Source organism: Janthinobacterium goodfellowi, from assembly GCF_051380695.1.
Classification (GTDB): Bacteria; Pseudomonadota; Gammaproteobacteria; order Burkholderiales; family Burkholderiaceae_D; genus Janthinobacterium.
On the sequence record NZ_JBNYXN010000004.1, the window covers coordinates 344819 to 570317 of the forward strand.

Here is a 225499-nt window from a genome sequence, read left to right on the forward strand (position 1 = left end):
GCGCCGTTGGCCGCGCTGGGCATGGAAATGATGCGCACGCACCGCAAGAACCGCTGGCCGAAGGATTTCCTGGGCCGCGAAAGCGATGGCCCGGTCATGATCGAGATGTGCCTGGAAGATGAGGCGGAAACGGAATTGTTCTTTATCGAGAACCTGTATCCCTACGATGCGGCGCTGATCGAAAAGACGCGCCGCCGTCTGTGCCTGCATTGATAGTGCGCTGACGCGTGACTGGAACGGCCGCCTTGCGCGGCCGTTTTCACGTCAGGCACTGAATTTTTCGCTGCTGGCGCGCACGCGCATGCGCAGGCTCAGCAGCACGATGGCGACCAGCAGCAGCGACGGCGTGCTCGGTTCATACGGTGCCGGCGCGCGCGGGCTGGCCTCCGGCGACTGCAAGCTGGCCAGGCGCATGGCCAGGACGGCGGGCGCCGCCTGATAGGCGGCCAGCTGGATCGGCGGCGTGCCGGCCGCATGCGTGTTGCCAGCGGCCCAGAGCGACAGGGCCGCGCACAGCAAGATCATCTTTCTCATCATGTTCTGTATTTCTGCCGAGGGCTGTAAGTCGATCACACATGGCCCCGCCGTATGCCGGCCCATGTCCTGTCCCCAGTTTGTATGCTTTCCGGCCTTGCTTATGTTGCACCGAAATAATATCTTTTTATAAAGTTCGTGTATTAAAACATAATAAAATGAAAATGCAAACGTCTTTTTGCAAATAAGCGCATGCGCTGGCTGTGCTTGCCAGCCGGGATCTATTGCATGGGGGAAATGACGTGGCATTTTCATGGGGGAGTGTCATAATGGCCCAGGCATTTCCGCCCAGGCATGGAGTAGATGATGAGCAAGGCACAGGACAGCAAGAAGGAAGCCAAGAAAGAACCGGCCAAGACCATGAAGGAAAAGAAGGAAGCCAAGAAGGTCAAGAAAGAAGAGCGCAAGCGCTGATCATGCGCTTGCGCCGTTCATTGACGCGCCCGTGGCGTGCGCCGGCCCTGCTGGCGGCGTTCGCCCTGCTGGCCTGTGGCGTGCCCGTGTCCGGCGTGCTGGCGCAGCAAAAGCCGCCGCCGTCCACGTTCGGACAAGTGGTGGGCAATGCCGTGCTGTGCATCGACCAGATCGACAACAAGGCCTTTTATGCCTATCTGCTGACGGCTTTCGGCCCCGCCTACAAGCATGAAGGGGGCGCCTACTGGTTCCGCACGGACGCCACCTTGTGGGGCGCGCCGATTACCGACGTGATCGTCAGCGACGACACCAGCCCCCTCGTCTTCATGGGCGTGGTGGCGGACGCGACGCCGGAAAAGCTGGAGCCGGCCATCCGCGGCGCCTCGGGCCTGCGTTTCAATAAACTCGACAATTCCGCCTTTCCTGTCCGTGGTTCCGTGCCTGGCAGTAAAATCGTCTACTTCCGTAGCAAGGCGAAAGTGTATTGCGCCAAATACAAGCCGTTGCCGCCCGCCCGCACCCGCTGAGGGTCTCGGCTTGCCGCCGCGCATTTTGATCGTTTCATCCGCAGGGTCTCCATGTACACGCATTATTTCCAGCTCAAGCAATCGCCGTTTTCGATCGCCCCCGATCCGCGCTACCTGTTCATGAGCGAACGCCACCGCGAAGCGCTGGCGCATTTGCTGTATGGCGTGGGCAGCGGCGGCGGCTTCGTGCTGCTGACGGGAGAAATCGGCGCCGGCAAGACCACCGTGTGCCGCTGCTTCATGGAGCAGATTCCGGAAAACTGCCAGCTCGCGTATATCTTCAATCCAAAACTGTCGGTAGAGGAATTGCTGCTGTCGATCTGCGAGGAATTCCGCATCGCCCTGGCGCCCGGCGTGGCCAGCGTGAAAGGCTATGTCGACGCCATCAATGCGCACCTGCTGGCCAGCCATGCGCAGGGCAAGAACAATGTGCTGATCATCGATGAAGCGCAAAACCTGTCCGCCGCCGTGCTCGAACAATTGCGTCTGCTGACCAACCTGGAGACGAGCGAGCGCAAGCTGCTGCAGATTATCCTTATCGGCCAGCCGGAATTGCGCGCCATGCTGGCGCGGCCCGAGCTGGAGCAGCTGGCGCAGCGCGTGATCGCCCGGTATCACCTCGGTTCGCTGACGGCCGGGGAAACGGCCAGCTATATCCGCCACCGCCTGGCCGTGGCGGGCAGCTCGGCGCAGACGCCGTTTGCGCCGCGCCTGATGGCGCACATCCATGCCTTGAGTAAAGGCGTGCCGCGCCGCATCAACCTGCTGTGCGACCGCGCGCTGCTGGGCGCCTACGTGGAAAACCAGCCGCAGGTGACGCGCCAGATACTGCGCCGCGCCGCCGAGGAAGTGTTTGCGGAAGAGGGAAAACCGGTTGCCGGACGGGGCTTGCGCTGGCCGCACGTGGCCGGCGGCGTGCTGGCCGGTGCGCTGGTCACGGCTGCGCTGGCCTGGCATTTCATGCCGCGCGCGCCTGCCACAGTGGCCGTGGCGAAAGCACCCGCCGTGGTGGCGCCGGCGGCGCCTGTTGCCGCACCTGTCCCTGCGCCCGCGCCCGTCAGCGTGCCGGACCGCAACGCCGTGCTGCGCCAGCTGGCTGGCCTGTGGGGCGAGCAGTTGCCGGCCGGCGACGCCTGCCAGGCGGGCGCCCGCGCCGGCCTGCGCTGCCTGCACAGCCGGGGCGGCATCGCCGAGCTGCGCGTGCTGGACCGTCCCGCCATGCTGGCCTTGCGCAATGCGGGTGGCACGGAACAGCTGGCGCTGCTGACGCGTCTGCAGGAGGATACCGCCACCTTGATGCTCGACGGCCAACAGCAAAGCTTGCCGCTGGCCCAGCTGGCGCAGCGCAGCGATGGCAGTTTCACGACCTTCTGGCGCGCCCCGCGCAGCTGGCGCGACGAAGTGCCGCTGGGAGCGCGCGGCGCCGACGTGGACTGGCTGGCGCAGCGGCTGGCGCAACAGCGGGGCTTGCCGGCGCCGGCCGCCAATCTGCCGCTCGATGCCGAGATGCAAAGCCAGCTGCGCGCCTTCCAGCAAAGCCAGAACCTGCGGGCCGACGGCCTGGCGGGCCCGAAAACGTATATACGCCTGATGCAGCTCGGTGACAACGCGGAGCCGCGCCTGAGCAGCGCAGTTCCTGCCGTGGCAGCGCCCGCTGCGACGGCGATGGTGGCGGGGAAATAAGATGTCCTACATACTTGAAGCACTGAAAAAATCGCAGGCCGAGCGCCAGCTGGGTGAGTTGCCGTCGATTCACGCACCGCAAGTGCAGCTGCACGATGGCGCATCGTCCGGCGCGGCGCGTCGCGCGCCCGTCTGGCTGGCGCTGGGCGGCGTGACGCTGGCCGTGGCTGCCGCGTTGCTGCTGTGGCAGCCTTGGCAGGCAGCGGCCACGGTGCCTGCGCCTGCGCTTGCACCTGCCGTGCTGGCCCAGGCGGTGCCCGCACCTGCTCCGGCAGTGGTTCCCGCGCCTGTGGCGGCCCCCGTCACGCAGGCCGTACCTGTGCCGCCGGCGGCCACCGCTGCGCCCGTGCACCATGCCAGGCCCGTGGCGGAACCCCCGCAGGAGAGGCCTGGCCAGGCCGCGCCGCCGCCCGTGGCGGCTCCGGCTCCTGCGCCGGCCGTGCCCACGCCGGCGGGCGAGGAAAGCGTGCCCGGCATGCGCGACTTGCCCGAGCCGATACAGCGGCAAATCCCGCCGATTGCCATCGGCGGCTATATCTACTCGAAAAATCCGGCCGATCGTTTATTGTTGATCGACAAGGTCTTGCGCCACGAAGGCGAGGAGCTGGCGCCCGGCCTGGTGCTGGAAAAGCTGCAGCCGAAGGCGGCCATCTTCAGTTTCAAGGGCTACCGCTACCGCGTGCCATATTGAGTTGTTGTGCATCAAGGCTGGGCCGCCATAGCTGAACCATACTGGCCTGGCTTGGTCGAACCAGGGTCGCTGCGCCCGTGTGCGCGGCTGGGGAGGTCCCATGATTGCTGCTGCCGGTGAGGGTGTGCTTGATGCGGATGCGCCGGGAAACCTGGCGCGCATCGACCATATCGTCGTGCTGATGATGGAAAACCGCTCGTTCGACCACATGCTCGGCTACCTGAGCCTGGAAGGCGGGCGCGCCGACATCGACGGCTTGCAGGCCAGCCATGCCAACGTGCATGCGGGCGTGCGCTATCCCGTGCACCATTTGCGGCGCACGGCCTTTGGCCCGCAGCAAGACCCGTCGCATACGGGCCTGTCGGTGGCGCAGCAATTGCAAAACAATAATGGCGGCTTCGTCGACGACTATGCGCAAACGCATCCGGGCGATCCCGACATCGACCTGGTGATGGGTTACTATAATGCGGCCGACTTGCCCATGTACGATTTCCTGGCGCAGCAGTTCTGCGTCTGCGACCGCTGCTACAGCTCCGTGCCGGGCGCCACCTGGCCCAACCGCTTGTATGCGATCAGCGGCAAGGCGGCCGGCAGCAAGGACAGCAAGCGTGTCCCCCTGTATGCCAATAAATCCTTCGTGCGCCACCTGGACCGCGCCCAGGTCGGCTGGAAATTTTATTCCGCCTGGAAACCCTGGAGCCTGGCGCTGACGGATGACCATTACCGCTCGTCCGAGCTGTACGAACCGTTCGGCTCCAGCGCGCGCCGCTATGGCTTCATCGGCGACGCGCTGGCGGGCACCTTGCCCCCGGTCAGCTGGATCGATCCGCATTTCTTTGAAAACGACGACCACCCGCCGGCCGATATCCGCGCCGGCCAGGCGCTGGTGGCGCAGGTCTACCAGGCCCTGTCGCGCGGTCCCGCCTGGGCGCGCACCTTGCTGATCCTCAGCTATGACGAACACGGGGGCTTTTTCGACCATGTGCCGCCGCCCGCCGCCGCCGACGACGACCCCGCGTTTCGCCGGTACGGCGTGCGCGTGCCCATGCTGCTGGTGTCGCCGCTGATCGCGCCGGGCAGCGTCAGCCACGAGGTGGTCGACCATACATCGATCATCAAAACCATCCTGCAGCGCTTTTGCCGCGCCGCCGATGGCAGCTTGCCCCAGATGGGCGCGCGCGTGGCGGCCGCCAAAGGCCTGGGCGCCGTGCTGACCCTGGCGCAGGCCCGCGCGGCGCCCGTCGTGCCCGCTACGGTGCCGGCGCAGCGGGCCGCCTGGGAGGCGGATGGGCGGGCGCAGGATTTCGCCCCGCTGGCGCCTGCTTTCTCGTCTGATGGCGAGCTGGCCGCCACTCCCTTCCAGTCCGATGCCGAGGCGGGCACGATCGCCGCGCACCGGCAATTGGCGCGCACGGCCAGGAATGCGCAGGCGCTCAATAGCAAAACGGCGAACAAAACGCTGAGCAAAACGGCGGCCAAGATGGAAGGCCAGACAGCGCCGAAGCCGGCAGGGCGGCGTCCGCGGCAGGGCGGCAAGCCGGTGCCCGCCGGTGCGGGGAATGGCGGGAAATCCGGCGGCGCTTGACCTGTGCGATGGTCTGGGCAATGCCAGGCGCTGGCGCCCGTGGTGCTGCGTATAATCATTCCTTCTCAATCAAGGAGTGACCATGCACGATGCGATGCCCGCCCACCCGGTACTGGGTGTGATCGGCCGTTCCGGTAGCGGCAAGACGACCCTGCTGGAATTTGTGGTGAAGGAACTGGCGGCGCGCGGCTTGCGCGTCAACTTGGTCAAGCACAGCCACCATGACCTGGCGCTGGAGCCGCCGCAAAAGGATAGCGCCCGCCTGCGTCTGGCGGGGGCGGCGGAAGTGCTGGTGGCGTCGCCGTACCGTTTTGCCATCGTGCACGAGCTGCGCGGCGCGCCCGAACCGAGCCTGGCGCAGCAATTGGCCCGCATGGGGCCGGCAGACCTGACCCTGGTGGAGGGCTTCAAGACGGACCCCATCCCCAAGCTGGAAGTATTCCGCCCGGAAGTGGGGCAGGCGCCTTTGTATCCGCATGATCCGCACGTGATTGCCGTCGCCTCCGACAGTCCGGCACCGGCCGACTTGCGCGAGGGCGTGCAATGGCTGGACTTGAATGCGCGCGAGCACGTGCTGGCCTGGTTGCTGCTGCAGTTGGAAAATAAGCTGGAAAAATAAGTTAAAGGTTTGCCGGCGGCATCCGTTAACAAGGGTAGAACCTCATTGGAGAAACGTATGGACGTCGGAAGCATTGCTCAACTGTCAACCACGATGGCGGAGACAGGCACGCGGCAAGCTGTCGGCTTGACTGTCCTGAAAAAAGCCCAGGATATCCAAAGCTCGACCGCCACTGCCTTGCTGGCAGCGCTGCCACCGGTACAGTCGGCGCCGAGTCTGCCGGCTCACCTCGGCAACCGCATCAACACGACAGCCTGAGCGCAGTCCTGCGGCGCCAGTCCGGCGCCCGCCATCGCTACGCCCACACCACCGTCATCGACGGTGGCGAGTGGGCGTTTTTGTTTGCTGCCTTCCGCCTTCCTTTCGCCTTGCTCGCCGCTTCAGCCAAGTTGACTGATTGACCATGGTTCGCCATGGCGCGGCCGATTCAGTAAAATGACGCCCATCACCTCGCGTTGCCCATCGTGCAGCCTGGGGCGTGCCGTCAGGACTTACCGATTACTTTGACCCATGCAAGAGGATTCTCCATGAACAAACGTCAAGCTCTCATCGCCGCCGCCCTCGCGGGCCTTTGCGCCGGCGCCACCGTCAATGCGGCTGCGCACGATGGTCCCGCCCCCGGCGACAAGGAAAAATGCTATGGCGTGGCCAAGGCAGGGCAGAACGATTGCGCCTCGTCCGATGGCGCGCATTCCTGCGCGGGCCAGGCGGAGGCGGACAACCTGCCCACGGAATGGACGTATGTAGCCAAGGGCACGTGCGAACAGGCGGGCGGTTCCGTCAAGCCCATCAAGGCCGGCAAGGCTGCCAAGCCGGCCACGCAGCCGTAAGCGTCCACCGCCTGCCCATGCCGCCGCCCATTCAGGCGCTTGCCGGCGTCGGCCTGCGCGCCGCGCACTACCGCGATTTCCTGGCGCGCCGGCCCCAGGTCGGCTGGCTGGAAGTGCACACTGAAAATTATCTGCAGCCGTCGGGCTGGGATAGTCATGTGCTGCAGACCTTGCGCCAGGATTACCCCATCAGCCTGCATGGCGTGGGACTGGGCCTCGGTTCCGCGCAGGGCTTTTCCGAGACCCATTTGCAGCGCGTGCGCGCCGTGGTCGAGCGCATCGAGCCAGCCCTCGTGTCGGAGCACTTGTGCTGGGGCGCCCTGGCACAGCAGCAACTCAATGATCTGTTGCCGCTGGCCTTGAATAGCGCGGCCCTGGATCTGCTGTGCGTCAGAGTGGGGAGGGTGCAGGATGTGCTGAAAAGGCCGATCTTGCTGGAGAATGTCTCCACTTACCTGCGTTTTGCCGACGATGCCATGAGCGAGGCGCAATTCCTGGCGGAACTGGCACGCCGCAGCGGTTGCGGGCTGCTGCTCGATATCAATAATCTTTATGTGAACCAGTGCAATCACGGCGAAGATGCCTTGGCGGCCATGCAGTCCATCGCGCCGGGCAGCGTGGGCGAACTGCACCTGGGCGGCCATCTGCTGACGCCGCACGCCGTGATCGATCACCATGGCGCCACCGTGGCCGATCCCGTCTGGGCGTTGTATGCGGCCGCCTTGCAGCGCTTTGGCGCCATTCCCACCCTGGTCGAATGGGATACGGATGTGCCGCCGCTCGATATCCTGCTGGGCGAAGCGGACAAGGCGCAAGCCATGCTGGCGCGCCATGCGCCGCAAACGCCATGGCAGGGAGCGGCGCTGCCGGCCCCGCCGCCACCCGCATCGCCAGACGCGCTGGCGGCAAGCCAGCAAGCGTTTGCCACGGCCTTGCTCGATACGGCGGCAACATTGCCGGCGTTCGCGGGAGAGGCGGTGGCGCAGCGTTTTTCACTGTACCGCGGCAATATGAGCGCCACCTGGCGCCGCACGCTGGCGCACGCCTATCCCGTCGTGCTGGCGCTGGTGGGCGAGGATTTCTTTGGCGGCCTGGCGCGTGCATACGGCCGGAAGATGCCATCCGATAGCGCCGATTTGAACCAGTTTGGCGTCCGTTTCGCCGATTTTCTCGCTGCGTTCCCTCCTGTGGATGAGTTGCCTTACCTGCCGGACATGGCGCGCCTGGAATGGGCCGTGCACCTGGCCCATTACGCCGCCGACGCGCAGGGCCTGGCGCCCGAGACGCTGGCCGCCCTGCACCCCGATCAGCTGGAAGCGCGCCGTTTTACCCTGCATCCCGCTTGCGCCTTGCTGGCGTCGCGCTGGCAGGTGGCGGCACTGTGGCACGCGCATCAGGATGGGGAAGGGCAGCGGGTATTTCCGCAAGATATGCAGGTGGCCAGCCATGCACTGGTCTGCCGGACGCGCTGGAAGGCGCAAGTGCTGGTAGTGGATGCGGCCGCGCATGCGGCGTTGGTGGCATTGCAGCAGGGGCAGACGTTTGGCGCCGCGCTCGATGCGGCGTTCGAGCTGGACCCGGCATTCGACCTGGCCGCGCACTTGCGCCAGTGGCTGGCGCATGCGGTGTTGACGGCGTAAGTACTTATTCGAAGGCCCGCAGCACGCGCGCTTCGCCCGTCTGGTCGCGGTACAGCGCGTTCGCGGCCAGGGTGGCGTCCATCATGCGCGTGACTTGCTCTTCTTCAAAGCGGGCCAGTTCGGCGGTGGCCGCGACGAGGGCCAGTTGCAGCCTGGCGCGCGCGCTCTGGTACAGGCTGCTGGTGTATTTGTCTGTGTTGCGCAGCAATTCTTCCGCGTTCTCTATTACCTGGCGCAAGTCGCCGATCAGGCGTTCCTGGCTGCGCGTACCTTGTTCGGGATGGTCCATGGCGCTTCCCTTCTGCAATCGATATTTATCTGACAATAACGACGTGTTGCAGCTTGATCCAGGCAGCCGGGCTGGCAGGGGTGCTGGCTGGACGCATGGGGCCGCTTTCGCGCCCCATGCCGGGGTCAGACAGGAGCGACGACCGTGATACGGATATCGCCCACGCTGACGACCTGGCCGGCGCGGATCTTGGCGGTCTTGCGCAATTCCTTCTTGCCATCGACCTTCACCACGCCGCTATCGACCATGACCTTGCCTGCGCCACCGCTGTCGCACAAGCCGACCAGCTTCAATAGCTGGTTCAGCTCGACGAACTCGGATGTTAAATCAAAGCTTACTTTTTGCATTGTATCCCTTATTGCAACGATGTGTTTTCAACACTTAATGACGACCTCAACTAATCCATAGTTTACCTGAAGCCGCCAGCAATGCAGGGTGTAAGTCAGCTTTTGTTGGGCCGCGTCATCTCCAGCGGCACGATCCATGCGCTGAATTGCTCTTCCGTTACATAACCCAGGGCCAGTGCCGCTTGCTTCAGGGTCGTGCCTTCATGCTGGGCCTGCTTGGCGATTTGCGCCGCCTTGTCATAGCCGATGTGCGGCGCCAGCGCCGTGACCAGCATCAATGAGCGTTCCATCAGTTCGGCGATGCGACCACGGTTCGGCGCGATGCCGTGCGCGCAATGCGCGTCGAAGCTGCGCATGCCGTCGCCGAGCAGGCGCGCGCTTTGCAGGAAGTTGTGCGCAATCAAGGGCTTGAAGACGTTCAGCTCAAAATTGCCCGAGGCGCCGCCCACCGTGATGGCCACGTCGTTGCCGAACACCTGGCAGCACAGCATGGTCAGCGCTTCGCACTGGGTGGGATTGACCTTGCCCGGCATGATGGAGCTGCCCGGCTCGTTTTCGGGGATGGTGATTTCGCCGAGGCCCGAACGGGGGCCGGACGCCATCCAGCGCACGTCGTTGGCGATTTTCATCAGGGCCGTGGCCAGGGTTTTGAAAGCGCCATGCGCGGCGACCAAGGCATCGTGGGCGGCCAGCGCGGCAAACTTGTTGCTGGCCGTTTCGAAAGGCTGTCCCGTCAGGCGCGCCAGTTCGGCGGCGATGCGGCCGGCAAATTCCACGTGGGCATTCAAGCCCGTGCCCACGGCCGTGCCGCCGGCGGCCAGCTGCAGCAGCGGCGGCAACGCTGCCGTGATGATGTGCTCGGCGAAGTCCAGCTGCGCCACGTAGCCGGAAAATTCCTGGCCCAGGGTCAGCGGCGTGGCATCCTGCAAATGGGTGCGGCCGATCTTGACGATGTCGGCAAATTCCGTGGCTTTCGCATCCAGAGTGGCGCGCAGCTGGCGCAGCGGCGGCAAGACCGTGTTGGCGACGGCCAGCGCGGCCGCCACGTGGATGGCGGTGGGGAAAATGTCGTTCGAGGACTGGCCCAGGTTGACGTCGTCGTTCGGGTGCAGCAGGCGCTCGGCGCCCCGCAAGCCGCCGATCAGCTCGGAGCCGCGGTTGGCCAGCACTTCGTTCATGTTCATATTGCTTTGCGTGCCGGACCCCGTCTGCCAGACAGCCAGCGGGAATTCTGCATCATGCTTGCCGGCCAGCACTTCGTCGGCCGCCTGCGTGATGGCGATGGCTTTCTTGCCATCCAGTAATCCCAGGTCCAGGTTGACGTGGGCGGCCGCGCGCTTGACGGTGGCCAGGGCGGCGATCAGTTCGGGCGGCATCTTTTCCGTAGAGATATGGAAGTGCTCGAGCGAGCGCTGCGTTTGCGCTCCCCATAGCCGGTCGGCGGGTACGTCGATCGGGCCGAAACTGTCGCGTTCGATTCTGCTACTCATGGCATCCCTTTCATCGATGGAGGTGGATCGAGTGTACTCCAGGCGCAAAAAAGGCACAGGATGATGCTGTATTGCATCATTTTTGCCCTGACCCATCTATATTTTTGCGATTTCCTGCCGTTAAAGACAGGCGAGTCCCCATTATTTATCCTGTTATCAAAGCGATCAGTCCATGCAGAGCAGTATCCTTCCCCGTTGGTCCCTGATCGCGTGCGCCGCCGCCAGCCTGGCCTTGCCGCCCGTCATGGCGGCCGAACTGGGCGAGATGGCGGTGCAGTCGCACGTGGGCCAGCCTCTGCTGGCCGAGCTCGAACTGACGGCCCTGGCGCCCGATGAGGTCAACGGCGTGGCCGTGCGCCTGGCCTCGCCCGATGTGTACCGGGGCGGCGGCATCGGCATGGACCCGGCGCTGCAAACCTTGACGATCAGCCCGTTTGAGCGCGGTGGACGCCACTATGTGCGCGTGGCCACGCGGCAAGCGATCCAGGCGGGCCATGTGCACCTGTATTTATTGCTGGGTAATGGCAATGGCGCCATCGTGCGCCTGGGCACCTTGTGGCTGACGCCGGCGCCGCCCGCCGCCGTGCCCGTCAGTGCGCCAGCCAGGCCAGCTATTCCGGTGCCCGCGCCTGTCTCCACGCCTGTGCCGTTGCCACGCGCCGTATCCGTCGCGCCGTCGCCCGACGCCGCCGCGCTGGCGGCCCGCGCGCGGGCCGAGGGCCTCGTGCGTCCGGCGCGCGTGTTCGTGCCGCCGCCCGCCGCACCCAAACTGGCCGCCCCGGCGCTGCCGCGCCGCGCCGCGGCGCCCGTGGCCGCCTGTGCGCCGCAGGCGGATGCGGGGCAGGCGGCAGCGTGCATGGCGCTGGACGAGAAAAATACGGCCCTGAATGAAAAGCTCGGCGAGCTGGAAGGCAAGATCGGCGTCTTGCAACAGGCGCTGGCCTTGCCCGCCGCCGCCGTGCCGCCCGCTGCCGCGCCAGCCGTGGCGGAAGCGCCCCATGCCAAGCCCAAACCCCTGCATGCGGCGCCGGCAGCCGACAAGGAAAAGAAATCGGGCGGCAGCGGCTTGCTGTGGCTCGGCATCGGCACGCTGGCTTTCCTGCTGCTGACGGCGTTCATCGTGTATGCCGTACGCAAGCGCAGGCAAGCGGCGGAGCCGGGTGCGCCGTCGAAATACTGGGTCTTGCTGCGCAAGCCGTTCGGCCGCAGGAAGAAGGATGTGCCCGTGCTGACGGAGGCGGTGGAGGAGGAAGCGGCCGCGCCGGAAGCGGAGCCGTTCTCGCGTTAATGCTGTTGCAAGGCCGCTCTATAATTTGATATAAAAAAAGATATTAAAAAAATACATGGAAACGCTTGCCAATCACGTTGCCTATTTTTTAAAGATGGTGATATGATTAATTCAGTGGACTTGCTCTACGACAAAACAGCCCCAGCCTGGCGCAGTCACCAACGATAGTGTGGCGCGGTAAACCAGGTGTAGCGTTGCATAAACGCCTGGGTCTGGAAGCGGTTTGCGATGCCGACGATGTGCTCGCGAACGCCGGATGCAACCGGCAGCGAGGCGACGCCAGGAGATACCTGGGGCTCGCCTTCCACATTCCCCACCTTGCTTTTTGAGCGCCGCAGATGGCGCGCTCGATGTCAGGGTGATAGACGTAAAAAAAGCACCCGCGGGTGCTTTTGTCGTTTCTGGCGCGGCAAGCTTCTTACATGCGGGCGCGCGAACCTGGCATGGCGTTCGACAGCTGCGTCATCCATGGTTCCGTGATGGCGCGGATTTCGCGGTCATTGGCCAGGATTTGCTTGAGCAAGTCGATCTTGCGCAGGCGCGAGGCGCCGGCCAGGGCAGGTACCTTGCCCGCCATGGTTGCGCTGGCGGCGCTGGCGCACTGGTTTTCCAGGGCATCCAAGTCATTCCAGTCGCTCGAACGTGCGGCCACGACCATTTTATTGGTCATTCCTGCAATATTTTCATACATCGAGAGAACGTCGTTGGAGGTCATGAGCACACCCGTAACTAGTGAATGGATTACCGCTTGTCTAGATTAACGGCGGGTCCAACGGGAACTTGAGGGTGTTTTTGAAAAAAAAGTGAAAATAATTTGGGCGTTTTCTGGCTGGCCGTCGGCATCGTCCGCAAACCCCCATGGATGCCGGGGTGGCGCTGTCGGCAGCGGTGGAATTATTTGACGAGTTCTTCCAGTCCGGCACTCAGTTCGGCCGGCGGCGGCATCCTGTCGACCAGCACGGACGGCGGCAAGCCGAGCGCTTCGGCCACCTCGTTGGGATAGCAGGCGATGATTTCTTCATTGCTCAAGGTATTTTCCTCGATGCGCGCGCGCCAGGCGGCCAGGTGGATGATGGCGGCCAGGCGGTTCAACGGTGGCTTGGCCAGCGGATCGGGAAAGGCGGCGATGGCCTCGGCAAAGGCGGGCGGAAACTTCCAGCGGCGCGCCAGTTCGGCGCCCACCTGCGCATAATCGTAGCCCAGCGATACCCGTTCCGCGTCGAGCCGGCGCGCGTCGAGCGGCGGGGCAATCTTGTCGAGCTGCATGGCTTGCTCGGGCATGGCGGCGTGGATCACCAGTTGCCCGATCGCATGCATCATGCCGATGGTGAATGCCAGGTCCTGGTTGTCGCCCGTCTGCTTCGCGATCCAGCGGGCCGACACGGCGCTGTGCAGACTGTAGCGCCAGAATTGCGGCAAATGCAGGCCCGGCACGGCCTTGAAACCGCTGACCAGGGCCGAGCTGATGACGAGCGTGCGCACGGTCACAAAACCGAGCATCAGCACGGCGTCTTCCACCGTGCCGATGCTGCGCGAGACGTGGTAATAGGCCGAGTTGGCCAGCCGCAGCAGCTTGGCGCTCAAGGCCGGGTCCGCTCCCAGCTGGCGCGCGATGTCTTCGGTGGCGATGGCGGGGTTGTCGAAACTGCGCACCAGTTCATCGACGATCTTCGGGGCGGCAGGCAGGGCGTGGGGATGCTGGAACAGCGCTTCCAGTTGCATGGCAATCTCCTTGGCGTTCGCGCGGTACGGCGTGCACTCGTGCAACTATATGCCGATTTTTTTGTCCGCATGCAAAAAAGTTAGGGGACGGTTTTTCACCTAAAAAGGCAGGGTTTTCAGGGTATGATTTTGGCTATTACATCGAAAGGATCGCCATGCACGGTTTGCGTTTTTCCTGGTCCCGGACGCCAGTCCAGGCTGCCATCATCCTCGCCCTGGCCGGCGTCTCGCTGACCGGTTTGCCTGCCCAGGCGCATGGCCAGCAAGCGGCCGCCAGCGCCGGCGTCCCCGCTGCCGCGAAGGCCTTGCCCGGCGACGACTTCTACGATTACGTGAATGGCGACTGGCTGCGCAGCACGGAGATTCCCGCCGACCGCAGCAGCTGGGGCTCGTTCGCCATCCTCGCCAACGCCACCAACGAGCGCATCATCGGCCTTGTCGAAGGTCTGGCGGCGGCGCCACAGGCCGATGCATCGGCGCGCCAGGTCAGCGATTTTTACCGCTCCTGGATGGATGAAGCGGCTATCGAAGCGAAAGGCTGGGCGCCGATCAAGCCGCTGCTCAAGAAGATCGATGGCATACGCGACCGGGCGGGGCTGGCCCGCGCGCTGGGCGAGAGCCTGCGCGCCGACGTCGATCCGCTCAATTCCACCAATTTTTATACGGAAAACCTGTTCGGCCTGTGGGTGGCGCAAGACTTGAACGACACCACGCGCAATGTGGCCTACCTGCTGCAGGGCGGACTGGGCTTGCCCGACCGCGCGTTCTATCAGAGCGACAGCGCGCGCATGCAGGGCTTGCGCGCGGGCTACCAGGCGCATATCGCCGCCATGCTCCAGCAGGCCGGCTACCGCGATGCGCCGGCCCGCGCCGCGCGCGTGTTTGCGCTGGAACAGCAAATTGCCGCCAGTCACGCCAGCCGCGAGGATTCGGCCGATGTGGCCAAGGGCAACAACGCCTGGCGCGCCGCCGACTTCGCCAGCAAGGCGCCGGGGCTCGACTGGAAAGTGTTCTTCCAGGCGGCAGGGCTGGGCCAGCAGACGGATTTCATCGTCTGGCATCCGACGGCCATGACGGGCAGCGCCGCCCTGGTGGCAAGCGTGCCGCTGACCACCTGGAAAGATTTCCTCGCCTTCCACGCGATCAACCATTTCAGCACCATCTTGCCGAAGGCGGCCGCCGACCAGCGCTTCGCCTTCTATGGCAGCGTCCTGAGCGGTACGCCGCAGCAGTCGCTGCGCAGCAAGCGGGCGCTGGCCGCGACGAATGCGGCCCTCAGCGACGCCGTCGGCAAGCTGTACGTGGAACGCTATTTCCCGCCTGAATCGAAAGCCCGCGTGCAAGACATGGTGACGAATATCGTCGCCGCCTTCTCGCGCCGCATCGACAAGCTGGACTGGATGGCGCCGGCCACCAAGGCGCAGGCGCAGGAAAAACTCAAGACCCTGTATGTGGGCGTGGGCTACCCGGAACGCTGGGAAAACTATGCGGGCTTGCGCGTGGTGCGCGGCGATGCGCTGGGCAATGTGCAGCGGGCGGAACAGTTTCATTACCGGCAGGAACTGGCCAAGCTGGGTCAGTCGCCCGACCGCAAGGCCTGGGCCATGCCGGCGCAGCTGGTCAACGCCGTCAACCTGCCGCTGCAAAATGCGCTCAATTTTCCCGCCGCCATCCTGCAGCCGCCATTCTTTGACCCGCAAGCATCCGATGCGGCCAACTATGGCGGCATCGGCGCCACCATCGGCCATGAGATCAGCCATAGCTTCGACGACCAGGGCGCCCAGTTCGACGCCCAGGGCAAGCTGCGCGACTGGTGGACGCCGGCCGACCTGGCGCATTTCCAGGCGGCATCCAAGCAATTGGTGGAACAGTTCGCGGCCTACAAACCGTTCCCCGACCTGGCCGTGAATGGCCAGCTGACCCTGAGCGAAAACCTGGCCGACCTGGCCGGCGTGGCGGCCGCGCATGACGCGTTCACCCTGTCGCAGCAGGGCAAGCCGGCGCAGCCCGCGGCGGACCGCGAATTCTTCATCGGCTATGGCGTCAGCTGGCGCAGCAAGGCGCGCGAAGCGGCGGCGCGCCAGCAAATCCTCACGGATGGCCATGCGCCGGCGCAATACCGCGCCGCCACCGTGCGCAACCTCGACGCCTGGTATCCGGCCTTCGACGTCCAGCCGGGGCAGCAGCTGTACCTGGCACCGGAACAGCGCGTGCGCGTCTGGTAGTCATTGACGGTGCCGGACGCGCAGCGCGCCGGCACCGTAAAATGGCGTGATTACAGATTGGAGCGCCATGAAGCCAACCCCGCAAGATCCCATCCACGCCATCACGGGCCGCACCCTGGCCCATTACGACGCCAGCGCCGAGCAGTTTTTCGAAGGCACGCGCGACCACGACGTCAGCCAGAATATCGGCGCGCTGCTGAACGCCATCGGCAAGCCGGCGCCGCTGGCCATCCTCGACCTGGGCTGCGGCCCCGGCCGCGACCTGAAGGCGTTCACGGCCCTGGGCCACCACGCGACGGGCGTCGATGGCTGCCCCCGTTTCGTCGAGATGGCGCGCGCCTACAGCGGCTGCACCGTGTGGCAGCAGGATTTCGTCGACCTCGACCTGCCGGCTGCGCACTTCGACGGCGTGTTCGCCAATGCCGTGTTGTTCCACGTGCCCAGCGCCGCCTTGCCCGGCGTGCTGCGCGCTTTGTACGCGTGCCTGAAACCGGGCGGCGTGCTGTTCAGCTCGAATCCGCGCGGGCAGAACCAGGAAGGCTGGAATGGCGCGCGCTACGGCAGCTACCACGACGAAGCGAGCTGGGCCGCGTACGTGCAGGCGGCCGGTTTTACCCTCGTCGAGCAGTACTACCGTCCACCGGGCTTGCCGCGCGAACAGCAGCCGTGGCTGGCCACCGTGTGGCGCAAGCCAGCCTGATGGATGCATTTTGTATGAATTTGGGCATGTGTTAGGAACCGTACATAGTTTTTGCGGCCTCGGGCGTACTATGGATACATCGACACGCAGCAAGCAGTTGCAACAGCGTGTGAGCCGCAGTACCGGTCCTTTGGGGCTGGACAACAGATGTACCAACTACAGTGAGGATCCATCATGAACAAAGATCAAGTCGAAGGTAAACTGAAGGAAGTCGGCGGTAAAATCCAGGAAGCCGCTGGCAAAGTCGTCGGCAGCGAAGAACAGCAAGCCAAGGGCCTGGCAAACCAGGTCGAAGGCAAAGTGCAGAAGAAGGTCGGCGACGTCAAGGATGCGGTCGAGACCGTTACGCGCAAACCTTAAGCTGACGTACGCTCAATAAAAAAACCGCCGCCTGTCGCGAGACAGGCGGCGGTTTTTATTTGTGGGCGCGCTTTACTTCGCTACGCCCAGGTTTTGCTTGAAGAACAGCTCGATTTTCTTGTACACGTGGCGCTGGCCCGCGCGCGACGAGATGCCGTGCTTGGCGCCCGGATATGTCATCAGGTCGAACTGCACGCCGCGGTTGACCAGCGCGTCGATCAGTCGCGTGCTGTTGCTGAACAAGACGTTGTCGTCGGCCATGCCATGCACCAGCAGCAGCGGCGACTTCAGGCCGTCGAGGTGGGCGAACACGGTGCTGGCCTTGTAGCCGTCCACGTTTTCCTTCGGCATGCCGAGGAATTGCTCCGTGTAATGGGTGTCGTACAGCGACCAGTCGGTCACGGGCGCCACCGACACGCCCATGGCGATCTTGTCCGATGCCGCCGACAGCAAACGCAGGGTCATGAAACCGCCGTAGCTCCAGCCGAACACGCCGATGCGTTTAGGATCGACGAAGCTTTGCTTGCCCAGCCAGGCTATGCCCACCAGCTGGTCGGCCACTTCGGCCGCGCCCAGGTTGTGATAGATGGCGTCCGTGAAGGCGCGCTCGCGGCGCGACGAGCCCCGGTTATCGAGGCGGAAGACGACAAAACCCTGCTGCGCCATGTACTGGTCGAAGTTGTTGCCCCAGCGGCGCGCCACGTGCTGCGAGTGCGGGCCGCCGTACGTCGACAGGTAGACGGGATAGCGCTTGCCCGCGTCGAAGTTCGACGGTTTCACCAGCGAGTAGTGCAAGGTCTGGCCATCGTTGGCCTTCAGGGTGCCGTACTCCGTCGGCAGGTGGTCGGCCTTGTACTTGAAGTAGGGATGGCTGGCGTTGAGCGCATTTTCTTCCAGCCAGCCCACCATGGCGCCGTCCGGGCGGCGGATGCTCACTTGCGGCGGCGTGGCCGGGTCGGAATACGTGTCGACGAAGACTTCGCCATTGCGCGAGAACGTCGTGTCGTGCCAGCCATCCGCTTTCGTCACGCGCTGCGGCTTGTCGGCCGTGCTGCCGTCGAGGGCCAGGGCGTAGGTCTGCTTGTCGATCACGGCGTCGCGGTTCGACGACACGAACACTTTACCGGTTTTCTGGTTCACGGCCAGCACGCTGTCGATGCCCCACTCGCCGGACGTGACGGGGTGCAGCAGCTTGCCGCTCATGTCGTACAGGTACAGATGGTTGCGGCCCGTGCGCTCGGACGACCACAGGAAGGTGCCGTTCGACAGGAAGCGCAGGTCGTCATGGATGCTGACCCAGGTCTTGGACGTTTCCGTCAGCAAGGTGCGCTGCGCCAGGGTGGCCGCGTCGACGGCGACCAGGTCGAGCGTCTTCTGGTCGCGCGACTGGCGCTGGTAGACGAGCGACTTGCTGTCCGCGCTCCAGTCGGCGCGCACCAGGTAGATGTCCGGGTTCGTGCCCAGGTCCACCTGGCGCTGCGCGCCCGTTTCCGGCGAGACGATCAGCAGTTGCACCAGCACGTTCGGGTCGCCCGCGGCCGGGTAGCGCTGTTCCACGACATCGGTGCGGTCGGCGAAGATTTCAAAGCGGCGCACGACGGGCACGGGCGCTTCGTCATAGCGTTTATAGGCGATGGCGGAATCGTCGGGTGCCCAGTAGTAGCCGGTGCGCTGGCCCATTTCTTCCTGCGCCACGAATTCGGCTTCGCCGTTGCGGATCGTGCCCTTGCCGTCGGTGGTCAGCTGGCGTTCCTTGTCCGTCTTGAGGTCGATCACATGGATGTTCTGGTCGCGCACGAACGATACGTAGCGGCCTTTCGGCGAGATTTTCGGATCGAGCACATTGCCCTTGGCGACCAGGCGTGCCTTGTCCGGGTGGGCTGCATCGACCAGGTACAGATTGCCCGCCAGCGGCACCAGCAGCTGCTTGCCGTCCGGCGACCAGCTGTAGCTGAGAATGCCGTTCAGGCTGGCCGTGCGCTCGCGTTCGCGGCGCGCCTGCTCTTCGGGCGAAATCGTTTCATTCGGCACCAGCGCCTTGGAGTCGACCAGGCGGTGCGTGCTCTTGTCCTTCAGCTTGAATTCCCACAGGTCGAGCTGGAACTGGTTGTCGGCGCGGCCGCGCAGGAACGTGACGCGCTCGCCGTCGGGCGAGACCTTCAGGTTGCGCACGCCGGGGCCGGCCAGCGCCGGATCGGCGTGGATGCGTTCCAGGGTCAGCTTTTCAGCCGATGCGGGAACGCTGGCCATCGCGGCCAGAAAACAAAGAATAAAACGCATGGATGTCTCGGTAGTTGGAAGAAGAAGGGCACTGCATGTACAGGCGAGCTTGAGCGTTGCCTAAGCGTAAGACGATACCAGAGCGTGCCTGTTTATGCGATAGCGCCGGCCACGGAATAAACCGTTCATGGCCGTATTTCCTTCGTCAAAAATGTCCAGCAGCCGCCCATTCCATGGCGCTTTGCCCCGTTCAGGCCAATATCGTGCCTGCGATCACGGTCAGGCATGCGCCGCCTATCCAGGCGTGGCCGGCGCGGAAAGTCACGGACACGCGGCCGTCGCGCTGCAGGCAGGTACCCTGGCGCACCGTGTAGTCGGCGCCCGCCAGCAGCTGCGCGATGCAGGCATTGGCGCTGCCCGTGACGGGGTCTTCCACCAGCGCGCCGTGTTCGCTGAGCAGCGCGCGCACTTCGTAGTCGGCCGGCCCGCCGGCGGCGTGCGGGCCATACAGCGCCAGGCCGTCGGCGCCGGCGGCGGCCAGCAATGGCGTCAGCGCGGCGATGTCGGCGCGCACGGCCAGGCAGGTGGCGGCGCTTGCCAGCGGCACGCACAGCCAGCGGATGCCCATGTCGGCGACGGTGGCGCCAGCGGTCGCCGCGCCCCCCAGCCCTGTTTGCAGCAGCGGCAGCAGATCCGGGGCCAGCGTGCGCGTGGTGCAGGGCGGCGCCTGGAATGCCAGCACGCCGCCGGCGCCGCGTTCTATCTGCACCAGGCCGACGCCGCATTCCTGCACGATGCGCGCCCCCTTGGGCTGCATGCCCGCATCGAGCAGGGCGTGCGCCGTACCTAGGGTCGGGTGGCCGGCGAACGGGAATTCCATCTCGGGCGAAAAGATCCGCACGCGGTAATCGGCTGCCGGGTCGCGCGGCGCCAGCACGAAGGTGGTTTCCGACAGGCCCGTCCAGCGCGCGATGGCCTGCATCTGCGCCGCATCGAGGCCATTCGCGTCCAGCACCACGGCCAGCGGATTGCCGAGGAACGGCACGCTGCTGAAGACATCGACTTGCCTGAAGGGGCGTTGTTGCATGGCGGCTTCCTTGTTGGCTTATCGGGCTGCGCGCAGGCGCTGCAGCGACAAACGGTTCAGATACCAGGTCAGCAGCACGGCGGCCACCGTCAAGCCCGTGACGAGGCCGATCCAGAAACCGGCGGCGGCCATCGGTTCGGCCGGCGACCAGATGAAGCCTTGCGGCGCCAGGCCCAGCACATAGCCGATCGGCAGCGAGAAGCCCCAGAAGGCCAGCAGCTGGATCAGCATCGGCTGGCGCGTCACCTTGTAGCCGCGGATGGCGCAGGAAGTGGCCACCTGCGTGGCGTCGGACAGCTGGAACAGGGCGGCGAACAGCAGCAGCTGCGCGCACAGTTCCTGCACCTGCGGGTCGGACGTGTAGGCTTGCGCAATCTGGTGGCGGAAGATGGTGATGACGGCGGCCGAGACGATGGCCGCCGTCAGCGACATGGCCACGCCCACCCACGAAATGAAGCGGGCCTTGCGCAGATTGGCTTCGCCCACGGCGTGGCCCACGCGCGTGACCAGCGCGATGCCGAAGGTGAGCGGCACCATGAAGACGACGGACGAGAAATTGAGGGCGATCTGGTGCGCCGACACCTGGATCACGCCGAAGCGCGCCACCAGCAGGCTGATGACGCCAAAGGCGCTCACCTCGGCAAAGTAGGTCACGCCGATGGGCAGGCCCAGGCGCAGCATGGGACCGATCGACGACAGTTGCGGCCATTCCCAGTGCGTGAACGGATACGTGGCGTGATAGGCGGGCGCGATCCGGATCCACGCCAGCATGGCCAGCAGCATCATCCACACGCAGCAGGTGGTGGCCACGGCGCAGCCCACGCCGCCCAGTTTCGGCATGCCCCAGTGGCCGTAGATCAGCAGGTAGTTGACGAAAATATTCAGCGCCAGCGCGGCCAGCGCGATCACCATCACGGGCTTGGTCTGGTTGATGCTGGTGCTGTAGCCGTACAGCGCGCGGTAGGCGGCGAACGGCGGCAGCGCGCAGCTGATGATGTGCACGAACAGCTTGGCCTTGGATGCCACGGCGGGTTCGAGCATCAGGTGGTCGAACACCAGCGCCGCCATGTTCGTCAGCAGGCAAGCCACCAGGCCGACGAGCAGTGCCTTCCACAGCGACTGGCGCACGATGTGCGGCACCCGGTCGTGGCGCGCGGCGCCGATTTCATGCGCCACCAGGGTATTGATCGCCATCATGATGCCGCTCACGGTGACGAGCACGATGGACCAGATGGCCGCGCCCAGCGATACGGCCGCCAGTTCCTCGGGATTCGTATGCCCCGTCATCGCCACGTCGGCCGCGCCCATGCCGACGGTGGCCAGCTGGCCGATCAGGATGGGCCAGGCCAGCTTCCACAGCGACGAGACTTCATTGCGGATGGCGGGCAGGGTGAACGAGGTAGTGTGTGGCATGGGCGGCAAGCTTGACTAAACACAAGATTCTACCGGCATTCGCCGTGCTTGTCCGACGCGGCGCCCCGGGGGCCGGCCCGGCACGGTAATCATTTGTTACAGCTAAGTGGGCCAGTCGCGGATAGACTGCGCGCTCTATTTGGCAAAAATGACCAAATAGTCAACCGCAGTACTCTGACTATGGAGCAAGACCATGCTGAAACACACCCTGAACTGCGCCCTGTTGCTGGGCGCCTCCATGACGGCCGAACTGGCCGGCGCCGGCGAACTGACCCTGTATTCGCGCGACGATTATCACGGCCGCTCGCAGACCGTGCGCGACGCCGTCGCCGACCTTGAAGACCTGCGTTTCAACGATACGACGCAGAGCATCCGCGTGCGCTCGGGCCGCTGGGAAGCGTGCGAGGACGCCGATTTCCGCGGCGCCTGCTACCTGCTCGAAACGGGCGAGTATCCGTCGCTGGACGGCCAGGCCAACAAGATCACATCGCTGCGCGAAGTACGCGGCGGCTGGGACGGCCATCGGGGCCGCGACCGTGACGGTGAGCGTGACCGGGGACGCGACTGGGACGGCCGCCGTGACCGTGACCGCGAGCGCGGCCATTTGCCGGGACGCTCGCTGGGCGGCGAACTGACCTTTTATACGCGCGACGATTTCGCCGGCCGCAGCTTGAGCGTGAGCAATGCTTCCGCCGACTTGCGCGAGCGCGACTTCAACGACACGGTGCAAAGCGTGCGCGTGCGCTCCGGTTATTGGGAAGTGTGCGAAGACGTGGGCTTCCGTGGCCGCTGCCGCACCTTGGCGCCGGGCGAGTACGCGAGCCTGGAGCGCATGAGCAACCGCATCTCGTCGGTGCGCGAAGTGCGCTGACGCGGGGCAGGTAGCAGCCAAGTGGCAATAACCGGCTCCTGCGGGGCCGGTTATTGCTTTTGGTAACAATTTATTGTGCTTTTCCCATACTTTGTTACACCGTTTTTTCTGTGGATGGCTACACTGACATCAGTTGTCATGTCGATCACTTGCTTTTGCCGCCACCGGAGACCGTCCCATGAATCGCCCGCTCGCCTTTGCTTTGCTGTGTGCCAGTTCGCTGTTTGTCCACCTCGCGGCGCAGGCCGGCGAGATCCGCCTGTACACCGACGACAATTTCAAGGGGCGCGTGGTCGTCTTGCGCGATACGACGGACGACTTGTCGCGCGTCAATTTCAATGACACCGTCTCGAGCATCCAGGTCGATTCGGGCAGCTGGGAAGTGTGCACGCATGCCGATTTCAAGGGCGATTGCAAGACGCTGGAACGGGGCGACTACCGCTCGATGCCGGGCATGAACGATAAAATTTCGTCCGTGCGCGAAGTCGGCACGGGGCAGGGGAGCGGCGGCAGCGGCGGTGGGCGCCGCGCGGCGCTGGAGCTGTTCGCCGACGGCGGCCAGCGCGGCGCGTCGGCCGGCGTGAACTCGGACCGCGACGACCTGGTCGACATCAGCTTCAACGACCGCGCCAGCAGCGCGCGCGTCGAGTACGGCTACTGGCAGCTGTGCAGCGATTCCAACTACCGTGGCAGCTGCCGCGTGTTCGGGCCTGGCCGCCATGATGATCTGGGCAGCCTGAATGGACGCGTGTCGTCGGCGCGCCTGGTCGATCCGCGCGAGGAGAACCGTCCGCAAAATAACGAGGGACTGGTGGTGCTGTACGGCCGCGCGTTCCTGAAGGGACCCGGGCTGCAGGTGAACCGCGACGTCAGCGACCTGGTGCGCCTGAACTTCAACGACCAGGCCGCCTCCATGGCCATCAACGAAGGCACCTGGGAAGTCTGCACGGATTCGCAGTTCAACGGCAGCTGCGAGCGCATGGGGCCGGGCAAGTATGAAGTGCTGAACACGACGTTCGACAAGCGTATTTCCTCGCTGCGCCGCCTGTACTGAACGCGTGATCGGGCCTTCCGCGTGGCCTTGTATTTGTTACACTAGCATCCTGGCGCAACCGCCAGGCGTATCATCACCAAAGAATGAAGAATGGAGTTAATCATGACGGGCCCTTTCAAACACGCGCTGGCATGCGCGGCGACCTTGCTGCTTTCGCTGGGGACCCATGCGGCCGCCCACGCGGGCGATATCACCTTGTTCGAAGACGTTGATCTGCGCGGCCGCGCGGTGAACCTGCGAGAAACGACGGACGATCTGTCGCGCTTTGGCTTCAACGACAAGGTATCGAGCATCCTGGTGCGTTCGGGCACCTGGGACGTGTGTACCGACGCCGGTTTCCGCGGCAATTGCCGCACCCTGGGGCCGGGCGAATACCGCTCGATGCCGGGCATGAACGACGCCATCAGCTCGGTGCGCGAATCGGGGCGCGGCGATGGCAACAATCCGGGACGCCCGGGACGCGATCCCGACCGGGGCCATGGCGGCTATGGCCGTGGCGGCGCCCTGGAAGTATATTCGGGCGCCGGCCAGAATGGCGGCTCGGCGCGCCTGAACCGCGATACGGACGATTTCGTCAATATCGGTTTCAATGACCGCACCACCAGCATCGTCGTTTATAACGGCTACTGGCAGCTGTGCAGCGATTCGAACTACAACGGCGTGTGCCGCATCTTCGGCCCCGGCCGTCACGACGACCTCGGACGCGGCCTCGATGGACGCGTCTCGTCGGCGCGCATGGTCGACGAGCGCGAGGCGCGCCGCCAGCAGCAGTACGATAATCAGTACCAGCGGCCGCAGTACGACCAGCCGCAGTATCCGCAATACCAGCAGCCGCAGTACCAGCAGCGCGGCGCCGTCCTGCTGTTCCCCGAAGCGGGCATGCGCGGCGAGCCGCTGGCGCTGGACCGCAATGCGGAAGACCTGGTGCGCTACAACTTCAACGACCGCGCCTCGTCCATCGTCGTCAACGAGGGCCAGTGGGAAGTGTGCAGCGATTCGAACTTCCATGGCCGCTGCGAAGTGATCGGGCCGGGCGAATATGGCCGCCTGAACAGCATGGAAAACCAGATTTCCTCGCTGCGCCGCGTGCGCTGATCCCGTCCTGACGTCGTGCTGACAGACCGCCTGCCGGGTTGATCCCGCCAGGCGGTTTTTACATTCGCTGCCGTGCGCTGACATTTGCTTGCCCTTTGTTACACTCGCCGCCTGCCGCCTGGTCTACACTGGCGAAAATGTCATCAGTATTGGAGTTGTCATGGTTCGATCTTTCCGGCCCGCGCTGTTGTGCGCCGCCACCTTCCTTGCCCCGCTCGCCGCATCGGCGGGCGAAATCACGCTGTTCGAGGACGCCGGCTTCCGCGGCCGTCCTGTCACCCTGCGTTCCGACACGGGCGACCTGTCGCGTATGGGATTTAATGACAAGACCTCGAGCATCATCGTGCGCTCGGGTACCTGGGAAGTGTGCAAGGACGCCAATTACCGTGGCAACTGCCGCGTGCTGCAGCCTGGCCGCTACGACAGCATGCCTGGCATGAACGACGCCGTTTCCTCCGTGCGCGAAGTGGGCCGTCCGGGCCATGGCGGCGGCGATCACCGCCCGTATCCACCGCGCCCGCCGCGTCCCGAGCCGGAGCGTCCCTATCCCGGGTATCCCGGCCACGGCGGCGGCCACCGTCCCGACGCGAATGGCGCCGTGCTGCTGTTTCCCGATGCCGGCATGCGCGGCCGGCCCGTGCGCCTGGACCGCGAAGTGCATGACTTGAGCCGCTATGGCTTCAACGACCGCGCCGAATCGATCATCGTCAATTACGGCCGCTGGGAATTCTGCGTCGATGCCAACTTCCGCGGCCGCTGCGTGGTGATGGGACCGGGCAGCTACGGCCGCCTGCACGGTGGCCTCGACCGCCGCATTTCCTCGGTGCGCCGCGTGCGCTGATGCGCCGCCGGGCGGCGTTGTATCGTGCAGACGCTGTCCGGCGCCCAATTCGTGTACTCTTCCCATGGGCAGTTCAACCATGGGGAGCAAGCACGGTGGAATACAAGGACTATTACAAGGAGCTTGGCGTCGAGAAGACGGCGTCCGAGGCCGAGATCAAGAAAGCGTACCGCAAGCTGGTGCGCAAATACCATCCCGACGTGAGCAAGGAGCCGGACGCCGACAAGCGCACCAAGGCCCTCAACGAGGCCTACGGCGTGCTGGGCGACGCGGAAAAGCGCGCCGCCTACGATGAACTGGGCCGTAACCAGGGCGCGCAGGGCCAGCCCTTCCGGCCGCCGCCGGACTGGGGTTCGGGCTACGAATCGTCGGGCACCGACGACAGCGACTTCTTTGCCGACCTGTTCGCCCATGTGGGCGGGCGCCGCCGCGCCGGCGGCAGTTTCCAGATGCAGGGCGAAGACAGCCACGCCGCCATCACCATCGACCTGCAGGACAGCTACCAGGGCGCCAGGCGCCACATCGTCATGCGCGTGCCCGAAGCGGACGCGCAAGGCCACGTGGTGACGCGCGAGCGCACCCTGGAAGTGACGATACCGAAAGGCGTCACGGAAGGGCAGCAGCTGCGCATGAAGGGGCAGGGCAATCCTGGCAGCGGCGGCGCGCCCGCCGGCGACTTGTACCTGGAAATCCGCTTCCGGCCCGACGCGCGCTACAAGGTGGAAGGGCGCGACGTGTTCGAGACGGTGCCCGTCACGCCGTGGGAAGCTGCGCTGGGCGGCGAGATCGACGTGCCCACGCCATCGGGCACGGTGTCCGTCACGGTGCCGCCCAATTCGCAGACGGGGCGCAAGCTGCGCCTGAAGGGGCGCGGCATTCCCGCCGCCCAGCCGGGCGATCTGTATCTGCTGCTGGAAGTGGTGCTGCCGCCGGCGAACGATGACAAGGCGCGCGAACTGTATGCAACCATGGCGCGCGAGATGGCTTTCAATCCGCGCCAGAAGCTGGGAGGGTAAATCATGACAAACAAGGTAATTGGCGAATTGCTCGAAGATCGTGCCCTGAGCCTGGAAGAACTGGCGCGCGCCTGCGCGGTGGAACCGGACTGGGTGGTGCAGCATGTGCAGACGGGCGTGCTGCTGCAGGACGGCCCGCCGGCGGGCCAGCTGACGGCCTGGCGCTTCACCAGCCTGGACCTGGTGCGCGCGCGCCGCCTGCACGAAATCGAATCCGTGTTCGACGCGAACGCGGACCTGGCCGCGCTGGTGGTCGATCTATCGGAAGAAGTGGCGCGCCTGCGCCGCCGCCTGCACGTGCTGGGCGTCGAGTAGCTTTTATTCGGGCTCGCCGTGGCGTGCCACGGTGAGCCTGGCAATATAAAACCGCCCATCGACGACGACCCGATGCGGGATGCCTGCCACGTCGAAGCCGGGACCGCCGTCTTCCATCCACTCCTGCGCCAGCGAGTCGAACTGCTGCGGCGTCATGCGCAGCATCTGCGCCGTGATGACGAAGCGCGCGCCTGGTTTTTGCTTGTTGACGAAGTCGTCGATGCCGGCCATGGTGTTTCCTTTTGATACTGATCAATGTATGCGCGCATGATACCCGTCCGCGCGCGCATCTAGAAGACTTGTTCCAGCAGCGGCAGCTGCTCCGCAAAGCGCTCGGTCAGCCACTTGCCCGCCTGGCCCGGCGGCGTGTCGGCGCGCTGGATCAGGTAGATCGGATAATTCTCGCCATTGTCGACGGCCAGCGGCAGATGCACCAGCCGTCCCTCCGCCAGATCCTCGCGCACCATCGCTTCGGGCATATTGCCCCAGCCCAGGCCCGCGCGCAGCAGCGCGTGTTTTGACCCCAGGTCGCCCAGGCGCCAGTTGCGCAATCCCAGCACGCCGAAATCCTGGCCTTCTGTCAGCACGCTGCGGTCGCTGAGCACCAGCTGCACGTGTTCGCGCGCCACGCCGGAGGCAATCGGGCCGGCCAGCTGCGCCAGCGCGTGGCTGGGCGCGGCCACGGGAATCAGGCGCACGTGGCCGACGGCCAGGCGCTCGAAGACGCTGGCCGTGGCCGTCATCCAGCCGCCGAGGCCGATGTGGCAGCTGCCATCCATCACCAGCTGCGCCACGGCGCCCATGGCTTCGATGCGCAGGCGCAGGGCGACGGTGGGGAGCTGCGCCTGGAACGCCTCGAGCACGCGCACCAGCACGCAGGTGGGGAACATCACGTCGACCACCACCGACACTTCCGCCTCCAGCCCGCCGGCCAGCGCCTTGGCGCGTGCGCGCATGCCGTCGACCTTCAGGGCCACGGCGCGCGCGTCGGCCAGCAGGGCCTTGCCCGCGTCCGTCAGCGTGGGCTTGCGCTTGCCGCGGTCGAGCAGCACCACATTCAGTTGTTCTTCCAGGTTGGCGATGGTGTAGCTGATCACCGACTGCGTGCGGTGCAGCTGGCGCGCCGCGTGGGCGAAACCGCCCGCGTCGATGACGGCGACGAACACGCGCAACTGGTCGAGCGAAGGCTGGCCCGGTTCTCTCATGATGATTCCCTATCTAAAAATTCGATGCTAATCATTTATATTTACATGGTTTTCTCGATGGTAGACCTGAACTATGCTGTATGCAAGGGCTGCGATACGGCCCATCCCGTCACCCGTTTTCCCAGGAGTACTTCATGAGCAAGGTCTTGTACATCAATAGCAGCGTGCGCAACAGCGGTTCCCTGTCGCGTCAATTGTCGGGCGAATTCGTCGCGAAACTGGCCGCGCAAGGCGCCAGCGTCGTCGAGCGCGACCTGTCCGCGCAACCGGTGCCGCACCTGACGGAAGAGGTGATGGGCGCCTTCTTCACGCCGGCCGAGCAGCGCAGCGCGCAGGCGGCAGCGGCGGTGCAGTTGTCCGATACCCTGGTCGATGAATTGCTGGCCGCCGACGTGCTGGTGCTGGCCGCGCCCATGTACAATTTTTCCGTGCCATCGACCCTGAAGGCGTGGATCGACCACGTGGCGCGCGCGGGCCGCACTTTCCAGTACACGGCGACGGGCCCCGTCGGCCTGGCCACGGGCAAGAAAGCATATATTTTTACGGCCAGCGGCGGCGTCTACAGCGAAGGCCCGGGCGCCGCGTATGACTACCTGAGCACCTATCTGCGCACGGCGCTGGGCTTCATCGGCATCACCGACATCGAGTTCGTGCAAGCGGAAGGCGTGGCCATGGGCGAGGATGCCGTCGCCAGCGCGATCGCCAAGGGCCGCGCGTCGATCGAGGCCCTGGCTGCCTGAGTTTGCCGCTACTAGTTCCAAAGAGGGATTGCCAATCTGCCATGGTTGACATAAGCTTGCCGGCGGCACGCCCCGTGTCAGGCCGGCGAGCCGTTCGCCATGAAAGTCCCCCATGCACAAGTTGGCAAGCGCAATACTGTTTGGCTGTTCCCTGTTTTCGGCAGGCATGGCGCTGGCGCAGACCGCGCCCGCCGCACCGCCTGCGCCGCCCCACGTGGGCCGCCACGCCTCCACGCCCGAAGATCTCCGCGCCATCGAGCAAGTCGTCGCCGACTTCCAGGCGGCCCTGATCGCCAAGGATGTCAAGCTGCTGTCGTCGCTGATGCTGCACACCAACATCCTGTTCGCCTCGCCAGCCGACGACACTTTCATCAAAACAATGCGCGACACGACGGACGTCCATTTCGACGGCGTCGCGGCGGCCGGCTATGCCGGTTTCGCCAACTTCATCAAGCGCGAACCGCAGCGCACGGAAGAAAAATTCTACAACGTCAAGATCACCCAGGACCGCCATGTGGCGTGGGTCAACTTCGACTACGAATTCCTCGTCGGCGGCAAATTGTCGAACTATGGCGTGGAAGCGTGGCAGATGGTCAAGCGCGACGGCGAATGGAAAATCCTCAGCGTCGTCTGGTCCATGCATCCCGCCGCCGAGGCAGGAAAATAGCCGCCAGCCATGCCGCGTCAGCCGCGCGGCAGCGCGCGGATTTCCACCGTACCCCCTGCGTTCAGTACGGGGTTTCCGATCAACAATTTTTTTGCATCGTCTATACTTTCAGTGGACGTGCCGCCATGCCTGGCGATCAGGCAAGCGTTCAAGTTTTTCCCTGTGCCGCGTAATAAAAAGCAGATAAGTAAGTGAGTATCCTGAGCAATCGCGAGCGCATGGTTTTCCCCCTTTTACCGCGTCAGTCCGTAGAGACAAGCTGTCCGGCCATGTCATTTTTGGAGCGCACATCGTGCCGATAAAGTATGTTGATTTTTATGAGGTGAATTACACGGCAGAGCGCTTGCGGGGCTGCAAGCTATGGGGCGCCTACGTCGCCATCTATGCCCCTTCGCCCAACCCCATGCACCGGGTGAATCTGGTGAAAAAGCGCCGGGTGTCGGCCGACCACCAGTTTACGACGGAAGCGGAGGCCGTGGCGGAAGCGGGCGAGGCGGCCGTCAAACTGGTCGAGCGGCGCCAGCGCCGCTATGTCTTCCACCCCTGATGCCACTGCGCCGCATCCCGCAGCGCGCGCCAGGGCAGGATGTGCACGCGGCCCGAATGCACGGCTTCCAGTTCCACGTGCGTGGCCGGTTCATCCGGCGTGGCAGGGGCGCACAGCTTGATGACGAGAAAATGTTTTTCCTTGTTGACGGGCGCGACGGCGGTCCATTTGCTGTTGAGTAACTTGTTCGGGCGCAAGTTATTGCGATTGACAAGGTGCATGGCGGTCTCCGGATTGGCGTGATGGCGATGTTGCCATTATCATGCAACTTCCTGCCACGCACGAGGATCGCCATGAAACGCCAGCTGCACCTGCTCGTCATCGACCCGCAAAACGATTTTTGCGACTTGCCCGCTACCTGGCTGCCGCCCGATGCGGCACCGGCCTTGGCCGTGCCCGGCGCCCACGCCGACATGCTGCGCGTGGCGCAGCTGATCCGTGAAGGGGGCGGCGGTTTGACGCAGATCAGCGTGACGCTCGACGCCCACCACCGCTACGACATCGCCCACCCCGCCTTCTGGCGCACGGGCGAGGGCGGTCCCGTCGCCCCATTTACGCAGATCAGCGCCCGGCAAGTGCGCGACCGCCTGTTCCTGCCCGCCGCCAGCGGCGCCTTGCCGCGCGCGCTGGCCTACCTCGACGCCTTGCAGCAGGCGGGACGCTACCAGCTGATGGTGTGGCCCGTGCATTGCGAGATCGGCAGCTGGGGCCAGAATATCCACGCGGCCGTGCGCGCCGCCTACAACGCCTGGGAAGTGGCCAACTTGCAAGTGGTGGCCAAGCTGAGCAAGGGTTCCAATCCGTGGACCGAGCATTACTCGGCCGTCATGGCGGAAGTGCCCGATGCGCAGGATGCGGCCACCCAGCTCAACCGTGCTTTCCTCGACACCTTGCTGCCGGCGCAGCAGATTTATGTCACCGGCGAGGCGGGCAGTCATTGCGTGAAGGCCAGCACCGAGCACATCGCCGATTACCTTGAAGCGCAGCAAGGCAAGGCGGCCCTGTCGCGCCTGGTCTTGCTGACCGACTGCATGAGTCCCGTCACGGGCTTTGCGGCGCAGCAGCGCGACTTCCTTGCCGCCATGCATGAGCGCGGCGCGCGGCTGGCCACGTCCACCGAGGTCGTGCCTGAATTGCTGGCCAACGCAGGCGATTGATGCTTTCTGCAAGCGAACCCTGCTGAAATGCTTGCGGTGGCGTACTATTCTGGCTTCAGGAAGTTGGAGAAAACACACATGACCCCGATAGTGCGCAGTTTGCTGGAAACCGATCTGTATAAATTTACAATGTGGCAAGCCTTGCTGCACGGTCATCCGAATACCCATACCGAATACGAATTTGTCTGCCGCAACGCCACCGCCTTTCCCCTGGCCGAACTGAAGGGCGAGCTGGAAGAACAGCTCGACCACCTGTGCTCGATGTCGTTTGCCGACGACGAGCTGGCCTATTTGCGCACCTTGCGCTTCATGAAGAGCGATTTCGTCGATTTTTTGACGGTGTTCCGCTTCCAGCGCAAGTTCATCGACGTCAGCACGGACGGCGACACCCTGGTCGTGCATGCGGCCGGGCCGCAGGTGCACGTGATGGGTTTCGAGATTTTCGTGCTGTACATTATCAACGAACTGTATTTCCGCCGTTTCGACCTCGATGCGGCCATGCGCGAAGGGCGTCACCGCCTGGGCTTGAAAGTGGCGGCCGTCAAGGAATTCGGCAAGCTGCCACGGCGCAAGCATCCATTTGAATTTTCCGACTTCGGCGTGCGCCGGCGTTTTTCCGGCGCCTGGCATGACGAGGTGGTGCAACGGCTGGCGCGCGAAGTGCCCGAATATTTCAAGGGCACGTCGAATGTCTACCTGGCGAAAAAGCTTGGCATCGTGCCGATCGGCACCATGGCGCATGAATACTTTTATCAAAGATGGAACTGTTCACCAAAAACGCGGTTACGGGCGAAAAACGTTGAAGTGCCAAGGGGTATGCGCACTGTTATGCGTGCTGTCGAGACGACTGTTCATTTGCACTAACCACACCTAAAAGAAAGTTTTGTTCATGAACAGTCCTACCTTTGTTCCTGTTGTTTCGTCTTTACTTGAGAACGACCTTTACAAATTTACGATGTGGCAGGCGCTATTGCACAGCCATCCTGCTGCACATGCGGAGTATGAGTTCACCTGTCGTAACAAGCCTCAGTACCCGTTGTCGGAGCTTGCCGATGAGCTTAACTTCCAATTGGACCACCTCTGTACGCTTCGCTTTGGTGAGGATGAGTTGGACTACTTGCGCGGTCTCCGCTTCATCAAGCCTGACTTCGTTGACTTCCTTTCTCTGTTCCATTTACAGCGCAAGTTTATTACTGTTAGTACGGAAGGCGAGCATCTTCGGGTACATGTTGTTGGCCCGATGGTGCACACGATGCCCTTCGAGATATTCGTTCTGCAGATAGTTAATGAGATTTACTTCCGCCGGTTCGACAACGCGCAGTTGATGGAGGAGGGCGTAACACGCCTGCTTCGTAAGGTTGACCTCATCAAGAAGCGCGTGAAGGAACTAGCGACTAATCGCCCGCACCCATTCGAGTTCTTTGATTTTGGTTTGCGTCGTAGGTTCTCGGCCAAAATGCAAGATGTGGTTGTAGCGACGCTTGCACACGAGCTACCCGAACATTTCAAGGGGACTTCCAACGTTCACCTTGCACGCAAATACAATCTCGTCCCGATTGGGACGCATGCGCACGAATGGTTCGGTCTGTTCCAGGCGCAGGAGACCGTTAGGCTTCGCAACTTCCAAAGGGCCGCGCTTCAGGCTTGGGTTGACGAGTACCGCGGTGACCTTGGCACGGCTTTGACGGACATGATTGGTATGGATGCGTTTTTGAGCGACTTCGACCTATATTTTGCGAAACTGTTTGACTCTCTTCGTCACGACAGTGGTGACCCTGTGGCCTGGGGTGAGAAGGCTCTAGCGCACTATGCGAAGCTGAAAATCGACGCAAACACAAAACGACTTGTGTTCTCCGACGGTCTGGACGTAGACAGGGCATTCGAACTATACGACCACTTTGTCGACAGGACGATGACGGGCTTTGGTATTGGAACGAACCTGACAAACGATATGGGAGTTCCTGCTCTCAGTATTGTGATGAAGCTAGTGGGTTGCAATGGTCAGCCAGTCTGCAAAATATCTGACAATCCGGAGAAGACTAGTTGCAGCGACCCGACGTTCGTTGCTTACCTTCGCCAGATTTTCGATAAGCCGGCTTGACCCGGTTCCGCTGGTCTAGGTGTCCTGCGTAATGGCGCGGTCTACCTGGCCAAGGATGGGCCTCGAATGGCTAACGGAAGGCTTCAGGCCAGCCAGTTTTGTACATCCATTGCTTACGTTCGCGCTAGTTTAACGTTGTAGCTTTTGGATTTTCGAAAGCAACTCTCGGCCATTATTAATGAGGATATCACTGGCAGTCGAGGTCTGCATTCCCCAAATGCCTGCCATCGCGCTCGAGATATTAGATGCTTCCCAAGGCATAACCGTCTTTCCGTCGGTCTTCGCGAACGGACCGTCACTCTCTGCCACGATACGGTCTCTAGGAATGGCGGCCGCAATTTTACGACCGTTCGCAGTATTGAGCATTGCAGGTCCAACGCTAAACCAGCAACCTAGATTGTCTGCCCGGCGAAGTAGCATTACCGAGTCGGTAAACCAGTGCAGCACAGCCGTACCAAACCCAGGGAATTGCTCAAGAGTGTCAAGAACCTCTTTTGCGGCGGCTCGCGAATGAATACTAAGTACTCGACCGCCGAGCGACGCCGAGCGCTCTACAATTGCAGTAAAGATTCGCTTTTGCAGGTCGAAGCTGTGTCGGTATCTGGCAGAGCCGTCGAGGCCAACTTCACCTACTGCCGGTGAGTCGGCTATTTGGACAAGCAACAGTTCAAGCTCAGCAGCCTTCTGGTCCGCTACCTCAGGGTGTAGGCCGGGGGATACAGTAATTGATTTTGTCTGGGGCAGGACCTTTGACGTTGCCACGTAAGCACGAGGACTCGTTGTAACCAGCCAGACAAAATCCATCTGTTGCTGAGCCTTTGCGTACACACTTCGGGCGTCTGGATATAAGTCCAAGTGGCAATGGAAGTCCATCATAGCAAGCCGTCTCTTGTGAGAAGCGTGGCCAGCTCACCCAATCCACTTTCAAGCATTCGTCGATAGTTAGGACGCTCAGTTGAGGATGCGAACGACAGCGTTGCGCCAAGTAGCTTGTCCAGTCCGCCGCGCCGTGCGGCGAGAACCGCTACTGCGACGGCCATTGGGTCATCAGCGCTCGATTTGCCGGCACTTGCTACGTTGGTGAAGCGATACGTCGTTTTATCAGACGCAGGGTCCCATCGTAGAAACGCAGCTTTCCTGACCATGCAAGGGACGCAGCGGCCGCAGTGAGTACGGTTGTAAGTCCTGAAGCGCCCACAACTGGTGGTGTCAGATGCATACTGCTTCAAAATTTTTTGGTCTGCGCATTCTGCCAGCATTTCGCCTTTCGTCTTGAACTGATAGGGCATGACCAGGCGCACATCCACTCCAATTAATGGAAGCACTTCCTGCAGTTGCTGCATGAACAGTGGATGTGTTGTTCTGGTGCTCAAGCTCGCCATTCTTCCCGGTAGCAACGGCGGATTGACGCTGATGAATCCGTTTTCCGGGACAATAATTTCTGGCTTTTTGACCGTAAGCAAGGAAGCTGAAAGTACGGCTAAGCCATAAAACGCCATTGACCGGCCGCGGGTCGATGGCTCACGACGTCCTTTGAAGTCAATCTTATGGCTCCACTGCTGATGCCAAGTGCCACCTCCTAGCATAGCCGCGTAGTTCCGTTGTCGCTCTGAATCCTCATGAGCGAGCTGGGAGACGAAGATAGGGCTCTTACCTTGAGTTTTCGCGTCGATGCCACCTACTAGGCTGTCCAAGCCGCCAGATAGAAGAGCAACACAGTCGCGGTCACAAAGTACGCGCTTGCCTGCTGGGGGAGGTGGGCCACCGTTAGTAAAGCTGAGCGTCCAATAATCGCCGGTTAAGGTCTTCAACATCTCCTCAAGACGCGCGGCCTCGTGGTTCCAGGCTGTGGGGTCGTTAAGCGTTATTTTCAGTTCTATTTGACGCGTCCAGCCATCGGCCGAGTCCTTGCGTATGACGGCAAAGTCGGCTGCACAAACGGCAAACGCAAACAACACAAAGTCCCAAGTTGAGACGGAAGGCGCAAAGCCTGCAGCCTCTAGTTGACGTATCCATCCGTTACCGATACCGCCAACATTGGGGTTCTTACTGCGTTCGAAAAAAGTGAACGCCTTGACGCCTTCGGGAATTGAGGCTGGCAATATTGTAAGCGAGGAGCAGAGGACTTTCATTGAGCACCGAAGATATCAAGAGCGTTACGGAGGGCTGAGGCCGAGATATCACGGACAGAGCGCGGCTTGCGAGAGGTGCGCACCTTTTTCATTGCATCTCTTACGACGACGAGGATGTAGTCTTGGACTTGGGCGAGCCTGTCTTGCACAACCTCTGCTGAGAATTTGAGTTTCTCAAAAACCCGTCCTAGTTCCAGTTGTACTCGGTTATACACGTCAAAGGCGAGGGTGTACCCCATTAGTGCTGAGATTTGCTCATTTGTGAGGGCAAAGATATCGGTAGTTGGGTCGACTTCATAAAGATGGATAATCGCCTGATTCATTGCATGTTTGGCCGATTCTTCGTCAACGCTCCCGCCGGCTGGAATAATCTGGTTGATAACCTCGAGCGCAGCGTCTTGGGCCGATAGTCCGCGAGCACGAGCAGAATTGACCCAATCATTGATTGTAGGGTCGGTTCCTTCGCGTACTTGAGTGAAGAACCCTCCCAGTGCAGCTGCAGCTCGCGAACTCATTCGCATCCGACTTACCGCTTTCGCGGGGCCGCCAAGACCTTTTCTTACAAAGCTTCCCATAGCACGCGCGGCGTCGCGGCCGTCGCCAGAACGCATAAACCGACCCATGTGCGTTCGTGCTTCCTTGTACCTGCCGCTGGGAGCCGTATCGCTACCAGAGTCCGAGTCGGCAGCACGCGGCGCAGCGGCGTCATCCGTGGAGGAGTCTGCCGAATCACTGCCGGCACCGTCTTCACTGCCGGCGTCGCCGACTTCATCCCCATCCCCTGATGGTGGAAGCTCGGTGTCAGAGTGACTATCATCAACTCCCTCTCCTGCCCCGTCAAGCCAAGGTGGGTCAAACGGACTGCCGGCGCCAGCCCCCGCGCTGGAGGTAGATGTACCCATTAGTTCTGCTCCTGTTGGATGACCTTCTTAATGTTCGGTGGGGTATTCGAGTCCGCTAACCATTTACTTAGAGACTCAGTAGCCCAACTGGACGATTTAAGGTGAAACACCAAGCCTGGCGTCAGCTGTGCAGTCGGTGCTTCCGCTAAGAGCGCGGCTGCGCGAGGGCCGGCGGAAGGGAAGATGCGACATACTTCGGTAAGGATGAACAGCTCCTCGGCCTTCTGCCATTTACGGCTTGGTCGCTTCTGTTCCCATGCTCGGGACATCGCCAGCGCCGCTTGCCGCTCTCCAGCAGTACGGATTTTATCGTCCAAGGCTTCGCTCTGGGCGCGAGCTGCGACGAGACTGTCTCGGAGTAGTTTGCCTTCCGCACTAAGGTCGTCGCTCCCGTAATCTCGTACAGTGCTGTCGCGGCTGAGGTGGAGTAGCCCGCGCAAGTCGTAATCACCCAAGGGTGGTGCAAGTTGTAGCCACTCTCTGACAAATGCTTTGTCTCCGAATGGCGGCGGCAGACGGCTTTCTGCATTCTTGGCTTCGTCTTCAGCTTTTTTCAAAAGCGCAACTTGGCCATCGTTTACGGACGATACCATTTCGCCGATAGCGTCGGCCAGCTCACCCTCGCATCGCTCAAGCAGGTGCCATTTGGCTAACACAGAGACGTCGACGTCGATGCCCTGCGGCGTTGCGAGTGCTTTACGTAAGAAGATAGTGTTGAGGAACCGCTTGATGAGGCGGGGATTTGACTGCACAGCACCTGAACTCAGTAACAACGGCGCAAGACGTTCAGACAGGCCCATCAGGGCGGTTAGCTCAGCGTTGCCGCTCGGGGCGAGGCTTTCGAGAAAGACTAGGTCAACATTTTTATTTTTCCATGTTTCGCGTAACCGTTCTTCAACGAGCTGCTTTGCTTGGTTGAAAGCGTCGACGTGCAGTTTCCCTTCACGACGCGCACGTTCCAGAAACAGCAGAGCGATGTACGCCTTCGTCTCGTTGGCACCGAGGCGAGGCACCCGTAGTGGAATTTGGATGAGCTTATCAAAGTAACTTGTTGCCATGTCATCGCTAATCCCAGTGCCGGCAAAGTGGACACGGACGGCTCCGCGTACGAATGTGTCGTCAGCGGCGAGAACGAAGGCGCTGCGGCGGAGGAATAGCAGCAAACGGATTGCCTCAAGCGTCGCGATGGTCGTCGTAGGTAGGCAGCGGTCCAAGTCGTCGACAAAGACAATGAGCGTGATGTCCAGTTCTTTGAGCAGTTCTTCGAGCGACGTCCGCAGCGCTTGAATTTCGTGAGGCAGAGACACAGGCTTGGCGTCGTTAAGTAAACCTTTTGCTGATGCTGGAAGTTCCTTCCCTGCTGAGAGTCCTTCAGCGACGGACTCGTTTCCGACAGCATTGACGAGGGCAGATATGGATTTACCTATCAAGCCAACTGGGACCCCAGTTATTAAGGTCGCTGCCACTTCGCCACCGAGTTGAGCAAGCCGCAGCAGGTTGATGCGTTTGAGGAACCCTTCAGCTTTCTTTTGTAACGTCTCAGAAGACTTTGCCTGCTTCAGCACGGCGTCCCCTACAATCTGGAGTAGGGCCGTCTTGGCGTCCTCAAAACCCTGGTAGAGCCACGGGTTAAAGGTCACGACAACGTACTTTGCTCGGTCAGCTTCGAACTCCGTTTCAATCATGCGGACCAATGACGATTTTCCGACCCCCCATCCGCCAGAGATACCTATTGAGACAGGCTCATCACCAGCGTTGCGGATGAGCTCCGCGCAGGCCTTGGCGACGATTCGAAAGTTTACGTAGTCAACACTAGTTTCGTTGTCATGCCACATTCACAATTCCCTTGTACAAATTAAGGTTATGGCCTTTGCCAATTTGATGGACTAACTGCCGTTCAATAAGACTTACTCTGCCGGCCACAGGAATTAGTCTAAAAGGCAATAAAGCCATTACCATAACATCAACGTAGGGTTATCGGTAGACAACTTTACTTACCCAGCGCCACGATGGGCTACAAGAAATACGGTCGGATGCGTGCGGCCCTTACAGCCGTAGTCATTTCGTATCGACCGCGCAGCGTACTACGCGATGTCGGAAAGGCCTTGGGCGTTGACCTCTCGGTCGTCGATAAGGTCGCGAAGGCCTCCCACGGTTGGGGTGGGAAATCGGACCTTCAAGAGCGCCTGGTCTCATGCGGCTTCGACCCAAACTCATCCATCGCTGAGAAGTGGGCGGAGCTGGCCGACAGGTTCCATCGACCCGGCGAGGAAAAGCGTTCGTTAGTCATTGTCCCAACTCGCGATTACGACGAGTGGCTTGGTTGCAAAGACCCAGAACGCGCGAGGACATATCTTCAGCCGTATCCGGCCGACCTGATGTGTGGAGAGCCGGCACCGAAGATACCTGTTGTCCAGCAGCGCGAACTTTTTTGAGCTGAACGTTCTCGCCAAAAGTGGTGAAACAAGTAGGTCCTAGTGCAATATCGAGGTAGCGCAATAAAAAGAGGTATTAACAAGCATATTTCATCGAAAAGTTGAATGGTGATTGCAACTTAGCATTCTAAGGAGTTCACTACTGCTTCCGGTCGCGAATCTTCATCGCCTGGGCCTTGTCTTCCTGCCATAATTGCGTGGTTGCCAGCTTATGGCGAGGACAAAAGTCACCCGCTCAAGCTGGCAATGTGTATGCGCAACAGCCACTGCTATGCTATCTCCGGCTGCGCTAACTCCTTGCGGTAGACTTTGTGAATGCGTAAGGTCGCCGCAGATTTTCCTGGAACTCGGAGAACGACTTCGTCCCCTTCAGTGGAGCCCAGCAAAACTTGAGCCAAAGGCGTTCCTTCCCCTATCAAACCTTGATTCAAGTCTGTCAGCAAGGTCGTTATCTGGACTGAAAGATGCATCTCTGGGCTCTCGATATTGAAGTACGTTACGAGGTCGCCCACACGCACTTCAATTTCGTCATCGGCAGTTTCGAGAACCATCTGGGAGACTTCTAAACTAGTCGTTGGTGCCACATCCAATACTTGCGACCCAGCCTCTTCATAGTCTTCTTCTACTTCATCGTAGCTCTCGCCGACGGGAAGTGGAACGGAGCGAAGTTCCTCAAGGAAGCTAAAGAGGCGCTCGGCTTCCAATTGTGGATTACGGAACCAGTCTGTCGACCAAATACGCCAGATGCGACCACGCCATCCCAATCCCTCGAGAATTTCTTGTCGAATCCGGTCTCGGTCGCGTACGGTTACACCGGAGTGATAGCTAGCGCCGTCACATTCGATGGCCGCCAGGAAGACGGACTTGTAGTCTGGATGCCGCACAGCGATGTCGATTCTAAAGCCGGCGACACCCAACTGAGGAACTACTTCGTAGCCTTTACCTTTCAACAAATCGAGTATTGCCACCTCAAAATCGCTATCTGGAGGCAGGTCTGTTTCTTCATTCTGTGTGAGCACGTTATCCCGTGCGAAGAGAAGATAGTTACGTAAAGCCTTCGTACCTTCGGGAGTGCTTTTATCGACTACGATGTCTTCAGGGCGCATTGAGCTAAAAACTACGACCGATTTTTTCGCACGAGTGAAAAGCACGTTAAGCCTGCGCCATCCTCCGCCCCTACTAATAGGACCGAAATTCTGTCGAACCACGCCCGCAGTCGCTGGGCGGCCAAAAGTGGTGGAAATTATGATGCAGTCACGCTCATCACCCTGAACGTTCTCGAGATTTTTCACGAACAGTTCCATGCCATGCGATTTCCAATGCATCTTGAAATCGTCAGCACCGCTCACTGTTTTCAGGCGTTCTTCAAGCATCTCTGAAATGAGTTCCCGTTGCTTCACATTCAGGGTCACTACGCCGAGCGAAATGCCTGGTCGGGTCTGAATGTGAGAGGCGACAGCTTCGACGACTTGGCGCGCTTCTATTACATTCATCTGGCCTTCGTATATCCCGTTCTTCACGTAGTGGTAACGCAGTCCAAGCTCTTTGCTTTTTCCGAATGGAGACGGGAAGACGACTAAGTTGCCGCGGTAAAAGTTCTGGTTCGAAAACGCTATGAGCGACTCGTGCTGGGAGCGGTAGTGCCAACGTAGGGTGCGAACCGGGTGAAAGTGGCTGATGCAAACGTCGAGTATGCTTTCCGCATCTACTGCGGCTGCACCCTTACCGCTATCGCCATCATCATCTGGCGCAGCCATACGTGCGAAGAATGACGTTGGAGGAAGCTGTTTCGGGTCCCCTACGACGACAAGTTGCGAGCCACGTGCAATCGCACCCAGGGCTTGTTCCGGTTTCAATTGCGACGCTTCGTCCATGATAACGATGTCAAAGTGCAGTCGACCCGGCTGAAGGAATTGAGCCACTGCCTGTGGTCCCATCATGAAGCAGGGCTTTAACGACTGAATAGCTCTGCCCGAGCGGCTCAGTAGTTTCCTTAACGGCACGCGGGGCCGCTGTTGCGGAATCAGATGCTCGAGAAGCCTCAGTTCGGTCTTGTCATCAACCCGGACTCCGGAGGTACCTTGTGGTGGCGTGCTAGCCCGCATGCAATCACGCGCCACCTGCGCACCACGCATTTTGATGACCTCGCGGTCCAGCGAAACGAAGTCTTTGCGTACCGATGAATGGCGCGTTCCACTGAATGTTCGCAGGTCCTTGTTCTGACGGAAGAGCTGTTCAGCTATCGATGCGTAAAAACGGAAAGCAAAGCCACTCGTTAATCGCTTTGCAGAGAGCCTACCCGTCTCAACTAGGGAGAGATAGTCCATCAGGCCGGCGTGTTGGCATGCCTTGCGCGCCTGCACGTACTGCGCCCAGGGGAGCAGGCTTGAATAATTCTGCACAGCCGATGCCGTACGTTCGAAAAGGCCGCTCGCGAACTCGGTGATGTCATCTGCGTCGCTGCCAGCCCATTGCGTAGTGTTTACCTCACCAAATTCTCTCAAGGATTGTTCGAACTCGACCAGGTCCTGCCAACCCTTATTGATTGCGATGATTGACTCTTCAATCGCAGCATAGTTTGCGACGGAGTTGGCCGATAGCAGTAACTGCTCGATTGAAACAGGTAGGCGTGCTGCGAGCAGAAGTGTCCCGTAGGTATGGGCAGCGAAGGCAGTCGCTAAGTTAGTGTCTCGGCCTCGATAGGATGTGCCGAAAATTTCTCGTCCCCGCGTGTGGAACGCAAGAGAGCGCTCGACTTCGGGAACTTTCGAAGCATCTGCGATTGCGACGACGCCATCCCTGAGCGTAGCATTTGGCCTGACCCATTTCGTCATAAACGCAATCGCTGAATCAAACATCTCAGCGAATTCATGATACTCGCACAGTCGTTCATCCCAATTGGCAAGGTCGATGCGGGCGCAAACCTCGGGCGCTGCCGAATGTGTCGATGCTGCCAATGCCGCCAACGAATTCAACGCGGTGAGTGCTGCGTGAAGATTGCTCGTCGCGTTGGTCAATTCGACTATATCGGGGCGTGCGATTCTAAGAAGGTCAAGGGACGCGTCGGTTATGCGGCTGTCCGCAAATTTCTCGCTAGATTTTACCAACCAAGTAGCGACAGAGATTAGGTCTTGGAACGGAGTTGCTTCGCCATCGAAGGCGGCACCGGCAACGCTTTTGAGCTTCTCATCATTTTTCCAAGCCTGGTGTCGCTTCGCATATTTCCGAATAGACTCAAGTTCAGCAAGCCTCTGGTCGGAGGAGAGCTTGATGGTTTTGTTGCGTGCAAGTCGCTTGTGCAAGCTTATAGCCTTCCGCCAACCACCTTGGAATATTCGATACCAAGCGCTGCCTTCACGCAGTGTCGCGATTGCCTCTGTCAGTTCGCCTTCGGAAGGTATCGAGTCCATGTAGAGAGACTCTTCAAGCTTGCCGAATGATGATTGAATGGATTTGAGCTCCTCAGCCATGCGCTTGAGTGTTTCGAGCGATGTCGGATGCATAAGGTACTCGCTTCGAAGGTGCAACAGTCCCACAGGTGCATCTTCCAAGACCGAGCGCATTATTAGAAGCTTGTTGACGTCCTCAGCAGAACCTTCAAATGATATGCGGAAAAGTGCCGCAATACGCTCCAAATCCCGGAGCGCCAATCGACCGGCTTCAACTGCCGGCCGAAACTTATCGAGCATTTGTTCAAACTGCTCACGTGTTCGCTCGTCAAGCTTTGTGACAGTTGCAAGCCTGAGGATTTCCTCACCTTGCGCGAGGTCCTCGATGGACGGGGCTGAGTTTGGAATCAGCGTACGGTCGCGGCTACGCTCCAGTGCGGATAGCAGCTCCTGAGCAGCAGCCAGTTCCTTGAGGACCGCAACGGACTTCCTCCCTTGTTCGTCTTCCGGTGGAAAGAGCGAAGGAAGTAGCTGGAAGTCCACTTCCTCGGGCTCCGCCGGCGCCAAATCTGTCAGTACTGAAATCAGCTTTGACGCGGTAGCATTGTCCAACTGGACTTCGTCTGTGCCCAATATCTTTAGCGCACGCTCTAAACCGTTTTGGAAGTCCTGGAAGCGAACTCGATAAGTCGTAAGTATTTGCTGTATTGGAATAGCATCGTGCGGCGTCAGCTCTGTTGGGAAAAATCCCCAGAACGGATGCGACTCATCGAATTTTTCGATTGCTTCAAACTGTTGAACCGTGTATTTCAGACTATCGTGAATACCCAAGAACGCAGCTGAGGTCGTCACCGCAGCAGGTAAATATTCAAGAGTTTCTAACGCGATGGACTCATCCCCGCATCGCGCGCGATTGAGCTCAGCTCTCCACATAACCTGATGCAGCGTCAACCCAAGCGCATTGCCGTCGGTGTTCCGCATGATTTCCATGTGGGAGCGCAGCTCGTCCTTCTTTTCCTGTAGCTGACTCATCAGCGCAGGTAGTTCTCCGAGCCGCGGCACAGTCATTTCCAGGCGGTGCTTTAAGTCCTCCAGCACGCGCTTTTTATTCGTCTTATTGCTATGCAGCTCGAGCACAAAATCTTCCAGGCCAGCCTGTTCTAGTCTGGACTTAACGACCTCAAGGGCAGCCAACTTTTCAGCAACGAAAAGTACCGTCTTGCCGGCTTGCATTGCGGCCGCAACGATATTGGTAATGGTCTGGGACTTGCCGGTTCCAGGCGGGCCTTCAATTACTCGATTCTTGCCTTCAAGGACATCAATCAATGCACTGTGCTGGGAGCTATCCGCGTCGTAAATTAGCGGTACGTCGCCGCGTGGGTGGGCATCAATGTCGTACTCGCCGGCGTATGCTGGCTCTCCGATTGACGAATGGCTTCCCTCGAATACCTGACGAATCAAAGGGTGGTCAAGCAAAGCAGAATTTCCTGATGCGTCAACCCAAGTCTCGGGCGCGATGTCTTTAACCATCAGCATGTTTGCGAACGAGAGTAGCGAGAGCGTGATACGGTGTTGCACCCGCCAGCCGGGTAGTTCTTTAACTGTCTCCGCTACGCGTGCTAGGTACGCGTCAGCTGACTCGTCTTCTTCGTCCAAATAGGTCGGAAGGTTGAGACCAAAGTCCCGCTTTACTTTCTCACGTAACGAGAGATTGTCCGTTAGCTCTTCGCCAGAACTAAATAGCGTAAAGGTAGAATACTGACCCTCGTCCGAAATAGCTACGGTCACGGGTACGCACAGCAGAGGAGCCTGGTAGAGCTTGTCGCTGCCAGGGTTATCGGGAAACTCTAAAAACCCAAAAACGAGGTACAGCATATTCGAGCCAGTTTCTTCGATGGCCAACTTTGCTTCGCGCGCCAGCTTACGACCGTGCTTTCCTAATTCGTCGCCGTAGTATAACGTCTGCAATGCGGCCGGCGACCTGGCTCGACCGCCCGTCACAATTTTGACGCTTGCTAGGTCATAAGCCGTGCTTTTGCCGATTCGGCCGGCATAGACCTTTGCATCCGGGCGAACCAGCCGGCCATTTTTCGTCTCCCAGTCCCCGCGGCTGGGCTCTGGAATGAACTCAAGCCTTACCCCGGCCGCCGTCTCGCCTGCAATTCGTTCAAAAACGCCATTGAAGTCGCTATCAACGAATTGGATTGTCTTGCCGGGTCCGTGCTTGAAATTGATTAGCCGATTCCTGCCTGTCAGGTCCAACAGCCGAAGTCGGAGTTGCTCGAGTGCTTGGGTGATTGGCATTCCGGAAATCGTTGGTGGCATTTCTACGCCCGACTCGATGGACTCCTCAGTGTGGAAATCGTCTTCACTCATATTAAACTTTCAGGTTATTGCGTCTGGCTCTGCGCTCGCATCTCGTAGTCGAGCGCCACTGGCAGTTTAATACAGGGCTGTTGCTCAGGTGCTATTTTTTGCATTTCTCGCAGCATATGCTTCTTTTGAAGTGGGACTAGCCGAGCTTAAGCTCGTCAAGTTGCTGTCCGCTCACCGACTTTTGACTACGAAACATTTACGATAACGCTGATTTCTGCCATGCTTAGAAACATTATCGTTATAGCGGCTCAGGATGGAGAAAACGAACGAAATCCAGCATTGCTGGGCAAACGGTTATTTAGAGGGCTGGAGGGAACAAAGCATATCTGGAAACCCGCCAAACCCAACCATACCTGCCTTCCCCGGTGGAATTCCTTCAGGTCATCAAGACCCATGCGGGTACGCATTTGAATTGGGCCTAGAGCATGGCCGACTTGCCCGTATGCGCGTACATGCTGGCATCTAGGGGGCAGGCCGTAGCGTCTAATTGATAGGGTGGTTCCAACCCGAGGGTGCCACGGATGCCCACTGCGAAGGTTCGCGTTGAAAGTAGGCCTTCTGGAGGTTTGCGTGAATTCCAGAGCGGCCGGCCAAATCAGTATTTTTCGCGGTTCATGAGCGCACGCAGGTGGCGAAGTTCACCTGCGCAGCTTTTTGCGTTGTTCACATCGTCCTCAAGCGCTTCAATGGAGGCTTGAGCAGCACTATCTAACGCCGCTTTCTGGGCCCGACGCACCAGCGTTGAAAGCGTCCATGCGGCGTCAAGCGCGAGGTGAAGCTGCGCAATATCTGCGTAGGCGTCTCCAGCGTCTTTCCCTTTTTTGACGATGGCGGTGTTCCATGCTGGGTTCTTCATGAATGCGGGCGTGCCCCCCGGAATCGCCATGAGGTAGCCGTGGACCAAGCTGTTCCGATACTCACAAATGTCACCGGCCGCTTGTCCGGCAACGCACATTACAGCGTTGGCCTTCTCGCTGAACGACCAATGCCCTGCGGCGAGAAGCTTGAACTGGTCTTTTGAGCCCATCCCACGGACGTTCGTATTAGCCAATGCTAAAAGACCCGGCTCAAGACCCGTCTCAAAAAGGCCGTAGGCAACAACGAAAGCCCCGATGAGTTGCAAATGCTCAGGAGTGAGTGTGAGCGCAGATAGCTTATTGAGAATCAAACTCGCTCTTCGCTCCGGGGAGTGTGGTGGCATCGGTTCTCCAGCATTTATCGTGGCCAGCGTTGGTGGTCGCGTCATCATTATTTCGGGGTCACGAAAAAAGGTCCAAGAGCCAATTAAAGAATCCCTTTTTCTTCCTTGGCGCAGCTGCGTGGTTTTGCGAATAATTGGTGGGCCCGGCACCGCCAGACAAGTTAGTCGGTTTGCGAGTTCCCGCACCGGCTACCGAATTAGTCCCAGTGGAATTCGTACTACTGGCTTGGCCGCCGGGTGGCGCTGCTTGTTGACGAAGTTTTTGCAGGGCCAATTGGTTCGAAGTAAGCGCCTGCGGCTGGGCCGTTGCAGTGGGCGTGGGCGCCTGCTTCCGCGGCGCAGCGCCCAACAGCACTTCTGATGCAGAGCCCGTATTTTTAAGAGCAATGAGTGCTGCCGCATTCGTGGACAATGGTCGACTGGGTGCTTGCACGGATGAGCCTGGCTTCAAGCGATACCGGGCTTCCTGCTCAGTAACCTTCGAGACATGGCTGGCAAGAGCTGCTGTTATTGTGATATGGTCATATCCCAGCTTCTTACTTGAGTACACTGGCTCAACGAGGCCGCGAATGGTCACCCACTGCCCCACCCATGCTGCTGAAGGTAGCTCACGCTCCCCGGTCAAGGCCGTACTCCACAGAGCGATTTTCACAGCTTTCCCTTTCCAGGGCGCAAAATTAATGAAAATGTACGGCTTACCGTGTCGAGTTCGGTCTACCTTCACCTCAATCACTTTGCCGACCAACTCCACCATCGCTCCGATGTTTGCGTGGAAAACGTCATAATTCGCAGGATTCAACACCGGGTATTGGCTGATATATCCAGCACGTAGCACAGTTCCGACAACAATTTGCTGCACCAACACGGCCGGGATGTTTGCACCATTGAAGAAGTCCGAAAGCGAGGGTATTGCCGAAAATTCAGCGGCACAAATCGACATGAAGCTTTTTGCATCACGTTCCAACCCAGGGATTTTTGCAATGTCCTGGATGACAACTGATTGCCCTGGTGCCGCAAAATCATTTGCCCGAAAGAGGATTACGCCCGCTCCGCTTTGCGATGCATTCCATAAGGCTGGGCGCTGGCAAAGTGCACGCAGAGCGAGGTTCAGTGCAATGAACGAAAATCGGTCGAGTCTTGGTCCGAAGTTCGCAAAGCTCCGCTTGGGATGCTGGTAGTCCCGGTGCCCGAGTTCGGAACCTCCTAGTGCCGCGACTTCCGGTACATACATCCCATCGTAGTCGATAAGCTGGACTTTGCGACCAGCATCGGCCACCATCAGGTTGCCCTCCTGGATGTCACCGTGGGCAATTCCCACCGACTCCAAATACTTGGAAAGCTCGGTTAACGATGCAATCAGGTTAGAAAGCTTGGCCCTGTCTTTGTAGTTGGACTCAACGAACTCCCCTAGCGTTTCACCTTCCGCCCATGCCATCTTAACGAGCGGGTAGTAGCCCTTCTCAATCTGGGCACCACGCTGTTGGAAATCGAAGTCGACAAAGAACTTTGAGGATAACCCCTTCACCTTGGTGGAAATCGCGGCGTACCGTCGTTCAATTCCCGGTGCTTCCCGGTGGAAACAACGCACTGCAAATTTCCGTCCGCCTGATTCCAAGGCATAGGTCAGTGCAAAGCCCCCGGATGCCACTAAGGGCAATCCCAGCCCTGACGACCGAATGGTGCCACTCTTTAGTTGGGCGTCTGCAAAAACGTACTGTGGATTTTGTAGGGCGCGTTGATATTGGTCAATACTGGGGTAAGCCATGATGCAATCAGTCATCCTCGACAATGAGCCGAAGCACTGTGGAGTCATCGAGCCTAATCTCTCGACCTGGTCGCATTGACTGGACCAAATCCGTAAATTCCGCTTCGGACCTTACTTTCAAGAGCCGGTCTGAGATGCTCTTGTTTTCGGTTAATTGAGACAAAATCCAATGGCCCACAGCATCGGTTACGGCGTAGATAACATCACCCGCCTCCACCTTCCAGGTCCGGCTAGCGCCTTGGAAGAATTCCGAATTCACCCACAGAGAATTGGAATGTCCCTTTGTTGAAAGCAAAGTCGGGCGCGCGTCGAACTGCTCGGGCACGTCAAACGGAAACGACGAAATTACTCGCCCATCCCGCACAAGCAGTGCAAGGCTGTCGCCAACGCAAAGGACCTCGAGGTCAGTCTCATTGTGCCCAATGACCAAACCCAGTAAGGTGGCGAAACTACCTCGGTCGAATGCACGTTGCCCCGACCATGTGAGGTCTTCGAAGTTGAACGCGCTCGAATATTCGCTAAGCGCTTCACCAACCCAATCTGGTGTCATAGCATGGTTGCTGGCGTAACGTTTCACGAGCAGCTGTGCCCAAGTTTTGGAATCGAACGACTCCGAAGCGCCATCAGAAAGGGCGATGCAAGTGAACTCATCGTTATGAGCCCACGCATCCTCATTAAGGTCAGGGTAAGCGCAGTCCTTAGGGACTGAGGCCGCCAGGTCAACGCGAAAACGCATAGGTTATCGAAGCTGGGAAGCTCGAGTACCAATATCGAAGAAGTCGACGATTTCTGCCGCCTCTGCATTAAAGATATAGCCGCGCGACTCATGGGACACCTTCAAGCCCTTTTCTTGAACAGCCTTTACTAGGTGCTCGGGAAGTTGGCTGGACATGCGGAAAAGAAGTTTGGCGTACTGGTCAGGAAGACTGTGCTCACCCGCTGGGAACGAAACGGGCTGACCGGCCTGGGCGCTGACATGCAGGTTCAATAGCAGCACACCTCCGTCGCTAGTCGAGAACTGTCGCAATGTCTCGGCGAGTTCCTCTGGGTCGCCATCGTTGGACTCACCATCGGTCACGTGAAGTACTGTCGGCGGATAGCTGTCCGGATGCGTGTCACACCATGCGGCCAACTCTTCCCCAGCGCGACGAATCGCTTCGCGCATTGGCGTTCCGCCACTCGCCTTCGGCTCGAACCAGACTGGGAATTTGATGGACTGCTCCACCAGCCCGCCGGCGCCGTCGTCGATACGACGCTTGCGGTCTTCGATGCGCAGTGGGTTCGCTTCAAGTGCAGAAATAGGATTCAGTACCTGGTCGCTGAGCCCACCAGCCAAACCATTACTTACCCCATCGCCGCCATAGCCGATAACACCAATTTCGAAGTAGTCACGCACGCCATCCGCCTTCGTGCAGCGAGTGACCAAGTCCACAAAGGTTCGATTCAGCACATCCGACACGAACTGTGCTTTTGTCTTTTCAGAGCCCGCCATGCGGTCTCCCATGGACCCAGACTGGTCAACTAGAAATAGAAATGCGGTTGGGGTACTACGCTGAATGGGCGCTTGGTATGCCATGTCTTGAACTTCCTAGTTGGTGATGGATATATCGAAACATTCTAAGGGAGATTGTCGCGAAAATGGAGGCATTCTTGCACGAAGTATCAATATTGTTTACATGGATACAGAATGGAGGACTCGACTGCGAACTGACCGTCAAGAAAGTGAGTATTGGTGAGTTTCCTTGGTCTGTCTGCTCCAAAGAAGGCACGCGGAGGTGGCCGAGTGGGCGGAGAGTACTCGCATTAAGACTAAGTAGGTGTATCCGCAATAAGCGTCGAGCGACGCAATTGGTGCCACATTAAGCGACTCAAGCATTCGACCATATCCAACTACCGACATTTCATACCCTTTCATGGATGTAGATAGGTGAACTGAATGCTCGACATCTAAAGGGGTACAGAAATGCATGGTGGCGTTGGGGTCAACACTGTCTAACAATTCATCATTTGTTGACAGCATGCTGCATCGTGCGCTCCGACCAAGTTCGTGGTCCGGCAAGTATCCACATTGTGTCGGTAGGAAGGGACGAGGAACCGGCGGAGGTTTGCGATGTCTGTGACGCTTTGCTCTCGTCCTAGGAATCAAGTAGTTGCATGCAGGGAAGATTGGGTGCAAAATGACATTTTCATAATAACTGGATTGCTATGTCTGCTGGAGATAAAAAACCTCCCAAAGGGCCTGAGAAGATTTTAATTTCGTTAAACACGGAGGGATTTGACCAATTCTTGCAAGATGCATTGTTGTCAGAAGACCGTGAAAATGACGTTCTCCACATTTACGGACCTATAAAAAGTAGAGGAAGTAGAAAGCAGAGAACGATATCTCAATTAACCTCCCAATTCGAACAGCTTCTTTTAAATGGTTCAGAAGAAACACTTAGGGAGGTACTGAGGTATATTAATGCACTCGGCCAAGCTAAAGCTGCACCGCCGTCGTCGCCACCAACGAAATTATTTGTTTTAGGACGTTCGGCTGCCGGGAAATTGTCTTTCGATGAAGGCCGCAAGAAGCCGGGGCGGACTAGAGCAAGCTCTACAGTTGGCGGAGGGACGGGCAGTACGGGACCCGGTATTAAACCGAGAGGTAGGAAATAATGGCTTCCCCCACACTGAAAGACTACAGAGAAACTTACTATGCCGCTTCAGCAAAAGCTGGTGATATTGCACGTCAGCTTGCTTTCGCCGGTATCGCGCTTGTTTGGATTTTCCAACGAACTGCCAAAGAGGCCAATGATGCGTATAGTCTTCCCGAGGAATTATATTGGCCAACGCTTTTCATCGTGGCCGCGCTCACTCTCGATTTGTTGCAATACTGCTATAAGTCGGGAGTGTGGGGATTTCTTCAATGGCGGATTGAGAGGGTGTATGGGCCGGATGTTACGAAGTCGTACACAGTTCAGGAATTCTTGAATTGGCCAACGTTAATTCTGTTTTGGGGAAAACTTTCATCCATTGCTATTGCCTATATATTTTTACTTTTTTTTGTCGTAAGCCACGTTAAATTTTCTTCCTCGTCATTGAATGTCAGTGTTGCATCTAAAACGCCAACACAACTTCCGCAGGCTGGTAAGGCTGAAAGAGAAAATTCGAATCTGAGCTTGAGTAACGACGTAGCTATAAGTTTTTCCGACTCCAAGGTCAAGCCTAGGGAAGAACCACGTACGACGCTGGAGCCAAACGCGACCATGCGGAACACCGTCACAATTACGCTTCCGGCTTTGTCGAGAACAGTTGTTCATCCCGTAACACCAGAAAAAAGGAAGGACCAATGCATGCCGTGTGTGGGCCAGGACGGTAAAGCTTCGAGTGAGCAAGGTTTGCTGAACAAATAAGTGACATCCGACTTGTGACTGTAATCCGACGAAGGTGAATGGTGGCCATTGTAGATTTGGCGTAAAATCTTTCCTGATGATAGACATTGTCAGGAAAGAAGCTAGATGTACGGCTCGCGCAAGGCCGCACCCGTATCGCCAATGCCCGTGGACCGAGTACATGCGGGTCGTGCTCAGCGTCTGACAGGGAACTCTAGGCATGCTGTCGTGGGCGCACCGACAAACCTCATCTCCACGTGCTCGCCGCCGTGGAAGTCTTTCATTTCGGCCAGGGCCGATGCCCGCTATTTTAGACGGTCAGCGGCGAGTCGGAAGGCTTGGTAGCTCAGTAAATTTCGGCTCGTCGAGCCGTTTAGCCTTGTAAACCATTAGCTCGTCGTCTTCGACATCGAATCGTTTCATCCATTCATCCGCAGCCACGCCAATCAACCGCGGGTCAATCCCCCCGGATGCGAAATGCGTTCGAGTTTTCGTGGTCCTGATGGGGTTGATGAGCAGATTGGGAAGCACCAACCGTGCGGGCGTCGGCAAGTCAGAAGGTGCGGCGCCGGGTTGGGTGCCGCCCTGAATGACAAGTTCAGCTCCGTAGTCAAACATGCCAAACCAATCCATAGGTAATTCCGAACGAATGGTTGATATGCTGCCGACTTATTCCACGTAGTCATTGTCTATGGCCGAGAGCCAGCTAACGGTCTTGACGCCCAGGTCCGCAGTGGCTGAGCCGGTGACAAGATGGCCCGCATCAAACCCTTTAAACTTGGACGTCAGAAATGTCTCAAATGTATGGTTCTCGTCACAGCGAGAGGTTGAAAGGATGAGACTGTAGCAGCCATACCCGTGTACGGTACACAGGCGTCGTGCGAAGCTGACGAAGAGTTCCTGGAAAAGCCCAGGATTTTCTTCGCTAAACAAGATAGGAGGGCTAAATCGCAGCCCGCATGACCACCAGTCCCCCATCGCCGCCCGCTAAGCCTGAAGACTGATGACTTGAAACCCCCATGGACCGGCGTCCTGCACCTTGACACCACTGGTGTAGTAAAAACTAACAGCATCGTCTGCGTCCATGGCGAGCGTCGCCTGTGCATTCATTTATCCGGGAACCGGATGTACTTTGCCGGGACGCGCTGAATTAGCCAAACGCCGTTCTCAGCACATCTGAATTGATAGCCGTCGTGGAGCAATGGGTATGTCTCGACAATGAGTACAACAGCGGTACCCCGTCGCGCACCGACCTCTTCTGCAGTTTTTTTCGTCGCAGACAGGTGTACGTCTCGTCGCGTTCCTGGCAGCAGACCCTGCCGGCGAATCGATGCGATAAACTTTTGCACCGTACCGTGAAATAACACCGAAGGCGGGATTTTGACCGGAAGCTTCAGGTCAACGTCGACAGAGTGCCCTTGTGCCGCGCGGATACGCGTCCGGTCCTCACTCAACGAAAATCGCTGCTTATCGTTTTCGACCACTATTTGCATCAGCTCGTCATGAGTGAGCGCGGCTTCGGCACCCGCTGATTTTAAGAGCAACTCAGCTACGTCAACCCATCCCCGTTTATCGATTTCAAGGCCGATTGCATCTGGCCGGTGCCGAAGCCAGCGAGATAGCAACTTACTCTTCTGTTCCAAAGTTGTCATTTTATTTCTCGCTTTCAATTCATAAACGCGTCCTGCATTTTTCGGAATTCACTTGGAGCTGCGGCTGTTGCCGCCCGGCGAACAGCTCGAACTGCTGTGGCATGGGGACAAGGCCGCGCAACCGAACGACTAGGTAACGTTGTCACGCTGCGCTCGCGCCTGTCGGAGTATCTCCTCGACTCTGGCATCCTCCTCAAGTGCGCGGAGGACCTCTGCCTCTGTGACGTTGGGCAGAGCAAAAAGACGGTCTACCGTCGACTTAGACCTCGCGACGTTTGTTACTGCATCAAGGGGAAATCCGGCGCACAGAGCGTCGAGCATTGTCGCCAGCTTTGCGGCGACGCCGGGCTCGACGAGCGCCAGGTATGGGTTGGTTGGGGCAACCAACTGATGCAAGCGCTCTTCCGGCCACCCAACGTGGTCGTCGTCGAGCGACAACCAACGCGTGAGCCCGCGTTCCTCCGCATCGACAGATATGGTGCCAAACCGGGTTGGTGCTGGAAACGTAGCTGCACCAACAACGCGCTCTTGAAGCGCGGGCGATAACCGCATTAACGCGGTTTCATATCCGAACGCGCGTACCCAAGATGTCGCTAGCACAATCCGTAAATCAGGGTGTGGGTACAAAAGGAGCTCGAGCAGCGAAACGTACCGAAAAAGAGGCTCATCGGTTGGCATGCCACGTACATACACCCTCGGGTGCAGAGGTTCTTCAGGCGTAACGCGGACATCTGCTGGATGCAAAATGCCGTCAAAATCGAGATAGAGTACAGGGTTCATGACCGCCGAAGATGTGGGCATTGATGACACAGTAAATGCGCTCTGGCGTCCAGGGCGCACGCAGATGTAGGGAGGATTTGCAGTCAAAAGCTGGCCTAAACCTCTATCGGTTACTACGTCCGTTGTGCTAGGAGAATTGCTCTGGCGCGCTCCAATTGGATTCCTGCAAACCCAACCCATTCATCGCAGAACACGGTGTGCGGCTCCAGGACCGAATCGGCCAGAGTGCGGCCGCTCGAGAAATCGTCGAGGATGACGTACACGAGCGGTCCCGGGGCGCTGTTTGCCCTCAACCAAGCCACGATATCTGTAACACGAAATGAACCCACCTCGGTTGCGCTCCGCCAGCGTGAATGTAACGACGCAGCAACGAAACCTAGCCCCCCTCGAATGAGTGCATCCTGAATTTCGTCGCGTGACATATAGGTCGACCATGATGAACTGATTACGTAACGGGGGTCGAACTCGTGGTGCAGCCGCGCTAGGTTAGCCCTCAGCTCCCGATGAAATACGTTTGCCCAGAGTTCTGTGGCCAGATGCGGTTTGCCGGACCTGAGCGCTGCCACGACGACTCCTGATGTGTAGTCAGGGTGGATAGCAATGACATCGTCAAAATCGAGAAATACCAATGGCTTCACAGCTCTCCTTTGATTCGGTTTTTACTGTGCGTCGGCGACTGAGCCGCTTCTAAATATCGCTCCGCCGGGATGGCAGCCGCATCGTGCCTGACCTGTTACTTCATTCGAGTGCTATTGTTCGTTGCGACCCGCGCCTTGAGTTCAGCAATGCGCTGCGCTGCCGCGCTGCAATCAGCCGCGAACATTTTGCCTTGAGCGTCAACCTGGTAGAAGGGATAGCGGCTAGTGAAATACAGCGACGCATTGCTACGGCACGCAGTATCCATGACGAAGTCCATAACTAAGTAGCGACTCACGTACTCGTTAAGACGAGGGGCGACTTTAGTGCCGGCAACAGTCCCAGCTACTTTTTGTGCCTCAGGCGTTTTCGCGTCCCGTAGTGCCTTCAGGGGCATTGTCGCGCTGGGGCTAAATGTGTTGTTCGCCCATGTCCCGACACTGATGGGCATGCCCGTACCATCTACATTGGCCAACGCGTAGCTACTCTGAGCTGCGGCGCCGACAGCCTTGACCACCGCCTGGGCGGGCAGGTCAAGCATAACGCCGAGGTACTCCAACCCATTCAGCAGTTCTTGGCCTTGCAATGATTGAGCGCCGTAATTTGTCGTGTCGCTCTTGACGGCGCCTTTCAACACATTCAGGTAGACCGACTTGTCCTGCAGGAAAACGACGTTTGCAACGTCTAGTTCGAGCAGGCGCTGCATGCCCTCGACGAATGCGTTGGCCAATGTCGCGCCGCTCCGTGCGCTCGATGCCATCGCGTTAGCCGCGATATCGGTTAGCGGACTAATTTTGAAGTTGTTGTACTCAGTTGTCACGAACGGCGTTATCAGCTCCAGCGAACCACCGGGCTGAATAGAGTTGTCTGCAGCGCGGGCTATTGTTCCGCCAACCGCGACAAGACGCACCGGGCCCAACGGTGCGGCAGTTGCTGTGATGACGAACTGGCCGTTGATGTCCGCAGTGGCCGGGGCACCCAAGGCCGCACCGGAGCTGCCATCCGCCTGCACGCTATAGGCGGTCACGGAGGCGCCTACGTATGCCGTCCCGCGAATAGTCTGGGTGGCGACGCCCGGCGCAGCGATGCCGGTCAAAATATTGGTTACGTTCGTCGGCGTCGCCGTTACTGGCGGCGTCACCGTTGCCGGTGGCGTGGACGGGCCCGCATTGCTATTGGAACCTCCACCTCCGCATCCGCCAATAATAAGCATAGCGGCTGTTGCTGAAATTTTTTGTAGAGTTTTCATTCTTTCCTTAAGTGTGGACGAGCTAAGCCCCTTGCGGGCAGGTATAAATTTTTTGGGTTCACAGGTGAAAGCCTGAGTCGAATGGGGTGATTGCTGCGCACACAGGGCTAGCATCCATCCGGTTTCCAGTCCCATTTACCATTGATAGGGTCGTGGCAATACTGGGCTTGGAACCGCTGCGTGCAGCCATTTTCAAAAGTACGTACGCAATCGCCATTACTGCACTGGTAGGTAGACCGAACTGTTCGCCCAGGTGGCGGACCGCACTGCGGCTTCTGCTCCCGTTTCGCCTCATTGCGCTGGCTATATCCAGCCTCGTCCCACCAACTAATGATGTCCGTTGTCTGACAATTCCCCATTTTTTGTTGCTCGCATTGGCGAAATGCCCGGTCCACGGCATCTTGTTGCGTATCGAGGCCTGTGCTGAGATTACAGCCCGCCGAGCCGCATACTATCGCTCCGCCCCCGAACCCTTTTTGCCTATGCATTACGGCGCACGTTGAAGCCTTTTTAGTGAGGCCGAGTTGTTTTGCTGCGGTTCTACATCCTTTTACAGCGGCCAAGTCAGCTGCTTTTTGAGTTTGGTAACCCCACGCCGCGTAAAGCGTACCGTGTGGTTTCCCGTCGACCTGCGCAATGGCTGTGTAGGCATGACTGACCGGCGGCATAAGGGTGGCAACTAGCAGGAGCAGATGCCGCCAGGCTCGCTTAACGAACGTGTAATTAGATTGAGCTTCGTCACGCAGTGTCATAGCTTCAACCTCAGTTTAGGTGCCCGCCTTCGAAATTCCTTTACAGCCAATAGCACACGTTCAAGCACCTGTTCGCGCGTTACGGCGCCACCGTGTCGCGCTGTAGCCGCTAGTATTTTTAGCGGTGTCTGGTTGTCCAAGTCCGGGTGTTCGGTCGTAAAAAAGCGAAACTTCCGAATCCCATCAATGCCAAGTAACGCTTCTGAGACAGCGGTGAGGGAAGCCCAGTCGTAGTGCGATTCAGCGAAAAAAGCAGGGTAATAGTCCTCGCCAAAGACACCCTCAACCCAGTGCGGCATCGTGAAGATTTTTCGTTCACGTACCAACTTGAGTAAGTGAGCTTCAGCGGTGCCGGTCCGAAGGCAAAGCTCAGTTGCGGTGATTAAGGTTCCATCGTCGATTAACTCACGTCCAGTTCTCGCCATGGCCCGGTCGAGACGGAATTCCGTGGCATATGCCTGGGTTCGAGCATTTTCAACGCAATCTGGCTGAGCGGATATCCAATTCAAGTACTCGGTAACGCGCACCAAATCTGACTGTGCCAAGCCCTTGGTGGCTTCCCTGAACGCTTTCGCCACGGCCATGCTATCGGCATCGTTTCGGTCTGGCGGCAGAAGCCCTCTGCGGAATGCGGCCACTGCAGCTGAAAAAATGCAGTAGGAAGAAAGGAATTGAGCTGAAGTCATTTCGTAATTAAAAGTCGCGATGGTCAAAGCATCATGTGGATGCGTTCTGCTAGTAAACGAATAGGAGCAAATCTGCCTTACCCGTATTGAAGGCAGTAAAAACAGAAGATAAAAATGACGCGGAAGCTCACGGCAAGGGTGGTTTGCCGCATTGTGAAATATTGTATCGTATACTTTATAGACCGAGCAAAGTATATAACTCATGCTACGGCTGTCATGAGCAGCCCTTACACAGTCAAAACCGCCCGAGAACGACTCGCTCGTAATCTAAAGGATTGGCGTGTAAAAAGAGGTATGAGCCAGGATGTTCTGGCGGAGCACTCGGGTCTATCCCGCGTGTTTCTTTCTCGCCTCGAGGGAGCTCTCGAGACCGTGTCTCTAGACAATATTGAGAAATTGGCCGACGTGCTAAAGATTGATATTCTCGATTTGTTACATCATTAGTGTTCGCGTGGAAGTGCCATTGACCGCTATTCCGCCATTGCGGTGGCACCTACAACAGCGGATTCGAGTTTTCGTGCCGGCGCCGACAGGAGCTTAGCCGGGGCGTTTTGGTCATTCCGCTTCGAACTTCGGAATGTCATCTGGGCTGTCCGGCGCAATGCTCTACGCCGAGGCGTGGTGCCCGATGGCTGGCCATTTCCCTTTGGTCCTGAGAGCAAAATTTTAGTGGCTCACTAAAAGAATAGTCCGCACACCCGAACCTTGTCTGGCTGCCTTTGCTACCCATTTGGTAAAGGTCAACAAGGGCCGAACGGTCACGGCTCGCGACAGCGCCTCTTTTTATCCTCCTCGGGAGCTTGTGTCGTAAAATCGGTAGCGAACTTTTGCAAAATCGCTATCTGGTTTGACAGGAGGTGGTAGCCAGCTCGCACGTCTTGGCGATGACTTGCGAAGGGTGAGGCCATGCTGAACCAAACGTAACCGAGAGGAGAGACGATTGCGGTAGCTCACAAGCTCAGAAAAGTCGGTAAACCATTTCTGCTCAACAGTCGCAATGCATTCTAGGAGCCTCGCCTCTTCAGCTAGGGTGTCATCCAAAGGTTGCAGTGAATAATACACAGCCACTGGAAAATCAAAGGAGCATGTGGAAGGTGCAACCAAGTGCTTGGTACTATCGCTACTGTCGTAGTCCCATTTGCTCCACCGCTCGAACGCGAATCGCCACATGTCTGCGGACTTTTCGTTTCCCATGGCATGTAGGAAGGGGGCGAGGATGTTTGCTACCGGCCGTGCCGTCCCTGCGTAGGTCCAAAGCTCGACAGCGTTCACAAAAGCAGACCAGTGAGCCGGTGTCAAATACAATAAAGCCTCGGAAAGTGCTTGTTCAGCAACTGTATCTGGATGCGGATATTGAGCGAAGTCAAGCAACCATTTCTGCCAATGGTCAGTCTGAGCTACTTGAAGCAGAAGCTCACGGATTGTATCCACAGAGCCTTCTGCTGCATTCGAAACCTGGATATCTCTCAGCATGGATGCGCAAACGAACTTGAAGGGGACATCGTTGACCAGTAGAGCAAACTTTGGGGCGTCTCCGGCGAGTGCTTTTCGGACAGCATCTGAGAAGAAGATGTCTTGCCTATCTTCTATATGACCGGCGAGCTTTTCGGGTGTAAATCTCTTGAGGAGCAATACTGCCAAGTGGACAGCGGGCGGTAGTTCCGTATGAGAATTGCGAATTAGCCTCCCAAGCTGGCGGTAGTCAACAAGACTGCCCGCAGCCAAGGTTTCTTCCTGCTGTAGGTCGCTGAAATGGCCACGACGACTTTGGGTCCTAGTTTTCATAGCTTTCAAAAGCGTTACCAGACCTTCTATAAGTGGAGGGCATGCCGTCTCCGGCGGTACAGCCGCCATTGCCTCTCTGTCGGTATCAGATAGTATCAATAACGTCGTGAGAACAATCTCCAGGCGGTACAACCCATAAGGGGGCTCCGGTGTTAGGGCTCGGAGCGCCTCCAGCGCCCAACCCCGAGCACGAAGCCGCTGCCAAGTTTGTAATTCCTCCTCAGGGCTTCCGAGTTCCGTCCCCCACCAAAAAGCTTCATGAAGCTCATCAAGTAGTTGCACGGTGTTGATTGGCTTCGACTGTGCGTAGAGTTCCGGTATGCACGCTAACATTCTTGCGGCAGCGGTAGGTATTTCAACAGTATTGTTCACGGCAAGGTCTAACGAATCACCCATCATTGCTTCTCTTCCTCGTTTGTCGATGTCTTCCATATTAGATAATCTGCTCCTTCGAGTTGCCCCCATAGGTCCTGGAAGGCTTGTGCTATAGGTTCTCCATGTGAAACCTTCTGGAGGATGTGGTGTTCATCGCCGAAGCTATTTATCGACGTGCCGAGCGACCATGCTAGAGCGCTACCTTGCGCTCTTGGAAAGATAATGAATCGGTCATGGAATCCCCATCCCGCGCCGCCCTCTCGTATGCGAAACTCAAGTTGCAGTCCATGACAGTTCCCCTTTGCTGCTTCTAACTGGGCAGCTTGTTCTTGCCTTTCTTGTCTAGCCCGTTCGCGCGCCAGTCGTTGACGCGCCTGCTCGGACGAGCAATTTGCTATATTCAACTGCTGCGTAAATTCCGGGGCAGCCTTGCCGGCAGTTAATGCTCGAAGCGGTACTTTATTGTGAGGGCAGAAGAACAAAGTATGCAAAACATCCTCTGCATTTAAGAAAGGGTCCCATAGCCAGACACCTTCTGTACCGTGTTCTTTCATGAGCCACCAAAGGTCCTCAAGTGCTGTCAGCCTTTTCACGTACTTTCGCGATATCCCCTCCAGTTTCATATCCTCGCCTTTGGAGTACTCTTTCGGTAGGCCATCTTTTTTTGTGGTGTGCTGCTTAGTTGCTTCGTCGATGCCGTATTGAACAAACTCTTTTCGCGCTTTGAGGCTGGTTACTGACTCACCAAAGACTCGTTGTGAAACCCACGGTTCCCGGGGGGCATCAACTACATTCCCGATGATTTGCGTTGGTTCAGCGGGCGGTATGAGTTCAAGTAACTGCATGCGTTCTTTGCCCGTCGAGTCCGCAAGAAGGAACTTTCGATAACCTGGCTCGGTTCCAAAAGGGACCACCGACATAGAAAGGGAGAAGCTAGTCATGAAGTCCAGTGGAGGCGTAGCGCTCAGGAGGATGTGCCTCTTTTCATCCCAAACAAGGGTGCGTGCCCCACCGTTTGGAGAGTTAAGCTGAAGTTTCGCAATGCCGGCGTCGGCTACAGCTGAATCGAAGCTAGTAACGGTGGAGTCCTGCCAAATCTCAGCCGAAATTCGCACGCCGCGAGGGGGAACGTCAGGGTGCCAGGTAACCGTCACTGAATGGTCAGCTTCGGGTAAGCATAGTACTGCTGTAGACACAACCGTCACAGGCAGCTGGATGATGATATTGCCTAAGCGGTCCGATATCCCATCTACCTTCATCGGCAAGTAATTATTAACAATCTGCGCAAGGTTGGTCAGCTTACGCGAATCCTCGAAGAGGAACCGCAAGTGCGTCTTGGTGGTATCGAAAAGCTCTAGTACATGGGCACCTTCGAAGAAGTTGTTCTTAAGAACGCCGTTCCACGGGTGATGGTCGTTCCCATCGGAAGGTACAAATTGCGGAGGCACTGCTATGAGGGTGCCAGTTTGAATTGGAGCTCCGTTTGGCCTCCACTGTCCACTGCTCCCAAATTCAGCTATTTTCTCTAAGAAAGTTCTGAGCGAGAGACGGTACCGGACTATACCGATTTTGAAATCTGTCCCGAGTAGCCTAGGCCGCTTCTTATTTAGAAAAACCGGTTTTCCATCATCCTCTGATGAGGACTCTAGAGGTTCTGCAACCGCAAGTGTCAGAAAGTTCGTGACCACCTTGCCTTGAACCCCAATGACCTCGGTGATTTCGACACTGTGATAGAACCCGATGACACCAGGTTCAACCAGTTCTTCCAGCTTTGCTAAGGTTCTTGCTACATCCCAAACAATCGTTTTCTTATGCATTTTTGACCACTAAATAGAAGTTTTGGCTGCAGCGCAGACACACGGTTCTCACACAAGCGCGAAACCATTGTGCTCTTATGGTCCGTAAGCTACCCCAAGGTTCAGACTATCGTTCCGTGGGATGCGAATACTGCATATACTCATCGTTATAGAGTGCGGTGCGAAGTTGGTGGGTCAACTCTGCTATTCGTATTCCCGTTTGTTCGATATCAGCGTCACTTTGTGGACCTGGTTGGGTAACACCGTTGTAGCTGAACAGACCTGCCCAGTCTAATTCATTGCAGGCGCGCGCCGCGCGGAGCGATTCCAAGAAGTACCGCCGGTCCTGGTCCTTGGCGGCTTCCAGGGCGGGCTTGCCGAATCGGACTTCAGTCAGCACGAAGAGTCCCAAGGCTGCGATGATAAGTGTCGTCCCCCAACCCGCAGCGCCACCCAGCATAATTACCGCCCCCACTGCAAGAACGATTCCGCCGACACCGCCGGCGACCATCGCCAACAACATCAACCGTGTGGCCTTGGTTTGCAATGCCTCTTGAGATTCGCTATTGCGGAGTTCCTCAAGTTGCTTGCTGAAGCGGTCGTAGTAGGCGACGTGGTTCTCGCTGGCCGGGTTGTAACCGTGGAGGGACTTCAAATAGAAAATGAAGGATTCCACTTGTTGCACGTTAAGAGTCTCCAAACCCGGCAGCGCCTGTTCGACGACTCGATAGAGCTCTTCGTCTTGTTTCACGTAGCTCAGGTATTCAGACGCCATGCTCGTCCCCTGTGAGATGTTTTGCATGCAGTCTACACTGAAGGTTGCGGGGCTTGCTATTCGAACATTACCCGACCCCGCTGAAAGTCACGCGGAAGTGCTTGCTTGGCAAAGGGCAGAAGCAAGGAGCATCGCGCTCTACCTGAACCTTGACGCTTGGCGGAGGCGCAGGTATAACAATAGGAAATTGTTAACTTTTAGTTCATGCCAGCCAAGCGTTCTGATGACACAACAATCCTATAGGCACCACTTCATTCCCATCTGGTACCAGCGGGGCTTTTTGGCTTCTGGGCAGACGAGCTTCAAGATTCTCGATATGCGCCCCGAAGTGTTCAAAGACGCCAGTGGCAAGGTACGAGGGCAAGGGCGCAGCATTTTGGATAAGGGACCCGATGCATTTTTCTGGGAGAAGGACCTCTACACCATTCGATGGCTGGGCCGTACTGACGATGTCATCGAAAGGCAGTTATTCGGAACCATCGATACCATGGGCAAGCGGGCAATCGATGCATGGCTAGCCGAGGACTATGACACCGTTCACGAGACGTATTGGCACGTTTATGAGTTCATGGACGCTCTCCGATTGCGAACGCCCAAGGGGCTGCGCTTTGTGCAGGAGTTTACGCGGAAACGGACTCAACTGGACCTCATGGTCGCGATGCAGGAGTTGCGCCGCATGCACTGCGTTATGTGGGCCGAGGGGTGCCTGGAAATTGCTCGGGCACCGAAAGGGTCGGCTGGATTCATCTTTTCGGACCATCCTGTGACCCTCTTCAATCGGTATGTCTTCCCGAGGGACCCCGACATCCCGCCAGGCCAGGACCCTCACCTACACTGGCAAGGAACGCAGACCATATTTCCGTTCGACCGCGAGCGGCTCTATATCCTGACCCATGCCGAATTTGCGAATTCGCCTGGGCCGCGGAAGGCGCGCAAGCCTCGCACCAATTCGAGGTACTTTGACCCGGGTACTCCGATGGTACGATACGACGAGTGCATTCGAACACGGACGCTCACGGAGCAGCAAGTCCACGAAGTGAATTACATCATCAAGGCACGAGCTCACCGTTACATTGCGGGCCGAACCGAAGATGACCTGTTCCCGGAGCGTCACCTGAAGACGACCGCCTGGCACCAGCTGGGCAAGTTCTTGCTTCCGCCGAAGCACAAGGTTAGCAAGCAGGTTGGCCACACCATTGTTCGATTCAAAGATGGCTCATATCACTTTCAAGACCAGTTCGGCCGGCGGCCCGGTTCAAGAGCCGAGTACGAACGCGAAGTGAAGCGGGCCGAAGAGATGGAGGCTACCTTTCGGCGTTTGGTCACCAAACATCGCGCCGAACGCGGGGAGCCACCGCCCGTGTTCGAAGATGAAAACCAGTTCTGAGATTGGGCCTGTAATGCGGGACGGCGGGCGTCGTCCCGCATTCCCGACTTAAGGGCTACCGGCGCCTGACTGGTGGTTATCTACAATGCAATTAAAAACGTCGTGGTGAGGTACGGGCCGCAGGGTACATTTAGACCGCTGCGTTAGCACCGCCGGCGGCAACGTCAAGGGTGGTGATGTTTTCCGCGTCGTTCAGAAAGGTTCGGATTTGACGCAAGAACAGTCGTGCGAGTCGCAATCAATTCTTTCACCTACCTCGGTGGGTAAGCCTAAGGCGCCGCTTTTCCCCCCTTTCAGGTCAACCCGATAAGCCAGAAAACCGAGGATTCAATCCTTGACATGCCCGCATGCTGCGGTGTTACTATATGTCAAGGCGTCTGGGCCTAACCTGCTCCCGGGTTAAAGCAGACTTGCAACACATGCAGCACCTGCGTTCCATCATTTTGGTCACAGTGCGTAATCGGGAGACACACGACCTCATGTTTAAAATGATTGGAATTTCACCATGGCTAACTTTGCCTTGTCCTCGACATCCGTGTTTTCGCTCAAGAAAGCCCTGCGGGACCGCTTCCCCTCTGTCAAATCGGCCCACCTGAGCGAAGCTATTGCCGCTACAACGGGCTTTCGCACGCACGCAGCGCTACTCGCTTATACCCAGGAAACAACGTCAGTGCCTATTGTTTTCCTGGATGACAAACCGTTCGTTCAGCGCCTACATGAACTGGGTTACCCCAGCATCCAGCCATTCTCCTTTAGTTCTGTCTGGCTCGGTGGCACCGGGGTCCCTGATGAATTCAAGGACCTGATTGCCCGTCTATTGACCCTCGAAGAGCGTCCAGAAGGGCGCTACCCCGCAATTCATGCATTGCGCCGCAAATGCGCCACATTGTTCGCGAAGACCTTCGGCGTTGGTTTTGTCGAACCGAACGAGGAGGACAAGCGACTGGTGAAACGCTTCGGTGCAGGCATTGACCACCTGGCTTGCAAACCAGGATGGGGCGGTGCCGTCAATACGAACAACTCAAGCCTCTACTTTCCTGGTAGCGACCATCAAGTCCGTTTCTACGAGCGACTCCCGCTGTCCAACGGTAAGTACGTGGAATACAGTACGGCGCTCGTTTCGATGCCGTACACGGGTTCGTTCCGCATTCCAGAGCTGCCGAAGGCCCAAGCTTTGGCTGAGCGTGTGGGGTGGCAGTACGCTGAGCTAGCGGACTGGAGCTGGTACGCAGCCCATGCAACGACTCTCATCTTCTTCCGCCGTACTAGCACGCACGAGGAGATGTTGCGGACGTGGTCGACGTCGTTTAAGCGCTGGCTGATTGAAAATAAGAGCCGACTGCTTAAGGGCGTCAGCAGCGACCGCCGGCATGTCATTGAAGACGCAATCGCCTGTGAGCATCTGCCTCTCGACGTCCAGAGCTGGGACGACCTGCGTGAGCGCTATTTCAAGGAGTTTGCGCCGTCGATGTACCACTTTGAAGAAGCACCGATGGCGCGTGCTTTCAAAAAAGTCTTCGAAAAGTGGCAGAACGAGACGGCAACGCCGAAGACGATGGCTACCGGAGCCTAGGAGAGGATTAACAAAAGCCGCCCGAGGGCGGCTTTTGTTTAGCTCGCGGTGGCTTGGTAAGGATGTGGGCGCATTAACATCGCCATGTGCTCCTGTTGCGAAGCAAATCAGGGCGACGCAGATGGAGGAACCTGCCATCCGACCAGTTCGGCGGTTCGGCGCATTACCCACCTGGCCTCTTGTTCGGATACCCAGCCCGTTGCAATCAGGCGCGGCAAATATTGGTCGAGAATCTCAGTCTCAGACATGTGCGAGCGTTTCCCGGCCTTGGACTCAAGGGACGTTACGGACAACTGTTGTGCGAGGTCTTCGCAGTTGTTCCAGCGCTCGAGTAGTTCCGGCGGCGAGCAGCCAGGGCTGTAGAACCGGCCTTGGTACCGATTCATGGAGAATTTAGGCTGGGCGCCTGAAACGGCGCCTAGGTTGCTTGGACGTGGGAAATCTAATGGCAGCGCAGCAAAGAGTGCCGCTTCCGATTCGTCTTGCGGCTCATTGCCGAGTTCAATATTCATAGTGCCTTTTGCATCGATATTAGCCTCTCGCCATGATACTCCAGCGTTGAGTTGTCGGCCTAGAAGGCGGCGATGAATACACGCAATGGCCAAGTCCGGCGAGACTTCTGAGTACGGTGCCTTCATGAACGACATTGGTCTGAACTGGCGGAACTCGCATCACCGTGGGCTTACAGGAGAAATATTGGGTCAAATTTTTACCAACATCTACGACCGATACATATTTCTTCCTGCGGTACTTGTCGTGAACAAGGCCTCGAAGCGCCCCAGCGAACCATTCTCCAAGTGGGCCGCGACTATGGGGCCTATGACCCAAAAAAACAGTCGGACGCCGTGTTCTTTGAGATGGTGAAAACCAAGGTGTTCGCGAGTGCTAAACGTCCCGCAGTATGGGCATGGGACGAGCTCGGGGCTTAGCTATCGCGGTGAACGTGGGGCCGTCACTTTTTTGACAATCGCCGGGCCTTCTACGGCTTGTCGACAGTCCTCACCACATGGAGGCCGACAACCTCGTTGGGATTACGGTCCGCACGCCTATTGATTCGATTGATTTCTTCCGCCTTGTCGCGGTACTCTGTCTCGAGTTTCTGCATGCGTTTTAGCATCGCTGCCTGCTCGGATAGGGAGACCTTGAGGCGCTGCTCTAGGGTACGGTTGATTTGCTTCAAGTCCTCGTTGATTGCACGCATGTCGGTAGGCACGCGTACAGGTAGCTGGTCAGCGGCAGCGTCTTTTTCACAAATCGCTTGACGCACATTTGGATAGCGACATTTATCATAGCCAATCAACGTACGTGAGACCCCTGCCTCTATAGACACCGTTGTAGGATTCGCCTTCAACTTTCCTTGTTTTGCCAACACAGCTAACTTAGGATTCTCTGGGCGACCTTCTTTAACTCTAGCCCAAGCGTCGAGCAGGTGTCGCTCCATACCCTCGCGTGTAACAGGCAAGTCCTTCCGCTTACCCCTCATCGGTCGTCTCCAGTTCTGGGAGCGTAGCGCCGAGGCTTAAGAGGTAGCTCTTTGCCTGGTCTGCCCGAATTTTTGCAACTCGAAATTCATTGCCTCTCCCTACAGCATTCGCCTTCAACCAGATGACCTTATTGTCAACGTAACGCTTCGTCCAGTGGTCGATGTTCTGTTCGCCAGCTAAGAAAAGGTAGCAGCCAGTGCAAATTGATGGCTCACGGTGCGCGAAGTTTGGGGCTTTGTTTGCCCAATGGACCGTCTGAGCACGCTTGTGGCACTCAGCCTGTAAGGGGGCAATGGCAGGAATGCATTGGCCGTAGCCATGGAAGAAAATCTTCATGTCACGATTTCGGCACCATGCATCGATTGCTCCTCGAGCCTCATTGTCGTCCATGCCTTCGACAATTTTCCGCAGCTCAGGCAGGTACTGCTCCATTAGCTTCGCCAGCCGTCCCTCTTGCTTCGAAGAAGTACCTCGCACCCTAGACAAGAAAAAGTCTGATGTGAGGTTACGATTGAACTCGGCCACACCGGTGATTAGGCTTGCACTCGTCCCAACGTAAGCACCTTCAGTCATTGCCAGCGCCAGGTGCTTGAACTGCCTTGCGATGGCAGGTAGCATGCGTTTGTTGACCTGAAATACGTACTGAGCGTACGTTTTACGCCATTGGTGAGTGCGGATGCATTTCCCTCGGCTTTTTTTGTACGGATGCGTTTCTTCGGTCATTGGGATTTCGTGCCAGTCGACGAATGACCGCGCAAAATCTTTCTGCCCTAAACGAAGTAAATGGTTATTAGGCTCAGTAACGCCCGAGCGACTAATTGGAAAACCGGAAGGCACTCCAATTGTGACGATGAGGTATTGCCCTATCTGTGGGTCTGCTAATGCCCTAAGAGGCGCAAGTAGCTGCTCAAGAACCACAACTGCCCGTACTGCGTCGGGCAGTTCCGTCGTACCACGGGGAGCAGCAGCAAGCAGCCATTCTTCGTTGACCGGTGCAGGACGCAGTTTTGTAAGCTTCGAATTCAAGTAGTACAGGTCCAGCATCCCCGTTTTTGATGGACGAACCGTAACGCACGATGGCAGCCCAGTTTGCTCGTTCATGCCCCCGAGAAGAGCGCTAAGTTCGCCGATGCGCATGCCGGTTTCGCCCTGTGCAGTTAACACGCACGCATCGACCAACTCATCAACAAGACGTCTTAACTCGGCAAACGCCGAGCTGCCTCTCGAACCAAGCGGGTCATGCCAGGGCAACCCGCCTTCAACAGCCGAGAACCGAAAATTACGAAGAAAAGCGCTAACTTCTGGGGTATCCGGCGGAGCATCTGGCTTGTCTTCAGGGGTTGTGCCGCGAATCTGATACAAGCCGTTCACAAGCTCAATCAAATCGTTAGCCGTCATCGCGATGAATTCATGCGCCGCGTTCATCAAAGAGATAGCGACAGCGTCCGGAAGGGCGGGGATGCGGACCGGAAGTTTCGTAGATAGTTCATTGCTGACCTTGTTAACAGAGCGTCCAAAAAAAGGTGCTTCCCGCATCGCCCCAATCCCGAGTTTAGACATTGCAAACCGTTGTTCCCACAGGTAGCACCAAACCGAAAGCGAGCGACTGAAAGTTCCAGGGGTAACTCCGCCGATGTCTTCCGGGTCTACTGCCTCGCCATCGTCACTTAGAAACTCACTGGAGTCGTTGCCCTTGACTGCGGCATCAGCCTGGTCCAACTCGTCAAGTTCTGTGTCGTCGTCGAGGCGGCCGCTGTCGTCGGTAAAATCGTTCTCATCAGCCTTCATCGCATAGAAATCGACAAGCCAGTCGCAGAATCTGGCCGAGGCACGATTGTTCAATTCGTCGAATCCAGAGTAGTCGTGTTCGACCATCCATTTCAACAGGCGTCGTAAGCCAGAAAAGATGCTCCCGGCGCCGCCTGACTTTAGCTGCCTACCTACACGTCGCGCTGAGTAGAGACTCCAAAAGAAGTGCCTGGCCTCATTAAGCAGGCGCGAATGCTGCGGGTCAAAAAGCGAAGTGCCATCATGAAGCTTGAAGTCCCAGATGCAGGTAACGGTGTTTGTACCTGCGCCGACCAACTTCCCATCGAATACCCATTTCCTGTCGCTCCATCGACTGACGCTCGAGACCCAAATTACTTTGTCGCCGACATTGACATCTGCGATGGGCAACGCGCCTTTCGCGAGAGTGGGGTAACGTATTTTTCTGCGTGAATCAGTCATGTTCTTGTCACTCTAGTGGTGGTAATTTAGCGAGCTTGATGCGCTTTGCTTGCTCTTGTATCAAGTCAGGAAAGCTCGGCAGCCAAATCTTCAAGAGTTTCTCCTTTATCGGAGCCCATCTGGTAAGCCATGCATCGGGCGCAATCTCGACCGCTGCTTCGTCAATCGCGTAAAGTAGGTTCCATGCCTGCGCAAGAGCATAGGGGTCGTCGAGAGCAATGGAGCCGTGCGGGCAGCCTGGACACGAACCGTAGCTGTTGCAAAGCTTGTTCGGGGTGTACGGGCCGCTAAACGGGTCGACGCAAGTCCACCCAGGCGTAGCCGCCCCAACATCGGAGCCATTAGGCTTGTTCCGCGGGTCGGCCTTCCCGCGGCTTTCACGCCACCTCCGGCGGAGCAGGCCAACCTGGCCAAGGAACTCATCCCCACGTTGCTTTTGGGCGTCTGTGCTGTAGAGACGGTACGTTGTCTCAGGCGATGCGTGGTTCGCTGCGGCTTGCTTGGCTCTGATATCACCACCGAACAACACATCTGTGAAATCAAGTCCAGTTGGTCGAAACCGATTGAGAGCCGTCTGGGGCAGGCCGTGGTCGTCATAGAACCGCTTAAGGCTATTTCGCCATGTGTTATCGCTAGTTGCAGTGGATGTTCCGACAAAGGACTTAAAAATACGGTCTCCTTGTTCAGTAGCAAAAATGAATAGACGTTCCCTCTCTGCCGGAGGGACCAATGGACGTGAGAACGAAGTCCACTCCTTCAGGAATTGAACGATACTCGCCGGATTGTCTGGGTCGTCCGTAGCTGGTCTAATTTGCGACTGTGCAGCATTATTTGACCGCCCCTTCTTTGCCCGAGCAAGAATTTCGAGCTCGGCCGGTTCGCGCTCCCCAGACGCGTCCAGTGCTTCTTTCTTCTCGCGATTTATGTTTGCAGGCGAAGCGACTAACTCGATGTTCCCAATCTCATTTTTGCGAATGACGTAATCATGTAAGAGGCTCTGTAGTAGCGTCTCAGGATTGTAGTCAAGATGAATTGCAAGCATTAGCCCAAAGGGGACGAGCTCTCGCGCGTATGGATAGAAACAGTAATGGAGTTGCGGTATACTTCCAAATGGTTGAGTGCCTTCGACGACCCGCAGCAACATTTTGTCCTGCATTTTTTTAAGTCTGGTAATACTAAGAATAACGCCAGGTACGCGATGTCGGAGAGCTGCTAAACAAAGCCCTAGGTCTTTATAAGGGTTTGTTTTCCAAATTGAATTGTTAAACCTCCCGCATGGATGATATGCATCACCCGGGAAGATATCCCCTTGCAAAGCTATAGGATTGTCAAGTTGAGCTTGCATAAGGGCTCGTTGATGGCGTACCTTTGTCATCGTAGCTGCAATCTCTTTCTTGCAGGCAACGTAAATATCGCGGTAATTCTCTTCCGGGATGATTTTTACATGAGTGCGGTCGTCCGGAGTGCCACTCCAATAGTTTTTCCTAATGTTGAGCTCAGGAGAAAGCTGCTCCTTCCATCCGTCAGACTTCTGCAGGTAGCGCATGACTGCGGACGCAGTCATTTCGAAATGCTGCTTCGACATTTTTTTATACTTCGCTGCTCCGTTCTCAGTGCGTCGGAGCCAGATAATGAACCTCTCAAAAACGTCCGTGGTGATGTCTCCGAGGCCGGCATCAGGCGCTGCCACCCGGAGATACTTGACGAGGCCATTCTTCAAGTTGCGGACTTTCCCGTTGACCGTTACAAAGGGACTGGCAACAAGTCGAGCTGGTAACGCAAGCGCCTGGGAAAAAGGCTCCCACAACATTGGGAAATCCAGCAGGAAGCTAATGTCAATTGATTTTTCGCCACCGGGTGCTGGTTTAAAGGGGACGACTAATTTGAGAGTTGGCCCCGATGGCTCTTCATGATGTTCGACACGGTAAGACTTAGCAATTTTCTCCGCAACGAAGTCCGCAATATTTGAGCCGGCTCGCTTTTGCGTATATGCGCTCGGTTTTTTTTGCTTACGCATCAGGCTGCCCCATCGTTCTCTTGAAATTATATTGAACACGTCCGGCATTACGGCGGTCAACGTCGACAACTTTGAGATAAGTATCCATTGTTACTTTTAAGTTGGCGTGGCCGAGATGGACCTGAATCTCTTTCCACGGCTCAGTTTCACCCTTGGATTTTAAATCGTGATAAGTCCAGACAGCAAAGGTATGCCGAAGGTCATGAAAGTGATGTTTTGATAAATTTACTCTGTATCTCTCGCTCGTTTCAATATCAATTTTCTCAACCGAATGCGTAATTTTTGCGTCCAAGCATGCTTTTTTGAATTGATATGACAATGACGTTGCACTTACTGCATTACCTGAATGCTCCGCAGAATCACTGAGATTAACGAACAGGCTTATCGGGCGATTGTATTTCTGACCTTTCGCATTAGCACGTGTCGTGCCTCTTATAATTGAGGCTTCGCGCTCGTTGTCCAGATAAACCATCAATTCAGGGATAATGTAACCAGGCACGAGAACATCGCGGGGTTTGAGGCGCTTAGTTTTAACGATGTAGAGCGCGAAAAAGCCCTTGTTGCGCTGTTCCTCATCGGCTACTAACCATGCTTGATGCAGGTCACGCAGTTGAAACTCAGTAAGCGAAGTAATTTCGTCGACGCGCATTCCAGTCCCGATTGCGAGTTCGGACACAATCCTGTCCCTGCTTGGTCTGAGGTCGAATTCACGTTCGCTCGGCAGCGGACCGAGTTTCAGTTGTATGCGGTGCCACTCGGCATCCGATAACGGTCGAATTGGCTCCCGGTACTCCATCCGTTCTCTGTATTCAGAGACGACGACTTCCGCCTCCGCGGAGTTGCTTTCAGGGTCAAATCCGCCTTGATTTATGTCGTGAGAGAGGCGCCCCTTCCTTATTTTGGAAATAACAAATTCGCCGTCGTACCAGCCCTTCTCCTGGGCATATGCATAGAAGCGCTCTACATAGACCTGACGTCTGGCGATTGTGCTGCTGGATAGATGTCTGTTTGTCTGCGGACTGATGACTTCCTGCATTGTGTCCCGCCAAGCAATGTAATCTGATTCAGCGGCTACGTCCCAGGGCTTGCCGACCTCAAGCTTCTTGGTGACAGGGTTGACCCACTGGCAGTGGGCTAGGTAGTCGAACCAGTCTCTAAGGTCGTATGCCATGGCGTCAGCCGTGTGTTTCTTCCAATGACGCGGGCCACGTTTGAGTTGGGTATGTATGAGGTACAGCAGAGCCGGCTCAATGATTTTCGATTGCTCATCGATGACTAGGAACGGAAAATCTTCTGGAAGTGCATGAGAAAACCAAGGGCTGTCTTTTGGTAACAGTACAGCTTTGTGAACACTGATAGTCATGCAATTTTTTCAATGACGTAATGAACACAGTGTAGTGCCGGAAAGAGGTTTCCGCAATGAATCAGAAGTTAAATGAACAAATTTTCATCGTGAGAATAGATGACGCTTTGCTTATACTCCGTCCAGAGGTCAAACGTATAAGCGAAGATGGCTACAGAGGAGAGGTCAAACGTAAACACGCCGTAAAGCTGATAAAAAGTAATGAACAGTTCCATCCTACATAAATACATGCAGTCGTTCCAGTCCTTCGGCGTACGCCTGCGCGACTTTCAGAAGGCGGCTCTGGAAGACTGGGTGCAGGAATACCGGGGCGACCTGGGTATCGCCTTGACGGACGTGGTCGGCATGGATGCCTTTTTGGCCGACTTCGACCTGTATTTCGCCAAGCTGTTCGACGGCTTGCGCCACGATTCCGGCGACCCCGTCGAATGGGGCGAGAAGGCGCTGGCCCACTATGCGGCCCTGCGCATCGACGCCAACACCAAGCGCCTCGTGTTTTCCGACGGCCTGGACCTGGACAAGGCGTTTGCCCTGTACCAGCACTTCGCCGACCGCATCATGACGGGCTTTGGCATCGGCACCAATCTCACGAACGACGTCGGTTTGACGCCGCTCAATATCGTCATGAAACTGGTGCGCTGCAATGGCCAGTCCGTGGCGAAACTGTCGGATTCGCCGGGCAAGACCCTGTGCAAGGATGAAACCTTCCTCGCGTATTTGCGCCAAGTTTTCCACCATCCTGCCGTCTAAGCTGCGCCCAGGCGTCTATGCGTGGCGTAGGTCGGATTAGCGGGGCCGCCGAGGCGCGGCAAAGCCGCGCGTAATCGGACAACTGCGCGGCCAAGCCCGCCGACAAGCTCGGCGGGCAGACGGCGTGCAGTGTGAACCCCGACTTAAAACCCCGTCACCACCGTGTTCATGTGTTCCACCTGGGGCGGGGCGGCAAAGAATTCGCCCACCAGGCCGCGCCATGCCTGGAAATCGTCGCTGCCGCGGAAATGCACGGTATGGTCTTCCAGGGTCGTCCAGCCGACCACCAGGCGGTAGGCGTCGCCGTTTTCGATCGAGCGCTCCAGGCGCATCGATTCGCAGCCGCGCGCGCGCTGGAACAGGGGGACGGCCTTCGCTACGGCCGCTTCGAAGGCCTCATGCGTGGCCGATTTGATCTGGATATGGGCAATTTCAAAAATCATGGCAAGTTCCGGTTTTGAAAGAAAGAACGCAGATCTTGCCACAGATTGTGCCCGCTTGCGGACTGCGATGGGCTACCTGCCATTCAGCCGGCGCCGCCGCTCCTGTCCAGCGCTTGCTGCAGGTAGGCTTCCAGGCGCGGCACGTTCATGCTGGCGACATCCCTGGCCAGGGCATGGCTGAGCCGCTTTTCCACCTGGGCGTCCAGGCTTTGACGCAACTGCCCCAGGAATTTGGGCGCGGCGACCAGGCACAGCCTGCTGTAGCGCCGTTGCTGCAGGCCCTGCTGCAGCACTTGCGCGATATGCCGGGCAAACTGTTCGTTCGCATGCTCGACGGGCGTCACCTGCGGCTCCGTCGTATGCGCCTGCGTGCCCGCTTGCGTACCGGCACGCATGCCGTTGCCGAAGCGTCCGCCGGCATCGCTGTTCAAGGCGTTCTCGTTTTCGCGGCCCGCCGGATTGACAAAGTCTTGCAACTCGCCCAGCTGGTTTTGCTGCCCCAGTGCAAACAGCCGCGCCCGGCTGCTGTCGGCCACCACCACCCACGTGACGTCCATGCTTGCTCTCCTTGGCGGGCACGCCGGCTAGCGCGACAGGGCTGCCACGCCGCCGTGCCGGTCGTGGCCGCAGCGGGCCGTGCGCTGTTCGATATCGCTGCCGCCGCACGCTTGCAGGATGGCGTGCGCGCGCTCCTGCTCATCGGCGTGGCGCGTGGCCACCACCAGGCGCACCATGCCGCGAAACGCCGTCTTGCCGTAGTTGCGCCGGTACATATGGTTGTCGCCGCCGAACAGGGCATTGATCGCGCGTTCCAGCCGGCTGGTGATGGTGTCGCGGTTGCCGACCGTAAAATTGCCCTGCACTGGGCCGGCCTCGTCGTCGCCCGCATCCAGCTGCACGGCGTGAGGAGGAAAACCTTCGGCCAGCAGCCGGGTGCGGGCTTGCTCGGCATCGGGGAAATGGTCGAAGATACGTATCAGCGTGCTGCCGCCGCTGTTTATGCTTCTGCTGCTGTCCATGGCCCGGCCTTTCAAGGAGGTGTCCCTGATTTGACCGGCGAGCCTGCAAATAATTCTGCCTCAGCCTGTAAAATCCTCGATCAAGGCGCAAAAGTTTGATAAATATCCAGTATGGCTGCCAAGTCGCGCTAAGATACGTCTTGTGGGATCAATCTTTCATAGGAGAACTAAATGGCAGCGAAGAAAATTCTGTTTTTGACCGGCGATTTTGCAGAAGATTATGAAACGATGGTGCCGTTCCAGGCCCTGCTGATGCTGGGCCATACCGTGCATGCCGTCTGCCCAGGCAAGAAGAGCGGCGAGACGATCAAGACGGCCATCCACGATTTCGAGGGCGACCAGACTTACACGGAAAAGCCGGGCCACTTGTTCACCCTGAACGCCAGCTTCGACGAGATCGACCCGGCCCACTACGACGCCGTGATGATCGCCGGCGGCCGCGCGCCCGAATACCTGCGCCTGAACGAGAAAGTCATCGCCGCCGTGCGCCATTTCGCCGAAGCGGGCAAGCCTGTCGCGGCCGTCTGCCACGGCGCGCAATTGCTGGCCGCCGCCGACGTCATCCGCGGCAAGCGCATTTCCGCCTATCCCGCCTGCGCGCCGGAAGTGAAACTGGCGGGCGGCACGTATGCCGACATCGCCGTCACGGACGCCGTCACCGATGGCCAGTTCGTCACGGCGCCCGCCTGGCCCGCGCATCCGGCCTGGCTGGCGCAGTTCGTCAAGCTGCTCGGTACCGAGATCCATTTGTAACCTTCACCAGTCCGGCAGGCCGCAGCGCTTGCCGGGCGCACCACTTTTCAGATTCGAGTTTTTCATGCATGCGCCGCGCAGTCAACCTTCCCGCAAACAACTTCCAGCGTCGCGCTGGCGCCAGCGCCGCCTGGCGCAAGCCGCATCGGGCCTGAGCGCCGCGCAGGAGCGCCAGCTGGCCACCCTGCATGACATTTCCACCTTGCTGGCGGGACAGCACGCCATCGATGCCCTGTGCCGCGGCTTCCTGCGCCATGTGATGCAGTTCGCGCAAGCCGAAGGCGGCACCGTGCGCATTCTCGATCCGCAGCACGACACCGTGCACATCATCGTGCACGAAGGCATTTCGGACGCCATGGTGGAAGAGGAACACTGCATCCGCAACAACGATTGCCTGTGCGGCGCGGCCGTGGCGCAGGGCGTGATCCAGATCCGCGATTTCCGCCAGGTCGATGCGCTGCAGCGCTACCGTTGCCAGGACGAAGGCTTTATCGCCATCGCCGTCTTTCCCATCCTCGCGCGCGAACAGGTGGTGGGCAGTTTTTCGCTGCACTTTGCGCGCCCGCAAGCCGTGCATGCGCAGCAGCAGGGCTGGCTGGAAACGCTGGGCCAGAGCCTGGGCATCGCCATCGAAAACCAGCGCCTGATCGCGCGCGAAAAGGAATTTGCCGTGGCGCGCGAACGCAGCCTGCTGGCCGAAGGCTTGCACGACAGTATCGCGCAAAGCCTGAACTTCATCAGCCTGCAAGTGCAGATGCTCGACGATTCCGTGCGCCGGGGCCAGCTCGACGAAGCGGCCGAAGTGTTGCCGCTGATGCGCATGGGCGTCGAACAAAGCTACCAGGACGTGCGCGAATTGCTCGTCAATTTCCGCACGCGCTGGCATGGCAGCGACCTGGAAAGCAAGCTGTCGGAAGTGCTGGCCAAGTTCGAACTGCAGACGGGCGTCGCCGGCACGCTCGAGATGAGCGGCAACGGCGCGCCGCTGGCGCCCGAGCAGCAGTTGCAGATCCTGTTCATCGTGCAGGAAGCGCTGTCGAATATCCGCAAGCACGCGCAAGCGAGCAACGTGGCGCTGCGCGTGGAAAACGGGCGCGATTTCGCGCTGCAGGTGCGCGACGATGGCGAAGGCTTTGCCGCCAACCTGCGCGACAAGAAAACGGAATTGCAGATCGGCTTGCGTATCATGCAGGAGCGGGCCGAGCGGCTCGGTGCGCAATTTGCCATCGACAGCACGCCCGGCGGCGGCACGACGATCTCGCTGGCCTTGCCGGCAGCCCGGCGCCAGGCCGCGTAACAGATGAATCATCCTTATCAGGCAACAAACATAGTGAACGCACCAATCAAAATCCTGCTGGTCGACGACCACACCCTGCTGCGCAGCGGCGTCAAGCTGCTGCTGCAGCGCAATCCTCAATTCCAGGTGGTGGGCGAGGCATCGAACGGGCTCGACGGCGTGCGCCTGGCGGCGGAACTGCAGCCCGACGTGGTGCTGATGGACTTGAACATGCCCGGCGTGACGGGCGTCGAGGCGCTGCAGCTGATCCTGCAGGATATGCCGCAGATGGTCGTGTTGATGCTGACCGTGTCGGAAAACGCGGCCGACCTGGGCGCGGCCCTGCGCGCGGGCGCGCGCGGCTATTTGCTGAAAAATATCGAAGCCGAGCAGCTGGGCCAGGCCATCTGCCGCGCCGCCGCCGGCGAATCCGTGATTGCCGACGCCATGACGGCCAAGCTCGTGTCGCAGTTCCGCGCGGGGCAGAACGCGCCGCAGGAAGACTATGACAAACTGACGCCGCGCGAACGCGAAGCCATGGCCTGCCTGGCGCAAGGGCTGAGCAACAAGGAAATCGCGCGCCAGCTGGACGTGGCGGAAAGCACGGTCAAGATTCACGTGCAAAACATCCTGAAAAAGCTTAAGCTCAGCAGCCGCGTGCAGATCGCCGTCTACGCCGTCGAGCGTGAGTTAAGCAAATAAAGATCAAGCAAAGCGCAAATACCCTTCCAAAAAGCCACAAGGAATGCGCGATTGTTTGATCTGCATGGCGTTCCGGCCTAGACAACCCTAGTTCCTTTGACGTATGGCCTTGACCGTGCCTGCGCATTACACTCTTAGTCATTCGCTAATCTAATAAGAGAGTGTCATGCATAAGGTCAACGTCGATGGCTTGCTATCGAGCCAGGCTCTGTTCCGCCATATTTCCCCTTCGCAATTAGAGCAATTGCGCCAGGATGTCGTGCGCGTCGAAGTGGAAAAAGGCAAAGTGCTGTTTCGCAAGGGCGAAGTGGCGGAAGGCGCCTACGTGGTGGTCTTCGGCCTCGTCAAGCTCAGCGTGTTTTCCATGGAAGGGACCGACAAGGTCCTGGAATTGATCCGCCCGGGCCAGAGCTTCGGCGAAGCCATGATTTTCCTCGATGAACCGTATCCGTTCTGCGCCGAAGCGCTCGAACATTGTTTGCTGCTGCGCATCCCGCCGCACGCGCTGCTGCGCCTGCTGGACCAATCGCCCCGCATCGCGCGCCAGATGATGAACAGCCTGTCGCATCACCTGATGGGTTTCATCCGCAACGTGGAGCGCTGCTCCGTGCAGAATGCCACCCAGCGCGTGGTCGAGTATCTGTTGCAGGCATCGGACCAGCAGCGCTCGAACGAAGTCAAGCTGGACTTGAAGAAAAGTCTGTTGGCCTCGTTCCTGAACCTGGCGCCCGCCACCCTGTCGCGCGTGCTGCACCAGCTGACGGACTTGCACCTGATTAAAGTCAGCGGTTCGCTGATCCAGATCCAGCCCGATGCCCTGAAGACGTACCGCCATGGTTCCGCCGCCACGGCCATGCTGAACTAAGCTTTTTCAGCAGGCAAGGTCAGCCGCCAGAACAGCAAGGCGAGCAAGCTGACCGCCGCGCCCAGCGCGCATACCCCATGCCAGCCCGCCAGCGCATACACGCTGGTGGCGGCAATCGCCCCGAGTCCGCTTCCCACCGCATAAAACAGCATGTAGCACGCCACCAGGCGGCTGTGCGCGTCGCTGTCCTGCTTGAAAATCAGGCTCTGGTTCGTCACGTGGATGGCTTGGCCCGCCAGGTCCAGCGCGATGATGCCGACGATCAAGGGCCACAGGGCCGCGCCCGCAAAACTCAGCGGCAGCCACGCGGCCAGCAGCAGCAACAGGGCTGCGCCCGTCGTCCACTGGGCGCGGCCCTTGTCCGCCATGGCGCCCGCACGCGCCGCGCCCAGCGCACCGATCACGCCCACTAACCCAAAAGCGCCGATGGCCGCATGGCCATAGCCTTGCGCCGTCAATGGCAGCACGAGCGCGCTCCAGAAAATATTGAAGACGGCAAACATCAGCAGGGCCAGCATGCCGCGCACGCGCAGTACCTTGTTGTGCAGCAGCATGTCCAGCATCGAGGCGAGCAGGGTGCCGTAGGCCAGCTTTTGATCGGATGGCTGCGCCGGCGGCAGCTTGCGCCACAGCAGCAACAGCAGGGCGCAGGCGATGGCCGCGGAAACAAAATACACGGCGCGCCAGTCGGCCAGGTCCGCCACCACGCCGGACAGGGTGCGCGCCAGCAGCAAGCCGATCACCACGCCGCCCTGCGCCATGCCGACGACCCTGCCCCGCTCATGGCTGGCCGCCGCGCTGGCCGCATAGGCGATCAAGCCCTGCGTCATGGCCGTGCCCAGCAAGCCCACCAGCAGCATGCCGCCCAGCAAGGCGGCCGTGGAACGGGCGCAGCCCAGCGCCGCCAGCGAGACGGCAAGCAAGCCCAGCTGGAACAGGGTCAGACGGCGCCGGTTCAGCATGTCGCCCAAGGGAACCAGCAGCAGCAGGGCCAGCGCGCAGCCGAGCTGCGTGGCCGTGATGATCATGCCGCTGGCGGCCTCCGTCATGTCGAATTCCTGCGCCAGGGTGGCGAGTAAAGGCTGGGCGTAATACACATTGGCCACGCTGAGGCCGGCCGCGCAGGCAAACAGCCAGACGAGGGAGGGGGCAAGCGTTGCCAGGGGAAGGGGAGAGGTCGTGTCGCGCATGGATGCCTATGTGGTTTCAAATTAAAACCAGTTGGAGTCTACGCCGAGAAGTTTTAAAATGCAACCACTCAATCAAGGAGACATCCGTGGCCAAGCGCAAGAGCCTGAAAACCGACCCCTGTCCCGTTGCGCGCGCGCTCGACGCGATCGGCGAGCGCTGGTCGCTCTTGATCGTGCGCGACGCCTTCGACGGCATGCGCCGCTTCGGCGAATTCCAGAAAAGCCTGGGCGTGGCGAAGAACATCCTGGCCGACCGCCTGCACACGCTGGTGGAAGAGGGCATTTTTACGGTCGCGCCGGCCTCGGACGGCACGGCCTACCAGGAATACGTGCTCACGCCCAAGGGGCTGGCCCTGTTTCCCGTCGTCGTCGGCTTGCGCCAGTGGAGCGAGGCGCAATTGTTCGACCCTGGCGAGGCGCATTCCACCTTGCTGCAACGCGGTTCAGGCTTGCCCGTGCGCAGGATGGACGTGCTGGCCGAGGATGGCCGCGTGCTGCAGGCGGGCGATACCGTCGTGCAGAAGGTAGGGGCGCCATGAGCCGCACGGTGGCCGTTATCGGCGGCGGCATCACGGGCGTCACCACGGCCTATGCGCTGGCGAAACGGGGCGTCGCTGTCACCCTGGTCGAGCGCCACCGTTATGCCGCCATGGAAACGTCGTACGCGAACGGCGGGCAATTGTCGGCTTCGCACGCGGAAGTGTGGAACCACAAGGCGACGATCTGGAACGCGCTGAAATGGATGACGCGGCGCGATGCGCCGCTGCTGCTCAATCCGACTCCCGGCTGGCACAAGCTGAGCTGGTTTGCGGAATTTCTCGCCGCCATGCCGGATTACGAGCGCAATACCATCGCCACGGCGCGCATGGCGATTGCCGCGCGCGCGCATCTGTTTGCATGGGCGGAAGAAGAAAAGATAGCTTTCGATCACCGCCGCGCCGGCATCCTGCATGTGTACCGTGACCGGCGCGGCTTCGAGCGGGCGGCCGGCGTGTCGAGCCTGCTGGCGCAGGCAGGATTGGAACGGCGCGCCGTCACGCCGCAAGAAATGCGCGCCATCGAACCGAGCTTGCACGGTGACTTTTACGGCGGTTACTACACGGACAGCGATTCCACGGGCGACATCCACAAATTCACCAGCGGCCTGGCCGACGCCTGCGCCCGCCTGGGCGTGGCCTGCCGCTACGGAGCACAGGTCACCGCGCTGGCGCGCGAACACGGCAAGGTGCGTGTCTCCATGGGCGAGGACAGCGCCGTGTTCGACGCCGTCGTCATCTGCGCGGGCACGGCCAGCCGCGCCATGGCGGCAATGCTGGGCGACCACGTGAATGTGTATCCGGTGAAAGGCTATTCGATTACCGTGCAGCTCGATGACCGAGCCAGCCAGGCGGCTGCGCCCCAGGTCAGCCTGCTCGACGATGCAACCAAGCTGGTCAGCAGCCGCCTGGGCGAGGACCGGCTCAGGGTGGCGGGCACGGCGGAATTCAATGGCGTTAATTACGACATCCGCGCCGACCGCATCCGCCCGCTATTGGAATGGGTCGAGCAGTGCTTTCCCGGCGTGAGTACGCGCAAAGTGATCCCGTGGGCCGGCTTGCGCCCCATGCTGCCGGCCATGCTGCCGAAAGTGGGGCCCGGCAAGGCGCCCGGCGTGTACTACAACACGGGCCACGGCCACCTGGGCTGGACCCTGGCGGCCGCGACGGCGGAGATGGTGGCAGAGGCGCTGCTTAATTCTTCGGCAGCAGATCGCTGAGCGCGGCACGGCCCTTGGCGGTGAGGAAGGGGCCGACCTTGCTGTAGGGCAGCAGAAAATCGTTTTCGCAGCCGCTGCCGTTCGAGTCTTCCCAGAACGATACGCCTTCCGGTTTCAAGGACAGGTGGAAGCGGCCGCGGCCGTCGTAATCCGTGCCCTTGCATTCGGCGTCGATTTTCACATCCTTGAACAGGGCCTGGCGCAGGCGGTCCGGCAGTTCGGCCTTGTCGTCGCCATCGCTGGCGCTGGCGCCAAACCAGTTCCACACGTCCGTTTCCTGGCCCGTCTTCACGTCCCAGGTGCGGAACCGGATGGAAATACCGCTGGCGCCATAGCCGGCCGGCCAGCGGTAGAACTTGACCGTCACCCAGCGCGGCGACCAGTAGGTGGGCTCCGCATACACTTCGTCTTCCGTCGTGAAGCCGTTGCGGCCCAGGTATTCGCGGCGCGTGGCATAGAAGTCGGCCAGGTCTTTTTTATTTTTTGCCAGCACGGCGCGCAGCTGCGCATTGATTTTCGCCACGCCGTCGCCGGGCGCCATCAGTTCCACGGTGATGGTGTCGCCGATTTGCAGGTTGCGGTATTGCTTGCCTTCGAAGGCGATCGGCTTGCTCGTCTTGGTATTGGGAAAATCTTCCAGCGCCAGATTGTAGGCATCGCTGGCGCAGGATGGATGGTCGCGGTCGCCCGCCGCTTCCAGCAGGGTCAAGGCCAGGGGCAGGGACTTGCCGCTTTTCGGGTCCGTCCAGGTGCCGGTGACTTTGCCGCCCTGCGGCGCACCCAGGCGCCACGTGCCCGTCGTGTCGCCCTTCGCGTCGGACTCGCTCCAGTCGCGCTTGCCGTTCGCCATGGCCAGCATGATCGGTGTCTTGTAGCGCGTGTAGTAATAGTTGCCACTGCGGTCAGATCCTTGCGTGGGGCTGGGCTGGTTGAAGCAGGCGACGATGTTGGCCTTGCCCAGCGTGCCCTGCCACACGCCTTGCACGGGCGGCTCGGCCGCCATGGCGGAATTCAGGGCGGGCAGGGTCAGACATATAAGCAAAAAGCGGCGCATCGGATTTTCCTGTGATTGGCGATGGCCGATTCTACATGGCCACCGCCTGGAAATGCCGCACGCCAACTTTTACGCTTGTTTTTCCTGCGCCACCACGGCCATCGCCGCGCCCAGGTATTGCACCATGGCGGCATCGACGAAACTGCCTTCCATCAAGCGCGGTTCCTGCTGGTGCGCCTGGCGGAATTTCAGCTGCGTGGCCGGGTCCGTGCCCGCATACGAGCGGAACAGGTCCAGCCATTGCCGCGCCAATTGCAGCACGGCCGGGTCGGTGGGCGGCGTGCGTGCATCGATGGCGGCGCGCACGGCGGCGATCAGGGCCGGCCACTCGCCCGAGCGCCTGCCGTAGTTGGCGAGTAAATACGCATATTCCTGCTCGTCGAGGAAAGGCTTGTACAGTGCCATGCGCGAGGCGTTGAAGGCGGCGAGGATGAACTGCATCAGTTCCGCATCGATGCTGGTGGTCGCCTGCATGGACGGCTCCTGCGCATGCATGTCGTTCAGGCGCGCGAACAGGCCCGGGTGGGCGCCCGTGTCGCGCACCAGCTTGACCATCCATTCCGTGGCCAGCGCCTGCGCCCGGACATCGCCGGGGCCGGCGCCCGCGTCTTTCGCGGCGCGCACGCGCGCCACCAGTTCCTTCCATTCCTGTTCCACGGCGCTATCTGTCAGCAGCGGCATTTGTTGCAGTTCTTCGCGACTAAAGTATTTGTCGTACATGGTCATCAACTCCATAGTGGTAAGCCACTCGGCCAGTTCCGGCGCCTGCCCCTGCGCCAGTTGCGCCTGCAAGGTGCGCAGGCGTTCGCGCAGGGTGGAAGCCTGCGCGATCTGGTGTTCCAGCATGGCGATTTGCTGCGCCACGATGGAATGCAAGGGCAGATCCGGCCCGGCGAGGGCGTTGGCGATATCGGCCAGCGACAGCCCGAACTTGCGCAGCGCCATGATCCGGTGCAGCCGGTCCATGTCGCCGTGCTGGTACAGGCGGTAGCCAGCTTGCGTGCGCGCCGAAGGCGAGAGCAGGCCGATGCTGTCGTAGTGGTGCAGGGTGCGCACGCTCAGGCCCGTGAGCCTGGCCAGTTCACCGATTTTCAACAGCATCGTCTTCTCCTTGTCTTCAGTGCGTGCAACCACGATGGCGCCTGACGTTACGTCAGGGTCAAGCAGAAATGTAGCAGAGACCCGAAAAAACCGGAAAAAGAATCCGTTGACCTTCATTTTTTTGTACGGTATATTTATAAAACCGAACGACGACTTCAGCAAAACAACGAGGTTCGGGTCAGGCGGCATGATGGAGTAATCGTTGTGCGGCGCAGCAAGATGCGCGCTTGGCAGGGCTGGAAAGACAATCCGCGCAGACGGATTTTTTTCACAGTTGGTTTGTACGTTAAATATAATATGCCGCCGGCAAGATCCGGACGGCGAGAGAGACGACCATGATGAAAAGTATCGTTTGCGATACGCCCGGCAGTTTGCGCATGGAGCAGCGCCCCGTGCCCGTGCCCGCCGAGGGCGAAGTGCTGCTGCGCATACGCCGCGTCGGCATCTGCGGCACCGACATGCACATCTTCCGCGGCACCCAGCCTTTCCTCAGCTATCCGCGCGTGATGGGCCATGAATTGTCCGGCCATATCCACAGCGCGCCGGCCGGCTCTCGCCTGGCCGTGGGCGACCAGGTCTACGTGATGCCCTACCTGTCGTGCGGTACTTGCGTGGCCTGCCGCCAGGGCAAGACCAACTGCTGCACCCGCATCGAAGTGCTGGGCGTGCACCGCGACGGCGGCATGACCGAATACCTGGCGCTGCCCGAGCGCTTCGTCTTCAAGACGGAAGGCATCTCGCTCGATGACGCGGCCATGATCGAATTTCTCGCCATCGGCGCGCATGCCGTCAAGCGCGGCGCGGTCGATGCGGCCAAGCGCGTGCTGGTGGTGGGTGCCGGCCCGATTGGCATGGCCGTGATGCTGTTCGCATCGTTGAAAGGCGCCGACGTGACGGTGCTTGACGGCCGCGCCGACCGCCTGCGGTTCTGCCGCGACGCGCTGGGCATCGCTCGCACGGTGCAGCTGGGCGAGGGCGACAAGGAGCTGCTGTCGGACGCCACGGACGGCGAATTCTTCGACGTGGTGTTTGACGCCACCGGCAATATCGCCGCCATGGAGCGTGGCCTGGACTTTGTCGCCCATGGCGGCTCCTATGTGCTGGTATCGATCGTGCGCGACCGCCTGTCGTTCTCCGATCCTGAATTTCACAAGCGCGAAACGACCTTGCTGGGCAGCCGCAATGCCACCGTCGACGATTTCGAGGACGTGGTGGCGGCCATGAAGGCGGGGAAAGTACCCACCGCGCTGCTCAATACCCACCGCACCACGCTCGATGAATTTACGGGCGTGCTCGATCGCTGGATGCAGCCCGAGGCGGGCGTCATCAAGGCCATCGTCGAGGTCTGAGATGAGCGATCTCAACCCCATACTTCAATTTGGCACCAGCCGCTTCCTGCAGGCGCATGCCGACCTGTTCGTCAGCGAAGCGGCCAGCCTGGACGAGGCGCTGGGCCAGATCACCATCGTGCAAACGACCGGCAGCGCGCAGGGCGCGGCCCGCGTGGCGGCGTTTCGCCGCGGTGGCGGCTACCCCGTGCGCATTCGCGGCTGGCAGGACGGCGCGCAAGTCGACGAAGAGCGCCGCGCCCACGCCGTCACGCAGGCATGGCAAGCGGGCAGCGACTGGCGGCAGGTGCGCGATGCGGCCGTGGCCGCGCGCGTGATCTTGTCGAATACGGGCGATACGGGCTACCAGCTGGACGAATTCGACCACGCCGGCATGCTCGACGGCGATACCGTCCCCGCCAGCTTTCCCGCCAAGCTGCTGGTGCTGCTGCACGGGCGCTTCCTGGCCGGCGCCGCGCCCCTCTCGATTTTTCCGTGCGAACTGGTGGCCGACAACGGCAAGGTGCTGCGCCAGGTGGTCGTGGCATTGGCGCGGCAGTGGCGCTGCGATGCCGCGTTCATCGGCTACCTGGAAACGGGTTGCCTGTGGATCAATTCCCTCGTCGACCGCATCGTTTCGGAGCCGATCGAACCGGTGGGCGCCGTGGCCGAACCCTATGCGCTGTGGGCCATCGAGGCGCAGGAAGGCATGCTGCTGCCGTGCCGCCACCGGCAGGTGGTGGTGACGAACAGCCTGCGCGAGTATGAACAGCGCAAGCTGTTTTTGCTGAACCTCGGTCACACCTATCTGGCGCAGCTGTGGATGGAGCGGGGCAGCCCGGCCGGCATGACGGTGCGCGAGGCGATGGACGATGGCGCCATGCGCGCCGCGCTGGAAGCCCTGTGGCAGGAGGAGGTGCTGCCCGTGTTTGCCGCCATGGAGGTGCCGCACGGCGACGCCGCGCTGGCCTATGTGGCGCAGGTCAGGGAACGCTTTTGCAATCCCTTTCTTGCGCACCGCCTGGCCGACGTCGCCCAGCACCACGCCGGCAAGATAGCGCGCCGCGTGGCGCCCGTGGCGGCGCTGGCGCGGCAGCTCTGTCCCGCGCTGGCGCAGCCGCGCCTGCGCGCCATGCTGGCGCCGGGAGCGCAGCCATGAACGCCCCCGCCGCCGCAGTTGTTTCTTTTTCGGCATGCCGATCCAATCCGATATCGACTAAAATGGCCCACTCATCCACTTTCCCTTTCGCTGGCATAGCGCGTTCATTCATCCATGTCCAAACCCGCCACCGTCTTCAAGCGCAGTACCAATCTGCTGTTGCAATTTCTCGCCGAGAATGTCGCAGTGGGCGAGATGCTGCCGACGGAGCAGTTCCTGACCACCATCTGCCAGGGCAGCCGCACGGCGGTCCGCAGCGCGATCGCCTACCTGTCGACGCGGCGGCTGATCGCCAGCCCGGCGGACCGGCGCCTGCTGCGCAAACCCATACCGGGCGACTACTTCGATATCTCCGAATTGCAGTCGGGGGCCGAGCGCATCCAGCAGGTGCTGATGGAGCGCGTGTACCAGCGCGACATGCCGCCCGGCGCGGAATTTTCGGAAGCGGAACTGGCGCGCGAGGCGGGCGCCAGTACCGTCAGCGTGCGCGAATTCCTGATCGGCTTTTCGCGCTTCGGCCTGATCGAAAAGAAACCGCGCGGCGGCTGGCGCCTGTGCGCGTTCGACCGCTCGTTCGCCACCGAACTGGCGGACATGCGGCGCATGTTCGAGATGGCGGCCGTGGAGCAGTTTGCGCACTTGCCGCATGGCGACCCCGCGTATGCGGAACTGGCGCGGCTGATCAAGCAGCACGAGAAGCTGGCGGCCAGGATAGACACGCGCCACAATGCCTTTCCGGCGCTGGACCGCGAGTTCCACACCTTTTTGATTGGCCTGCTGAACAACCGCTTCGCGCAGGGCTTCTACGATATCGTCTCGTTTGTCTTCCACTATCACTACCAGTGGGACAAGGGCGAGGAAAAGGGCCGCAACCAGTACGCGGTGCAGGAGCATCTGGCGATCCTGCATGCGCTGGCGGAGCACGACGTACCGAAGGCGCTCGAGTGCATGCGTTCGCACCTCGATTCCTCGCGCAGCACCATGCTGTCCTCGATAGGCACGCGCGAAAAACTGAGCCAGCCGGACGCCTAGCCGCCTTTGCCGGGGAGGGTGCTCCATGAGCCTCGCTTCCCGGCCTGCCAGCCTGCTCCTGATGTCGCCCGAGGATAACTGCCTGATCGCGAGGACAGCATTGGCCAGCGGCGACGTCGTCGCCATCGACGGCCTGCCCGTCACCCTGGCGCAAGACATCCAGATCGGCCACAAGGTGGCGCGCCGCGCGCTGGCCGTGGGCGACAAGGTGCTGCGCTACGGCGCCCTGATCGGCAGCATCACGGCTCCCGTCGCCATCGGCGAGCATATTCACACGCACAACCTGGCAAGCGACTACATCCCCACGTTTACCCTGGGCCAGGACGGCCACCATTTCCTGCACAAGGACGACCAAGCATGAACGCTCCAACGACGACACCCGCCCTGTCGGGCTACCTGCGCGCCGATGGCCGCAAGGGCATCCGCAATATCGTGGTGGTGGCCTATATGGTCGAATGCGCGCACCACGTGGCGCGCCTGATGGTCAACGCCTTTCCCGGCCAGCCCGTGCACCTGATCGGCTTTACGGGCTGCTTCCCCAACGAATACGCGGACCAGGTGATGCGCCGCCTGCTGACGCACCCGAACGTGGGCGCCGTGCTGCTGGTGTCTCTCGGCTGCGAAGGCTTCAACAAATATGGCCTGTCCAGCGCCGTGGCCGACAGCGACCGCCCCGTGCACACGATCACCATCCAGGAAAACAGCGGCACGCGCCCCAGCGTGAGCAGCGGCGTCGAATGGATAGGCTGGGCTCTCGATCACCTGGCGCGGCAGGAGCGCGTGCCGATGGGGATCGAGGAACTGGTCGTCGCCACCATCTGCGGCGGCTCCGACAGCACCAGCGGCATCAGCGCCAACCCGGCCGTCGGTGTCGCCTTCGACACGCTGATCGCGGCCGGCAGCCCCTGCATCTTCGAGGAGACGGGCGAACTGGTGGGCTGCGAATACCACATGCAGCGGCGCGCCGTCAGCCCGGCCCTGGGCAACGCCATCGTCGACACCGTGGCCAAGGCCGCGCGCTACTACACCATCATGGGTCATGGCAGCTTCTCGCCGGGGAACGCCGATGGCGGCCTCACCACGCAGGAAGAAAAATCGCTGGGCGCCTACGCCAAGAGCGGTTCCTCGCCCATCGTCGGCATTCTGAAGCCGGGCGACCAGCCGGCCGGCGGCGGCCTGTATCTGCTCGACGTGGTACCGGACGGCGAGCCGCGCTTCGGTTTCCCGAACGTGTCGGACAACGCGGAAATCGTCGAGCTCATTTCCTGCGGCGCCCACATCACCCTGTTCACGACGGGCCGCGGCTCCGTGGTGGGCTCGGCGATTTCTCCCGTCATCAAGGTGTGCGCCAATCCGCAAACCTTCGAGCGCCTGGCCGACGACATGGATATCAACGCCGGCAAGATACTCACGGGCGCAGCCACCCTGGAAGAGGTGGGCGCCGAGATCGTCGCCGCCGTGCTGAACGTGGCCAACGGAGAATTGAGCCGCTCGGAAGACCTGGGCCACCAGGAATTCGTGCTGACCTATAAACAATTCGACGCGGTGGGGCCAGGCTGCTTCCCCTTGCGCGCTGCTTGAGGGCCGGATTCATGGATGTCACACAATTGCGTAGCTTGCCGCGTGGCGGCCTGTCGCTGCCCTGCATCGGCATGGGCTGCGCGCCGCTGGGTGGTTTGTACCAGCCGGTCAGCGACGCGCAGGCGCGCGCCACCCTCGATGGCGCCTGGGACGCCGGCGTGCGCTTCTTCGACACAGCGCCATTCTATGGCTATACCCAGTCCGAACACCGTCTCGGCGCGGCGCTGCGCGAGCGGCCCCGCGATCATTTTGTCGTCAGTACCAAGGTAGGACGGCTGATGCGGCCCGACGCCTGCGTGCGTCCCGGCGACGACGGCTTTGCCGCGCCGCTGCCGTTCCGTCCCCATTATGACTACACGTATGACGGCGTGCTGCGTTCGCACGACGACAGCCTGCAGCGATTGGGACTCGAGCGCATCGATATCCTGTTCGTGCACGATATCGGCAAGGCCACGCATGGCGAACGCGAGCAGCAATACTGGCGCCAGCTGACGACCGGCGGCGGCTTTCGCGCCCTCGATGAACTGCGCGCCGGCGGCCAGGTGAAGGCCGTGGGTCTCGGCGTCAACGAATCCGAGATCGTGCTGCGGGCGATGGCGGAATTCGACCTCGATTGCACCCTGCTGGCCGGCCGCTATACCTTGCTGGAACAGGCTTCGCTGTCGCCATTGCTGGACCTGTGCGTGGAACGCGGCAACGCCATCGTGATCGGCGGCCCGTTCAACTCGGGCGTGCTGGCCGGGAACGGCAAATTCAATTATGCCGACGCGCCGGAGGCCATACTCAAGCGCGTGGCGCAGCTCGACGCCATCTGCCGCGCATTCAACGTGCCGCTGCAGGCCGCCGCCTTGCAGTTTCCGCTCGCCCATCCGGCCGTCGCATCCTGCATTCCCGGCGGCCAGGACCTGGCGCAGCTGCGGCAAAACCTCGACTGGTTCGCCACGCCCTTGCCGGACGCCTTGTGGACGGCCTTGCAGGAAGCTGGCCTGATCGACGCGCGCGCACCCGTGCCCAAGGGAGCCGCTTGATGCGCATCGACGCCCACCAGCACTGCTGGCAACTGGCCGCGCGCGGCGGCAGCTGGCCGCCGCCATCCTTGGCCGCCATCCACCGCGATTTCGCGCCCGCCGACCTGGCGCCCCTGCTGGCCGAACATGGCATCGCTGGAACGGTGCTGGTGCAGTCGCTGCCGTCGTCCGCCGATACCGATTACCTGCTGGCGCTGGCGGAAAAGACCGGCTTTATCCGCGCCGTCGTGGGCTGGACCGACTTGTTGGCCAAAGACGCACCGGCGGCGATTGCCCGCCTGGCGTCGCAGCCCAAGCTCAAAGGCCTGCGCCCGATGCTGCAGGACCTCGACGACGATCAATGGATCGCCAACCCGGCGCTGAGGCCAGCGTTGACGGCCATGGCGGCACACGGCTTGCGGCTGGACGCGCTGGTGCTGCCGCGCCACTTGCCCGCGCTGCTGCACTGCGCGCGCGATTTTCCAGCGATCCCCATCGTGATCGACCATGCGGCCAAGCCGCCGATCGCCGAAGCTGAATTTGGACACTGGCGCGAAGACATGGCGCAGCTGGCCGCGCTGCCGAACGTGCACTGCAAGCTGTCAGGGCTGGTGACGGAAGCGCGGCCCGGCTGGCGCGTCGACGATTTGCAGCCGTATGTGGCGCATGTGCTGGACGTGTTCGGCCCCCGTCGCGTGATCTGGGGCAGCGACTGGCCGGTAGTCGACCTGGCGGGCGGCTATGCGGCCTGGCTGCTGGCGAGCGAAGCGCTGCTGGCGCATCTCGATCAGCAGGACAGGGACGATATTTTCGGCCTCAATGCACTGCGCTTCTACGACATCGACGAGGAAACGCCATGAAAAGAATGGGTATGGTCATCGGCATCGCGCCGGACCGCATCACGGAATACAAGACCCTGCACGCCGCCGTCTGGCCGCAGGTGCTGGCCAAGCTGACGGCGGCCCATGTCAGCAATTATTCGATCTTTTTGCGCGAACCGGAAAACCTGTTGTTCGCTTACTGGGAATACCACGGCGAGGATTTTGAAGCCGACATGGCGGCCATCGCCGCCGACCCGGAAACGCAGCGCTGGTGGACCTTTTGCGCCCCTTGCCAGCTGCCGCTGGCCTCGCGCGCCGAGGGCGAGCACTGGGCGATGATGGAGCAGGTTTTCTACCTCGCTTAGCAAGAATCCGGGGGCAGACCCGCCGGGTCTGACCCCAGCAGTTAAAGGTGTTGGGTTAAAAATAAAAGGAGATAACATGACCGCCAGACTACAAGGAAAAATCGCCTTGCTCACCGCCGCCGGCCAGGGCATCGGCCGGGCCACGGCCGAAGCGTTCGTGCGCGAAGGCGCGACCGTGATCGCCACCGATATCAATCAGGTCCAGCTCGACGCGCTGAAGGAAGCGACGGGTTGCACCATCCGCCGGCTCGACGTGACCGATGGCGCGGCGATCACCGCGCTGGCCGGCGAGATCGGCCCCGTCGATATCCTGTTCAACTGCGCCGGCTTCGTCGATGGCGGCACCATTCTCGACTGCGACGATGCGGCCTGGGACCGTTCCTTCGACATCAATGCCCGCTCCATGTACCGGCTGATGCGCGCCGTGTTGCCCGGCATGCTGGCCAGGGGCGCCGGCTCCATCGTCAATATGTCGTCCGTGGCGTCGAGCGTGAAGGGCGCGCCGAACCGCTTTATCTACGGCACCTCGAAGGCGGCCGTGGTGGGCATGACCAAGTCGGTGGCCGCGGACTTCGTCACGCGCGGCATCCGCTGCAATGCGATCTGCCCCGGCACCATCGAGTCGCCGTCGCTGAAGGAACGCATTGCCGCGCAAGCCGAAGCCACTGGCGTCAGCGTGGAAACCGTGCAAGCCGCTTTCGTGGCCCGTCAGCCGATGGGCAGAGTCGGCAGGGCCGAGGAAATCGCCGCCCTGGCCGTGTATCTGGCTTCCGACGAATCCGCTTTCACCACCGGCATGGTCCATGTGATCGACGGTGGTTGGTCAAATTAATCACTACAACGAGAGACACACATGAAACTGATGCGTTATGGCGCCAAGGGCGCTGAAAAACCTGCCTTGATCGATGCTGAAGGCGCCGTGCGCGACCTGTCCGGCGTGCTGCCCGATATCACGGGCGCGACCCTGGGCAAGGATGGCCTGGCGACCCTGGCCGCCGTCGACATCGACAGCCTGCCGGTGGTGGCCAACCCTGGCCGCATCGCGCCGCCGTGGAAGGGTGTGGGCAAGTTCCTGTGCGTGGGCTTGAACTATGCCGACCATGCGGCCGAATCGGGCATGGCCGTGCCGCCGGAGCCGGTGCTGTTCATGAAGGCCACCAGCGCCATCATCGGCGCCAACGACGCCGTGGTGCTGCCGCAGGACTCGCAGAAAAGCGACTGGGAAGTGGAGCTGGGCGTGGTGATCGGCACCACCGCGCGCTATGTGAGCGAAGCGGAGGCGCTGTCGCACGTGGCCGGCTACTGCGTGGTGAACGATTTGTCCGAACGCGAATACCAATTGGAGCGCGGCGGCCAGTGGGACAAGGGCAAGGGTTGCGATACCTTCGGCCCCATCGGCCCCTGGCTGGTCACAAGCGATGAAGTGGCGGACCCGCAAAACCTGGGCCTGTGGCTGGAAGTGAACGGCAAGCGCGTCCAGGACGGCAATACCAAAACGATGGTCTTCGGCGTGGCCAACCTGGTCAGCTACATCAGCCGCTTCATGACCTTGTACCCGGGCGACATCATCAGCACCGGCACGCCACCTGGCGTGGGCATGGGGCAGAAACCGTCGGCCGTGTATTTGAAACCGGGCGACACCATGCGCCTGGGGATCGAAGGCCTCGGCGAACAGCGGCAGACCGTGCATGCGTGGAATCCGCAGCTGATCGACAGTTAATACGGCAGCAGACCGGCGTGCCGCCAAGATGCTCAGACATCGGCGCGCCGGCCTATGGCAGTGGAGTGGAGGAGACACACCATGAATCAATCCGAAGAGATACTGGCCTTGAACAAGGTCAGCAAGCGCTTTCCCGGCGTGCTGGCCCTGGACAACGTCAGTTTCAGCCTGCGCAAGGGCGAGGCCCATGCGCTGTGCGGCGAAAACGGCGCCGGCAAGTCCACCCTGATGAAGGTGATGAGCGGCGTGTACCAGGCCGACGAGGGGGAACTGGTCTACAAGGGCAAGGTGTGCAGCTTTGCCAGCAGCGTGGATGCGGAGGCGGCCGGCATCGCCATCATCCACCAGGAACTGAACCTGATCCCGCACCTGAGCGTGGCGGAGAATATTTTCCTCGCGCGCGAACCGGTGCGCGGCATTTTCATCGACCGCAAGAAGATGCGCTTTGACGCGCAAGCGCTGCTGGACCGGCTCAAGCTGCGCATCGACCCGCGCCAGCTGGTGAAAAACCTGTCCTGTGCCCAGCAGCAGATGGTGGAAATCGCCAAGGCGCTGTCGCTCAATACGGAAGTGCTGATCATGGACGAGCCCACGTCCTCGCTGACGGAAAGCGAGACGGGCCAGCTGTTCGACATCATCAATGAACTCAAGCGCAACGGCGTGAGCGTCGTGTACATCTCGCACCGCCTGGAAGAAATGCAGCACATCATCGACAGGGTGACGGTGCTGCGCGACGGGAAATTCGTCTGCACCGATGATTTTGCCAGCACCACCCTGGACGCCATCGTGGCCAGGATGGTGGGCCGCACCCTCGATGAAAAATTTCCCGAGCGCGTCTCGACGCCGACGGCTGAAGTGCTGCTGCGCGTGAGCGATTTGCACCGCAAGGATGTCTTCGGCCCGCTCAGCTTTGACTTGCGGCGCGGCGAGATCCTCGGCTTTTCCGGCCTGATGGGCGCGGGCCGCACGGAAGTGGCGCGCGCCATCTTCGGCGCCGATCCGCTCACCAGCGGCGCGATCCACCTGGGCGACACGCAAGTATCGATCGCCAGCCCCATCGACGCCATCGGACATGGCATCGCCTACCTGTCGGAAGACCGCAAGAGCCACGGCCTGGCGATCCGCATGTCGGTGGCGGCCAACCTGACCCTGACGAATGTATCGGCGCTGGCCAACCGTTTCGGCTTCATCGATTTCGCCAGGGAAGAGGCGGTGGCGCAGCAGTACATCGCGGCGCTGGGCATCAAGACGCCGACCTCGAAACAGATCGCGCGCAACCTCTCGGGCGGCAACCAGCAAAAGATCGTCATCAGCAAATGGCTGTACCGCGAATCGAAAATCATCTTCTTCGACGAACCCACGCGCGGCATCGACGTGGGGGCCAAGTTCGCCATCTACCAGCTGCTCGACAAGCTCGCGTCGGAAGGCATCGGCGTGGTGCTGATCACGTCCGAGCTGCCCGAGATCATGGGCATGACGGACCGCGTGGCCGTGTTCCATGAAGGGCGCATCAGCGGCATCGTCAATACGCGCGAGTCGTCGCAGGAAGAGATCATGCAGCTGGCGTCGGGGCGCGTAGCCAGTCCCGCCCCTGGCCAGGCGGCACTTCATTAAAAACAGAAAGCTTAAAAAAAATGAACAAAGAACTGATCCAAAAATTCGCCGCGCTGGGCAGCCTGTCGCTGTTGCTGCTGGTGTTTTCCCTGACCAGCAATGCCTTTTTCTCCGTCAGCAACGGCATGAGCGTGGCCTTGCAAGTGACGTCGATCGCCTACCTGGGCATAGCCGCCACCTGCGTCATCATCACGGGCGGCATCGACCTCAGTTCCGGCTCCGTGCTGGCGCTGGCGGGCGTGGCTGCCGCGCTGCTGGTGAAAGGCGGCATGCCCGTGCCGGTCGCCATGCTGGGCGGCGTCGTGGTGGGCGCCATGTGCGGCGCCGTCAACGGCTTTTGCATCACGCAGCTGAAACTGCCGCCCTTCATCGCCACGCTCGGCATGATGCTGATCGCGCGCGGCCTGGCGCTGCAGGTGACGGGCGCGCGCGCCATTTCCGGTCTGGGCGAGTCGTTCGGCGAACTGGGCAACGGCGTGCTGTGGCGCATCGAGCGCGACACGGGCGGTACCTTTCCCGAAGTCGTGTTTCCCGGCATTCCGTATCCGGTGGTGCTGATGGTGGTGATCGCCGTGGCCGTCTCCATCATGCTCAGCCGCACCACCTTCGGCCGGCATATCTATGCCGTCGGCTCGAATGCGGAAGCGGCGCGCCTGTCGGGCGTGAAGGTGGGCCGCGTGACCCTGCTGGTGTACACCCTGTCCGGCGCCTTGTCGGGCCTGACGGGCTGCGTGCTGATGTCGCGCCTGGTGACGGCGCAGCCGAACGAGGGCGTCATGTACGAACTCGATGCGATCGCCAGCGCCGTCATCGGCGGCGCCTCGCTGATTGGCGGCATCGGCACCATTTCCGGCACCGTCATCGGTTCCTTCGTCATCGGCATCCTGCGCAACGGCTTGAACATGAACGGGGTATCGAGCTTTATCCAGCAAATCATTATCGGACTGGTCATCCTGCTGACCGTCTGGATCGATCAGAAGCGCAACCGCGCCTGAAGCAGCAAGCAGTACGCCATGAAGTCAATCCACCAAATCTATAATTAAATGAGGACGACAATGAACACCATCAAAGCCTTCAACACCGTCTTGCTCGGTCTGTTGACCGCAGCTTTCGCCCTGAGTTCCAGCGCCGCCTTCGCCGCCCCGGGCGAGATCGCCGTGATCGTCAAGACGACCAATTCCAACTACTGGCAAAACGTCAAAAAGGGCGCCACGGCCAGCGCCGCCGACGCCAAGGGCTACAGCCTGACCTTCCAGGGGCCGGCCTCGGAATCGGCCATCGCCGACCAGGTCAGCATGGTGGAAAACGCCGTCACGCGCAAGGTGGCCGGCATCGTGCTGGCCGCGTCGGACCCGGACGCGCTGGTGCCGGCCCTGAAGAAGGCGTGGGAAGCGAAGATTCCCGTGGTGCTGATCGATTCGCTGGTGGCCGACAGCGGCAAGCGCTATTACCAGTCCTTCCTGTCGACCGACAATGAAGCGGCCGGCGAGCAAAGCGCCAAGGCCCTCATTTCGCAGGTCGGCAAGACGGGCAAGATCGCCGTGATGTCGTACGTGGCGGGCGCCGGCTCCGAGACGGGCAGGGTGGGCGGCTTCAAGCGCTACATCGAAAAGAATTCGCAACTGCAGATCGTCGGCACGTATTACTCGCAGTCGCAGATGGCCACGGCGCTGAACCAGACGACCGACGTGCTGGCCTCGAATCCGGACTTGAAGGGCATCTTCGGCGCCAACGAGCCGACGGCCGTGGGCATGGGCCGCGCCATCGCGCAGGCGGGCAAGGCCGGCAAGGTGATCGCCGTGGGCTTCGACGGCAATGAAGACCTGAAAAACTTCGTCAAGGACGGCACCCTGTATGCGACCGCCGTGCAGGGTTCGTATTCGATGGGCGCGCTGGGCGTGAAAACCCTCGTCAGCCTGATCGAAGGCAAGAAGGTAGCGCCGTTCGTCAACACGGGCGTGGTGATCGTCACCAAGGCCAATGTCGATCTGCCGGAAGCGAAGAACGTTTTATATTGAGCCTCAGCCGATCGTCAGGCGCTGCTTCAATTCCTTGAGCAGCGTGCCGGTCTTTGCGGTGAGCTGGCGCGCCAGCGGCCACGCCAGGGAGAGCGGCAAGCCTGGCGTGGCGCAAGCCGGCAATACTTCGACGATGGCGCCGCTGGACAGGTGCTCCTGCACCAGCCAGGTCGCCTGCTGCGCGATGCCCAGGCCGGCCAGCACGGCGGCCGTCTGCGCCTCGGCATCCCCCACCGTCAGGCGCGGACGGAGCGCGCGTCGCTCCACGCCATCCTCGCCGGCAAACAGCCATGGCGCCGGCGTGCCGTCGCCACGGCCGTAGGCGATGCAGTCGTGGCCATCGAGGTCCATGATGGCGGCGGGCGTGCCGCGCCGCGCCAGGTAGGCGGGCGCCGCGCAAAAGATCAGGCGCTCCTCGCCCAAGGCCATCTGCCCCAGCGTTGGCGGCCAATTGCCCGGCGCGCCGATGCGCACGGCGATATCGATGCGCTCTTCGAACAGGTCGGCAAAGCGGTCGCTGAAGGCGATCGACGGCTGCAACTGCGGATATTTTTCGCACAGGTCGATCAGCGCCGGCATCACGCGCATGCGGCCATACGAAGCGGGCACGCCGATGCGCACCTTGCCAGCCAGTTCGCCTTCCTGCTCGGCCAGCACGTTTTCCGCATCGACCAGTTCCTGCAGCACGCGCTTGCAGGTGGCGTAATAGGCATGCCCGGCACTGCTCAACTGCAAACGCCGCGTGCTGCGCTCGAACAGGATCACGCCCAGGCGGGCTTCCAGGCGCGCCACGCTCTTGCTCACGGCCGAGCTGCTCAAGTGCAGACGCTCTGCCGCCTTGGTAAAACTGCCTGCGTCGGCGGTGGCAAGAAAAGGTGCGATGCCTTTCAAGTGTTCGGACATGATTGCGGAATATTTTTCATGAATAAGGTGAAATACTATCGTGAATAGGAATTTGTGTCCGATATATCATGGTTCTTTACACCGGCATTGGAGTAACCATGAACAAGCACGCATTGATTATCGGCGCCAGCGGCGTCATCGGCAGCAGCCTGGCCACGCATTTGCTGGCACAAGGCTGGCGGGTGACGGGAGTTTCGCGCGGCCGCACGCCGGTGCCTGCCGGCTGCGCGGCGCTGCCGCTCGATGCCACGGATGGCGCCGCCGTGGCCACGGCGCTGACGGGTCTGGACGCCAGCCACGTCTTTTTCACGGCCTGGGCGCGCCAGGCGAACGAACAGGAAAACATCCGCGTCAATGGCGCGATGGTGGCCAATGTGCTGGCCGCGCTGGGGCCGCACGGCCACTTGCGCCATGTGGCGCTGGTGACGGGCCTCAAGCATTACCTGGGGCCGTTCGACGCGTATGGCAAGGGCAGCGTGCCCGTCACGCCATTTCGCGAAGAGCAGGGCCGCCAACCCGTGGAGAATTTTTATTACGCACAGGAAGACCGCCTGTTCGACGCGGCCGCGCAGTACGGCTTCACGTGGAGCGTGCACCGCCCGCACACCATCATCGGCTATGCGTTGGGCAATGCCATGAACATGGGCCTGACCCTGGCCGTGTATGCCAGCCTGTGCAAGGCCAGCGGCCAGCCCTTCGTCTTTCCGGGGTCAAGCGCGCAATGGCATGGCCTGTCCGACATGACGGACGCGGGCCAGATCGCGCGCCACCTGGCGTGGGCGGCCGACAGCCCCGCCGCGCACAACGAGGATTTTAATATCGTCAATGGCGATGTGTTCCGCTGGAAGTGGCTGTGGCCGCGCCTGGCCGCTTACTTCGGCGTCGAGGCGGCCGACTTGCCGCAGACGATGGCGCCGCTGGCCGGTCGCATGCAGGGTGCGCCCGCCCAGTGGCGCGCCCTCGCGCAGCAGCATGGCCTGGTGGAGGCGGACATCGGCCGCCTCGCCTCGTGGTGGCATACGGACGCGGACCTGGGGCGGCCGATGGAAGTGATGACGGACATGGGCAAGAGCCGCAAGGCGGGCTTTCTCGATTACCAGGATACGCAGGACGCCTTCTTCACGCTGTTCGAGCGCCTGAAGGCGGAGCGCGTCATTCCCCGCTGACGTTGTCGGTCGCGGCAGGCGGCGCTGCCGCCGTTGCCGCCGCATTGCTCTTGTGCTGCCGCGCCCGCTGCCACTCGAGGCCCGGGCGGTCGACGCGGAATTGCAGCAGGCGCCCCTGCACCACTTCCGTCACGTAGGCCGTGCGGCCATCGGGGCCGCCGAAGGTGATGTTGCTGGGCTTGGCGCCGGGCACGCTGATTTCGCGCAGGATGCGTCCCTGCGGCGACAATTTCACGACGCTGCCCTTGCCGTAGCGCGTCACGTACAGGTTGCCGTCGACATCGACGCGCATGCCGTCCATGCCGAAATCGTCGAACTTGATCAGCAATCGCTTGCCGCTCAGGCTGCCGTCCGCGGCGATGTCGTACATCCAGATATTGCGCTGCACGCTTTCATTCACATACAAAATCTTGCCATCGGGGCTGACCTCGATGCCGTTGGCCGTGCCCATGGTATCGAGCGCCAGGGTCACCGTGCCGTCGGCTGCGATGCGCCACACGCGGCCCGTGTTTTCCTTCCAGTTCGGGTCGCTCGCATACAGCACGTCGTCGGCCGTGATGGCGATGTCGTTCGGCTGCGTCATGCGCGGTTCGCGCGCGTGGATGGTCAGCGCGCGCGTGGCCGGATCGACCAGGTAAATCGTGTGTTCCATATAGTCGGCCAAATACATCTGGCCACGGCTGCCGAAGCGGATGCCGTTGGCGATGCTGGTGCCGGGCAGGGTCAGGTACACCTCGCCAATGCCGCCGGGGCTGACCTTGCCGATGGTTTGCTGGCGCGCAAAATTGACGGCATAGATATTGCCATCCGCATCGACGGCCGGGCCTTCGATACCCTTGGTGAAGGCATGCGCGGGCGTCAGGGTGGTGGCGAGGAACAGCGCCTCGTGCGCGGGCTGGCTGGCGCAGGCGGACAGGCTGGCCAGCGCTGCGGCCAGCACGGCGGCGCGCAGCGACGGCAGGGCGGTTCGGAAATCGGGCATCGTTGTTCTCTTGTGGCAAAGGTGGCGTATGTTACCCGACGCGCGCCAGCCGGAGCGCCATGCTACGCCTGACCTCAGGCGGCCACGACGACGAGGTCGGGGAAGTCGTCCTGCCAGCCTTCCCACTCGTCTTGCAGATGGGCGTGCATGCCGGCGCGCTCCTGCGCCTGCTCAAAGGTGTCGGCGCTGGTCAGCAGGAAGCGGGCGATGGCGCGCAGGGTGGCCGGGTCGGCGTGGATGGTCACGTCGGAACAGCGTTGGGGGCGTTCGGACGGCGCGTCTTGCAGATAGCAGTGCAGCGATAAATGTGGGGTCATGGATGTCAATGGTCGATGCAGGCGCTCAGCAGGGGGCCGTGGGGCAATGCGGGGCAGGGGGGCGACAGGCGCATTTTTGCACGAAATGTCACATGTTGCCAATGCGTGTGCGCGGTCGTTGCGTCAGGCGGCCTGATGCGTATGTAGTTGATTTGAATGACATTCGCGCGCATTGCGGTTACACTAAGTCTGACTATACTGCAATGACAGCCGTGGTTCTTGTTTGCGGCAGCGCTGGCAATTCCACGGAGGCCTTATGTCTTATGCGAATCCCACCACCCATAATGGGTTCCTGATTTCGGCCTACGCCTGCGAACTGCCCGAGGGGTGCTGGCAAGGCCAGTTGGTGCTGAGCAAGTGCGGCTTTGAAGATGTGCGGCAAGCCAATCTGGAAAATCGCGATACGCAGCACGAAGCGGAGCAGTCGGCCCTGGCCATGGGATGGCAACTGGCCAATTACGTGCTACCCCTGCGCACTGTTGACGATAAGTAAAGTAATCCTTTCATTTGGCAAGGGAAATAAGGTATCGTGTTCAGTTGGAAAGTAATACACCGTATGCAGCAATAGAGCTGGCGTGCGCGGCGATGTCTGAGTGAACGCCGCGGAACGAAGAGTTGTCCTTGAGGCCGGCCCCCACAAGCCGTACACTGTCACCATGCACCACACAGCACTCTCGCCGGATCCTGAGGATGCGCCCGCCCAGCAGTTGCCCTCCGAGCACAATCTGCACGCCTTGCATAGCCGCGAGGTCAAGCTGCTGCGCGAGACGATCAATCAATTGTTGATCATGGCCAAGATGCAGGTGCAGGAAAAGGATAAATCCGACGCCTTCGGCCTGTTGATCATGCAGCTGCGCGAAGCCAATCAAAACCTCGTTCTTGCCACGTTTGGCGCACAGGACATGCAAGCGTCCGCAGAGGCGACGACCTTGCGCCAGACGGAATTCCTGGCCATGCTCGCACATGAGTTGCGCAATCCCTTGCAGCCGCTGGCGATGGCCAACGACTTGCTGGCCAAAAAGGTCGACCTCGATCCCCAGTTGGCGCACGTGCATGGCGTGATCGGCCGGCAGGTGGCGCATATGGCGCGCCTGATCGACGACTTGCTTGACGCTTCGCGCGTCAGCAGCGGGAAGATCACCTTGCAACTGGCGCCCATCCTGCTGAGCGACATCCTCGCCAGTGCCGTGGAAGTTGGCCAGGCCAGCATCAGTCAACGCCAGCAAGTGCTGAGCGTGAGCCTGCCGAACGAACCCCTGGTGATCGAAGGGGACTTGGTACGCCTGACGCAAGTGTTTGCGAACTTGCTCATCAATGCCAGCAAATTTACGCACGAGTTTGGCCACATCGACATCGTCGTCAGGCGCCACGATGATTTGGTGGAAATTGCGGTCAGCGACGATGGCGCCGGCATCGCCCTCGATATCCAGCCCTTCATCTTCGACCTGTTTACCCAGGGCTTCCGTTCGCTGGAACGGGCGCAGGGCGGCCTGGGCATTGGCCTGTCTCTGGTGCGCATCATTACCCAGTTGCATGGCGGCACCGTGGATGTGTTCAGTGCGGGGGTCGGCTTTGGCAGCCAGTTTGTCTTGCAGCTGCCCTTGTCGTCGCTGGCGCCGCCATCGCAGGGCATGCATGCGGTACCTGCGGCGTGCGCGCTGCCACGCCGCATATTGCTGATCGAGGATAATGCCGATGCGGCGGAAATGCTGGCGCTGCTGCTGACGCAGGACGGCCACCATGTCGACGTGCGCAATGACGGCCCCAGCGGATTGCGCGCCGCGCTCGATGCGCCTTACGATGTGATCGTGTGCGATATCGGCTTGCCGGGCATGGATGGCTACCAGGTCATCAGTTCGGCCCGTGCGGCCCTAGTGGCACCGTTTCCGTGCTTTGTCGCCGCGTCAGGGTACAGTCAGCTTGGCGAGTTCGACCGCGCTGGCCAGGCAGGGTTTGACCACTACCTGGTAAAGCCCATCAATATCGACGCTTTGTCGAGAATAATCACGGCAACGGTTCCGCGCTGATGGGCGAGGAAATCCTGATGCTTTTGTTTAACATGGTCCATGCACCGAAAACCGCAGAGAAAAGATCCGATTATGGCCACAGTCCATGAACAGCGGCAGCGCAGGATAGAGCACGCGCTGTTACGCGAACCAGGTGCGGTGGTAGACGTCAGTATTCGCCTTTGGGAGCAACTGGCCACTGAATTGAATCAGATCATTGGTGAGCGGGGCGTGGAGTCGATGTATGCCCGCAGCTTGCACCAGAGTCAGAAACAGTTCAACTGGCTGACGCCCCATCCGCCGCAAGCGCTGGCAGCTGCCATGACCGCCTTGCGCGCCAGCTTGCAGGGACAGGCGGACGAAGTCGCCTGCGCGGCAAGCACGGCGATGATGATGCACTTCATCAATACCCTTATTTTATTAATTGGCGAACTCTTAACGAATAGCATCCTCCTCAAAGCCTGGGGTGATGACGTTGTGAATAATGCTGGAACGGAGCCGAACGAATGAACAAAGTCACCATCCACCGCCTGGCCACTGGCGTGCCGGGGCTGGACGAACTGCTGGGCGGCGGAATACCCGAGTTTTCCTTCAACCTGGTGGCGGGCACGCCCGGCAGCGGCAAGACGACGCTGGCCCACCAGATCATGTTTTCCCTCGCCACCCCGGAGCGCAAGGCGCTGTTTTTCACGGTCCTGGGCGAGCCACCGCTGAAGATGCTGCGCTATCAGCAGCAGTTCCCCTTTTTCGATGTGGAAAAGATCAATCAGTCGATCAAGTTCGTCAATCTGTCGGCTGACTTGCTGGATGGCGATTTCGACCGCGTGCTGGCGCGCATCGCCGAAGAGGTGGAGGCGTTCTCGCCCAGCCTCGTCTTCGTCGACTCCTTCCGCTCCGTGGTGCAGTCGGCCAAGGCCATGGACACGGGCGCTGCCGGCCTGCAGAATTTTGTGCAACAGCTGGGCGCGCAAATGACCAGCTGGCTGGCAACGACCTTCCTGATCGGCGAATACCTGACGCCTGAGGCCGAATCGAGCGCCGTGTTCACGGTGGCCGACGGCATCCTGTGGCTGTCGCAGCTCGTCCACCGCGACGCCATGGTGCGCAAGATCCAGGTGGTCAAGATGCGCGGCCAGGCGCAAAGCCTGGGCGCGCATACCTTCCGCATCAATGACGATGGCGTGGAAATCTTTTCCCGCGCCGTGCTGAAGGCCAGCGGCATGGAAAAGGTCAGCATTTCCGGCAATGAACGTCTGTCGCTGGGCGTGCCGGAACTCGACGCCATGATGGGCGGCGGTTTGCCGGCCGGTTATTCGCTGCTGCTGGTGGGGCCGTCCGGTTCCGGCAAGACCGTGCTGGCCACGCAGTTTCTTACGGAAGGCGTGCGCTGCGGCGAGCCCGGCGTGATCGCCGCCTTCGAGAAAAGTCCGAACCAGCTGCTTAGCCACCAGTTGAATGCACTTGTCAGTTCCGGCCAGATCGGCGTCATCAACACGCGCACGCTCGACCTGTCGCTGGATGAAATCCTGCATGACCTGGTGAGCATGATCAAGCGTATGAAGGCCAAGCGCGTGGTGATCGACTCGCTGTCCGGCTTTGAAATGGCGCTGGCCTCGATGTTCCGCGAGGATTTCCGCGAATCGCTGTATCGCCTGGTGGCGGCCTTGACGGAAATGGGTGTCTCGGTGCTGATGACTGCCGAGCTGGAAGACCAGTACACCATGCTGCGCTTCAGTTCCTACGGCAATGCCTTCCTGGCAGACGCCATCGTCATGCAGCGCTACATCGAGCTCGAAGGCCAGTTCAAGCGCGTCGTGTCGGTGGTGAAGGTGCGCGGCAGCGGCCACAGCAAGGATATCCGCTTCTACGATATCGACGCCGAGGGCATGAAGATCGGCGCGACTCTCAGCCAGTACCAGGGCATCCTGTCGGGCGAGCCTTACCGGGCCTAAGGGAACGCTGTTGGTGACAGCTGAGTTGAGGCGTATGATGGACGTGCGGCCATGCCGGCAGCGATGGCCGTGCGCACAGGGATCGATGGGTCTTCTGTGCTTCCGAGCCGATCAAGAGGAGATATGATGGACAAACCCGAATTCATCCTGGCCGCGAAAGCCATGGAAACGCTGGAGATGTATCAGACCTTCTATGGCCATTCGCAGGAATACCAGGCGCACCAGCAGGAAGTGCTGAAACTGCTGCGCCACAAGGGCGCTTCTCTGCTGGTGTCGGAACATGGCCCGGCGAAGTTCCTGCTGGCCTTTGCCGATGCGCTGGAAGCGGCCAGCTTGCCGGGCGAGTATGTGCCGCTCAGCCGCAGGTAGGACGAGCCTGTCCCGGCGCGATGTCGTCGTCTACGGGGGACGGGCTTAGCCGCCGTTCGCTCCCTCGTTCAGCCACACCCGGGGCAGGCGCACGGTAAATACCGTGCCGGATTCCAGGCTCGACTCGGCGCCGATGGTGCCGCCGTGTGCGCTGGCGATTTCACGCGCGATAAACAGGCCCAGGCCGATACTGGTGGCGTTGGGTGCCTTGTGATCGTCGGAAATGGCCAGCTGCACCAGGGGATCGAAAATGCTCTTCAGCGAGGCTTCCGGGATCTGGCGGCCGAAATTTTTCACTTGCACCACGGCCGTATCGGCATCGCCGCAGGCCGTGATGGTCACCGGCTGGTCGTCGCTGCGATATTGCGCGGCATTGTTGAGCAAATTCGAAAACAGCTGGGCCAGGCGGGCCGCATCGAAGTCGCCGATCATCTCGCCCGTGGTGCTCAGTTCAAATTTGCATTGAGGGTGGGCGGCCGAGGCGTCCTCGACGGCCGTCTTGCAGATTTCCCCCAGATCGCCCAGGCTGGGTGAAATGGGCATGCGTCCCCCCAGCTGTGTCCTGGCGAATTCCAGCAAGTCGTTCACCATGGTTGTCATGGTCGCTGCGCTGCGGGCGACCCGCGCACCGATCTGCACCGTGGAAGACGAGCTCGCGCTGGGCCTGCTCAGCAGCGCACCGGCCATCGTCATCGTGCTCAGCGGGCTGCGCAGATCGTGGCTGAGGATGGCGAGAAAGGTATTGCGGGTCCGGTCGCTCTGCTGCGAATAGCGTATGGTCGATTCCTGCAGCGCCTGGTCTATCGCTTCATTGAAGCGCAAGATGTCTTGCGCCGCCGTTTTCGTCGTCACCGACACCTGTGCCATCCACAGGCGCATGACGCTGGCCCGCATCGCGCGAAATTCGGCCGTCAGTTGCGGCAGCGTGAAGCCGATCTGCTGGCGCAGCGAGCCATGCGTGGCGGCTGCCGTTTCCTTGCCCGTTATTTCCGATACGCCCGTGGTCGATTTCTTTTTCCGCTGCGCCGTATTCTCGATGACATCCATGTCGCGCACGATGGTTTCCAGCATCTGCTTCGCATGATCGCGTAATTCGGCCTTCGAGATGGCGGTGCCCGGAATAGGAAGCGACTTGGCGAAGAGTTCCCATTCTTCCAGGATCGGCTCCAGATGGCCGGTAATAAAGCGCGATAGTTTCACGGTGGACCAATGCGTTGATGGAAGAGCAGCCAGTGTACGCGGTTGCGGTGAGGGATGGGGGATTGGGTTCTGCTCCGGGTGCCGTATGCGTGATATCCGGCGTTTTCCGAGGGCGGATGGAAGGCGGAGTTTCAAAGTATGTGACTGCATTGACTTGGTAATGCAACTGCATTACCATGCGTGTATCCCTATTTTTGACCGGAAGGCATCATGTCCGCTACCCACGACATCGAATCCACGCTGACCGACCGTTACCAGACCACTGTGCCGGAAACCGTGCGTCGCGCCTTGCGGTTGGGCAAGCGGGACAAAATCCACTACTCCGTTCGCCCGAATGGCGAAGTGGTCATGACGCGCGCCGAGCCTTCCGCAGGCGATGACCCGGTGTTGGGGCAATTCCTGGGTTTCCTGGCACGCGACCTCGCCAGCCATCCGGAGCGTCTTCTGGCCGTGGATGCTGCCCTCGTCCAGCGCCTGAGATCGCTGGTAGGTAATGTTGAAGTGGAGCTCGATGTTGCCTTGCCGGCGGACGATGAATGAGCACCGACAAGACTGCGCCGCTGGTCATTCATGGATGGACAGTCTTTGTCCATCCTTTATTCCTTGCGCAGATTGAGGCGCTGGTTCTGCAGGTCGAGTCGCTCAAGAAGAAGGATCCGGTCGGTTACGTCAAGAAGAACGCCAGCAAGCGGCTGGCGGCTATTACCAAGTTGGCGTTCGATGTCATTCCACAAGATCCCACACGGCCCGAGTATCGGCAAGGCGGGGCTCTCGGCGATGCTCATAAACACTGGTTCCGGGCAAAGTTTTTCCAACAATACAGACTGTTCTTTCGCTATCATGCGGCCGCCAGGGTGCTCGTGTTTGCATGGGTTAACGACGACGATAGCAAGCGTGCATATGAGAGCAGCGATGACGCTTACCGGGTGTTCCGCAAGATGCTGGAGGGAGGGCATCCTCCCGATGATTGGGATATATTGCTTGCGGAAGCCAGGGTGGAGGACGCGCGCCTGCGGAGCCTGTTTACAGGGACTGCGAAGTAGTTCAGGATTGGCTGGGCTAAGGCCCCGGTCACCCCAGGTGATCTAGCAAATCGATCCAGCAATGCTTTTGCCACTGCGCAAGTTAAAGCCGAAGTAGCACCTATAGCCGTCATGATCCCGGACACAGGAAACATTTTCCTTGTCGCGCTGCCGATAGCCTTTTTCCAAACTGCAGCGTTCTTTCGAATCCGGAGCCATGGAGTCAAACATGTCCTTGGCAATGGTCCCCGTGAGCATGAAGGAAATCTTGCGGTCATGCGTTGTGGGCGGCTGTTGCTCGCCCAAGGTATTCGAATAAATCAGATAAGAACCCTTGAACTGTTTGTATTCGCCCCAGTCGCTGTTGCCAGCTGCATAGGCCAGTGAAAACAGGGTAAAGGCGCTCCACGCCAGAGCCCACTGCTTTTTCATGTCAAGCTCTCAGTTCCAGATGAAAGTGATGGTCGTGATTTTTGAATGGTGTCACGAATGGAATGCCGGTATCGTTAAACAGCACCCTGCGCACACTGGCATGGGCGCGAAAAAGTGCGATGAGCTTTGCCGTCGCGGCTTGATCGTAGTCTTTGTCATACCAATAAACAGGGAGATGAAGGCCGTCCTTGCGCAGCGGGCGAATGTCCACCTCCAGGCCGGATTTGTGCGTAGAGTGTTGCTCATAAGCGGTGCCGTTAGCCAGACTGATGTTGCCGATGCCAAATTTCCGTGTATCGACCGCCTGCCATTCGCGCTCCACATACAGGAGCGCCATCATCATGCTAGGGTGCGCGTATTGGCCCGCACCCCTGCCCGGGGTGCCATAGACGTAATATCCCGCACCTTCCGGAGCCTGGGGCAGGATGAAAAACCCGCGCTTGTCCCTGGGTTGAACTTCAAGCATGGTCTACTCCGCTAGGCGCAACGGTGGGGGGAGTTGGCATTGTTTCGCATTCCATTCCATCTGGAGTTGCGCTACAGCAAACAATTGCAAACTGGAATAGCACTCACTGATGCCATGGCCGAGGGGAGACGTGGCCCGGCAAGTGTCATGGTAACTTTTTTATATCATGCTTGTTACGAAGTGTGAGTATGTCTCTGCCTATTTCGTGCACACTTTGCCGGATATCAAACCGGGAGTGTATCCATGACCAGGTCACGCAGCTTGCCGCCACGATTGCTGGGAGCTGGCTTCCGGGGATTCTCCTTGCTGCCGCTGGCGATCTCATTTGTCGTGCTCGTGTGCCTGTCGCTCCTGGCGACCCAGTTATGGATGACCTTGCGTGCACGCGAGGTGCAATTGAGTGAAGCGGCCCGTGAAAGCGCCAATCTGGCGCAATCTGTTGCCCAGCATGCTTATGACACCATCAAGGAGGCCGATACGGTGCTGGTCGGCCTGGTGGAGCGGGTGGAGGCGGACGGTGTCTCCGACCTAGAACTGGCCCGTATCCATAAATTGCTGGTCACCCGCGTAGCCGAGCTGCCGCAGCTGCACGGCATCTTCGTCTATGCCAGGGATGGCAGCTGGCTCGTGAACTCTCAAAAAACGTTGTTGAGCAATCTGAATAATTCCGATCGAGATTATTTCAACTACCATCGAACGCATGATGATCGGGGGCCTTATGTCGGCCCGCCCGTGCGCAGCAAATCGACGGGGGACTGGATAGTCACGGTATCGCGGCGTATCAATTTGCCTGACGGCAGTTTCGGCGGCGTGGCGCTGGCGACCATCGATATGCATTATTTCAGGCAGTTTTACGAACGTTTTTCAATAGGAGAAAAAGGCGCCATTTTCATCGCGAATGGAAAAGGCATTCTTTTATTGCGCAGGCCGTTCGATGAAAGCATGCTGGGGCGCGATCTTTCGCAGTTTCCCTTATTTCATGATTATTTGCCCAAAAGTCCCGTAGGCACTGCCGTGTTCAGGTCGCGGGTCGATGGCGTGATGCGTATCAACAGCTATCGAAGAGTCGAAGAATACCCGCTGGTGGTCTCTGCCGCATTGTCACAGGATGAAGTCCTCGCTGCGTGGCGCCTCGATACGGTGCTGCAAAACGCCGTGGGCGGGGTGCTGGTATTGCTGATCGCGTTTATCGGATACCGGGTGGTGCGGCTGATCGATTTGCGGGTAAAAAGCGAGGCGGGACTGGTCGAGGCGCGCAACGAGCTGGAATTGATCAATGAAACTCTGGCCCGTCTTGCCAGCCAGGATGGCTTGACGGGGCTCGCGAACCGGCGCCACTTTGACCAGTCGCTGCTTGCAGAGTTCAGCCGTGCGCAGCGTGAAAATAGCTCACTTGGACTGGTGTTGATCGATGTCGACTTCTTTAAACAATATAACGATATCTATGGCCATGTGGCCGGCGACGAATGCCTGAGAAAACTCGGCAAAGTGGTGGCCTACAGCATGCGCAGGCCGGGCGACCTTGCGGCACGCTATGGCGGCGAGGAAATGGTCATTTTATTGCCAGGGACGGACCTGCCGGGCGCATTAGCGGTGGCGGAAGGCGTCCGCCACGCTGTGCAATCGCTGGGAATCGAGCATCGTGGCAATCCTCTTGGCGTGGTGACGGCCAGCGTGGGCGTGGCGGCTTTGATGCCGACGCACCTGGAAAACCAGGCGGTCGAGTTGGTTGAGCTCGCGGATAAGGCACTGTATAAGGCCAAGGCAGCGGGGAGAAACCGGGTCTGCCATGCGTCCGCTTGCGACAGTGCCGAGCAGGCTGCGACTGCTTTTGCGTTTCGGTAGCCATCGTTGAAGGCTGATGGCGCTGCGTCGGGTTTGCCCTGCGCTGCGCGTGCGCCAGCCTTGTCCATGTACAATCAGCAACATACGGATCGACGTATCCGTCTCTCCATTGCGGAGTACGCCCGAAGGTGACACAAACATTGCAAACCTGGCTGCTGGCCTGGCGGGAAGCCCTCACCTGCGTCGGCCTGGGACTGCGCGATGCGCGCCATGCGGGGCTGTGGCGGCGCGCCGCTATGCCGTGTGGCAAGCGCCGGCCGTCCCGCGCTCCGCGTGGCGGCGGCGCCTGTTGCTGCTGCTTTCGCTGCTGATCCCCGTATGGGCCATGTGCGTGCTGATCGCGTACTTGCTGGCCTGGAATGTGCAGATGATCTACGGCGCGGCGGCCGCAGAGGTGCTTGGCGTGGAGCAGCAAGCGGCATTGCGCCGTGAACAGCGTCCGGCGATTATTGTCCTGGGCCTGCTGTTGTGCTTGCTGATGCTCGTACCGGTTCTCAATTTATTGTTGCCAGCCTTGCTGTGCACCAGCGTGTGCCACTTGCAGCGCCGCGGCTGGCGCGCAATGGACACATCAATCAAAGTGGAGTGAACAAGGAGTGAACATGAGTGAACACGCAAGTCGCGGCACCCTCGAGCGCGCCATTGAAATCGCCGCCGCCACCCATGCCGGCCAGATGGACAAGGGCGGCGCGCCGTACATTTTGCACCCCTTGCGCGTGATGCTGCGCGTCGGCCCCGGCGCCCAGCAGATCGTCGCCGTGCTGCATGACGTGGTGGAAGACAGCGACGGCAAAGTCACCTTCGACGACCTGGCGCGCGAAGGATTTTCCCAGGAAGTCATCGACGGCGTGCGCGCCGTGACCAAGGTCGAGGGCGAATCATACGAGGACTTCATCGCCCGCGCGGCCTTGAACCCGGTCGGCAAGGCCGTCAAGCTGGCGGATCTGGCTGAGAATAGCGATTTGTCGCGGATAGGGGAGCCGACGCCGAAGGATCTGGAAAGGATAGAGAAATACCGGAGGGCGATCGGGTATTTGCGGGGGGGCGTTTTTTAATTTCAAGGTGGCGCAGCGCACCTTTGCGCTGGCTTAACGTCATTGCATCAACTAGCGGCAACTCCCCAAGACAATCTCAGCAATGTACGGATGTTTGATCCTTTGCAATCCCCGAGAATCTTCCTGGAGCGGTGGGAACGTAGCCTAATGTGTCATCCGCTTGGGGATGGCAGCGGACAGAGCCGATTAGCGCTCTGAATCGCTACCCGTAGCTTAAGACGGTGATCCTCAGCGTGGGAATTTATACCGTACCAGCAGCGTAGGTCCCTTGCCGCCGGGTGGCGTCAGCAGTATCTCGTCACCGGGCTGCATCTCCTCATACATCACCGTGCAACAGGTCGGCATCGAGTGGCCGCGCGCGGGATAAACGCCAACGTCGGTGTGCAGGTTCGCAGCGCGGACGTCCACGCTGGTCTCGCCGGTTTTTCCTGCTTCTTGCAGCAGCTTGCGCAGTGCGGTGACGAAGTCCCCTTTGCTGAGTCTGGCCGGTGCCTGGTTTGTTTGCGGGCGAGCGCTTGCGTCGTTTTTCATGCGATTTCCTTCAGTGTATACATTCCCGCCACTATATCATTGGCCCCTGATGGAGCGAGGGTCAGGTCCGGCATTCGCACACCGCCTGAGCAGCCAATGTTGTCGTTAGGAAAAACTGCCGGCGGCGCAAAAGGTAGCCAGAAGAATCGGAGAGGGTTGCGCTTGCAAGCGCAACCCGGTTTTGCGGCGCCGAGCTGCGCTCGCCGAAGGCCCCGCAAAACCCCCGCGCCCGTAGCGGACGCGGAGTCGATGCCCGCGTTCTGCATGCATGGAATAAATAAAAAGGGCCTCCCCGCCAAAACGGGGAAGCCCTTTTATTTATTCAGTGGTGACGGCGGGAATCGAACCAACTCCAAAATCCTTTTAAAATCAAATCACTAAGACTTCCTTGTTGAGTTCACTTTTCATTATGCCCCCAAAAACACCCCCACAGTTGCTGGATGGCATAGGGTAAAAATATATAGCTACTTTATTGAACTGAACTCGCGTTACGACATGGCTACAGTAGCAGTGTCAGATGAATTAGAGGTCGTCAGCGCACGATTCCGGGGCCGCCATTTTGCGAAGGTCGCCGATCATGCATCGGTGCCGGTTTTTTGCACTGGTAACGCCCTTGGGGCATCGCCTCCAATATAGCTAGCAAATACAACACGGTCCCCCACTGCGGGAATAGCACCATAAACACAATCGTTGTGAAAAAATACGTCTCCCTCTGGGGTACCGATAAATCCAAATGCACCATGCATATAGCGACGAACGATACCGAATTCTCGTACTGAAGAGGTGTAACAAAGCTCACTACACCTCCCAACCAACTGATCTGCTGTAGGTCGCTCGGCAGGATTCTTCTTCAAGCATGAGAGCGCGATATCCATTAATTCCTCAGCGAGCGGCTTGAATTGAGCTTTAGCCCCCAAGAACGGAGGCACCTCTGCTACCTGGGCGGCAATAATCTGCGGAACCGCTCTCAAACCCTGCCCAAATGGCAACTTCCCGCACAGAAGGTGATACATCATTGCCCCGATAGACCAGATATCTGCGGGCTCACGAACTGAAGCAGGGTCTTCGATAGCCTCGGGAGCCATATATGGAAGAGCGCCGACTGCTGTTTGGGAGGTTGTCATACTTTCATCCCCCCCCTCGACGGCCTCCCTCAGTTCTTCGCCAGCCATTTTTGCAATGCCAAAGTCCGTCACCTTTAGCTCAGCTAGGCTATATCCTCCCACTACCATGATATTCGTGGGTTTAAGATCACGATGGACCACTCCGGCATGATGTGCGGCTGCAACACCCTTCGCCAAATGATGAAAAACTTTAGCAGCTAAGTATGGTTCAAGAAATTCGGTATGAACGAGTAGAGCTGCCTTAAGGTCTTCGCCCTCAACTAATTCCTCAATTAGGTACCTGTCATCGCCGTCCCTAATGTAGTCCAAGGTTTTTGCAACATTCGGATGATTGACCTTTGCAGCCACTACAGCACTTCTACGGAAGCGCTTCTGCGCCGACTTATTCTTCGGCGTCTTCAATGCAACTAGCCGTTCAGTAAGTTGATCGTAAGCGGCATAAACAAACTGCATCCCTCCCTCGCCCACATAACGCTGAACAACGTATCGCTGCGCGATAGTATCACCTTCTTTTAATGGACCACTCAAAGGACGATCTCCGGATGTGATAAATCAAACGTGATGTATTTACGAAGATTCCTAAACTCTGGCGCTCCCAGAGTGACTACACAGGCACCTGGCAAAACATCATTTAACGAGCAAGGGGCGTTATTAATGTAAACCGAACCACTAACAGCAATCACTCGGAAGCTAAAACCGTCATATTGTATTTCCACCCCTCCCATGCGGGGCAAATCAAGACTAACAGAACGATTAGAGCGATCTAAATAAGAAGGCCGTCCATTAAAAACAATAAGGGCCTTGTGCCTGTCATACAAGAGATGCTTTGCCAGAATCCGCCGCACCTCTTGCATTGGGGGACGAACCAGCGGATCAGCGGAAAGGCAGGCATGCAAAATAGACGTAACTTCGCCGTTCAACCGATATGGGAGTAGATCAAAATAGTTGGCAGCGGGCGGCCCAGGTGGTTGGGCATAAAGTTCATCAGGCACACTCTGCAAGCCCAAATAGAGCGCCGTCATAGCAAAAGCATAGATATCCACAGCAGCCGTAAATTGAGCATCATGCCGATATAGCTCGGGGGCTGCAAATCCGCGAGTACCTATGAACCCCGTTGTAGCGGCATTTGGCCCCTCCTCCCTAGCAAGGCCGAAGTCAAAAATCTTGATAAGACCTTCAGCATCAAGTTTCATATTGTTGGGCTTAATGTCTCTGTGGATGATGCCCAATGCATGAATATCAGAAATGCCAGATGCGATTTGCCAAACAAGTTTTACATAGTCCAGATCACTAGTTGGAACAACCGCTGGACTGAAGAGGTCATCACCAACAATAAATTCTTGCACGATTGCCAAGTCATCTCCATTCATACTCAAGATATCGTAGACCTGCACAACGTGTTTGGAACGCATCTTTAGTAAGGCTGACAGCTCATCTCGTACACGACGACGCTGCGCACTTCCGGGCATTATTTTTATAGCGACTTGCCGTTCTAGAATTGAATCATGACAAGGAAGTACCGCAGCCATTCCACCATGCAATGGCTTGCCGGAAAACTCATAACGGTCCTCAATAAGCATCATGCGCTGACCTTACTCATTAGACTTGGTAGGAAACTTCATAGATAACTGAGGTACCTCATCTTCAGTCAGCTCAACTAAATCTTTAAGCTTTCGTCTGGAAGACGATTTTTGCTTCTTCTGCGTTCTTGGCGGAATCTTCAGATTCGCCACCTCATCATCACCGTCACTTCGGGCTTGCTGAAGACGTAAGGCCGCACCTATCGATATTTTTGGTGTAGACGGCGGTGACAATCGCTGGGGACTATCGAACGAGTCATATCCGTACAGAATTTGAAGCTCTCCAAACGCATCCCAAACCTCTAAACATGGGTAGCTCGGCAATTCATCATGCTCCCAGTTTGTAAGCGACACCATTGCACAGGTTGCGTTGTCCGGACCCCCACACCATTTCGCTAGCTCCACTAACCGCTTTACGCAAGTTCCTGGATCAGGCGCATTGCCAGCGATCTGCCCCAACCAATTAGGAGCCGTTGATAAATAATGGACTCCATCCGTAGTTAATAGAATCGCTTCTGGCACCTCATATCCAAGTTCAGCAACGTGAGGTTCTAAATCGCGCCCCATGCCAATGAACTGAAGGAGCTTCGACTGCTCAAAAGCGCCATCGGGACTTTTTCTAAGCTGACCAGCAATAGTGTCATCGACCGACAATTGTGTAAGGCTTCTACCAGAAGCAGCGTATACACGACTATCCCCTACACTAACCCAATGGGCATCCAATCCAGGACAAATCACGAGCGCCACCAACGTAGCGCCACCATTGCCATTGGATTTTGAATAGACCGCTCTATCGGCTGCAAAAACTGCTTGCTTAATCCATTCATCGCCGCCGAAACCACGGCGTCTTGCTTCGACATCCAAGGCGCTTACAAATCCAGCCAGCGCTAAGGAAGCACATTCAGCGCCGTCACGCATGCCACCAATGCCGTCCGCAATGGCGATCACGGCATACTCCCGTTCCTCTCGGTCCAACGCTCGAACAATTACGGCACGATCTTGATTTTCCGTACGTACATTACCAACCTCACTGGCGATTGCCGCTGCCAGTGGGACGACTCGCCTCACGCCGCCCGCTGGCGTTCTACGCATCAGCCAACTAGCCAGTTGAGTTTGGATCTTTAGTTTTTCTGAAGCCATAAATTCTTATAAGGTAGACGGACAACTGTCATGGCGTATGTTAAAACGAAACACACGTTTCGAAAAATTAATTTGGCTTTTTACGCAAAACCAAATCAAGGCAAGCAACAGAAAGCAAAGCGCGAGTTGGCTACGCCAAACTAACCCCTTCATCGCCCGCACTCGCTCGCATTTAGGACTGTGAAAATATACAGCATGTCGCACTAAAGTGCATCCCCTGCTAGGCCTGCCCCTCCTTATCACGGAGGCAGGATCTATTGATACGAACACTTCTCGTCTGCTCGGGGCTCTAAGCTGGGTAAATTTGGGGCTAACCGTGTAGTGGTTTAATGTACCCGGACACTGATTTAGGCGAGAATGCTCGCCATGGAGAGGTGTTTGATGAGCAAGCAAAGACGTACGTTTTCCCCTGAGTTCAAACAGCAGGCAGCATGCTTGGTGCTGGATCAAGGATACAGCCACGTGGAGGCAAGCCGGTCGGTCGGCATCGGCGAATCGGTGCTGCGCCGCTGGGTGCAGCAGCTGCAGTTGGAGCGGCAAGGCATCACGCCGCAGAGCAAGGCAATGACGCCAGATCAGCAGCGAATACAGGAACTCGAAGCACGTATTGAGCATCTCGAGCGGGAGAAGTCGATTTTAGAAAAGGCTACCGCGCTCTTGATGTCGGAAGGGATAGAACGTACGAGGTAATCGATCAGATTTGTGGTGACGAATCAATCGAGTTGATCTGCGCGGTGTTCGACGTAGCGCGGTCATGCCTGTATGCGCATCGGGAGCGCGCCCGGCACATTGATGTTGAGCGCATGGCATTGCGTGGCCGCGTGCACGAGTTGTTCGTCGAGAGTCGCAGTTCGGCGGGAAGCCGCAGCATCATAGGCATGATGCGCGAGGAAGGCACGGCAATTGGCCGCTTCAAAGTCAGTCGTTTGATGGAAGAGCTAGGGCTGGTCTGCAAACAGCCTGGCAGCCATGCCTATAAGCAGGCTACGGTGGAAAGGGTCGATATTCCGAACCACCTCAACCGTGAATTCACAGTGGAGGCGCCAAATCAGGTCTGGTGCGAGGACATCACCTATGTCTGGGCGCAAGGCCGATGGTATTACCTGGCTGTGGTGTTGGATTTATTTGCTCGCCGGGCGGTGGGCTGGGCATTCTCGCTACGACCCGATGCCGACCTTGTTGTGCAAGCGCTGGAAATGGCTTACGAGCAGCGAGGTCGACCGCAGAGGCTGCTGTTTCATTCGGATCAAGGTAGCCAGTACGCCAGTCGAAAATTCCGTCAGCGCTTGTGGCGCTATCGGATACGACAGAGTATGAGCCGTCGGGGAAATTGTTGGGATAACTCCCCGATGGAGCGGCTGTTCCGCAGCTTCAAAACTGAATGGCTGCCGTCAACTGGTTACATGACGGCACAGGAAGCACAACGGGATATTAGCCACTACCTGATGCACCGGTATAACTGGATACGGCCACATCAGTTCAACCAGGGACTGGCACCGGCCGTCGCCGAAGAAAAACTTAACGTAGTGTCCGGGATGGGTTGACCACTACACGAGGGTCAGGTCCGGTATTCGCACACAGCCTGAGCGGCTAAGGTTATTTTTAGGAAAAACCGCCTGCGGCGCAAAAGGTAGCCAGAACAATCGGAGAGGGTTGCGCTTGCAAGCGCAACCCGGTTTTGCGGCGCCGAGCTGCGCTCGCCGAAGGCGCCGCAAAACCCCCGCGCCCGTAGCGGACGCGGAGTCGATGCCCGCGTTCTGCATGCATGGAATAAATAAAAAGGGCCTCCCCGCCAAAACGGGGAAGCCCTTTTATTTATTCAGTGGTGGAGACGGCGGGAATCGAACCCGCGTCCGCAAGCACTCCACAGACAGTTCTACATACTTAGCACTATCATTTAATTTAACTCAGCCAGCACGGATGTGCACGTTATGGGCAAGCGAGTTACCTATTATTTAGTCGGACGCTAAGTAACCCAGCATACGACGAGTCCCTGTAAATGACTCTAGAGCTTTTGACGGCCCACCCCAGGGACGAGGTGTTCTAGAGCTAACAGCGATTAAGCTGCCAGTGCGTACGAGTTATCGTTTGCAGTTAAGTTTTTTCAGGTTGTATTTACGAGGTAGCCCGCCCTCGGTATGCCCTGCGCTGCTTTGCAACCCACGTCGAAACCAGGTCGTCCCCACAGAACCTTCATTGTAGCGCAATCCGCCCACTCTTGCATGATGCATTCGTGCTCTCGACGTAAGGCATGCGCCTCAAGCCGCCAGCTGCCGCTCCTGCGCCGCCTTCACCACGCCAGTCACCAGTTCCAGCAACGCTTGCGGCGTGTCCAGCAGGTGGTCGGCGTTCCAGTGCTGCGGTTCGACGGGGCCGCAGTAGCCCCAGGCGCAGGCGACCGTGCGCATGCCGGCGGCGCGGCCGGCCTGGATGTCGCGCAGGTCGTCGCCCACGTACCAGCAGTCTTCCGGCGCCAGGTCCAGACGGCGCGCCGCTTCCAGCAGGGGGGCGGGGTGGGGTTTCGGGTGGGGCATCGTGTCGCCCGAGATCACGCAGCCGGCGCCGCCCAGGCCGATCTGGCCGACCAGCGGGTCGGTGAAGCGGGCGGCCTTGTTGGTGACCACGCCCCAGGCCAGGCCCAGCGCCTGCAAGCCGTCGAGCATGGCGGGGATGCCGTCGAATAAACGGCTTTCCACGGCCAGGGCCGCTTCGTAATTGTTCAGGAAGCCGTCTTTCAGGGCTTCGTAGCCGCTTTCGCCTGGCGCGATGCCATACGACGCGCCTATCATGCCGCGCGCGCCGGCCGAGGCCGTGGGGCGCAGGATGTCATACGGGGTCGGCGCCAGGCCGGCGCGCGCGCGCAGCAGGTTGATGGCCGCCGCCAGGTCGGGCGCGGTGTCGGCCAGCGTGCCGTCGAGGTCGAACAGGATGGCGCGCGGGGCTGGCAGATGGTCAGTGATCATGGCGGGCAAAGTGTGTCAAGTAGGAATGAAAAATGGCGGCCGCAGCCGCCTTGTATTGTGCGTGATGGTTACAGCGGCCGGGTGCAGGCCACCAGGTAATTGACGCTGGTATCGCTATTAAGTGAGTAAATCTTGGTCAGCGGATTGTAGCCCATGCCACGCATGCTGTTGACGTCCAGGCCGGCGCTGCGCACGTATTGCGACAGTTCGGCCGGGGTGATGAACTTGTCATAGTCGTGCGTGCCCTTCGGCAGCAGGCGCAGCAGGTATTCGGCGCCCAGGATGGCGAACAGGTACGCTTTCGGGTTGCGGTTCAGGGTCGACAGGAAGACGTGGCCGCCCGGTTTCACCAAGGTGGCGCAAGCCTGGACGATGGCGGCGGGGTCCGGCACGTGCTCGAGCATTTCCATGCAGGTCACGACGTCGTACTGGCCCGGCTCTTCCTCGGCCATGGCTTCGGCGGCGATCAGCTTGTAGCGCACCTTGGCGCCCGATTCCAGGCTGTGCAGGTCGGCCACTTTCAACGCCTTGTCGGACAGGTCGATGCCCGTGACGTCGGCGCCCTTGCGGGCCATCGATTCGGCCAGGATGCCGCCGCCGCAGCCGATGTCGATCACGCGCTTGCCGGCCAGCGGCACTTTTGCGTTGATCCATTCCAGGCGCAGGGGGTTAATTTCGTGCAGGGGACGAAACTCGGAAGTGGGGTCCCACCAGCGGTGGGCCAGCTCACTGAATTTTTGGATTTCGAGAGGGTCGGCGTTCATAGGTCGAATAATAGCGGCAATTTTACAATTGGGCAGCCACGGACGAAAAAAAACCCCGCCGTGGCGGGGTTTTTCATGCTGTTCTTGACTTGCGCGATGACTCGCGGCAAGTCCAGGGGGGCAGCTATTACTTGTTGCGGGTACCAACAACTTCGATTTCCACGCGACGGTTTTTCGCACGGCCTTCGGCAGTTTTGTTATCAGCAACAGGTTGTTTCTCGCCTTTGCCTTCGGTGTACACGCGGTTGCTTTCAACGCCTTTGGTGACCAGGTAGGCTTTGACAGCATCAGCACGACGTACCGACAGTTTTTGGTTGTAAGCATCGGTGCCGACGGAGTCGGTGTGACCCACAGCGATGATGACTTCCAGGTTGATGCCGCCCAGTTGTGCGGTCAGCTCGTCCAGCTTGGCTTTGCCTTCTGGCTTCAGCGTAGCTTTGTCGAAATCGAAGAAGGCATCAGCAGCGAAGCTGACTTTTTCCGAGGTAGGAGCAACGACGACTGGTACTGGCACGACAACGGCTGGTGCCGGTGCTGGTACGACTGGCGCTGGAGGCGCTACGCATTTGCCGTCTTGCAGGGTTTCTGGCTCTACGCACAGTGGCACGTCGCAACCTGGCACTGCGTCAGCAGGTGTCCAGTAGCCGGTGCGCCAGCACAGGCCGAATGGGTCACGCACGATTACGCCGCGGGCATCTTGCACGTAAGCGCTTTTTGGGCTTGGTGCTTTGATGTCAGTGGTAACTGGCGCGAATGGTGGGGAGGTTGGGGTTTGGGCCGAAGCCGAGCCAGCAATCACTGCGGATGCAGCGAAAAACAGCGTTACAAATTTATTCATTCTTTTTTCCTTTCGGGGGGTGATATCCGCAGAACAACACTGCGCTACTGGTGCTACGTGCCAAGATTTTATCATGTAGACCATATGCGCTCGTTTCAGATTGCGAAACTAGCAATTAACTTCTCAGTCATTTTGCCACACGCATCAGGGGCACACGACCGTGGTTAAATCAAAGCTTGCCCGATTTTAGACCGCGCGTTGTTTTTGCGCAACGAAAATGCCCATTTGTAACGCGTCTGTAACAATTGATCGTTTTTTTTGCCTCTTTTAAGGGCAGGTGTCTTGAACTGATATTGCCATTGTGCATTATCGACAGGTCAACATGCACGGCCCCGGTGCAAACTGCCAATCTTGTTGGTATGGCCAATTTGTACAGGTAGCTGGGCGCGCATGCTAAAATCGTGCGCTTGACTGTCAAGAGTGTCGAGCAAATGCCCACGGCGGCACTGCATGGCCACGACGACAGCCACCCAGGATATGCAGTATTGCGTCATACATTGCGTAACAGATAAGTTAACCACAGCCTGAGATCAGTCGAACCGCCAATGGATCAATTCGCAAAAGAAACAATTCCTATTTCCCTCGAAGAAGAGATGCGCAAGAGCTACCTCGATTACGCCATGAGCGTGATCGTCGGTCGCGCCTTGCCCGATGCGCGCGATGGCTTGAAGCCAGTGCACCGCCGCGTCTTGTTCGCGATGCATGAAATGAATAACGTGTGGAACCGCCCTTACGTCAAGTGCGCCCGCGTGGTCGGCGAAACCATGGGTAAATACCATCCCCACGGCGATGCCTCGATCTACGACACGCTGGTGCGCATGGCGCAAGATTTTTCGCTGCGCTACATGCTCGTCGATGGCCAGGGCAACTTCGGTTCCGTCGACGGCGACGGCGCCGCGGCGATGCGTTATACCGAGTGCCGCCTGGACAAGATCGCCAGCGAGCTGCTGGCCGATATCGACAAGGACACCGTCGACTTCCAGCCCAACTACGACGGCAAGGAAAAGGAGCCGACGGTCTTGCCGACGCGTATCCCGAACCTGCTGATCAATGGCTCGTCCGGTATCGCCGTCGGCATGGCGACGAACATCCCGCCACACAACATCACCGAAGTCATCGACGGCGCGCTGCACGTGCTGCGCAACCCCGATTGCACGATCGATGAATTGATCGAGCTGATCCCGGCGCCGGACTTCCCGACGGCCGGCATCATCTACGGCGTGTCCGGCGTGCGCGACGGCTACCGCACGGGCCGCGGCCGCGTCGTCATGCGCGCCAAGACCCACTTCGAGGAATACGGCAAGGATGGCGGCCGCATCGCCATCATCGTCGACGAGCTGCCATTCCAGGTCAACAAGAAATCCTTGCTGGAACGCATCGCTGAAAACGTGCGCGACAAGAAGCTCGACGGCATTTCCGACATCCGCGACGAATCCGACAAGTCGGGCATGCGCGTGGTGATCGAGCTGAAACGGGGCGAAGTGCCGGAAGTGGTGCTGAACAACCTGTACAAGCAGACCCAGTTGCAAGACACCTTCGGCATGAACATGGTGGCCCTGGTCGATGGTCAGCCGAAGCTGCTGAACCTCAAGCAGATGCTGCAATGCTTCCTGTCGCACCGCCGCGAAGTGGTCACGCGCCGCACCGTGTTCGAACTGCGCAAGGCGCGCGAACGCGGTCACGTGCTCGAAGGCCTGGCGGTCGCACTGGCCAACATCGATGACTTCATCGCCATCATCAAGGCTGCGCCGACGCCGCCGATCGCCAAGGTCGAACTGATGGCCAAGGCCTGGGATTCGTCCGTCGTGCGCGAAATGCTGGCCCGTACGGGCGACGGCACGACGCCGGGCGGCGTCGATGCCTACCGTCCGGAAAACCTGCCGAAGCACTACGGCATGCAGACCGATGGCCTGTACAAGCTGTCGGACGACCAGGCGCAGGAAATCTTGCAGATGCGCCTGCAGCGCCTGACGGGCCTGGAGCAGGACAAGATCGTCAACGAGTACAAGGACGTGATGGAACATATCGCCGACTTGCTCGACATCCTGGCCAAGCCGGAACGCGTCACCGTCATCATCACCGATGAAATGACGGCGGCGAAGAACGAATACGGCGCCGGCAACAAGGACGTGCGCCGCTCGCAGATCGAGCTGAACGCGACCGACCTCGAGACGGAAGACCTGATCACGCCGCAGGACATGGTCGTGACCCTGTCGCACACCGGCTACATGAAGGCGCAGCCGATTTCCGAATACCGCGCGCAGAAGCGCGGCGGCCGCGGCAAGCAGGCCATGGCGACGAAAGAGGAAGACTGGATCGACCAGCTGTTCATCGCCAACACGCACGACTACATCCTGTGCTTCTCGGATCGTGGCCGCATGTACTGGCTGAAGGTGTGGGAAGTGCCGCAAGGCTCGCGCAATTCGCGCGGCAAGCCGATCGTCAACATGTTCCCGCTGCAGGACAACGAAAAGATCACCGTGATCCTGCCGCTGTCGGGCGAGAACCGCACGTTCCCGGAAGACCATTACGTCTTCATGTCGACCAGCCTCGGCACCGTCAAGAAGACGCCGCTGAAGGACTTCAGCAATCCACGCAAGGCCGGCATCATCGCGGTCGACCTGGACGACGGCGACTTCCTGATCGGCGCGGCGCTGACCGACGGCCAGCACGACGTGATGCTGTTCTCCGATTCGGGCAAGGCAGTGCGCTTCGACGAAAACGATGTGCGTCCGATGGGCCGCACGGCGCGCGGCGTGCGCGGCATGAACCTGGAAGAGGGCCAGCACGTGATCGCCCTGCTGGTGGCCGAGAACGAGCAGCAGTCGGTGCTGACGGCCACGGAAAACGGCTACGGCAAGCGTACGCCGATCACCGAGTACACGCGCCATGGCCGTGGCACGAAAGGCATGATCGCCATCCAGACCAGCGAGCGCAACGGTAAAGTGGTTGCCGCGACCCTGGTCGATACCAGCGATGAAATCATGCTGATCACCACCGGTGGCGTCCTGATCCGCACCCGCGTGTCGGAAATCCGCGAGATGGGCCGCGCGACGCAGGGCGTGACCCTGATCGCCGTGGAAGACGGCACCAAGCTGTCCGGCCTGCAGCGCGTGGTGGAAACGGATATCGACGAAGTCGAGCTGACGACGGAGGCGGGCACGGATGCCGCACCGGCAGCGGCCGAACCAGCCGATCCTGTCGACCCGGCCCAGCCGGAGTAAGATGATTGGGGCTCTTTCGGGAGCCCCAATTGCTATTGGCGTGCCTTTTCGTGGTGCCGCCAGCAGAATTCCGTAGGTCGGCTTAGCCCGTCGGGCGTAAGCCGACATGCATCCGGCAGTGCCCTTTTACCATTCATTCAACATCCCGCATGCCATGAGAAAAATCGTCGCCACCTTCTTCGCCGCGTTTTCGCTGGCCTTTCTTGCGAGCCTGCCGGCCCTGGCCCAGAGCACGCAAGCCGCGCCCGCGCGCCAGGCGGCGCCCAGCCCCGCCATGAAAGTGGCCGTGCGGCGCATGCTCGACGCGATGCAGTTCCCGCAACTCACGCGCAGCATCTTCGACCAGATGCTGCAATCGGTGCCCGCCATGATACGCCAGTCGGCCCTGCAGCAAATCAACAGCAATCCGAAGCTGGACGAGCAGCGCAAGGCGCGCGCGCTGGCCAATGCCGAGGAAGAAATCCCCCTGGCCATCGCCACCCTGACGCAGGTGCTGGCCGACCCGACCCTGATCGACGAGCTGGGCGACGAAATGGTGCCCCTGTATGCGCGCTTTTACACGGTGCCGGAAGTCGAGCAGCTGACGGCCTTCTACAAGACGCCGCTGGGACGCAAGATGCTGGCCACCATGCCGCAACTGTCTGCCGAGTCGATGGCCATCAGCCAGCGCGTGCTGATCCCCCGCGTGAATGCCGTGCTCGACCAGGTCATACGGACGGCCACGCAGTCGCCCCAATAATTTTCATTTTCGCCAAGGACCGTATCGTGACCCATATCTACAACTTCTCCGCCGGCCCCGCCGTCCTGCCCAAGGAAGTGCTGGCGCAAGCGGCAGCCGAAATGCAGGACTGGCATGGCAGCGGCATGTCGGTGATGGAAATGAGCCACCGTGGTCCCGAGTTCATCTCCATCTACAAGCAGGCCGTGGCCGACCTGCGCGAGCTGCTGGCCGTGCCCGAGAACTATAAAATCCTGTTCCTGCAGGGGGGCGGCCTGGGCGAAAACGCCATCATCCCGATGAACCTGGTGGGCCTGGCCGCGCAGCAGCCGGCCACCGTCGACTTCGTGCACACGGGCTCGTGGTCGGGCAAGTCGATCCAGGAAGCGGCCAAGTATGCCAATGTGAACGTGGCCGCGTCCTCGAAGGCCGCCCGTTTCACGGGTGTGCCGCCCGTCGCCGAATGGAAGCTGACGCCAGGTGCCGCCTACCTGCACATCTGCACCAACGAAACCATCGACGGCGTGGAATTCCAGCAGGCGCCAAGCGTGCCGGCAGGCACCACCATCGTGGCCGACATGTCCTCGCACATCCTGTCGCGCGTGATTGACGTGTCGCAATACGGCGTCATCTTCGGCGGCGCGCAGAAAAATATCGGCCCGGCCGGCCTGACCCTGGTCATCGTGCGCGAAGACTTGCTGGGCAAGGCGCTGCCGATCTGCCCGTCGGCTTTCGACTGGACCATCGTGGCCGAACATGAGTCGATGTACAACACGCCGCCTACCTACGGCATCTATATCGCCGGCCTGGTTTTCCAGTGGCTCAAACGCCAGGGTGGCGTGGCAGCCATGGAACAGCGTAATATTGAGAAAGCGGCGCTGCTGTACGCGGCGCTCGATGCGGACGACTTCTACCAGAACCGGGTCGACCCCACATACCGCTCGCGCATGACCATCCCGTTCTATCTGCGCGATGAAAGTCTGAACGACGCATTCCTGGCCGGCGCCAAGCAGCGCGGCCTGCTGCAACTGAAGGGCCACAAGTCCGTCGGCGGCATGCGTGCATCGATTTATAACGCGATGCCGATCGAGGGCGTGCAAGCCCTGGTCACCTATTTGAACGAGTTTGCCGGACGCTGAGTCGCTTAAGCGACCGTGCCGGCCCGCCGCCGGCGCAGGCCGCGCGGCAATGATTGAAGTACAGCTGACGAAACAAACCAACCATGACCGATAAATTGAAACCGCTGCGCGAACAGATCGATGCGATCGACGCGCAAATCCTCGAACTGCTGAACCGCCGCGCGCAAATCGCCCAGCAGGTGGGCCACGTGAAGGCCGAGACGCAGGCGCCCGTGTTCCGCCCCGAGCGCGAGGCGCAGGTGCTGCGTGGCGTGGCCGAGCGCAATCCCGGCCCCATGGGCAACCGCGAAGTGCAGACCATCTTCCGCGAAATCATGTCGTCCTGCCGCTCGCTGGAGAAACGCGTCACCGTGGCCTACCTTGGCCCGGCCGGCACCTTCAGCGAACAGGCCGTGTACCAGCAGTTCGGCAGCGCCGTCGAAGGCTTGCCGTGCGCGTCCATCGATGAAGTATTCCGTTCCGCCGAGGCGGGGACGGCGGACTTCGGCGTCGTGCCGATCGAAAATTCCTCGGAAGGCGCCGTCAACCGCACCCTGGACATGATGCTGCAGACGAGCCTCATCATCAGCGGCGAAGTGGCGATCGCCGTGCACCACAGCCTGATGACGAAGAGCGGCAACATGGACGGCGTCACCGCCATCTGCGCCCATTCGCAGGCGCTGGCGCAGTGCCAGGTGTGGCTGAACCAGAACTACCCGCACATCGAGCGCCGCGCCGTGGCCTCGAACGCCGAGGCGGCGCGCATGGCCGGCGAAGACGGCACGGTGGCCGCGATTGCCAGCGAACTGGCGGGCGCGCAGTACAAGCTGGGCGTGGTCAAGGGCCACATCCAGGACGACCCGCACAACCGCACGCGCTTTGCCGTCGTGGGCACCTTGCAGACGGCGCCGTCGGGCAAGGACCAGACCTCGCTGGTGCTGGCCGTGCCGAACAAGGCGGGCGCCGTGTACCAGTTGCTGGCGCCCCTGGCCAAGCACGGCGTGTCGATGACGCGCTTCGAGTCGCGCCCGGCGCGCATGGGCAGCTGGGAGTATTATTTCTATGTCGACGTGGAGGGCCACGTGCACGACGCGGCCGTCGCCCAGGCGCTGGCCGAGCTGCAGGGCAATGCGGCGTTTTTCAAGGTGCTGGGGTCGTATCCGGTCAGTCTGTGACTTCGTTGACTGGTGTCGGATTACGCTGCGCTAATCCGACCTACGGTAAGCTGTAGGTTGGGTTAGCGCAGCGTAACCCAACAACAGCCACCAGCCTAATCAATCACCAACTTTTAAAGAACACCATGTCTAAAAATATCGGTCCTGAATACGTCCGCGCCATCGCCCCTTACCAGAGCGGCAAACCGATCGCGGAAGTCGCGCGCGAATTCGGCCTCGACGAGGCCGCCATCGTCAAGCTGGCGTCGAATGAAAACCCGTACGGCATGCCGGAATCGGCGAAGCAGGCGATGATCGCCGCCATCGACGACCTGGGCCGCTACCCGGACGCCAACGGCTTCGACTTGAAAGCCGTGCTGTCCAAGCGCTACGACGTGCCGGCCGACTGGATCACCCTGGGCAATGGCAGCAACGACATCCTGGAAATCGCCGCGCACGCATTTGTGCAGCATGGCCAATCCGTCGTCTACTCGCAGTACTCGTTCGCCGTGTATGCGCTGGCAACGCAAGGCCTGGGCGCACGCCACATCGTCGTGCCGGCGCAAGCCTACGGCCATGACCTCGACGCCATGGCGGCGGCGATTGCCGACGACACGCGTCTGGTCTTCATCGCCAATCCGAACAACCCGACCGGCACCTTCCTGTCGGCCGCGCAGCTCGAAGCCTTCCTGCAAAAAGTGCCGGCGCACGTCGTCGTCGTGCTGGACGAGGCCTACAACGAATTCCTGTCGGCCGACGACCAGTACGAATCGACGGCGTGGGTGCGCCAGTATCCGAACCTGGTGGTCTCGCGCACCTTGTCGAAGGCGTATGGCCTGGCGGGCCTGCGCATCGGCTTTGCCATCGCCCAGCCGGTGCTGACGGACCTGATGAACCGCATCCGCCAGCCGTTCAACGTCAACTCGCTGGCGCAGGCCGCCGCGATTGCCGCCCTGAACGACAAGGCCTTCCTCGAGCAAAGCGCGCGCAACAACGCGGCCGGCTACCAGCAATTCACGGAAGCGTTTACGCAACTGGGCCTGGAATTCGTGCCATCGCACGGCAATTTCGTGCTGGTCAAAGTGGGCGACGATGATGAGGCGGGCGCGCGCGTCAACCTGGCATTGCTCAAGCAGGGCGTGATCGTGCGTCCCGTCGGCAGCTACGGCTTGCCGCAATGGTTGCGCATTTCCATCGGCCTGCCGCAGGAAAATGCCATCTTCATCGCCGCGCTGACGAAAGCGCTGGCCTGACCATATGACGACGCCTGCACTGAACAAGGTCGTTATCTTTGGCGTAGGCCTGATTGGCGGCTCGTTCTCGCGCGCCCTGAAGCACGCGGGTGCTGTCGGCACGGTGGTCGGCATGGGCCGCTCGCCGGCCTCGATGGCGCGCGCGCTCGAGCTGGGCATCATCGACGAGATCGGCGGCGACATGGCCGAGGCCTTGCATGGCGCCGACCTGGTGCTGCTGGCCGCGCCAGTGGCGCAGACGGGCGCCATCCTGGCGTCCATCGCGCCGCACCTGCGGCCCGGCACCGTCGTCACCGATGCGGGCAGCACGAAAAGCGACGTGGTGGCGGCCGCGCGTGCGGCCCTGGGAGGCAAGGTGGCGCAATTCGTGCCCGGCCACCCGATCGCGGGACGCGAGACGAATGGCCCCGACGCGGCCATCATCGATCTGTATCAAGGCAAGAAGGTGGTGCTCACGCCGCTGGCGGAAAACGCCGCGCCTGACGTGGAACGCGTGGCGGCCGCGTGGCGCGCCTGCGGCGCCATCCTGCACACCTTGAGCCCCGAGGAACATGACAAGGTGTTTGCCGCCGTCAGCCATCTGCCGCATTTGCTGGCCTTTGCGCTGGTCGACGACATCGCCAACAAACCGCACGCGGGCCTGCTGTTTCAATACGCGGCCAGCGGCTTTCGCGACTTTACGCGCATCGCCGGCTCATCGCCGGAAATGTGGCGCGACATCAGCCTGGCCAACCAGCCGGCGCTGCTGCATGAACTGGACGCCTACCTGGCGCAGTTGACGACCTTGCGCGCCCACCTGGCCGCGCACGACGGCGCCGCCATCGAGGGCGTGTATGCGAACGCCCAGCACGCGCGGCAGCAATGGATCGAGGCGATCGAAACGGCGGAAATGCCGGCCGCGCCCACACGATAAATACTCAAGGATTCCAGCATGACCCAGACCAAGCACTACCCCCACCATATCGATCTGAAACCGGTGATGCACGCCGAAGGCACGGTGCGTTTGCCCGGCTCGAAAAGCATTTCCAACCGCGTGCTGCTGCTGGCCGCGCTGGCCAAGGGCACGACGAAGATCATCGACTTGCTCGCCTCCGACGACACCTTCGTCATGCTGACGGCATTGACGTCGCTGGGCGTCAAATGGACGCAGGATGAATTGACGGGCGACCCGGCCACGGCCCACCAGGTGCACCACGTGGAAGGCTGCGGCGGCGTGTTTCCGCACCACGAGGCGGACCTGTTCATGGGCAACGCCGGCACGGCGATCCGCCCGCTGACGGCGGCGCTGGCCGTGATCGGCGGCGACTACACGCTGCACGGCGTGTCGCGCATGCACGAGCGCCCCATCGGCGACCTGGTCGACGCGCTGAACGCCGTCGGTACGCAGATCGAGTACACGGGCGAGCAGGGCTTCCCGCCGCTGCGCATCCGCCGCGGCCACATCCACGCGCAACGCATCGCCGTGCGCGGCAACGTGTCGAGCCAGTTCCTGACGGCCTTGCTGATGGTGGCGCCGCTGATGGCGCGCGACCATGCGGTGACCATCGATGTGACGGGCGAGCTGATTTCGAAGCCGTATATCGAGATCACCCTGAACCTGATGCGCCGCTTCGGCGTGACGGTCGAGCATGACGGCTGGCAGTCGTTCACCGTGCAGCCGGGCCAGCAGTATCAAAGCCCGGGCACGATCCACGTCGAAGGCGATGCCTCGTCGGCCTCGTATTTCCTGGCGGCCGGCGCCATCGGCGGCGGTCCCGTGCGCGTGGAAGGCGTGGGGCGCGACAGCATCCAGGGCGACGTGCGTTTCGTCGAAGCCTTGCAGCAGATGGGCGCGACCATCACCATGGGCGAGAACTGGATCGAGGCCCGTTCGAACGGCGTGCTGAAAGCCGTCGATATGGACTTTAATCACATCCCCGACGCGGCCATGACGATCGCCGTGGCCGCCCTGTACGCGGACGGCACCTCGACCTTGCGCAACATCGCCAGCTGGCGGGTGAAGGAGACGGACCGCCTGGCCGCCATGGCGACGGAATTGCGTAAGCTGGGCGCGGAAGTGGAAGAGGGCGCCGACTACCTGCGCGTGACGCCGCCGGCGGAAATCCAGGCCGCGACCATCGACACGTATGACGACCACCGCATGGCCATGTGCTTCTCGCTCGCCGCGCTCGATGGCGCCGCCCGCCGCGGCAACGAGATGCGCATCAACGATCCGAAATGCGTGGCCAAGACCTTCCCCGAGTATTTCGCCGCCTTCGCGGCGATTGCCAAAGATACCTTAATTTAATTGATAAATAATACAATGCCGACCTCCACCATCCCAGTCATCGCCATCGACGGCCCCACCGCTTCCGGCAAGGGCACGGTGGCGCACCGCGTGGCCGACAAGCTGGGCTTTCATTACCTGGATTCGGGCGCGCTGTACCGGCTGACGGCCTTGAGCGCGCTGCGCCGCGGCACGGACTTGCGCGACGAGCACGCGCTGGCCAAGCTGGCCGAGCACTTGCCTTGCCACTTCGCCAATGGCGAGATCCTGCTGGCGCAGGAAAACGTCACCGAGCACATCCGTGCCGAAGAAGTGGGCAACACGGCGTCGAAAATTGCCGTGTTGCCAACGGTGCGCCAGGCCCTGGTCAGCTTGCAACTGGGTTTTCGCAAGACGCCGGGCCTAGTGGCCGACGGGCGCGACATGGGCACGGTGATCTTCCCGCATGCCCAATTGAAGGTGTTCCTCACGGCCAGTGTCGAGGCGCGCGCGCAACGGCGCTACAAGCAATTGATAGACAAGGGTTTTTCTGCTAATATGGAAGACCTTCTGATGGATTTGCAGGCGCGGGACGAACGTGATACTCACCGTGCGATTGCGCCGCTGGTCCCCGCGGAAGGGGCGCATGTCCTCGATACGTCGGAAATGACGGCAGATGATGCCGTTGAAACCGTGTTGAAATGGTATGCAGCTGCAGCAAAATAGCGTGTTGTTGTGCTATGTGGTGCCCGTTGACGGCTCCTGGCCTGTCCGGGTGTGTCAAAAACCTAACCCAGTTTAAGTCGCATCGTGCGATCTCTGCTGGATAACCTGTGTGAACCCTATGTCTACTGTTACAACTAACGAATCTACCGGTATGGAAAGTTTTGCTGCGCTCTTCGAGGAATCGTTGTCGCGTCAAGATATGCGCTCCGGCGAAGTTATTTCCGCTGAAGTCGTGCGCCTCGACCACAATTTCGTGATCGTGAACGCTGGCCTCAAATCCGAAGCATTCATCCCTGTCGAAGAATTCAAGAACGACCACGGCGAACTGGAAGTCAAAGTTGGTGACTTCGTTTCCGTGGCGATCGAATCGCTGGAAAACGGTTTCGGCGATACCATCCTGTCGCGCGATAAAGCCAAGCGTCTGGCTTCGTGGCTGGCTCTGGAAAAAGCGATGGAATCGGGCGAAATCGTCGTCGGTACCGTCAATGGTAAAGTCAAAGGCGGTCTGACCGTGTTGACCAACGGCATCCGCGCATTCCTGCCGGGCTCGCTGGTTGATACCCGTCCTGTCAAAGACACCACCCCATTCGAAGGCAAGACCCTCGAATTCAAAGTGATCAAGCTGGATCGCAAGCGTAACAACGTGGTTCTGTCCCGCCGCGCCGTCATCGAAGCTTCGATGGGCGAAGAGCGTCAGAAACTGATGGAAACGCTGAAAGAAGGCACGGTCGTGACCGGCGTCGTCAAAAATATCACCGACTACGGCGCGTTCGTGGATCTGGGCGGTATCGATGGCCTGCTGCACATCACCGACCTGGCATGGCGCCGTGTACGTCACCCGTCGGAAGTCCTGACGGTTGGCCAGGAAATCACCGCCAAGGTCCTGAAGTACGATCAAGAGAAAAACCGTGTTTCGCTGGGCGTGAAACAACTGGGCGACGATCCTTGGACCGGTCTGTCCCGTCGTTACCCACAAAGCACCCGTCTGTTCGGTAAAGTAACGAACCTGACCGACTACGGCGCGTTCGTTGAAGTGGAACAGGGTATCGAAGGTCTGGTACACGTTTCCGAAATGGACTGGACGAACAAAAACGTTGCTCCTAACAAAGTTGTCCAACTGGGCGACGAAGTAGAAGTAATGGTTCTGGAAATCGACGAAGAGCGTCGTCGTATCTCGCTGGGTATGAAGCAGTGCAAAGCCAACCCTTGGGATGACTTTGGCGTGACCCACAAGAAGGGCGATAAAGTCCGCGGCGCGATCAAATCGATCACCGACTTCGGCGTGTTCATCGGCCTGGCCGGCAACATCGACGGTCTGGTGCACCTGTCCGACCTGTCCTGGACCGAAACCGGCGAAGAAGCCGTGCGTCGCTTCAAGAAAGGTGACGAACTGGAAGCCATCGTTCTGGCCATCGACGTTGAGCGCGAGCGCGTTTCCCTGGGCGTCAAGCAACTGGAAGGTGACCCATTCAACAACTTCGCAGCCATGAACGACAAAGGCTCGCTGGTAACCGGTACCGTTAAATCGGTTGAGCCTAAAGGCGCCGTGATCCAACTGTCCGAAGAAGTCGAAGGCTACCTGCGCGCTTCCGAAATCTCGCGCGACCGCGTTGAAGATGCTGGTACGCACCTGAAAGTCGGCGACACCGTCGAAGCGATGGTTCTGAACATCGACCGCAAAGCCCGTGGTATTCAACTGTCGATCAAAGCGAAAGACAACGTTGAAACCCAGGAAGCAATGCAGAAGATGGCAGCTACCGACAACAACGCAGCTTCGGGCACCACCAGCCTGGGCGCCTTGTTGAAAGCTAAGTTCGATAACAAGAACTAAGACTTCGCGGATACTGGCAGATGACAAAGTCCGAGCTGATCAACCGCCTCGCTGAGCGTTATTCTCAGCTGGTGGCGAAAGATGCGGAGTATGCCGTCAAGACCATTCTCGATGCGATGACCAACGCCCTGGCGACCGGTCAGCGTATCGAGATCCGCGGTTTTGGCAGTTTTGCCCTGAACAGCAGGCCCCCGCGCATCGGCCGCAACCCGAAGTCCGGCGACAAGGTGATGGTTCCTGAAAAACGGGTACCCCACTTCAAACCGGGCAAACAGTTGCGCGAGCGGGTGGACGCGATGGTCGGGCAACCGATTATCGAGGATTAATCGTCTGCTGGAAGGCGGAAAATAAAGAGCGGCGTCCTTGGATGCCGCTTTTTTTTGTTAATATGCTGAGAATACCTGACATAAGCTACTGCGCGTCGCGCTTTGCGGCCGGCGATGCTCACCGTACTTCAGTACGGTTGCGCTTCTCGGCCACAAATCACTGACGCTCGCTACGCTTCTGCCAGGCATTCCGAGGTTGTGCCATACGGCATTTTTTGTACTTTCTGGGCGTATCGATGAAAATCATCTCCACCATCGTTGGCTGTGTTCTTTTCGTCCTGTTCTTCAGTTTTGCGCTGAAGAATGCGCAGGTTGTCGACCTGCATGTTTTCCTCAATTATGAAATTCGCGGCCCCCTGGTCCTGATGCTGCTGGGCTTTTTTGTCGCCGGCGCCAGCCTGGGCGTATTGGCGCTGACGCCAACCGTGTTCCGTCACCGCCGCGAAGCGAGCAAGCAAAAAACCACCATTGCCGCGCTGCAGACCGTTGGCGTGGCCAGCAATGTCCAGCCGCAACCGGACAGCGTGAGCGCGCAGTAAGCGGCGCCGTCGCTCCTATCTCTCTTACTCGAATAAAAACAATCGCATGGATTTTGAACTCTGGTGGCTCTTGGGTATCCCGGTGTTTTTCGCGCTGGGCTGGATTGCCGCGCGCGTGGACATTCATCAACTGGTGTCCGAATCGCGCAGCCTGCCGCGCAATTACTTCAAGGGCTTGAATTTCCTGCTCAATGAACAGCACGACAAGGCCATCGACGCCTTCATCGAAGTCGTCAAGCTGGACCCGGAATCGGCCGATATGCACTTTGCGCTGGGTAACCTGTTCCGCCGCCGCGGCGAAACGGAGCGCGCCATCCGCGTGCACCAGAACTTGCTGGCGCGTCCGGACTTGCCGCTGGAACAGCAGGGCCATGCCGCCTACGAGCTGGGCATGGATTACCTGAAGGCAGGCTTGCTGGACCGCGCCGAAGAAACCTTCAACAGCCTGGTCGACACGCAATATGCGGCCCAGGCGCGCCGCGCGCTGCTGGAAATCTACCAGCGCGAAAAGGAATGGCCACGCGCCATCGAGGCGGCCGTGGGCTTGCAGGAATCGGGCGCCGGCGCGCGCCAGAAGGAAATCGCCCAGTTCTATTGCGAGCTGGCGCATGATGCGCTCGTGCACATGAAGCCGGACGACGCCATGCCGCTGCTGGAAAAAGCCTTGCAGACGGACCGCAAGAGCGTGCGCGCCACCATCCTGACGGGCGACGTGCTGCTGGCGCGCGGCGACGTGGAGGGCGCGCTGACCACCTGGCGCCGCGTGGAGCAGCAAAGCGTGCCGCACGTGGCCCTGGTGGCGCAGCGCCTGATGGATGGCTATACCAAGGTGGGCCGCGCGCAGGAAGGCGTCAACCTGCTGCGTTCCTACCTGGAAGAGGCGTCGTCGATCGACCTGATCGAAGTCGTCTTCAAGGCCGTCATCGAGCTCGACGGCGTGGAAGCGGCGAAGCAGCTGGTCAGCGCCGAGCTGCGCCGCACGCCGACCCTGCTGGGCCTCGACAAACTGCTGGAGGCGCGCATGATGGATGCGCCGGCCGCCATCTGGTCCGAGCTGTCGATGGTGAAAAACCTCGTGCACGGCTATACGCAGAAGCTGGCCCGCTACCAGTGCAGCCACTGCGGCTTCAAGGCACGCCAGTTCTACTGGCACTGCCCTGGCTGCAACAAGTGGGAAACCTATCCACCGCGGCGCACCGAAGAACTCAATGTAATGAACTGATTCGTACACGTCACCTTGCCCTGAGCAATGTGGCGTGTACTTCTATGTAAGACCTGCTTTTTATCCATACGGTACAACCATGAAAATCACCATTATCGGCACGGGCTATGTAGGCCTCGTGACCGGCGCCTGCCTGGCGGAACTGGGCAACGACGTCTTTTGCCTCGACCTGGACGCACAGAAGGTAGCCTTGCTCAACAGCGGCGGCATCCCCATCCATGAACCTGGTCTGGAAGAAGTCGTGGCGCGTAACCGCGCCGCCGGGCGCATGACCTTTTCCACCGACGTCGAAGCGGCCGCCGCGCACGGCGTGATGCAATTCATCGCCGTCGGCACGCCGCCCGATGAAGACGGCTCGGCCGACCTGCAATACGTGCTGGCCGCCGCGCGCGGTATCGGCAAGTACATGACGGACTTCAAGGTCATCGTCGACAAGTCCACCGTGCCTGTCGGCACGGCTGAAAAAGTGCGCGCCGCCATCCAGGGCGAACTCGACGCGCGCGGCGTGGCCGCCACGTTCTCGGTGGCGTCGAATCCGGAATTCCTCAAGGAAGGCGCGGCCGTCGAAGACTTCATGCGCCCGGACCGCATCGTCATCGGCGTCGATGCCACGCCGGAAGGCGAGCGCGCGCGCGAATTGCTGAAAAGCCTGTATGCGCCGTTCAACCGCAACCACGAGCGCACCTACTGGATGGATGTGCGCTCGGCCGAATTCACCAAATATGCGGCGAATGCCATGCTGGCCACGCGTATTTCCTTCATGAATGAACTGGCGAATCTGGCCGACAAGGTGGGCGTCGATATTGAAGCCGTGCGCCACGGCATCGGTTCCGACCCGCGCATCGGCCACAGCTTCCTGTATGCCGGTTGCGGCTATGGCGGTTCCTGCTTCCCGAAAGACGTGCAGGCGCTCGAGCGCACGGCGCGCGGCTACGGCCAGGAGTTGCTGATCCTGCGTGCCGTCGAAGCCGTCAACGACCAGCAGAAGCAGGTGCTGGGACGCAAAGTGGTCACTCGCTTCGGCGAAGATCTGACGGGCCGGCATTTCGCCGTGTGGGGCCTGGCCTTCAAGCCGAATACGGACGACATGCGCGAAGCGTCGGCCCGCGTCCTGCTGGCCGACTTGCTGGAACGCGGCGCCACGGTGGCCGTGTACGACCCCGTCGCCATGGCCGAGGCGCGCCGCGTGCTGCAGCTGGACTTGACGCCGGAGCAATTGGCCAGGGTGCGTTTTGCCGATAGCCCGAAAGATGCGCTGCAGGACGCCGATGCGCTGGTCATCGTGACCGAATGGAAAGCCTTCCGCAGCCCCGACTTCGAGCAGGTCAAGGCGCGCCTGAAGCAGGCCGTGATCTTTGACGGACGCAATCTGTTCGAGCCGGCCGTCATGGCCGAGAACGGCATTGAATACCACGGGATCGGTCGCTCGATCCTGACGCGCGCATGAGCGCCCAGGAGGTAGTCGCCTTGACGGCGCCGGCCGCGCTGGCCCAGGTACGCTTGCTGGTGGTGGGCGATGTGATGCTGGACCGTTACTGGTTCGGCGACGTCAGCCGTATTTCGCCGGAAGCGCCCGTGCCCATCGTGCGCATCGAGAAGCGCGAAGAGCGCCTGGGCGGCGCGGCCAACGTGGCGCGCAACGCGGCCGCGCTGGGAGCGAAGACGAGCTTGCTGGGCGTGGTCGGCGACGACGAGGCCGGCAGCCAGGTCGAACGCCTGCTCGAAGGCGGCGGCATCCACAGCTATCTGCAGCGCGATGCGGCCATTTCCACCATCATCAAGCTGCGCGTGATCGGCCGCCAGCAGCAGATGCTGCGCATCGATTTCGAGGATGCGCCCAGCGATACGGTGCTGCGCGACAAGCTGGCGCAATTCAATGCGCTGCTGCCGCACTACGACGTGGTGGTCCTGTCGGACTACGCCAAGGGCAGCCTGGTGAACGTGGCCGAGATGATCAAGGCGGCCCGGGCGGCCGGCAAGATCGTCATGGTCGACCCGAAAGGCGATGACTTTAGCCGCTATACGGGAGCGTCAGTGCTCACTCCGAACAAGTCGGAACTGCGCCGCGTGATCGGCAACTGGAGCACGGAAGAGCAGCTCACGGAACGTGCGCAGCAGATGCGCGCGCAACTGGGCCTGGACGCCTTGCTGCTGACCCGCTCCGAGGAGGGCATGAGCTTGTACACGGCCGACGAGGTGCTGCACATGCCCACCGATGCGCGCGAAGTGTTCGACGTCTCGGGCGCCGGCGACACGGTGATCGCCACCATGGCGGCCATGCTGGGCGCCGGCATGGGCCTGGGCGACGCCGTGCGCACGGCCAACCGGGCCGGCGGCATCGTCGTCGGCAAGCTGGGCACGGCCACCGTCACCCGCGACGAGCTGTTCCCGCAGTAACCATGCTGTAGCACCTGCGCCGGAGCGTTTGATCTGGCGCAGGTTTTCCCGTCCTTCCGCTGTCCCGTCTTGTCAACCGTATCACGCCACAGCCGTTAAAGCCGTTAAGGCGCTGCTCTTCCCTTGCGTTCGAGTCATCTTGAAACCACACCACGGAGAGATACCCATGTTCAAAAAAATACTGCTGGCCATCGCCACCTTGATCGCGACGATGGGCTTTGCCTTTGCCCAGGTCGACGTCAACAAGGCGGACCAGGCGGCACTCGACAGCGTCAAGGGCATCGGCCCAGTCACGTCGAAAGCCATCGTCGATGAGCGTGCCAAGGGCGGCGCCTTCAAGGATTGGGCCGATTTCGAAAGCCGCGTGAAGGGCATCGGTCCGAAAAGTTCCGTGAAGCTGTCGGAAGCGGGCTTGCAAGTGAATGGCCAGGCCAAGTCCGGCGCACCGGCGGCTCCCGCGCCGGCGGCGAAAGCTGCCCCGGCAAAAAAGGAAGCTGCTGTGAAGGAAGTTGCAGCGAAAGAAGCCGCACCGAAGCCAGCTGCTGCGACCGACACCGCTGTGGCGCCAGCCAAGACCGCCGCTGAAACGAAGAAAGAAGCTGCTGCCGCGAAGAAAGAAGCCAAGGCTGCCGCTGCTGCCGCCAAGAAAGAAGCTGCCGCCGCCAAGGTAGTGCCCGCCGCAGCGCCTGCCCCCGCTGCCGCCGATGCCGCTCCCGTGAAAACGGCTGCCGAAACGAAGAAGGAAGCCGCTGCCGCGAAGAAGGCCGCAACGGCCGCCAAGAAAGAAGCCAAGGCTGCGGAAGCGGCCGCGAAGAAGGAAGCAAAACTGGCTGCGGCCGATGCGAAGAAGGCCGAAGCCGAGAAAAAGTAAGCGTGTTGCTGTAAGGCGTGTTGCGTGGTGGTGCCGCGCAGCACGAAAAGAAAACCCCGCGTGGTACCGGCCGCGCGGGGTTTTTTTATTCTGCAGCCGGGACTTCTCGCTTGCCGGTGTGCCGGAATGGCGCAGCCAATTGCCCCGTCAGCGTCTTTGGCATGGGAGCCTCGATGCCGCATTCGGCCGGCCAGGCGCGCGGCAGGTGATATGTGCCGAACAGCCGGTCCAGCAGGGGCAGGGTCGAGGCGTAGTTGCGGTTGATGTGTTCGAATTTGCTGTGATGCCAATGGTGGAAGGCGGGCGTGGCGACCAGCCATTCCAGCGGGCCGAAGCGCCAGCGCAGGTTGGCGTGGATGAAGAAGCCCCAGATGGTACCGATCAGCAACAGCAGCGCGGGTACGGCGCTGCCTGCCACACCGGGGCCGGCCAGACCCAGCAGATACAGGGGTGTCAGGCCGAACAGGCGCGTGACCACCATGTCGACGGGATGGGTGCGGGTATTGGCGAGGAAATACAGCTGTTCCGTGCTGTGGTGTACGGCGTGGTAGCGCCACAGCCATGGAATTTCATGGCTGAGCCTATGCCCCCAGTAAGTGCCGACTTCGCCGATCAGCATGCCCAGCACGAGCTTGCCCCACAGGGGCAGGATAGACAAGGTGGCGGGAATGGCGTCCGGCAGCCAGCGCTGGCCAGCGACGGCGACCAGGGCCAGCGGCACGGCCAGCAAGGCGGCCGGCAGCAGGCTGCTGATGAAATAAAAGCCCAGGTCGCTCCACAGTTCCGTGCGCGAGCGCCCCGCATGGCGTTCGCCAAAGAAGCGCTCGAGCGGCACGAAGAGGACGGCCAGCAGCACCAGCCACAGGCTCAGGCGCAGGACATCGACGACGATGCCGGGCAAATGGGTTTGCAAGGTGTGCAGCAGGCTCATTTTATTCCATCAAGCAATGGTCAAGTGTCGGCGTCTCAGGCCGCCATGGCCGTCTTGCGGCGGCGCGTCATGAAACCCACCAAGCCCAGGCCGCCGATCAGCATGCCCCAGGTCGACGGTTCCGGCACGGCCGATACCAGCGACACGCCGTCGAGCAGCATGAACGGTGGCGCGCCCGTCGGGCTGCCCTTGGCCATGAACGACAGCAATTCGCTGCTGTTCGCGGCCGTGAAGGTCATGCTGGCCTGGTGCCAGCCCGTGAAGCCCTGGCTGACATTGGCCAAGGAGGCCGTTTGCTGCTTGCTGCTGCCCAGCGCGACGTCCCAGTAATTGACGGGATTATCGCCGCGGAAACCCACTTGCTGGCCAGCGCCGTACGAAAAGCTCAGGGTGTAGGCTTGGCCGGGGACGAGGCCGCTCACCTGCTGCGTGACGGGGCCAGGAAAATAATCCCAGTCGGCGGCAAGCACATTGCCGCCCGTGGGGCTGACGCCCAGGCCGTTTTGCGGGCCGCGGCCGCTGTAGGAATTTGGTCCCCACAAGGCCAGCGCCGTCGCGGCGTTGGTGTCGTCGATGTTGTTGCCGTTCAAGACGAAGTTATAGCCCTTGCTGGACCAGTCGGTCAGGTAGGTGCGGTCGCCACGGGCATACGTGCTTTCGTTCAATTGTTTCGAGGTGCCGTTGCTGGTCAGTTCGAAATCGCGATTCTTGACCAGGTTGGTCGTGGCGGCCTGGGCGGCAGTGGCGCACAGGGCAGCGGCGGCCAGCCCCAGCAGGGTGGATGTTTTACGCATTTACAGCTCCAAAAAGGACAGGGTAGTGTTGCAGTCTGTCGGCGAGCTTTTTGGCCAACGTTGGATTCAATCGCGGAAGGGGCGAGAAGGGGGCTTCAGAGACAGCGGTGGTGTCCCGTTGACATCGTTGACGCGATTATAGCAGCGTTTGGAAAAACGGCATCTGCCATGTCTTGAAAACAATAAATATTCTCTATTAACAATTTTATTGGGATTAAAGTTTTTGCATGCCATGCGCGGCTACAGCTGCGACTCGATCGGCAGCCAGCGCATTACGGACACCAGCAGGCGGCGCCAGAAGCCTGACTCCGGATCGTGCGTCCACACTTTGGCGGGCTGTTCGGTGGCGTCGGACCAGCGCAGGGCGCCGTTGTCGAGGAACAATCGATAGCTGGTGTCGCTCGCCGTCGAATGCAGGAACAGCGCGCGCATGTCGGCCGCCAGCGCGGCATCGTCGAACAGCACGCCCATCTCCGTGTTCAGCTGGGCCGAGCGGGGATCGAGGTTGAAGGAGCCGACGAAGCCCCGCTGGCCATCGACCACTACGGCCTTGGTATGCAGGCTGGCACGGCTCGAGCCCATCAGGCTGATGCGCTTGCGGTGCTGGGTCTTCAATTCGAACAGGGCGACGCCGCCGCCGAGCAGCGCCTGGCGGTAGCGCGCATAGCCCGCATGCACGAGGGCCACGTCGGTGGCGGCCAGCGAGTTGGTCAGCACCTGGACCTGGACGCCGGCTGCGGCTTTTTCGCCCAGGGTCTGCGTCAGCGCCGTGCCGGGCACGAAGTAGGGCGAAGTCAGCAGCGCTTCCTCGCGCGCGTCCGTCAGCAGGGGCAACAGGCTGTGCATGAGCCAGTGCTCGCTGCGCTGAAAACCGGCTACGGGCGCGGCTTTTTCCGGCGGGTCCGACAATACTTTCACCTGCGCGCTCCAGTGCAGCCGCAGGCGTCCGTCCAGGTGGGCTTGCAGCTGGCCCGCATCGGTCAGCTGCCGCAGGTAGGGCGAAGCGCCCACTTCGCCCGTGAGCGCATCGAGGCGCGCACGCACCGCCTGTAATGCCGGCGCGCCGGCGTCCTTGCCAACGTGCAAGGCGCGGATGGGGAGGACGGCGCGGCTGTTCCAGAAGCGGTCGAAGATATCGCTCGTCTGCCGCACGGCGGGCCCCACCAGCAGCAGGTCGGCATCCTGGAAATTGACTTGCTCGGCGGCATCAAAATATTCATCGCCGATATTGCGCCCGCCGACCAGGGCGACCCTGCCATCGACGATCCAGGCCTTGTTGTGCATGCGCCGGTTCAGGCTGACGGCGCGCAAGGCCATTTCCACGGCGCGCCACCAGATGCCGTCGCGGTTGCGGCCCGGATTGAAGATGCGCACGTCGATCAGCGGATGGCTGTCGAGCGCGAGGATGGCGGCATCCTGGCCCCGTGCGTTGATGTCGTCGAGCAGCACCCGCACGCGCACGCCGCGGTCGGCCGCGCGCAGCAGTTCGCGCACCAGCAGCCGTCCCGTGACGTCGTTATGCCAGATGTAGTACTGCAGGTCGATGCTGCGGCCCGCTTCGCGCGCGCTCAGGGCGCGCAGGGCGAACGCTTCCAGGTTGTCGTCGATCAGGGCCGTGCCGCTCTGGCCCGGCCGTTGCGCCAGCTGCGGCGCCAGTACGCGGTCGAGCAGGGTGGCATCCGTCGCCACGGGCAAGGCCGTTCCCGGCGCGCCCAGCGAGCGTTCGGCGAAGCGCCCGTAGCTGTACAGGGCAGCGATGCTGAGCACGGCAAACAAGGTGGCCAGCAGCAGCAATTTGACGAGCATGCGGCGCACCGTCAGCGGAGCGCGCGCGGGCTGCGGCGTGCGGGATGGAGGGCGGTCTGGCGCATGCGGATGGCTTTCGTGAGCGGGACGGGAAGTGGCCGATTGTAGCAGTTTCTACAATGCACGATTTTCGGCCTGGAACATCCTTGCCTGCCGTCAAAAATGCGAGAATGATCACTTGTTAATGATCGGGAGACGGCGGCATGGTACGGATTGTGACGGCAATGACGGCAGCCATGCTGTCGGCGAGTGTGGCGGCGGCACCGGGTGCCGAACCGGCACAGCAGCAGATACGGCAAGTGGTGGCTGACATCTCGCCGCAGCGCATCGAGGCGCATGTGCGCAAGCTGGTCAGTTTCGAGACGCGCCACACCATGTCCGATACCGTGTCCGACACGCGCGGCATCGGCGCGGCCCGGCGCTGGATCAAGGCGGAACTGGAGCGCTGCGGCGCGCAGGCGGGCGGACGGCTGCAGGTGGCGTTCGACAGCCATATCGCGCCCGTGTCGAAACGCATTGCGCGGCCGACGGAAATCGTCAACGTGGTGGCGACCCTGCCCGGCAGCCAGCCGCAGTCGGCCGGCCGCATCTATGTCGTCAGCGGCCATTATGACTCGCGCGCCACCGACGTGATGGATGCGCAGGGCAACGCGCCTGGCGCCAACGATGACGCGTCCGGCACGGCGGCCGTGATCGAAATGGCTTGCGCGATGGCGCGCTACCAGTTCGACGCCACGCTCGTCTTCATGGCCGTGGCGGCCGAGGAACAGGGTTTGTTGGGTTCCGGCCATTGGGCGCAGCAGGCAAAGTTGAATAAACTCGACATTGCCGGCATGCTCAATAATGACATCATCGGCAGTTCGCGCGCCGACGACGGCAGCGTCGATGGCGGCCAGGTGCGCCTGTTTGCCGAGGGTATCCCGGCCGTCAAGGAGATGAGCGACGGCGTGCGTGCCCTGGTGGCGACGGGCGGCGAAAACGATTCCATTTCGCGCCAGCTGGCGCGCCATGTGAAGCAGGTGGGCGAGCGCTTCGTGCCCGGCTTTACGGTCAACGTCATCCAGCGCGCCGACCGCTACCTGCGCGGCGGCGACCATATGCCGTTTCTGGCGCAAGGCTACGCGGCGCTGCGTTTCACGGAACCGCACGAGGATTTTGCTCACCAGCACCAGGATGTGCGCGTGGAAAATGGCCTGCAGTATGGCGACCTGCCGCAATTCGTCGACTATGACTACGTGGCGAAAGTGGCGCGCGTGAATGCGGCGGCGCTCGCTTCGCTGGCCCTGGCGCCGGCCGCGCCCGCCGGCGTGCAGGTCCGCACGGCCCAGCTGGAAAACGCCACCACGCTGTTGTGGCAGCCGAATACGGAGCCGGACCTGGCCGGCTACCGCATCGTCTGGCGTGCCACGACGGCCGACCAGTGGCAGGGCGCGCAGGATGTGGGCAATGTCACCGAGGCCAAGGTCAAGCTATCGAAAGACAACTATTTCTTTGGCGTCCAGGCCATCGATCGCGACGGCAATGTCAGCGTGGCCACATATCCCATGCCGTTGCGCTGATCACGAGCCGACGGGCAGGCGCGCAAGAAAACCGTGAATCTGGGAAACGACCGCCGCGCCTTCGCCCACGGCGGCAGCCACGCGCTTGGTGGAGCCGGCGCGCACGTCGCCGATGGCGAACACGCCCGGCACGCTCGTTTCCAGCGCGGCCCGGTCGGGCAGGTCCGGCGGATATACGCCGTGGCCATGGGCGCGGCATTCGGCGCGCGTGACGTCGAAGCCCGTGCGGATAAAACCCTGTTCGTCGACGGCCACGGCGCAGTCGTGCAGCCAGTCCGTGTTCGGATCGGCGCCCACGAACAGGAATACGCGGCGCACGGCGCAATCGCACTCCTTGCCCGTCTGGTTGTTGCGCCAGCGCACCTCCGTCAAGCCATCGTCGTCGCCTTCGAGGGCGATGATTTCCGTGTGCGTGTGCAAGGTGATATTGGGCGTGGCGGCGATGCGCTCGATCAAATAGCTCGACATGCTGGCCGCCAGTCCCTCGCCGCGGATCACCATGTGGACCTTGGCGGCGTGGCCGGAAAGGAACACGGCGGCCTGACCGGCCGAGTTGCCGCCGCCGACTAAAATGATCTCTTCCTGCCGGCACAGCTTGGCTTCGATGGGCGAGGCCCAGTAATACACGCCCCGTCCCTCATACGTTTTCAGGTTGGCCAGCGAGGGGCGGCGGTAGCGCGCGCCGCATGACAGCACCACCGTGCGGGCGCGCACCTGCGTGCCGTCGCACAGATTGACGCGCAGGGGCCAGCTGTCGCATAGCAGGTTGGCGGCGCTGGCCGGCGTGGCGATCTCGACGCCGAACTTTTGCGCCTGCACATAGGCGCGCCCTGCCAGCGCGCGGCCGGAAATGCCGGTAGGAAAACCCAGGTAGTTTTCGATGCGCGCGCTGGCGCCCGCCTGGCCGCCGTACGCGCGCTGCTCGAGCGCCAGGACCGATAAGCCTTCCGATGCCGCATACACGGCCGTGGCCAGGCCGGCGGGACCGGCGCCTACCACCAGCACGTCGAAGAGTTTGTCGCCGGATAAATCGGGCAGCATGCCCAGGCAGCGCCCCAGTTCCGCATTGCCGGGATTTTTCATGATCTTGCCGTCTGGACAGACCACCAGCGGCCAATCCTGCGGCGTGGGCTGGTAGCGCCCGGCCAGCGCCGCGGCGGCCGCATCGGTGGCCGGGTCGAGCACCGTGTGCGGATGGCCATTGCTCGATAAAAAGCTTTGCAGGTGGAACAGATTGCCATTGCCGCGCGGGCCCACCAGCACGGGACCGCCCGAATTCGATTCGATCAGTGCCACGCGGCGCAGGATCAGGGCGCGCACGATGCGTTCGCCCATCTCCGCCTCGGCCACGATCAGCGCGCGCAAGGATTCCGAACTGATGTCGAGCAATTCCACCTCGCCCACGGCGCTGCCGTTGACGAGGGTGGGGCGGCCGGACAATTGCGCCACCTCGGCAATGAAGTGGCCGACGCCCACTTCGCGCAGCACGGACGCCTGCCCCAGCACTTCGTGGCGCGTGATGCTGACCCGCCCGGACAGTATCACCAGCATGCCGAAGCTGCTGCTGCCCGCCTCGAACAGCGTCTCGCCATCGGCAAAGCGCCGCCGCGTGCCGTAGCGCTGCAAGCGCTGCAGTTCGAGCGCATTGAAGACGGGCGAGATCTGGTGGCTGCGGCCCTGCAAGTCGAGCGTGGCGAACTGGACGGGATCGTCCTGCGTCGTTTCGGGAATGAATTCGGGTGTGCTGCTGGCCATGGCGAGTCCGTTCGGAGGCTGAATAAGCAAATAACAAAAATAACTAACAGTGACGAGTCTAGCGCATGCGGCGCGCGCCTGCCGCAATACCCTTTGCGCACGCCCGGAAATGGCGGGGCGGCAGGCGCCATGCGGCGTGTCGCGGCGCTGCCGCATGCATACGCGGGCCCGGAAGCGGCCGCCGATGAGCGATACGCCGTCCAGCATCTCATATTAGAATGGGTCTTTGTTGAATCTACTCAAACAGACACGATGGCTTACAAGACACTTGAAGATACGATAGGCAATACCCCGCTGGTGCAGCTGACGCGCTTGCCGGGTGCCGATGCGCTTGCGCGCAACAATGTCATCCTGGGCAAGCTGGAAGGCAACAATCCGGCAGGCTCCGTGAAGGACCGCGCCGCCATGTCCATGCTCAAGCGCGCTGAAGAGCGCGGCGTCATCAAGCCGGGCGATACCTTGATCGAGGCGACCAGCGGCAATACGGGCATCGCGCTGGCCATGGCCGCCGCCTTGCGCGGCTACAAGATGTTGCTCTTGATGCCCGACAACCTCAGCGTGGAGCGCCGCCAGAGCATGGCCGCCTACGGCGCCGACATTTTATTGACGCCGAAGACGGGCGGCATGGAATATGCGCGCGACCTGGCCGAGCAGATGCAAAAGGATGGCCGCGGCATCATCCTCGACCAGTTCGCCAACGAAGACAATTCGCGCGCTCACTATGAAACGACGGGGCCGGAAATCTGGCGCGATACGAATGGACAAGTCACGCACTTCGTCAGCGCCATGGGCACGACGGGTACCATCATGGGCGTGTCGCGCTATTTGAAGGAGCAGAATCCCGCCATCCAGATCATCGGTGCCCAGCCCGAGGAAGGTTCGCAGATTCCCGGCATCCGCAAGTGGCCGGAAGCCTATCTGCCGAAAATCTACGACAAGTCGCGCGTCGACCAGGTGGAATACGTGAGTCAGGGCGTGGCCGAGCGCATGGCGCGCAGCCTGGCGGCGGAAGAGGGCTTGTTCTGCGGCATCTCGGCAGCCGGCGCGTGCGAAATCGCGCTGCGCATCTCGCAGACGGTGGAAAACGCGACGATCGTGTTCGTCGTGTGCGACCGCGGCGACCGTTATCTCTCGACCGGTGTCTTTCCTGCTTGATAGTTGATACGGGAAAATAATATCGGCCGGAACGGCCTGAGAACTGCTGGAAATACCCCCTCCCCATGGCGGGGAGGGAAAACCTGCGAAACTGGCAGGATCAGCCTTGTGGTGTTTCGCCTTCTTTAGGCTTGAATTGCTTGTCGCTGATACGGAATTTGTTACGACGGTCACCCATCAGGTAACGCAGGTCGCGGATGCTCAGGTCGCTGACTTCGTGCATGCGGATCAGCAGCGATGCGCCGACCGGCAGGCGGTGGTGGCGGATTTTGCTGATGACCGGCGGCGCCACTTCCAGCGCGCGGGACAAGGCTGCGTCGTTTTTCAGGCGCAGGTTTTCGATCAGGGTATCGAGCAGTCTGTTTGGGTTGTACTGAAGCAGATCGTCGGAGTCCGAATCGCTGTTCATATCAATGCCGACTTGGTTTGTCATGATGTTGTTGTTCCTTCTGTAGTTGCACTGCAAAGTAAAAAACACTCGGAGCTCGCTCTTGCTGCGTTCATGTTCATTCTTTACTAAAAGGAACGAATTCACACACGGTACGATCCGGGAGACAGTTTTTCATGATATATACACAATTGTACAACAGGATTCAATTTCAAGCTGGAAAGCCCGATAATCTTGCTTTGTACAGAATCGGCGTTGTCTAGTTGCAACACCTATTTATTCTTTATTATGCTCTATGATAGAACAAAAATTGTACTTTGACAAAAGTTAAGTATAAAACCATTACTGCATCCCGTGCCGCACAAAGGCTGGCGAGCGAGGCTGGCACTTGTTATCGGCCCTACCATAGACGTGTTTGTTGGCCGCTTCAACATCCCTTACGCTTTCTTACAAGTAATATTATAACTTTACACTGACTTTCGGTTAGCGTGCGCGCACTTGACTGATGGCCTTGCCCAGGTCGATGACCGACATGGCATAAAAATAACTTCTGTTGTACTGAGTTATAGCAAAGAAGTTATTGGTTGCCAAGTGATACTCAGTTGCTTCTGAACCATTTTGTAAGTCGATCAGGCCGAACAACATGTTCTGGGGTGTGGACGGGGCCGCACTCACGCCGGCCTCCTGCAATTCCGCCAGCCGGTACTTGGCCTGCAAGCCCTGGCCGACGAACTTTTCCCACGTGCGGCTGGCCGAGACGGTGACGGGATACGTGCTGATGGCCGGGTCGTCGCGGCGCCAGCCATGTTCGACGAGGAAATGCGCGACGCTGCCGATGGCGTCGGCCGTGGAATTGCGCAAGTCGATATGACTATCGCCATCGAAGTCCACCGCATATTTCATGATGCTGCTGGGCATGAATTGCGGCAAGCCAATGGCGCCCGCATACGAGCCGAGCAGGGTCAATGGATCGATGCCATCCTTGCGCGCGTACAGCAGCGCGTTTTCCAGCTCGCCCTTGAAAAATTCCATGCGCGCGGCCCGCGTCGGGCTTTCAGGATAGGAAAACGCCAGGGTGGTCAGCGCGTCGAGCACGCGGAAACGGCCCGTATTGCGTCCGTACACGGTTTCCACGCCGATGATGCCGACGATGATCTCGGCCGGCACGCCATATTCGCGTTCGGCGCGCGCCAGCGCTTCCGCATTCTCTTCCCAGAATTTCACGCCCGCATTGATGCGCACCGGTTCGATGAAGCGGGCGCTGTACGCTTGCCAGTTCTTCGGCTTGCCGGGCGGGGCCGGCTTCATCAGCTGCACGGTCGACTCGACATAGCGCACCTTGCCGATCAGGGTATCGAGTTCGGCGCGGTCAAAGCCATGCTTGGCGGACATTTCATCGAGGAAGGCGCGGACCTCTTTCCAGTTGGCATAGTCGACGAATTCGCCTTCGAAGTCGAATTTTGCCGGTGCTTTTTTGGCTGCCGCCTTGGCGGGCGGTGCCTTGGCCGCGCGCATGGCACGGGCACGGTCGGCGGCCGAAATATGGCTGTTTTCGCCAGCGTGCGCGATGGACAGGCACAGGGGAAGGGAGAGGAGCAGGGACAGGGCGGAGGTTTTGATCGGTAACAAGGAGCGTCTCATCGGCATTGGGTTAACAGGCGGCGCAAGCTGCGCCGCGCGCGCAATTGTTCGTCTGGGTTGGCATTACCATACTTCATCGCGGCATAGATTGCCAGAAACTCTGCGATGGCGGCGTGCGCCTCTTGTGTGGCCTGGCCCGCGGCCAGCCTGGCAGCATAACCGTGCGGGCCTTCATGCGGCGCACGGCTGTAGCCGCGCCGCGCCTGCTGGCGGCAAAACTGCGCGTACAGGCGGTCGAGCGGATCGCCTTGCCGCGCCTGCCGCCACCAGACCAGTCCACCGGCCACGGCGGACAGCAGGGCCAGCACGGCGCAAGCGAATGCCAGCTTCTTCGCTGGCAAGTTTTTCAAGTGTTCAAGCATGGCGCGCTGGCGCTGCGGCGTGGTATCGAGCACCCAGCTGTTCCACGCGTGCTCGGCCTTCTGCCATTGCTGGCGCCACGCGGCAAAGGCACCGCGCGCGCCGCCATTGAGGCCGGCCAAGGCGCGCCATGCCGTCAGCGGCGACGGGGGCGGCGGCAGGGCGGCATCGAGGTTGCGCTGCGTGCGCAGGGGCGCGACGGCGCCGGTGGGATCGATGCGCACCCAGCCCCGGCCCGCCAGCCACACTTCGCTCCAGGCATGGGCGTCGGACTGGCGCACGCTCACACTGTTGTCCGTATCGTTGCGCTGGCCGCCCTGGTAGCCGGTGACGACGCGCGCGGGGATGCCCATGGCGCGCATCAGCACGACAAAGCTGCCCGCGTAATGTTCGCAAAAGCCCGCCTGCGTGCGAAACAGGAAGTCGTCGACGCCATGCTTGCCCAGCAGCGGCGGCTGCAGGGTGTAGCGGAAAGGCGCGCGGCGGAAATGCTCGAGCACGGCGGCGACGGCATCGGTGGGGGCCAGCGCGTGCGCGCCGCTGCCGCGCAGGGCGCGGGCCCAGGCCACGCTGCGCGGATTGCTGCCAGCGGGTAAGGCCAGCCATGGCTGTTGCTGCGCGGCTGGCAAGCCGGCCTGCAGCCGGTAGCGGGGCTGGGAACTGACGCGGTAACGCACGGTCGAAGTAATGGGCTGGATGGTCAGCACTTCCAGCGCGGACGAGACGACATACGGGTTGCCGGGCAAGCGTTCGATGCTGCGCGGCACGTCAAGCGCGAAGATGCGCCGCTGGCCGCTCGCCTGCAAGGTCACCTCGTATTGGCTGGGCTGGCCTTCCAGCGCGATGTCGATGCGGCTGTCGCTGGCTGGCGCGCGGCCCTTCGCGCCCCGGCGCGTCCAGGTGGCGCCGTCGAAGTCGCCCAGCACCACGCCGCGCCAGTACAGCTGGTCTTGCGGCGGGAGCGGCGTGCTGAAACGGGCCGTGAAGACGGGGTCGCTTGACAGGGCCAGCGAGGCGATGGCGCCCGGCTGCATGCTGTCGGACAAGCCCGTGCGCGCCTGGGCGTCTTCTGGCCCAGCGCCCCACAAGGGGCCGTCGACGCGCGGCACGGCAAGAAACATCACGGCCGACAGGGGAAGGGCCAGCGCCAGCATGCGTCCCAGCAAACTTAACCGTTGCGCCAGGCGCGGTTGCACGGCGCCGTACTGGGCCGACAGCAGGGCGGCCAGCAGGACGATGACGGTGGCCAGCATCCAGGCCGCGCTGAGGATGCCTTGCGCATGGAAAAAGTTCGCCAGCAGGAGGAAAAAACTGAGGAAGACGAAGACGAAGATGTCGCGCCGGCCATGCATTTCCAGCGATTTCAAGGCGAGCAGCAAGGCCAGCAGGGCCACGCCGGGATCGCGTCCCAGCACAGTGCCATAGCTGGCGTAGACGCCGGCGATGCCCAGCAAAGCCAGCGGCGCGAGCAGGGTTAGCGGCGGCTGGCGCCGGCCCCGCACGGTGATCACGGCGCGCCACAGCAGCAGGGCGGCGCTTGCCGCCGACAGCCACGGGGGCAGGTGCAGCGCGTGCGGCGCCAGCACCATGGCGGCGGCCAGCAGCAACAGCACAATGTCCGCCTTGTCGCGCGGCAACGTGGCCAGCCATTGCCTCATGCCATGGCCTCATGCTGTGGCAGATCGTGCAGGGCCAGCGCGCGCAAACAGGCGTCGCGCTGGCTGGCACCCAGGGCCGGCGTTAGCGTCAGCGCGCCCAGGCGCAAGCCGTACGGCAAACCCGTGCGTTCGGCCTGCAGCACCCAGGCGGCCAGGCGCGACAGACGCGCTTCCGGCGTCAGCGCGTGCAGGGCGGCGTCATCGAGCATGAGATTGCCACGGGACGCGCCCGCCGGCGCGTCGGCGCCAGGCTGGAATTGTTTGCTGAATACATGCTCGCCGTCATGGCGCGCGATCTGGCGCCAGGCCAGGCGGTGCAAAGGGTCGCCGGGCTGGTAGGCGCGCACGCCGGCCAGTTCCAGGGCGCCGCCGGGCGAGTCTGGCTGCCGTGCCTGTTGTGCCGTGCCGGCAGGCAAGGGCAGCGGCGGCGCGTTGTGCTCGGGCTGCGGATATACGAGCACGCGCGCATCCGGTTGCCAGTGGCACCAGGCAACAAACAGGCCCAGCGGAAAACTGCCGGACAGGCGCACGGGAGGCGCAATGAGCCAGCCGCGTTGCCGCGCCGCCACGACGATGCTGACGGCCGTTTCGCCGTGGGCGGCGATGTCGGCCAGGCTGGGCGCTGCCGGCGAATCGCTCGCGGCCAGGTGGATCGCATGGCGCGGGCGCGCGCTGCGGTTGATCAGACGCAAGGTGAACGAGGCGTGGCTGCCCGCGAACACGGGGCTGTCCGGCGTGGCAGCCAGTGCCAGGCCCGCCAGGTTGCGGCTTGTAAACAGCATGTCGGCGATGGCGCAGGCGGCGGCGAAATACGCGAGCGCATAACCGAGGCCCAGGCGGTAATTGACGGCGGCGATCCACAGCGCCAGCAGCAGCGCGGCAAACGCCAGGCCCGCGCGCGAAGGGCGGATGTGCACGCGCTGCGTACCCAGCCAGGGGCGCGCCGGCAGCCAAGAGATATTGCGCCAGCGCATGCCGGTCAGACGGGAATGCTCAACAGCATGTGCTGCAGCAGCGCGCGGCTGTCCACGGACCCTTGCGCCGCATGCAGGCGGTGGGCGCAGACGGGCAGCAGCACGGCTTGCACATCGTCGGGCGTGACGTGGTCGCGTCCGGCCAGGGCGGCCCAGGCGCGCGCCGCCTGCAGCAGGGCTAGCGCGGCGCGCGGGCTGAGGCCATCGGCAAACACGCCCGGCGCGCGCGTGGCATGCACGAGGGCCAGCACGTAGTCGACGACGGCGGCCGAGGCGTGGATGGCGCGCAGGCCCGCTTGCGCCTGCAGCAATTCTTCCGCGTTCATGACGGCCGGCAAGGTTTGCAGCATGGCGCGGCGGTCGGCGCCCAGCAGCAGCGCCCGTTCGGCGGCCGCATCGGGGTAGCCCAAGGTGACGCACATGAGAAAACGGTCGAGCTGCGATTCGGGCAGGGGGAAGGTGCCCAGCTGGTGCGCGCAGTTCTGCGTGGCGATGACGAAAAACGGCTGCGGCAGCGCATGCGTGACGCCGTCGAGCGTCACTTGCCGCTCCTCCATCGCTTCGAGCAAGCCCGATTGCGTCTTCGGCGTGGCGCGGTTGATCTCGTCGGCCAGCAGCACTTGCGTGAACAGGGGGCCGGGATGAAAGAGGAAGCTGCCGCTGCCCCGGTCATACACGCTCATGCCGGCCACGTCGGCGGGCAGCAGGTCGCTGGTAAATTGCTGTCGCTTCCATTGCAGGCCCAGCGAGATGGCCAGCGCATGGGCCAGGGTTGTCTTGCCCACGCCGGGCACGTCTTCGATCAGCAGGTGGCCGCCGGCCAGCACGCAGGCGAGGGTCTGGCGGATCTGCAAGTGTTTGCCGACGAGAACTTCGCCGATCTGCTGTGCGGCCTGGTGTATTTTCGAAAACATGCTATTTCTATCACAGTAAGTCGGATTATTTAATTTACAATCGCTTTGGCCAGGTCAAACCGTGCCGCCCGCCCGTTGCGCGCACGTGGTAGATTAGAGAGGCAGCGACGGCGGCACAGACCAGCCAGTGATTTTATGCGAGAACGCGCAGGGCGAACAGGAATGCCATGCAGTGTTCCCGGAGAATGGACAGAGACAGAGGTAACCAGTACAGCGCATGAGCACAGCCATTTATACCCATCCCGATTGCCAGCGCCATGAAATGGGCGACTGGCACCCAGAATCGCCGGCCCGCTTGCAGGCCATCAATGATCAATTGATCCTCGCGCACATCAGCGACCTGGTCGAGCACCGCGACGGCGTGCGCGCGCAATTGTCCGATATCGAGCGCAACCACAGCGCCACGGCCATCGGCCTGGTGCGCGACAATGTGCCGCCCGAGGGCGATTACTATCCGCTCGACGGCGACACCCTGCTCAACGCGCACAGCTACGAAGCGGCGCTGGCCGCGGCTGGCTCGGCCGTGGCCGCCACGGACGCCGTCATCGATGGCGAGATCAGCAACGCCTTCTGCGCGATCCGCCCGCCCGGCCACCATGCGCGGCCCAGCGAACCCATGGGTTTTTGCCTGTTCAATAATGTCGCCATCGCCGCCAAGCATGCGCTCGACGTGCGGGGCCTCGAGCGCGTCGCCATCGTCGATTTCGACGTGCACCATGGCAATGGCACGGCCGAATCCGTGGCGCACGATCCGCGCATCCTGATGGTGAGTTTTTTCCAGCACCCGTTCTATCCGTACAGCGATGTCGAGTCCTACACGGACACGCGCGTCAACGTGCCCGTGCCGGCCCGCTCGAAGGGCGACGTCGTGCGCCAGCTGGTGCTCGACCACTGGCTGCCCGCGCTGCACCGGCAGCAGCCGCAGATGATTTTCATTTCCGCCGGTTTCGACGCCCACCGCGAAGACGACGTGGGCGGCATGGGCCTGGTGGAGGCCGACTACACGTGGCTGACGCAGCAGATGATGGCCGTGGCCAATCAATATGGCAAGGGCCGCATCGTCAGCTGCCTGGAAGGGGGCTACAACCTGTCGTCCCTGGGCCGCAGCGTGGCGGCGCACGTGAAGGCGCTGGCGGAACTGTAACGGCGCAGTTTTCACTACAGCAAGGTGGGACGGCTGCCGGAGTTCGTGTGGCGGTGGGTCTGGTAGTCGAGCGCATCGCCGGCCATGAAGCGGTGCCAGGCTTGCGTGTAGACGTGCGATGATTTATCCGCATCAAAACTGTCGAGCTGCAACATGTCGCGGTGGTGCTTGATTTCATTGACCAATTGGTCGTACAGCATTTGCAAGCCATAGCTGTCGGCGCTCTGGCGTTTCAATCGCTCTTCCAGCTGCGCCACTTGCCCCTGCAATTGCCGGCATTCCTTCTTCCAGTCATTGCGCGGCACGCGCTCGGGCGCCTTGCCAGTGTCTTCCTTCATCATATCGAACTATCCCCATCGCCTATCTCCCTGCACCTGGCGCTAGCCAGCCTGGAAATAATTGCTTTTCATTTAAGAGGCGATATTAGAGCACACTTTTTTATTACTCTCAGTAAATAAAAAAATCCTTGTGGAAATACTTGACCTGGCTTCCCCGCTGCGCATCATTGCTGCTGCGCTGCCCTCAACGGCGCCGCAGGGGCGGCTCCGGCCATTTTTTCGTCGTCGGCGTAAGTCAGGGTCAGCAGGGTATTGTCGTCCCAGTTCGCGTCATGCAGTGGCGGCACGTAGCGCTGGCGGTCTTCCGTGACGCGGATGTCCAGCGTGCGCTCGCCCGAGCGCGCCTGCACGGCAAGCAGCTTGCGGAACACGGGAAACGGCACGTGGATCAGCGACGAGTGGCACGGTCCGCCCGCCAGGCGGAACAGGTTGCGCCGCACAAACGGCAGATCATCCTGCTCGACGGCCCAGCGGATTTCGCATTCCAAGCGCAGGTCGCCCAGGCGGCGCACGTTCTGGGGCAGGCCCGGCGTGTGGATGTCGGCGCGCCAGCGCACGGTGTCGCGCTTCTTGTTGCTGACTAGGTCGGCATTCGCATCGTAGGCGGTCTTGTCGCGCGTCAAGGTGAAACCGCCGTCCGCCGCCAGCGGCACGGGGATGGACAGGTTGTCGGCCGACAGGTGCAGGGTCACGCCTTCGAGCCTGGCCTTCGGCGTGGCGGGGATCAGCATGAAGCGCAGCGGCGCGCCAGGCGCCAGGCGCTGGTGGTCGGCATACGCATCGAGTCCCTTGAGCATGGTGCGGTAGGGGCGCAGGTCGGGGTCGCGCGTGCCTTGCACATCGACAATCTGCTGCATTTCCTGGTTCGCTGCGTCGCCTGGCCCCGCCGGCTGTTCCTGGGCCATGGCGGGCAGCAGGCAGGCGCAAAGGGGGGCGAGGAGAAAAAAACGGGGAAGATGCATGGAAGGCGTGCCAGGTTGTGCTTGCAATGGGGAAACCGGCCAGGCTGGACGGACTGCGGATATTATCATTCGTGTAACTGCTAAATTATCACCAATTGTCTCGTTCGCGTCGCACGGCTGGCGCTGGCGGCGGAAAATGGGACGTCGCGGCGGCAACCACGTAAAATAGCGGATTGACCGAACGATTTTGAAAGCAAGAGCATGGCGATACAATGGTACCCAGGACACATGAACGCGGCCCGCAAGAAAGCGGCCGAGACCATGGAAAACACCGATCTGGTGATTGAAGTGGTGGACGCGCGCCTGCCGGCAGCCAGCTGCAATCCCATGGTGGACGAGCTGCGCCTGTTCCGCCAGCGCCCTTGCCTGAAAATCCTCAACAAGACAGACCTGGCCGATCCTGCCGCGACCGCCGCCTGGGTGGCGTACTTTAATGCACAGGAAGGCGTGACCGCGTATGCGATGACGACCAAGAAGCCGGGCGACGTGGCGCGCATCCCGGACCTTGCCAAGTCGCTGGCGCCGCACCGTGGCGTGCCGACCAAGCCGCTGCGCATCATGATCATGGGCATCCCCAACGTGGGCAAGTCGACCCTGATGAACGCGCTCTTGAAAAAACGCGTGGCCAAGGTGGGCGACGAGCCGGCCGTGACGAAAATGCAGCAAAAGCTGTACCTGGACAAGAACACCATCCTCGTCGATACGCCCGGCATGCTGTGGCCGAAGATCGCCATCCCCAGCGACGGCCTGATGCTGGCGGCCAGCCACGCCATCGGCTCGAACGCGCTGATCGAAGAGGAAGTGGCCGTGTTTCTGGCCGAGGAATTGCTCAAGCGCTACCCGGACTTGCTGGCAACCCGCTACGGCACCAAGATCGGCGAAGTCGATGCCATCGGCGTGGTCGAGGGCATCGCCGCCAAGCGCGGCTTCCGCATCAAGGGCGGCGACTACGATTTCGAGAAAGCCTCGCACACCCTGCTGCTCGACTACCGCAGCGGCATCCTCGGGCGCATCTCGCTGGAAACGCCGGACACGCGCGCGGCCCTGATGGCCCAGCACGCGGCCGAGATGGCGGAAAAAGCGGCCAAGGCAGCGGAAATTGCCGCCGAAAAGGCGAAGAATGCGGCGCGGGGCAAGCGCGGCACCTGATTCAAGTTATACCCTCCATGTAAAAAGCGCCGCGACATCACTGTCGCGGCGCTTTTTTTCTGCGCTGGCGGGTTATCCGAATCTGAAACTGGTCACCGCCAGCGCCCCAAAGAAATCCTCTTCGTGATACACGACCTGCGCCGCTTCCTGCTCTGCCGCGCCGAGCGCCACCATCAGCGGCAGCAGATGGTCTTCCTGCGGGTGGGCCTGGCGCGCGCCCGGCGCCCGGTCCCAGGCCAGCAACTGTTCCAGCCGCTGCTGTGGCGGCAAGGCCATCGTCTGGCGCAGCCAGGCGTCGAACTGGTGCGAGGCGACGGCGCCCGCCTGGCCGAACTGGCGCAGGTTATGGTAACTCAGGCCGCTGCCGACGATCAGCACGCCTTGTCGGCGCAGGCCGGCCAGCGCGCGGCCCACTTCGACGTGCGTGAGCGGATCGTAGCCGTGTTTCAGCGACAGCTGCACCAGCGGCACGTCCGCCTGTGGATAGATGGGGAACAGGGCGCTGAAGGTGCCGTGGTCGAAGCCGCGCTCGTGGTCGAGGCGCGCCGGGTGGCCGGCCGCATCGAGCAACTGTTTTACCTGCGCCGCCAGCTCCGGCGCGCCCGGCGCCGGGTACTGGATTTGATAGGTGTGCGGCGGAAAGCCCGAATAATCGTAGATCATGCCCGGCTTGGAGCTGGCCGAGACGAGAAACTGCGGCCCTTCCCAATGCGCCGTCACGACCAGCACGGCTTTCGGGCGCGCGCCGATCTGGCGCGGGATATCCTGCAACGATGCTTCGAGCACGTCGTAGCGGCCGCCGAACTGGTCTTTCATGAACGGCCACGGGCCACCGCCGTGCGACAGGAAATAGGTGGGGAAGGTGTGCTCTTGCATGGCGGCTCCGGAGTGGAATGACTGATGCTATCGATGATAGTCATGCGCGGTCAGTTGATCAAGATCGTAATTATTGATATATCATTTCCATTTTGTTGATGATGGGGCAGTCATGGATACCTTGCGCAGCATGCGCGTGTTTCGCGCCGTAGTGGAGCTGGACAGTTTTGTGCGGGCCAGCGAGCGCCTCGATCTGTCGCCGGCCATGGTCAGCAAGCACGTGATGCACCTGGAACGCCACCTGGGCGCGCGCCTGCTGAACCGCAGCAGCCGCCACCTGAGCCTGACGGAAATCGGCAAGGTGTATTTTGAACAGTGCCGCGACATGCTCGACAACCTCGACGAAGTGGAAGCGACCGTGGGCCGCACGACGGTGGTGCCGCGCGGCATGCTGCGCCTGAGCGCGCCCGTCTGGTTCGCCAACGCCATCTTTACGCGCACCCTGGCCGCCTACCGTGAACGTTTTCCGGAAGTGACGTTCGACATCGATCTGAGCGGCCGCGTGGTGAACCTGGTGGAAGAGGGCTTCGACCTGGCCCTGCGCGTGAGCCAGGCCCCATCGCCGACCCTGATCGCGCGGCCCATCGGCAGCATCGAATTCCACCTGGTGGCCGCGCCCGCCTACCTGGCGCGCGCGGGCCGGCCGCAACTGCCGCAGGATCTGGCGCAGCATGCCATGATCAGCTATTCCTTGCTGGCGAACGGCAATGAGCTGGCCTTCGACGGGCCGCAGGGCCGCGAAACGGTGAAGTTCTCGCCCGTGCTGCAATGTAATAACGAAAGCCTGCTGCACGCGGCCGCGCTCGACGGCATGGGCATCGCCCTGCTGCCGTCGTGGCAGACGGATGCGGACCTGGCGGCGGGGCGGCTGGTGCGCCTCTTCGACGATTTCAAGCTGGCGGGCGGCAAGGTGTACGCCGTCTACACGAGCCGACGCTACCTGTCCTCGAAAGTGCGCACCTTCATCGACTTCCTCGCCGATGAAGGGCGCCTGGGGGCCTGACTAGGCGATTGAACGCTTGACGTCGATCAGCGCGAACAGGCGCGCGCTGCGCATCCACGCCAGCGCCAGCGCCGCCAGCTGCGTGACCAGCAAGCCGGCCACGATGGCCAGCGGACCGGGGCCGGCCAGGTTCAGCCGTGCCACGCCCAGCAGCGCATACAGCGCCAGTCCCAGCACGGTGATGACGAGGTAGATGGCCAGGCAAGCCAGCGGACGCCGGCGCAGCATGCCGAGCCCGCGCCACCAGGCCTTGACGGCCGAGGTGCGGCGCCGGTCGACGGCCAGCGCCGCGCGGCCCGCGTCGAGCGTGGCGCAGGCCAGCAGGAACAGCACGCCTGCGAGCAGCAAGGCCAGGTGGCGGGCCAGGTCGGCGTCGGCTTCCAGGATGGCTGTCGCCCCGTGTCTGTCGGCCAGTTTCAGCGCGCCGGCGCCGATCGCCAGCGCCACGCCCAGCGGCACGATGCTCCACAACAGCATGCGCAGCATGCGGCCGTATTCGCTGAAGGCGCCCGTCAGCAGGGCACCGAAACCCGGTGGCGCGGGGGAGCGTGCGGCCGTTACCACCAGGCCGCTCAGCAGCGGCGACAGCAGCAGGGTCAGGACGATGGCGGCGATGGCGGCCTGGCTGATGGCGGCGCCATTGCGGCTGGCATTGGCGACGAGGTCGGCCACGGTCATCAGGTCGAGTTGCTGCGCCAGCGCTGCCGCATGGATGGCCTGATCGAGGCTGGCGCCCAGGGTGCGCCAGAGGGGAATGACGGCAACGATGGTAGGAATCAGCAGCAGGCCCGCCCACAGCAGCAGCAAGCGCCATTGCAGGGCGGCGCGGCTGGCGCGGGTGGTCAGGGTCAGGCCGCTGGCCCGTGGCGTGGAAGTGGCGCTCATACGATGGCGATCAGGGAAAGCAGGTATTGGAAGGCGGCGGCGATGTCGAGGCTCCAGCGTCGCGCGGCCGAGGTATCGGCCTTCAGGGTGCGGCTGTCATCGAGCTTGTTGACGTCGAGGTAGTGCACGCGTTCGGGATCGAGTTCGGCCGAGACGGCCTTCACGGGCTTGCTCCAGGTGTAGCGCTGCCACAGCTGCCCGTTGTCCCACACCACGCGTTCGGAGCTGCCGTCGGCGAACTTCACCAGCAGCACCTGCGGCACGGGCGCGCCGCGGCGGCGCAGCACCACGCTGGTCAGATAGGGATACGGCCCGGTGCCGGGCTTGGCGTCCGGATGCGCCTTGTCCCACGCCTCGCGCACCTTGTCCTCTTCTTTTTCCAGCGCCTCGGGCGTATGTTCCACGCGCTTGCCGTTCACCAGCGCCAGGCCGGCCAGCGGCGTCTGCTCTTCGCTGGTGAAGCTGCCGATGCGGTCGTCGATATTCGCGCTGGCATGGACTTGCTGCGCGAAGACCTGTTCCACGATGCGCCGCTGGCCCGTCGCTTCGGCCAGCGCTTCGCGCAGGTCGGCCACGCTGGGATGGCGGAATTTCCACTGTTCGTAATAGGCCTTGAAGCCCCGTTCCATGGCCTCGCTGCCGATGCGCGCTTCCAGGTCGCGCAGGGTGATGGCCGTGCGGCTGTACACGGGCCCCACGCCCTGCAGGCGGTTCCAGGCATTCTGGCCCAGCGGGTCGGCCGCATCCTGGCGCGGCGCGGCCATGCGCTCGGCCTCGAAGACCTTGAAGGCGGGAGCGAAGCCCAGGCGCTTGAGCAGGGGCGTGGTGGCGTGGATGTCCTGGCCGCGCGCGCGCAGCATGCGCTGGTCCCAGTACTCGTTCAAGCCTTCGTCGAGGATCGGTTCCTCGAATTCGTTCGAGGCCAGGATGCCGTAGAAATAGCCATGGCCGAATTCGTGGATGGTGACGAAGTCGAGGCCGAATCCGGCGATGGTCTTTGGCTTCAGGCTGGCGAAGCTCGAGGCGGTGATGAAGGTCGGGTATTCCATGCCGCCCGCTTCGGCCGCATTAAACGGCGGAATCACCACCGTCAGGGTCTTGTACGGATACGGGCCCAGGGTGCGCGAGAAATACGTGAGCGAGTCCTTGGCGGCCTGCAGCGCGGGCGCCGCGTTCGATGCGTACTCGGGCGGGTACAGCACCTGGATGGCCACGGGCGGGCTGCCAGGACCGCTCCAGCTGCCCGTCAATGGCGGCGCGCTGCGCTTGTCGGCCGTCCAGGCGAAATCGTGCACGTCGCCCTGCACGTAGTGATGCGTGAGCATGCCGTTCTTTTCCTGCGGCGCGCCCTGCAGTTCGCCCGTGGCGCCCACCGTGTAGCCCTTGGGCACGGTCAGCTTCACGTCGTAGTGGCCGAAGTCGGCGTAGAACTCCGAATTGAGGTGGAATTCGTGCGCGTTCCAGCGCGGCGCCGTGGCGCCCCGTTCGCCGGGCAGTTCCAGCACGGCGATCTTCGGGAACCACTGGCCCACCAGGTGGAAGCTGCCGAAATAGCCGGTGCGCGCGATGACGCGCGGCAGCTGGTCGAAGAAACGGATGTCGAGCGTCGTCTCGGCGCCCGGCGCGACGGCCTGCGGCAAGTCGACGCGCACCACGGTGCGGTCGGTGGCCGGGCCGTTGTCGGGCTGGACGAAATGCCAGGGCGCCGTGGTCCCGTTCTGCGTCATGCTGCGCAGTTCCATGTAGCCCCACTCGCCGTCGCGCGTGCCGACGCCCGAGCGGAAGCCCGTATCGAACTTGCGCTTCTCGGTAAAGAAGGTCGAATGCTCGCCTTCGAACGCATTCAGGTACAGATGCAGGTACACGCTGCTGACGGCTTGCGCGCTGCGGTTGCGCCAGCGCAGTTTCTGCCGGCCGTCGATCGTGTGCTTGACGGGATCGAGCGTCGCTTCGATCTGGTAGTCGACCACGCGGTCCGACAGGGTCGCTTGCGCGCCCGTGCGCGCGCCGCCCCAGGCGTTGCTGGTGCTGGGCGTGGCGACGGCGGCGGCATGTGGCGAAGCGAGGGCGATGCCGTCGGCGGACGGCGCCAGCGGCACGGCCGCGCTTGGCGGCTTGCCGTGGTCCGGCTGGGCGAACAGCTCGGCCTGCAGGGCCAGGCCGGCCAGCAGCAGGGCGGCGATGGCAAGGGCTTTGAACTTGCCCGGGAGGGGGACAATGCGGCGGCGCGGCGTGCTACGACTTTCCATGCGTGACTCCCACAGTGGCTTGTTGATTTTCAAATGCGGTCGGCTGCGCCCAGGATCGCCGGACGCTCGTTAATATACCTGTAAAAATTACAAATAAGCAATGAATTATGCTGGCAGCCCAGCGTGCTGTTGCGGCGCCGCGCGCCGTGCGTATAATGATTCGCTTTTGCCATCCTCCCGTTTCCCTACCGTGCGTGTCCCGGTAGCGCACCCAGCTTTCCGCCATGATGCCTGCCTCTTCCCCCCTGACCATCGCCATGCGCAGCTTGCTGCTGTATGCCCTGGCCATGCCGGCGTGCGCGCAGGAACTGGCGCAGCCGTCCGTGCCGCCGGCCGGCGTCACGCACGGCGATTTGTCCGCCGAACTGGCGCAGGGCGGCCAGCACAGCGTGCGCGCCGCCCTGTCGCGCGACCAGGACGGCATGTCGCTCGACGCGGCCATCGACGGCCTGCGCAATGGCAATTACCGCGATGGCAGCGTGTTTCACCAGCGCGGCTTCAATGGCGGCGCGGAATGGAAGCTGCGCCAGGGCCGCTTCGGCTTCAGCGCCGACCAGCTGAAGCAGGACACCCGCTATCCCGCGCCCGATGCGCCGTTCCTGTCCTTGCTGGCGGCCCGCCCGGAAGACCTGTACCGCTATGAGGTGCGGCGCGCCAGCGCCTTCGTGCAGCGCTATGTGGGCAGTTTCGAGCTGGGCGTGGAACTGTCGCAGCGGGAAAAGCGCGCCACGGCCCACTATGCGGGCGAGGATGGCAGCAGCGAGTCGAGCTACAGCAGCCGCCGCCGGCAACTGGCGCCCCGCGTGCGCCATTACGGCAAGGTGGGCAGCGTGGGCACGGATACGGAAGTGGGTCTGGACCTGATGCAGTGGCAGCGGCGCTCGGGCCGCGCGGGCGATGCGCAGCGCCGCCAGTACTCGCGCGCGCTGCTGTTGCGCGAAGAGCTTGCCTTCGGCGGCGCGTATGCGCCGCGCCTGCTGCTGGGGCTGCGGCATGAACAGTTCCAGCTCGACCCGGCCGACATGCCGGCCGGCGGCAGCGACTGGGAAAACCAGAATGCCTGGGACTTGCAGGGCAGCCTGCAGCTGCGCCCGCAGCTGAGCGTGTACGCCAAGGCCGCGCGCAGCTACCGCATCGATGACGATGGCTATACCCGCGCCGGCTACCGCCCCCTGGCGGGACAGCTGCGGCGCGAAATGGAAGTGGGTGCCACCTACGGCGACGCGGCGCGCAGCGCTTCCGTGCGCGTGTTCAGCGAGCGCCTGAGCAACCAGATCGTCTTCGACCAGAGCCTGGGTCAGCTGGGCTTTGCGGGCAACCTCGATCCTTCGCGCCGTGCCGGCATCGCCATCGAAGCGAGCATGGCGCTGGCGCGCGACTGGCGCCTCGACGCCCAGGTGCGCCAGGTGCATGCGCGCTATGACGATTACGCCTACGACGGCCCGGACATCGCCCTCGTGCCGAAAACCCTGGCCAGCCTGCGCCTGTACTGGACGGGGCAGGGCGGCGCCAGTGCCGACGTGGGCGTGCAATGGCTGCGCGCGCTGCGCTACGGCCCCGATTTCGCCGGCAGCTGCCTGGCGCAAGTGCCCGCGTTCGCCACCGTGGACGGGCGCTATGTGCGCAAGCTGGGCGCCTGGGAGCTGGAACTGGCCGGCAGCAACCTGGCCAACCGCCGCCATTACGGCGATGCGCCGGGCTGCCGCTCCAGCATTTACCTCAACGACGCGCGCCAGTTGCGCGTGTCGGCGCGCTACCATTTCTGAGGCAGCGGCGCGGCGGCGCTTAAAAGCGGCTTAATCGGGCGCAAACGGAGCGCGTAAAAGCGTTTTTTTTCCGGCCGGGCCTCATCGTCCGGTGCAAAAAGTGGTAATCTCGCCCCGTTCACGACCACTTATGATGAAGGATTATTATGCGTTTTCTGCGTTTCTTGCGTCCCCTGCTTGCCGCCGTCACCCTGGTGGCGGCCACCGGCGGCGCCATGGCGGCCGATACCGGCTTTACCACGCTCCCGACGCCAGTGCGCACGGACACGGGCAAGAAGGTGGAAGTGGTCGAGTACTTCATGTACTCCTGCCCGCATTGCTATGCGCTCGATCCGCTGATGCACGACTGGGTCAAGAAGCAGGGCGACAAGATCGCCTTCCGCCGCATCCACCTGGCTTTCACGGGCCCGAAAGATCCGCAGGCGCACGCCTATGCCACGCTTGAAGCGATGGGCCAGCTGGACCAGTTCCACGACAAGATCTTCCGCGCCATCCACGTCGAGCGCAACCGCCTGAACCGCGATGACGCCATCCTCGACCTGCTGGTGAAGAACGGCATCGACAAGGCGAAATACCTGGACATGTTCAATTCGTTCGGCGTGCAGACCAAGCTGAAACGCAACGAGCAGCTGATCGCGGCCAGCAAGATCGACAGCGCGCCGACCATCGTCATCGACGGCCGCTTCGTGACGTCGCCGGCGCAGTTGTCGCGTCCGGGCCAGTCCGAGCCGCAGACCCAGGCGGCGACCCTGCGCGTGATGGATGAACTGGTGGCGCGCGTCCTGAAAGAGCGCGCTCCCGCGCCAGCGAAGAAGTAACACTGGAGAACACCATGAAACAGCTGCCCTGGACCCTGTGCGTGCTGGCCGTCGCCCTCGTGGCGTGGTTGTCGATTGCCATCGTCAACGTGGAAAACCAGCGCAATGCGCTGGCCAGCAAGGCTTGCGTGGATCCCGCGTTCAAGAACGAGGTCGATGCGAAATGCCTGGCGTCCGTGCAGACGCGCGAACACTGGTGGCAGCACCTGACTTACGCCATGACGCACTTCCGAAATTGAATGCGCCTGCCAGAAAAACCCGCCTTGCGCGGGTTTTTTTTCGTCCGCGTATGATGGTGCCACAACCATCGAGGAGGGACAATGAAGGAAGTGATCCTGATTACGGGCAGCAGCCGCGGCATCGGTGCGGCGACGGCGCTGCTGGCGGCGCGCCAGGGCTATGCCGTCTGCGTCAACTATGTGCGCGATGCGCAGGCGGCCGGAGAACTGTGCGCGCGCATCGTGGCCGAGGGCGGCGAAGCCATCGCCGTGCAGGCCGACGTCAGCGATGAAGCGGACGTGGCGCGCTTGTTCGATGAAGTCGATGCGCGTTTGGGCACGCTCACGGCGCTGGTCAACAATGTGGGCGTGCTGGAGCAGAAATGCCGGCTGGCCGATATTTCCGTGCAGCGCCTCGAGCGCGTGTTGCGCACCAACGTGATCAGTTATTTCCTGTGCTGCCAGCAGGCCGTGCGGCACATGTCGACGGCGAACGGGGGGCGGGGCGGACGCATCGTGAATGTCTCGTCGGTGGCCGCGCGCATCGGCTCCCCGGGCGAATACATCGATTACGCGGCCTCGAAAGGCGCCGTCGATACCCTGACTCTGGGCCTGGCGAAGGAAGTGGCGGCCGAAGGCATCCGCGTCAATGGCGTGCGGCCCGGCATCATCTACACGGACATCCACGCCTCGGGCGGCGAACCGGGACGGGTGGCGCGCCTGGCATCGGGCGTGCCCATGCAGCGCGGCGGCCAGCCGGAAGAAATCGCCGACGCCATCCTGTACCTGCTGGGGCCGGGCGCGACGTATGTGACGGGCAGCATCCTCGACGTGGCGGGCGGGCGCTGATTTTCAACGCATTTTCAACCCTGGCAAGCAATTGCTTCAAGCGCGGGGCCAATTATCAAGCAGGGCAAGCGAGTCCAGAATGGCGGGGTGCCATATGCACGCCGATCAACTCATTTGGAACCACCATGTCCACTTTTGCTCCCGCCATCCTGGCCCTGTCCCTGCTGGCCGCCGCGCCAGCCCATTGCGCCATCAATCTGCCCATGCCGGCCCACCTGTCCGGCGCGAAAGCCGACGCCGCGGTGGCGCTGGCCGCGCGCCGCTATGCCGCGTTCTGGGAAAGCGGCGATCCGGCCCTGGCACGGCTGGCGCTGGCCGACGATTTTACGGACCGCACCTTGCCCTCAGGCCGCCCGCAGGGACTGGCCGGCCCGCTGCAGGCGTCGCAGGTGTTCCACGCGGCCGTGCCGGACTTGAAGGTGGCCATCGAGGAGATGCTGGTGGCGGGCGACCGGGTGACCTTGCGCCTGCATTTCACGGGCCGCTTCACGGGCGTCTTCCCTACGCCGCAGGGGGCCTTGCAGGGGCAGGGACAAGCCGTCGATTTCCATGCGTTTGATCTGTACCGTGTCAATGCGCAGGGGCGCATCAGCGATAACTGGCACCTGGAAGACAACCTCACCCTGCTGCGCCAGCTGGGCGTGCTGCCGCGGTAAGGGCGGCCGTCAGGCTTGCAGCGCGGCGAACTGGCGCACGAGGAAGTCGGCCAGCAGGGCGACGCGCGGCGGCTGGAAGCGGCTGCGCCGGTACAGCAGGTTCAGGGGGACGCTGTCGGCAAAATAATCGTCGAGCACCGTCCGCAGGCGCCCCGCGCGCAGGTCGTCGCCGATGTCGAGCAGGGATTTGTAGGCATAGCCATGGCCGGCCACGGCCCAGCGGCGGATGATTTCGCCGTCGTTGCTGTGCCAGTCCCCCGGCAGGCGCAGGCTGTGGCGCTTGCCGTTTTCGCGGTAGCGCCATTCCTGCGGCGCGCCGTCGCCTGCCGTGAGCACGAGCGTGGGCAGCTGTGCCAGGTCGCGCGGCATGGCCGGCACGCCCACCTTGGCGGCCAGCGCGGGCGCCACGCACACGACGCGCCGTCCCGGGTGCAGCAGGCGCGCCACCATGTCGCTGTCGGGCAGCTCGCCGTAGCGGATGGCCAGGTCGATATCGTCCTGCACCAGGTTGGCCGTGATGTCCGTCAGGGTCAGCGCATGGCGCAGCTGCGGGTGCAGCGTGGCGAAGCGGTCGAGCATGGGCAGCAGCAACTGGCGGCCGATGTCCGACGGCGCCGAGATGCGTACCATGCCGCGCACGGCGCCGCCGCCCCCGTGCAAGCCGTCTTCCGCCTGCGCCAGCAAGTCCAGCGCCTGTTCGCTGTACTGGCGGTAGTGCAAACCCTCTGCCGTCAGGCGCAGCTGGCGCGTGGTGCGCTCGAACAGGGTGGCGCCCAGCGCCGTTTCCAGGCGCGCGATGGCGGCGCTGGCGGCGGCCGGCGACAGGCCGTGCTTGCGGCCGGCGGCGGAAAAGCTGCCCAGCGCCGCAGCGTCGAGGAACAGGGCGATTTCCGCCAGGCGTCCGGCGCCGCCGCGCATCATGCGGGATGCGCCGCCGCAGGCTTGGGCGCAGGCGCGGAATGGGGCGTGATCACCACGGTGCAGGTGGTGCCGGCCACCAGCAATTGTCCCTTCGGCTGCTCGTCGATGTGGATGCGCACGGGCACGCGCTGCGCCAGGCGCACCCAGTTGAAGGTGGGATTGACGTCGGCCAGCAGTTCGCGGCCCGTGGCGGCGTCGCGGTCGGTGATGCCGCGCGCGATGCTCTCGATGTGGCCGTGCAGGGTGCCGCCGCTCATCAGATTCATTTCCGCCTTGTCGTCCTGCGCCAGCATGCCCAGCTTGGTCTCTTCGAAGTAGCCGACGACGTAGTACGAGGCGCTGTCGATGACGGCCAGCTTGGCCGCGCCGACGGCGGCGAAATCGCCTTTGTGCACGTTCAGGTTCGTCACGTAGCCGCTGACGGGGGCGCGCACGGTGGTGCGTTCCAGGTTCAGTTGCGCCAGCGCGCGGGCGGCGACGGCGGCCTGCACTTGCGACGAGGCCGAGCTGGCGGCAAAGGCCGCGCTTTCGCGGCTTTCCGTCGAGATGATGCTGGCGTCCAGATTGGCGCGGCGCTGTGCTTCCTTGCCGCGGCGGCCCTGCTCCGTTTTTTGCGCGGCCAGTACCGCGTCGGCCTGGGCCAGCGCGCTGGTGTAGCGCTCCTTGTCGACGACGAACAGGATATCGCCCTTTTGCACCACCTGGTTGTCGCGCACCAGCACGTCCGTGACGGTGCCGGCCACGTCGGCGCTGATGTTGACGATGTCGGCCTTGATGCGCCCGTCGCGCGTCCACGGCGATTCCATGTAGCGGTCCCAGACGGTCTTGCCTATCCACAGGGCTGCCGCCAAGAGCAGCAGGGTGATTGCATAGCGTGTCAGTTTGCTTACCATGTCGGCAGCCTTTCCTTGATGGGGTTGAACAGTTTTTTTTATTTGTAAAGCGATAGAGCGAGCGCGCCGAAGATGGCGATGAAGATGCACAGCCGCGCCAGCGACGGGTGCCACACCATGCGGTACACGCCCAGCCAGCCCAGCACGCGGTCGAGCAGGGTTTGCAGGCCGATGCTGAGGATGAACAGGGGCAGCAGGGTAGGAATCAGAATTCCGAACAGGGCGAATTCACGCGGCATGGTGGTCTCCGGCGCCAGGCGCCATGTGGTCGAGTAATGAGGTGTAGATCGAATGCAGGTCGGCCAAGGCCGTCTGCAGCCGTGCGCTGCGTTCGGCTGTCGCTTCCGCTTCCGCTTGCGCCGCGCGCACCACGGCGCCCGCCTGCAGGGTGGCGGCCAGCGCCGCCTGCAGTTGCGCATCGGCGCGCGTGCGCAGCCAGGCGGCGATGCCGTCCACGCACTGCTGCAGCGCATGGCGCGTGGCGCCCGGACGGGCGGTCGCGATCAGTTCGCGCAATTCGATCACGGAATGGCCGATTTCCAGCAGGGTCAGGGCCTGGCGCACGACGGCGCGCGTGGCCTCGCCCGGCGCCGGTCCGGCCGCCGCATTGAGCTGGCTGAGCAGGTCGCGCACGCGGTTGTCGAAGCGATGCTTGACCCGGCGCGCCGGCGCCGTGCACGCCTGCAGCGCTTCGCGCCACAGGGCCGGGCCGATGTGGTCCTTGTGGCCCATCGTGTGCTCGGGCAGCAGCACGGCAAACACGAGGGCGGCCAGCATCAGGCCGACGATCAGCGCCATGCCCGTGTTCAAAAAGGCGGCGCCGTCGACGTGCATCAGATTCGTCGGCGCCATCTGCGTGATGAAGGTGGACACGCCCAGGCCCACGCCCAGCTTGGCGGGATTCGTCATCAGGTACAGGCCGACGGCGAGGAAGGGCGCAAAGCTGAGCATCAGCATGGGGAAGCCGTCGCCGTGCACCAGCACGAAATACACGCAGACGAGCGACAGGGGCATCGCGATCAGAAAGCCCGCCAGCACTTGCCGGATCATCATGATGGGGCGCGGCGAGGACGAGGCCAGCGCGCAGAACACGGCCGCCATCAGCATCGCCGTGCTGGCGTAGGGCCAGGCGAGGAAGTAGGCGCCCAGCGCCAGCAGGGCCAGGCTGATGCCGGCGCGCGCGCCGCTGGCGAGCACCAGCGCGGGCGGCGTCTTTGGCGCATATGCCTGCGGCGTGCTCACCTCGAGCGGCGTGTCGTGCACGAGGCTGAAATACACTTCGTGAAAGCGGCTCATGTCGCGCGCGAAGCGCTCGAGCAGTTCGCACACGGTGTCGAAGTCGATGCGCTGCGCATGCGCGATGGCCGCGCCATCGATGTCCGCGCGCGCCTGCGCCAGCGCCGTCTGCAAATGCCGCTGCATGGTGTCGAGCGAGTCTTGCGACGGCGTCGTTTGCAGCGCCTCGGCGACGATGGCGTACAGGGGCGCGCACGCCTGCATGACCTGGTTTTCGCCATCGCGCTGCAGGCGGTCGAACAGGCGGTGGAAGGTGTAGAAGGTGGTCAGCGCCGTCATGAAGGTGGCGTTGAAGGCGTGCAGCTTGCGGTTCTGCGCGCGCACGTGGCTCACTTTGCTGGTCACTTCGAACAGCGCGGCCGAGCGGCCCAGTTCCAGCGCCGCTACGTCGGCGGCGAACTGCAGATGCGTCAGTTCCACCTGCGCCGGCGTGAGCTTTTGCTGCAGCACGTCATGGCAAAAGGCGAGGAATTTGCCGTAGCGGGCCTGTACCGTGCGCATCACCTGCGTGCCCTGGTGGCGCGGCAGCAGCACGCTGGAGACCGCCGCCGAGCAGATGATGCCCAGGCCGACTTCGGCCACGCGCGTGACGGCCAGCGCGAACACCTGCATCGGCTGCTCGATGGCGGGCAGCACGATCATGCAGGCCGTGTAGCCGGCCAGCACGTACACATACGACTGGGCGTTGCGGTGCAGCGCCGAGCCGCTCGTGCACAGGCCCACCCACAGGGCCAGGCCGGCGAACAGCAGCACGGGCTGCTGCGGGAACAGGCCGATCAGGGTCAGCGCGGCCGTGCAGCCGAGCAGGGTGCCGCACAGGCGGTAAAAGCTTTTTTCCAGCACCATGCCGCTGCTGGGCAGGGCCAGGATGATGGTGGTGGTCATCGCCGTACTGGGCGAGTCGAGGCCCAGGCGGTAGGCCAGCCACAGGGCGCAGAACGATGCGATGAGGTTCTTGCCGACGTAGATCCAGCGTTCGCCTTCCGTCGCGCGCCAGTCCTGCAGCGCCAGCGCCAGCCAGTGGGCCGCCCGGGTCAGGGGGCCATATAGGGGTTTTGTTGCTGTGGCTGGCGTCATCGATAGGCTATCAGTTCTGGTTGTTGAGGTTGTTCAGGTTGCGCAGCTGGCGCATGTACAGCTTGTCGAGCACTTGCAGCTCTTCTTCCGTGAACCCTTCGTACAGGGCCGACGTTTCCTGGTACACGTCGGGCAGCGCCGTTTCGATCAGCGCGCGGCCCTTGTCGGTCAGCGAGATCATCACGGAGCGGCGGTCGCCGGGGCGCGTGCCGCGGTGGATCAGGCCACGCGTTTCCAGGTCGTTGCACACGCGCGTCAGGTTGGCCGGCTTTTCATGGCACGCCATGCCCAGGGTGCAGGCGTTCGAGGTTTCGTCGTCCGTGCCGTACAGCACGGCCAGCACCATGTAGCTGGCATCGACCAGGTCGTGCTTTTTCAGCGCGGCATTGGTCAAGTCCTTCATGCCTTTTTGAATGTGGTACGTCATGCGCAACAGGCGCATCAGTTCCATGGGGAAGCCTGGCATGCGCGTGCGGATGTTTTGCAGCCGCTTGGAGGTGGCGTCAAAAGCGGTCATGTCATATTCCTTCATGTGTGAATAAAGCTCCGATTGTATCTTGTTGGGCTATGGCAACGCGAGCCTAGATGCCGCCTCCCAATGCATTCATCAAGGAAACGTAGAGATCGAGCTCGCGCGCCCCATTTTGCGCCTGCTGCTGTTCTTCCGCCAGCAGCGCCACTTGCGTGTTGAGCATGTTGATGGCGTCGCTCATGCCCGCCTTGTACGCTTTTTCCGCCAGGTCGCGCGCGCGCTGCGCCGTGGCCAGCGCCTGCACGGTCAGCTGGTGCTGCTTTGCCAGCGACTGGGCGCGGGTGACGGCGTTGGCCACGTCCGACATGGCGTTGATGACGGTGGCGTTGTATTGCTCCACGGCGCCGTCGTACACGGCCGTCTGGCTGCCCAGCTGGGCGCGCAAACGGGCGCCGGCGAAGATGGGCAGGCTCAGCGCGGGTGAGGCGCCGCGGATCTCCGAGTTGGCGTCGAGAAAGTGGCTGAAGCCGAAGGCCTGGAAACCGGCGAACGCCACCAGGTTGACGTTCGGATAGAACTCGGCCTTGGCCGCGTCGATGCGCTGCGCCGCCGCTTCGACTCTCCAGCGCTGGGCGGCGATGTCGGGCCGGCGGCCGATCAGGTCGGCGGGCAGGGCGGCGGGAATGGCCAGCGGCTGGTCCAGGCGCAGCACGGGGCGCGTGAGCGCGGCGCCCGCTGCCGGGCCCTTGCCCGCCAGCGCGGCCAGCTGGTTGCGCAGCAGGGCCAGCGATTCGGCCGACTGCTCCAGCTGGCGGCGGCCGGCGGGCAAGGTGGTTTCGATCTGCGCCACGTCAATGTCCGTGCCGATGCCGGCGGCCTTGCGCTGGCGCGTGATGTCGAGGATGCGGGCACGCTGCGCCAGGCTGCGCTCGATCACGTCCTGCAGCTGGAATTCATACGACAGCTGGATGTAGGTGCGCACCAGCGCCGTTTCCAGGGCCAGGCGGGCCATCTGCGATTCGGCCGACGCCATCTGCACGTCGCCCAAGGCGGCGGACAGGGCGGCGCGGTTGCGGCCCCACAGGTCCAGGTCGTACGAGGCCGTGACGGTGGCCTGGTTGCGCCACGCGTAGTTGCCGGCCAGCGGTGCCGGCGTGCTGCCGTGCTGCGAATACAGTTCGCGGTTGATGGAGACGTTCGCGTCCGCCTGCGGGCGGGTCTTGTCTTCCGCCGCGCCGGCCAGCGCCTCGGCCTGGCGCACGCGCGCCTGGGCGCCGCGCAGGGTGGGGCTGTCGGCCAGCGCCTGATCCATCAAACGGTTCAATTGGGGGTCGTGCAAGTCTTGCCACCATTGCGTGCGCGGCCATTGTATGGCGGCGCTGGCGGCGGCATCCATAGCCTGGCTGCCCTGCAGTTTATTGGCGTCGAGCATGACCGATTGCGGCGCGATATGGCCCATGTCGGCGCAAGCGCTCAAGGCAAGGATCAGGCTGGCGGCAAGCAGACGGCGGTGCAGGGACATGCAGGAACTCCGGGAGAGATATGTTGGGGTGGTGCGGGGGAATCACAGCTCGCCGCGGTGAGCTTCGGGAGTGGCCCGAGTGCTGCGCCGCAACTGAGTTGTTACTGACTGAAACCGGCTGACTGGTTTCTTATTGCACGACGTGCTTGGCCGTTTGCGCGACATCAAAGTCCGCTTCCGTTTGCGGGATCAGGCCAGCCTTGCGGGCGGCGTAGAACTCGGCCATGACTTGTTCGCGCGTCACCTTGCTGGCGGCGGTGGCCGGCGTTTTCGGGTAGTCGACTTCGCTGGTGGCGATTTCGCCGGCGTTGCGGGCACGAATGTATTCGGCCGTGACGTCAGCGCGCGTGAGTTGCTGGCTGGCAGCGGCAGGCGCGGCGCTTTGGGCAAAAGCCGAAGTGGCGGTGGTGATGGCAAACAATGCTGCGATGAGTGATTTGGCTTGCATGATAAGACTCCAAAATGTGCATGATGGCTGGGTGGATGGGCCGGATCGCCACGTACCGGTCGGTTCGGCGGCGCTGCGCTGGTGGGCGCCGTGCCGCCGATGAAGCAATTTCTGGATGAGAAGATGCTTACTTGAATTAACTATAGCAATGAATAGTACATTTGTGAAGTAATTTCTGAAAATATTTGTGCGTCGCCGCATTTGCCCCTTGGAAAAGGTCGTGCAGGCGTGCGCCGCTGGACTGGCCAGGAGAGTAAGCTGGTTTTTTTGTTAACGGGAGTCAGCCATGAGCAGCAGCACACTCGATCCGGACAATTTGCCCGTCACGCCCGACCGCGTCCTGGGCAGCGGCCATGGCAAGGGCGCGCTCGGTCCCAGCGACAGTTCCGACAGCGGCAGCGACATGCAGGGCGTGCCCGGCCAGGATGTGGAAGCGTTGGAGAACGACAGCGATGCGGCCGGCACGGGCGAACGGGCCGGCGTGGAACCGCGCAATACGGCGCCCGACGGCGGCGATATCGACGTCGATCATGTGGAAAGCCTGGCGCCCGTGCGGCCGGCAGAGGAGGACGATGGCGAGCCCGGCGCTCCCCAGGCGCCAGCGCCGCGACCCTGATGCCGGCGGCCTGCCGCAAATTGCCGCCGCTCTGGCGCCATCAGCGTAAAATGAGGGCAAGGCGGCGTGCGCGCCGCCATGGCCAGCCGGCCGGCACAGGATAGGATGTCAGAGGATGCAAACGCAGATGTCGGAAGAGAAAGAAAAAGACTTGATGTCGATGTACCGCGAGACGCGGCCGCGCGAGTTTTTTGGCGAAAAAAGTAACACCAATCACCTGGCCTGGAGTGCGCTGGTGGTCTTGCTGGCGCTGGCGTTCTGGCTGATCGTGGCCCTGGCGGCGGCGGAAAACCAGCGCTATGCCCTGGAAACGAAGGCGTGCCAGGATCGCGTATTTCCGACGGAAATCGACACGTCTTGCCTGAAACAGGTCAAGTCGCGCGATCACTGGTGGCAGCACGTGGGCCACGCGCTGGTGCGCATGGGCGCCTGATCCTGGCGCAAGCTGGCTGAACGATCTGGCGGAACCTGGCGGCGGCGAGGGCCGCCGCGGTGATGGAGCGATAGTGCGGGAGGCGCCATGCCACGCGATCACTCGCGCGAGCAGCCGCAATGGCTGCTCGCGCGCCACAGTGCCTTGACGGCGCCCCAGTTGCTGCGCGCCTATGGCTTGCTATGCCTGTTTTCCCTGCTCATTGCCGCCGTCTTTGCGCTGCGCGGCCTCTGGTACATTCCCGCCTTTTCGTTTGCCGAACTGGGCCTGGTGAGCATCGCCCTGCTGCATTACCTGCGTCATGCGCGCGACTATGAACACATCGCCCTGCGCGATGGCGAACTGATCGTCGAACAGGTCAGCGCCGGCCGCTGCCGGCGCCACCACTTTTCGCCATGGCGCACGCGCGTCGAAGTGCCGTGCTGGCCGCGCCAGTTGATACGCATCAAGGATATCGGCCATGGCGGCGCGCAGGTGGACGTGGGCGTTTTCGCCACGCCCGAACGGCGGCAGCAGGTGGCGCAGGAACTATGCGCGCTGCTGCCGCCGCCGATGCCGCCGCCGTGAACCCCCTTATACGGCCCGCGACGGGCCTTCCCACAGATTGATATGGCCTTCGCGCGCCTGCACGTCGATGGCGGCCAGCTCGTCGGCCGTGAACGACAATTGCTGCAGCGCGGCCACGTTTTCGCGGATTTGCGCGCTACTGCTTGCGCCGATCAGGGTCGAGGTGACGCGCGGATCGCGCAGCACCCAGGCCAGCGCCATCTGCGCCAGGGTTTGCCCCCGCTGCGCGGCGATCTGGTTCAGCGCGCGCACGCGGGCCAGGTTTTCCGCGCTCAGGTGCTTTTGCAGCAGCGAGCCGCCGCCGGGACGGTTGACGCGCGCATCCTGCGGCACGCCATCGAGATACTTGTCGCTCAATAAACCCTGCGCCAGCGCCGTGAACGTGATGCAGCCCATGCCTTGCTCTTGCAGGGTGTCGAGCAAGCCGTCTTCCTCGATCCAGCGGTTGAGCATGTTGTAGGCGGGCTGGTGGATCAAACACGGCACTTTCCACTCCTTCAGCAGGGCCGCCGCCTCGGCCGTCTTTTGCGGAGAATACGAGGACAGGCCCACGTACAGCGCCTTGCCCTGCTGCACGGCGGTTGCCAGCGCGCCCATGGTTTCTTCCAGCGGCGTGTCGGCGTCGTAGCGGTGCGAGTAAAAGATGTCGACGTAGTCGAGGCCCAGGCGTTGCAAGCTCTGGTCCAGGCTGGCCAGCACGTATTTGCGCGAACCGCCGCCCTGGCCGTACGGACCCGGCCACATGTCCCAGCCCGCCTTGGTGGAAATGATCAGCTCATCGCGGTACGGTAAAAAATCGTCGCGCAGCAGCTTGCCGAAATTGCTTTCCGCGCTGCCATACGGCGGGCCGTAGTTATTGGCCAGGTCGAAATGCGTGATGCCCAGGTCGAAGGCCGTGCGCAGCATGTCGCGCTGCGAAGCCAGATTGTTGCTGTCGCCAAAGTTGTGCCACAGGCCCAGGGACAGCAGCGGCAGTTTCAGCCCGCTGCGCCCGCATGTACGGTATTGCATGCTGTCGTAGCGGTTCTCGGCGGCGTGGTAGGTCATGGCATCTCCTTGTAAATGAATCGCTTATTTTCGCGCAAAATCAAGGTGTGCGTGCGTGCGTGCGCCTTGCGCGCGGCGGGACGCGCCTTACAATGGGCGTTCAGGAATCTCGCAAGGAGCGGACATGGAAATCGAATTGAAATTGCTGCTGGCGCCGGAAGACGCGCCCCGCCTGCGCGCCCACCCGCTGCTGGCGCAGGCTGCGCAAGCAGAGGTGCAGGTGCTGCAGATGCACGATATCTATGTCGATACGCCCGATTTGCAGCTGTGCCGCCACGACGCGGGCTTGCGCGTGCGCCAGGTGGACGGGCACTGGGTGCAAACCCTGAAGGCGGGCGGTACCGTCAACGGCGGCCTGCACAGCCGCCACGAATGGGAAGGCGACGTGCCGGGGCCGCAGCCGGATCTGGCCGCGCTCGACTCTGCCATCGGCCGCAAGCAACCCGTCCGCGCGCTGCTGCGCCAGGATGCCGTCCGCGACGCCTTGCAGCCCGTGTTTACCACGCGCATCGAGCGCACCGTCTGGCAGCTGCGCACACCGCAGGGCGACCAGATCGAATGCGTGCTGGACCAGGGTGTCATTGAAAGCGGTGCGGACGGGGCCGCGCGCAGCGTGCCCGTCAGCGAGGTCGAACTGGAATTGAAGCAAGGGCAAGCGGCCAGCCTGTTCGACGTGGCGCTGGCGCTGCTGCGGGACGTGCCGCTGCAGCTGGGCCACATGAGCAAGGCGGAACGCGGTTACCGCCTGGCGGCAGCGTACCCCTTGCAAGCCGTCAAGGCGAAAGCGCTGGCGCTGGACGCGGCGATGTCGGTGGAACAGGTGTTCGTGGCCATCGCCGGCAATTGCCTGGAACAGGTCAGCGGCAACCAGGATGGCGTGGCGGCGGGCGAGGATGTGGAAAGCGTGCACCAGATGCGCGTGGGACTGCGCCGTTTGCGCTCGGCGCTGGGCATGTTCAAGTCCCTGCTGGCCTTGCCGGACGCCTTAAAGGCCGAACTCGACTGGCTGGGCGGCGCGCTGGGCGAGGCGCGCGACTGGGATGTGTTGGCTGGCAATACCCTGGCGCAGCTCGATGGCGAGGCGCAGGCCGATGCGGCGGCGCTGGCACAGGCGGCGCACGCGCAGGCGCGGCTCAAGCACCAACAAGCCGCCCAGGCCGTCACGTCGGCGCGCTACACGGCCTGCATGCTGGGCTTGCAGCGCTGGCTGCAGGCGCGCGCCTGGCGCGACGGCTGTTCCGCGCGCCAATTGCGGCGCCTCGATGCGCGCGTGTCGCCGTTTGCCCGCATCACCTTGCGCAAGGACCAGCGCCGCCTGATGAAGCGCGGCAAGCGCCTGCTGCATGCCACGCCGCAGCAGCGCCACCAGGTGCGCATCGCGGCCAAGAAGACGCGGTATGCGACGGAATTCTTTGCTTCGCTGTTTGCCGCGCGCGCCGTGAAACCGTATGTGGGGCGGCTGTCGGCGCTGCAGGATGAACTGGGCTGGCTCAACGACGTGCAGGTGGCCGACCGGCTGCTGCAGCAATTGCCCGATGCCCAGGCCGACTTGCCTGGCCAGGACGAGTTGCGGCTGCACGCTGCCTTCGTGCGCGGCTATCTGGCGGCGCGCGCGCAGGCGGAAGGCAGCGATGGCCGCATGCACAAGGCCTGGCGGCGCTTCAAGTCGGCCCGCTTGCCGGCCTGAATCCGCTTCTGCCTGAGTGCCAGACCTGGCCAGACGAGACTAGGCCAGCGGCCGCTGCAAATGGCGTTCGAGGATGGCCAGCGGCGACTTGTGCGGCGCTGCCATGGCGCGCACGGGCAGCAGCCAGGTTTGCTCGAGCGCATGCTGTCCCCGCAGGGCGGCGTGCGATACGGCGTCGCTGAAGACGATCCACGTCTGGCCCGGCGCGAATGCGTGGGAGTATTGCTCCACCTGCGCCTGGTAATCGAGATCGGCCTTCATGGCGTCGTGCAGCTGCAGCATGTAGTGATCGTAGGCCGTGCGCCGCGACTTGGTGATGCGCAGCCGGTGCATCAGCGCCGCCAGCACGGGCTGCGGACGCTTTGCAAGCGGTAAAAAATGCTGCGCCACCTGTTCGAACGGCGCGCCCAGTTTCCACACGCGGGGCGCGCCGCGCGGATGGATGTTGCTGAAGACGCGCAGGATGCGCCGGCCCTGCGTGGGCGAGGAAGGAAAGCTGTCCACATGCAGGCGCGTATCGTCCTTGCGCCACGAGGTGATGCGCCCGGCGATTTCCACGGGGCGAAAGCTGCCCTTGCCTTGCTGCAGATGGGGAGCATAGCCGGGCAGCAAGCCGGCCAGCAAGTGCCGCGTGTGCCGCGCATAACGTTGCATCAGCGCGGCCAGCAGGGCCGCATTGCAGGCATCGCCCTGGCCCCGCACGCCGCGCGCCGGTTCCCAGCTGATGTTCTTGGCGCTGCTGGCGCTACCCACAGCGCCGTCGAGCAGGGCATGCTCTTCCTGCTGCAGGGGAAAGCCCAGAGCGGGCAACAGCACGACTTGGCCATCTTCGAGTGCCTGCAGCGCCGCCGCCTGCTGCGCGGCGCTGCCGCTGGCGTCCCACCGGGACAGGGAAATGTCGACGAGCTTGTTCATGGCGCAAACGGGGAAGACATGGGAGCGGCCAGTATGGGCGCTTGCCGCCCGCTTCCGTTTGCGCTGGCGCAGACTTACATTACAGTTTGCTGTTCTGGCAGCCGGCGCTCACGCATTCGCGCACGCGGTCCTGCAGGAATTGCGCGCGTTCGATGGTGGTCTTGGTGGCGCAATCGAGATTCACATAGAAGCCCGACGATTCGCGTTTGGAGCAGGCGTCGTTGCGGTTGGCGATCCACGCCAGCTGGCCCGATTTCAGCTTCTGTTTGCCGCCGGCATCGAGCTTGGCGGCGAGTGTCTTGTAGTTGGCGTTGAGTTCCTTGTCCGCTTCCTGGTACACCTTGTTGAGGCAATACAGGCCGTCGAAGTCGTTGCGCGGCGTGTCGCAGGCCGAGTTGGCGAAGGCGGAACCGGAAGCAAACACGAGCAGGGCAAGGATGCATTTTTTCATGGCGGGCTTTCAGAACGTAGTGGGGGCAGGATAGCTGAGCAAGACAGCGCTCTTGCGCATCGTATAACATTTTCTCTCCCGCCCGCGGACGCTTGCGCACGCGCCGCGCCAGCACCGTCAGTAGGCCAGGCGGCCCGGCACGCTCACTTCGATCTGCGTGCCGGCGCCGGGCCGGCTGTCGATGCGCAGGCTGGCCCCGATGCCGGCGGCGCGCTCGCGCATGCCGACCAGGCCCCAGTGGCCGGGCCGCTGGCCCGTTTGCGCCACGGCGTCATCGAGGCCGCAGCCGTCGTCGCGCACGCGCAGGGTGAATGCCTGCTCCGCATAGTCGAGTTCCAGCACGATGTTGGCCGCCTCGGCATAGCGCGAGGCGTTGAACAGCGCTTCGCGCGCGATGGCATAGACCTCGTCATGCACGCGCGGCTGCAGGCGCCGGCAGGTGCCGCTGACGTGCACGGTGAAGGCGTGTGCGCGGTGCTCGGCCAGGCCCTTGCCGAATTGCTGCAGCGCCAGCCGCAGTTCGTCCGGTTCGGCCGAGGCGCGCAAATCCATGATCTGGTCGCGGCCTTCGATCAGCAGCTGGTCGGCCAGGTTGAGGGTGCCGTCGAGGCGCGCCCGTTCGCGCGTGCCCTTGGGCAGCATGTCCGCATGCGCATGGAACGACAGGATCAGGCCCTGCACGCTTTGCAGCAGGGTGTCGTGCAGCGAGCGGGCGATGCGCGAGCGTTCGGCCAGGCGCTCCTGCAAGCGTTCCTGCAGCCGTTCCTGCATGTTGCGCGTCAGATGGCGGATGCGCAGCACATAGCCGCCGTACAGCAGCAGCGCGGCGCCCAGCGCCAGCAGCACGACGAACCACGGCGTCTGCACGAAGGCGGGCGCGATGACGATGTCGAGCTTGGCTCCCTGCGTGTTCCACACGCCGTCTTCGTTGGCCGCCGTGACGTCGAAGCGGTAGCTGCCTGGCGCCAGGTTGGTGTAGTACGCCTCGCGGCGCCCGACCGCCTCTTGCCAGCCGGCGTCCACGCCCGCCAGTTTGTAGCGCAGGCGCACGCGTTCGGGCATCGACAGGCTCAGCGCCGTGAAGCCGATCTGCAGGGTCTTGCTGCCTTGCGGCAGCCGCAGCGGCTTGCCATCGTCCAGCGCGTAACGCGCGCCATTGGCCAGCAAGCTGTGGATCTGCACGGGCGGCGGCAGGCGATTGCGGCGGATATGCAGCGGGTCGAGCATGCCGATGGTGGCCGAGGTGGAGAACCACAGCTTGCCGTCGGGCGCATGGATCAGCGACGGCACGGGGCGCAGCTGCGAGGCATGGCCCTGCAAGCCGTCGAGCGCGTCGAAGCGTTCCGAGACGACGGCGCTGCCGTCCCGCATCCACGCGGCCAGGCTGGACGCGCCGATATGGCTTATGCCGTCCGCGCCATGCAGCCACAGGTCGCCGTCCGGCAGGCGCACGATGCCCGACACGCCGCGAAACGCCGCGCCGCACGCGCCGCGCAAGGTGTGGAAGCGCCCTGCGCGGTACAGGGCCACGCCGTTTTCGCCGCCGGCCCACATCGCGTCGCCATCGCGGTACAGCTGCAGCACCGTGCCCACCTGCAGTCCCTCGGCCGCGCCGAGCCGCCTGACGGCGCCCGCGCGCTGGCCGTCGGCCACCAGGCTGACCGTATTGTCGGCATGGCCCAGCCAGACGGTGCCGGCGCCATCGATCGCCATGGCCGTGGTCAGCACCGCCGGCAGGCCGGACAGGCCGCCGTTCGCGCTCCATTTTCCTTCGCTCAGGCGAAACAGGCCGCCGCCGGAAAACGAGGCCCACAGGGCGCCCGAGCGGTCCTGCTGCAGCGCCTGCGGATCGAGTCCTTGCACGGGCGCTGTCACGCGCGTCATCGTGCCGTCGCGCGCGCGGTGGTGGAGCTCCTGCTCGTTGCCCAGCCACAGCGTGCCGTCGGGCGCCCAGTGGCTGGCCGCCAGCGCCCCTTTCAAGATCACTTTTTTCACCCCGTCGGCCGTAAAGCTGCGCACGTCGCTCACGTAGTCGCCGATCCACACGTCGCCATCGGGTCCCGGCAGCATGCCTGGGTGGTCGAAGGGCACCGCGACGGGCAAGGTCTGCAGGCGGTTCGGCCGCAGCCGGTCCAGGCCCGTCGAGGTGCCGAACCACAGATTGCCCTCGCGGTCCTGGAACGACGTTTGCGGCAGCGGGCCGCTGATGCCGTTCTGGCGCGTCAGGCGCTGGGCCGGCAGACTGGGGCCGGCAGGGTCGAACTTGCGTTCGATGCCATCGGGCGTCATCAGCCACATGGTGCCGGCGCGGTCGAAGCGGATGCCGTTGCCCCTGGCGTCGGGCCGGATGGGCGCATCGCCGCGCGGCGCGCTGGTGCGCACGCGGTAGTAATTGCTCTGGCTGTCGACGGCCCAGATGGCGCCATCGGGCGCTTCATCCATACTGGTGAGCATGGTGCGCGGCCAGGCATGGGAAAAGCGCGTCTCGCCCGGCCTGCGGAAAAAGACGCCATGCATGGTGCCCATCCACTGCGTGCCATCGCGCCCGAACAGGATCTGGTACACGCGTTTGTCGGGCAGGCCCACGTTGGCCGCTTGCGCGACGAAGCGGTCGGCGCCCGGCGCCAGGCGCGCCGCGCCATCGCGCGTGCCGACCCAGATGGCGCCGTCGGGCGCTGCCTCGATATGGAACACGGCGCCTGGCGGCAAGCCGTCCGCTTCGCGGTAGGTGCGCGCGCCACCCTGGCGAAAGACGCTGACGCCGCCGAGGCGGTAGCCGACCCACACGGCGCCGTCCGGCGGCGTGGCCAGGCCCAGCACATTGCTCGACGGCAGGCGGTGGCCGTACACGCTGTCGACGCGGTCGAAGCGCACGCCATCGTAGCGGTACAAGCCGGTGGCTGTGGCGATCCACAGCCAGCCATCCTTGCCCTGGGCGAATTTGAGCACGTCGACGGGCGCGCCTTGCAAGGCGCCCCAGGCATTGTGGGTGTAGTCGGACAGCAGGGGCGAGGGGGCGGCCGCGCACGCGTGCAGGTGGCACGCCAGCAGGGGCAACATCAACAGGCGCAGCAGCAGGCGAGCGGACATCGGTGCAGAGGGAGGTGGCAGGGCAGTGATTGTAGCGCAGCGCCCTGCTTTTCGGCAGGCGAAAAAAAAGCCTGCGCGGGATGGCGCAGGCTTTTTTCGCTCTACGTTGACAAGGACCGCTTACGCGAAGTTCTTGGCAACGAAGTCCCAGTTGACCAGGCCCCAGAACGTTTCCACGTACTTGGCGCGCAGGTTGCGGTAGTCGATATAGTAGGCGTGTTCCCAGACGTCGCAGGTCAGCAGCGGCTTGTCGCCGGTGGTCAGCGGGCAGCCGGCGTTCGAGGTGTTGACGATGTCGACGGAGCCGTCGGCTTTTTGCACCAGCCAGGTCCAGCCCGAACCGAAGTTGCCCACGCACGACTTGGTGAATTCTTCCTTGAACTTGTCGAACGACGACCATTTGGCGTTGATCGCGTCAGCCACGGCACCCGTAGGCGCGCCGCCGCCGGCCGGCTTCATGCCGTTCCAGTAGAAGGTGTGGTTCCATACTTGCGCCGCATTGTTGAAGATGCCGCCCGACGATTTCTTGATGATCTCTTCCAGCGACAGGTTCTCGAACTCGGTACCCTTGATCAGGTTGTTCAAGTTGGTGACATACGCCTGGTGATGCTTGGCATAGTGGTATTCCAGGGTTTCTTTCGAAATATGCGGCGCCAGAGCGTCCATTTCATACGGCAGTGGTGGCAGAGTATGTTCCATGTGATGTCCCTTTGTGGTGAGTATTCGGAGTCTACCGGCCTGCGGCCGGAGGGTTGAGCCAAGCTTGCTTGAAGCAGGCATTCTTGCTGAACGAGCCACTATTGTAAAGCGGATGCGCCATTGCTGCAGATTTCCGCATGCGTTGCGGATACTGGTAGCGTATTGATTCTCGTTCAGGAAAATAGTGGTATATGGTGAAGCGTCAGCACCTTGAGAAACCGTAGCGAGCAAGCCCGATATCGGGTTGAGTAGCGCAGCTGTACAAAAAGTACAGCGAGCAACGCCGACCCGAGAGTGGGCTGCGCAGTAGGTTTATCATGGTGCAATCCTTAGCGGATGCGGCGCGTAGTTTCGCGCACGATCAGTTCTAGCGGCGGAATGGCGGCCTGCACGGCTTCGCCATTGATCAGCCCCAGCAGCGCTTCCGTGGCGATGCGGCCGATGTCGTACAGGGGCTGGTGGATGGTCGTCAGCGGCGGCGTCGTGTAGGACGAGCCGGGCAAGTCATCGAAACCGACGAGCGAGATATCGTCGGGCACGCGGATGCCCTTGCGGTACAAACACAGGCGCACGCCATAGGCGGACAGGTCGTTGGCGGCGAAGACGGCGCTGAACTGCTGCTGCGTATCAAACAAGTGGTTCATGGCCAGCATCCCGCTTGCCTCGTGGAAATCGCCTTCCGCCATCAGTTTCGGGTCGATGGCGATGTCCGCTTCGCGCAGCGCGCGCTGGTAGCCCGTCAGGCGTTCTGCCGCATCCGTGTTGTTGGCGGGGCCGGCCACAAACGCGATGCGCCGGTGGCCCAGCTCGATCAAGTGGCGCACGGCCAGGTAGGCGCCGTATTCGTTGTCGAGCTTGAAGCCGATGGCGCTTTTCGTCGCCAGTGCGCGGCCCGTCGAGACGATGGGCCGCTGCTGCGAGAAATCGAGCACGCTCTCGTCCGAGATGCGCCCCGACAGCAGGATGATGCCGTCGACCTTTCGCGCCAGCAGCAGACGGATGCGGTCCGCTTCTTCCTGCGCATTCCAGTGCCCGCTGACGATGACGGAGGCGTAGCCCGTGTCCTTCAAGCCATCGTCCACGCCACGCAGGCTTTCGTCGAAGAAGGGGCTGGAAATATCCTGCACCACGATGCCGATGGTCATCGAGCGGCCCTTTTTCAAGCCCTGCGCCATCTGGTTCGGCGCGAATTTCATTTTCGCGATGGCCGCCAGCACGGCGTCGCGCTTGTCGTCGGACACCCTGGCCGTGCCGTTCAGGATGCGCGAAACGGTGCTGGGCGACACGCCGGCCTGGCGGGCCACGTCGAGCAGGGTGGAAGGGGGAGCAGCGTGGGCGCTATCGTTCAAGGTGATTCCCGGGTATCAAGATGGCTGGTCGTCAGTGCTCTGAAAACCTTTTCATCGAAAGATTACCATAAATGCCCACGGGGGGCCGTAGGTCGGGGTAGGCCGGGTTAGCCCTGCGGGCGTAACCCGACATATTGTTGGCCGTGCACGTCGGATTGCGCGTTGAAACGCTAATCCGACCTACGCTTGAAAACGTTTTCACAAAAAACAACAGCGTCTCGACAGTTTGTATTTTCGCCTTTTTCATAGGAGAGCACGCGCAGCGACAGCCCTCTGGCCATGCCACCCTCAATAAAAATGACAACTTTTTCGGTTGACTTGGTTTTCTTTGCGGTGTTAAATGGACACATGTTGTGAAAACGTTTTCAAGATAGAAGACGCTCAATAAACGGAGATGAAATAATGAAGTCAAGCATCCTTGGCGCCGTCCCGCTGGCCGCGCTGACCCTGGCCGCCAGCGTGGCCGCCGCGCCCGCCGCCGTCCCGCCGGCCGCGCCGCCTGTGCCGGCGCTGGCCCCCGCCACGATTACCGTCGCCTCGTTTCCCGACCTGGACCGCGCCGTCAAGACGGCCTTGCCCCTGTGGGAAAAGCTGTACCCGCAGGTGAAGGTCAAGCTGGTCAGCCTGCAGATCGACGACCACCATAACTCGATGACGACGGCTCTGGCGGCCGGCGCGCGCCTGCCCGACGTGATGGCCATCGACTTCCGCTATGTCGGCAGCTTCGCCGAATCGAAGGGCATGGAAGACTTGCTGCAGCCGGCATACGGGGCAGGGCAGTACCGCGCCCAGTTCGTGCCGTTCACTTTCGTGCAGGCCACCAGTTCGCGCGGCACCCTGGGCGCCATGCCGGCCGACCTGGGACCGGGCACTTTGTTCTACCGCAAGGACTTGATGGACAAGGCGGGCATCAAGGAAAGCGAGCTGACGGCTTCGTGGGAGTCCTACATCGCCGCCGGCAAGAAGCTCAAGGCCGCCACGGGCACCTATCTGCTGGCCGGCGCCAGCGACCTGGCCGACATCGTTATCCGCGCCAATCTGAAGGATGGCGAAGGCATTTACTTTGGCGACAAGGGGCAGGTGCTGGTCGACTCGCCCCGTTTCATCAAGGCCTTCGAACTGGCCAAGGCGGCCAGGATCGCTGGCATCGATGCGCGCACCGTGGCCTGGACGGGCGAGTGGGCCGAAGGTTTTAAACGCGACAAGGTGGCCAGCCAGATGATGGGTTCCTGGCTCAGCGGCCACCTGGCCAAGTGGCTGGCGCCCGATTCCAAGGGCCAGTGGCGCGCGGCCAACCTGCCGGCCGGCGCGCTGGCGTCCTACGGCGGCTCCTTCTACGGCATCCCGAAAAAGGCCGCGAATAAAACCCAGGCCTGGGAATTCATCAAGTTCATGACCGTCAACAAGGATATCCAGCTGCACTCCCTGAAAGAGATCGGCGCCTTCCCGGCCCTGAAAGCGGCATATGCGGACCCGATGATGGACGAGCCGCAAGCGTACTTCGGCGGCCAGAAGACGCGCCTGCTGGCACGCGACACGGCGGCGAAGATTCCCGTCATCCGCGTCGACAAGTTCGACGCCGTGGCGCGCGACATCGTCAACATGGAACTGGAAAGCGTGCTGGCGCAAAACAAGGATATCAAGACGGCGCTGGCCGACGCCAAGGCCCTGATCACCCACCGCGCGCGGCGCTAGGAGCAGCATGACTACGACCATGCCTTGTACCGAGGGCGCCGCCGCCCCGGCGCGGCGCGCCAGGAAGCGCTACAACATGAAGCAGTGGGCGCCGTACATTTTCATCAGCCCCTTCTTCATCCTGTTCGCCGTGTTCAGCCTGTTCCCGCTGCTGTTTTCCATCTATTTGTCGTTCAACCAGTGGGAAGCGGCCAGCGGCGTGGAAGCCATGCAGTGGGTGGGCCTGGACAACTATAAATATGCCTTGAGCGACCCGTGGTTTTTGCGCTCGCTGGGCAATACGCTGTGGCTGGCGCTGGCCTCGGGCGTGCCGCAGCACCTGGTCGCCATTCCGCTGGCAGCGTTCATCCACAACAGCTTCAAGCGCTCGCGCAACCTGGTGATCGGCATTTATTTTTTACCGTTCATCACCTCCAGCGTGGCCATCGCCATGGTCTTCAACACCCTGTTCTCGCGCGACTACGGCCAGATCAATGTGCTGCTCCAGTGGTGCGCCAGCCTGCCGCTGGTGGGCGGCCTGTTCCCGGCGGAATCGATCGACTGGCTGGGCAGCTCGCTGTTCATCAAGCCGGCAGTCGCCTTCGTGATTTTCTGGCGCTATCTGGGCTGGAACCTGGTGCTGTACCTGTCCGCGCTGCAGGTCATCCCCAAGGATTTATATGAAGCGGCGACCATCGACGGCGCCTCGAAACGCCAGCAATTCTGGTACATCACCCTGCCGCAGCTGCGCCCCATGATCTACCTGGCCGTGACCCTCACCATCATGGGCAATCTGCAGCTGTTCGAGGAACCGTTCGTGCTGGTGGCCGAATCGAGCGGCGTAAGCCAGTCGGTGATGACGACGGCCATCTTCGTCTACAAGACGGCGTTTTCCTTGGGCGACTTCGGCACGGCATCGGCCATTTCCTGGCTGCTGTTCCTCATTATCGCCAGCACCACCTGGGTGAACAACCGCATCTTCAGCCGCAATGAACGTCATGAACGCAAGGAGGCCAAATGAAAACTACCCGCTGGACGGCCTACGCCATGGTGGTCATCGGCGCCCTGATCATGGTCGCGCCGTTCTACTTCATGTTCGTCTTTGCCACGCACACGAGCGCCGAGATCTACAGCCTGCCGCCGCCGCGCTGGTTCGGTACGGCCCTGCTGAACAACCTGGAACTGCTGCAGGAGCGCCTGCCGTTCTGGCGCAATATCGGCATCAGCCTGTACGTGGCCCTGATGACGACGGCGCTGACCCTGTTCTTTTGCTCGCTGGGCGGCTACGCGTTCGCCATGTACGAGTTCCGCTTCAAGCGGCCCCTGTTCACCCTGGTGATGGCCTCGATGATCATTCCGTCGTTCATGAACATGATTCCCACCTTCATGCTGATGGATTTCCTCGGATGGCTGGACCAGCCGCGCGCCCTGTATGTGCCGGGAGCGGCCGGCGCGCTGGGCATTTTCCTGATGCGCCAGTACATCGGCACGGCGATACCGAAGGACCTGATCGAGGCGGCGCGCATCGACGGCTGCGGCGAATTTGCCATCTACTGGAGAGTCGTGCTGCCGCTGATCGGTCCCGCCATGGGCACCCTGGGGCTGATCACCTTCATCAACTCGTGGAACAATTTCATCACGCCGCTGGTCGTCATGCGCTCGGTCGAGAACTATACGATCCCGCTGGCCCTGCGCAGCATGCAGGCGCCGAACAACACGGAGTGGGGCGCGCTGATGACGGGCGCCGCCATCGCCGTGCTGCCGCTGCTGCTGATGTTTTTTGTCGCCTCGAAGCGCCTGATCGAAGGCTTGACCCAGGGCGCCGTCAAAGGCTGATCCACACATTTATCTCAACCCCTAACACTGACATGACCACCATGCATAACGACGACATCGACACCAACTTCCCCGCCACCTTCACCTGGGGCGTGGCCACCAGCGCCTACCAGATCGAGGGCGCCGCGGCCATCGACGGCCGCGGCCCGTCCATCTGGGATACTTTCAGCCACACGGACGGCAAGATCATCGACGGCAGCAATGGCGACGTGGCTTGCGACCACTATCACCGCTATGCCGAGGACGTGGAGCTGATCGCCAGCCTGGGCGTAAACGCCTATCGCTTTTCCATGTCCTGGTCGCGCGTGCAGCCCACGGGTTCCGGCGCCTGGAACGAGGCGGGCTTCGATTTCTATGCGCGCCTGCTCGACGCCCTGGCCGCCAAGGGTCTCGACGCGCATCTGACCTTGTACCACTGGGACTTGCCGCAAGCCTTGCAGGACGAGGGCGGCTGGCTCAATCGCGCCACCTGCTATCACTTCGCGGCCTATGCGGCCGAGGTGGCGCGCCGCTTCGGCCACAAGGTCGCCAGCATCGCCACGCACAACGAACCGTGGTGCACGGCCGTGCTGGGCCACGGCACGGGGCAGTTCGCGCCCGGCATGGCCGACCCGGCCGCCGCCGTGCAAGTGTCGCACCATCTGCTGCTGTCGCACGGCCTGGCCATGCAGGCGATGCGCGCCGTGAACCCGCCGGCGAAACTGGGCATCGTGCTCAATCAATGGACGGCCACGCCGGCCACCGACAGCGCCCAGGACCGCGAACTGGCCGAACTCGAATATGCACGCTCGGTGCAGTGGTATATGGACGCGATCTTCAAGGGCCGCTACCCGGCCCTGGCCCTGAAACACGTCGACGCTTCTGCTTTGTCCATCTTTGAAAACGATTTCACAGATATCAAACAGCCCATCGATTTCCTCGGCGTGAACTATTACACGCGCGCTTACGTGAGCGCCGAGACGCCGCCGCGCAAGCCCGAATGCAAGCTCGGCGTCAACGACATGGGCTGGGAAACCTATCCGCAGGGCTTGACGGAACTGCTCGTGGGCCTGCACCGCGAGTACCGGCTGCCGCCCGTCTACATCACGGAAAACGGCATGGCCGTCGCCGACAAGCCCGTCGGCGGCAAGATCCACGACGCGCCTCGCATCGAATACGTGCGGCTGCACCTGGACGCCTTGCGCGCCGTGATCGCGCAGGGCATCGACGTGCGCGGCTATTTCTACTGGAGCCTGATGGACAACTTCGAGTGGAACTCGGGCTATGCCAAGCGCTTCGGCATGCTGTACGTCGATTACGCCACGCAGCAGCGCAGCTTCAAGGACAGCGCCCTGTGGTACCGCGATTTCATCGCCGCGCAGCGCGCGTCCCACGCTGCCGTCCTGGCCGGGGAGCACTGACATGGCCGCCATTTCCCTGCGCGGCATCCGCAAGACCTACGGCGATGGCCCGGAAATCGTCAAGGGCCTGGACCTCGATATCCATGACGGCGAATTCATGGTTTTCGTGGGACCGTCCGGTTGCGGCAAGTCGACCCTGCTGCGCATGATCGCGGGACTGGAAGACATCAGCGCGGGCCAGCTGCGCATCGGCGACCTGCTGGCCAACGACGTGGCGCCGGCCGAACGGGGCATCGCCATGGTCTTCCAGAGCTATGCCCTGTACCCGCACATGACGGCGCGCGAGAACATGGGCTTTGCCTTGAAATTGGCGGGCAAAGGGGAGGCCGAAGTGCGCGCGGCCGTTGGCAAGGTGGCCGAGATTTTGCAGATCACGCACCTGCTCGACCGCAAGCCCAAGGCCTTGTCGGGCGGAGAACGCCAGCGCGTGGCCATCGGCCGCTCCATCGTGCGCCAGCCCAAGGTGTTTCTGTTCGACGAGCCGCTGTCCAACCTCGATGCCTCGCTGCGCGTGCAGACGCGCATCGAGCTGGCCAAGCTGCACCAGGAACTGGGCACGACGATGATTTACGTCACGCACGACCAGGTCGAGGCCATGACCCTCGGCGACAGGGTCGCCGTCTTCCACGGCGGGCACCTGGAGCAGGTGGGGGCGCCTTTGGCCCTGTACCGCCATCCGGCCAGCCAGTTCGTGGCCGGTTTCATCGGCGCGCTGCGCATGAACTTTTTGCCGTGCGCCGCCGTCCCTGCCCTGGCCAGCCAGCTTGGCGGCGATGCGGGCATGCTGGTCGGCATACGCCCCGAACACCTGCGCCTGGTGCCGCGCAACGAGGGCTACGGCGCCACGGTGACCCTGATCGAGCAGCTGGGCGACGCGCAGATCATCCACGCGACGCTTGACGATCGCATCGACGGCGGTTCGCATGCGGTGGCCATCAAGCTGCACGGCGAGGCGCGCCATGCGCTGGCGCAGGGCAGCGCCATCGGCTTCGCGGCGGAAGAAGGCCATGCCTTTCTGTTCGACACGGCCGGGCGCGCCGTGGCCACCCATTGACCCCGCACGGAGGCGACATGACTTCAGATTGACACCCAAAAAATGTGCAGCAGTAGCCAAAGAGCTATGTGATCATCATTCAACCAGCGGTACAGGAGACAACAACAATGCAACAGCTCAAACGCAATACCATCGCCCTCAGCCTGGCGCATGCGACCTTCGCCCAGTTTATCTTGCTGGGCAGCGGCGCCGCCATGGCCCAGGAGGCTGCAGCCACAGACGCGGCAAAACCGGCAGCCGAACAGATGGACCGCATCGTCGTCACGGCCACGCGCCGCAATACCTTCGTGCAGGAGACGCCGCTGGCCGTCACCGCCTTCAACCAGGACACCCTGCAAAACAACCAGGTCAAGGATCTGGCGTCGCTGGCGACCATGGTGCCCAGCCTCGTCGTCGAACAGCACGGCGACTCGGGCGGCGTGCACGTCTACATGCGCGGCGTCGGTTCGGCCAACCACACGGAGCTGGGCGACCCGGCCGTCGCCTTCTATGTCGACGGCGTGTATTCGCCGCGTCCCCAGGGCGCCACGGCGCTGATGTACGACCTGTCCCACGTCGAGGTGGCGCGCGGACCGCAGGGCACACTGAACGGCCGCAATTCGACGGCCGGCGCCGTCAACCTCGTCTCGGCCGCGCCGAGCACGGCCAAGTTCATGGGCTCGGCCGGCATCACCGTGGGCGACTACCGCCACCTGCAGACGCAAGGCATGATCAATATTCCGTTCTCCGACGACGTGGCGCTGCGCATCGCCGCCATCAAGGATAGCCACGACGGCACGGTGGACTTCCGCCGCGGCTCGAACGTCATGCCGGGCACGGCCAAGTATGGCGCCGGCGACCAGATGGGCGTGCGCGCCTCGCTGCTGTGGAAGTTCACGCCGCAGCTGCGCGGCACCTTCATCGCCGACTACTTCCTCGACCAGGGCGCCGGCAACGTCTACCTGGCGGCGGAACCGAAAGCGGGCGAGACGCTGCGCTCGGCCCTGATCGACACGCCGGGCACCCTGGACCAGTCCATTTTGACCTACAAGGGCAAGCTCAATTACAAGCCGACGGATGCGCTGGACTTCACGTACCTGGGCAGCTGGAGCCGCTACAAGCGCCAGAACAGCAATGATGCCGATGCGGGCCTGTTCCCCGGCTTCAAGTCGGAAAACCGCACCGACTGGGCGCAGTTCGACAGCTATTCGCACGAGCTGCAGGCGCGTTCGGACGACGATGCGCCGTTCCAGTGGGTGGCCGGCCTGTTCCTGTTCAACGAAAAGAACAAGGTGCGCTTCGATATCGACCGCAGCCAGATTTCGCAGGCGGCCGTGCAGCAGGATATCGCGAACGGCGCCGTGATCTTCGTGCAGCCCACCGTGGGCCAGTATGCCTCGTCCATGTCCTTCATCCAGGGCGACCGCCAGCTCAAATCGAAAGCCGTGTTCGGCCAGGTCAGCCAGCAGCTGACGGACCAGATCAAGCTGACGGCCGGCGCGCGCTACACGAAAGACCATAAATTCGACATCGGCGGCCAGAACTGGGCTTGCCCGAACTGGCCCGCGAACACGCCGCTGGGCACCACCGTGCTGACCGCCGACCAGCTGCGCCAGCTGGTCACGCCGGGCACGGGCCTGGCCAACACGCACAATATCGGGCCCGGCGGCGCCATCACGGCGGCCGCCTGCGGCAATACGCCGGGCGACAATACGGCCGACCTGAAATACGGCCAGGCCACCTGGCTGGGCCGCATCGAGTACAAGCTGCGGCCGGACATTTTGCTGTTCGGCTCCGTGACGACGGGCTTCCATTCGCCGGCCATCGGCGACGGCGGCGCCACCACCAAGCCGGAAAAGCTGACCAGCTATGAAATCGGCTTCAAGTCGGACTTGCTCAACCGCGAACTGACCCTGAACCTCGATGCCTTCCTGATGAAGTACAAGGACAAGCTCGAATCGCAGGTGGTCAACAGCGTGCTGGCCAACTTCAATGCGGCCGGCGCCACCGTCAAGGGCCTGGAAGCGGAATGGGTGTGGCGGCCGACGAAGGTCGACCGCCTGACGGGCAACGCCACCTGGCTGAAAGCCGTGTACGACGACTTCATGTCGTGCGACGTCGATGCGGCGCGCGCGAATGGCCAGTCCTGCGGCTCGACGGCGCCACTGGTGAACGTGGGCGGCAGCACCATGAAGCATGCGCCGAAGTTTTCCACGACCGTCCAGTACGAGCATGATTTCACGGTCGGCGGCGGCCAGCTGACGCCGCGCGCCTCGGTGCACTATGAAACCATGTCGTACGTGGGCGCGGGCGCGTTCAATGGCGACGTGCCGGGCCATGCGGGCGTCAAGCGCCAGGAAGCCTACACGACCCTGGACCTGAGCCTGCGCTTCCAGCCGGCGAACAAGGCGTACACGGTGGAAGCGTTCGTGCAGAACGCCACCGACAAGGCGGTCAAGCTGGACGTCAATGAAATCTGCACGGACGTGGGCATGCCGTGCCAGCCCACGCAGCAGATCTACGGCGCCTTCTACAACGCGCCGCGCACGTTTGGCGTGCGCGTGTCGATGAAGTTTTAAGTGAGGTAGTGTGAAAGAGCAGTTGCAGTCGCAGTCCACTCAGTAGGGGAAGGTGTTGGGCCGGGGAGCTTCCCCGGCCTTTTTTATTCCAGCGCTTATTCCAGAGTCGCCTGCACGCTGGCGATGCCGATTTGCGCGCTGCCTTCGGCCAGGCGCACGTTGACGTTCTGGCGCGCCTGCAGCTGCGCCGGCGAGCGCACGATGGCGCCTTTTTCATCGCGCAGGATGGCGTAGCCGCGTTCCAGGGTGCGCTGCGGATTCAACAGTTCCAGCTGCGCTGCCAGGCCGTCGAGGCGGTGGCGCCGCTGGCTGAGCAGCTGCGCCATGGCCGCGCCGCCGCGCCGCTGCGCTTCGGCCAGGCGCGCGCGCGGCGCCGTGACGTCGGGCCGCAAGGCGGCCCAGCGGTTGCGCAGGCGTTCCAATGCATATTGCGACTGGTTCACGGGCGCGCGCGCCGCATGCGTCATGGCCGTGGACAGGGCCAGCAGCTGCAGGCGCTGCTGCTGCAGCTGCGCCTTCGGGTTGAGCAGGCGGCGGCTGTGGCGGTCCAGGGTTTGCGCCGCGTCGTCGAGGCTGCGGCGCATGGCGCGGCGCAGGTCGGCCGCGTCGGCGCGCAGGGAAGCCATCCAGTCGGCGCGCGGCGTGGCCGCCAGTTCGGCCGCCGCCGTCGGCGTGGCCGCGCGCAGGTCGGCCGCGAAGTCGGCGATGGTGAAATCCGTCTCGTGGCCCACGCCGCTGATCACGGGCATGGAACAGTCGGCGATCGCGTGCGCCACGGCTTCATCGTTGAACGACCATAAATCCTCGATGCTGCCGCCGCCACGGCACACCAGCAGCACGTCGCACTCGGCCCTGGCTGATGCCGTGCGGATCGCGTGCGCGATTTTTTCCGGCGCCTGCTGGCCCTGCACGGGCGTGGGATACAGAATGATGGACACGTGCGGCGCGCGACGCTTGAGCGCGATCAGCACGTCGCGCAGGGCCGCCGCCTGCGGGCTGGTGACGATGCCGATGCTGCGCGCGAACATGGGGATGGCGCGCTTGCGTTCCTGGTCGAACAAGCCCTGCGCGGCCAGCTTTTCCTTCAGGCGCTGGAACGCTTCGTACAGGGCGCCCACGCCGGCGCGGCGGATGGCTTCCACGTTGATCTGGTAATCGCCGCGCGCGCCGTACAGGGTGACGAGGGCGCGCACTTCGACCTTGTCGCCTTCGCGCGGCGTGAAGCCCGCGTACTGGGCGCGGCCGCGGAACATCACGGCGCGCACCTGGGCGCCATCGTCCTTCAAGGTGAAATACCAGTGGCCGGAAGCGGCGCGCGTGAAGTTGGAAATCTCACCGGCGATCCAGGTCAAGGGAAACGAGCGCTCGAGCAGGCGCGCGACGGCCTGGTTCAGGGCGCTGACGGTCAGCACGGGCGGGGCGGCAAAGCCGCTGTCAGTCGGGGTGTCGGTCATCATAAAGCTGAGGGCGGGAAGGGAACTGTCCACATATTATCGGCGAGGTCATGCTTATGTCATATATCGTGCAAAACAACAAGATCTATTTCTAAGTAATTGATTTCATGCAGAATTCCCGTATGCCTGATTTGCGTGCACAGGGAAAAAATCCTTTAATATCAAGCACATCAGTGCAGCCCCTTCCACTTACGCACAAAGTTATCCACAGAAAGTGTGCGGAACTTTTTGCCTTGGACAAACATGGCCGAGCGGGCCCGTTTATACCGATAAAAGTGCCTTGCTACATTTTTGCGCACGGAAATAAAGTGCATAGGAATCAAGCGCTTAGTATGCCATGCATGGCCTTGCGCACAATCTTATCCACAAAAAATGTGCAGAACTCCCGCACGGCATGGGATTTATCCACCGGAATGCCCATGGCATGGCTTGCCTGAATTTTACGCAGCATAAAAATAGCCTTATAGATCAAGGGTCTAGAGTTCGATCGTGCGCCTTGCTCACAATCTTATCCACAGAATATGTGCAAAACCGCATAAATCGTTTCGTCTTTTCCGGTACTTTTCCACGGCGCGAGCAGGCGCTCGCGCTGCCTTATTTTTCAGCATCGAAAAAAACTCCTTTAAAATCAATGCTCTTGCATGGAGTCAATCGGCTTGCTCACAATCTTATCCACACTTTATGTGTGAAACTGCCTTCGCCGTGGAAAACTGTCTTTTTGCGGTGAAATCTGACGCTGAAAACCGTGCTTTCCAGCCCTTGCTACATTTTTATGCACGGCAATAAAAACGATATAAATCAATGTACTTAGCGCTTATCTTTGCGCTTGCGCACAATCTTGTCCACAGATTGTGTGCAGAACTTTGAGGGTCCATCTGCCGCCGATTGCGCGCTGTCTGCCACTTTTTTACTCATTGACTTAATTTCCTTTTAAATCAATGACTTAATTGAATTCAACGGCTTTGCGCACAATCTTGTCCACAGTAAATGTGCAGAACTCTGCAAGTATTAATTTATTGACATTGACTACTGCCGATAAGCTGCTATGCCTGTATTTTGCGCAGCATGATAATTCCCATGTAAATCAAGGGCTTGTGTGCTGGACTTCATGCTTGCTCACAATCTTATCCACACAAAGTGTGCAAAACTGTGCGCTGGAGTACCGGCCCGCCGCGCGGTGTGGATAAGGGCAGATGCAGGCGCCACTTGCCGCCGGCGCGGCAACGCGCTACATTGCGCCATTCCTGCGCGGACGTATCATCGGTCTTCGGCGCTCGGTACAATACAGGCTGTCCGGGCGGTCCATCGCCTTCCCTTTACCAGGAGTTTCTTTTGCTCGCTATATTTCAAGCCGCTGGCTGGCCCATCTGGCTGTTGTTGATCGCTTCCATCGTCGCCCTGGCCCTGATCATCGAGCGCCTGCTGTATTTGCGACGCGCCAAGATCCTGCCCCGCAAGCTGTTCGATGAAGTGGTGCAGGTATATCGCAGCGGCAAGATCACGCCGGACACGGTGGCCAAGCTGGAAGACAATTCGCCGCTGGGCGTGGTGCTGGCCGCCGCCTTGCGCAATGTCGACGCGCCGCGCGAAGTGATGAAGGAATCGATCGAGGAGGCCGGCAGCGGCGTGGCCCACACGCTGGAACGTTTCCTGACGACCCTGGGCACCATCGCCACCCTGGCCCCGCTGATGGGGTTGTTCGGCACGGTGGTGGGCATGATCGAAATCTTCGGCTCGCAAAACGCCAGCGGCTCGAATCCCGCCCAGCTGGCCCACGGTATCTCGGTGGCCCTGTACAACACAGGCTTCGGCCTGGCCATCGCCATGCCGACCCTCGTCTTCTACCGCCATTTCCGCGCCCTCGTCGACAGCTTCGTCATTGACATGGAGCAGCAAGCGGTCAAGTTCGTCGACATCGTCCACAGTGGCCGCAAATGAACTTCCGCAAAGGCAAGGGGCGTGAAGACCCCGAAATCAACCTGATCCCGTTCATCGACGTGCTGCTGGTGATCCTGATCTTCCTGATGGTCAGCACCACCTACAGCAAGTTTACGGAGCTGCAGATCACCTTGCCGACGGCCGACGCCGAGCAAGCGAAGGACAAGCCGCAGCAGATCGACGTCACCGTCGATGCCAAGGGCAATTACACGGTCAACCGCGAACCGGTCTCGTTCCGCGACGTGGCCGGCCTGGCCGACGCCCTGCAGAACGCGGCCAAAGCGGCCAATGGCGGCAAGGCGCCCGCGCAGACCCCCGTGGTCGTGGTTAACGCCGACCAGTTCGCCATGCACCAGATGGTCATCCACGTGATGGAAGCGGCGCGCCTGGCCGGCTATGAAAAGCTGACGTTTGCGGCGCAAGCGGGCGGCAGCAAGTAGGTCGGCTTAGCCGGAACGGCGTCAGCCGACACAAGCCGCAGCCGAGCATGTCGGATGACGCTGCGCCTGGCGGCGCGGCTAATCCGACCTACACCATTTTTACGTCTTCCTTCATGCCCACATCCTCCCCCGCCAAGCTTGAAACCACATTGACCCGCGCCTGGCTGACGCGCGGTCCGCTGGCGTGCGCGCTGTGGCCCGTCTCGCTGCTGTTCGGCGCCCTGAGCGCCGTGCGGCGCGTTTTGTACCGCGCCAACATCCTGCAATCGGCGCGCCTGCCCGTGCCCGTCGTCGTCGTCGGCAATATCTTTATCGGCGGCACGGGCAAGACGCCGCTGACGATCTGGCTGGTGCAAGCCTTGCGCGACGCGGGCATGCGCCCGGGCGTCATTTCGCGCGGCCATGGCAGCGCCGACCGGCTGCCGCGCGCCGTGACGGGCGAGTCCACGCCGCAGCAGGTGGGCGACGAGCCGCTGCTGATCTTCCAGCGCGGCGGCTGCCCCGTGATGGTGGGGCGCGACCGCGCGCAAGCGGGCAGGGCGCTGCTGGCCGCGCATCCGGACGTCGACGTGCTGGTCACGGACGACGGCTTGCAGCATTACGCCTTGCGGCGCGACGTGGAAATCGTCCTGTTCGACGGCCGCGGCGCGGGCAATGGCTGGCTGCTGCCGGCCGGACCCTTGCGCGAATCGCCGCGCCGCCGGCGCGACGTGACGGTGATCAATGCGCCCGAGCTGGCGCCGGCGCTGGTGGACAAGGTCGCGCCCAATGGCGGGCTGGTGGTGCAGATGCGGCTCGAGGGCAGCGTGGCCGAACGCTTGACGGACCGCAGCGAACGCATGGCGCTTGAAACCCTGGCGGCAGGCGGCCAGCGCATCGTGGCGGCGGCCGGCATCGGCAACCCCCGGCGTTTCTTTGCCATGCTGCGCGGGGCCGGATTGGACTTCGCGGAACTGCCCTTGCCCGATCATCACGACTTTCTCGACCAGCCATTTGCTGCCCTCGACACGGATGTGATCTTGATCACCGAGAAGGATGCAGTAAAATGTGCGCAAATTGAATATCTCAAAGATGACCCGAGACTGTGGGTCGTCCCCGTCAGTGCGCGCATCGATAGCGCGCTGGCCCAACAAATTGTGGAGAAATGTCGTGGACGCTCGACTGCTTGATATCCTGGTCTGCCCTGTTTGCAAGGGTCCGCTTGAACACGATAAGAAGGCGCAGGAACTGATTTGCCGCGCCGACCGCCTCGCCTATCCCATCCGCGATGGCATCCCCATCATGTGGGCGGACGAAGCGCGCACCCTGCAAGACGCAGTGGAATAACGATGGCGTTCATCGTCATCATCCCGGCCCGCCTGGCCTCGACGCGCCTGCCGAACAAGCCGCTGGCCGACCTGGGCGGCAAGCCCATGGTGGTGCGCGTGGCCGAGCAGGCGCTGCTCTCGGGCGCCGCGCGCGTCATCGTCGCCACCGACCATGCATCGATCCGCGACGCTTGCGCCGCGCATGGCGTGGAAGTGTGCATGACGCGCAGCGACCATCCGTCGGGCACGGACCGCATCGCCGAAGTGGCGCGCACGCTGTCTTTGCCGCCGGACGCCGTCGTCGTCAACCTGCAGGGCGACGAACCGCTGATCGATCCGGCCCTGCTGGCCGCTTGCGCGGCGCAGATCAGCGCCGCCGTCCCCATGGCCACCTGCGCCCATCCGCTGCATGACGTACTTGAGGCCTTCAATCCGAATGTCGTCAAGGTGGTGCTGGACAAGGCAAACCGCGCCTTGTATTTTTCGCGCGCCACCATCCCCTGGCACCGCGACGGCTTCGCGCAGTCGAAAGACAGCTTGCCGGCCGGCTATGTGCCGCTGCGTCATATCGGCCTGTATGCCTACAGCAATGCATTTTTGCAAACGTATCCCACGCTCTCCGCGTCGCCTCTGGAAGCGATCGAGGCGCTGGAGCAGTTGCGCGTGCTGTGGCACGGCTATGCCATCGCCGTGCACGTCACGGATTCGGCCCCGGCCGCCGGCGTGGACACGCCGGAAGATCTGGAACGCGTGCAGGCGCACTACCGCCACGCCACCTGAGAAAACGTCCATGGCTGCCTTGCCCTGAACGTGTTTCAGGCGCCGTGCGTGCGCGCGAAAAACTTTATGCGGGGCCTGCCACAAAAAACCACATTTTGAAACGCCTGCTTCGCTAATTGCTGGCTTTGATCAATCAGGGCATAGCAATTCGACAGCAAACTGGCGTTCCGGGGATTTTTTGTGGTAAGTTTCGTAGGGAAAGATAGCCATAGCAACATCATCTAAAAATAATTACACATACCACCATCCAAAATCTGTTTTTTAGGAACTTTTCAATGCGTCTGATACTTTTAGGAGCACCCGGTGCCGGCAAGGGCACCCAAGCTAACTTCATCAAAGAAAAATACAACATTCCACAAATCTCCACGGGCGACATGCTGCGCGCGGCGATCAAGGAAGGCACCGAACTGGGCCTGGCAGCGAAAAAAGTCATGGATGCGGGCGGCCTCGTGTCGGACGACATCATGATCGGCCTGGTCAAGAACCGCCTGCAGGAAGCCGATTGCGCCAATGGCTACCTGTTCGACGGTTTCCCGCGCACCATCGCGCAGGCGGACGCCATGAAGGATGCCGGCATCAATGTCGACTACGTGCTGGAAATCGACGTGCCGGACGAATCGATCATCGAGCGCATGGACGGCCGCCGCAGCCACCCGGGTTCCGGCCGCGTCTACCACGTCAAATTCAATCCGCCCAAGGTCGACGGCGTCGACGACATCACGGGCGAGCCGCTGATCCAGCGCGACGACGACAAGGCTGAAACGGTCAAGAAGCGCCTGGACGTGTACCACAACCAGACCAAGGTCTTGCTCGGTTACTACAACGACTGGGCCAAGTCCGGCCTGCCGGGCGCGCCGAAATACCGCCGCATCGCCGGCGTCGGTCCGGTCGAGCAAATCCGCGACAGCGCCTTTGCCGCCCTGGCGGAATAAGCAGTTTTTGAAAAGCGGACATCAGTGTCCGCTTTTTTTGTGCCCGCTTTTCAGGCAGACTGCAAGCATGGCTGTATGTCTTACGTTTTCGTAGTTGAAGTTTTTTGCAGGTCGTGTTTTCCTGGCTGCGCGCGCCTACCCGGTGCGGTCTGCAGCTGTCGGCAATGACGTCGGATAAAAACAGAAGGGGACGATATGGCAGCCAGTTTGTGGTTTGCGGTAGCCTGCGGCGTGGTCGCAGTCATCTATGGTTTGGTGTCGCGCAGCTGGATCCTGCGCCAGGATCCCGGCAATGCGCGCATGCAGGAAATCGCCCTGGCTATCCAGCAGGGCGCGGCCGCCTATCTGGCGCGCCAGTACCGCACCATCGCCATCGTCGGCGTGGCGCTGCTGATCGCCATCTATGTACTGCTCGGCCTGCACACGGCGCTGGGCTTTCTGATCGGCGCCGTGCTGTCGGGCGCCTGCGGCTTCATCGGCATGAATGTCTCGGTGCGGGCCAATGTGCGCACGGCGCAGGCGGCCACCCTGGGCATCAATCAGGCGCTGAACGTGGCCTTCAAGGGCGGCGCGATCACCGGCATGCTGGTCGTCGGTCTGGGCTTGCTGGGCGTGACCCTGTTCTACTGGCTGCTGATAAAGACGGGCGCGCCCGGCCTGACCCAGCATGACCTGATCAAACCCCTGATCGGCCTGGCCTTCGGCGCCTCGCTCATTTCCATCTTCGCGCGGCTGGGCGGCGGCATCTTCACCAAGGGCGCCGACGTGGGCGCGGACCTGGTGGGCAAGGTCGAGGCGGGCATCCCCGAGGACGATCCGCGCAACCCGGCCGTCATCGCCGACAACGTGGGCGACAACGTGGGCGACTGCGCCGGCATGGCGGCCGACCTGTTCGAAACCTATGTCGTGACCCTGATCGCCACCATGCTGCTGGGCGCGCTGCTGATGGCCGAAGCGAGCAGCACGGCCATCATCTACCCGCTGCTGCTGGGCGCCGTCTCCATCCTCGCTTCCATCGTCGGCTGCTCGATGGTCAAGACGGCGCCCGGCAAGAAGATCATGTCGGCCCTGTACACGGGCCTGTGGTGGGCCGCCGGGCTGTCGCTGGTGGGCTTTGCCGTGGTGACGTGGCTGCTGTGGCCCGACGACGCCATGCGCTACAAGATGCTGGGCGCGACCGTCGTCGGCATCGTGCTCACGGGCCTGATGGTCTACATCACCGAGTACTACACGGGCACGGATTTCAAGCCCGTGCGCCACATCGCCGAAGCATCGACGACGGGCCACGGCACGAATATCATCGCCGGCCTGGGCGTGTCGATGAAGTCCACCGCGTATCCGGTGCTGGCCGTCTGCGTCGCCATCCTCGTCTCGTATCAATTGGCCGGCCTGTACGGCATCGCCATTGCGGCGACGTCCATGCTGTCGATGGCGGGCATCATCGTCGCGCTCGACGCGTACGGCCCCATCACCGATAACGCGGGCGGCATCGCGGAAATGTCGGGCTTGCCCGACTCCGTGCGCGCCATCACCGACCCGCTCGACGCCGTGGGCAACACGACCAAGGCCGTCACCAAGGGCTACGCCATCGGCTCGGCCGGCCTGGCCGCGCTGGTGCTGTTCGCCGACTACACGCATGCGCTCGAATCCGTGGGCCAGCACATCACCTTCGACTTGTCGAACCCGATGGTCATCGTCGGCCTCTTTATCGGCGGGCTGATTCCGTATCTGTTCGGCGCCATGGCGATGGAAGCCGTGGGCCGCGCGGCCGGTGCCGTGGTGGTCGAGGTGCGCCGGCAGTTCCGCGACATCAAGGGCATCATGGAGGGCACGGCGCGGCCCGAATACGACAAGGCCGTCGACATGCTGACGGCGTCGGCCATCCGCGAAATGATCGTGCCATCGCTGCTGCCCGTGGTGGTGCCCATCGTCGTGGGCATGCTGCTGGGGCCGGCGGCGCTGGGCGGCCTCTTGATGGGAACGATTGTGACGGGTCTGTTCGTGGCCATTTCCATGACCACGGGCGGCGGCGCCTGGGACAACGCCAAGAAATACATCGAGGATGGCCATTTCGGCGGCAAGGGTTCCGACGCGCACAAGGCAGCCGTCACGGGCGACACCGTGGGTGACCCGTACAAGGATACGGCGGGACCGGCCGTGAACCCCTTGATCAAGATTATCAATATCGTGGCCCTGCTGCTGGTGCCGCTGCTGCCGGCCACGGGCTGGCTGGCCGTGGCCGCGCCGGCGCCCGTCCACGCGCCCGCGCCGCCCATCCTGGCGCCGGCGACACCGGTGCAAAGCTTGCCCGCGCAATAACAAGGCGCCTTTCCCGCAGCCCCGTGGCCCGCGCCGCGGGGCTGTTTGCGTTTTGCGCTGCTGAAACTTTCCTGCCGTCCATATCCTCGGCGTATCAAAGGTGAGCAATTGTTACGGCGCCTTTGCATGTGCCGGCGCTCTGCCAATAATGGAGTGAAGGAGTGAGCTTTACAGTCTGGCAGGGAAAGGCAGGAGGATGTCATGGACAGCAATAACACAGGCCGCTGGGCGCCGCTGGCGCTGGCGGCGGCGATGGGACTGGCAGTGGCGGGCGGCGCCTGGGCCGCGCCCGGCGGACATGGCGGGCACCATGGCGGCTTCCACGGTGGCCACGGCCACTTCCATGGCCGTTCGCACGTGGGCGTCTGGGTAGGTTCGCCATGGTGGTATGGCTACGGGCCTGGCTGGTATGGCGACCCGTGGTATGGCTATCCTTATCCGTATGGGCGCACCTTGATCGTACAGCCGCCACCCGTGTACATCGAGCAGGGCGGCGAGCCGACGGCGCAGATGTGGTATTACTGCGCGCGGCCGCAAGGCTATTATCCCTACGTGAAAAATTGCAGTACGGCATGGCGTGCCGTGCTACCGACCAGCGTGCGCTGACGGGGAGGGGAGCATGAACACGGGAGCGTTGATGGGGCGTGCCGGCCTGCTGGCACCGCTGCTGCTGGCCGCCTGCACGGTGATGCCGGAAGGGCCGTCGGCCATGGTCTTGCCGGGAACGGGCAAGAGTTTCGAACAATTCCGCCGCGATGACGGCAGTTGCCGCGGCTATGCCCAGGCGCAGCTGGGCGGCAATTCGGCGCAGCAGGCCAGCGTCGATAGCGGCGTGCGCAGCGCGGCGCTGGGCACGGTGCTCGGTGCGGCGGCCGGCGCCGCCATCGATGGCGGCCATGGCGCGGGCGTGGGCGCCGGCACTGGTTTGCTGTTCGGCGCGCTGGCGGGCACGGGCGCGGCCGACAGTTCCGCATACGGCATGCAGCGCCGCTACGATTATGCCTACCAGCAATGCATGTATGCGAGCGGGCACAAGGTGCCCGTCGCCGGGCAGATGCTCAGCAGCGTCCCGGCCAATGCCGCCACGCCGCCGCCCGATACGCCGCCGCCCCGTTATTAGAACCGTGAGGTCAGGCCGACGAACATGCGCCGTCCCGGCACGTAATAGTCGACCAGACCATCGGCCATCGGTCCCTTCTTGAACAGGTTCTGCACGCCGCCGCGCACCGTCCATTGGGGCGTGACCTTGTACGACACGACCGTATCGACGATGGTGTAGGCCTTGTCGGCCAGTTTGCCCGCGTCGAGTTCCTTGCCCGTGTACTGCGCCGAGACTTCGCCGAACAGCTGGTCGTTGACTTGCCAGCCCAGCGCCGAGTACCACGACAGCTTCGGCGTCGACAGCAGGTTGGCGCCCGTGGTCAGATTTTTCGCTTCCGCCATGTAGGTCACGTTGTTACGCCAGTTCAGGTTTTTCGTCAGCGGGATATTCGCCGTCGCTTCCAGTCCGCTGGTGCGCGCCTTCTGGATATTCGTCATCTTGGTCCACCACTGCTTCTGGTAAAAACCCAGCGGCGCGTAGTCGATCTTGTTCTTGAAATCCGTGTGGAAGTACGTCAGGCCCACGTCCCAGCCATTCTGTTCCCACGCCACGCCGATCTCGCCGGCCGTGCTCGTTTCAGGCTTCAAGTCCGCATTGCCGGCCATGTAGCAGCCGCCCGTGATGTAACCGAGCGGTTTCAGGCTGCCGCAACCGCGTCCGCCCGACTGCGTGGCCGCCGCCGGCGAGTTTTCCTTCAGGCTCGGTGCGCGGAAGCCTTGCGAGATGCCGCCCTTGATGGTCCAGGCGGGGGCCGGGTGGTACACGAGGTACAGGCGCGGGCTGTAGTGGTTGCCGAACTTGCTGTGGTGATCGAGACGCAGGCCGGCCGTGGCCGTCAGGTTGTCGCGCAGGAACAGCTGATCTTCCGCAAACAGGGCCGAGGTGGTGCCGGAGAGGGTGGCGCCGCTGACGGGGTTGCCCAGGTAATCGGTGGGCACGGTGCCGATGGTGTCCGTGTTCGTCAGTTCCTGGTGCTTCCACTGGCCGCCCATCACCAGCATCTGCTCGATGCCGCCCCAGCCGACGCGTTTTTCCAGGCTGGCGTCCAGCGTGCTGTCCTTGGATTTCGCCACCGTGCCGACCACCTCGTTGTCGAAGTCGTTGTGGTACAGGTTGACCACGGCCTTGCCGAAGTCCCAGCGGCCTTCATAGCCGATGCTGGCGCTCTTGCGTATCAGCTTGCTCGCGCCCCAGGCGCCGAACAGCGGGTAGCCGTCCGCGTCGAGCGTGGTCGAATCCGTCGATTGCTGCTTGCCGTAGCTGGCGTCCAGCGACAGGTTCTGCTTCTTGTCCAGCGCCCAGTTCAGCTGGCCCGAGACGGTCTGGTTGCGTTCGCCGCCGATGCCGCCCGATTTGCCGATCGCTTTTTCATCGGGATTCTGGCGCGTCTGACCCACGCCCAGGCGCATGCCCACCGTGTCCGACAGGGGACCGGCCAGGTTCAGGCCCAGCTGGTGCGCCGTGCCGCGGCCGCTGTCCTGCGGCTGCGTGTAGTTGGCCGTGGCCGAGCCGTCCCACTTGCCCGGCACCTTGCGCGTGATGATGTTGATCACGCCGCCCATGGCGTCCGAGCCGTACAGCGAGGACATGGGGCCGCGCACCACTTCGATGCGCTCGATCATGTCGGGCGAAATCCAGTTCAAGTCCTGGCGGCCCAGGTCGGGACGGTAGGCCGTGTCGGCCGAGCTGCCCACGCGCTTGCCGTCGACGAGGATCAAGGTGTATTTGTCGGGCAAGCCGCGCAGCTTGATCTTCGACTCTTCGCCCACGGGGCTGGTGCCGCCCGTCACGCCGGGGATGCGGCGCAGCAGGGTATTCAAGTCATACACGGGCTGGCGCTCGATTTCCTCGCGCGTGATGACACTGATGCTGGCCGGCGCATCCTTGATGTCGATGGCCGTGCCCGAGGCGGTGACGACCACCGTGTTCATGGTCGGATCGGCGGCCGCATTGCCTTCGGCCCAGGCGCTGCCGACGGCCAAGGACAGCAGGCAGGGCAGGAGCAGGGTGGCGCAATGGATGGGGCGGGCGGGCGTAACAGGATGAATGAAGGCGGGACTACGCTGGGTCATGGTGAACTTTCCGGATGTTGTTATTTCCTGGCTGCCTTCCGGGTGGCTCGGGTATGAATGAAAAGATAATAAATTGCGCTCGAATTTCGCTAATGAGAATAAGAATCGTTCTTATTGTAATGCCATCCTGGCAAGAAGGAAAGTGCTGAAAGGAAATAAAACACCGTTGCAGCATGCGCGTGGCAGCCGCAGACGTGAGAGTGTTGCCCTCGCTGGCATTTGGCGCGGCGTGTGCCAATAATAAAAGCGGTAGGATCGATGCTTGGGGAGGGGGTATGAAGAAGATGACAAAAACCATGCTGGCGCTGGCCTGCGCCATGCTGGTATCGGCTGGCGGCCATGCCTGGGCGCAGGAGCCGGCGGCGTCCGATGAACTGCCCGTGTGCCGGCTCGACCCGCGCGACAGCGGCAAGCTGGCGGTGGAACCGTGCCGCCCAGCGCCGCCCGTGCAGCCGCGCCGTTCCGTGGCGCAGGTGATCGGCCGCATGCCGGCGCCACCTGCACCAACGGTCGTGCCCATGGCGCCCCTGCCGCCCAACCCGGCCGTGCCGATGCCGCGCGCGCCGCAGCCCATCGGCGCATGCGACAGCGGCGGCTGCCGCGACGCGGCCGGCGCGCGCTACAACGGCGCGGGCAACGCCACGCTCGATGCCAATGGGCGCATCTGCCACCGCAACGGCGCTTTCATGCAGTGTTTTTAACCTTGCCAGTCGCTGGCGCTGCAAGTTTTCGCTCGGTGCGCGCAAAAATGGCTACAATTGTCGCCGACATTACGTTTACGTAAACGTAATAGCGTAATAATGGCATCGTGCATCAACCATCAGGCGCCGGGAACACGGCCCTTATCACTCAGGAGATTTCATGCAGATTCAGGACAATGTATTCATCATCACGGGCGGCGCATCGGGTTTGGGCGCAGCCACGGCGCGCATGCTGACGGCCGCTGGCGGCAAGGTCGTGCTGGCCGACGTGCAGACGGAGGCGGGCCAGGCGCTGGCCGCTGAACTGAACGGCGTGTTCGTGCAGTGTGACGTGACGTCGGAAGAAGACGGCCTGGCCGTGGTGGCGGCGGCCACCAAGCTCGGTACCTTGCGCGGCCTGGTCAACTGCGCCGGCGTGGCGCCTGCCGTGAAAACCGTGGGCAAGGATGGCCCGCATCCGCTGGCCCTGTTCCAGAAGGTCGTCAACATCAACCTGGTGGGTACCTTCAATATGTGCCGCCTGGCGGCCGACGCCATGGCGAAACAGGATGCGACGGCGGAAGGCGAGCGCGGCATCATCATCAACACGGCTTCCGTGGCGGCCTACGATGGCCAGATCGGCCAGGCGGCCTACGCTTCATCGAAGGCGGCCGTGGTGGGCCTGACCCTGCCGATGGCGCGCGACCTGTCGCGCAACGGCATCCGCGTGATGACGGTGGCGCCCGGCATTTTCGAAACGCCCATGCTGCTGGGCATGCCGGCCGAAGTGCAGGATGCGCTGGGCAAGATGGTGCCGTTCCCTTCGCGCCTGGGCAAGCCCGGCGAATACGCGCAACTGGTGAAGGCCATTGTGGAAAACGTCATGCTCAATGGTGAAACGATCAGATTGGATGGCGCGATCCGCATGCAACCAAAATAAGAGCACCTGGGCAATGCCCAGGGCGTTGTTGCATGGCCTCGCCGTGCTATTTGCACTGTCTTCGGCCACGCGCCTAGCCCTGTACATTCCCAGGCACTCTTATGGCGGCTGCGCCGTGTTGGGCATTTGATGTAGGATACCCCCGTATGGGGCGTACAGCCTTGCCTGGCTGTGCGCCCTTTTTTTATCGGAGAATCCATGATCGCATTGAAGCCGCTGGCGCTGAGCCTGACCTTGCTGGGAGCCTTGGCTGCCAGCCCCGTATTTGCCGAAGTGCCGCAAAAGGCGCCGGAAATCGCCACCGCGTATGCGGAAAAAAACGGCTGGGCGGCGCAGAAATTCATGGTCGCCGCCGCCAATCCGCTGGCCGCCGATGCCGGCTATCAGATGCTGAAAAAGGGCGGCAGCGCCATCGACGCGGCCATCGCCACGCAGCTGGTACTGACCCTGGTCGAACCGCAATCGTCGGGCATCGGCGGCGGCGCCTTCCTGCTGTATTCCACGGCCAAGGGCGTGCAGGCCTTCGACGGGCGCGAAACGGCGCCCGCCGCGGCGGACGAACACCTGTTCCAGAATGCGGACGGCAGCCCCGTGTCGCGCGCCACGGGCGTGGTGGGCGGGCGCTCGGTGGGCGCGCCGGGCGTGCTGCGCATGCTGGAACTGGCGCACAAGGAGCATGGCAAGCTGCCGTGGGCGACCCTGTTCGGTCCCGCCATCCGCCTGGCGCACGGCGGCTTTCCCGTCAGCCAGCGCCTCAACGGCCTGTTGACCTGGGACCAGGCGCTGAAGCGCGACCCTGTCGCCGCCGCGTATTTCTATGACGGCGAGGGCAAGGCCTGGCCCGTCGGCCACGTGCTGAAAAACCCGCAACTGGCGCGCACCTTGCGCGAGATCGCCCGCGGCGGCGCCGACGCCTTTTACAACGGCCGCATCGCGCGCGACATCGCCGCCAAGGTGGCGTCGCACCCGACCAATCCGGGCAAGCTGACGGCGCAGGATATCGCCGGCTACCAGGCCAAGGTGCGCGAACCCGTCTGCAGCGACTACAAGGCCTGGACCGTATGCGGCATGCCGCCGCCATCGTCGGGCGGCATCGCCATCGCGCAGATGCTGGGCATGCTGGAAGTGAAGGATATCCGCCCGTATCCGCCCGTCGACGGCGTGCTCGATGCGCAGGCGATCCACCTGTTCTCGGAAGCGGGGCGCCTGGCCTACGCGGACCGCAACCGCTACGTGGCCGACACGGACTTCGTGCCGCTGCCGGGCAAGGGCATCGCCTCGATGCTCGACAAAACCTACCTGGCGCAGCGCGCCTCCCTGATCGGCGAGAAATCCATGGGTAAAGCCTTGCCCGGCACGCCGCCCGGCATGCAGGTGGCGTGGGGCATGGACAACGCCTTGCAGCGCCCGTCGACCTCGCACCTGGTGGCCGTGGACGCCTTCGGCGGCGGCCTGTCGATGACCACGAGCGTGGAAGACGCGTTCGGTTCGCGCCAGATGGTCGACGGCTTCCTGCTGAATAACCAGCTGACGGATTTCTCGTTCGATTCGCGCGATGCCGATGGTCCCATCGCCAACCGGGTCGAAGCGGGCAAGCGTCCGCGCAGCGCCATGTCGCCCACCCTCGTGTTTGAAAAGGGCACGCACAAGCTGGTGCTGGCGACGGGTTCCCCGGGCGGTTCGTCCATCATCAATTATGTGGCCAAGGTCCTGGTCGGCACCATGGACTGGGGCTTGAACGTGCAGCAGGCGATCAGCCTGCCGAACTTCGGCAGCCGCAACGGCCCGACGGAACTGGAAAAGGGCCGCGCGCCGGCCGCGCAAGTCGAGGCGCTGCAGGCGATGGGCCACGAGGTGCGCGTCATCGAACAGAATTCCGGCTTGCAGGGCATCATGCGCCTGAATGCGCATGGCAAGGATTTCTGGTTTGGCGGTGCCGATCCACGGCGCGAAGGCATGGTCCGAGGCGACTAAACTTTTCCACAAAGTATCAAGACCCTGCTAATCTGCCGGCATGGGAATGCAAAATAAAACAGGCTTGATACTCACGGGAGGAGGCGCCCGTGCCGCCTACCAGGTGGGCGTGCTGCAGGCGATTTCGGCGATTCTGTGGGAAGCGGGCTGGGCGCCGGCGCGCAACCCGTTCGACATCATCTGCGGCACCTCGGCCGGCGCCATCAATGCCACGGCGCTGGCCTGCCGCGCCGACAACTTCGGCGAGGGCGTGCAAAAGCTGCTCGACGTGTGGCAGCACATCGAGGTCGAGCAGGTATACCGCGCCGATTCGCTGGGCGTGATCCGCTCGGGCGCGCGCTGGCTGTCCCTGCTGTCGTTCGGCTGGCTGCTGCGCCAGTGGCATGCGTCGCCGCCCAGTTCCCTGCTCGACAATACCCCGCTGGTCAGCCTGCTGCACCGCATGCTCGACCTGCCGCGCCTCGATGCTGCCCTGGCCGACGGGCTGCTGCATGCGCTGGCCGTGACGGCGTCGTCGTATTCGGGCAGCCGCCACATGACGTTTTACCAGACGGCCGAGGATATCGCGCCGTGGGTGCGCACGCAGCGCCTGGCCTTGCCCGACCAGATCGGCGTGGAACACTTGCTCGCCTCGGCCGCCATCCCTTTTATCTTCCCCGCCGTGCCCCTGTACGTGGGCGGCCAGCGCGAATACTGCGGCGACGGTTCCATGCGCCAGCTGGCGCCGATCTCGCCGGCCATTCACCTGGGCGCGAACAAGGTGCTGGTGGTGGGCGCGGGACGCATGACGGAACCGGCACCGGCCGCGTCGGAAGCGGCGCGCTACCCGAGCCTGGCGCAGATCGCCGGCCACGCGCTGTCGTCGATCTTCCTCGATGGCCTGGCCGTCGACATCGAGCGCCTGAACCGCATCAACCTGACCCTGTCGATGCTGCCGCCCGAGCTGCTGGGCAAGACGGCCTTGCGGCCGGTGGAATTGCTGGTTATCGCGCCGTCCGAGCGGCTCGATGCCATCGCCAGCCGGCATATCGGCAGTTTGCCGCGTCCCATCCGCACCATGTTGTCGGGCATCGGCGCGGCCGAAGCGCGCGGCGCGGCGCTGGCATCGTATTTATTGTTCGAATCGACGTATACTAATGAGCTGATCCGTCTTGGACAGCGCGATACGCAGGCCCGCAAGGACGATGTACTGGCGTTTTTTGGTTCTTGAGACGGCCCCCGGAACAGTTGCGGGAGTTTTCGCGTTTTTTTTGACAGGACGATTGTGCAGGTATTTCGACGTGTTTTCGATGTTGCCTTACTGTTAATTCTGCTGATCGGCGGTCCGTCCGCGGCGGCGCCTGCGCCCACCTTGCGCTTCGACCAGCTCAGCGTCGACCAGGGCCTGGCGCAGGAATCGGTGCTGGCCATCGCCCAGGACCGGCAGGGCTATATGTGGTTCGGCAGCCAGTCCGGCCTGAGCCGCTACGACGGCTACCGCATGGTCGTCTACAAGAATATCGAGGGCGACAAGACCAGCCTGGCCGACAACTGGGTCGGCGAGCTGCATGTCGATAGCCAGGGCCAGCTGTGGGTGGGCACGGACAATGGCCTGGACCGCTTCGACGCCGCCAGCCAGACCTTCATCCATTATGTCCCGGCGGAAAAGAGCAAGCGCGGCAACGGCAACCGGCATATCCACGCCATCCTCGACGATGGCGCGCGCGGCTTCTGGATCGCCACCTCGGACGGCTTGCAGCATTTCGATCCCGCCACCGGCGCCTTCCGCACCTGGCACCATGAAGAGGGCAACCCGCACAGCCTGGGCGACAATGAAATCAAGGCGCTGGCGCTGGACGCGCAACGGCGCCTGTGGATCGGCACGGTAACGGGCCTGGACATGCTGGCGCCGGGCAGCGAGCGCTTCGAGCATTTCGCCGTCGACGCGACGCCCGGCTCGAAGTACAACGTGATCCAGTCGCTGCTGATCGACCGCCAGCAGAACCTGTGGATCGGCACCATGGCCGGTGCCGAGCGCTGGCGCCTGGGCGGCGCCGGCCAGCCGCCGCAGGCGCGCGTACGCCTGAGCGAAAAACAGGGCTTTTCCGCCATCCGCGTGGCCAGCCTGTACCAGGATGTCGACGCCACCGTCTGGCTGGGCAGCAATGCCGATGGCCTGTTCCGCTGGCTGCCCGACAGCGACACCTTCCTGCAGTACCGGCACCAGACGGGCGACAAGTTCAGCGTCGCCGACAACCAGCTGTCATCCTTGTACCGCGACCGCGCCGGCACCTTCTGGGTCGGTTCCTGGTACAACGGTGTGAGCCGGGTCGACCTGGGCAGCGGCGGCTTTGCGCGCATGGCGCGCGCGCCCGGCGACGTGGGCGCGCTGGCGGACAAGAAAGTGCGCGCCGTGGCCGACGCGGGCAATGGCAAGCTGTGGCTGGCCACCAAGGGCGGCCTGAAACTGTACGATACGCGCGACGGCAGCTCGCGCCTGTTCGACCTGCGCAGCTCGCCCGGCATGTCGCGCGACGAGCAGATCACCACCCTGTACAAGGGGCCGGACGGCACCTTGTGGGTGGGCGGCTCGACGGGCTTGCACCGCTTCGATCCGGCCCTGGAACGCTTCTTCACCATGCGCTTTGCCGCCGGCGACCCGAACAGCGACACCATCCGCAATGTCGTGAGCGACCGCAGCGGCATGCTGTGGGTCTCGACGCGGGGCGGCGTGCACCGTTTCGATCCCGCCAGCCGCCGCTTTACCACCTATCGCCACGATCCGGCCGACCCGAACAGCCTGTCCGACAACATGGTGCGGCCCGTGCTGGAAGACGGCAAGGGGCGGCTGTGGATAGGCTCCTTCCACGGCCTGGACTTGCTGGACCGCGCCAGCGGCCGCTTCCGCCATTTCCGCCACGATCCGCAAGACCCGCATAGCCTGAGCCACGACGAAGTGCATTTCCTGCACGAAGACAAGCGCGGCGTGCTGTGGGTGGGCACGGCCAACGGCTTGAACCGCATGGACGTCGATGCCAAGGGCGAGATCCGCTTCCGTCGCTTCCTGCGCAAGGATGGCATGGCCGACGATGCTGTCGCCAGCATTCTCGGCGACGACAACGAGCAGCTGTGGCTGAGCACCAACAGCGGCATCACGCGGCTCGACATGCGCAGCGGCCTGTTCCGCAACTATGACAGCGCCGATGGCACGGTGGAAGGCTCGTACTTCGATGGCGCGGCCCTGCGCGCGGCCGATGGCACCATGTATTTCGGCGGCTTCAACGGCATGACGGCGTTCGTGCCGCAGGATATCCACGACAACCGCGTGCCGCCGCTGGTGGCCATCACGGAACTGCAGATCTTCAACAAGCCGGTGGCCATCGGCCGCGGCGAGTTCGCGCATGTGCTCGGCACGGCGATCGACCATACGCGCAAGCTGGTCCTGACCAGCCGCGAAAGCGTCTTTTCGCTGGAATTCGCGGCCCTGCATTTCGCCGCGCCCCAGCGCAATATGTTCGCCTACCGTCTCGAAGGCTTCGACCAGGACTGGGTCATGACGGATGCGGGGCGGCGCTTTGCCACCTACACCAACCTCGATGCCGGCAACTACGTGTTTCGCGTCAAGGCGGCCAACAAGGACGGCGTGTGGAACGAGAGCGGCACCACCCTGGCCATCACGATCCTGCCGCCATTCTGGAAGACCTGGTGGTTCCGCACCCTGATGGCGGCGCTGCTGCTGGGCGCCGTGTATGTCGCGTACCGGCAGCGCGTGCGCGCGCTGCGGCGCCAGCAGAACGAGCTGGAAAAACTCGTCGGCGAACGCACGGCCGAATTGCAGAGCAAGGAAATCGAAGTGCTGGCCCAGTCGGAAAAACTGGCGCAAGTAAACAGCAGCCTGACGAAAAACGAGGAAAGCCTGCGCCAGGCCAAGCGCAAGGCCGAGGATGCGACGCGCCAGAAGTCGGAATTCCTGGCCAACATGAGCCACGAGATGCGCACGCCGCTGGCCGGCGTGATCGGCATGCTGGGCTTTGCCCTGCGCGACGAACAGCTGCACGACGCCACGCGCGAGCAGATCCTGCGCGGCCAGGCCAATGCCCAGTCGCTGCTGGTGATCATCAATGACTTGCTCGATTTTTCCAAGATCGAGGCGGGCAAGCTGAGTATCGAAAACATCGACTTCGCGCTCGGCGCGGCCATCGAGACGGTCGTCAGCCTGTTCGAGGAGCAGGCTGCCGCGCGCAGCATCGGCTTCTCCATCGATTTCGCGCCCGACCTGCCGCCCTTCGTGGTGGGCGACCCGACCCGCTTGCGCCAGGTGCTGGTCAACCTGGTCGGCAATGCCTTCAAGTTCACCCAGCGCGGTGGCGTCAGCGTGTGCGTCGAGCGGGCCGGCGTGGCCAGCGGCAGCGGCGGACGCCGTGTCAACCTGATCCGCTTTAGCGTCAGCGACAGCGGCATCGGCATCGATGCCGATGCGATGGCGCGCCTGTTCCAGAAGTTCGAGCAGGCCGACGCCAGCACCACGCGGCGCTACGGCGGCACGGGGCTGGGCCTGGCGATCTGCCGCCAGCTGGTCGAACTGATGGAGGGCGAGATCGAGGTGGCCAGCACGCCGGGGCAGGGCAGTACCTTTGCCTTCACCTTGCCGCTGGCCGACGGCGTGGCGCCGCCGCTGGTGCCGCAGGTGGCGCTGGCGCCGCACAGCCATCAGTTGCGCGTGCTGTGCGCGGAAGACTTCCCCACCAACCAGATCATCATCCGCGTCATGCTCGAGGAACTGGGACACCGGGTCGACGTGGTCGCCAACGGCATGCTGGCGGTGGCGGCCTGCGTGCATACGCGCTATGACCTGATCCTGATGGACGGGCGCATGCCGGAGATGGACGGCGCCACGGCGACGCGTCTGATCCGTGTGGGCGGCTGGCCGGACCAGCCCGTGCGCGACCAGGAGCTGATGATCGTGGCCCTGACGGCGAACGCCAGCGAAGAAGACCGCGGCCGCTATCTGGGCGTCGGCATGGATGATTTCCTCAGCAAACCCGTCGACGAGGCGGCGCTGCATGGCTTGCTGGCGCGTGCCATCGAGCGCCAGCTGCAGCGCGGTTTCATGTTGCCGCGCATGCCGTCGAACGCGCCGCGCGCTAGCGCGCGGGGGCAGGCCGAACTCGACGCCCTGTTCGGCATCGCGCCGGCCATCCCCGCGGCGGCGCTTGCGCAATCCGGCCGCAGCGGCGAACTGCAGCGGCGCATCCGCGTCGCCTTCGTCGCCGACCTGGAGGGGCGCCTGCGCGAACTCGACGCCGCCCTGGCCGCGCAGGACAGCGACAATGCGGGGCGCCTGCTGCACGGATTGAAGGGCAGCGCCGCCTATCTCGATGAAACGCAGCTGCACATGCTGTGCACGGAAATGGAAGAGGCGGCCGATGGCGGGCGCTGGACCCAGGTGGCCATGCATTTGCCGCAATTGCGCGCACTGTTGGCGCAAATAGCCGTTTCGGGCAAGGAAATGTAAAATAGGCAATGCCGGCCATCGGGTGCGCGGCGAAACTGGGTAGAATACGGCCAGGCCCCTGACGCCGCCGGCAATGGAGAAAGCAATGAAAGTACTGGTGGTTGACGACGATGTCGTGTCGCGCATGGTATTGATGCATCTGATCGACAGCTGCGGCGTGCACGATATCGTGGAAGCCGAAGATGGCGCGGCGGCGTGGGAGCAGCTCGAAGGCGGCTTGCGCCCCGCGCTGTGCTTCTGCGACTTGCGCATGCCGCGCCTGTCCGGCATGGAGCTGCTGCAGAAAATCCGCTCCGACAGCGCGCTCGATGCCATGCCGCTGGTGCTGGTATCGTCGGCCAATGACCACGACACGGTGCGCGACGCCGTGCAGGCCGGCGCCGCCGGCTACATCGTCAAGCCCTTCCAGCCGGAGCAGGTGCGCCAGCATATCGACGCCTGTTTCGACGTCTCCGCCTTGCCGGCCGAGACGCCGCGCGACACCTTGCAGCGGCTCGGCATCGACGGCGAACGCCTGCTGGCCTATCTGACGGGCTTCCAGGGACAGATCGTCGCCGCCAGCGAACAGGTCGATGCCTTGCTGGCGCGCGGCGAACCGGCCCAGGCGCGCCAGCAGCTCGAACGGCTGCACCTCGGTTGCCGCACCCTGGGCTTGCACGGCGCGGAAGCCGGCATGAGCGCGCTGCTGCAGTCGGCGGTGCTCGATGGCGAGCAGATGCAGGCGGCCCTGGCCGCGCTGGCGCGCAGCGCGGCGCAGCAGGCGCGTTTGCTGCGCCAGGACGGCGCCGACTGAAACACCATAACAAAACCTACTGCGCGTCGTGATTTGCGGCTTCCGATGCTCACTGTGCATCCGCACAGCTCCGCTTCTCGGTCACAACTCCCATCCGCTCGCTACGGTTTTGTTAGGTGTGTTGAAATTGCTGTTTTCTGCTTGCTGGAAAAATACTTTAGGTTTAAAGTATCTGCTTCCGGGCCTTGTGCACGCGCCCGTCACCAGCCAGGATGAGCATGAGCAGCGACCCTTCGCCTACCACCGCATCTCCCCAGGACGACTTTGCGCGCGCGCACCTGCCGCCGCGCGCACTCTGGCCGCAGCTGTGTTTCGACTTGCCCGAGCTGCAGTATCCGCCGCGCCTCAATTGCGTCGCCGCGCTGCTCGATGCGGCCGTGGCCAACGGCGGCGGCGAGCGCACCGCCATCCTTGCCGATGGCCAGCGCTGGAGCTACGCCGATCTTGCGCGGCAGGTCGACCGCATCGCCCACGTGCTGCGCGCCGACCTGGGCCTGATCCCCGGTAATCGCGTGCTGCTGCGCGGCGCGAATACCCCCATGATGGCCGCCTGCCTGCTGGCCGTGCTGAAGGCCGGCTGCATCGCCGTGCCCACCATGCCGTTGCTGCGCGCGCGCGAACTGTCCACCATCCTGGCCAGGGCGCAAGTGAACGCCGTGCTGTGCGCGCAGGGCTTGCGCGGGGAGCTCGACGGCTTGCCCGGCCTGCCGGCCATGCTGTGCTTTGGCGCCGACGGGTCCGAGCTGGAACGGCGCATGGCGGCCCACGATGCGCCATTTTCCGCGCACGATACGGCGGCCGACGACGTCTGCCTGATCAGCTTTACTTCGGGCACCACGGGCGTCCCCAAAGGCACCATGCACATGCACCGCGACCTGCTGGCCATCTGCGACTGCTTTCCCCGTTCCATGCTGCAGGCGCGCGCCGACGATATCTTCATCGGCACGCCGCCGCTGGCGTTTACCTTCGGCCTCGGCGGCTTGCTGCTGTTCCCCCTGCGCTTCGGCGCGGCCACCGTGCTGCTGGAAAAGGTCACGCCCGACGGGCTGCTGCACGCCATCGCTGCCTATCACGCCACCATCTGCTTCACGGCGCCCACCTTTTACCGCCAGATGGCGCCCCTGGCGGCCGGCCACGACTTGCGCAGCCTGCGCCTGTCCGTGTCGGCCGGCGAGGCGCTGCCGCTGGCCACGCGCGACGCCTGGCAGGCGGCGACGGGACTGGCCATGACGGATGGCATCGGCGCCACCGAAATGCTGCACATCTTCATTTCCGCCACGGGCGAGGGCATCCGCCGCGGCGCCATCGGCAAGGCCATCCCCGGCTACCAGGCGTGCATCGTCGACGATGCGGGCGTGCCGCAGCCGCCCGGCGTGACGGGCCGCCTGGCCGTGAAAGGCCCTACGGGCTGCCGCTACCTGTCCGACCCGCGCCAGCGCGAATACGTGCAGAACGGCTGGAACCTGACGGGCGACACCTTCGAGATGGACCGCGACGGTTACTTCTATTACCGCTCGCGCAGCGACGACATGATCGTCTCGGCCGGCTACAACATCGCTGGCCCGGAAGTGGAGGAGGCGCTGCTGCGCCATCCGGCCGTGGCCGAGTGCGGCGTCGTGGGGCGCGCCGATGCCGAGCGCGGCCAGATCGTCGAGGCGCACATCGTGCTCAAGGAGGGCTGCCAGGCCAGCGACCTGCTGGCGGCCGAACTGCAGCACTTCGTGCGCCAGCAGATCGCCCCGTATAAATACCCGCGCGCCATCCGCTTCCTGCCTTCCCTGCCGCGCACGGAAACGGGCAAGCTGCAGCGCTTCAAACTTCGCACGGACACCCCATGAATATTGTCTGCATCGGCGGCGGACCCGCCGGCCTGTATTTCAGCCTGCTCATGAAAAAGCAGAACCCGGATCACCGCATCACCGTCATCGAGCGCAACCGCCCGTACGATACGTTTGGCTGGGGCGTGGTGTTTTCCGACCAGACCCTGGGCAACCTGGCCAACGCGGACGAGCCGACGGCGCGCGCCATCCTGCAGGCGTTCAATCACTGGGACGATATCGAGATCCACTTCAAGGGCCAGACCGTGCGCTCCGGCGGCCATGGCTTTTGCGGCATCGGCCGCAAGCGCCTGATCAATATCCTGCAGGCGCGCTGCGAGGAACTCGGCGTGCAGCTGGTGTTCGAGACGGAAGTGCGGGACGACCAGGCCATCGCGAAGCAGTACGGCGCCGACCTGGTGATCGCCAGCGACGGCTTGAACAGCCGCATCCGCACGCGCTATGCGGCCAGCTACCAGCCCGAGATCGACCAGCGCCATTGCCGCTTCGTCTGGCTGGGCACGCGCAAGAAATTCGAGGCCTTCACGTTTGCCTTCCGCCAGACGCAACACGGCTGGTTCCAGGCGCATATCTACCAGTATGACGGCGAGACCTCGACCTTCATCGTCGAAACGCCCGAACACGTGTGGCGCGCGGCGGGACTGGACGCCATGAGCCAGGAAGAGGGCATCGCCTTTTGCGAAGCGCTGTTCGCCGAGGAACTCGACGGCCACGGTTTACTGAGCAATTCGCCGCACTTGCGCGGCTCGGCGCAGTGGATCACCTTCCCGCGCATCGTCTGCCGGCAGTGGGTGCATCGCCAGGACGGCGTGCCCGTCGTGCTGATGGGCGACGCGGCCCACACGGCGCATTATTCGATAGGCTCGGGCACCAAGCTGGCGCTGGAAGACGCGATCGAGCTGGCGCGCTGCTTCGGCCAGCATGCCGGGACGACCGAGGCGCTGGCCGTCTACCAGCAGCTGCGCGCCATCGAGGTGCTGAAAATCCAGAGCGCGGCGCGCAATTCCATGGAGTGGTTTGAAAACGTCGAGCGCTACAGCGCCATGGAGGCGCCGCAGTTCGCCTATTCGATGCTCACGCGCAGCCAGCGCATTTCGCACGAAAATCTGCGCCTGCGCGATCCCGCCTACGTGGCCGGCTATGAATCGTGGCTGGCGCGGCGCGCGGGCGAGCAGGCCGGCGTGGACATGCTGGATCAGGCCTTGCCGCCCATGCTGACGCCTTTCCGGCTGCGCGGCGTGCTGCTGAAAAACCGCATCGCCGTCTCGCCGATGGCGCAGTACAGCGCCGTCGACGGCGTGGCGGGCGACTACCATCTGATGCACTTGGGCGCGCGCGCCCTGGGCGGTGCAGGGCTCGTGTTTGCCGAGATGACGTGCGTCTCGGCCGATGCGCGCATCACGCCCGCCTGCCCCGGCATGTACAGCGAGGCGCACACGCAGGCCTGGCGGCGCATCGTCGATTTCGTGCACGCGAACAGCGATGCGAAGATCGCCCTGCAGCTGGGCCACGCGGGGGCGAAAGGCTCGACGCGCCCCATGTGGGACGGCATCGACCAGCCGCTCAGGGAGGGCAACTGGCCGCTGGTCTCGGCCTCGGAGCAGCAGTACCTGGCCGGCGTGTCGCAGGTGGCGCGCGCGGCCACGGAAAGCGACCTGGCGCGCATCGAGCAGGACTTCGTGCGCGCCACCCTCGCGGCCGCCGTCGCCGGTTTCGACTGGCTGGAACTGCATTGCGCGCACGGCTATCTGCTGTCGAGTTTTATTTCGCCGCTGACCAACCGCCGCACGGACGAGTATGGCGGCAGCCTGGAAAACCGCTGCCGCTATCCGCTGCGCGTATTCCGCGCCATGCGCGCCGCCTGGCCGCAGGATAAACCGATGAGCGTGCGCATTTCGGCCCACGACTGGGTCGAAGGCGGCATCACGCCCGACGATGCGGTGCGCATCGCGCGCCTGTTCAAGCAGGCCGGTGCCGACCTGATCGACTGTTCCTCGGGCCAGGTCAGCAAACTCGAACAGCCCGTGTACGGCCGCATGTTCCAGGCGCCGTTCGCCGACCGCGTGCGCAACGAGGCGGGCATCGCCAGCATGGCCGTCGGCTCCATCTTCGAAGCCGATCACGCCAACAGCATCATCGCCGCCGGGCGCGCCGACCTGTGCGCCGTGGGCCGCCCGCACCTGGCCAACCCGGCCTGGACCCTGACGGAAATGGCGCGCATCGGCTACAGCGGCTTTGGTGCGGCCTGGCCGAAACAGTACCGGCCGGGCCAGCAGCAGCTGGAACGCAATCTGCAGCGCGAGCGCCAGCTGGCCGCCGCCAATACGGGCCTCACCCCGCAACAGGTGGCCGCGCGGCTGCTGGAAGGATGACATGAGCAAGGAAGCATTGATGGACGCATTATCAGGAAAACATGCGCTGGTGACGGGGGCCGGCAGCGGCATCGGGCTCGCTTGCGCGAACGCCTTGCTGGACGCGGGCGCCAGGGTCACGCTGGCCGGGCGCGATGGCGCGCGGCTGGCGCGCGCGCGCATGCAGCTGGAAGAGGCGGGCCATGCGGGTCGGGTGGCCATCTGCGTGCTCGACGTGGCCGTGGAAGCGTCCGTGCAGGCGGGCTTCGCGCAGGCCGCCGCGCATTTCGGCCGCATCGATATATTGATCAATAACGCGGGCCAGGCGCATGCGGCGCCTTTCGGCAAGACGGATGCCGCCATCTGGCAGCAGATGCTGGCCGTGAACCTGACGGGCGTGTTCCACTGCTGCCAGGCGGTCATGCCGGCCATGCTGGACGCGGGCTGGGGCCGCATCGTCAACGTGGCGTCGACGGCGGGCCTGAAAGGCTATCGTTACGTCAGCGCCTATGTCGCCGCCAAGCATGGCGTGATCGGCCTGACGCGCGCGCTGGCGCTGGAAGTGGCGCCGCGCGGCGTCACCGTCAACGCCGTCTGCCCCGGCTACACGGAAACGGAGATGGTGGCGCAGGCCGTGCAGAACATCGTGCGCAAGACGGGGCGCGGCGAAGATGCGGCGCGCGCGGAACTGGCATCCTCCAATCCGCAGCAGCGGCTGGTGCAGCCGCGCGAAGTGGCCGATGCGGTGGCCTGGCTCTGCCTGCCCGCGTCCTCCTCCATGAATGGACAATCGATCGCCGTCGCCGGCGGCGAAGTCATGTAACCGAATGAAGATCATGGACAAAGAAAACGAAAATGTGCAGGACGAACCCGTGCTGGACCTGGCCAGCCGGCTGACGCAGGACCACCACCAGTCGCTCAAGCTGTGGCTGCGCATGCTCTCATGCACGGTGAAAATCGAAAACGAGGTGCGCACGCGCCTGCGCGCCAGCTTCGGCATCACCTTGCCCCGCTTCGACCTGATGGCGCAGCTCGAGCGCTTTCCCGAAGGCTTGCGCATGGGCGAACTGTCCAGGCGCATGATGGTCACGGGCGGCAATATCACGGGCATCACCGACCAGCTGGAGCAGGAGAAACTGGTGGCGCGCGTGGTCGACCCGAAAGACCGCCGCTCGTACAGCGTCAAGCTGACGCCAGCGGGCCGGCGCGCCTTCGACGAGATGGCGCGCGTGCACGAAGGCTGGATCGCCGAACTGCTGCACGGCGTGACGCCCGACGACAAAACCCGCTTGATCGACCTGCTGTCGCACATGAAGCAGCAGCTGAATAACACCTCCCTAAAGGACTGAGCATGCGCCATCTACCCGGCCAGCCGCAAGACCTGCCAGGCAACCGCGCCATCCTGGCCGCTTACGCCGCGCGGCATTTTCTGTTTGCCGTCGACGCAGGCGTCGCCACCCTGACCCTGCACCGGCCCGAGCGCAAGAATCCGCTTACCTTCGATTCCTATGCGGAGCTGCGCGAGCTGTTCCGCGCGCTGGCGCATGCGGACGACGTCAAGGCCGTGGTGATCACGGGCAGCGGTGGCAATTTCTGCTCGGGCGGCGACGTGCACGACATCATCGGACCGCTGACGCAGCTCGACATGCCCGGACTGCTGGCGTTTACCCGCATGACGGGCGACGTGGTGAAAGCCATGCGCGCCTGCCCGCAGCCCATCGTCGCCGCCATCGACGGCATTTGCGCGGGCGCCGGCGCCATGCTGGCGCTGGCTTCCGATATCCGCATCGGCACGGCGCGCAGCAAGACGGCTTTCCTGTTTACCCGCGTGGGACTGGCCGGCTGCGACATGGGCGCCTGCGCCTTGCTGCCGCGCGTGATCGGCCAGGGCCGCGCCGCCGAATTGCTGTACACGGGGCGCTCCCTGGCCGGAGCCGAGGCCGAACGCTGGGGCTGGCTTAACCGTCTGGTCGAGCCGGAAGAACTGGCCGAGGCGGCGCAGCTGTTCGCCGCCGGCCTGGCCAGCGGCCCCACCTTCGCGCACGGCATGACGAAAAAAATGCTGCAGCAGGAGTGGAACATGGGCGTCGACGAGGCCATCGAGGCGGAAGCGCAGGCGCAAGCCATCTGCATGGCCACCAACGATTTCCACCGCGCCTATCACGCCTTCGTGGCGAAAGAAAAACCGCAATTCGAGGGCGATTGAGAAGATGAACAATACACGCGATACCACTTACCTGGACTGGCCATTTTTCGAAGCGCGCCATGCGGAACTTGAGCGTGACCTCGATGCCTGGGCGGCGCAGCACCTGGGCGACGAGCATGGCGCCGACGTCGATGCGGCTTGCCGCGCGCGGGTGGCGCAACTGGGGCAGGGCGGCTGGCTGACCTACGCCACCGGCACCGATGGCAAGATCGACACGCGCGCCATCTGCCTGATGCGCGAAACCCTGGCGCGCCACGACGGCCTGGCCGATTTCGCCTTCGCCATGCAGGGACTCGGCTCCGGCGCCATCGGCCTGTTCGGCAGCGCCGGGAACAAGGCGCGCTACCTGCCTGACGTGGCCAGCGGCAAGCGTATCGCCGCCTTTGCCCTGTCCGAGCCGCAGGCCGGCTCCGACGTGGCGGCCATGGCCTGCGCGGCGCGCCGCGATGGCGACGACTATGTGCTCGATGGCGAAAAGACGTGGATCTCGAACGGCGGCATCGCCGACTTTTACGTGGTGTTCGCCCGCACGGGCGAGGCGCCAGGGGCGCGCGGCATCAGCGCCTTCATCGTCGACGCCGACAATCCCGGGCTGGAAATCGCCGAGCGCATCGCCGTCATCGCCCCGCATCCGCTGGCGCGCCTGCGCTTTGCCAATTGCCGCGTGCCCGTGTCGCAGCGCCTGGGCGAGGCGGGGCAGGGCTTCAAGGTGGCGATGGCGACACTCGATGTCTTCCGCACCTCGGTGGCCGCCGCCGCCCTGGGTTTTGCGCGGCGCGCGTTCGACGAGGCGTTGCGCCACGCGACAAAGCGCCAGATGTTCGGCCAGACCCTGGCGGACTTCCAGCTGACGCAGGCAAAATTGGCGCAGATGGCCACCGGCATCGACGCGGCCGCGCTGCTCACCTACCGCGCCGCCTGGCAGCGCGACCAGGGCCGCAAGGTGACGAAGGAGGCGGCGATGGCCAAGCTGACGGCCACCGAGACGGCGCAGCAGGTGATCGACGCGGCCGTGCAGCTGTTTGGCGGCATGGGCGTCGTCAGCGGCCATCCGGTCGAGCGCCTGTACCGCGAAATCCGCGCGCTGCGCATCTACGAGGGCGCCAGCGAAGTGCAGCAATTGATCATCGCGCGCGAACTGCTGCGCGAGGCGGGGAACGCATGAACAGCATGAACCGCATGGACAACGAGGAGAACACGATGCAAGTGCTGCAACCGCCCGGATGGGCAAGACCGCGCGGCTATGCGAACGGCGTGGCCGCCAGCGGACGCACGGTGTGCGTCAGCGGCATGATCGGCTGGGATGCGCAGGGCCAGTTTCATACGGACGATTTTGCGGGACAGGTGCGCCAGGCGTTGCAGAATGTCGTCGCCGTGCTGGCCGAGGCGGGCGCCTTGCCCGAGCACATTGTGCGCATGAACTGGTATGTACTGGACAAGAAGGAATATGTGGCGTCATATCCACAAATTGGCGTTGCTTACAGGGAAATCATCGGCAAGCACTTCCCGGCCATGACGGCCGTGCAGGTGGCGGGACTGATCGAGGATAGAGCGAAGGTGGAGATCGAGGTGACGGCGGTGTTGCCTGGCTGAATTTCTGCTATGAAATATTGCGTATTGGTATCTAAATAATAAATATAAAAACATTATCTATCGTGTTATATTTGGCAACCGGAACATGCGCCGGTTTTAAATACTGACAGTCGAGGTAGAAGATGCGCAATAATTTCAAAGCGGTAATAGGTGTGGTGCTGGCCGTGGCCGGCATGGGGTTTTCCCTGGGCGCGCAGGCGGGAACCGGTACGTCGCTACTCTCTCCCGGCTACCAGACGCAGCTGGAAACCTGGCTCGGTGAAGGCCATCTGGCACTGACCAACATTTACAGTAAGGCAACGGGTGATACTTCACTCGATTTTCACAAGGCCTCCGATGGCAAGGGGCGCACTTTTTCCGTCATGGAGGCTACGAATTCATCTGGCAAGACGTGGCTGGTGGGCGGCTATAATCCGCAAAGCTGGAGCTCCACCGATGGCATGCATGTGACGATGCCGGACAGTGCGCGCACGGGATTCCTGTTCAATTTGACGTCGGGCCTGATGCTGCCGCAATTGAAGCAGTATTTCAATGGCGATGAAATCGGCAAGGATCAAACCTATAACGATAGCAATTTTGGTCCCACCTTCGGCTATGGCCACGACCTGTATGTGCCGCAGGATCTGACGCACGGCGGCAGCTCCTTCCTGTACACCTATAATTTTCGTGGACAGCCATCGACAGGGATCAGTTTGCTCGATGGCTCCGCCTGGCATGGCAACGATGTGACCTTCGGCGCGATCCAGGTATTTTCCATCAGCGCCGTGCCGGAACCGGCCACCTACGCGCTACTCCTGGCGGGATTGCTTGTGTTGCTGGTGCGCCAGCGCGGCAGGGCAACGGCACGCATCGCCTGAAGTGGCGCCGCCCGCTTGCCACGCTGTTAATGGCGGGCGCTTGCCTGTATAATGCCGCTGCGCGTGTCGCCATCGTACAATGGATAGTACAAGGTCCTCCTAAGACTTAAATGCAGGTTCGATTCCTGCTGGCGACACCACGTTTCCACGCAACGCGCGTCGGCAGCCTGTGATCATCCAGGCGGTAGTTACCGGTCGATGGCGATTGAAGTCCAGGTTATCGGTACAATGCGTGCTTCATTCATCCAATCGGCGGCTGTTTTGCACACCACGCGGTGAGCGCGAGACGGCGCCCGAGCACTCTTACTCATTATGGCTGTCATTTCTCTTTCATCGGCGCAACTTGCGTTCGGTCACGTCGCGCTGCTCGATCACGCGGAATTTTCACTGGAAACCTCGGAACGGGTCGGCTTGATCGGCCGCAACGGCACGGGTAAATCGTCGCTGTTGAAGGTTATTTCGGGCAAGTTCAAGCTCGATGACGGCTTGTTGGTGATGCAGCAAGGCATCAAGATCGCCTATGTGGAACAGGAACCGCAATTCGACCCGGAAATGTCCGTGTTCGACGCGGTCGCTTCCGGCATGGGTGAATCGCAGGCGTGGCTGAAGGAATACGATGCGCTGACGGGCCAGTTTGGCCAGGGCAATGACGACGAACTGATGGAGCGCATGCACGACATCCAGGTCAAACTCGATGCGGCCGATGCGTGGAGCTTGCCGAACAAGGTGGAAACCGTGCTCGACCGTTTGAACCTGACGGGCGACATGCTGATGAAAACCCTGTCCGGCGGGATGCAAAAGCGCGTGGCGCTGGCGCGCGCGCTGGTGTCGGCGCCCGACGTGCTGCTGCTCGATGAACCGACCAACCATCTGGACTTCAGTTCCATCCTGTGGCTGGAAGGCTTGTTGCGCGACTTCAAGGGCAGCGTGCTGTTTATTACCCATGACCGCTCCTTCCTCGACAACGTTGCCACGCGCATCATCGAGCTCGACCGCGGCCGTTTGCTGTCGTATCCGGGCAACTTCACGGCTTACCAGACCCGCAAGGCGGAGCAGCTGGAAATCGAAGAGGTGGAAAACGCCAAGTTCGACAAGTTCCTGGCGCAGGAAGAAGTGTGGATACGCAAGGGCGTCAAGGCGCGCCGCGTGCGCGACGAAGGCCGCGTGCGCCGCCTGGAAGCGCTGCGCCTGACGCGCAATGCGCGCCGCGAGCAGCAGGGACAAGTCAAGCTGGACGTGTCGGCCGGCGAACGCTCGGGCAAGATCGTGGCGGACCTGGAAAACGTCTCGAAGATCTACGGCGACAAGGTCATCGTCAAGGATTTCAGCGCCACCATCCTGCGTGGCGACAAAGTCGGCCTGATCGGCGCCAACGGTGCCGGCAAGACCACCTTGCTGAAGATGATCCTGGGCCAGGAAGAGTCGGACACGGGCACCATCCGCCTGGGCACCAAGCTGCAAGTGGCGTATTTCGACCAGATGCGCACGCAGCTGAACGAAGAAGCGAATTTGATGGAAACCATCGCGCCAGGCAGCGACTGGGTCGAGATCAATGGCCAGCGCCGCCACGTGATGACGTATCTGAACGACTTCCTGTTCGCGCCGGAACGTGCCCGTTCGCCCGTCAAGTCGCTGTCCGGCGGCGAGCGTAACCGTTTGCTGCTGGCGCGCCTGTTCGCCAAGCCGGCCAACGTGCTGGTGCTCGATGAGCCGACCAATGACCTCGATATCGATACCCTGGAATTGCTGGAAGAGTTGCTGGAAGAATACACCGGCACCGTCTTCCTCGTCAGCCATGACCGCACCTTCCTCGACAACGTCGTCACGCAAGTGATCGTCGCCGAAGGCGAGGGCAAGTGGCGCGAATTCGTCGGCGGTTACACGGACTGGGAGCGCGTGCGCACCTTGCCGATCGCCACGGCGCCCGCCAGCAAGCCGGCCGTGAAGGTCGAGGCCGCCGCACCTGTTGCCAAGCAGAAAAAGCTCAGCTACAAGGAGCAGCGCGAGCTGGAAGAACTGCCGAAACTGATTGCCAAGCTGGAAGACGAGCAATCGGTGCTGGCCGCCGAACTGTCGCATCCGGACTTCTACAAGAAGACGCCGGCCGAAGGCAAGCGCCTGAATGCACGCGTGGCCGAGATCGAAGGCGAGCTGCTGGAAGCGCTGGAAAAGTGGGAGCAGATCGAGGCGCGTGCCAACGGTTGATGCTTTTTGCATACCCCGTTGTAATTAAGTCAGGATTATTTGCCACGGCAACGGTTCAGCTTGATATAATTATATAATTATATTTATTACATCGGAGGATGCATGTTTGTCATGAAAAACACGCGCTCCGGACCACCGCGTCCGGCGCGTGGTTACACCTCCGGTGCGCGGCAGCATGTTTGACCGCGCCGCCTTGCCCCGGGTAGCGCCATTCCTGGCCTATCTCTCCTTCATTTTCATCGCCGACATGCTCGGCCGGCTCGGCTTTGCCGCGCAGGAGTTGCGCTGGCTGTATGCCGTCAAGATCGGCGTCGTGCTGGGCATGTTGCTGTATTGGCGCCGCAGCTACACGGAACTGCGGTGGACGCCGCTGGGCGCGCACGCCCTGGCCGTGGCGCTGGCCACCGGGCTTGTTGTTTTTTTGTTGTGGATTAATCTGAGCGCCAGCTGGATGACGATCGGCAATGCCGACGGTTTCGATCCGCGCAATGACGGCCAGATCGAATGGAGCCTGGTGGTGCTGCGCATCGCCGGTGCGGCCCTGGTGGTGCCCGTGATGGAAGAGCTGTTCTGGCGTTCTTTCCTGCTGCGCTGGATCGATGCCCCTGATTTCCTGCAATACCAGCCACGCCTGGCCAGTGCCAAGGCGTTTATTGTCAGCGTGGTACTGTTTGGTTTCGAACACAATTTGTGGCTGGCCGGTATCGTTGCCGGTGCCGCTTATAGCTTGCTGTACATGCGCAGCCAGAACCTGTGGTCGCCCATCCTCGCCCATGGCGTGACGAACGGCGTGCTGGGCCTCTGGATTGTTTCCGGTGGACACTGGACTTACTGGTAATATTGCCAATCAACTGTTTGCTCTCTCAAAGACAATGCCCATGTTGAATTCACCGTATCATCGCCAGGCCCGTACCGGGCAACCAGGAATGCAGCGCAACCGCTTGGCCTCGGCCCTGGCGCGCATATTGCCCACGTCGCTCTTGCTTGCTGGCGGAGCCGCCTGCTGCTTGCCGGCCAGCGCCGCCATCAGCGATACGATCTCGCCTTTCATCTCGACCTCGTACTCCTATGACGACAATCTGTTCCGGATCGACGACAAGGCGCCTGGTTTTGACGGGCAGCGTTCCGATACCTCGCGCCAGGTACAGGCGGGATTCCTGATCAATCGTCCCATCGGCCGGCAATTGCTGACGGGCCAGGTAAAGTGGTCGCGCGTTTACTTTGATCATTTTGACCAGCTCGACTACACGGGCAAGGACTATCTGGCCGACCTCGAGTGGCATATTGCCAATCACCTCGAAGGCCACGTGGGCGCCAGTTATTCGCAGACCCTGACGCCGTTCAGCGATTTGCAAAGCTCGGACCGTAACTTGCGCACGATACGCCGCGAATATGTGAATGGCGGCTGGCGCTTTCATCCCAGCTGGCGCGTGCGGGGCGGGTTCTCACGCGACAAATATACCTATGATTCGATCGTGCAAAAAATTTCCGATAGGCAAGAAGATGCCACCGAACTGGGCCTCGACTATCTGCCTGCCAGCAATAGCCGGATCGGCATACAGCTGCGTCATCTGAAAGGTACTTATCCGAACCGGGCGAACCTGGCCGCGTTTGGCATTGAGCAAGGGTACGAGCAGGACGAGGTCAAGGCGAACATCTATTGGCGTTTCAGCGGCGTGACGCAAGTGCAGCTGCTTGGCGGCTGGGTGAAACGCAAGAACGATCTCTTTTCAGGGCGCGATTCCAGCGGCGCCAATGGCCGGGTCACCGTGTACTGGGCACCGCTCGGCAAGGTACGTTTTACGGGCAGCGTGTGGCATGAATTTGCTGCCGTGGAAAATTCCCTGATCACCAGCAGCTTGAACAATGGCGCCAGCCTGGCCGCCGCCTGGGATATCTCGGCCAAGGTGCGCATGGATGCCCAGGTCCGCCGTGAAAAACGCGATTTTTCCGCCGCCAGTGGCCTGGTGCTGCCAAACGACGTGAGCGATACGACGCGCACGTCGTCGATCGGCCTGACCTATGCGCCGCGGCCGAATATCCAGCTGGGCATCAATGCCTTCCAGGATACGCGCAAGGGCGCCCCTATCATCAATACTGGCAGCTACCGTGCCAAAGGCGCATCGCTTAGCGCCAGCATCCAGTTCTGAAGAGTATTATGACGGTCAATGATATACCCCTGATTTCGTTTTTCCAGCGCATCCTCGATCCCTTGATCATCATGGGCACGCTGTATCTGCTGTCTGCCCTGTCTGGTTCTCCATTTACCGGTTACTCGCTGGTATTGATGATCCTTGCGTTCTTTATTTCATCATCCGTATTCCAGTATGTCGATCCCTATCGGACCTGGCGCAGCGGCCGCATGCTGGCGTATGCCCGCGATGTCTTCGTCAGCTGGGGCATCACGGCCCTGATCCTGGTCTTTCTGGGCTCGGCGACAGGGCTGGCGTTTCATTACGACCACGATCTGGTGCTGGCATGGTTCCTGTTGACGCCGTTTGTGTTGCTGCTCAGTCACCTGGCCGCGCGGCGCATGGTGGCCGATCCCGGGCGCGGCAGTGAAGTGCGCTCCGTCGTCATCATTGGCGCCAACGATGCCAGCCTGAAATTTGCGGCCACTGTCGAGCGTCACCCGAACCTGTTCATGAGCGTGCACGGCTTTTTTGACGACCGCACCGATGACCGCTGGCCGGAGACGATGCGCGAGCCCATGCTGGGCAAGATGGCCGATATCGCTGCCTATGTGCGCGAACACAATATCAAGATGATATTCATCAGCCAGCCTATTTCGGCCCAGCCGCGCATCCGCAAGATGCTCGATGAACTGCAGGATACGACGGCATCCGTGTATTTTTTACCGGATATTTATATCTTCGATTTGATGCAGGCGCGTTTCGACAACGTAGGCGGCATGCCGGTGATCGCCATCCGCGAGTCGCCATTTACCGGTTTTAACAGCATGGTCAAGCGCGGCAGCGACATCGTGCTGGGCTTGTTGATCCAGATCATGCTGTTGCCGGTGATGCTGATCATCGCCATCGCTGTGAAGATGACCTCGAAAGGTCCCGTGATCTTCCGCCAGCGCCGCTACGGACTGTATGGCGAGGAAATCATCGTCTATAAATTCCGCTCGATGACGGTCAGCGAGGATGGCGACAAGGTGGTACAGGCAACCAAGGATGATCAGCGCGTGACGCGCATTGGCGCCTTCCTGCGCCGGAGCTCGCTCGATGAGTTGCCGCAATTTATCAATGTCTTGCAGGGGCGCATGAGCATCGTCGGTCCCCGTCCCCATGCGGTGGCGCACAACGAGCAGTACCGCAAGCTGATCAAAGGCTACATGCTGCGCCACAAGGTCAAGCCCGGCATTACGGGCTGGGCCCAGGTCAACGGCTTGCGCGGCGAGACGGAGACGCTCGACAAGATGGAGGCGCGCATCCATTTCGACCTCGACTACCTGCGCAACTGGTCGCTGTGGCTGGACTTGTGGATCATTTTGCGCACCGTCAAGGTGGTGCTGAAGCGCGACAACGCGCATTGAACGCAGTGGTGAAGCAACACTGTAGGGAATTTGTTTTGCGTCAGATCAATACGCGTTAAAATGAAGCAAGCATTCGAAGTAGGGCCCATGGCCCGTACGGGGCAAACCAGGCGGTAATGCAAAGAGCCATATGAGACAGGCGCGACAACATCATGTGACGGCGGGTGGCGACGCGTGTCTTGCGCCCGGAGCCAGCCAGGCTGCGGGCCAGTCTGGCTTGTCCTGCCTTGCCTTCCCCGCGCGCCTGTGCTTGCCCATGCCGCGCTTCAGACTACGGCCCCATCCTCGCCGATCCTGCTCGGGTACGCGTTACGACAGCGTGCCCGGACGAAAACTTCATTCGCATCAAGCACAAAAAGTGCTATTTTGTTAATCTGCGCATAGATGATTCATGATGTTGGCTGTCAGTTTTCTTGGAAACAGTTGTTTTTAAACCTTCTTAATGGATTTTTAAGCAAATAGTTTCCGGCTGGTCTTGTACATTGTGTATCATATTTATAATATTGACAATTGTATGGTCAAGCAGCATAATTTCGCAGGAAATTTGTGTTTTTTGCTAATGTTTTGTACGTAAATATTGTTTCAATGTTTATCGTTGGCAGCAACCGATTTCC

206 protein-coding genes, 1 tRNA gene, 1 other RNA gene and 3 pseudogenes (1 of these 211 only partly in view) are annotated in these 225499 nt (G+C 61.8%); 126 read left to right on the forward strand and 85 right to left on the reverse strand.

From position 1 onward, the window contains the following. Window positions 1-213 carry the 3' portion of a hypothetical protein gene (locus ACQ4WQ_RS17475; RefSeq protein WP_034759823.1) on the forward strand. It extends 75 nt beyond the left edge of the window, so 213 of the gene's 288 nt are visible here — the last part of the coding sequence; the start codon falls outside the window, past its left edge; its stop codon occupies window positions 211-213. A gap of 51 nt (window positions 214-264) precedes the next feature. On the opposite strand, the gene ACQ4WQ_RS17480 is transcribed toward ACQ4WQ_RS17475, so the two are convergent. Next, complete coding sequence (locus ACQ4WQ_RS17480; protein WP_436498747.1) at window positions 265-537, reverse strand: hypothetical protein; 273 nt, start codon at window positions 535-537, stop codon at window positions 265-267. Window positions 538-950: 413 nt separating this feature from the next. Here ACQ4WQ_RS17480 and ACQ4WQ_RS17485 point away from each other — a divergent pair, with 413 nt between their 5' ends. The 8 genes from ACQ4WQ_RS17485 to bufB all read left to right on the forward strand — a co-directional run bounded on the left by ACQ4WQ_RS17485 (window position 951) and on the right by bufB (window position 8523). Next, window positions 951-1475 (forward strand): hypothetical protein, encoded by a 525-nt coding sequence (locus ACQ4WQ_RS17485; protein WP_436498749.1) that lies wholly within the window; start codon window positions 951-953, stop codon window positions 1473-1475. A gap of 51 nt (window positions 1476-1526) precedes the next feature. After that, window positions 1527-3158, forward strand: coding sequence for an ExeA family protein (locus ACQ4WQ_RS17490; protein ID WP_436498751.1), 1632 nt, complete (start codon window positions 1527-1529; stop codon window positions 3156-3158). Between the two features lies 1 nt (window position 3159). Further along, a complete protein-coding gene (locus ACQ4WQ_RS17495) occupies window positions 3160-3849 on the forward strand; it encodes a general secretion pathway protein GspB (protein ID WP_436498753.1) in 690 nt (229 codons plus the stop codon). Between the two features lie 100 nt (window positions 3850-3949). Then, window positions 3950-5434 carry an alkaline phosphatase family protein gene (locus tag ACQ4WQ_RS17500; protein WP_436498755.1) on the forward strand — a complete coding sequence of 495 codons (1485 nt, stop codon included), beginning with the start codon at window positions 3950-3952 and terminating at the stop codon, window positions 5432-5434. An 82-nt stretch (window positions 5435-5516) separates the two neighbouring features. After that, on the forward strand, window positions 5517-6053 hold the full coding sequence (gene mobB, locus ACQ4WQ_RS17505; protein ID WP_116743428.1) for a molybdopterin-guanine dinucleotide biosynthesis protein B: 537 nt from the start codon (window positions 5517-5519) through the stop codon (window positions 6051-6053). Between the two features lie 57 nt (window positions 6054-6110). Further along, complete coding sequence (locus ACQ4WQ_RS17510; protein WP_034781856.1) at window positions 6111-6311, forward strand: YjfB family protein; 201 nt, start codon at window positions 6111-6113, stop codon at window positions 6309-6311. A gap of 269 nt (window positions 6312-6580) precedes the next feature. Continuing rightward, a complete protein-coding gene (locus ACQ4WQ_RS17515) occupies window positions 6581-6883 on the forward strand; it encodes a BufA1 family periplasmic bufferin-type metallophore (protein ID WP_436498758.1) in 303 nt (100 codons plus the stop codon). 17 nt (window positions 6884-6900) lie between these two features. After that, a complete protein-coding gene (gene bufB, locus ACQ4WQ_RS17520) occupies window positions 6901-8523 on the forward strand; it encodes an MNIO family bufferin maturase (protein WP_436498760.1) in 1623 nt (540 codons plus the stop codon). A 4-nt stretch (window positions 8524-8527) separates the two neighbouring features. Here the strand turns inward: bufB and ACQ4WQ_RS17525 are convergent, their stop codons facing one another. The 3 genes from ACQ4WQ_RS17525 to fumC all read right to left on the reverse strand — a co-directional run bounded on the left by ACQ4WQ_RS17525 (window position 8528) and on the right by fumC (window position 10649). Next, window positions 8528-8812: a hypothetical protein gene (locus ACQ4WQ_RS17525; RefSeq protein WP_326459592.1), complete on the reverse strand. Its 285-nt coding sequence runs from the start codon at window positions 8810-8812 to the stop codon at window positions 8528-8530. Between the two features lie 125 nt (window positions 8813-8937). Continuing rightward, the gene (locus ACQ4WQ_RS17530) at window positions 8938-9159 is read right to left on the reverse strand and encodes an RNA-binding S4 domain-containing protein (protein WP_035825476.1); all 222 of its coding nucleotides are present in this window, start codon (window positions 9157-9159) and stop codon (window positions 8938-8940) included. Window positions 9160-9254: 95 nt separating this feature from the next. Next, window positions 9255-10649 (reverse strand): class II fumarate hydratase, encoded by a 1395-nt coding sequence (gene fumC, locus ACQ4WQ_RS17535; RefSeq protein ID WP_436498762.1) that lies wholly within the window; start codon window positions 10647-10649, stop codon window positions 9255-9257. 172 nt (window positions 10650-10821) lie between these two features. Here fumC and ACQ4WQ_RS17540 point away from each other — a divergent pair, with 172 nt between their 5' ends. Continuing rightward, window positions 10822-11937, forward strand: coding sequence for a type IV pilus assembly protein FimV (locus ACQ4WQ_RS17540; RefSeq protein WP_436498764.1), 1116 nt, complete (start codon window positions 10822-10824; stop codon window positions 11935-11937). 418 nt (window positions 11938-12355) lie between these two features. Here ACQ4WQ_RS17540 and ACQ4WQ_RS17545 read toward each other — a convergent pair whose 3' ends face one another. Together ACQ4WQ_RS17545 and ACQ4WQ_RS17550 are read right to left on the reverse strand one after the other, a co-directional pair. Next, window positions 12356-12652: a flagellar protein FliT gene (locus ACQ4WQ_RS17545; RefSeq protein WP_475417442.1), complete on the reverse strand. Its 297-nt coding sequence runs from the start codon at window positions 12650-12652 to the stop codon at window positions 12356-12358. 179 nt (window positions 12653-12831) lie between these two features. Then, the gene (locus ACQ4WQ_RS17550; protein ID WP_436498766.1) at window positions 12832-13659 is read right to left on the reverse strand and encodes an HDOD domain-containing protein; all 828 of its coding nucleotides are present in this window, start codon (window positions 13657-13659) and stop codon (window positions 12832-12834) included. Between the two features lie 155 nt (window positions 13660-13814). Between ACQ4WQ_RS17550 and ACQ4WQ_RS17555 the strand changes: the two genes are divergently transcribed. From ACQ4WQ_RS17555 to ACQ4WQ_RS17565, 3 genes are all read left to right on the forward strand, one after another. Further along, entirely contained in the window at window positions 13815-15884 is a 2070-nt protein-coding gene (locus tag ACQ4WQ_RS17555; protein WP_436498768.1) for a M13 family metallopeptidase, read from the forward strand. Between the two features lie 67 nt (window positions 15885-15951). Next, window positions 15952-16584 carry a class I SAM-dependent methyltransferase gene (locus tag ACQ4WQ_RS17560; protein ID WP_436498770.1) on the forward strand — a complete coding sequence of 211 codons (633 nt, stop codon included), beginning with the start codon at window positions 15952-15954 and terminating at the stop codon, window positions 16582-16584. Window positions 16585-16758: 174 nt separating this feature from the next. Continuing rightward, window positions 16759-16944 (forward strand): CsbD family protein, encoded by a 186-nt coding sequence (locus ACQ4WQ_RS17565; RefSeq protein ID WP_034759763.1) that lies wholly within the window; start codon window positions 16759-16761, stop codon window positions 16942-16944. A 72-nt stretch (window positions 16945-17016) separates the two neighbouring features. Here ACQ4WQ_RS17565 and ACQ4WQ_RS17570 read toward each other — a convergent pair whose 3' ends face one another. The 3 genes from ACQ4WQ_RS17570 to ACQ4WQ_RS17580 form a co-directional block, all read right to left on the reverse strand. Next, complete coding sequence (locus ACQ4WQ_RS17570; RefSeq protein WP_436498772.1) at window positions 17017-19224, reverse strand: S9 family peptidase; 2208 nt, start codon at window positions 19222-19224, stop codon at window positions 17017-17019. Window positions 19225-19414: 190 nt separating this feature from the next. Next, a complete protein-coding gene (locus tag ACQ4WQ_RS17575; RefSeq protein ID WP_436498774.1) occupies window positions 19415-20251 on the reverse strand; it encodes a PhzF family phenazine biosynthesis protein in 837 nt (278 codons plus the stop codon). 18 nt (window positions 20252-20269) lie between these two features. Next, window positions 20270-21664, reverse strand: a complete 1395-nt coding sequence (locus ACQ4WQ_RS17580; RefSeq protein ID WP_436498776.1) for an MATE family efflux transporter — start codon at window positions 21662-21664, stop codon at window positions 20270-20272. Between the two features lie 193 nt (window positions 21665-21857). Between ACQ4WQ_RS17580 and ACQ4WQ_RS17585 the strand changes: the two genes are divergently transcribed. The 6 genes from ACQ4WQ_RS17585 to ACQ4WQ_RS17610 all read left to right on the forward strand — a co-directional run bounded on the left by ACQ4WQ_RS17585 (window position 21858) and on the right by ACQ4WQ_RS17610 (window position 26856). Continuing rightward, the gene (locus ACQ4WQ_RS17585) at window positions 21858-22535 is read left to right on the forward strand and encodes a beta/gamma-crystallin (protein WP_436498778.1); all 678 of its coding nucleotides are present in this window, start codon (window positions 21858-21860) and stop codon (window positions 22533-22535) included. A 178-nt stretch (window positions 22536-22713) separates the two neighbouring features. Continuing rightward, a complete protein-coding gene (locus tag ACQ4WQ_RS17590) occupies window positions 22714-23589 on the forward strand; it encodes a beta/gamma crystallin family protein (protein ID WP_436498780.1) in 876 nt (291 codons plus the stop codon). 102 nt (window positions 23590-23691) lie between these two features. Then, a complete protein-coding gene (locus ACQ4WQ_RS17595) occupies window positions 23692-24684 on the forward strand; it encodes a beta/gamma crystallin family protein (protein ID WP_436498782.1) in 993 nt (330 codons plus the stop codon). Between the two features lie 160 nt (window positions 24685-24844). Continuing rightward, window positions 24845-25525 (forward strand): beta/gamma crystallin family protein, encoded by a 681-nt coding sequence (locus tag ACQ4WQ_RS17600; RefSeq protein WP_436498784.1) that lies wholly within the window; start codon window positions 24845-24847, stop codon window positions 25523-25525. A 95-nt stretch (window positions 25526-25620) separates the two neighbouring features. Continuing rightward, entirely contained in the window at window positions 25621-26541 is a 921-nt protein-coding gene (locus tag ACQ4WQ_RS17605) for a DnaJ C-terminal domain-containing protein (protein WP_436498786.1), read from the forward strand. Window positions 26542-26544: 3 nt separating this feature from the next. After that, complete coding sequence (locus tag ACQ4WQ_RS17610; RefSeq protein WP_070292118.1) at window positions 26545-26856, forward strand: chaperone modulator CbpM; 312 nt, start codon at window positions 26545-26547, stop codon at window positions 26854-26856. A gap of 3 nt (window positions 26857-26859) precedes the next feature. Here the strand turns inward: ACQ4WQ_RS17610 and ACQ4WQ_RS17615 are convergent, their stop codons facing one another. Next, the gene (locus ACQ4WQ_RS17615; RefSeq protein ID WP_326458080.1) at window positions 26860-27087 is read right to left on the reverse strand and encodes a hypothetical protein; all 228 of its coding nucleotides are present in this window, start codon (window positions 27085-27087) and stop codon (window positions 26860-26862) included. Window positions 27088-27146: 59 nt separating this feature from the next. After that, window positions 27147-28061, reverse strand: coding sequence for a LysR family transcriptional regulator (locus ACQ4WQ_RS17620; RefSeq protein ID WP_436498788.1), 915 nt, complete (start codon window positions 28059-28061; stop codon window positions 27147-27149). A 134-nt stretch (window positions 28062-28195) separates the two neighbouring features. On the opposite strand from ACQ4WQ_RS17620, the gene ACQ4WQ_RS17625 reads away from it, so the two are divergent. From ACQ4WQ_RS17625 to ACQ4WQ_RS17635, 3 genes are all read left to right on the forward strand, one after another. Beyond that, window positions 28196-28801: an FMN-dependent NADH-azoreductase gene (locus ACQ4WQ_RS17625; protein WP_326458078.1), complete on the forward strand. Its 606-nt coding sequence runs from the start codon at window positions 28196-28198 to the stop codon at window positions 28799-28801. A 112-nt stretch (window positions 28802-28913) separates the two neighbouring features. After that, window positions 28914-29468, forward strand: coding sequence for a nuclear transport factor 2 family protein (locus ACQ4WQ_RS17630; RefSeq protein ID WP_326458077.1), 555 nt, complete (start codon window positions 28914-28916; stop codon window positions 29466-29468). Between the two features lie 322 nt (window positions 29469-29790). After that, on the forward strand, window positions 29791-30015 hold the full coding sequence (locus ACQ4WQ_RS17635) for a hypothetical protein (protein WP_436498791.1): 225 nt from the start codon (window positions 29791-29793) through the stop codon (window positions 30013-30015). Here the strand turns inward: ACQ4WQ_RS17635 and ACQ4WQ_RS17640 are convergent. Next, a complete protein-coding gene (locus ACQ4WQ_RS17640; protein ID WP_436498793.1) occupies window positions 29997-30236 on the reverse strand; it encodes a TIGR02450 family Trp-rich protein in 240 nt (79 codons plus the stop codon). The genes ACQ4WQ_RS17635 and ACQ4WQ_RS17640 overlap by 19 nt on opposite strands. A 72-nt stretch (window positions 30237-30308) precedes the next feature. Between ACQ4WQ_RS17640 and ACQ4WQ_RS17645 the strand changes: the two genes are divergently transcribed. The 3 genes from ACQ4WQ_RS17645 (at window position 30309) to pncB (ending at window position 33273) form a co-directional block, all read left to right on the forward strand. Next, window positions 30309-31172 (forward strand): cysteine hydrolase family protein, encoded by an 864-nt coding sequence (locus ACQ4WQ_RS17645; RefSeq protein WP_326458075.1) that lies wholly within the window; start codon window positions 30309-30311, stop codon window positions 31170-31172. Between the two features lie 78 nt (window positions 31173-31250). Continuing rightward, a complete protein-coding gene (locus ACQ4WQ_RS17650; RefSeq protein ID WP_436498795.1) occupies window positions 31251-32036 on the forward strand; it encodes a beta/alpha barrel domain-containing protein in 786 nt (261 codons plus the stop codon). A gap of 25 nt (window positions 32037-32061) precedes the next feature. After that, window positions 32062-33273, forward strand: coding sequence for a nicotinate phosphoribosyltransferase (gene pncB / locus ACQ4WQ_RS17655; RefSeq protein WP_436498797.1), 1212 nt, complete (start codon window positions 32062-32064; stop codon window positions 33271-33273). A 129-nt stretch (window positions 33274-33402) separates the two neighbouring features. Here the strand turns inward: pncB and qatD are convergent, their stop codons facing one another. The 4 genes from qatD to ACQ4WQ_RS17675 form a co-directional block, all read right to left on the reverse strand. Next, a complete protein-coding gene (gene qatD, locus ACQ4WQ_RS17660) occupies window positions 33403-34149 on the reverse strand; it encodes a Qat anti-phage system TatD family nuclease QatD (protein ID WP_436498799.1) in 747 nt (248 codons plus the stop codon). Further along, on the reverse strand, window positions 34146-35405 hold the full coding sequence (qatC, locus tag ACQ4WQ_RS17665; protein WP_436498801.1) for a Qat anti-phage system QueC-like protein QatC: 1260 nt from the start codon (window positions 35403-35405) through the stop codon (window positions 34146-34148). Before qatC ends, qatD begins: the two co-directional genes overlap by 4 nt. After that, window positions 35402-36016, reverse strand: coding sequence for a Qat anti-phage system associated protein QatB (gene qatB / locus ACQ4WQ_RS17670; protein WP_436498803.1), 615 nt, complete (start codon window positions 36014-36016; stop codon window positions 35402-35404). Before qatB ends, qatC begins: the two co-directional genes overlap by 4 nt. Window positions 36017-36306: 290 nt before the next feature. After that, window positions 36307-38142 carry a KAP family P-loop NTPase fold protein gene (locus tag ACQ4WQ_RS17675; RefSeq protein ID WP_436498805.1) on the reverse strand — a complete coding sequence of 612 codons (1836 nt, stop codon included), beginning with the start codon at window positions 38140-38142 and terminating at the stop codon, window positions 36307-36309. Between the two features lie 180 nt (window positions 38143-38322). On the opposite strand from ACQ4WQ_RS17675, the pseudogene ACQ4WQ_RS17680 reads away from it, so the two are divergent. Further along, a pseudogene (locus ACQ4WQ_RS17680) lies at window positions 38323-38556 on the forward strand (hypothetical protein); the annotation flags it as partial. A 455-nt stretch (window positions 38557-39011) separates the two neighbouring features. On the opposite strand, the gene ACQ4WQ_RS17685 reads toward ACQ4WQ_RS17680, so the two are convergent. The 5 genes from ACQ4WQ_RS17685 to ACQ4WQ_RS17705 all read right to left on the reverse strand — a co-directional run bounded on the left by ACQ4WQ_RS17685 (window position 39012) and on the right by ACQ4WQ_RS17705 (window position 48965). Continuing rightward, on the reverse strand, window positions 39012-44507 hold the full coding sequence (locus ACQ4WQ_RS17685) for a PDDEXK-like endonuclease domain-containing protein (protein ID WP_436498807.1): 5496 nt from the start codon (window positions 44505-44507) through the stop codon (window positions 39012-39014). Between the two features lie 595 nt (window positions 44508-45102). Then, complete coding sequence (locus tag ACQ4WQ_RS17690) at window positions 45103-45708, reverse strand: hypothetical protein (protein ID WP_436498809.1); 606 nt, start codon at window positions 45706-45708, stop codon at window positions 45103-45105. Window positions 45709-45766: 58 nt separating this feature from the next. Further along, window positions 45767-47473, reverse strand: a complete 1707-nt coding sequence (locus ACQ4WQ_RS17695) for a protein kinase family protein (protein WP_436498811.1) — start codon at window positions 47471-47473, stop codon at window positions 45767-45769. Between the two features lie 7 nt (window positions 47474-47480). Next, window positions 47481-48209, reverse strand: coding sequence for a PP2C family serine/threonine-protein phosphatase (locus tag ACQ4WQ_RS17700; protein WP_436498813.1), 729 nt, complete (start codon window positions 48207-48209; stop codon window positions 47481-47483). 3 nt (window positions 48210-48212) lie between these two features. After that, a complete protein-coding gene (locus tag ACQ4WQ_RS17705; protein ID WP_436498815.1) occupies window positions 48213-48965 on the reverse strand; it encodes a VWA domain-containing protein in 753 nt (250 codons plus the stop codon). Window positions 48966-49678: 713 nt separating this feature from the next. On the opposite strand from ACQ4WQ_RS17705, the gene ACQ4WQ_RS17710 reads away from it, so the two are divergent. Beyond that, entirely contained in the window at window positions 49679-50128 is a 450-nt protein-coding gene (locus ACQ4WQ_RS17710) for a hypothetical protein (RefSeq protein ID WP_436498817.1), read from the forward strand. After that, window positions 50128-50865, forward strand: a complete 738-nt coding sequence (locus tag ACQ4WQ_RS17715) for a hypothetical protein (protein WP_436498819.1) — start codon at window positions 50128-50130, stop codon at window positions 50863-50865. Before ACQ4WQ_RS17710 ends, ACQ4WQ_RS17715 begins: the two co-directional genes overlap by 1 nt. A gap of 297 nt (window positions 50866-51162) precedes the next feature. Here ACQ4WQ_RS17715 and ACQ4WQ_RS17720 read toward each other — a convergent pair. The 6 genes and pseudogenes from ACQ4WQ_RS17720 to ACQ4WQ_RS17745 all read right to left on the reverse strand — a co-directional run bounded on the left by ACQ4WQ_RS17720 (window position 51163) and on the right by ACQ4WQ_RS17745 (window position 56803). Then, window positions 51163-51822, reverse strand: a pseudogene (locus ACQ4WQ_RS17720) (type VI immunity family protein). A gap of 128 nt (window positions 51823-51950) precedes the next feature. Then, entirely contained in the window at window positions 51951-52496 is a 546-nt protein-coding gene (locus ACQ4WQ_RS17725) for an RNA 2'-phosphotransferase (RefSeq protein ID WP_436498821.1), read from the reverse strand. A 129-nt stretch (window positions 52497-52625) separates the two neighbouring features. Next, window positions 52626-53276, reverse strand: coding sequence for an HAD domain-containing protein (locus tag ACQ4WQ_RS17730; RefSeq protein ID WP_436498823.1), 651 nt, complete (start codon window positions 53274-53276; stop codon window positions 52626-52628). 113 nt (window positions 53277-53389) lie between these two features. Then, window positions 53390-53914, reverse strand: a complete 525-nt coding sequence (locus ACQ4WQ_RS17735) for an HAD domain-containing protein (protein ID WP_436498825.1) — start codon at window positions 53912-53914, stop codon at window positions 53390-53392. 95 nt (window positions 53915-54009) lie between these two features. Beyond that, window positions 54010-55161: a hypothetical protein gene (locus tag ACQ4WQ_RS17740; protein ID WP_436498827.1), complete on the reverse strand. Its 1152-nt coding sequence runs from the start codon at window positions 55159-55161 to the stop codon at window positions 54010-54012. Between the two features lie 748 nt (window positions 55162-55909). Beyond that, window positions 55910-56803 (reverse strand): hypothetical protein, encoded by an 894-nt coding sequence (locus tag ACQ4WQ_RS17745; protein ID WP_436498829.1) that lies wholly within the window; start codon window positions 56801-56803, stop codon window positions 55910-55912. A 12-nt stretch (window positions 56804-56815) separates the two neighbouring features. Between ACQ4WQ_RS17745 and ACQ4WQ_RS17750 the strand changes: the two genes are divergently transcribed. After that, on the forward strand, window positions 56816-57043 hold the full coding sequence (locus ACQ4WQ_RS17750) for a helix-turn-helix domain-containing protein (RefSeq protein ID WP_436498831.1): 228 nt from the start codon (window positions 56816-56818) through the stop codon (window positions 57041-57043). Between the two features lie 339 nt (window positions 57044-57382). On the opposite strand, the gene ACQ4WQ_RS17755 is transcribed toward ACQ4WQ_RS17750, so the two are convergent. From ACQ4WQ_RS17755 to ACQ4WQ_RS17765, 3 genes are all read right to left on the reverse strand, one after another. Then, a complete protein-coding gene (locus ACQ4WQ_RS17755) occupies window positions 57383-58816 on the reverse strand; it encodes a hypothetical protein (RefSeq protein WP_436498833.1) in 1434 nt (477 codons plus the stop codon). Further along, on the reverse strand, window positions 58780-60576 hold the full coding sequence (locus tag ACQ4WQ_RS17760; RefSeq protein WP_436498835.1) for a VPA1262 family N-terminal domain-containing protein: 1797 nt from the start codon (window positions 60574-60576) through the stop codon (window positions 58780-58782). The genes ACQ4WQ_RS17755 and ACQ4WQ_RS17760 overlap by 37 nt, the downstream gene beginning before the upstream one ends. Window positions 60577-60682: 106 nt before the next feature. Then, on the reverse strand, window positions 60683-61357 hold the full coding sequence (locus tag ACQ4WQ_RS17765) for a hypothetical protein (protein ID WP_436498837.1): 675 nt from the start codon (window positions 61355-61357) through the stop codon (window positions 60683-60685). A 196-nt stretch (window positions 61358-61553) separates the two neighbouring features. On the opposite strand from ACQ4WQ_RS17765, the gene ACQ4WQ_RS17770 reads away from it, so the two are divergent. Next, complete coding sequence (locus tag ACQ4WQ_RS17770; protein WP_436498839.1) at window positions 61554-62717, forward strand: DUF4238 domain-containing protein; 1164 nt, start codon at window positions 61554-61556, stop codon at window positions 62715-62717. Between the two features lie 505 nt (window positions 62718-63222). Then, a complete protein-coding gene (locus tag ACQ4WQ_RS17775; RefSeq protein ID WP_436498841.1) occupies window positions 63223-64290 on the forward strand; it encodes a hypothetical protein in 1068 nt (355 codons plus the stop codon). A gap of 107 nt (window positions 64291-64397) precedes the next feature. Here the strand turns inward: ACQ4WQ_RS17775 and ACQ4WQ_RS17780 are convergent, their stop codons facing one another. The 5 genes from ACQ4WQ_RS17780 to ACQ4WQ_RS17800 form a co-directional block, all read right to left on the reverse strand. Next, entirely contained in the window at window positions 64398-64802 is a 405-nt protein-coding gene (locus ACQ4WQ_RS17780) for a hypothetical protein (RefSeq protein WP_436498843.1), read from the reverse strand. Window positions 64803-65269: 467 nt separating this feature from the next. Continuing rightward, window positions 65270-65731: a hypothetical protein gene (locus ACQ4WQ_RS17785; RefSeq protein ID WP_436498845.1), complete on the reverse strand. Its 462-nt coding sequence runs from the start codon at window positions 65729-65731 to the stop codon at window positions 65270-65272. Window positions 65732-65762: 31 nt separating this feature from the next. Then, window positions 65763-68003: a hypothetical protein gene (locus tag ACQ4WQ_RS17790; RefSeq protein WP_436498847.1), complete on the reverse strand. Its 2241-nt coding sequence runs from the start codon at window positions 68001-68003 to the stop codon at window positions 65763-65765. A 7-nt stretch (window positions 68004-68010) separates the two neighbouring features. Next, on the reverse strand, window positions 68011-70020 hold the full coding sequence (locus ACQ4WQ_RS17795; protein ID WP_436498849.1) for a hypothetical protein: 2010 nt from the start codon (window positions 70018-70020) through the stop codon (window positions 68011-68013). Further along, the gene (locus tag ACQ4WQ_RS17800; RefSeq protein ID WP_436498851.1) at window positions 70013-71383 is read right to left on the reverse strand and encodes a tyrosine-type recombinase/integrase; all 1371 of its coding nucleotides are present in this window, start codon (window positions 71381-71383) and stop codon (window positions 70013-70015) included. The genes ACQ4WQ_RS17795 and ACQ4WQ_RS17800 overlap by 8 nt, the downstream gene beginning before the upstream one ends. Before the next feature lie 219 nt (window positions 71384-71602). Between ACQ4WQ_RS17800 and ACQ4WQ_RS17805 the strand changes: the two are divergent. After that, window positions 71603-72133, forward strand: a pseudogene (locus ACQ4WQ_RS17805) (beta/alpha barrel domain-containing protein); the annotation flags it as partial. A 143-nt stretch (window positions 72134-72276) separates the two neighbouring features. On the opposite strand, the gene ACQ4WQ_RS17810 reads toward ACQ4WQ_RS17805, so the two are convergent. The 3 genes from ACQ4WQ_RS17810 to ACQ4WQ_RS17820 all read right to left on the reverse strand — a co-directional run bounded on the left by ACQ4WQ_RS17810 (window position 72277) and on the right by ACQ4WQ_RS17820 (window position 73595). After that, window positions 72277-72576 carry an antibiotic biosynthesis monooxygenase family protein gene (locus ACQ4WQ_RS17810; RefSeq protein ID WP_070221804.1) on the reverse strand — a complete coding sequence of 100 codons (300 nt, stop codon included), beginning with the start codon at window positions 72574-72576 and terminating at the stop codon, window positions 72277-72279. 83 nt (window positions 72577-72659) lie between these two features. Next, a complete protein-coding gene (locus tag ACQ4WQ_RS17815) occupies window positions 72660-73133 on the reverse strand; it encodes a host attachment protein (protein ID WP_436498854.1) in 474 nt (157 codons plus the stop codon). Window positions 73134-73160: 27 nt separating this feature from the next. After that, window positions 73161-73595 (reverse strand): hypothetical protein, encoded by a 435-nt coding sequence (locus ACQ4WQ_RS17820; protein WP_326458072.1) that lies wholly within the window; start codon window positions 73593-73595, stop codon window positions 73161-73163. Window positions 73596-73766: 171 nt separating this feature from the next. On the opposite strand from ACQ4WQ_RS17820, the gene ACQ4WQ_RS17825 reads away from it, so the two are divergent. The 4 genes from ACQ4WQ_RS17825 to ACQ4WQ_RS17840 all read left to right on the forward strand — a co-directional run bounded on the left by ACQ4WQ_RS17825 (window position 73767) and on the right by ACQ4WQ_RS17840 (window position 77191). Next, window positions 73767-74348 (forward strand): DJ-1/PfpI family protein, encoded by a 582-nt coding sequence (locus ACQ4WQ_RS17825; RefSeq protein ID WP_287777691.1) that lies wholly within the window; start codon window positions 73767-73769, stop codon window positions 74346-74348. A gap of 64 nt (window positions 74349-74412) precedes the next feature. Beyond that, window positions 74413-75645, forward strand: a complete 1233-nt coding sequence (locus ACQ4WQ_RS17830; protein ID WP_436498857.1) for a GAF domain-containing sensor histidine kinase — start codon at window positions 74413-74415, stop codon at window positions 75643-75645. A gap of 3 nt (window positions 75646-75648) precedes the next feature. After that, window positions 75649-76326, forward strand: a complete 678-nt coding sequence (locus ACQ4WQ_RS17835) for a response regulator (protein WP_436498859.1) — start codon at window positions 75649-75651, stop codon at window positions 76324-76326. A gap of 166 nt (window positions 76327-76492) precedes the next feature. Next, on the forward strand, window positions 76493-77191 hold the full coding sequence (locus ACQ4WQ_RS17840; RefSeq protein ID WP_070313712.1) for a Crp/Fnr family transcriptional regulator: 699 nt from the start codon (window positions 76493-76495) through the stop codon (window positions 77189-77191). Here ACQ4WQ_RS17840 and ACQ4WQ_RS17845 read toward each other — a convergent pair. Next, the gene (locus ACQ4WQ_RS17845) at window positions 77188-78381 is read right to left on the reverse strand and encodes an MFS transporter (protein ID WP_436498861.1); all 1194 of its coding nucleotides are present in this window, start codon (window positions 78379-78381) and stop codon (window positions 77188-77190) included. The genes ACQ4WQ_RS17840 and ACQ4WQ_RS17845 overlap by 4 nt on opposite strands. A gap of 86 nt (window positions 78382-78467) precedes the next feature. Here ACQ4WQ_RS17845 and ACQ4WQ_RS17850 point away from each other — a divergent pair, with 86 nt between their 5' ends. After that, window positions 78468-78920, forward strand: coding sequence for a winged helix-turn-helix transcriptional regulator (locus ACQ4WQ_RS17850; protein ID WP_436498863.1), 453 nt, complete (start codon window positions 78468-78470; stop codon window positions 78918-78920). Further along, window positions 78917-80137 carry a D-amino acid dehydrogenase gene (locus ACQ4WQ_RS17855; protein ID WP_436498865.1) on the forward strand — a complete coding sequence of 407 codons (1221 nt, stop codon included), beginning with the start codon at window positions 78917-78919 and terminating at the stop codon, window positions 80135-80137. Before ACQ4WQ_RS17850 ends, ACQ4WQ_RS17855 begins: the two co-directional genes overlap by 4 nt. Here ACQ4WQ_RS17855 and ACQ4WQ_RS17860 read toward each other — a convergent pair. Both ACQ4WQ_RS17860 and ACQ4WQ_RS17865 read right to left on the reverse strand, forming a co-directional pair. Beyond that, the gene (locus tag ACQ4WQ_RS17860) at window positions 80112-81191 is read right to left on the reverse strand and encodes a hypothetical protein (RefSeq protein WP_436498867.1); all 1080 of its coding nucleotides are present in this window, start codon (window positions 81189-81191) and stop codon (window positions 80112-80114) included. The two genes, ACQ4WQ_RS17855 and ACQ4WQ_RS17860, sit on opposite strands and share 26 nt — an antisense overlap. A 69-nt stretch (window positions 81192-81260) precedes the next feature. Further along, window positions 81261-82292, reverse strand: a complete 1032-nt coding sequence (locus ACQ4WQ_RS17865; RefSeq protein ID WP_436498869.1) for a MerR family transcriptional regulator — start codon at window positions 82290-82292, stop codon at window positions 81261-81263. Window positions 82293-82630: 338 nt separating this feature from the next. Between ACQ4WQ_RS17865 and ACQ4WQ_RS17870 the strand changes: the two genes are divergently transcribed. From ACQ4WQ_RS17870 to ACQ4WQ_RS17930, 13 genes are all read left to right on the forward strand, one after another. Further along, window positions 82631-83641, forward strand: a complete 1011-nt coding sequence (locus ACQ4WQ_RS17870) for a zinc-binding alcohol dehydrogenase family protein (protein WP_436499170.1) — start codon at window positions 82631-82633, stop codon at window positions 83639-83641. A 1-nt stretch (window position 83642) separates the two neighbouring features. Continuing rightward, complete coding sequence (locus ACQ4WQ_RS17875; RefSeq protein ID WP_436498871.1) at window positions 83643-84779, forward strand: mannitol dehydrogenase family protein; 1137 nt, start codon at window positions 83643-83645, stop codon at window positions 84777-84779. A 114-nt stretch (window positions 84780-84893) separates the two neighbouring features. Continuing rightward, the gene (locus tag ACQ4WQ_RS17880; RefSeq protein WP_436498873.1) at window positions 84894-85811 is read left to right on the forward strand and encodes a GntR family transcriptional regulator; all 918 of its coding nucleotides are present in this window, start codon (window positions 84894-84896) and stop codon (window positions 85809-85811) included. A 25-nt stretch (window positions 85812-85836) separates the two neighbouring features. After that, entirely contained in the window at window positions 85837-86172 is a 336-nt protein-coding gene (locus ACQ4WQ_RS17885) for a UxaA family hydrolase (RefSeq protein WP_070221792.1), read from the forward strand. Continuing rightward, window positions 86169-87392: a UxaA family hydrolase gene (locus ACQ4WQ_RS17890; RefSeq protein WP_436498875.1), complete on the forward strand. Its 1224-nt coding sequence runs from the start codon at window positions 86169-86171 to the stop codon at window positions 87390-87392. The genes ACQ4WQ_RS17885 and ACQ4WQ_RS17890 overlap by 4 nt, the downstream gene beginning before the upstream one ends. An 11-nt stretch (window positions 87393-87403) precedes the next feature. After that, window positions 87404-88420 (forward strand): aldo/keto reductase, encoded by a 1017-nt coding sequence (locus ACQ4WQ_RS17895; RefSeq protein WP_436498877.1) that lies wholly within the window; start codon window positions 87404-87406, stop codon window positions 88418-88420. Beyond that, entirely contained in the window at window positions 88420-89259 is an 840-nt protein-coding gene (locus ACQ4WQ_RS17900) for an amidohydrolase family protein (protein WP_436498879.1), read from the forward strand. The genes ACQ4WQ_RS17895 and ACQ4WQ_RS17900 overlap by 1 nt, the downstream gene beginning before the upstream one ends. Next, on the forward strand, window positions 89256-89585 hold the full coding sequence (locus ACQ4WQ_RS17905; RefSeq protein WP_436498881.1) for an L-rhamnose mutarotase: 330 nt from the start codon (window positions 89256-89258) through the stop codon (window positions 89583-89585). Before ACQ4WQ_RS17900 ends, ACQ4WQ_RS17905 begins: the two co-directional genes overlap by 4 nt. 76 nt (window positions 89586-89661) lie before the next feature. Next, window positions 89662-90417 carry an SDR family oxidoreductase gene (locus ACQ4WQ_RS17910; RefSeq protein ID WP_436498883.1) on the forward strand — a complete coding sequence of 252 codons (756 nt, stop codon included), beginning with the start codon at window positions 89662-89664 and terminating at the stop codon, window positions 90415-90417. Window positions 90418-90438: 21 nt separating this feature from the next. Then, window positions 90439-91305 carry a fumarylacetoacetate hydrolase family protein gene (locus tag ACQ4WQ_RS17915; protein WP_436498885.1) on the forward strand — a complete coding sequence of 289 codons (867 nt, stop codon included), beginning with the start codon at window positions 90439-90441 and terminating at the stop codon, window positions 91303-91305. An 81-nt stretch (window positions 91306-91386) separates the two neighbouring features. After that, window positions 91387-92919, forward strand: coding sequence for a sugar ABC transporter ATP-binding protein (locus ACQ4WQ_RS17920; protein ID WP_436498887.1), 1533 nt, complete (start codon window positions 91387-91389; stop codon window positions 92917-92919). Between the two features lie 20 nt (window positions 92920-92939). After that, the gene (locus ACQ4WQ_RS17925) at window positions 92940-93914 is read left to right on the forward strand and encodes an ABC transporter permease (RefSeq protein ID WP_436498889.1); all 975 of its coding nucleotides are present in this window, start codon (window positions 92940-92942) and stop codon (window positions 93912-93914) included. Window positions 93915-93974: 60 nt separating this feature from the next. Then, window positions 93975-94937, forward strand: a complete 963-nt coding sequence (locus tag ACQ4WQ_RS17930; protein WP_436498891.1) for an ABC transporter substrate-binding protein — start codon at window positions 93975-93977, stop codon at window positions 94935-94937. 3 nt (window positions 94938-94940) lie between these two features. On the opposite strand, the gene ACQ4WQ_RS17935 is transcribed toward ACQ4WQ_RS17930, so the two are convergent. Further along, on the reverse strand, window positions 94941-95840 hold the full coding sequence (locus ACQ4WQ_RS17935; RefSeq protein ID WP_326458053.1) for a LysR family transcriptional regulator: 900 nt from the start codon (window positions 95838-95840) through the stop codon (window positions 94941-94943). A 98-nt stretch (window positions 95841-95938) separates the two neighbouring features. Here ACQ4WQ_RS17935 and ACQ4WQ_RS17940 point away from each other — a divergent pair, with 98 nt between their 5' ends. Further along, window positions 95939-97006: an SDR family oxidoreductase gene (locus ACQ4WQ_RS17940; RefSeq protein ID WP_436498893.1), complete on the forward strand. Its 1068-nt coding sequence runs from the start codon at window positions 95939-95941 to the stop codon at window positions 97004-97006. Here ACQ4WQ_RS17940 and ACQ4WQ_RS17945 read toward each other — a convergent pair. Both ACQ4WQ_RS17945 and ACQ4WQ_RS17950 read right to left on the reverse strand, forming a co-directional pair. After that, window positions 96993-97988: an SMP-30/gluconolactonase/LRE family protein gene (locus tag ACQ4WQ_RS17945; RefSeq protein ID WP_436498895.1), complete on the reverse strand. Its 996-nt coding sequence runs from the start codon at window positions 97986-97988 to the stop codon at window positions 96993-96995. The two genes, ACQ4WQ_RS17940 and ACQ4WQ_RS17945, sit on opposite strands and share 14 nt — an antisense overlap. Window positions 97989-98062: 74 nt before the next feature. Then, window positions 98063-98305 (reverse strand): Imm32 family immunity protein, encoded by a 243-nt coding sequence (locus tag ACQ4WQ_RS17950; protein WP_436498897.1) that lies wholly within the window; start codon window positions 98303-98305, stop codon window positions 98063-98065. A gap of 256 nt (window positions 98306-98561) precedes the next feature. Here ACQ4WQ_RS17950 and ACQ4WQ_RS17955 point away from each other — a divergent pair, with 256 nt between their 5' ends. The 5 genes from ACQ4WQ_RS17955 to ACQ4WQ_RS17975 all read left to right on the forward strand — a co-directional run bounded on the left by ACQ4WQ_RS17955 (window position 98562) and on the right by ACQ4WQ_RS17975 (window position 102632). Then, window positions 98562-98798: a hypothetical protein gene (locus ACQ4WQ_RS17955; RefSeq protein ID WP_096234241.1), complete on the forward strand. Its 237-nt coding sequence runs from the start codon at window positions 98562-98564 to the stop codon at window positions 98796-98798. 163 nt (window positions 98799-98961) lie between these two features. Continuing rightward, on the forward strand, window positions 98962-100332 hold the full coding sequence (locus ACQ4WQ_RS17960) for a hybrid sensor histidine kinase/response regulator (protein WP_436498899.1): 1371 nt from the start codon (window positions 98962-98964) through the stop codon (window positions 100330-100332). A gap of 72 nt (window positions 100333-100404) precedes the next feature. Next, on the forward strand, window positions 100405-100821 hold the full coding sequence (locus ACQ4WQ_RS17965; RefSeq protein ID WP_436498901.1) for a hypothetical protein: 417 nt from the start codon (window positions 100405-100407) through the stop codon (window positions 100819-100821). Continuing rightward, the gene (locus tag ACQ4WQ_RS17970; protein ID WP_436498903.1) at window positions 100818-102263 is read left to right on the forward strand and encodes an ATPase domain-containing protein; all 1446 of its coding nucleotides are present in this window, start codon (window positions 100818-100820) and stop codon (window positions 102261-102263) included. Before ACQ4WQ_RS17965 ends, ACQ4WQ_RS17970 begins: the two co-directional genes overlap by 4 nt. Window positions 102264-102386: 123 nt before the next feature. Further along, window positions 102387-102632, forward strand: a complete 246-nt coding sequence (locus ACQ4WQ_RS17975) for a hypothetical protein (protein ID WP_070257558.1) — start codon at window positions 102387-102389, stop codon at window positions 102630-102632. A 45-nt stretch (window positions 102633-102677) separates the two neighbouring features. On the opposite strand, the gene ACQ4WQ_RS17980 is transcribed toward ACQ4WQ_RS17975, so the two are convergent. Continuing rightward, window positions 102678-103832 carry a sensor histidine kinase gene (locus tag ACQ4WQ_RS17980; RefSeq protein ID WP_436498905.1) on the reverse strand — a complete coding sequence of 385 codons (1155 nt, stop codon included), beginning with the start codon at window positions 103830-103832 and terminating at the stop codon, window positions 102678-102680. Window positions 103833-104042: 210 nt separating this feature from the next. Between ACQ4WQ_RS17980 and ACQ4WQ_RS17985 the strand changes: the two genes are divergently transcribed. Both ACQ4WQ_RS17985 and ACQ4WQ_RS17990 read left to right on the forward strand, forming a co-directional pair. After that, window positions 104043-104372, forward strand: coding sequence for a type II toxin-antitoxin system PrlF family antitoxin (locus ACQ4WQ_RS17985; RefSeq protein WP_436498907.1), 330 nt, complete (start codon window positions 104043-104045; stop codon window positions 104370-104372). Beyond that, on the forward strand, window positions 104369-104875 hold the full coding sequence (locus ACQ4WQ_RS17990; protein WP_436498909.1) for a type II toxin-antitoxin system YhaV family toxin: 507 nt from the start codon (window positions 104369-104371) through the stop codon (window positions 104873-104875). The genes ACQ4WQ_RS17985 and ACQ4WQ_RS17990 overlap by 4 nt, the downstream gene beginning before the upstream one ends. A gap of 42 nt (window positions 104876-104917) precedes the next feature. Here the strand turns inward: ACQ4WQ_RS17990 and ACQ4WQ_RS17995 are convergent, their stop codons facing one another. After that, window positions 104918-105286: a hypothetical protein gene (locus ACQ4WQ_RS17995; protein ID WP_436498911.1), complete on the reverse strand. Its 369-nt coding sequence runs from the start codon at window positions 105284-105286 to the stop codon at window positions 104918-104920. A gap of 1 nt (window position 105287) precedes the next feature. Then, window positions 105288-105752 (reverse strand): hypothetical protein, encoded by a 465-nt coding sequence (locus ACQ4WQ_RS18000; protein WP_326458043.1) that lies wholly within the window; start codon window positions 105750-105752, stop codon window positions 105288-105290. Between the two features lie 243 nt (window positions 105753-105995). Here ACQ4WQ_RS18000 and ACQ4WQ_RS18005 point away from each other — a divergent pair, with 243 nt between their 5' ends. From ACQ4WQ_RS18005 to ACQ4WQ_RS18015, 3 genes are all read left to right on the forward strand, one after another. Continuing rightward, on the forward strand, window positions 105996-107597 hold the full coding sequence (locus ACQ4WQ_RS18005; protein ID WP_436498913.1) for a GGDEF domain-containing protein: 1602 nt from the start codon (window positions 105996-105998) through the stop codon (window positions 107595-107597). Between the two features lie 220 nt (window positions 107598-107817). Then, window positions 107818-108186, forward strand: coding sequence for an EI24 domain-containing protein (locus ACQ4WQ_RS18010; RefSeq protein WP_436498915.1), 369 nt, complete (start codon window positions 107818-107820; stop codon window positions 108184-108186). 13 nt (window positions 108187-108199) lie between these two features. After that, a complete protein-coding gene (locus tag ACQ4WQ_RS18015; protein ID WP_436498917.1) occupies window positions 108200-108652 on the forward strand; it encodes a GTP pyrophosphokinase in 453 nt (150 codons plus the stop codon). A 228-nt stretch (window positions 108653-108880) separates the two neighbouring features. Here the strand turns inward: ACQ4WQ_RS18015 and ACQ4WQ_RS18020 are convergent, their stop codons facing one another. The 4 genes from ACQ4WQ_RS18020 to ACQ4WQ_RS18035 all read right to left on the reverse strand — a co-directional run bounded on the left by ACQ4WQ_RS18020 (window position 108881) and on the right by ACQ4WQ_RS18035 (window position 113027). Then, on the reverse strand, window positions 108881-109183 hold the full coding sequence (locus ACQ4WQ_RS18020) for an HNH endonuclease (RefSeq protein ID WP_436498919.1): 303 nt from the start codon (window positions 109181-109183) through the stop codon (window positions 108881-108883). Window positions 109184-109758: 575 nt separating this feature from the next. After that, on the reverse strand, window positions 109759-110835 hold the full coding sequence (locus tag ACQ4WQ_RS18025; RefSeq protein WP_436498921.1) for a protein kinase domain-containing protein: 1077 nt from the start codon (window positions 110833-110835) through the stop codon (window positions 109759-109761). Next, window positions 110832-111890 (reverse strand): serine/threonine-protein kinase, encoded by a 1059-nt coding sequence (locus ACQ4WQ_RS18030; protein WP_436498923.1) that lies wholly within the window; start codon window positions 111888-111890, stop codon window positions 110832-110834. The genes ACQ4WQ_RS18025 and ACQ4WQ_RS18030 overlap by 4 nt, the downstream gene beginning before the upstream one ends. A gap of 9 nt (window positions 111891-111899) precedes the next feature. After that, complete coding sequence (locus ACQ4WQ_RS18035) at window positions 111900-113027, reverse strand: PP2C family protein-serine/threonine phosphatase (protein WP_436498925.1); 1128 nt, start codon at window positions 113025-113027, stop codon at window positions 111900-111902. 381 nt (window positions 113028-113408) lie between these two features. On the opposite strand from ACQ4WQ_RS18035, the gene ACQ4WQ_RS18040 reads away from it, so the two are divergent. Next, window positions 113409-114571 (forward strand): IS3 family transposase gene (locus ACQ4WQ_RS18040; protein WP_436499171.1). Its coding sequence is split into 2 segments (ribosomal slippage): window positions 113409-113667 and window positions 113667-114571, totalling 1164 coding nucleotides; the frame shifts between segments, so codons are not numbered across the junction. A 279-nt stretch (window positions 114572-114850) separates the two neighbouring features. Here ACQ4WQ_RS18040 and ssrA read toward each other — a convergent pair. The 4 genes from ssrA to ompA all read right to left on the reverse strand — a co-directional run bounded on the left by ssrA (window position 114851) and on the right by ompA (window position 117592). Beyond that, window positions 114851-115211, reverse strand: a transfer-messenger RNA (tmRNA) gene (ssrA, locus tag ACQ4WQ_RS18045). 74 nt (window positions 115212-115285) lie between these two features. Further along, window positions 115286-115990 (reverse strand): HAD family hydrolase, encoded by a 705-nt coding sequence (locus ACQ4WQ_RS18050; RefSeq protein WP_436498927.1) that lies wholly within the window; start codon window positions 115988-115990, stop codon window positions 115286-115288. Between the two features lie 68 nt (window positions 115991-116058). After that, window positions 116059-116754 (reverse strand): bifunctional 2-polyprenyl-6-hydroxyphenol methylase/3-demethylubiquinol 3-O-methyltransferase UbiG, encoded by a 696-nt coding sequence (ubiG, locus tag ACQ4WQ_RS18055; RefSeq protein ID WP_436498929.1) that lies wholly within the window; start codon window positions 116752-116754, stop codon window positions 116059-116061. A gap of 127 nt (window positions 116755-116881) precedes the next feature. Beyond that, the gene (ompA, locus tag ACQ4WQ_RS18060; protein WP_102121617.1) at window positions 116882-117592 is read right to left on the reverse strand and encodes an outer membrane protein OmpA; all 711 of its coding nucleotides are present in this window, start codon (window positions 117590-117592) and stop codon (window positions 116882-116884) included. A 545-nt stretch (window positions 117593-118137) separates the two neighbouring features. Here ompA and gyrA point away from each other — a divergent pair. The 15 genes from gyrA (at window position 118138) to ACQ4WQ_RS18135 (ending at window position 135216) form a co-directional block, all read left to right on the forward strand. Further along, window positions 118138-120816, forward strand: a complete 2679-nt coding sequence (gene gyrA, locus ACQ4WQ_RS18065; protein WP_436498932.1) for a DNA gyrase subunit A — start codon at window positions 118138-118140, stop codon at window positions 120814-120816. A gap of 154 nt (window positions 120817-120970) precedes the next feature. After that, on the forward strand, window positions 120971-121555 hold the full coding sequence (locus tag ACQ4WQ_RS18070; protein ID WP_436498934.1) for a DUF2059 domain-containing protein: 585 nt from the start codon (window positions 120971-120973) through the stop codon (window positions 121553-121555). Between the two features lie 26 nt (window positions 121556-121581). Continuing rightward, window positions 121582-122673: a 3-phosphoserine/phosphohydroxythreonine transaminase gene (serC, locus tag ACQ4WQ_RS18075; protein ID WP_436498936.1), complete on the forward strand. Its 1092-nt coding sequence runs from the start codon at window positions 121582-121584 to the stop codon at window positions 122671-122673. Window positions 122674-122756: 83 nt separating this feature from the next. Continuing rightward, window positions 122757-123827, forward strand: coding sequence for a prephenate dehydratase (gene pheA, locus ACQ4WQ_RS18080; RefSeq protein ID WP_436498938.1), 1071 nt, complete (start codon window positions 122757-122759; stop codon window positions 123825-123827). Window positions 123828-123952: 125 nt separating this feature from the next. Next, the gene (gene hisC, locus ACQ4WQ_RS18085; protein WP_436498940.1) at window positions 123953-125059 is read left to right on the forward strand and encodes a histidinol-phosphate transaminase; all 1107 of its coding nucleotides are present in this window, start codon (window positions 123953-123955) and stop codon (window positions 125057-125059) included. A 4-nt stretch (window positions 125060-125063) separates the two neighbouring features. Beyond that, complete coding sequence (locus tag ACQ4WQ_RS18090) at window positions 125064-125972, forward strand: prephenate dehydrogenase (protein WP_436498942.1); 909 nt, start codon at window positions 125064-125066, stop codon at window positions 125970-125972. Window positions 125973-125990: 18 nt separating this feature from the next. Further along, on the forward strand, window positions 125991-127346 hold the full coding sequence (gene aroA / locus ACQ4WQ_RS18095; RefSeq protein ID WP_436498944.1) for a 3-phosphoshikimate 1-carboxyvinyltransferase: 1356 nt from the start codon (window positions 125991-125993) through the stop codon (window positions 127344-127346). Between the two features lie 15 nt (window positions 127347-127361). Beyond that, on the forward strand, window positions 127362-128030 hold the full coding sequence (gene cmk, locus ACQ4WQ_RS18100) for a (d)CMP kinase (RefSeq protein WP_436498946.1): 669 nt from the start codon (window positions 127362-127364) through the stop codon (window positions 128028-128030). A 118-nt stretch (window positions 128031-128148) separates the two neighbouring features. Next, window positions 128149-129861: a 30S ribosomal protein S1 gene (gene rpsA, locus ACQ4WQ_RS18105; RefSeq protein ID WP_071650172.1), complete on the forward strand. Its 1713-nt coding sequence runs from the start codon at window positions 128149-128151 to the stop codon at window positions 129859-129861. A 20-nt stretch (window positions 129862-129881) separates the two neighbouring features. Beyond that, window positions 129882-130187: an integration host factor subunit beta gene (locus tag ACQ4WQ_RS18110; RefSeq protein WP_008446215.1), complete on the forward strand. Its 306-nt coding sequence runs from the start codon at window positions 129882-129884 to the stop codon at window positions 130185-130187. A 236-nt stretch (window positions 130188-130423) separates the two neighbouring features. Next, window positions 130424-130726: a LapA family protein gene (locus tag ACQ4WQ_RS18115; protein ID WP_077400759.1), complete on the forward strand. Its 303-nt coding sequence runs from the start codon at window positions 130424-130426 to the stop codon at window positions 130724-130726. Between the two features lie 46 nt (window positions 130727-130772). Continuing rightward, window positions 130773-131948: a lipopolysaccharide assembly protein LapB gene (gene lapB / locus ACQ4WQ_RS18120; protein WP_034782020.1), complete on the forward strand. Its 1176-nt coding sequence runs from the start codon at window positions 130773-130775 to the stop codon at window positions 131946-131948. A 79-nt stretch (window positions 131949-132027) separates the two neighbouring features. Beyond that, window positions 132028-133395, forward strand: coding sequence for a UDP-glucose dehydrogenase family protein (locus ACQ4WQ_RS18125; protein WP_436498948.1), 1368 nt, complete (start codon window positions 132028-132030; stop codon window positions 133393-133395). After that, window positions 133392-134345 (forward strand): D-glycero-beta-D-manno-heptose-7-phosphate kinase, encoded by a 954-nt coding sequence (gene rfaE1, locus ACQ4WQ_RS18130; protein WP_326457640.1) that lies wholly within the window; start codon window positions 133392-133394, stop codon window positions 134343-134345. The genes ACQ4WQ_RS18125 and rfaE1 overlap by 4 nt, the downstream gene beginning before the upstream one ends. Window positions 134346-134511: 166 nt before the next feature. Next, a complete protein-coding gene (locus tag ACQ4WQ_RS18135; RefSeq protein ID WP_436498950.1) occupies window positions 134512-135216 on the forward strand; it encodes a ComEA family DNA-binding protein in 705 nt (234 codons plus the stop codon). 85 nt (window positions 135217-135301) lie between these two features. Here ACQ4WQ_RS18135 and ACQ4WQ_RS18140 read toward each other — a convergent pair whose 3' ends face one another. The 3 genes from ACQ4WQ_RS18140 to ACQ4WQ_RS18150 form a co-directional block, all read right to left on the reverse strand. After that, window positions 135302-136147 carry a sterol desaturase family protein gene (locus tag ACQ4WQ_RS18140; protein WP_436498952.1) on the reverse strand — a complete coding sequence of 282 codons (846 nt, stop codon included), beginning with the start codon at window positions 136145-136147 and terminating at the stop codon, window positions 135302-135304. A 35-nt stretch (window positions 136148-136182) separates the two neighbouring features. Beyond that, window positions 136183-136941 carry a PEPxxWA-CTERM sorting domain-containing protein gene (locus ACQ4WQ_RS18145; protein WP_436498954.1) on the reverse strand — a complete coding sequence of 253 codons (759 nt, stop codon included), beginning with the start codon at window positions 136939-136941 and terminating at the stop codon, window positions 136183-136185. 240 nt (window positions 136942-137181) lie between these two features. Further along, on the reverse strand, window positions 137182-138747 hold the full coding sequence (locus tag ACQ4WQ_RS18150) for a phospholipase D family protein (RefSeq protein ID WP_436498956.1): 1566 nt from the start codon (window positions 138745-138747) through the stop codon (window positions 137182-137184). A gap of 236 nt (window positions 138748-138983) precedes the next feature. On the opposite strand from ACQ4WQ_RS18150, the gene ACQ4WQ_RS18155 reads away from it, so the two are divergent. Continuing rightward, a complete protein-coding gene (locus ACQ4WQ_RS18155) occupies window positions 138984-140306 on the forward strand; it encodes a M20/M25/M40 family metallo-hydrolase (protein ID WP_436498958.1) in 1323 nt (440 codons plus the stop codon). Here ACQ4WQ_RS18155 and ACQ4WQ_RS18160 read toward each other — a convergent pair whose 3' ends face one another. Then, window positions 140307-142061: an FAD-dependent oxidoreductase gene (locus ACQ4WQ_RS18160; protein WP_326457634.1), complete on the reverse strand. Its 1755-nt coding sequence runs from the start codon at window positions 142059-142061 to the stop codon at window positions 140307-140309. It lies immediately after the preceding gene. Between the two features lie 252 nt (window positions 142062-142313). On the opposite strand from ACQ4WQ_RS18160, the gene cysM reads away from it, so the two are divergent. Next, complete coding sequence (cysM, locus tag ACQ4WQ_RS18165) at window positions 142314-143216, forward strand: cysteine synthase CysM (protein ID WP_436498960.1); 903 nt, start codon at window positions 142314-142316, stop codon at window positions 143214-143216. Window positions 143217-143316: 100 nt separating this feature from the next. On the opposite strand, the gene ACQ4WQ_RS18170 is transcribed toward cysM, so the two are convergent. The 5 genes from ACQ4WQ_RS18170 to ACQ4WQ_RS18190 all read right to left on the reverse strand — a co-directional run bounded on the left by ACQ4WQ_RS18170 (window position 143317) and on the right by ACQ4WQ_RS18190 (window position 149151). Continuing rightward, window positions 143317-143649, reverse strand: coding sequence for a hypothetical protein (locus ACQ4WQ_RS18170; RefSeq protein WP_034751784.1), 333 nt, complete (start codon window positions 143647-143649; stop codon window positions 143317-143319). 438 nt (window positions 143650-144087) lie between these two features. After that, a complete protein-coding gene (gene mltB / locus ACQ4WQ_RS18175) occupies window positions 144088-145251 on the reverse strand; it encodes a lytic murein transglycosylase B (RefSeq protein ID WP_436498962.1) in 1164 nt (387 codons plus the stop codon). Then, complete coding sequence (locus tag ACQ4WQ_RS18180) at window positions 145242-147263, reverse strand: transglutaminase TgpA family protein (protein WP_436498964.1); 2022 nt, start codon at window positions 147261-147263, stop codon at window positions 145242-145244. The genes mltB and ACQ4WQ_RS18180 overlap by 10 nt, the downstream gene beginning before the upstream one ends. Continuing rightward, window positions 147260-148237, reverse strand: coding sequence for a DUF58 domain-containing protein (locus ACQ4WQ_RS18185; protein ID WP_436498966.1), 978 nt, complete (start codon window positions 148235-148237; stop codon window positions 147260-147262). The genes ACQ4WQ_RS18180 and ACQ4WQ_RS18185 overlap by 4 nt, the downstream gene beginning before the upstream one ends. A 5-nt stretch (window positions 148238-148242) precedes the next feature. Beyond that, window positions 148243-149151, reverse strand: a complete 909-nt coding sequence (locus ACQ4WQ_RS18190; RefSeq protein ID WP_436498968.1) for an AAA family ATPase — start codon at window positions 149149-149151, stop codon at window positions 148243-148245. Window positions 149152-149368: 217 nt separating this feature from the next. Between ACQ4WQ_RS18190 and ACQ4WQ_RS18195 the strand changes: the two genes are divergently transcribed. Continuing rightward, window positions 149369-150295, forward strand: coding sequence for a histone deacetylase family protein (locus tag ACQ4WQ_RS18195; protein WP_436498970.1), 927 nt, complete (start codon window positions 149369-149371; stop codon window positions 150293-150295). Window positions 150296-150309: 14 nt separating this feature from the next. On the opposite strand, the gene ACQ4WQ_RS18200 is transcribed toward ACQ4WQ_RS18195, so the two are convergent. Together ACQ4WQ_RS18200 and ACQ4WQ_RS18205 are read right to left on the reverse strand one after the other, a co-directional pair. Further along, window positions 150310-150636, reverse strand: coding sequence for a hypothetical protein (locus ACQ4WQ_RS18200; protein ID WP_326457613.1), 327 nt, complete (start codon window positions 150634-150636; stop codon window positions 150310-150312). Between the two features lie 161 nt (window positions 150637-150797). Continuing rightward, on the reverse strand, window positions 150798-151595 hold the full coding sequence (locus tag ACQ4WQ_RS18205) for a hypothetical protein (protein ID WP_436498972.1): 798 nt from the start codon (window positions 151593-151595) through the stop codon (window positions 150798-150800). A 201-nt stretch (window positions 151596-151796) separates the two neighbouring features. Here ACQ4WQ_RS18205 and ylqF point away from each other — a divergent pair, with 201 nt between their 5' ends. Next, window positions 151797-152744 (forward strand): ribosome biogenesis GTPase YlqF, encoded by a 948-nt coding sequence (gene ylqF / locus ACQ4WQ_RS18210; protein ID WP_071650173.1) that lies wholly within the window; start codon window positions 151797-151799, stop codon window positions 152742-152744. A 72-nt stretch (window positions 152745-152816) separates the two neighbouring features. Here ylqF and ACQ4WQ_RS18215 read toward each other — a convergent pair whose 3' ends face one another. Further along, window positions 152817-153620, reverse strand: coding sequence for a DODA-type extradiol aromatic ring-opening family dioxygenase (locus ACQ4WQ_RS18215; RefSeq protein ID WP_436498974.1), 804 nt, complete (start codon window positions 153618-153620; stop codon window positions 152817-152819). A gap of 112 nt (window positions 153621-153732) precedes the next feature. Here ACQ4WQ_RS18215 and ACQ4WQ_RS18220 point away from each other — a divergent pair, with 112 nt between their 5' ends. Then, window positions 153733-154623, forward strand: coding sequence for a LysR family transcriptional regulator (locus ACQ4WQ_RS18220; protein WP_436498976.1), 891 nt, complete (start codon window positions 153733-153735; stop codon window positions 154621-154623). On the opposite strand, the gene ACQ4WQ_RS18225 is transcribed toward ACQ4WQ_RS18220, so the two are convergent. Together ACQ4WQ_RS18225 and ACQ4WQ_RS18230 are read right to left on the reverse strand one after the other, a co-directional pair. Then, complete coding sequence (locus tag ACQ4WQ_RS18225) at window positions 154624-155508, reverse strand: hypothetical protein (protein WP_436498978.1); 885 nt, start codon at window positions 155506-155508, stop codon at window positions 154624-154626. Beyond that, window positions 155505-157757, reverse strand: coding sequence for a M1 family metallopeptidase (locus ACQ4WQ_RS18230; RefSeq protein ID WP_436498980.1), 2253 nt, complete (start codon window positions 157755-157757; stop codon window positions 155505-155507). The genes ACQ4WQ_RS18225 and ACQ4WQ_RS18230 overlap by 4 nt, the downstream gene beginning before the upstream one ends. A gap of 224 nt (window positions 157758-157981) precedes the next feature. Between ACQ4WQ_RS18230 and ACQ4WQ_RS18235 the strand changes: the two genes are divergently transcribed. The 5 genes from ACQ4WQ_RS18235 to ACQ4WQ_RS18255 all read left to right on the forward strand — a co-directional run bounded on the left by ACQ4WQ_RS18235 (window position 157982) and on the right by ACQ4WQ_RS18255 (window position 162064). Continuing rightward, the gene (locus ACQ4WQ_RS18235; protein WP_436498982.1) at window positions 157982-159523 is read left to right on the forward strand and encodes a TonB-dependent receptor domain-containing protein; all 1542 of its coding nucleotides are present in this window, start codon (window positions 157982-157984) and stop codon (window positions 159521-159523) included. A 146-nt stretch (window positions 159524-159669) separates the two neighbouring features. After that, window positions 159670-160341, forward strand: a complete 672-nt coding sequence (locus ACQ4WQ_RS18240) for a thiol:disulfide interchange protein DsbA/DsbL (protein WP_326457606.1) — start codon at window positions 159670-159672, stop codon at window positions 160339-160341. 14 nt (window positions 160342-160355) lie between these two features. After that, window positions 160356-160580, forward strand: coding sequence for a hypothetical protein (locus ACQ4WQ_RS18245; RefSeq protein WP_436498984.1), 225 nt, complete (start codon window positions 160356-160358; stop codon window positions 160578-160580). An 81-nt stretch (window positions 160581-160661) separates the two neighbouring features. Continuing rightward, window positions 160662-161408: an SDR family oxidoreductase gene (locus tag ACQ4WQ_RS18250; protein ID WP_436498986.1), complete on the forward strand. Its 747-nt coding sequence runs from the start codon at window positions 160662-160664 to the stop codon at window positions 161406-161408. 125 nt (window positions 161409-161533) lie between these two features. Further along, window positions 161534-162064 carry an ester cyclase gene (locus ACQ4WQ_RS18255; protein WP_436498988.1) on the forward strand — a complete coding sequence of 177 codons (531 nt, stop codon included), beginning with the start codon at window positions 161534-161536 and terminating at the stop codon, window positions 162062-162064. Between the two features lie 9 nt (window positions 162065-162073). Here the strand turns inward: ACQ4WQ_RS18255 and ACQ4WQ_RS18260 are convergent, their stop codons facing one another. The 7 genes from ACQ4WQ_RS18260 to ACQ4WQ_RS18290 all read right to left on the reverse strand — a co-directional run bounded on the left by ACQ4WQ_RS18260 (window position 162074) and on the right by ACQ4WQ_RS18290 (window position 168693). Continuing rightward, the gene (locus tag ACQ4WQ_RS18260; RefSeq protein ID WP_436498990.1) at window positions 162074-162985 is read right to left on the reverse strand and encodes a LysR family transcriptional regulator; all 912 of its coding nucleotides are present in this window, start codon (window positions 162983-162985) and stop codon (window positions 162074-162076) included. Continuing rightward, window positions 162982-163878 carry an efflux RND transporter periplasmic adaptor subunit gene (locus ACQ4WQ_RS18265; RefSeq protein WP_326457601.1) on the reverse strand — a complete coding sequence of 299 codons (897 nt, stop codon included), beginning with the start codon at window positions 163876-163878 and terminating at the stop codon, window positions 162982-162984. The genes ACQ4WQ_RS18260 and ACQ4WQ_RS18265 overlap by 4 nt, the downstream gene beginning before the upstream one ends. A 38-nt stretch (window positions 163879-163916) precedes the next feature. Beyond that, window positions 163917-164117: a DUF1656 domain-containing protein gene (locus tag ACQ4WQ_RS18270; RefSeq protein WP_070224633.1), complete on the reverse strand. Its 201-nt coding sequence runs from the start codon at window positions 164115-164117 to the stop codon at window positions 163917-163919. Continuing rightward, window positions 164107-166251 carry an FUSC family protein gene (locus ACQ4WQ_RS18275; RefSeq protein WP_436498992.1) on the reverse strand — a complete coding sequence of 715 codons (2145 nt, stop codon included), beginning with the start codon at window positions 166249-166251 and terminating at the stop codon, window positions 164107-164109. The genes ACQ4WQ_RS18270 and ACQ4WQ_RS18275 overlap by 11 nt, the downstream gene beginning before the upstream one ends. Window positions 166252-166261: 10 nt before the next feature. Further along, window positions 166262-166768, reverse strand: coding sequence for a MarR family winged helix-turn-helix transcriptional regulator (locus ACQ4WQ_RS18280; RefSeq protein ID WP_046682655.1), 507 nt, complete (start codon window positions 166766-166768; stop codon window positions 166262-166264). A 64-nt stretch (window positions 166769-166832) separates the two neighbouring features. Continuing rightward, a complete protein-coding gene (locus ACQ4WQ_RS18285) occupies window positions 166833-168245 on the reverse strand; it encodes an efflux transporter outer membrane subunit (protein WP_436498995.1) in 1413 nt (470 codons plus the stop codon). Between the two features lie 130 nt (window positions 168246-168375). Beyond that, entirely contained in the window at window positions 168376-168693 is a 318-nt protein-coding gene (locus ACQ4WQ_RS18290) for a DUF4148 domain-containing protein (RefSeq protein WP_071650291.1), read from the reverse strand. Window positions 168694-168979: 286 nt separating this feature from the next. Here ACQ4WQ_RS18290 and ACQ4WQ_RS18295 point away from each other — a divergent pair, with 286 nt between their 5' ends. The 3 genes from ACQ4WQ_RS18295 to ACQ4WQ_RS18305 all read left to right on the forward strand — a co-directional run bounded on the left by ACQ4WQ_RS18295 (window position 168980) and on the right by ACQ4WQ_RS18305 (window position 170309). Continuing rightward, window positions 168980-169309 carry a hypothetical protein gene (locus tag ACQ4WQ_RS18295; RefSeq protein ID WP_436498997.1) on the forward strand — a complete coding sequence of 110 codons (330 nt, stop codon included), beginning with the start codon at window positions 168980-168982 and terminating at the stop codon, window positions 169307-169309. Between the two features lie 115 nt (window positions 169310-169424). Next, the gene (locus ACQ4WQ_RS18300; protein ID WP_326457597.1) at window positions 169425-169742 is read left to right on the forward strand and encodes a hypothetical protein; all 318 of its coding nucleotides are present in this window, start codon (window positions 169425-169427) and stop codon (window positions 169740-169742) included. An 87-nt stretch (window positions 169743-169829) separates the two neighbouring features. Beyond that, complete coding sequence (locus ACQ4WQ_RS18305) at window positions 169830-170309, forward strand: DUF2244 domain-containing protein (RefSeq protein ID WP_436498999.1); 480 nt, start codon at window positions 169830-169832, stop codon at window positions 170307-170309. 6 nt (window positions 170310-170315) lie between these two features. On the opposite strand, the gene mgrA is transcribed toward ACQ4WQ_RS18305, so the two are convergent. After that, window positions 170316-171356 (reverse strand): L-glyceraldehyde 3-phosphate reductase, encoded by a 1041-nt coding sequence (mgrA, locus tag ACQ4WQ_RS18310; RefSeq protein ID WP_326457595.1) that lies wholly within the window; start codon window positions 171354-171356, stop codon window positions 170316-170318. Window positions 171357-171480: 124 nt separating this feature from the next. On the opposite strand from mgrA, the gene ACQ4WQ_RS18315 reads away from it, so the two are divergent. Next, entirely contained in the window at window positions 171481-173043 is a 1563-nt protein-coding gene (locus tag ACQ4WQ_RS18315) for a CYTH and CHAD domain-containing protein (protein WP_436499001.1), read from the forward strand. 39 nt (window positions 173044-173082) lie between these two features. Here the strand turns inward: ACQ4WQ_RS18315 and kdoO are convergent, their stop codons facing one another. The 5 genes from kdoO to ACQ4WQ_RS18340 form a co-directional block, all read right to left on the reverse strand. Beyond that, a complete protein-coding gene (gene kdoO / locus ACQ4WQ_RS18320) occupies window positions 173083-173958 on the reverse strand; it encodes a Kdo hydroxylase KdoO (protein ID WP_436499003.1) in 876 nt (291 codons plus the stop codon). Between the two features lie 79 nt (window positions 173959-174037). Next, entirely contained in the window at window positions 174038-174409 is a 372-nt protein-coding gene (locus ACQ4WQ_RS18325; protein ID WP_326457592.1) for a lysozyme inhibitor LprI family protein, read from the reverse strand. A 117-nt stretch (window positions 174410-174526) separates the two neighbouring features. After that, window positions 174527-177499, reverse strand: coding sequence for a sensor histidine kinase (locus ACQ4WQ_RS18330; protein WP_436499005.1), 2973 nt, complete (start codon window positions 177497-177499; stop codon window positions 174527-174529). A gap of 120 nt (window positions 177500-177619) precedes the next feature. Then, the gene (locus ACQ4WQ_RS18335) at window positions 177620-178198 is read right to left on the reverse strand and encodes a superoxide dismutase (RefSeq protein ID WP_070224622.1); all 579 of its coding nucleotides are present in this window, start codon (window positions 178196-178198) and stop codon (window positions 177620-177622) included. A 329-nt stretch (window positions 178199-178527) separates the two neighbouring features. Beyond that, the gene (locus ACQ4WQ_RS18340) at window positions 178528-179547 is read right to left on the reverse strand and encodes a LacI family DNA-binding transcriptional regulator (RefSeq protein WP_436499007.1); all 1020 of its coding nucleotides are present in this window, start codon (window positions 179545-179547) and stop codon (window positions 178528-178530) included. A gap of 402 nt (window positions 179548-179949) precedes the next feature. Between ACQ4WQ_RS18340 and ACQ4WQ_RS18345 the strand changes: the two genes are divergently transcribed. From ACQ4WQ_RS18345 to ACQ4WQ_RS18370, 6 genes are all read left to right on the forward strand, one after another. Continuing rightward, window positions 179950-181242 carry an ABC transporter substrate-binding protein gene (locus ACQ4WQ_RS18345; RefSeq protein ID WP_436499009.1) on the forward strand — a complete coding sequence of 431 codons (1293 nt, stop codon included), beginning with the start codon at window positions 179950-179952 and terminating at the stop codon, window positions 181240-181242. 7 nt (window positions 181243-181249) lie between these two features. Then, the gene (locus tag ACQ4WQ_RS18350; RefSeq protein ID WP_436499011.1) at window positions 181250-182242 is read left to right on the forward strand and encodes a carbohydrate ABC transporter permease; all 993 of its coding nucleotides are present in this window, start codon (window positions 181250-181252) and stop codon (window positions 182240-182242) included. After that, entirely contained in the window at window positions 182239-183057 is an 819-nt protein-coding gene (locus ACQ4WQ_RS18355) for a carbohydrate ABC transporter permease (RefSeq protein WP_436499013.1), read from the forward strand. Before ACQ4WQ_RS18350 ends, ACQ4WQ_RS18355 begins: the two co-directional genes overlap by 4 nt. 32 nt (window positions 183058-183089) lie before the next feature. Continuing rightward, a complete protein-coding gene (locus ACQ4WQ_RS18360) occupies window positions 183090-184457 on the forward strand; it encodes a GH1 family beta-glucosidase (RefSeq protein ID WP_436499015.1) in 1368 nt (455 codons plus the stop codon). Window position 184458: 1 nt separating this feature from the next. Then, on the forward strand, window positions 184459-185511 hold the full coding sequence (locus ACQ4WQ_RS18365; RefSeq protein ID WP_436499017.1) for an ABC transporter ATP-binding protein: 1053 nt from the start codon (window positions 184459-184461) through the stop codon (window positions 185509-185511). A 107-nt stretch (window positions 185512-185618) separates the two neighbouring features. Continuing rightward, window positions 185619-188069, forward strand: a complete 2451-nt coding sequence (locus ACQ4WQ_RS18370) for a TonB-dependent receptor (protein ID WP_436499019.1) — start codon at window positions 185619-185621, stop codon at window positions 188067-188069. 95 nt (window positions 188070-188164) lie between these two features. Here ACQ4WQ_RS18370 and xseA read toward each other — a convergent pair whose 3' ends face one another. Both xseA and ACQ4WQ_RS18380 read right to left on the reverse strand, forming a co-directional pair. After that, window positions 188165-189526 carry an exodeoxyribonuclease VII large subunit gene (xseA, locus tag ACQ4WQ_RS18375; protein ID WP_436499021.1) on the reverse strand — a complete coding sequence of 454 codons (1362 nt, stop codon included), beginning with the start codon at window positions 189524-189526 and terminating at the stop codon, window positions 188165-188167. Between the two features lie 316 nt (window positions 189527-189842). Then, the gene (locus ACQ4WQ_RS18380; RefSeq protein ID WP_436499023.1) at window positions 189843-189974 is read right to left on the reverse strand and encodes a hypothetical protein; all 132 of its coding nucleotides are present in this window, start codon (window positions 189972-189974) and stop codon (window positions 189843-189845) included. An 881-nt stretch (window positions 189975-190855) separates the two neighbouring features. On the opposite strand from ACQ4WQ_RS18380, the gene ACQ4WQ_RS18385 reads away from it, so the two are divergent. The 9 genes from ACQ4WQ_RS18385 (at window position 190856) to ACQ4WQ_RS18425 (ending at window position 198359) form a co-directional block, all read left to right on the forward strand. Beyond that, window positions 190856-191461 (forward strand): MotA/TolQ/ExbB proton channel family protein, encoded by a 606-nt coding sequence (locus ACQ4WQ_RS18385; RefSeq protein WP_070224614.1) that lies wholly within the window; start codon window positions 190856-190858, stop codon window positions 191459-191461. Continuing rightward, complete coding sequence (locus tag ACQ4WQ_RS18390; protein ID WP_436499025.1) at window positions 191458-191901, forward strand: ExbD/TolR family protein; 444 nt, start codon at window positions 191458-191460, stop codon at window positions 191899-191901. The genes ACQ4WQ_RS18385 and ACQ4WQ_RS18390 overlap by 4 nt, the downstream gene beginning before the upstream one ends. A gap of 113 nt (window positions 191902-192014) precedes the next feature. Continuing rightward, on the forward strand, window positions 192015-193070 hold the full coding sequence (lpxK, locus tag ACQ4WQ_RS18395; protein ID WP_436499026.1) for a tetraacyldisaccharide 4'-kinase: 1056 nt from the start codon (window positions 192015-192017) through the stop codon (window positions 193068-193070). Next, complete coding sequence (locus tag ACQ4WQ_RS18400; protein WP_010395789.1) at window positions 193051-193227, forward strand: Trm112 family protein; 177 nt, start codon at window positions 193051-193053, stop codon at window positions 193225-193227. The genes lpxK and ACQ4WQ_RS18400 overlap by 20 nt, the downstream gene beginning before the upstream one ends. Window positions 193228-193229: 2 nt before the next feature. Continuing rightward, window positions 193230-193988 carry a 3-deoxy-manno-octulosonate cytidylyltransferase gene (kdsB, locus tag ACQ4WQ_RS18405; protein ID WP_436499028.1) on the forward strand — a complete coding sequence of 253 codons (759 nt, stop codon included), beginning with the start codon at window positions 193230-193232 and terminating at the stop codon, window positions 193986-193988. Window positions 193989-194263: 275 nt separating this feature from the next. Continuing rightward, entirely contained in the window at window positions 194264-194920 is a 657-nt protein-coding gene (gene adk / locus ACQ4WQ_RS18410; RefSeq protein ID WP_070224611.1) for an adenylate kinase, read from the forward strand. 195 nt (window positions 194921-195115) lie between these two features. After that, window positions 195116-197239: a sodium-translocating pyrophosphatase gene (locus ACQ4WQ_RS18415; RefSeq protein ID WP_436499030.1), complete on the forward strand. Its 2124-nt coding sequence runs from the start codon at window positions 195116-195118 to the stop codon at window positions 197237-197239. A gap of 201 nt (window positions 197240-197440) precedes the next feature. Next, window positions 197441-197845, forward strand: a complete 405-nt coding sequence (locus ACQ4WQ_RS18420; RefSeq protein ID WP_326457627.1) for a hypothetical protein — start codon at window positions 197441-197443, stop codon at window positions 197843-197845. Window positions 197846-197858: 13 nt separating this feature from the next. Further along, on the forward strand, window positions 197859-198359 hold the full coding sequence (locus ACQ4WQ_RS18425) for a glycine zipper family protein (RefSeq protein WP_436499032.1): 501 nt from the start codon (window positions 197859-197861) through the stop codon (window positions 198357-198359). On the opposite strand, the gene ACQ4WQ_RS18430 is transcribed toward ACQ4WQ_RS18425, so the two are convergent. Beyond that, on the reverse strand, window positions 198356-200413 hold the full coding sequence (locus tag ACQ4WQ_RS18430) for a TonB-dependent receptor domain-containing protein (protein ID WP_436499034.1): 2058 nt from the start codon (window positions 200411-200413) through the stop codon (window positions 198356-198358). The genes ACQ4WQ_RS18425 and ACQ4WQ_RS18430 overlap by 4 nt on opposite strands. A gap of 275 nt (window positions 200414-200688) precedes the next feature. On the opposite strand from ACQ4WQ_RS18430, the gene ACQ4WQ_RS18435 reads away from it, so the two are divergent. The 19 genes from ACQ4WQ_RS18435 (at window position 200689) to ACQ4WQ_RS18525 (ending at window position 224885) form a co-directional block, all read left to right on the forward strand. Continuing rightward, window positions 200689-201114 (forward strand): hypothetical protein, encoded by a 426-nt coding sequence (locus ACQ4WQ_RS18435; protein WP_436499036.1) that lies wholly within the window; start codon window positions 200689-200691, stop codon window positions 201112-201114. A gap of 160 nt (window positions 201115-201274) precedes the next feature. Next, window positions 201275-202033 (forward strand): 3-hydroxyacyl-CoA dehydrogenase, encoded by a 759-nt coding sequence (locus tag ACQ4WQ_RS18440; protein ID WP_070224603.1) that lies wholly within the window; start codon window positions 201275-201277, stop codon window positions 202031-202033. A gap of 198 nt (window positions 202034-202231) precedes the next feature. Beyond that, the gene (gene ggt / locus ACQ4WQ_RS18445; protein WP_436499038.1) at window positions 202232-204007 is read left to right on the forward strand and encodes a gamma-glutamyltransferase; all 1776 of its coding nucleotides are present in this window, start codon (window positions 202232-202234) and stop codon (window positions 204005-204007) included. A gap of 40 nt (window positions 204008-204047) precedes the next feature. Further along, a complete protein-coding gene (locus ACQ4WQ_RS18450) occupies window positions 204048-205217 on the forward strand; it encodes a patatin-like phospholipase family protein (RefSeq protein ID WP_034751717.1) in 1170 nt (389 codons plus the stop codon). 141 nt (window positions 205218-205358) lie between these two features. Continuing rightward, window positions 205359-209501 (forward strand): hybrid sensor histidine kinase/response regulator, encoded by a 4143-nt coding sequence (locus ACQ4WQ_RS18455; RefSeq protein ID WP_436499041.1) that lies wholly within the window; start codon window positions 205359-205361, stop codon window positions 209499-209501. Between the two features lie 85 nt (window positions 209502-209586). Continuing rightward, window positions 209587-210294, forward strand: a complete 708-nt coding sequence (locus tag ACQ4WQ_RS18460) for a response regulator (RefSeq protein WP_436499043.1) — start codon at window positions 209587-209589, stop codon at window positions 210292-210294. 218 nt (window positions 210295-210512) lie between these two features. Beyond that, complete coding sequence (locus ACQ4WQ_RS18465; protein ID WP_436499045.1) at window positions 210513-212132, forward strand: AMP-binding protein; 1620 nt, start codon at window positions 210513-210515, stop codon at window positions 212130-212132. Beyond that, window positions 212129-214504, forward strand: a complete 2376-nt coding sequence (locus ACQ4WQ_RS18470; RefSeq protein ID WP_436499047.1) for a bifunctional salicylyl-CoA 5-hydroxylase/oxidoreductase — start codon at window positions 212129-212131, stop codon at window positions 214502-214504. Before ACQ4WQ_RS18465 ends, ACQ4WQ_RS18470 begins: the two co-directional genes overlap by 4 nt. A 19-nt stretch (window positions 214505-214523) precedes the next feature. Next, on the forward strand, window positions 214524-215306 hold the full coding sequence (locus tag ACQ4WQ_RS18475; protein ID WP_436499049.1) for an SDR family NAD(P)-dependent oxidoreductase: 783 nt from the start codon (window positions 214524-214526) through the stop codon (window positions 215304-215306). Between the two features lie 13 nt (window positions 215307-215319). Then, on the forward strand, window positions 215320-215832 hold the full coding sequence (locus ACQ4WQ_RS18480; protein WP_326457328.1) for a MarR family winged helix-turn-helix transcriptional regulator: 513 nt from the start codon (window positions 215320-215322) through the stop codon (window positions 215830-215832). Window positions 215833-215834: 2 nt separating this feature from the next. Continuing rightward, window positions 215835-216689, forward strand: a complete 855-nt coding sequence (locus tag ACQ4WQ_RS18485; RefSeq protein WP_436499051.1) for an enoyl-CoA hydratase family protein — start codon at window positions 215835-215837, stop codon at window positions 216687-216689. Between the two features lie 4 nt (window positions 216690-216693). Continuing rightward, window positions 216694-217854: an acyl-CoA dehydrogenase family protein gene (locus tag ACQ4WQ_RS18490; RefSeq protein WP_326457326.1), complete on the forward strand. Its 1161-nt coding sequence runs from the start codon at window positions 216694-216696 to the stop codon at window positions 217852-217854. Between the two features lie 35 nt (window positions 217855-217889). After that, window positions 217890-218282, forward strand: a complete 393-nt coding sequence (locus ACQ4WQ_RS18495) for a RidA family protein (RefSeq protein WP_326457335.1) — start codon at window positions 217890-217892, stop codon at window positions 218280-218282. A 122-nt stretch (window positions 218283-218404) separates the two neighbouring features. Beyond that, window positions 218405-219139, forward strand: a complete 735-nt coding sequence (locus ACQ4WQ_RS18500) for a PEP_CTERM-anchored TLD domain-containing protein (RefSeq protein ID WP_326457325.1) — start codon at window positions 218405-218407, stop codon at window positions 219137-219139. Window positions 219140-219204: 65 nt separating this feature from the next. Beyond that, a tRNA-Arg gene (locus ACQ4WQ_RS18505) sits at window positions 219205-219279 on the forward strand. A gap of 172 nt (window positions 219280-219451) precedes the next feature. Further along, on the forward strand, window positions 219452-221344 hold the full coding sequence (locus tag ACQ4WQ_RS18510; RefSeq protein WP_436499054.1) for an ATP-binding cassette domain-containing protein: 1893 nt from the start codon (window positions 219452-219454) through the stop codon (window positions 221342-221344). A 175-nt stretch (window positions 221345-221519) separates the two neighbouring features. Beyond that, a complete protein-coding gene (locus ACQ4WQ_RS18515) occupies window positions 221520-222182 on the forward strand; it encodes a CAAX prenyl protease-related protein (RefSeq protein WP_436499056.1) in 663 nt (220 codons plus the stop codon). Between the two features lie 88 nt (window positions 222183-222270). Next, window positions 222271-223494 carry an XrtB/PEP-CTERM-associated polysaccharide biosynthesis outer membrane protein EpsL gene (gene epsL / locus ACQ4WQ_RS18520; RefSeq protein WP_326457322.1) on the forward strand — a complete coding sequence of 408 codons (1224 nt, stop codon included), beginning with the start codon at window positions 222271-222273 and terminating at the stop codon, window positions 223492-223494. An 8-nt stretch (window positions 223495-223502) separates the two neighbouring features. Continuing rightward, window positions 223503-224885, forward strand: coding sequence for an undecaprenyl-phosphate glucose phosphotransferase (locus ACQ4WQ_RS18525; RefSeq protein ID WP_326457321.1), 1383 nt, complete (start codon window positions 223503-223505; stop codon window positions 224883-224885). The last annotated feature ends 614 nt before the right edge of the window (window positions 224886-225499 follow it).

Coding starts and splice junctions, on each gene's coding strand:
- ACQ4WQ_RS17480 (WP_436498747.1), bottom strand. CDS start 537: ATGATGAGAAAGATGATCTTGCTGTGCGCGGCCCTGTCGCTCTGGGCC.
- ACQ4WQ_RS17485 (WP_436498749.1), top strand. CDS start 951: ATGCGCTTGCGCCGTTCATTGACGCGCCCGTGGCGTGCGCCGGCCCTG.
- ACQ4WQ_RS17490 (WP_436498751.1), top strand. CDS start 1,527: ATGTACACGCATTATTTCCAGCTCAAGCAATCGCCGTTTTCGATCGCC.
- ACQ4WQ_RS17495 (WP_436498753.1), top strand. CDS start 3,160: ATGTCCTACATACTTGAAGCACTGAAAAAATCGCAGGCCGAGCGCCAG.
- ACQ4WQ_RS17500 (WP_436498755.1), top strand. CDS start 3,950: ATGATTGCTGCTGCCGGTGAGGGTGTGCTTGATGCGGATGCGCCGGGA.
- mobB (WP_116743428.1), top strand. CDS start 5,517: ATGCACGATGCGATGCCCGCCCACCCGGTACTGGGTGTGATCGGCCGT.
- ACQ4WQ_RS17510 (WP_034781856.1), top strand. CDS start 6,111: ATGGACGTCGGAAGCATTGCTCAACTGTCAACCACGATGGCGGAGACA.
- ACQ4WQ_RS17515 (WP_436498758.1), top strand. CDS start 6,581: ATGAACAAACGTCAAGCTCTCATCGCCGCCGCCCTCGCGGGCCTTTGC.
- bufB (WP_436498760.1), top strand. CDS start 6,901: ATGCCGCCGCCCATTCAGGCGCTTGCCGGCGTCGGCCTGCGCGCCGCG.
- ACQ4WQ_RS17525 (WP_326459592.1), bottom strand. CDS start 8,812: ATGGACCATCCCGAACAAGGTACGCGCAGCCAGGAACGCCTGATCGGC.
- ACQ4WQ_RS17530 (WP_035825476.1), bottom strand. CDS start 9,159: ATGCAAAAAGTAAGCTTTGATTTAACATCCGAGTTCGTCGAGCTGAAC.
- fumC (WP_436498762.1), bottom strand. CDS start 10,649: ATGAGTAGCAGAATCGAACGCGACAGTTTCGGCCCGATCGACGTACCC.
- ACQ4WQ_RS17540 (WP_436498764.1), top strand. CDS start 10,822: ATGCAGAGCAGTATCCTTCCCCGTTGGTCCCTGATCGCGTGCGCCGCC.
- ACQ4WQ_RS17545 (WP_475417442.1), bottom strand. CDS start 12,652: ATGACCTCCAACGACGTTCTCTCGATGTATGAAAATATTGCAGGAATG.
- ACQ4WQ_RS17550 (WP_436498766.1), bottom strand. CDS start 13,659: ATGCAACTGGAAGCGCTGTTCCAGCATCCCCACGCCCTGCCTGCCGCC.
- ACQ4WQ_RS17555 (WP_436498768.1), top strand. CDS start 13,815: ATGCACGGTTTGCGTTTTTCCTGGTCCCGGACGCCAGTCCAGGCTGCC.
- ACQ4WQ_RS17560 (WP_436498770.1), top strand. CDS start 15,952: ATGAAGCCAACCCCGCAAGATCCCATCCACGCCATCACGGGCCGCACC.
- ACQ4WQ_RS17565 (WP_034759763.1), top strand. CDS start 16,759: ATGAACAAAGATCAAGTCGAAGGTAAACTGAAGGAAGTCGGCGGTAAA.
- ACQ4WQ_RS17570 (WP_436498772.1), bottom strand. CDS start 19,224: ATGCGTTTTATTCTTTGTTTTCTGGCCGCGATGGCCAGCGTTCCCGCA.
- ACQ4WQ_RS17575 (WP_436498774.1), bottom strand. CDS start 20,251: ATGCAACAACGCCCCTTCAGGCAAGTCGATGTCTTCAGCAGCGTGCCG.
- ACQ4WQ_RS17580 (WP_436498776.1), bottom strand. CDS start 21,664: ATGCCACACACTACCTCGTTCACCCTGCCCGCCATCCGCAATGAAGTC.
- ACQ4WQ_RS17585 (WP_436498778.1), top strand. CDS start 21,858: ATGCTGAAACACACCCTGAACTGCGCCCTGTTGCTGGGCGCCTCCATG.
- ACQ4WQ_RS17590 (WP_436498780.1), top strand. CDS start 22,714: ATGAATCGCCCGCTCGCCTTTGCTTTGCTGTGTGCCAGTTCGCTGTTT.
- ACQ4WQ_RS17595 (WP_436498782.1), top strand. CDS start 23,692: ATGACGGGCCCTTTCAAACACGCGCTGGCATGCGCGGCGACCTTGCTG.
- ACQ4WQ_RS17600 (WP_436498784.1), top strand. CDS start 24,845: ATGGTTCGATCTTTCCGGCCCGCGCTGTTGTGCGCCGCCACCTTCCTT.
- ACQ4WQ_RS17610 (WP_070292118.1), top strand. CDS start 26,545: ATGACAAACAAGGTAATTGGCGAATTGCTCGAAGATCGTGCCCTGAGC.
- ACQ4WQ_RS17615 (WP_326458080.1), bottom strand. CDS start 27,087: ATGGCCGGCATCGACGACTTCGTCAACAAGCAAAAACCAGGCGCGCGC.
- ACQ4WQ_RS17620 (WP_436498788.1), bottom strand. CDS start 28,061: ATGAGAGAACCGGGCCAGCCTTCGCTCGACCAGTTGCGCGTGTTCGTC.
- ACQ4WQ_RS17625 (WP_326458078.1), top strand. CDS start 28,196: ATGAGCAAGGTCTTGTACATCAATAGCAGCGTGCGCAACAGCGGTTCC.
- ACQ4WQ_RS17630 (WP_326458077.1), top strand. CDS start 28,914: ATGCACAAGTTGGCAAGCGCAATACTGTTTGGCTGTTCCCTGTTTTCG.
- ACQ4WQ_RS17640 (WP_436498793.1), bottom strand. CDS start 30,236: ATGCACCTTGTCAATCGCAATAACTTGCGCCCGAACAAGTTACTCAAC.
- ACQ4WQ_RS17645 (WP_326458075.1), top strand. CDS start 30,309: ATGAAACGCCAGCTGCACCTGCTCGTCATCGACCCGCAAAACGATTTT.
- ACQ4WQ_RS17650 (WP_436498795.1), top strand. CDS start 31,251: ATGACCCCGATAGTGCGCAGTTTGCTGGAAACCGATCTGTATAAATTT.
- pncB (WP_436498797.1), top strand. CDS start 32,062: ATGAACAGTCCTACCTTTGTTCCTGTTGTTTCGTCTTTACTTGAGAAC.
- qatD (WP_436498799.1), bottom strand. CDS start 34,149: ATGATGGACTTCCATTGCCACTTGGACTTATATCCAGACGCCCGAAGT.
- qatC (WP_436498801.1), bottom strand. CDS start 35,405: ATGAAAGTCCTCTGCTCCTCGCTTACAATATTGCCAGCCTCAATTCCC.
- qatB (WP_436498803.1), bottom strand. CDS start 36,016: ATGCGTTCTGGCGACGGCCGCGACGCCGCGCGTGCTATGGGAAGCTTT.
- ACQ4WQ_RS17675 (WP_436498805.1), bottom strand. CDS start 38,142: ATGTGGCATGACAACGAAACTAGTGTTGACTACGTAAACTTTCGAATC.
- ACQ4WQ_RS17685 (WP_436498807.1), bottom strand. CDS start 44,507: ATGAGTGAAGACGATTTCCACACTGAGGAGTCCATCGAGTCGGGCGTA.
- ACQ4WQ_RS17690 (WP_436498809.1), bottom strand. CDS start 45,708: ATGCCACCACACTCCCCGGAGCGAAGAGCGAGTTTGATTCTCAATAAG.
- ACQ4WQ_RS17695 (WP_436498811.1), bottom strand. CDS start 47,473: ATGGCTTACCCCAGTATTGACCAATATCAACGCGCCCTACAAAATCCA.
- ACQ4WQ_RS17700 (WP_436498813.1), bottom strand. CDS start 48,209: ATGCGTTTTCGCGTTGACCTGGCGGCCTCAGTCCCTAAGGACTGCGCT.
- ACQ4WQ_RS17705 (WP_436498815.1), bottom strand. CDS start 48,965: ATGGCGGGCTCTGAAAAGACAAAAGCACAGTTCGTGTCGGATGTGCTG.
- ACQ4WQ_RS17710 (WP_436498817.1), top strand. CDS start 49,679: ATGTCTGCTGGAGATAAAAAACCTCCCAAAGGGCCTGAGAAGATTTTA.
- ACQ4WQ_RS17715 (WP_436498819.1), top strand. CDS start 50,128: ATGGCTTCCCCCACACTGAAAGACTACAGAGAAACTTACTATGCCGCT.
- ACQ4WQ_RS17725 (WP_436498821.1), bottom strand. CDS start 52,496: ATGACAACTTTGGAACAGAAGAGTAAGTTGCTATCTCGCTGGCTTCGG.
- ACQ4WQ_RS17730 (WP_436498823.1), bottom strand. CDS start 53,276: ATGAACCCTGTACTCTATCTCGATTTTGACGGCATTTTGCATCCAGCA.
- ACQ4WQ_RS17740 (WP_436498827.1), bottom strand. CDS start 55,161: ATGAAAACTCTACAAAAAATTTCAGCAACAGCCGCTATGCTTATTATT.
- ACQ4WQ_RS17745 (WP_436498829.1), bottom strand. CDS start 56,803: ATGAGTTATATACTTTGCTCGGTCTATAAAGTATACGATACAATATTT.
- ACQ4WQ_RS17750 (WP_436498831.1), top strand. CDS start 56,816: ATGAGCAGCCCTTACACAGTCAAAACCGCCCGAGAACGACTCGCTCGT.
- ACQ4WQ_RS17755 (WP_436498833.1), bottom strand. CDS start 58,816: ATGGAAGACATCGACAAACGAGGAAGAGAAGCAATGATGGGTGATTCG.
- ACQ4WQ_RS17760 (WP_436498835.1), bottom strand. CDS start 60,576: ATGCATAAGAAAACGATTGTTTGGGATGTAGCAAGAACCTTAGCAAAG.
- ACQ4WQ_RS17765 (WP_436498837.1), bottom strand. CDS start 61,357: ATGCAAAACATCTCACAGGGGACGAGCATGGCGTCTGAATACCTGAGC.
- ACQ4WQ_RS17770 (WP_436498839.1), top strand. CDS start 61,554: ATGACACAACAATCCTATAGGCACCACTTCATTCCCATCTGGTACCAG.
- ACQ4WQ_RS17775 (WP_436498841.1), top strand. CDS start 63,223: ATGGCTAACTTTGCCTTGTCCTCGACATCCGTGTTTTCGCTCAAGAAA.
- ACQ4WQ_RS17780 (WP_436498843.1), bottom strand. CDS start 64,802: ATGAATATTGAACTCGGCAATGAGCCGCAAGACGAATCGGAAGCGGCA.
- ACQ4WQ_RS17785 (WP_436498845.1), bottom strand. CDS start 65,731: ATGGAGCGACACCTGCTCGACGCTTGGGCTAGAGTTAAAGAAGGTCGC.
- ACQ4WQ_RS17790 (WP_436498847.1), bottom strand. CDS start 68,003: ATGACTGATTCACGCAGAAAAATACGTTACCCCACTCTCGCGAAAGGC.
- ACQ4WQ_RS17795 (WP_436498849.1), bottom strand. CDS start 70,020: ATGCGTAAGCAAAAAAAACCGAGCGCATATACGCAAAAGCGAGCCGGC.
- ACQ4WQ_RS17800 (WP_436498851.1), bottom strand. CDS start 71,383: ATGACTATCAGTGTTCACAAAGCTGTACTGTTACCAAAAGACAGCCCT.
- ACQ4WQ_RS17810 (WP_070221804.1), bottom strand. CDS start 72,576: ATGATTTTTGAAATTGCCCATATCCAGATCAAATCGGCCACGCATGAG.
- ACQ4WQ_RS17815 (WP_436498854.1), bottom strand. CDS start 73,133: ATGGACGTCACGTGGGTGGTGGTGGCCGACAGCAGCCGGGCGCGGCTG.
- ACQ4WQ_RS17820 (WP_326458072.1), bottom strand. CDS start 73,595: ATGGACAGCAGCAGAAGCATAAACAGCGGCGGCAGCACGCTGATACGT.
- ACQ4WQ_RS17825 (WP_287777691.1), top strand. CDS start 73,767: ATGGCAGCGAAGAAAATTCTGTTTTTGACCGGCGATTTTGCAGAAGAT.
- ACQ4WQ_RS17830 (WP_436498857.1), top strand. CDS start 74,413: ATGCATGCGCCGCGCAGTCAACCTTCCCGCAAACAACTTCCAGCGTCG.
- ACQ4WQ_RS17835 (WP_436498859.1), top strand. CDS start 75,649: ATGAATCATCCTTATCAGGCAACAAACATAGTGAACGCACCAATCAAA.
- ACQ4WQ_RS17840 (WP_070313712.1), top strand. CDS start 76,493: ATGCATAAGGTCAACGTCGATGGCTTGCTATCGAGCCAGGCTCTGTTC.
- ACQ4WQ_RS17845 (WP_436498861.1), bottom strand. CDS start 78,381: ATGCGCGACACGACCTCTCCCCTTCCCCTGGCAACGCTTGCCCCCTCC.
- ACQ4WQ_RS17855 (WP_436498865.1), top strand. CDS start 78,917: ATGAGCCGCACGGTGGCCGTTATCGGCGGCGGCATCACGGGCGTCACC.
- ACQ4WQ_RS17860 (WP_436498867.1), bottom strand. CDS start 81,191: ATGCGCCGCTTTTTGCTTATATGTCTGACCCTGCCCGCCCTGAATTCC.
- ACQ4WQ_RS17865 (WP_436498869.1), bottom strand. CDS start 82,292: ATGCTGTTGAAAATCGGTGAACTGGCCAGGCTCACGGGCCTGAGCGTG.
- ACQ4WQ_RS17870 (WP_436499170.1), top strand. CDS start 82,631: ATGAAAAGTATCGTTTGCGATACGCCCGGCAGTTTGCGCATGGAGCAG.
- ACQ4WQ_RS17875 (WP_436498871.1), top strand. CDS start 83,643: ATGAGCGATCTCAACCCCATACTTCAATTTGGCACCAGCCGCTTCCTG.
- ACQ4WQ_RS17880 (WP_436498873.1), top strand. CDS start 84,894: ATGTCCAAACCCGCCACCGTCTTCAAGCGCAGTACCAATCTGCTGTTG.
- ACQ4WQ_RS17885 (WP_070221792.1), top strand. CDS start 85,837: ATGAGCCTCGCTTCCCGGCCTGCCAGCCTGCTCCTGATGTCGCCCGAG.
- ACQ4WQ_RS17890 (WP_436498875.1), top strand. CDS start 86,169: ATGAACGCTCCAACGACGACACCCGCCCTGTCGGGCTACCTGCGCGCC.
- ACQ4WQ_RS17895 (WP_436498877.1), top strand. CDS start 87,404: ATGGATGTCACACAATTGCGTAGCTTGCCGCGTGGCGGCCTGTCGCTG.
- ACQ4WQ_RS17900 (WP_436498879.1), top strand. CDS start 88,420: ATGCGCATCGACGCCCACCAGCACTGCTGGCAACTGGCCGCGCGCGGC.
- ACQ4WQ_RS17905 (WP_436498881.1), top strand. CDS start 89,256: ATGAAAAGAATGGGTATGGTCATCGGCATCGCGCCGGACCGCATCACG.
- ACQ4WQ_RS17910 (WP_436498883.1), top strand. CDS start 89,662: ATGACCGCCAGACTACAAGGAAAAATCGCCTTGCTCACCGCCGCCGGC.
- ACQ4WQ_RS17915 (WP_436498885.1), top strand. CDS start 90,439: ATGAAACTGATGCGTTATGGCGCCAAGGGCGCTGAAAAACCTGCCTTG.
- ACQ4WQ_RS17920 (WP_436498887.1), top strand. CDS start 91,387: ATGAATCAATCCGAAGAGATACTGGCCTTGAACAAGGTCAGCAAGCGC.
- ACQ4WQ_RS17925 (WP_436498889.1), top strand. CDS start 92,940: ATGAACAAAGAACTGATCCAAAAATTCGCCGCGCTGGGCAGCCTGTCG.
- ACQ4WQ_RS17930 (WP_436498891.1), top strand. CDS start 93,975: ATGAACACCATCAAAGCCTTCAACACCGTCTTGCTCGGTCTGTTGACC.
- ACQ4WQ_RS17935 (WP_326458053.1), bottom strand. CDS start 95,840: ATGTCCGAACACTTGAAAGGCATCGCACCTTTTCTTGCCACCGCCGAC.
- ACQ4WQ_RS17940 (WP_436498893.1), top strand. CDS start 95,939: ATGAACAAGCACGCATTGATTATCGGCGCCAGCGGCGTCATCGGCAGC.
- ACQ4WQ_RS17945 (WP_436498895.1), bottom strand. CDS start 97,988: ATGCCCGATTTCCGAACCGCCCTGCCGTCGCTGCGCGCCGCCGTGCTG.
- ACQ4WQ_RS17950 (WP_436498897.1), bottom strand. CDS start 98,305: ATGACCCCACATTTATCGCTGCACTGCTATCTGCAAGACGCGCCGTCC.
- ACQ4WQ_RS17955 (WP_096234241.1), top strand. CDS start 98,562: ATGTCTTATGCGAATCCCACCACCCATAATGGGTTCCTGATTTCGGCC.
- ACQ4WQ_RS17960 (WP_436498899.1), top strand. CDS start 98,962: ATGCACCACACAGCACTCTCGCCGGATCCTGAGGATGCGCCCGCCCAG.
- ACQ4WQ_RS17965 (WP_436498901.1), top strand. CDS start 100,405: ATGGCCACAGTCCATGAACAGCGGCAGCGCAGGATAGAGCACGCGCTG.
- ACQ4WQ_RS17970 (WP_436498903.1), top strand. CDS start 100,818: ATGAACAAAGTCACCATCCACCGCCTGGCCACTGGCGTGCCGGGGCTG.
- ACQ4WQ_RS17975 (WP_070257558.1), top strand. CDS start 102,387: ATGATGGACAAACCCGAATTCATCCTGGCCGCGAAAGCCATGGAAACG.
- ACQ4WQ_RS17985 (WP_436498907.1), top strand. CDS start 104,043: ATGTCCGCTACCCACGACATCGAATCCACGCTGACCGACCGTTACCAG.
- ACQ4WQ_RS17990 (WP_436498909.1), top strand. CDS start 104,369: ATGAGCACCGACAAGACTGCGCCGCTGGTCATTCATGGATGGACAGTC.
- ACQ4WQ_RS17995 (WP_436498911.1), bottom strand. CDS start 105,286: ATGAAAAAGCAGTGGGCTCTGGCGTGGAGCGCCTTTACCCTGTTTTCA.
- ACQ4WQ_RS18000 (WP_326458043.1), bottom strand. CDS start 105,752: ATGCTTGAAGTTCAACCCAGGGACAAGCGCGGGTTTTTCATCCTGCCC.
- ACQ4WQ_RS18005 (WP_436498913.1), top strand. CDS start 105,996: ATGACCAGGTCACGCAGCTTGCCGCCACGATTGCTGGGAGCTGGCTTC.
- ACQ4WQ_RS18015 (WP_436498917.1), top strand. CDS start 108,200: ATGAGTGAACACGCAAGTCGCGGCACCCTCGAGCGCGCCATTGAAATC.
- ACQ4WQ_RS18020 (WP_436498919.1), bottom strand. CDS start 109,183: ATGAAAAACGACGCAAGCGCTCGCCCGCAAACAAACCAGGCACCGGCC.
- ACQ4WQ_RS18030 (WP_436498923.1), bottom strand. CDS start 111,890: ATGATGCTTATTGAGGACCGTTATGAGTTTTCCGGCAAGCCATTGCAT.
- ACQ4WQ_RS18035 (WP_436498925.1), bottom strand. CDS start 113,027: ATGGCTTCAGAAAAACTAAAGATCCAAACTCAACTGGCTAGTTGGCTG.
- ACQ4WQ_RS18050 (WP_436498927.1), bottom strand. CDS start 115,990: ATGATCACTGACCATCTGCCAGCCCCGCGCGCCATCCTGTTCGACCTC.
- ubiG (WP_436498929.1), bottom strand. CDS start 116,754: ATGAACGCCGACCCTCTCGAAATCCAAAAATTCAGTGAGCTGGCCCAC.
- ompA (WP_102121617.1), bottom strand. CDS start 117,592: ATGAATAAATTTGTAACGCTGTTTTTCGCTGCATCCGCAGTGATTGCT.
- gyrA (WP_436498932.1), top strand. CDS start 118,138: ATGGATCAATTCGCAAAAGAAACAATTCCTATTTCCCTCGAAGAAGAG.
- ACQ4WQ_RS18070 (WP_436498934.1), top strand. CDS start 120,971: ATGAGAAAAATCGTCGCCACCTTCTTCGCCGCGTTTTCGCTGGCCTTT.
- pheA (WP_436498938.1), top strand. CDS start 122,757: ATGACCGATAAATTGAAACCGCTGCGCGAACAGATCGATGCGATCGAC.
- hisC (WP_436498940.1), top strand. CDS start 123,953: ATGTCTAAAAATATCGGTCCTGAATACGTCCGCGCCATCGCCCCTTAC.
- ACQ4WQ_RS18090 (WP_436498942.1), top strand. CDS start 125,064: ATGACGACGCCTGCACTGAACAAGGTCGTTATCTTTGGCGTAGGCCTG.
- aroA (WP_436498944.1), top strand. CDS start 125,991: ATGACCCAGACCAAGCACTACCCCCACCATATCGATCTGAAACCGGTG.
- cmk (WP_436498946.1), top strand. CDS start 127,362: ATGCCGACCTCCACCATCCCAGTCATCGCCATCGACGGCCCCACCGCT.
- rpsA (WP_071650172.1), top strand. CDS start 128,149: ATGTCTACTGTTACAACTAACGAATCTACCGGTATGGAAAGTTTTGCT.
- ACQ4WQ_RS18110 (WP_008446215.1), top strand. CDS start 129,882: ATGACAAAGTCCGAGCTGATCAACCGCCTCGCTGAGCGTTATTCTCAG.
- ACQ4WQ_RS18115 (WP_077400759.1), top strand. CDS start 130,424: ATGAAAATCATCTCCACCATCGTTGGCTGTGTTCTTTTCGTCCTGTTC.
- lapB (WP_034782020.1), top strand. CDS start 130,773: ATGGATTTTGAACTCTGGTGGCTCTTGGGTATCCCGGTGTTTTTCGCG.
- ACQ4WQ_RS18125 (WP_436498948.1), top strand. CDS start 132,028: ATGAAAATCACCATTATCGGCACGGGCTATGTAGGCCTCGTGACCGGC.
- rfaE1 (WP_326457640.1), top strand. CDS start 133,392: ATGAGCGCCCAGGAGGTAGTCGCCTTGACGGCGCCGGCCGCGCTGGCC.
- ACQ4WQ_RS18135 (WP_436498950.1), top strand. CDS start 134,512: ATGTTCAAAAAAATACTGCTGGCCATCGCCACCTTGATCGCGACGATG.
- ACQ4WQ_RS18140 (WP_436498952.1), bottom strand. CDS start 136,147: ATGAGCCTGCTGCACACCTTGCAAACCCATTTGCCCGGCATCGTCGTC.
- ACQ4WQ_RS18145 (WP_436498954.1), bottom strand. CDS start 136,941: ATGCGTAAAACATCCACCCTGCTGGGGCTGGCCGCCGCTGCCCTGTGC.
- ACQ4WQ_RS18150 (WP_436498956.1), bottom strand. CDS start 138,747: ATGCTCGTCAAATTGCTGCTGCTGGCCACCTTGTTTGCCGTGCTCAGC.
- ACQ4WQ_RS18155 (WP_436498958.1), top strand. CDS start 138,984: ATGCTGTCGGCGAGTGTGGCGGCGGCACCGGGTGCCGAACCGGCACAG.
- ACQ4WQ_RS18160 (WP_326457634.1), bottom strand. CDS start 142,061: ATGGCCAGCAGCACACCCGAATTCATTCCCGAAACGACGCAGGACGAT.
- cysM (WP_436498960.1), top strand. CDS start 142,314: ATGGCTTACAAGACACTTGAAGATACGATAGGCAATACCCCGCTGGTG.
- ACQ4WQ_RS18170 (WP_034751784.1), bottom strand. CDS start 143,649: ATGACAAACCAAGTCGGCATTGATATGAACAGCGATTCGGACTCCGAC.
- mltB (WP_436498962.1), bottom strand. CDS start 145,251: ATGCCGATGAGACGCTCCTTGTTACCGATCAAAACCTCCGCCCTGTCC.
- ACQ4WQ_RS18180 (WP_436498964.1), bottom strand. CDS start 147,263: ATGAGGCAATGGCTGGCCACGTTGCCGCGCGACAAGGCGGACATTGTG.
- ACQ4WQ_RS18185 (WP_436498966.1), bottom strand. CDS start 148,237: ATGCGCTGGCGCAATATCTCTTGGCTGCCGGCGCGCCCCTGGCTGGGT.
- ACQ4WQ_RS18190 (WP_436498968.1), bottom strand. CDS start 149,151: ATGTTTTCGAAAATACACCAGGCCGCACAGCAGATCGGCGAAGTTCTC.
- ACQ4WQ_RS18195 (WP_436498970.1), top strand. CDS start 149,369: ATGAGCACAGCCATTTATACCCATCCCGATTGCCAGCGCCATGAAATG.
- ACQ4WQ_RS18200 (WP_326457613.1), bottom strand. CDS start 150,636: ATGATGAAGGAAGACACTGGCAAGGCGCCCGAGCGCGTGCCGCGCAAT.
- ACQ4WQ_RS18205 (WP_436498972.1), bottom strand. CDS start 151,595: ATGCATCTTCCCCGTTTTTTTCTCCTCGCCCCCCTTTGCGCCTGCCTG.
- ylqF (WP_071650173.1), top strand. CDS start 151,797: ATGGCGATACAATGGTACCCAGGACACATGAACGCGGCCCGCAAGAAA.
- ACQ4WQ_RS18215 (WP_436498974.1), bottom strand. CDS start 153,620: ATGCAAGAGCACACCTTCCCCACCTATTTCCTGTCGCACGGCGGTGGC.
- ACQ4WQ_RS18220 (WP_436498976.1), top strand. CDS start 153,733: ATGGATACCTTGCGCAGCATGCGCGTGTTTCGCGCCGTAGTGGAGCTG.
- ACQ4WQ_RS18225 (WP_436498978.1), bottom strand. CDS start 155,508: ATGAGCGCCACTTCCACGCCACGGGCCAGCGGCCTGACCCTGACCACC.
- ACQ4WQ_RS18230 (WP_436498980.1), bottom strand. CDS start 157,757: ATGGAAAGTCGTAGCACGCCGCGCCGCCGCATTGTCCCCCTCCCGGGC.
- ACQ4WQ_RS18235 (WP_436498982.1), top strand. CDS start 157,982: ATGATGCCTGCCTCTTCCCCCCTGACCATCGCCATGCGCAGCTTGCTG.
- ACQ4WQ_RS18240 (WP_326457606.1), top strand. CDS start 159,670: ATGCGTTTTCTGCGTTTCTTGCGTCCCCTGCTTGCCGCCGTCACCCTG.
- ACQ4WQ_RS18245 (WP_436498984.1), top strand. CDS start 160,356: ATGAAACAGCTGCCCTGGACCCTGTGCGTGCTGGCCGTCGCCCTCGTG.
- ACQ4WQ_RS18250 (WP_436498986.1), top strand. CDS start 160,662: ATGAAGGAAGTGATCCTGATTACGGGCAGCAGCCGCGGCATCGGTGCG.
- ACQ4WQ_RS18255 (WP_436498988.1), top strand. CDS start 161,534: ATGTCCACTTTTGCTCCCGCCATCCTGGCCCTGTCCCTGCTGGCCGCC.
- ACQ4WQ_RS18260 (WP_436498990.1), bottom strand. CDS start 162,985: ATGATGCGCGGCGGCGCCGGACGCCTGGCGGAAATCGCCCTGTTCCTC.
- ACQ4WQ_RS18265 (WP_326457601.1), bottom strand. CDS start 163,878: ATGGTAAGCAAACTGACACGCTATGCAATCACCCTGCTGCTCTTGGCG.
- ACQ4WQ_RS18270 (WP_070224633.1), bottom strand. CDS start 164,117: ATGCCGCGTGAATTCGCCCTGTTCGGAATTCTGATTCCTACCCTGCTG.
- ACQ4WQ_RS18275 (WP_436498992.1), bottom strand. CDS start 166,251: ATGACGCCAGCCACAGCAACAAAACCCCTATATGGCCCCCTGACCCGG.
- ACQ4WQ_RS18280 (WP_046682655.1), bottom strand. CDS start 166,768: ATGACCGCTTTTGACGCCACCTCCAAGCGGCTGCAAAACATCCGCACG.
- ACQ4WQ_RS18285 (WP_436498995.1), bottom strand. CDS start 168,245: ATGTCCCTGCACCGCCGTCTGCTTGCCGCCAGCCTGATCCTTGCCTTG.
- ACQ4WQ_RS18290 (WP_071650291.1), bottom strand. CDS start 168,693: ATGCAAGCCAAATCACTCATCGCAGCATTGTTTGCCATCACCACCGCC.
- ACQ4WQ_RS18295 (WP_436498997.1), top strand. CDS start 168,980: ATGAGCAGCAGCACACTCGATCCGGACAATTTGCCCGTCACGCCCGAC.
- ACQ4WQ_RS18300 (WP_326457597.1), top strand. CDS start 169,425: ATGCAAACGCAGATGTCGGAAGAGAAAGAAAAAGACTTGATGTCGATG.
- ACQ4WQ_RS18305 (WP_436498999.1), top strand. CDS start 169,830: ATGCCACGCGATCACTCGCGCGAGCAGCCGCAATGGCTGCTCGCGCGC.
- mgrA (WP_326457595.1), bottom strand. CDS start 171,356: ATGACCTACCACGCCGCCGAGAACCGCTACGACAGCATGCAATACCGT.
- ACQ4WQ_RS18315 (WP_436499001.1), top strand. CDS start 171,481: ATGGAAATCGAATTGAAATTGCTGCTGGCGCCGGAAGACGCGCCCCGC.
- kdoO (WP_436499003.1), bottom strand. CDS start 173,958: ATGAACAAGCTCGTCGACATTTCCCTGTCCCGGTGGGACGCCAGCGGC.
- ACQ4WQ_RS18325 (WP_326457592.1), bottom strand. CDS start 174,409: ATGAAAAAATGCATCCTTGCCCTGCTCGTGTTTGCTTCCGGTTCCGCC.
- ACQ4WQ_RS18330 (WP_436499005.1), bottom strand. CDS start 177,499: ATGTCCGCTCGCCTGCTGCTGCGCCTGTTGATGTTGCCCCTGCTGGCG.
- ACQ4WQ_RS18335 (WP_070224622.1), bottom strand. CDS start 178,198: ATGGAACATACTCTGCCACCACTGCCGTATGAAATGGACGCTCTGGCG.
- ACQ4WQ_RS18345 (WP_436499009.1), top strand. CDS start 179,950: ATGAAGTCAAGCATCCTTGGCGCCGTCCCGCTGGCCGCGCTGACCCTG.
- ACQ4WQ_RS18350 (WP_436499011.1), top strand. CDS start 181,250: ATGACTACGACCATGCCTTGTACCGAGGGCGCCGCCGCCCCGGCGCGG.
- ACQ4WQ_RS18355 (WP_436499013.1), top strand. CDS start 182,239: ATGAAAACTACCCGCTGGACGGCCTACGCCATGGTGGTCATCGGCGCC.
- ACQ4WQ_RS18360 (WP_436499015.1), top strand. CDS start 183,090: ATGACCACCATGCATAACGACGACATCGACACCAACTTCCCCGCCACC.
- ACQ4WQ_RS18365 (WP_436499017.1), top strand. CDS start 184,459: ATGGCCGCCATTTCCCTGCGCGGCATCCGCAAGACCTACGGCGATGGC.
- ACQ4WQ_RS18370 (WP_436499019.1), top strand. CDS start 185,619: ATGCAACAGCTCAAACGCAATACCATCGCCCTCAGCCTGGCGCATGCG.
- xseA (WP_436499021.1), bottom strand. CDS start 189,526: ATGATGACCGACACCCCGACTGACAGCGGCTTTGCCGCCCCGCCCGTG.
- ACQ4WQ_RS18380 (WP_436499023.1), bottom strand. CDS start 189,974: ATGCTGCGTAAAATTCAGGCAAGCCATGCCATGGGCATTCCGGTGGAT.
- ACQ4WQ_RS18390 (WP_436499025.1), top strand. CDS start 191,458: ATGAACTTCCGCAAAGGCAAGGGGCGTGAAGACCCCGAAATCAACCTG.
- lpxK (WP_436499026.1), top strand. CDS start 192,015: ATGCCCACATCCTCCCCCGCCAAGCTTGAAACCACATTGACCCGCGCC.
- kdsB (WP_436499028.1), top strand. CDS start 193,230: ATGGCGTTCATCGTCATCATCCCGGCCCGCCTGGCCTCGACGCGCCTG.
- adk (WP_070224611.1), top strand. CDS start 194,264: ATGCGTCTGATACTTTTAGGAGCACCCGGTGCCGGCAAGGGCACCCAA.
- ACQ4WQ_RS18415 (WP_436499030.1), top strand. CDS start 195,116: ATGGCAGCCAGTTTGTGGTTTGCGGTAGCCTGCGGCGTGGTCGCAGTC.
- ACQ4WQ_RS18420 (WP_326457627.1), top strand. CDS start 197,441: ATGGACAGCAATAACACAGGCCGCTGGGCGCCGCTGGCGCTGGCGGCG.
- ACQ4WQ_RS18425 (WP_436499032.1), top strand. CDS start 197,859: ATGAACACGGGAGCGTTGATGGGGCGTGCCGGCCTGCTGGCACCGCTG.
- ACQ4WQ_RS18430 (WP_436499034.1), bottom strand. CDS start 200,413: ATGACCCAGCGTAGTCCCGCCTTCATTCATCCTGTTACGCCCGCCCGC.
- ACQ4WQ_RS18435 (WP_436499036.1), top strand. CDS start 200,689: ATGAAGAAGATGACAAAAACCATGCTGGCGCTGGCCTGCGCCATGCTG.
- ACQ4WQ_RS18440 (WP_070224603.1), top strand. CDS start 201,275: ATGCAGATTCAGGACAATGTATTCATCATCACGGGCGGCGCATCGGGT.
- ggt (WP_436499038.1), top strand. CDS start 202,232: ATGATCGCATTGAAGCCGCTGGCGCTGAGCCTGACCTTGCTGGGAGCC.
- ACQ4WQ_RS18450 (WP_034751717.1), top strand. CDS start 204,048: ATGGGAATGCAAAATAAAACAGGCTTGATACTCACGGGAGGAGGCGCC.
- ACQ4WQ_RS18460 (WP_436499043.1), top strand. CDS start 209,587: ATGAAAGTACTGGTGGTTGACGACGATGTCGTGTCGCGCATGGTATTG.
- ACQ4WQ_RS18465 (WP_436499045.1), top strand. CDS start 210,513: ATGAGCAGCGACCCTTCGCCTACCACCGCATCTCCCCAGGACGACTTT.
- ACQ4WQ_RS18470 (WP_436499047.1), top strand. CDS start 212,129: ATGAATATTGTCTGCATCGGCGGCGGACCCGCCGGCCTGTATTTCAGC.
- ACQ4WQ_RS18475 (WP_436499049.1), top strand. CDS start 214,524: ATGGACGCATTATCAGGAAAACATGCGCTGGTGACGGGGGCCGGCAGC.
- ACQ4WQ_RS18480 (WP_326457328.1), top strand. CDS start 215,320: ATGGACAAAGAAAACGAAAATGTGCAGGACGAACCCGTGCTGGACCTG.
- ACQ4WQ_RS18485 (WP_436499051.1), top strand. CDS start 215,835: ATGCGCCATCTACCCGGCCAGCCGCAAGACCTGCCAGGCAACCGCGCC.
- ACQ4WQ_RS18490 (WP_326457326.1), top strand. CDS start 216,694: ATGAACAATACACGCGATACCACTTACCTGGACTGGCCATTTTTCGAA.
- ACQ4WQ_RS18495 (WP_326457335.1), top strand. CDS start 217,890: ATGCAAGTGCTGCAACCGCCCGGATGGGCAAGACCGCGCGGCTATGCG.
- ACQ4WQ_RS18500 (WP_326457325.1), top strand. CDS start 218,405: ATGCGCAATAATTTCAAAGCGGTAATAGGTGTGGTGCTGGCCGTGGCC.
- ACQ4WQ_RS18510 (WP_436499054.1), top strand. CDS start 219,452: ATGGCTGTCATTTCTCTTTCATCGGCGCAACTTGCGTTCGGTCACGTC.
- ACQ4WQ_RS18515 (WP_436499056.1), top strand. CDS start 221,520: ATGTTTGACCGCGCCGCCTTGCCCCGGGTAGCGCCATTCCTGGCCTAT.
- epsL (WP_326457322.1), top strand. CDS start 222,271: ATGCAGCGCAACCGCTTGGCCTCGGCCCTGGCGCGCATATTGCCCACG.
- ACQ4WQ_RS18525 (WP_326457321.1), top strand. CDS start 223,503: ATGACGGTCAATGATATACCCCTGATTTCGTTTTTCCAGCGCATCCTC.